This is a genomic window from Clostridium sp. OM05-9 (assembly GCF_003481465.1).
Lineage (GTDB): Bacteria > Bacillota > Clostridia > Lachnospirales > Lachnospiraceae > Coprococcus > Coprococcus ammoniilyticus.
On record NZ_QULF01000001.1, the window covers coordinates 403,700 to 634,385 of the forward strand.

A 230,686-nucleotide genomic window follows, 5' to 3' on the forward strand; every position below is an offset into this window, starting at 1 on the left:
TGTTGATTCTGATTTAATTCAGGATACACACGGGAGAGTGTACAGTCACCACTTGTTGTACTATTAAAAAGTGCGAAAAGGAGGCGGCTTTTTTTATGGCAAAACAGATTATGAGAATCACATTGAAGGCGTACGACCACAAACTTATCGATCAGGCTGCTGGACAGATCATCGATACTGTTAAAAAGACAGGAGCTAAAGTCAGCGGACCGGTTCCAATGCCTACAAAGGTTGAGAAGATTACAATCCTCAGAGCTGTTCATAAGTACAAAGATTCAAGAGAACAGTTCGAGCAGAGAACTCATAAGAGATTAATCGACGTGATTGCACCAACACAGAAGACAATTGATGCATTACAGAAGATCGATTTATCAGCTGGCGTATACATCGACGTAAAGATGAAATAATCAGCCACAAAAATTAGAAGTGAACTAATCAAATCACAAAAAAACAAACATAGCACGAAACAGTGCACAAGCAGTAACCTAATGCATCCGAAGGATGTAATTTAGTATGATTGTCAAGACAATCCGCTGTGAATTAAATTAGGAGGAAAACTTAAAATGAAGAAAGCTATTTTAGCAACAAAAGTCGGAATGACTCAGATCTTCGACGAAAACGGCGTTTTAGTGCCGGTAACAGTTTTACAGGCTGGTCCATGTGTTGTAACCCAGGTAAAAACAGTTGAGAATGACGGTTATGATGCAATTCAGGTAGGATTCGGCGAAAAGAAAGAAAGAATCACAACAAAAGATGTATCAGGAAAGAAAGTAATCAGAAACCCACATGGTGCTGGTAAGGCAGAAGTTGGACATGCAAAGAAAGCAAATACAACACCTAAGACTTTCTACAGAGAGTTCAGACTTGATGACTGTGCTCAGTACGAACTTGGTGCAGAGATCAAAGCCGATGTATTTGCTGAAGGAGACAAGATTGACGTTACAGCAAAGACAAAAGGTAAGGGATATGCAGGCGGTCTTAAGAGACACGGCTTAAAGTCAGGTCCTTCAGGACATGGTTCCAAGTATCACAGACATGCAGGTTCAAACGGTTCAGCTACTACACCAGGTAGAGTATTCAAAGGTAAGAAGATGCCTGGACATATGGGTAGCGTAAGAGTTACAATCCAGAACCTTGAGGTAGTTAAGATAGATGTAGAAAATGATGTTATTTTGGTAAAGGGCGCAGTTCCGGGACCAAAGAAATCATTAGTAATGATTAAGGATACAGTAAAGACTGGCAAGTAGTCTTTAGGAAGGAGGAACGAAAATGGCATCAGTTAAGGTTTATGACATCGAAGGAAAAGAAGTTGAGACATTAGAACTCAATGATTCTATATTCGGTGTAGAGATAAATGAACATTTAATGCATCTGGCTGTAGTTGGCCAGCTGGCAAATAGCCGTCAGGGTACACAGAGCGCAAAGACTCGTTCTGAAGTATCAGGTGGTGGAAGAAAGCCATGGAGACAGAAAGGAACAGGTCATGCAAGACAGGGTTCAACAAGATCTCCACAGTGGACAGGCGGCGGAGTTGTATTCGCACCAAAGCCAAGAGATTATTCAGTTAAGATGAATAAGAAAGAAAAGCAGCTTGCTATGAAGTCAGCACTTTCAGCAAAGCTTGCAGAAGATAAACTTGTTGTAGTTGACAAGATTGAATTAGAAGAGGTTAAGACAAGCGTGTTCGCAAAGATCCTTGCAAATCTTAAAGCTCCTAAGTCATTAGTAGTAACAAAGGACAAGAACGACAAGGTTGTTCTTTCAGCAAACAACATTCCAACAGTTAAGACAACAGCTACAAACTCACTGAGTGTATATGACATTCTTAAGTATGATAAGCTTGTTCTTACAAAGGATGCTGTAGCAGCAATTGAGGAGGTGTACGCATAATGGCAGACATCAAATATTATGACGTTATACTTAAGCCTGTAATCACAGAGAAAAGTATGAATGCAATGGCAGAGAAGAAGTACACATTTCTTGTACACCCGGAAGCAACAAAGTCTCAGATCAAAGAAGCTGTAGAGAAGATGTTCGAAGGAACAGAAGTTGCTAAGGTTAACACCATGAACAATGACGGTAAGGTTAAGAGACGTGGCGTAACACTTGGAAGAACAGACAAGTACAAGAAAGCAATCGTTAAACTTACAGAAGCAAGTAAAGAGATCGAAATTTTCGAAGGACTGTAAAATAACGAAACAGATTTATACGCAAAAAAGCGTGACAATAAATTGAACCGAAAGGAGAACAAAAATGGGAATTAAGACATATAACCCATATACACCTTCCAGAAGAAATATGACTGGTCTTGATTTTTCAGAGATCACAAAATCAACACCTGAGAAATCACTCGTTGTATCAATGAGCAAGACAGCTGGTCGTAACAATCAGGGAAAGATCACAGTTAGACATCACGGTGGTGGTGAGAAACGTAAATACAGAATTATAGATTTCAAGAGAAACGATAAGGATGGAATTCCAGCAACGGTTAATGCAATCGAATATGATCCAAACAGATCAGCAAACATTGCACTTCTGTTCTACGCTGATGGCGAGAAGAGATACATCCTTGCTCCTTATAAGTTAGCAGTAGGAGATGTTCTTATGAGTGGTGCTGAAGCAGAGATCAAAGTTGGTAACTGCCTCCCACTTCAGAATATTCCAGTTGGTACATTAGTACACAACATCGAGTTATACCCGGGTAAGGGCGGACAGCTTGTTCGTTCAGCAGGTAACTCAGCACAGCTTATGGCTAAGGAAGGAAAGTATGCAACATTAAGACTTCCTTCAGGCGAAATGAGAATGGTTCCAATCATCTGCCGTGCAACAATCGGTCAGGTAGGAAACATTGAGCATGGCCTTGTTAACATTGGTAAAGCCGGACGTAAACGTCACATGGGTATTAGACCAACAGTTCGTGGTTCTGTTATGAACCCTAATGACCATCCACATGGTGGTGGTGAAGGTAGAGCACCAATCGGTCGTTCAGGCCCTTCAACTCCATGGGGTAAGCCAGCAATGGGATTAAAGACAAGAAAGAAGAACAAGCAGTCTAATAAGATGATCGTAAGAAGAAGAGACGGCAAGAGCATTAAATAGTTAATAAGGAGGTATGACAATGGCTCGTTCATTAAAAAAAGGACCATTCGCAGATGAGCATTTACTCAAGAAGATAGATGCTATGAATGCAAGCAATAGCAAAGAAGTTGTTAAGACCTGGTCAAGACGTTCAACAATTTTCCCATCATTCGTAGGTCATACAATCGCAGTTCATGATGGAAGAAAGCATGTACCTGTATATGTTACAGAAGACATGGTTGGACATAAGCTTGGTGAGTTCGTAGTTACCAGAACCTACAGAGGTCATGGTAAAGACGAAAAGAAGGGTAGAAGATAATATTTGGAATATTTGAAAGGAGGACTAAATCATGGCTAAAGGACATAGATCCCATGATAAGAGACTCAGAAATGAGAATAAAGATACCAGACCATCAGCTAAGGTATCATATGCAAGAGTGTCAGTAACAAAGGCTTGTTTCGTATTAGATGCCATCAGAGGTAAGGATGTTCAGACTGCACTTGGTATTCTGGCATACAACCCAAGATATGGTTCAAGTGTTATAGAGAAGCTGTTAAAGTCAGCAATCGCAAATGCTGAAAACAACAATGGACTTAAGGCAGAGGACCTTTATGTAGCAGAGTGCTACGCTAACAAGGGACCTACAATGAAGAGAGTTCATCCAAGAGCCCAGGGTAGAGCATATAGAATCGAGAAGAGAACAAGTCACATCACAATCGTGCTTGACGAGAGATAGGAGGTAAATAATGGGACAGAAAGTTAATCCTCATGGTTTAAGAGTCGGCGTTATCAAAGATTGGGATTCAAGATGGTATGCTGACACAAAGAATGATGAATTTTCTAACAACCTTGTAGAAGATCATAAAATCAGAACTTATTTAAAGAAGACACTTTACAATGCAAACATCTCAAAGATCGAGATCGAGAGAGCTGCAGACAGAGTAAAGGTTGCATTATATACAGCTAAGCCTGGTGTTATCATCGGTAAGGGCGGAGCTGGAATCGAAAAGATCAAAGCAGATGCACAGAAGCTTACAGATAAGAAGCTGTTCATCGATGTAAAAGAAATCAAGAAGCCGGATGCAGACGCACAGTTAGTAGCTGAGAACATTGCAGCACAGCTTGAGAATCGTATCTCATTCAGAAAAGCAATGAAGTCATGCATGAGCAGAACAATGAAAGCTGGAGCACTTGGTATCAAGGCTTCATGTTCGGGACGTCTTGGTGGTGCTGATATGGCTAGAACAGAGTTCTACAGCCAGGGAACAATTCCTCTTCAGACACTTCGTGCTGACATTGATTATGGTTTTGCTGAAGCAGACACAACATTTGGTAAAGTTGGTGTTAAGACATGGGTTTACCATGGTGAAGTACTTCCTGTAAAAGGAAATAAGGAAGGAGCGGATAAATAATGTTAATGCCTAAGAGAGTAAAGCGTCGTAAGCAGTTCAGAGGAACTATGGCTGGTAAGGCACTTAGAGGCAATAAGATTACAAACGGTCAGTATGGTTTAGTAGCACTTGAGCCTGCATGGATTAAGTCAAACCAGATCGAAGCAGCCCGTATTGCGATGACAAGATATATGAAGCGTAGTGGTAAAGTATTTATCAAGATCTTCCCTGATAAGCCAGTTACAGCTAAGCCGGCTGAAACTCGTATGGGTTCAGGTAAGGGAGCACTTGAGTACTGGGTAGCAGTTGTTAAGCCGGGTAGAGTTATGTTCGAGATTGCAGACGTACCTGAAGAAGTAGCAAAAGAAGCTTTAAGACTTGCTATGCACAAGCTTCCACTTAAGTGTAAGATCGTTTCAAAAGAAGATTTAGAGGAGGTAGCAGGCAGTGAAAACTAAGGACTATATGAACGAATTAAATGCTAAATCTGTTGATGAGCTTCAGAACGAATTAGTAGCTGCAAAGAAGGAATTATTCAACTTAAGATTCCAGAATGCTACAAATCAGTTAGAGAACACAAGCAGAATCAAAGACGTAAGAAAGAATATTGCAAGAATACAGACAGTTATAGCCCAGAAGGCTAATGCTTAATTATCTTAGAAGGAGGAATATATTGTGGAAAGAAATCTGAGAAAAACACGTGTAGGTATCGTTACAAGTGACAAGATGGACAAGACAATCGTTGTTTCTATCGTAGATAATGTTAAGCATCCTCTTTATGGAAAGATCGTAAAGAGAACTTACAAGTTAAAGGCTCATGATGAGAAGAATGAGTGCAATATTGGCGATAGAGTAAGAGTTATGGAGACAAGACCTTTATCAAAGGACAAGAGATGGAGACTTGTTGAGATTATAGAGAAGGCTAAATAAGGAGGCAAATAAAATGGTTCAGCAGGAAACAAGACTTAAAGTTGCTGATAATACTGGTGCCAAAGAGCTCCTTTGCATCAGAGTTTTAGGCGGCTCAGTAAGAAGATATGCAAATATCGGCGATATCATCGTTGCCTCAGTTAAAGACGCAACACCAGGCGGAGTTGTTAAAAAAGGTGATGTTGTTAAGGCCGTAGTAGTAAGATCAAAGAAGGGCGCTCGTCGTAAGGATGGTTCATACATCAAGTTTGATGAGAACGCAGCAGTTATTATAAAAGACGATTTAAATCCAAGAGGAACACGTATCTTTGGACCAGTTGCAAGAGAGTTAAGAGACAAGAAGTTCATGAAGATTGTCTCACTTGCACCTGAAGTATTATAAGGAGGTGTAGACCATGGCAACATTAAAGATTAAGAAAGATGATATGGTACAGGTTATTGCCGGCAAGGATAAAGGCAAAGAAGGCAAGGTTCTTCATGTTGACAAGAAGAACGGTACTGTAGTCGTTGAAGGCGTAAATAAAGTATTTAAGCACAGCAAGCCAAGCATGGCTAACCAGGCAGGCGGAATTATCGAAATGGAAGCTCCAATGGACATCTCCAATGTAATGTATCTTTACAAAGGCAAGCCAGTAAGAGTTGGTTTTGAAGGAACAGGTAAAGATAAAGTCCGTGTTGCTAAAGTAGATGGCAAAACAGAGAAGATAGATTAATTGGAAGGAGGTCGTCTTAGTTGAGTAGACTTAGAGAAAAGTATGACGCTGAAATTAAAAGCGCCATGACTGAAAAATTTGGATATAAAAATGTAATGCAGATCCCAAAGCTTGATAAGATCGTTATTAACATGGGCGTTGGTGAAGCAAGAGAAAATGCTAAAGTTTTAGACGCAGCTATCAAGGATCTTGAAACAATCGCCGGTCAGAAGGCAGTTGTTACACGTGCGAGAAAGTCAGTTGCTAACTTCAAGTTAAGAGAAGGAATGCCTATCGGATGTAAAGTAACACTTCGTGGTGAGAAGATGTATGAGTTCTTAGATCGTCTTGTAAACCTTGCACTTCCTCGTGTACGTGACTTTAGAGGTGTTAACCCTAACGGTTTCGATGGCAGAGGTAACTATGCTTTAGGTATCAAGGAACAGCTTATTTTCCCGGAAATCGAGTACGATAAGATTGATAAAGTCAGAGGTATGGATATCATCTTTGTTACAACAGCAGAGACAGACGAAGAAGGTCGCGAACTGTTAACATTATTTGGTATGCCTTACAGCAAATAATTAAAGGAGGAAGATTCGTTATGGCTAAGACAGCAATGAAAGTTAAACAGCAGCGTAAACAGAAGTTCTCATCAAGAGAATATACACGTTGCAAGATTTGTGGACGTCCACACTCAGTATTAAAGAAATACGGAATCTGTAGAATCTGCTTCCGTGAATTAGCATACAAGGGACAGATCCCTGGCGTTAAGAAATCAAGCTGGTAAGAGATAGAAGGAGGAAGAAACATTATGTCAATGAGCGATCCAATAGCAGATATGCTTACAAGAATTCGTAATGCTAACACAGCAAAACATGATACAGTAGAAATCCCTGCTTCAAAGATGAAAAAGGCTATTGCTGACATCCTTTTATCAGAAGGATATGTTCAGGCAGTAGACATTATCGAAGATGGTAAGTTTGAGACAATCAAAATTACATTGAAGTATGGTGCAGATAAGAACGAGAAGATCATCACAGGCCTTAAGAGAATCTCTAAGCCAGGTCTTCGTGTATATGCAAGCAAGGATGAGCTCCCAAGAGTACTTGGTGGACTCGGAACTGCAATTATTTCAACAAACAAAGGTGTACTTACTGACAAGGAAGCAAGAAAGCAGAATGTTGGTGGCGAAGTATTAGCATTTGTTTGGTAGGCATTGAGCACTTAGTGAGCACAAGCTGAAAGCGCCGTGCGAAGTTAGTGCGAAAGCCCATCCCGAGACTTAACGAATACGAGTCGAAGACGATGGATGAGTTTAGTTCGAGTGGATGTCATTAGAGCACTTAGTGAGCACAAGCTGAAAGCGCCGTGCGAAGTTAGTGCGAAAGCCCATCCCGAGACTTAACGAATACGAGTCGAAGACGATGGATGAGTTTAGTTCGAGTGGATGTCATTAGAGCACTTAGTGAGCACAAGCTGAAAGCGCCGTGCGAAGTTAGTGCGAAAGCCCATCCCGAGACTTAACGAATACGAGTCGAAGACGATGGATGAGTTTAGTTCGAGTGGATGTCATTAGAGCACTTAGTGAGCACAAGCTGAAAGCGCCGTGCGAAGTTAGTGCGAAAGCCCATCCCGAGACTTAACGAATACGAGTCGAAGACGATGGATGAGTTTAGTTCGAGTGGATGTCATTAGAGCACTTAGTGAGCACAAGCTGAAAGCGCCGTGCGAAGTTAGTGCGAAAGCCCATCCCGAGACTTAACGAATACGAGTCGAAGACGATGGATGAGTTTAGTTCGAGTGGATGTCATTAGAGCACTTAGTGAGCACAAGCTGAAAGCGCCGTGCGAAGTTAGTGCGAAAGCCCATCCCGAGACTTAACGAATACGAGTCGAAGACGATGGATGAGTTTAGTTCGAGTGGATGTCATTAGAGCACTTAGTGAGCACAAACTGAAAGCACCGTGCGAAGTTAGTGCGAAAGCTGATAAAACAATCCCTCCGGCATCATTTCCTGAAAAATACCGGAGGTTAAAGCCTGCATGGATACACTCCATGCAGCACAAATACAAATAATATAAATTTTAAGGAGGAAGGCGAAATGTCACGTATCGGAAGAATGCCTATCGCTGTACCTGCAGGAGTGACTGTAGATATCGCAGAAAATAATAAAGTGACTGTTAAAGGACCAAAGGGAACACTTGAGAGAGTTCTCCCAGCAGAAATGGATATTAAGTTAGAAGCTGATGTAATCACAGTTTCAAGACCTAATGATTTAAAGAAGATGAAGTCTTTACACGGACTTACCAGAACACTTATCCACAACATGATCATTGGTGTTACAGAGGGTTATGTTAAGGATCTGGAAGTAAACGGTGTAGGTTATAGAGCTCAGAAGCAGGGCAATAAATTAGTTCTTGCTCTTGGTTATTCACATCCAGTTGAGATGGTTGACCCAGAAGGTATCGAAGTAAAGGTTGATGGTAACAAGATTTCAGTTGTTGGTATTGACAAGGAAAAAGTTGGTCAGTATGCAGCAGAGATCAGAGAAAAGAGAGCACCGGAACCTTACAAGGGCAAAGGTATCAAGTATGTTGACGAGACTATCAGACGTAAAGTTGGTAAGACTGGTAAGAAATAATAAAGGAGTGAGATAAGATGGTTAATAAAGAATCAAGAAGCGAAGTTCGTATTAAGAAGCATATGCGTGTTCGTAATCATTTAGCTGGAACAGCAGATAGACCACGTTTAGCGGTTTTCAGAAGTAATAATCATATGTACGCTCAGATTATTGATGATTCAGTTGGAAACACAATTGTAGCAGCATCAACAGTAGAGAAGTCAATCAAGGAAGCACTTGAGCAGACAGATAATGTAGATGCAGCAGCATACGTTGGTAAAGTTGTTGCTGAAAGAGCACTGGAAAAGGGAATCAAGACTGTTGTATTTGACAGAGGAGGATTCATCTACCAGGGTAAGGTTCAGGCATTAGCAGATGCAGCAAGAGAAGCTGGTCTAGAATTCTAAGAAGGAGGAAGAACAACATATGAAGCGTGAAATAATTGATGCTAGTAAATTAGAATTAGAAGATAAAGTAGTAGATATCAAACGTGTAACTAAGGTTGTTAAGGGCGGACGTAATTCTAGATTTGCATGTCTTGTAGTTGTTGGTGACAAAAACGGTCATGTAGGCGTAGGCGTTGGTAAGGCTGTAGAAATTCCTGAAGCTATCCGTAAGGGTAAGGAAGATGCAGCTAAGCACCTTGTTACAGTTCCTGTAAATGAAAACGGAAGTATCCCATATGATTGGAACGGAGAATTTGGTAGTGCAACAGTATTGCTTAAGTCAGCTCCAGAAGGTACTGGTATTATCGCCGGTGGTCCTGCTCGTAACGTACTTGAGCTTGCTGGATACAAGAATATCCGTACAAAATCCTTAGGATCAAACAACAAACAGAACGTAGTTCTTGCAACAATCAAAGGTCTTTCAGAGATCAAGACTCCGGAAGAGATCGCAAGACTTCGTGGAAAATCTGTTGATGAGATACTTAACTAAGGAGGTATTATAAGATGGCAGATAAGTTAAAAGTTACTTTAGTAAAATCACCAATCGGATGCGTACCAAAGCATAAGAGAACTGTAGAAGCATTAGGTCTTAAGAAGGTAAACAAGTCAGTTGAACTTCCTAACAATGCTGCAACTCTTGGTATGGTTAAGCAGGTTAGTTATTTAGTAAAGGTAGAAGAGATTTAATTATATTTGAAGGAGGTGCAGGTCGTGAATTTATCAACATTAAAGCCAGCAGAAGGTTCTAAGCATAGTACTAATTTCAGAGTAGGCCGTGGTCATGGTTCAGGAAATGGTAAGACTGCAGGTAAGGGCCATAAGGGTCAGAAGGCACGTTCAGGATCACCTAGACCAGGATTTGAAGGCGGACAGATGCCTTTATATAGAAGAATCCCTAAGAGAGGATTTACATGTATCAATCACAAAGATATCGTTGCAATCAATGTTTCAGTTCTTGATCGTTTCGAGGATGGAGCAGAGGTTACAGTAGATACACTTGTTGAATGCGGTATCGTAAAGAATCCACGTGATGGAGTTAAGATTCTTGGAAATGGAGAGTTAACAAAGAAGCTTACAGTTAAGGCAAATGCTTTTTCAAAGTCAGCAGCCGAGAAGATTGAAGCTCTTGGCGGAAAAGCAGAGGTGATCTAATAATGTTTAAAACCTTTATCAACGCATTCAAAGTAAAGGAATTAAGACAGAAATTATTATACACATTCTTTGTTCTCATAGTAGTCAGGCTGGGAAGCCTGATTACTGTACCGGGAATCCGTGCAGATGCAATTAAAGAATATCTAAGTAACGCACTTGGAGATTCCTTCAATCTGTTCAGCTCATTCACCGGAGGATCGTTCGATCAGATGTCAATATTTGCATTGAACGTAACACCATATATTACATCTTCCATTATCATCCAGCTTCTTACCATAGCAATTCCAGCTCTGGAAGAAATGCAGAAAGATGGTGAAGACGGAAGAAAGAAAATTACAGCAATTACCCGTATCTTAACGATTGGTCTTGCAATTCTGGAAAGTGCAGGTCTTGCGATCAATTTCGGAAGAAAAGGATTCATGGACAGCTACAATTTCTGGACAGTGCTTTCAATGATCGTTATCCTTACAGGTGGTAGTGCATTTGTAATGTGGCTTGGCGAACGTGTAACAGATCGTGGTGTGGGAAATGGTATTTCCATTATCCTGTTGATCAACATCGTATCAACCATGCCAAATGATTTCAAGAATATTTACACACAGTTCATCAAAGGCAAAGATGCAGTCAGAATGTGTCTGATCGCACTTCTGGTTGTTGCAATTGTTGTATGTGTAACCATTCTTGTATGTATGCTTCAGGGAGCTGAAAGAAAGATTCCTGTACAGTATGCAAAGAAAGTTCAGGGTAGAAAGCAGATGGGAGGTCAGTCCTCCAACATTCCACTTAAGGTAAATACAGCAGGCGTTATTCCTGTAATCTTCGCTTCTTCACTGATGGCGATTCCTTCTATTATAACGAGTTTATTTGGAAAGAGTCCATCCGGTGTTGGTGCTAAGATCCTTCAGGGAATGAGCCAGTCATACTGGTTTAATCCGAACTATCCTTGGGGATTCCTTGGATTGGCAGTATATATCTTACTGGTATTCTTCTTCGCGTATTTCTATACAGCAATTACCTTCAATCCGATGGAGATTGCAAATAACATGAAGAAGAGCGGTGGTTTTGTACCGGGTATTCGACCAGGTAAGCCAACCCAGGACTATTTAAATAAAATACTGAACTATATTATATTTATCGGAGCAGTTGGTCTTTTGATCGTTGCGATGATTCCTATGTTCTTCAACGGATTTTTCAGTGTAAATGTTTCATTCGGTGGAACATCCATCATCATCGTAGTTGGTGTTGTAATTGAAACCATGAAGAGTCTGGAATCACAGATGTTAGTAAGACATTATCAGGGATTCTTATTAGATTAATTGTAAGATACAGATATAAAAAACACGAAAAATGGGAGTGTACACTTGTGCACTTCCTATTCGTGTATTATAGTATAAGTATCTATGGCTTGTTCATTTGGAGGACGGCTGATAACAGGAGGGATTGCAATGAACGTATCCCGCAGGAAAATAAAAAATGGAGGTTATATATGAAGATAATTATGTTAGGTGCGCCAGGCGCAGGCAAAGGTACACAGGCTAAAATGATCGCTGAGAAGTACGGAGTACCACATATCTCAACAGGAGATATTTTCAGAGCAAACATCAAGAACGGAACAGAACTCGGAGCAAAGGCAAAAGAATATATGGATAAGGGACTTCTTGTTCCGGATGAATTAGTTGTAGATCTGGTAATTGACAGATTCAAAGCAGACGACTGCGCAAAGGGATATATCCTTGATGGATTTCCAAGAACTATTCCACAGGCAGAGGCACTTGACAAAGCATTATCAGCAATCGGTGATTCTGTAGACTATGCGATCAACGTAGAAGTACCGGATGAGAATATCGTTCGCAGAATGTCCGGAAGACGTGCATGCGTTGGCTGTGGTGCAACATATCATATTGTATATAACCCTACAAAAGTGGAAGGCAAATGTGATGTATGTTCATCCGATCTTATCTTAAGAGATGACGATCAGCCGGAAACAGTATTAAACAGACTGAAAGTATATCATGAGCAGACACAGCCATTGATCGATTTCTATGCTAAGAAAGGAATCCTGAAAGAAGTTGATGGAACAATGGATATGAATGATGTATTTGCAGCAATCGTTAAGATTTTAGGTGAATAAAATGGCAATATCTATAAAATCTGAGAGAGAAATTGAATTGATGAAAGAAGCCGGCAGAATTCTGGCTCTCACACATGAGGAGCTGAAGAAGGCGATCAAACCGGGAATCACAACCTATGAGATCGATAAACTTGGTGAAGAAGTGATCAGAAGCTATGGCTGTATTCCTTCCTTCCTGAATTATAACGGTTATCCGGCATCTATCTGTGTATCCGTGAATGAGGAAGTTGTTCATGGTATACCATCAAAGACAAGATTTCTGAAAGAGGGCGACATAGTAAGTCTTGATGCAGGCGTTATCTATGAAGGATATCACTCCGATGCAGCAAGAACTTATGGAGTAGGAAAGATTTCGCCGGAAAATGAGCATCTGATTGCAGTTACAAAGCAGAGCTTTTTCGAAGCAATGAAGGTTGCTGTTCCGGGAAATCATATTCGAGATATCGGAAGGGCTGTAGAGCAGTATGTTTTGAAATTTGGATATGGAATCGTAGAAGATCTGGTTGGACATGGTGTTGGAGCAAATCTTCATGAGGATCCGGAAATACCGAATTTTGAAACAATCAAAAAAGGACCAAAGCTGAAACCGGGAATGACGATCGCAATCGAACCGATGATAACAGCAGGTGATTATGAAGTAGACTGGCTGGATGATGACTGGACTGTCGTAACCGTGGATGGTTCCAATGCAGCACACTATGAGAACACGATCCTTATTACAGAGGACAAACCGATTATCTTGTCGCAGGCAGAAGGATTGGAATTATAGAAAATAAAAAATGAATTCAAAATCTCAAGGATTTTAAGGAGGATTAAAAATGTCAAAGGCAGACGTAATTGAAGTAGAAGGAACAGTAATCGAGAAGTTACCAAATGCAATGTTTCAGGTAGAGATCGAGAATGGTCATAAGGTTTTAGCACACATTAGTGGTAAGCTCAGAATGAATTATATCAAGATCCTTCCGGGTGATAAGGTAACAATTGAATTATCACCATACGACCTGACAAAGGGAAGAATTGTTTGGAGAGATAAATAAATTCTTCTATATAAAGAGGTATGTAATGAACATCCTGTAAAGATATTCCCTTTATAGGATGTGATTTATCATAATAATCCCATTAATATGAAAAAAATAGAAAATGGGACTTGCATTCTATTGTGAAAAATGATAGAATGCTTATTCGTAGCGGACTTTTTTTGAAAGGAGATTTTCTAATGAAGGTTAGAGCATCAGTAAAACCTATATGCGATAAGTGCAAAGTTATCAAGAGAAAGGGTATCGTTAGAGTTATCTGCGAGAATCCAAAGCACAAACAGCGTCAGGGTTAATCAAAAAAAGAAACTGGGTATCCGGATGATAGCCCATCCATATGATATCTTGTTTTTTAAGTATCAACACACACGGATGTGTTGTAAATTTTAAAAGCGGCTGTAGCATAATCATTATATGCTAGTAAAAATAAAAAAACAGGCAGCGAGATGGAAACATATGCATTTCACCTCAGCATTTTTATGTTGAGATATGTCGAGATCCGATATGCCGGACAGAAGAATTTTTACGGAGGTTAATTAGAATGGCTCGTATTTCAGGTGTTGATTTACCAAGAGACAAGCGTGTTGAGATTGGTCTTACTTATGTATATGGTATAGGTTTGACATCTTCACAGCGTATCCTTAAGGAAGCAAATGTTAATCCTGACACACGTTGTAATGATTTAACTGATGATGAAGTAAGAAGAATCAGCGAAGTAATCAATGCAACACAGACTGTTGAAGGAGATTTACGTAGAGAAGTAGCGCTTAACATCAAGCGTTTACAGGAAATTGCATGCTACCGTGGTAAGCGTCATAGACAGGGACTTCCTGTTCGTGGACAGAAGACAAAGACAAACGCAAGAACACGTAAGGGACCTAAGAAGACAGTAGCAAACAAGAAGAAATAATACTGTTTTCATTTGTTCTTATATATAGTAGAAGATAAGAGATCTTCTGCACCGGGCAGAAGATAAAGTACATTTGTATAAATTTGGAAAACCATAGGAGGTTTAAGAGTTAATGGCTAAGCAAGTTACTAAAAAAGTGGCTAAGAAGCGTGTCAGAAAGAGTGTTCAGCACGGACAGGCTCATATTCAGTCATCTTTCAATAATACAATCGTTACATTAACAGACGCTGAAGGTAATGCACTTTCATGGGCAAGTGCTGGCGGTTTAGGATTCAAGGGTTCTAAGAAGTCAACACCATATGCTGCTCAGATGGCTGCTGAGACAGCTGCAAAGGCTGCTGCTCCTTACGGATTAAAGACTGTTGATGTTATGGTAAAAGGCCCAGGCTCAGGTAGAGAAGCAGCTATCCGTGCTCTCGCAGCTTGCGGTATCGATGTTGTAAGTATCAAAGACGTTACACCAGTTCCACATAATGGTTGTCGTCCACCAAAGAGAAGAAGAGTCTAATTAGGAGGTACAGAGTAAGATGGCAGTAGATAGAACCCCAGTTCTTAAGAGATGCAGATCTTTAGGCATGGAGCCAATGTATCTCGGAATTGACAAGAAATCAAATAGAAAATCAACAAGAGCAAACAGAAAAGTAAGTGAGTATGGTTTACAGCTTCGTGAAAAGCAGAAGGCTAAGTTCATTTACGGTGTATTAGAGAAGCCTTTCCGTAACCTTTACGCTAAGGCAGAGCAGCAGAAGGGCTTAACAGGTCCTAACCTTATGACATTACTTGAGTTAAGACTTGATAATGTTATCTTCAGATTAGGTTTTGCAAGAACAAGAAGAGAAGCAAGACAGATTGTAGATCACAAGCATGTACTTGTTAATGGAAAGAGTGTTAACATTCCTTCATACCAGGTAAAGGCCGGAGACAAGATCGAGATCAGAGAGAAGAGCAAATCCTTACAGAGATATAAGGATATCATTGCTGCAACAGAAGGACATTTAGTTCCAGGTTGGTTAACCGCTGACAGAGAAAACCTTTGTGGAGAAGTAGTTGAGAAGCCAAACAGAGAGCAGATCGATGTTCCTGTAAACGAGACCCTTATTGTCGAGTTATATTCCAAGTAATAAGAATAAATATGATCATCCGTACATCCATCCGGGATTTACCCGTGTGGATGTCTGGATGCAGAATATATTTATGATATTTGCAAAGTTGGAGTATACCAGTTAATTACCCATAAAGGAGGGGCTTAAATGTTTGAGTTTGAGAAACCAAAAATTGAGATAGTTGAGATTTCAGATGATAACAAGTATGGTAAGTTTGTAGTAGAGCCTTTAGAGAGAGGCTATGGTACAACCCTTGGTAATTCATTAAGAAGAATTATGCTTTCTTCATTACCTGGTACAGCAGTAACACACGTTAAGATTAAAGGTGTTTTACATGAGTTCAGTTCTATTCCCGGAGTAAAGGAAGATGTAACTGAGATCGTTATGAATATCAAGTCTTTAGTAATAAAGAACAATTCATTAACAAATGAGCCGAAGCAGGCTTATATCGATGTAGCTGGTGACTGTGTTGTCAGAGCATCCGATATTCATGTAGACGGCGATATCGAGATCATCAATCCTGATCTTGTAATTGCAAATCTTAGTGGCCCGGATGCAAGACTTGAGATGGAACTCACCATCGGCAACGGCAGAGGCTACGTTGGTTCTGATAAGAATAAAGAAGCAGATGCACCGATTGATGTCATCGCTATTGATTCTATATATACACCGGTTGAGAGAGTTAATCTTACAGTTCAGAATACTCGTGTTGGTCAGGTTACAGATTATGATAAGCTGACACTTGATGTATTTACAAATGGTGCTATCGCACCGGATGAGGCTGTCAGCCTCGCTGCAAGAGTCCTTGTAGAACATTTGAACCTGTTCGTTGATCTGTCTGAGAACGCAAAATCCGTTGATGTGATGGTTGAGAGCGTAACAGATGAGAAGGAAAAGGTTCTGGAAATGAATATTGATGAGCTTGAATTATCAGTTCGTTCATACAACTGCTTAAAGAGAGCCGGTATCAATACAGTTGAAGAATTGATCAATAAGACTCCGGAGGATATGATGAAAGTTCGTAACCTCGGTCGTAAGTCATTAGATGAAGTATTGGCTAAGCTGAAAGAATTAGGCTTATCACTGAATGACAGTGAGGAATAATACTTTTTACCACTCAAGCCGAATAATAGTAAGCACAGTGAAGACCCGCAAGGGTAAGGAGGATAAATAAAAATGGCAATGTATAGAAAACTTGGAAAAGCAAGCGCACAGAGAAATGCATTACTTCGTAACCAGGTAACACAGTTATTATACCATGGTAAAATCAGAACAACAGAAGCTAGAGCTAAGGAAGTTGTTAAGATTGCAGAGAAGCTTATCACATTAGCAGTTAAGGAAAAGGATAACTACGATGAAGTTACCGTTACCGCTAAGGTTGCTAAGAAAGATAAAGATGGTAAGAGAGTGAAGGAAGTCGTTGATGGTAAGAAAGTTACTGTATATGATGAAGTAGAAAAGACCATCAAGAAGGATCAGCCTTCAAGACTTCATGCAAGAAGAGAAATGCTTAAGGTATTATATCCGGTTGTTGAAGTTCCTACAGATGCTGCCGGAAAGAAAGCCGGTACAAAGAAAGTTGATTTAACAAGCAAGTTATTCGATGAGTACGGTACAAAATACGCAGGACGTAAGGGTGGTTACACAAGAATCATCAAGATTGGTCAGCGTAAGGGCGATGCTGCAATGGAAGTTATTCTTGAGTTAGTATAATTATAAACATAAGGGCTGTCAGGTACATGTATGTGTATTTGGCAGCTTTTTTATTTCTAGGAGCGTGTACATGAGTTTTATTCAGGTGAGAAAGCTTGGACATAAATTTAATATCAAGGACAAGGATGGAAATGTTACAGGTGAGAAATGGGCTGTGAAGGATATGGATTTTGATGCCCATAAGGGACAGATCATTGCCGTTCTTGGACGTAACGGTTCGGGAAAGTCAACATTTGCCAGACACCTGAATGGCTTATATGCACCAAATCAGGGAATGGTATGGATACAGGGAGATTCTGATGTATTAGATACGAGCCGGGAAGGTGATCTGCTGGCCATCCGTCGTGCAGTCGGGATGATCTTTCAGAATCCGGATAACCAAATGGTAGGAAATACGGTTGCGGAAGATGTAGGATTTGGTTTGGAAAATCTGGGCTTCCAGGCAGAGGAGATATGGGAGCGAATCAACGAAGTACTTCGATTGACAGGGATGGAGGCCTATCTGGAACGAAATGTATCACATCTAAGCGGTGGACAGAAGCAAAGACTGGCAATCGCATCTGTGATGGCCATGTCACCGGAATGTATCGTTATGGATGAAGCAACTGCCATGCTCGATCCTGTGGGAAGCAGACAGATACTTGATACCTTATATCATTTGAACCGGGAGTTTGGCATCACGGTCATTATGATCACACATCGAATGGAGGAAACGGTTCGGGCAGATCAGATCTATGTAATGGATGATGGAAATGTAGAGTTGATTGGCGCACCATATGAGATTTATCCACAGGTAGAGAAGTTAGAGCAGCTTGGTCTAGACAGTTTATTGCCATATAAGCTGTTGCATGAGTTGAAAGTAGATTATTCCGATGATAAGAAATTTGTCGAAAATTTGGATGAAGATGCAAAAAGTGCATTGGTTGATAGAAAAGAGGGGCTTTTGTCGGTACAGGATGCTGTGGACAGGATAAAGGCATGTTTGCGTGATGGAAAATCTTTTGTAAACAGACAAGAAGCAGCAGAACATTTTAATTCGGCACAGAAAGATATATCATTAAGTAAAAATGAGGATGGAATACATGAGGATATCCTTGATAATAGAAATAACATGGATAGAGAAGAACACAATGGTATGTTATTGGATGCCGGGATAAAAAAAGATATCTTGGTCGAGGCGGATAAGCTGGAGTATGCGTATAAGGATGGTGCGGTACAGGTTCCTGCAGTAGAGCAGGTGTCATTTCAAATCAGAAAAGGAGAGATCCTTGCGGTGGCAGGACAGACCGGTTCTGGAAAAAGTACGCTGTTATATATGCTAAACGGTATTTATCGTCCGATGGGAGGAACACTTAAGGTTGATGGAATTGATGTAGGAAAGACGAAGAATCTGAAAGAATTACGGAAGAAGATTGGATTTGTGTTTCAGTATCCGGAGTATCAGTTATTTGAAAGTACGGTGTTAGCGGATGTAATGTATGGCGCATTGAACTTCGGCATGTCGAAAGCAGAAGCAGAACAGGCGGCAAGGGAAGCATTGGCACTTGTGAATATATCAGAGGAATATTTTGAATATTCTCCGTTTGACCTTTCAGGCGGACAGAAGAAGAGAGTAGCGCTTGCAGGAATCCTCGCATATAAGCCGGAGATTCTTATTCTCGATGAGCCGGTTGCAGGCATGGACCCGAAATCCAAACGGGAATTATTTGCACTGATCCACAGGCTGCATGAAGAACGGAATATAACTGTGATCTTCGTATCACACGACATGAAGGATGTGTATGAGATTGCAGATCGTATTCTGGTTATGGGACAGGGAAAGCTGGTCTATGATGGAGCTGTAGAGCAGGCATTTGGAACGCCGGAGATGGTAGAAAAACTGGGCTTGGAGATGCCGGAAATGGCGATGTTCAGGGAGGCATTACTGCCGGAGATAAGACTCACAGCAAGAAGCATGGCGGGCGTGATTGAGGAACTTAGTGGGCTAAAGAATATATAAGAAGAGATATAAAATTAATGAAGCTATAGAGATTGATGGTGACATTTCAAAAACATGAACACAGCATGAGAAAGTGGATAGTTATCAGATAATATAGAGGAAAGAAGCATGGTAAGAGACATTACGATCGGACAATATTATAATACCAGATCACCGATTCACGAGCTGGATGCCAGAACAAAACTGGTGCTCACGATCGTATATGCGGTTACGATCTTCTGGTGCAAGGATTTGTGGACTTTTCTTGCTGCAACAGCATTTCTTATTGTGTATGTGGCATTAAGCCGTGTTCCGATTCCTTTTGTCTGCCGGGGACTTAAGGTTGTCTTGGCATTTATATTATTTACAGCATTTTTCAGTCTGTTTAATGGTGACGGAAGGGTTCTGGTCAGCATCTGGAGATTTCATATCACGACCGGCAGCTTAAAGACGACTGGAATTGTAGTATTTCGTTTCGTGTATCTGATCATTGGTTCATCGATCATGACATATACAACGCTTCCATTGGCACTCACGGCAGGTTTAGAGAAACTGTTTGGATTTCTGAAGATCTTTCGTGTTCCGGTATCGGATATGGCATTGATGCTTTCAATCACGCTTCGATTTATTCCGATCCTTATGGAAGAACTGGACAAAATTATGAAAGCACAGCTTTCGCGTGGAGCCGATTTTGAAAATGGAAATATTTTCAAACGGATACGAAGTTATACTCAGATATTTATTCCGTTATTTGCATCTGCGATCCGACGTGCAACCGATCTGGCATATGCGATGGACGCCAGATGTTATCACGGAAGCGAATGCCGTACCAGCATGAAACCGTTGAGATATAGTAAAAAAGATGCATTTGCATATGGTCTGCTGGTGGTATATGTGGTAGGATTGATTTTGATGAAGATATATCTATAATAGGAAACCGGGAAAATGAAACGAGTAAAATTAATAGTAGCCTATGATGGTACGAACTATCATGGCTGGCAGGTACAGGACAATGGAATAACGATAGAGGAAGTGCTGAACCGGACGATCAGCGAACTGGTGCAGGAAGATATCAAGGTGATCGGAGCCAGCAGGACAGATGCTGGTGTACATGCCTGTGGAAATGTGGCAGTATTTGACACTGAATCCCGGATACCGGGGGATAAGTTTTCCTTTGCATTAAATCAGCGGCTTCCGGAGGATATCCGGATTCAGGAATCCTGCGAGGTGGATGCGGACTTTCATCCAAGGTATGCAGATACAGTGAAAACTTATGAATATAATATATTGAACCGGCGGTTTGAATTGCCGTCAAAACGGTTATATGCGTCATTTTGCTATTATCCGATGGATATAGAGCGGATGAATCAGGCGGCTGCTTATCTGGTTGGTGAGCATGATTTTAAGAGCTTCTGTTCGGCAGGCGCACAAGTACAGACGACGGTTCGGACGATATATGCAGTAAATGTGACGAAAGAGGATGACATGGTTCATATCAGGATCACGGGAAATGGTTTCTTATATAACATGGTAAGGATCATTGCAGGAACTCTGATGCAGGTCGGAACCGGACTGATGGAGCCTGAACAGGTGAAGGGGATCCTGGAAGCGAGAGACCGGAGCAAGGCAGGACCGACCGCAGTTGCGAAAGGCTTGACACTGGTGGAGATCCGATATGAATAAAAGAATCGTTTGTATATGTATGGGTGTGCTTTTATGTCTGACTATTATATGTACGGACACAGGCACAGATGTACATGCCGGATATTATGAAGATAATGACAAATATATAGAACAACGTGTAGCTGACAGGATGAAGAAAATGAGCTGGGAGGAGAAGATAGCCCAGATGATCCTTGTGAAGGCTCCTGCTAAAAATGCAGCAAATATCCAGAAGCAATATCAGTTTGGCGGATATGTTTTGTTTGGGGAAGATTTTGCAAACAGTACTCCTGATACATTACGAAACAGAATTTATGGAATTCAAAAGGCGTCAAAGATTCCGATGTTGATTGCAGTGGATGAAGAAGGCGGAACTGTTGTAAGGGCATCCAGATACCGCCAGTTCCGATCCACGTCATATGCATCACCGAGAGCGGTTTTTTCTGCAGGTGGATGGAATGGCATTGTAAAAGACACGAAGAATAAAGCAAAATTTCTGAAAAAGCTTGGAATCAATACAAATCTTGCACCGGTTGCTGATGTTGCATATGACTCGGGTAACTTCATTTATAATAGAAGTTTTTCTACAAATGCAGCGGATGCTTCCAGATATATCAATCTTGTGGTGAATAACATGAAACAGGAGGATATGATCAGCTCATTAAAACATTTTCCGGGCTATGGAAATAATGGAGATACGCATACGAATCTGATTCATGATTACCGAAGTTATAACAGTTTTAAAAAACGTGATCTGAAGCCATTTCAGGCGGGAATCCGGTCGGGATGTGATATGATTATGGTAAGCCATAATATTGTACATTGTTTTGATTCTAAAAATCCGGCATCTATATCACCGAAGGTAAACAAATACATTAGAAATACAATGGGATTTAAAGGTGTGATCGTTACGGATTCGTTGTCGATGGCAGGAGTACGGAGCTTTACCGGAAGTGAGGGTGAGAGTGCTGTCAGAGCAGTTCAGGCAGGAGACGATCTTCTCTGCACGGAGCATTATAAAGAAACATATCAGGCATTGCTTCGGGCTTACAAGACAAAACGGATATCGAAAAAACGGATCAATGCATCTGTCAAAAGAATTCTCATGATGAAATACCGTCGTGGTCTGAACGGAAGATTTGCGGTCAGACGCAGATAGCATATTTGAATGCGAAATGGCAGATGAATGCTGAAAAATAAAGAAAAACGCCTGAAAAAATAAAGAAAGTTTATTGACACACACGGATGAGTATTGTATAATGTCCAAATGTGTGAAGTTTAAAGATACGGTGTGAACCAATGCCCCGGTAAACAACGTATTTGAGGATATACCATATTAATATTTTAGAAAATAATTTAGGAGGTACCACGATGAAGAGCTTTATGGCAAGCCCATCAACAATAGAAAGAAAGTGGTATGTAGTTGACGCTACAGGACATACTTTAGGACGCTTATCATCAGAGATAGCAAGCATTTTAAGAGGAAAGAATAAGCCAACATTTACACCACATATCGATACAGGTGATTATGTAATAGTAGTAAACGCAGACAAGATCAAGGTTACCGGTAAGAAGATGGATCAGAAGATCTACTACAACCACTCAGATTATGTAGGCGGAATGAAAGAGACTACATTAAAAGAGAAGATGGCTAAGAAGCCAGAGGATGTTATCCGTTTAGCAGTTAAGGGAATGCTTCCAAAGGGACCACTTGGAAGAGACATGATTACAAAGCTTTATGTATACGCTGGACCTGATCATAAGCAGCAGGCTCAGAAGCCAGAAGTTTTAGAGATTAAGTACTAAGAAGGAGGATATCATCAATGGCTAAAACAACTAAGTTCTATGGAACAGGAAGAAGAAAAAGCAGTATCGCCAGAGTTTATATCGCTCCAGGTACTGGTAAGATCACAATCAACAAGAAAGATATGGACGAGTACTTCGGACTTGATACACTGAAAGTTATCGTTAAGCAGCCATTAGTTGCTACAGGTACAGATGGTAAGTTCGACGTTATGGTTAACGTAAAGGGCGGCGGCTTCACAGGTCAGGCCGGTGCTATCAGACATGGTATTTCAAGAGCATTACTTGAGGCTGATTCAGAAGAATACAGACCAATCCTCAAGAAGGCCGGATACCTTACAAGAGATCCTCGTATGAAGGAAAGAAAGAAGTACGGCTTAAAGGCAGCTCGTCGTGCTCCACAGTTCTCAAAGAGATAATTCAAAACACGATTTTTGTCCCATGGATATTGGAAAAATCCAGTATCTATGGGATTTTTTATTCCTTAGATCTATAAAATTGTAAGCATTTTCAACGCATGGTTGAATCCTTGCATGAAACTCACTTTTGCGGTTATTGTTTTGTGTTTGCAAAGTAAACTATTATAAAATAAAAACGGAGGTATTTATATGCTTGACAGTATTAAAGTTGGAAATTTTATAATGGGAAAACGAAAGAGTCTTGGTATGACGCAACAGCAGTTGGCGGATAAGCTAAAGGTTTCTTTTCAGGCAATTTCAAAATGGGAAAATGGAACAACTTATCCCAATATTGAGATATTAAGAGATTTGGCAATTGTGTTGGATGTGTCTGTTGATGAAATCCTGGCAGGGAGTGAAAGAGATGCGGAAGGGTTATCTTACAGTAAGGCGGGAATTGATATAACCTATACTGATACCATTAAAAGAGAGATGGCAAAACATTTGGATACAAAGGATGACCGTGTTTTAAATGGTCTGGGACCATTTGCTTCTTTATATGATATAAAATTTCAGGAGATTGAAAATCCGGTTCTGGTATTAAAATCTGAAGAACCCGGATCAAAACAAAAACTTGCGATAGAGTATGGATATTCAGAATCTATTTGCCATGATATGGTCAATCACTTAGTAAATGATATTGTGGTTATGGGTGCAAAACCGTTGGCAGTACTTGACACGATTGTTTGTGGAAATGCGGAAGCGGATACAATAAAGACATTGGTTAAGGGTGTTTCAGATGCATGTAAAGAAAATGAATGTTCTCTGGTAGGTGGGGAAACTTCTATTCAGCCATTGGTTGTTGACCCGGGCGTATATGTACTTACTTCAAGTATTGCTGGAATTGTTGAACGATCAAAGGTAATCGATGGTTCCCAGATCAAAGAGGGTGATGCAGTTCTGGCAATTGCATCAAATGGCTTACATACAAATGGATATTCGTTAGTACGGTTATTGATGGACAAAATGCCGCAGATAAAACTGGATAAGATAGATGGTTTAACCTTTATAGAGCAGATTATGAAACCACATACACCATACTACAGATCAATCAAAGATTTATTTGATAAAGATGTTATACATGGCATGGCGCATATCACTGGCGGTGGTATAGAAGGAAATCTGTGCAGGATAATTCCGGAGGGACTGAGTGCAAAGATCGATCTGTCGAAAATAAAGATATTAGACATATTTAAGTATATCAGAAATAATGGGAATATCAGTGACGAAGAAATGCTGCGGACGTTTAATTGTGGTGTAGGCTTTAATATTGTGACGAATCAAAAAGATAAGGCAGCAGTAATGCATCATGTCAGTCGGTTTTATGATTGCTATGAGATAGGAGTTATAGAATCAGGAGACCGCAAAGTAAAATTTGAAAACAGGCTTAACTGGCTGTAGTTCTTGGAAAATACAAATTCATAAAAACCATAAGATTACGTTTGACTTTATTGTGATAAACTGTTACTATGTTATCGTGTTGCGCCCGGAAGGGGCAGACATATATCTTTTAATTATATTCAGGAGGAAATAATCATGAAAAAGTTAGTAGCACTGGTTTTAGTAGCAGTAATGGGACTTTCTATGGTTGGCTGTGGAAAGAAAGATTCATCAAATGACTCAAAGAGTGATCTGGAATACGTAAAGGAAAAGGGAACTCTTGTTGTTGGTGTTACAGATTTCGCACCAATGGATTACAAAGACGACTCAGGTAACTGGATTGGATTTGATGCAGACATGGCATCCGCATTTGCTGAGAGCATCGGCGTGAAAGCAGAATTCGTAGAGATAGACTGGGACAACAAGATCATGGAGCTTGATGGTAAGACAATCGACTGTGTATGGAACGGTATGACACTTACAGACGAGGTTACAAGCTCAATGGCATGTTCTGATGCATACTGCAACAATGCACAGGTAGTGATCGTGCCACAGGACAAGGCAGATCAGTACCAGACAGTAGACAGCATTAAGGAACTTACATTTGCTGTAGAAGCAGGAAGTGCCGGAGAAGATCAGGCAAAGGAACTTGGACTTAATTATACAGCAGTTAAGGCACAGTCAGATGCACTTATGGAAGTTGCAGCAGGAACATCTGATGCAGCTATTATCGATTCCCTTATGGCAGCAGCTATGGTAGGAGAAGGCACAGGCTATGCAAATCTTACATATACAGTAGGCCTTAACAGTGAGGAATATGGTGTAGGTTTCAGAAAAGATTCTGATCTTGCAGCAGAGCTTAACAAGTTTTTCAAAGACAGCAAGGCTGATGGATCTATGGAGAAATGTGCAGAGAAGTACAAGGTACAGGCAGCACTTACAGAGTAATTAACAGACTATAAGACGGTTATTTTGATTATTACTTAGAGAGAAAATTATTATGGATTTGTTTTTTGAACAGCTCCCAATTGTACTTGGGGCGCTTAATACAGGATTTATTCAAACTTTAAAATTGTTTTTTGTGACCTTGCTTGGTGCATTTCCACTGGGACTTTTAATAGCATTTGGCTCTATGTCAAAGTTTAAGCCACTCAGCTATCTTATGAAATTTATCGTGTGGATCGTTCGAGGCACACCTCTGATGATCCAGATGCTTATCATCTATTATTTCCCGGGACTTGTATTCCATAACCCGATCTGGGGTGGTGGCGAAGGCGGAAGATTTGTGGCAGCATCGGTATCGTTTATCGTGAATTATGCCTGCTATTTTTCAGAGATATATCGTGGAGGAATTCAGGGAATTCCTGTTGGACAGGAGGAAGCAGGTCTGGTGCTTGGTATGACTCCAAGACAGATATTCTTTAAGGTCAAGCTTCTTCAGATGATAAAGAAGATCGTACCTGCAATGTCCAACGAGATTATTACGCTGGTTAAGGATACATCACTTGCACGTATCATTGCGTTGCAGGAGATTATCTGGGCAGGACAGGCGTTCATGAAAGGTTCACAGGGAATCTCAGGTGCGATATGGCCATTGTTCTTCTGCGCATTCTATTATCTGATCTGGAATGGTGTACTTACTGTTTTACTTGGAAAATTAGAGAAGAAACTGGATTTCTTCAGATAGAGGAGGAGCTGTATGGCGATATTAGAGGTTGAACATATAAAAAAGAAGTTTGGTAAGACCGATGTACTTAAGGATATCAGCTTCTCATTAGAGCAGGGAGAGGTTCTGTCGATCATAGGATCATCAGGAAGTGGTAAGACTACATTGCTTCGCTGCCTGAATTTCCTTGAAATGCCGGATAACGGAATTATCCGTGTAAATAATGAGATCCTTCTCGATACGGATAAGCCGGAGACACTTAAGGAGTCGGAGGTTCGGAAGAAACGGTTGCACTTTGGACTGGTATTTCAGTCATTTAATCTGTTCCCGCAGTACACAGCACTTCAGAATGTTATGCTGGCAAGGGAGCTTCTGGCAAAGGAAAGACCGGACTATAAGGCAAATAAAAAGAACATACTGGATGAGATAAGAGTACAGGGCGAAGATCTTCTGCGTCAGATGGGACTAGGAGACCGGATGAACAATTATCCACATCAGTTATCAGGCGGGCAGTGTCAGCGAGTTGCGATCGCAAGAGCACTTGCTATGCAGCCGGATATCCTGTGTTTTGATGAACCGACATCAGCTCTTGATCCGGAGCTTACCGGCGAAGTGCTGAAGGTTCTCAGAAATCTTGCAGATAAAAAGACAACGATGATAATTGTCACTCATGAGATGGCATTTGCAAGAGACGTAGCCAGTCAGGTTATATTCATGGATGATGGATATATACTTGAGCAGGGCAGACCGGAAGAGGTATTTGACAATCCGGAGCAGGAACGTACAAAGCAGTTTTTATCATCATATTCATAATTATTTATTTGACGCACGACAAATGATTTTATATCCTATAAGAGGAATAAAATTTGCCGTGCGTTATTTTTTGTATCAAAATATTATAGGCAGGAAGTATCGCAGGGTAAAGACGATAGATAAAAGATGGGAGCGGTTATTTGTGACCGTGAATAGATGAAGATGAAAAAAATACCACACAAAAAGATTATCATTCTGATGCTTATAATCATTATTTTGATTCCGTTTTGCCTGTTTCAGAATAAGCATCTGGTAATTACCACATATACATATGAATCAGAAAAGCTTGGCGCAGATCTCGATGGATACCGGATCGTACAGATATCGGATCTACACAACGCTGAATTTGGAAAAGAGAATAAGAAGCTGTTAGAAACCATACGAAGCTGTTCGCCGGATATCATTGTTATTACCGGGGATCTGGTGGATTCTAATCATACAAATGTGGAACGTGCGGTAGCATTTGTGAAAGAAGCAGTGAAGATCGCACCGGTATATTATGTGACCGGCAACCATGAATATTGGCTTGAGCCATCGGAAAATGAACAGATGATGCAGGGGATTCTTGCTGCCGGAGCATGTGATCTGGATGATGAAGCCGTCTGCATTGAAAAAGGGGATTCCTCTTTTATGTTGGCAGGGTTAGATGATCAGCACTTAAGTGATGAGACATTAAAGAATCTGCTTCAGGAGCAGAAAAATGAATTATCCATCGTACTTGCGCATGAGCCACAGTACCTTCAGAACTATGCAAATGCCGGAGCTGATCTTGTCTTGACCGGACATGCACATGGAGGACAGATCAGACTTCCATTTGTCGGGGGAATCGTTGCACCCGATCAGGGATTTTTACCGGAATACACATCAGGAAAATATAACCGCGCAGATACAGAAATGATAGTCAGCAGGGGACTTGGCAACAGCATAATTCCGGTTCGCCTGTTCAATTATCCGGAGGTTGTGTGCGTAGAGCTTAGATGTAAAAACTAACGATTTATGGAGAAACAATATGCCAAAGCTACTTGTGATTGAAGATGACAGAGAGATCAATCATCTCATCTGTGAATATATGGCGGAAACCGGACAAAGATAAAGAAATATGACGACCGGGAATACATAGAAATCATATGTGTTATCATATAATAGCTATAAGAAAAGATGGTTCAATTAGGGTGTTGGATCTTTGATAGCCTGAGGAGAATTTGTATACATGGATAAATGGTATATCATAATTTCAGGACTGTTGCTTTTACTGGCAGCAGTCCTTTTTATACGTTTGATACAATATAAAAGACAGATGCGGATATTTGCAGCCAAGCTTCAGAAACGCTTGCATGGAGGAGTGGATCAGGAGATCCATGTGGAATATTTTGATCGTGACATCGTAGCTCTTGCAAAAGCGTTAAATGATTATTCGGATCAGATCAAGGAGAGAAACCGTGCGCTGGAGCAGGACAGAACCAGACTGAAAAATGTGATCGCAGGCATTTCTCATGATTTCAGAACACCCCTTACAGCAGTAAAAGGATATCTGCAGTTGATGAAAAAAGGTGGACGCATAGACGACCGGGATATGGAATATCTGGATATCGCGATCGCAAAGACAGAGTATCTCCGTGTGTTGTCGGATGCATTTTTTGAGGTATCTTATGCAGAGGCAAAGGATGAAGCCATTGACATCAGGAATATAGATGTGGCAAGAACTTTGACAGCACTTGTGCTGGAGCAGTATGAATGGATTCAGGAGTCCGGGATTCAGGCAGCATTTGACATACCGGAAAGTGTAGTCTGGGTTCAGAGCAACGAGAAAGTGCTGAACCGGATATTTACAAATTTCTTTTCTAATGCCAGAAAATATGCGGATACCAGAATCAGCGTCTGCTTACAACAGGATGCGGACGGAGTATCCATTACATTCACGAATGACATAGAGGCTGACAATGAGATCGATATCGACCATGTATTTGACGCCTTCTACCGTGGCAATTCCCGCCGGGAGGAAGGCGCAGGACTTGGTTTATATGTTGTAAAATGCCTGGCCGATAAGCTGGGGCATGTGGTTTCAGCAGAGGTAAAAGATAAGCAGTTTTCGGTAATGCTGCGAATAAAGTGAGTTTTTATACCCTTGCAAATGAAGGCAGGATATGCTATCCTAACCGTACAATTCTATGAGTTGATATTGAAAGGATTAAGATTATGTTCTGGAAAATGACAAATCTACAACTGAAAAAAGGTTATACATGTGTTCCTTACGGGGATAGTGCGCCTTTTTTTAGAACAAGTCATATATCAGAACAATGATATAAAACGTAATAAAAAAGTACACTATCTCCTTATCCATTTAAGAAAAATAGATAAGGAGATTTTTTTATGAACACAATTAGAAAACAAATAGGATATTTATACACATCATCCGTCCTTGGAAATTTATCTTTAACAGGGGCTTGGGTGGCAATATTGGCTGCCAGAGGATATAGTTTGGTCGAAATAGGTTTTGTGGAAACGGTCTTTCATGTAACCAGCATTATTTTTGAGATACCGTCAGGAATATTTGCGGATGTATTTGGAAGAAAAAATATGTTGATTGTGAGCAGTATTTTACGAATGATTGCAAATGTTGTTATGATCGCATCAGGGAATTTGTTTACGATATGTCTGTCTATTGCACTTCATGCGATGAGTTACAATTTTTCATCAGGATCGGGAGATGCTTTAGCATATGATTCTTTAAAAATCTATGGAGAAGAATCCTATTATGCAAAATATGAATCAGATCAGTTGAGTATATACCGTTTGTGTAATGGAATATCAACTTTGTGTGCAGGATTTGCGTTATACATTGGTTATAGAGCCGCATATGGAACGGATATTTTAATGTGTCTGGTTCAGATATTTGTTTTAAATAGAATATGGGAACATAGAGAACACAGGGATCATAAGGCAAATACAATTGTCCGTGCATTGGTTGACTGCTGGTGGGAAAGTATTCAGTTTCTAAAGGATGCAAGGAGAGCAATAGTTTTGATGTTGGTAAATTCGCTGGTAGGAGCAGGGGATATTTTACTGTTATTTTTCTTACAGGCTAAGCTGCCGGAGAGTGGAATCCCAAATGCCTTGCTTGGAATGGCACTCTTTATTATGGAACTTGGAGGAATCCTTGGAGCAAGGGTGATTCTGTTGTGTGATCGTTTACGGTACAGAACAGTATTTGTATTAACCGGATTCCTTGTTCTTCTTGGTATAGCAGTGGAACATTCTGGTAATTATGTGATTATGACATTAGGTGGATTTATTGCGGCATTTAGTGATGATGCATTACAGGTAAGAACAAATACGATACTTCAGAATATGTTCCCTTCGGAACAGAGGGCAACATTGATCTCTATGGAATCTTTTACATTTTCCATGATCATGATCGTGTTGTCACCGCTTACAGGTATTCTATTTTCATGGTGGTAATTGTAACACCTGTATATTTGTCATATAAGAAATAACGCCTGTCATGTGATTTCCAACCTGTTCAAAATCTATCAAAAAACTATCTTTTTTCCCATAAAAGTGAAAAGCATGTTATAATAAACACATGATTGTTTGTATGTAAAATAATAGTTTTGTGGTGTATAGAGTAGTAAAGATGAGAGGGAGGATCACCCGTGACAGTGGATGATATCAGAGAGAGAATTAAGAAAAAAGATATAGAACTGTATGTACAGGAATTACTACAGTTTGAGAATACATTTGATGGATTCAAAAAGGCGATCGAACCTCTGGCTGAGCGGCTTAAGATCGGCAGGGTAGCGGGACATTTGCACATTGAGGCAGATATCAAATCTGTACAGGATGAAGATCGTCATGATGTATTCTATGCCGGGGATGGCTTGTATTCCGAGAAAGGCAAATATCAGAAGACATTTCAAGCGGTAGAAAACGGATATTGTGAGCTTACGGCATTCCCATATGAAAATGTAGAATGGAGCGAGGAAGAAAAAGAAGATATAGCTCTTCTCCTTGAGGTTTTATATCTTCATGTGACGAGATCCAGACTGATCCGTAAGACAAGAGAATATTCGTATTGTAATCTGATCACGATGCTCCCTAACAGTGCAGGCTTTGTCAGGATCATACAGCAGCATTTGCAGGATCAGACGATCTGTCAGTACAACGGCTTTTATTTTAACCTGAAAAGCTTTGGACTGCTCAGCTATAAGTATGGTGGTGCAGAAGGTGATCTGATGATCAAGCGTTATGCAGTCGCTGTCAGAAAATGGCTGGCAGAGGACGAGACACTGGCGCATCTGGGCGGAGATAATTTCATGGCGCTGGTCAAGAAAAGCAGAACGGCAGAGTTCCTTCATCTTCTGGAAAAGGTTGAGGTAACAGCAAAGTATATGGGACGGGTCGTTCCGGTATATATAGCGGCAGCGGCAGGTGCCTATGAGATAACGGCAAAGGACAGAGATCCCGGAAATATTATGAATGGTTTGTCGATTGCCGTCAGTTATGCCAGACAGCACAAGCTTCCGTATGCGTTTTTAACGGACAAGATGCTGGAAGAAACAGTAGATGTTCAGCGGATGGAACAGATGCTTCCTGAGGCGTTGGAGAAACGGGAATTTCAGGTGTATTATCAGCCGAAGGTTGATATCCGGACAGGTCAGATCGTAGGTACAGAGGCACTTGCAAGATGGATTCATAACGGAGAAGTGATACAACCATTTCGGTTTATTCCGACCATGGAGAGGAATGGATTTATCATTCATCTGGATCTGTATATTCTGAAGCGGGTCTGTGAGGCTATAAATGAATGGATTGAGAAAGGGTATAAGCTTGTTCCGATATCTGTGAATATATCGAGAAATGATATTTCCGGGGTTGGGCATGATCCACGGATGTTGGCGGAACGAATTATAAGGATCATAAAAGAGTATGATATTGATCCAAAGTATATCATCATAGAAGTAACAGAGACGACAGAAGCGAGTGAACAGAAGGATCTGTATGACTTTATCAAGAATATGTCAGAAGCAGGTATTGCGACATCAATTGATGACTTTGGTACAGGCTGTTCGACCTTGAGTGTTCTTCGGGATTTCCCGGTAAACGAGATTAAGATCGATCGGTCATTTATCAATCATGAGGCATTTTCAACACAGGATCAGATCATTATTAAGAGTATCATTCAGATGGCAAGACAGTTGAATCTGAATGTCATAACCGAGGGAGTTGAGACGGAGGAGCAGGCAAGATTTCTTCTGGAACTTGGCTGTAACCATGCACAGGGCTATCTGTATGATAAACCATTAGAACAGAGTGCATTTGAAAGCAGGCTGTCAGTGGGAGGATATGATCGAAAGATATAGAAGATAATGAGCATTATATATGATACAAACGGACTGGGACATTTGTATAAGGCCGGAAAGCAGTCTGAAGGTATCGGATTTCAAATAATATAAGGAGAAAACAGAAAATGGGATTTTTAACAGGTAAAACAGTTATTGTCACAGGTGGAGGACGTGCCGTATTAAGTGATGGCAGATGTGGTTCGATCGGTTACGGTATCGCTACAGCATATGCAAAAGAAGGCGCAAATGTCGTGATCACAGGACGAAATGTGAAGAAGTTGGAAGATGCAAAGGAAGAACTGGAACGCTTATATGGTATAAAGGTTCTGGCTGTTGCAGCAGATGTATCTGCCGGTGCGGATAATGAGGCAGTTGTTGCAAATGTTGTAAAGCAGACGATCGATACATTTGGCAGTATCGACGTATTGGTTAATAATGCACAGGCATCGGCATCCGGTGTTCCGCTTGCTGACCATACAACAGATCAGTTTAATCTGGCATTATATTCCGGACTGTATGCAACCTTCTATTATATGAAAGCGTGCTATCCATATCTGAAAGAGAGCAAGGGATCCGTTATCAACTTTGCATCCGGTGCAGGACTGTTCGGTAACTTTGGACAGTGTGCGTATGCAGCAGCAAAAGAAGGAATTCGTGGACTTACAAGAGTTGCAGCAACAGAATGGGCAAAGGATGGCGTAAATGTAAATATCATCTGCCCGCTTGCATGGACAGCACAGTTAGAACAGTTCAAGAATGCATATCCGGATGCATTTGACAAGAATGTTCATACACCTCCGATGGGTCATTTCGGTGATTCAGAGCTTGAGATCGGACGTGTATGTGTACAGCTTGCATCCCCTGATTTCAAATATATGACAGGAGAGACGATCACTCTGGAAGGCGGACTTGGACAGAGACCATAGTCTTAGGTATTAACGGAAAATCTTTAGATCATTCAATAAGAAAAAAATGATAATAAAACCGGAAAAAGCTACTTGACAGTGCGGAACAGTTGAAATATACTTTGAATAACGTGTTGATGAGAACAGTACTGAACGAAGAATCTACAGAGAGAGATACATTTGGTGGAAGTATCTTAGAGGAGTCATTCAGGAAGACCAGCTCTGAGCGGCCCTAATCCGGTCCGGTGATTCCGTTATCATCATGAATGAGATATTTCCACAGGAAATAAAAAGGGTGGAACCGCGATATAAGAATTATAATCGCCCCTTGTATAGATGAAAAAACGTCTGTACAGGGGCGTTTTTTGTGCAATAGACAAAGAAACAGAATGATTCCTGTACAAATAATTATCGGACATTGTACCATCGGGTGGGATGTCACTTCAGGTAAAAGAAAGGAAATAAGAAAATGGTAGATTTTAAAGCAGACGAGAGATTAAATACTCTCAATCATTCCTGCGCCCATGTTATGGCACAGGCCGTAAAGCATTTGTATCCACATGCAAAGTTCTGGGTTGGACCGGTTGTAAAAGAAGGTTTCTATTATGATATCGACCTTGGCGATGATGTTGTAAACGATGATGTGATCGCAGCTATTGAAAAAGAAATGAAGAAGATCTGTAAAGAGGGCAAGAAGATTTACAGACGTGAAGTTACAAAGGCAGAAGCACTTGAAATGTTCAAGGATGATTTCTACAAGCTGGATCTGATCGAAGGCTTAGAGGATGGAAATATTACAGTTTACGATCAGGGAGATTTCACAGATCTCTGTCGCGGACCACACGTTGATAACACAAAATTATGTAAGAACTTCAAGTTAGTAAAATATTCCGGTGTATACTGGAAGGGTGATGCCAAGAACCATGTAATGCAGAGAATCTATGGTGTATGCTTCCCTACAGCAGAAGAACTGGAAGAACATCTGAAGTTATTGGAGGAAGCAAAAGACCGTGACCACAGAAAGATCGGTAAAGAGATGAATCTGTTCATGTCAGATGATCTGGTTGGACGTGGACTTCCTATGTTCCTTCCAAAGGGTTATATCGTATGGCAGGAGCTTGAAAATTATATCAAGAACAAGGAAAGAAAGCTTGGCTACCGTCATGTTATGACTCCTTGTGTTGGTACGGTAAATCTTTATAAGACATCCGGTCACTGGGATCATTACAAAGACAATATGTTCCCTGCAATGGAAGTTGAGGGTGAGTCTTTCGTGCTTCGTCCAATGAACTGCCCGCATCATATGATGATCTATGCAAACAAAATGCATTCCTATAAAGATCTTCCGATTCGTATCGGCGAGATCGCACATGATTTCCGTTTCGAAGCCAGTGGTACTTTAAAAGGAATCGAGAGAGGCAGACATTTCTGTCAGAACGATGCCCATCTGTTTGTAACACCGGAGCAGATCGAATCTGAATTCAAGCAGGTTGTTGACTTGATCTTCGACACCTATAAGGATTTCAATATCACAGATTATCGTTGTGTTCTGTCATTAAGAGATCCTGAGGATAAGGTGAAATATCATGATGACGATGAGATGTGGAATACAGCGGAGGACGCACTCCGTAAAGTGTTGGATGATATCGGTATCGAATACACGGAAGAGATCGGTGAAGCAGCATTCTATGGTCCAAAGCTTGATGTAAATGTTAAGCCGGCGATCGGAAATGAATATACATTATCTACATGCCAGCTTGACTTCTGTCTTCCTGCAAAATTCAACCTGACATATATTGATAAGGATGGTACAAAGAAGACTCCTGTCGTTCTTCACAGAGCAATCCTTGGTTCCTTAGATCGTTTCATGGCATACATTCTGGAGGAGACAAAGGGAAATCTGCCACTTTGGTTAGCACCGGTACAGGCCAGAATCCTTCCTGTAAAGAATGAAGATGAGGAATTAAATGCATATGCACATGAGCTGTATGATTTCTTAGATGATAACAACATCCGTGTCGAGATCGATGAACGTGCAGAGAAGCTTGGCTATCGTGTAAGAGCTGCTCAGGTTGAGAAGGTTCCGTATCTGATCATCCTTGGTAAGAATGAGGTAAATGATAAGACTGTCAGCTACAGACTTCATGGTGAGCAGAAGACAACAACTGTTCCTATGGATGAATTCCTTGCAATGCTTCAGGATGAGATCAAGACCAAGAAATTAAATCCTGCCGCATCCAAGTAATACAGAGTACAAATAAGGATAGCCGTCGGAAGCAGATTTCCGGTGGCAGATCCTTCAAAATATCATCTTTCAAAATATCAGAAACCGGCACTTGATGTATGGGTAACCGCATGCTATAATGTATCAATACTTTTTGCACTGCATATCAATCTACAGTACAAACTGAGCAGGCGGTGGGATGACCACAGGGCCGGGCCACACAGGGTGGCAGCAGATAAAGAATGAATTTATGATCTGCGGGACAGTAGTTACTATTTGTTCCGCAGGTTTTTTATTATTCCGGCTACAGCCGGTCAGAGATAATTCTATTGATCTGATGGAAAGATTATTAATTGCGTTGCATAAAGTTATCTTATATATGCGGAGGTAACTATTATGGCACAAGAAAATCAGGATTCTAAGAAAAGGGCAGCGGTCGGTAAGATGACCGGTTTCATAGGGGTATTGTGTAACCTGCTGTTGGCAGGTAGCAAGCTTGTGATCGGAAAGTTGGCCGCATCTACATCAATTATTGCAGATGGATTGAACAATCTGTCAGATGCAGCAAGCTCCATTGTAACATTACTCGGATTTAAGCTGGCAGAGAAGCCGGCAGACAAAGAACATCCATACGGACATGCGAGATTTGAATATCTGGCAAGTCTGGTTGTGGCTGCTATGATCCTTGTGATCGGATTTGAATTGGCAAAGACATCGGTACTCAAGCTGATCCATCCGGCATCGATCGAATTTTCCATGCTGATGATCATTGTGCTGATCGGTTCGATCCTGGTAAAACTCTGGATGATGTTTTTTTATCGTAAGACGGGAGATAAGATTCAGTCAAATACCTTATTTGCTGCAGCCGCAGACAGCAGAAATGATGTGCTGACAACAGCTGCGGTTCTTGCCGCAACAGTTGTAGAACATATCAGCGGATGGAAAATGGATGGTCTTATGGGTGGGCTGGTATCTGTTTTTATCATTGTAAGCGGAATTTCGCTTGCAAAGGATACAATCTCTCCGCTTCTTGGAGAAGGTGCAAATACCGGTTTGCGGGAACAGCTTATTGGATATATAAGCAGCTGTCCGTTGGTACTTGGCTGCCATGACCTGTTGGTACATGATTATGGTCCGGGCAGACAGTATGCAAGTATTCATGTAGAGATCGATAAGAAGATCGATCCAATGGTGTGTCATGATGAGATTGACCGCATCGAACGGGAATGCCTGAACCGATTTGGTGTGCATATGGTCATTCATTACGATCCGGTTATCACAGATGATGCAGAGCTTGATCAGATACACCATCAGGTACTTACTATCCTGCAGCAAATAGATACAGAAATAACAATCCATGATTTCCGCGTACACACTCATGAGGGAAAGAAAGAACTTGTTTTTGATATGGTTGTTCCATCGGAATGGCAGGGGCAGGAAAAGAATATCGTGCGGGAACTGACGGAACGGTTGCAAAAAGAAAACAAAGAGACATATTTGACAAAAATTACATTTGATCTTGAGGACAGGGCGTAGTACATTAACAGAATAGTTTACGCTGGGGGAATATTGGAAGACAGGGAACAAATGAAACAATTATAAAGATAATGGGGAAGTATATATGTCCGGGCAGAAGAATCAAAAGGGAAAATACAGAAATTATATATTGGCCATAACAGGACTGGCAGTTTTTAATTTTTTATTTCTGGGAACGGAATATTTCTTTGATGATCGGATGGCGGAACTGGTACCTGCAGGTCGGGTCATATGGGCACAGAGCATTATTCTTACAGTCAGTGTAGCAGGATTTCTGGTCTATCCGATTTTGAAACACTATCGGGGAAGCCGACAAGGAATGGTTATGCAGATTATTTCAGGAGTGATCTGTATGTTAAGTATTTGGATGATGACAGGTAACAGATCGGAACGGAGTTTGTTGATCTGGGGTTGCGTGTTCTTTTTGTTTGCGGGTATGTATGGCAGTAAGGTGCATGATCAGGCAGCGGATATCCTGAAAAACAGCAATCATATGGCATTGATGGTTGGAACTGCTTATGCGGCAGGCCTGCTGCTTCAGTTTATAAATAATAATCTGATCACAGACAATCGGATTCAGGCATCTATGCTATTGATATTTGTTGTGATCTTTGTAATACTTGTAGATTGTTTTAAGATAGAGGATGAGGTGGAGGTGCAGAATAATGCTTCGATCCATCCGGGACTTACCTGTGGAGCACTGGTTTGTTGTGTCCTTTTAATGACATTCATATTTGCGGCTCTGGATAACATTGTTACTTACTATCATGCAAAGGGTGCGATCGATGTAGGTGAATGGCCGAGGCTTCTGCTGGCTTTAAGTGGAATCCTTGCGGGAATTTTATTTGATCTGAAGAAACGCAGATATATGAGTCTGGTCATGTACTGTGTGACGGTCTTATCCGTGCTCTGTATCTTATTGATCGGTATAGGTGGCTCGATCCTTGCGGGACTGCTTGTGTTCTATCCGGTAGCAGGATTTTTCGTTGTGTTCTTCACAACCGGTTTTATGGAAGTATCTTATTATACGCGAGTCCCTGCATTATGGGCAGGATTCGGCAGAGCTATTAATAATATCGGAGCGGGTATCGTCGGCTTTATCTCAACCATGCTGCCGTATGCCATGTCGGTAAATGCAGATGGAAATGGAAACGGAAGCGGAAGCGGCGAGGGATTATCTCCTATACTTCTTGCCAGCATCGTGATCCTTATTTTGTTTGTGATGATCAGTATTGCGATGTTCATTTACAGCAGTCAGCTTCGCGTGAATATCATAGAGGAACGATTTGAACGTAAGGAAGATATGGATGGGCTTACGGTGGAATCTGCATCTGCAACAACGGGTTCTGTATTTGATTCGGTTTCAGGAAAACACGGTATTGAATCGGAAAATGTGATAAAAGAGTCGGGCGGTACAGACGCTGTTGATTATTTTGCCCGATTTGCAGAGGAATATCGTCTGACAGACAGAGAGCAGGAAGTGTTAAGAGAACTTCTGGAATCGGATGAAAGTGTGCAGGATATTGCAGGAAAGCTGTATATTTCAAGAACCGCGCTCTATAAGCATATCTCATCGCTGAATGAAAAGACAGATACAAGGTCAAGGATCGGCTTGATCCAGTTCTATTATGCGTGGAGAAACCGATAAAGGTATAAATAAATGAGATCATCCTATGAAATAGGATCAGATTCAAGCCTATATGATGATCAATCCTGGAGGATGTGAGTCCTGTTAATAAAAACTTACTTTTGAATGGATTTATGTGACGATATTGCACTAAAATATAAAAAAGAACAAATGTAAACTTATAAACCGCCGGTTTATCAGATATACTTCATGGCATAGTATAACCATGAAAGGAGGAAATGGGTATGAAACATTTCAAAAAGGTATCTCTGATGCTGGCGGTTTTGTGTATGTGGGTTGGATGTGTGCTGACCGTACAGGCAGCAAACGGACCAAATACAGGAGAGTATAGTGCAGCGTATATCAATATTTATAATCGGGGGGGCGGAACGAATACAAATCATTTTGTATATGTTACAGGTTCACAAAAAGCAGAGACTGTAAAAGGGGCAGTTTATGATAAGAAGACGAATACCTTAACGCTTACGAATTATAAACACCCAACGATGTCAATCGAGGCAAATGAGATGGGGGATGACTTCAAGATCAAGCTGGTGGGTGATAACCAGATCAAGAGTCTTATTGTATGGGGCTATGGTTATGGCGGATCTGTTGAGATTCTTGGTGATGGTACTCTGACGATTAATAAGAACAAGGAAAAAAATTGTGGAATTACCATGCAGCCGGAGGGTACAAAAGCCGTTCTCAAGGTAAGCGGAAAGGCAGTTGTAGATGTCTACGCCGGAACGGATAAGATGCCGTTTTATGTAAACTCGATATCAGAGAAATATAAAAACTGTGTCGATGCAGACACAGACAAAACTTTAAAGACGGAGGCGGCATATACAGACCGGTATATTATGCATCGTGTTGTATGTCTGAGTGATGAGCCTTCTGTATTTGAGGTGTACATGAAGGATGGAGATGCGAATTCTAAATATGCGATAGACATGTATGATACCAGCTATTATATCTATAAACTGATCTACTGCAAATCTTTGAATCTCTATTATGCACATGAGATCGAACATGGATATTCCGCATTTAACCCATCGAACATGGGCTATTACAAAACCTTGGAGGAGATATCAGCATATACCTATAAGAGTAAATCCTCAGGTGAGCAGGAATACATCGAAGATAAGACCGGTAAGAAATGCATATTTGAGCTTGATATTAAGAATGGTGTGATATCTTATGTAAAAAGTGACCTGATCAGCATAGGATCGATCACTGATTCAAACGGAGGAGCAGAAGACTGGTATATCGGTCAGCCTTCTTCCGACAATGTAATTCTTACACAGGATGAATGGTATAATCTCGGCAAAGAGGGAAGCGGATATACAGCATCCTATGTAAGAGAGCCGATCAAGGGATATGTGAACATATATGTATCAGGAACATCCTATCATCTGACAGCAAAGAAAACGACAGGATGCAAGCATAAGGAGCAGGCTCAGAGTGTAAAGAAGAAAGCAACCTTTAGTGTTGATGGAAAGCTTGTAACGAAATGCAAGTCCTGTGGCGAGACTTTATCTACAAAGAAGATCAATAAGATCAGCAGTGTAAAGCTTAGCAAGAGCATTTATACATATGATAAGAAAGCGAAGAAGCCAACTGTCACGGTAAAGGACAGCAAGGGTAAAAAACTGAAAAATGGTACGGACTATACAGTGACCTATGCAAGTGGAAGGAAATCGATCGGAAGCTATAAAGTCACGGTTCAGTTAAAGGGTAAGAAATATAGTGGCAAGAAGACATTGACATTTCGTATCGCACCTGCCGGAACAACGGTCAAATCCGTAAAGGCAGGAAAGGCAAAGGTTACGGTCAACTGGAAGCAGCAGACGAAGAACACCAGTGGCTACATCATTCAGTGTTCTACCAATAAGTCATTTAAAGGCTCGATTCTGACAACAGTATCTTCCAATAAGGCAAAGAGTAAACAGATTACAAAGTTAAGTACAAAGAAACAGTACTATGTGCGGATCTGTACTTATAAGAATGTGAAGAAGAATGGAAAGACAACAAAAATCTGTTCAGACTGGAGCAATGCGGTGGCAGTAAAAACAAAATAAATTCATGAAGCGTAAATGCGGCATGGAAGGATTCCAAAGAAGTTTGAGGTTTGGGGATCTAAAATAGACGGCTGCCGGCAGATTTTTATCTGCCGGCAGTTTTGGTGTGCCTTAATCTGATTTTAAATAAAGGTACAGAATTATTGCACGCGATTCAGAAATTATGGATTGACCGGAGATATTCAGAGTAGTAAATTGTAAAAAGCCGGAAGTAAAATATCATGGGATGAGGTATATGAAATGAATTTATTATTTACGATTAATAAGGGCTTTATGGAACATCTGGATGATTGTGTACGATCAATTATCCGTTTCCCATCAGAAGGTGGGTATGATATATATGTGATTCATTCTGATCTTGATCTGAATGATCAGAAACAGTTGGAACGATATGACAAAGATATAGAGGGGAATTCCGTAACATTTCATTTTATCGATATGAAGTATCGTAAAGATATGAATTTTCCGGAGACAGACCGTTATCCGATGGAGATATATTACAGAATATATGCATCTGCATTATTACCGGAGACATTGGATCGGATCCTGTACCTTGATGCGGATATAATTGTCATTCGTTCATTGAAGGAACTGTATGAGATGGATTTTGAAGATAACTATTTTTTAGCTTGTACACATATCAGAAAGTTCTTAAATAAGATGAACCGGTTAAGACTGGGAATAGAGGAAAAGGTTCCATATATCAATACGGGCGTAATATTAATGAATCTGGATGTTTTGAGAAAAAAACAGGATTTTCACGAAGTGGGAACATTTGTGGAAGAACACAGAAAGACATTGACTTTACCGGATCAGGATATCATTGCTGCACTGTATGGTACACATATCGGTTTGATCGATACCATGCGGTATAATTTAAGTGACAGAATGATAGCATTTTATAATATGGAACCGAACCATGAGAAGATAGATAGAACATGGGTACGCGAGAATGCAGTAATCCTGCATTACTGTGGCAAACAAAAGCCATGGAATAAAAATTATGTGGGTATATTGGATGCATTTTATCATGAATTAAAAGATGAAGAAAAATTACAGGTGAAGGAATAAATTCAGGGGAAACAAAATGGAAACAAACAGTAGTTTTTACGGCACAGAAAAGATCAATAAGATCTTTTTTAAAATCGCACCGCCTGTCATGCTGGCACAGTTGATACAGGCTCTTTATAATATAGTAGACAGTTTATTTGTCGGGAAATACTCAGAGAGCGGTCTGACGGCGTTATCGATCATTTATCCTGTTCAGCTTCTGATGATCGCACTGGCAGTTGGAACCGGTGTTGGAATCAATACAAATATTGCACATTTTCTGGGAATAAAGAGGTATAAGAAGGCGGATGAGGTAGCAGGCATCGGCTTTAGTCTGGCGATCATTATGTGGATCTTATTTGCAGTAAGCTGTTATCTGTTGATGCCTGCATATGCACGGTTGCAGACAAATTCAGATACAGTAATTGCTGATGTAATTACCTACGGAAGGATTGTGTGCGTGGGCAGCATTGGATTGTTTACAGAGAGCATATGGACAAAGGTACTTCAGGCAAACGGAGATATGAAGACACCGATGATCGCACAGATCACAGGAGCTATCACGAATATTGTGTTAGATCCGATTTTGATCTTTGGGCTTTTTGGTATACCAAAGCTTGGAATAGCAGGAGCTGCATTTGCAACGATCACAGGACAGGTTGTAGCGGCACTTCTTGTTATGAAGAAGGGATTTCATCGTTCGCCGTCTCTTTGCAAATATCCAGAGGATATCCGCAGGATCTATGCGCTTGGAATTCCGAATATCATCATGCAGGCAACGTATACATTTTACATATTTGGATTAAATATGATCCTTGCAGGATTTTCCGATGAGGCAGTGACAGCACTTGGATTGTATTACAAATGGCAGACATTTTTCTTTATACCACTGGGTGCTCTTCAGACCTGCATTGTACCCATCATTAGCTATAACTATGCGGCAAAGAGTATTGATCGTTGTAAACATACGATGACGGTTGCCTTTATATGGGGAATTGCATTGATGTTCATCGGAACGTTATGCTTTGAATTTATTCCGGAACCTATGCTTTCTGTGTTTACGAAGGACAGCGAAGTTATCCGTATCGGAGTGCAGGGATTCCGATTTATTGGGATCAGCTTTATACCGATGGTAGGTGCGCAGATTTATCCGGTCTTTTTGCAGGCAACCGGCGAAGCCTTTAAGAGTTCGTTTCTAACCATTATGAGAACGGTGTTCTTATTTGTACCGCTTGGATATCTGTTTTCCAGATTCGGATTTGTGTATTTCTGGCTGACTTTCCCGATTACAGAGGTAATCACTACTATAGTAGGATTTATGTTTTATCGAAGGTTTTACAGACAACATAAGATGATAGTTCACGAGTAGAACAAGTGTACATGTTTGCGAATGATCAGATGTAAAAAATATGTGAATAAAATGATAATATACATGCAAAAAAAAGAAATGATGCTATAATGTGCTTCAAAATATATTAATACAATCAGGAGGTAAATTATCATGGATATTAAGAAAGTTGGAATATTTGCAGCAGGTTTATTGTTTGGTACGGCAGGTATCAAGGTATTATCAAGCAAGGATGCAAAGAAGGTTTACACAAACTGTACAGCAGCGGCTCTTCGTGCAAAGAAGTGTGTTATGAACACAGCTACAACCATTCAGGAAAATGTAGATGACATTTACCAGGGCGCAAAGCAGATCAATGCAGATCGTGAAGCAGAAGAAGATGTCGTTGTAGAAGATATTCCTGCAGAGACAGCAGAAGAAACTGCTGAGTGCGCATGTGAAGCTGCAGCAGAAAATACAGAAGCAGTAGAGGCATAAGAAAAATTTAGATAAGAGGATGAGCTGAATTGAAATTCATAATAAAAGATAAGATGAAGGGCAGACTGCGTGTACATATGTGTCAGAATCATATGTCATATGAAGAAGCTGATATTCTTTTATATTATCTGGAGTCTTTTGAACCGGTCAGCTCGGCAAAGGTGTATGACCGGACGGCGGATGCAGTGATCTGTTATACGGGAAATCCGGATATCATTATCGACAGACTTCGCAGATTTCATTATGAAGATGTAAAAGTCCCAAATGGTTATCTGGAACGAAGCGGCAGAGAGACGAATGCGATGTATCAGGAGAAGCTGGTCGATAAGATTATCTTCCATTATGCAAGAAAGTGGCTTCTGCCATATCCGATATCAGCAGCTTATGCAGGTCTGATGTCTGTTAAGTATATCTGGAAAGGCGTTAAGACTCTGACAAAGGGCAAGATCGAAGTTCCGGTGCTGGATGCAACATCCATTGGAGTATCTGTTTTACGAGGGGATATGAAGACTGCAGGTTCGATCATGTTCCTGCTCGGAATCGGTGAACTGCTTGAGGAGTGGACACATAAGAAGTCGGTCGATGACCTGGCACGTACGATGTCATTAAATGTCGGAAAAGTGTGGTTAAAGACAGAGAATAACGAGATATTGGTTGATTCTGATACGATTGCAAAAGGAGATCATGTCGTTGTCAATGTCGGAACGATCATTCCGTTTGACGGAACTGTCTGTGATGGTGAAGCAATGGTGAATCAGGCATCACTTACCGGAGAATCCGTATCCGTCAGACGTACGGCAGGAAATGTCGTATATGCCGGAACAGTGGTAGAAGAAGGCTCGCTCATAATAGAAGTAAAAGAGGTATCCGGTTCCAGCCGATATGAGAAGATTGCGCAGATGATCGATGAGTCTGAGAAACTGAAATCCAATCTGGAGGGCAAGGCGGAGCATCTGGCAGACCGTTTGGTGCCGTACAGCTTAGGCGGTACGATACTTACCTATCTGCTTACAAGAAATGTAACAAAAGCCCTTGCGATCCTGATGGTTGATTATTCCTGTGCATTGAAGCTTGCTATGCCTGTATCGGTATTATCGGCGATCCGTGAGGCAGGAAACCGTAAGATTACAGTCAAAGGCGGAAAGTATCTGGAAGCGGTAGCAGAAGCGGATACGATCGTATTTGATAAGACCGGAACACTGACAAAGGCACAGCCTACAGTTGCGGGAGTCGTTTCCTTTAACGGAACAAATGAAAACGAATTGCTTCGTATCGCTGCCTGTCTGGAAGAGCATTTTCCACATTCAATCGCAAAAGCCGTAGTGGATGCGGCAAAACGAAAAAATCTGGATCATGAAGAGATGCATTCAGAAGTAAAATATATCGTAGCGCATGGAATCTCGACAACAATTGGGGATTCCAAGGCGATCATCGGCAGTTATCATTTTGTATTTGAGGACGAAAAATGTACGATACCGGATGGGATGGAAGAAGTATTTGAGAATCTTCCGGCGGAATATTCCCACCTCTATCTGGCGATCGATAACGAGCTTGCGGCAGCAATCCTGATTGAGGATCCGTTAAGGGAAGAATCTGCAGATATTGTAGAACGGTTAAAGTCGGTTGGAATCTCCAAGGTCGTTATGATGACCGGTGACTGTGAACGGACTGCAAAGGCGATCGCAGAGCATGTCGGTGTCGATGAATATTATTCAGAGGTACTGCCGGAGGATAAGGCTGCATTTGTAGATCGAGAGAAGGCAGCAGGCAGAAAGGTTATCATGATCGGTGATGGTATCAATGATTCGCCGGCACTTTCAGCAGCAGATGCAGGCATCGCGATCAGTGATGGTGCGGAGATTGCCAGAGAGGTTGCAGATATTACGATCGATGCGGACAGTCTGGATGAGATCGTGACATTGAAGATACTTGCAAATCTTCTTATGAAACGGATTCACAGAAATTATCGTTTTATCGTAGGGTTTAATACCGGGCTGATCGTGCTTGGAGTTGCGGGTGTGATCGCACCGACAACATCTGCACTTCTGCATAATACATCAACCTTGATGATCGGATTAAACAGCATGAAAGACATGTTGCCCGAGTTATAATAGATGTGCTATACTATCTCCATGTGTTTCAGGTGCGGAAGAAAATCTGCATTTTAGACATATGGGGATATTATTATATAGAAAGAGTTATACGAATATGCCGGAATCAAATCTTACAAAGAAAGCGATTGCATTAAGTGCAAAAGAACTGACCAAAGAGAAACCATATGACAAAATATCGATCAGTGATATTGCAGACCGATGCGGAATCAAGAGACAGACATTTTACTATCATTTTCAAGATAAATACGAACTGTTGGTCTGGATCTATTTTAATGAATTATTTGCTCCTAATATGGAGGACATATCCTTAGAGAACTGGGATGAGAAATTAGGCGCGATCCTCACACAGATGCAGGAGGAGAAAAAGTTCTATATTAACACGATCAAACATGCAGAGGATTATATTATCCAGTATATGCTTGAGGTTGCAGAACAGACCTTTGAAGAGGCAATTGATAAGTTAGACGAGAAATCTCATCTGAAAAACGAGGAACGTGGTATATTTGCCCGGTTCTTCGCATATGGGATCTGTGGGATTATCGTTGAATGGGCAAAGGGTGGCATGAAGATGGCACCGGAGAAGCTGGCTGATTATATGAGGGAGATGCTTGAGAAGTGTAAGCAGGCAGTCTATATATCCGATCATGACAGACAGTAGCAGAAGCCGGGCAGACCTTGGTGTACAGACAGTACAGAAAATGATAGAATTTATCAGGTATTCAGGCTTTTTTTATACTTATTTTAGAATTCGTTTTGACATTTCCGGATAAATGTCAAAAAAATTGTCAACCCTAAAATCTTGTATAATTACAAACAAACAAAATAATCATATTCTATGAACGGAAACAAGAAAAAGGTTTCCGTTCATTTTTTGTATTAACGAAAGGATTGATTCTATGAACAAATTTGGAAAGGCGATTGTAAAGCTTCGTGTACCGATCTTAATTATCAGTATCCTGCTTTTGATCCCGGCAGCGATTGGTTTCTTGAAAACCAGAGTAAACTATGATGTACTTTCATATTTACCAAAGGATATCGAAACCATGAAAGGTCAGGACATTCTGGCGGATGATTTCGGAACGGGTGCTTTCTCCCTGTGCCTGGTAGAAGGGATGGACGATAAAGATGTCGTCAAATTAAAAAAACAAATGGAACAGGTAGACAATGTTGATTCTGTAATCTGGTATGACTCGATTATGGATATTTCTATTCCGGATGAGATTTTACCGAAAGATATCAGAGAGGCATATCGTAATGATGATTGTACGATGATGGCAATTATCTTTAAAACAACAATGTCTTCCGATGAGACAATGGAAGCGATCACTCAGATCAGAAAGCTTGCAAGTAAGCAGTGTTTCATCAGCGGAATGTCAGCCGTTGTTACGGATACCAAGGATCTGTGTGATAAAGAGGTTCCAATCTATGTAACCATAGCAGTTATCTTATCGCTGATCGTATTATCACTGACTATGGATTCCTTCCTCGTACCGATCTTTTTCTTATTAAGTATCGGTATGGCGATTGTATATAACTTGGGAACAAATGTATTTAAAGGAGAGATCTCCTACATAACACAGGCACTTACCGCAGTCCTGCAGTTGGGTGTAACGATGGACTACTCGATCTTCCTGTGGCACAGTTATCAGGAAGAGAAAAAAGTAAATGGCAAAGAGAATAAAGAAGCTATGGCAGATGCGATCGCTTCCACCTTCTCATCCGTTATCGGCAGCTCGATCACAACAGTAGCAGGTTTCGTTGCACTGTGCTTCATGACCTTTACCTTAGGCCTTGACCTTGGTATCGTTATGGCAAAGGGTGTCGTTATCGGTGTTATCTGTTGTGTAACCGTACTCCCATCCATGATCTTGATCTTTGATAAGCCGATTGAAAAGACCTGTCACAGATCTTTACTTCCTAAGTTTGATAAGCTTAGCAAATTTATCGTGAATAAGTACTGGATCTTCCATATCTTATTCCTGATCCTTCTGGTTCCTGCGTTATATGGTTATACACATACAGATGTTTACTATAACCTCGACAGCTCATTACCGGAAGATCTTCCAAGTATTCAGGCAAACCAGAAGTTGGAAGAAGAATTCAATATGAACTCTACACATATGATCCTGCTTGACAGCAATCTGGATGAAAAGAGTATTAATAAAGTTATTTCAGAAATTAAGACTGTCAAGGGTGTTAAGACTGTACTTGGTCTGGAATCTGTAGTTGGTCCTATGATTCCACAGAGCATGATTCCACAGGATCTGAAATCCAAGCTTGACAATGGCGAATGGAAGCTGATGTTAGTCATGTCAGAATACAAAGTAGCAAGTGATGAAGTAAATACACAGTGTGATGAGATCAATACGATTCTTCACAAATATGACAGTAAGGGTATGCTGATCGGTGAAGCTCCTTGTACAAAGGATCTGATCGAGATCACAGATAAGGATTTTAACACAGTAAGTACCGTATCCATCGGCGTTATCCTGCTGATCATATTATTCGTATTCAAATCCGTATCACTTCCGATCATTCTGGTATGTGTAATCGAATTTGCAATCTTTATCAATATGGGTATTCCGGCATTTACAAATACAACATTACCGTTCATCGCATCCATCGTTATCGGTACGATCCAGCTTGGTTCTACCGTTGACTATGCGATCTTGATGACAACAAGATATAAGAGAGAGAGAAGCAATGGCCTTGCTAAGAAAGAGGCAGTTACAGTTGCACTTCAGACATCTATGACTTCCATTATCGTAAGCGCATTAAGCTTCTTTGCCGCAACCTTTGGTGTTGGCTGTTACTCCGAGATCGATATGATCAGTTCTTTATGTACGTTGATGGCAAGAGGAGCTATCATCAGTATGTTTGTTGTCATCTTCCTGCTTCCTGCTGCGTTGATGTTATTTGATAAGCTGATTATCCATACAACAATTGGTTTCAAGGGTATTACCGGCAAACAGAAAGCAGCTTATTCCGGAGCAGGAAATGTTGATCCGGCTTCGGGACAGAAAACAGCAGATGATGATGATTTTCTGAATGAAGATAGACCATTTGCAGAGAAGAAACCAGGAAACTTTGATAACTATGATTTTGATGACAGTTATAGTGACGATGATAAATATATAGATATAAACAAGGATTCCAATGATCCTGCTGACCAGCAGTAGTAAATTAGGAGGTAATTAGTATGAGTTATAAAAATATGAAAGCAAGAAAAAGATTTATGGCAATCGCTCTGAGTGGCGCAATGATGTTATCTGTTACAGGCTGTGGCAGTGCAGCAACAGGAGATGTACAGACATTAGAGAACCCGGAGATCATGAGCAAGAGTGATGAAGAATTATCAGATGTACTTGAGAATTCTATCGGACTTTCCGAGAATACAGACAGTGATAAAGATGAAACCGTTTACGTTATTGCTGATGCAGCAGGTAATAAGCAGGACGTTATCGTCAGTGAGTGGTTAAAGAACACAGATGGTGAGGCAACCATTAAGGATAGCAGTAACCTGACTGATATCGAGAATGTAAAAGGCGACGAGACATTTACAGAGAATAATGGAGAACTTGTATGGAAGGCAGATGGCAATTCCATTTATTATCAGGGCAAGTCAGAGGAGCAGGTTCCTGTAGAAGTTAAAGTTACTTATTATCTGGATGATCAGGAGATCACACCGGATCAGCTGGCAGGCAAGAGCGGCAAGGTAAAGATGAGATTTGAATATGTCAATAATTCAAAGAGTGGAGATGTATATACTCCTTTCCTGATGGCGACCGGTATGATCTTATCAAATGACAAATTCTCAAATATCAAGGTTGAGAATGGTCAGGTTGTAAATGATGGAAACAACAGTATCGTTGTTGGTATGGGTATGCCTGGTCTTCAGGACAGCCTGGATCTGCAGAAATTAGATGTTGAGATTCCGGATTACTTCGAGGTTACAGCAGACTGTACAGATTTCTCTCTGGACATGACAATGACAGTTGCTTCTACCGGATTCTTATCCAAGGACAGCGATAACAAGGATCTGAAGGATGCTGAATCTGATATCAACGAACTGATCGACACATACAGCGATGGTATGAATTCCCTCGTTGAAGGAATTACAGAATATACAGATGGTGTATCTTCCGTATCCGATGGTGTTGGTCAGGTAAAGGATGGCGCAGACAGCTTATATCAGGGTTCCTTAACTCTGGCACAGGGTGTTGATTCTGCAACAACAGGTGCTGGTACATTAAAAGCAGCATTTGAAGGTGAAAATGGTATCTTATCCGGTTCCAAGCAGATCAGCGACGGACTTGCAACATTAAACAAAGCTGTAAAGGGAATCGAACTTCCAACCAAGACAGAATTAAGTGATAAAGAAAAGAAAGCAATCAAGAGCACGATCACAGAAAATATTACAAATAACCTGACAGCAAACAAGGATAAGATCGCAGATGGTGTTGATAAGGATGCTGTAACAGCAGAGGCACAGAAGAATGGTAAAGCAGCAGCACCTTCTAAGGAATCCGTTGTAAAAGAAGCACAGGCAGCAGCGCCTTCCGCTGATACAGTTGCAGCAGAAGCACAGGCAGCAGCACCTTCCGCTTCTACGGTAGCAGCAGAGGCACAGGCAGCAGCACCTTCATCATCAACAGTAGCATCCGAAGCATCTGGTCAGTTTGCAACTTATTTCCAGGAATTTGTATCTGCTTATACACAGATGACAGGTTCCCAGCCGGATGATGCAACACTTGCTGCATTACAGGGAGCATTTGCAACTGCATATGGTGATGTATATGGAGCAGCTTATAAGTCAGGATATGGTACAGCTTATGGTTCCGGTTACAAATCCGGTTACGGTACAGCTTATGGCACAGCTTATACATCCGGCTACAGCACAGCATACGGTACAGCATATACCAATGCTTTCACAGCAGGTTATGGCAGTGCATATGGTACAGCTTATAAGTCAGGATATGGTACAGCTTATGTAGAAGGTTATAAGTCAGGATATGCAACAGCATATCAGGATGGTCTTTCCTATGGTGCGAATCTGGTACTTGGCAAGCTGAGTTCATTCTCCGGACAGATCACAACTCTGAAGAAGAGTGTAGACGCTCTGGCAACTGGTGCATCAGCACTGAACACAGGTCTTGGCAAGGTATATACAGGCACTTCTGATCTGTATAATGGTATGGTTAAGTTGAATGGTGGTGCAGGCAGCCTTACAAAGGGTGCAAATACTCTGAAAGAAGGCGCAGGCACATTAAAGGATGGCGCATCAAAGCTGACAGATGCAAGTGGTGACTTAAAGGATGGCAGTAAGCAGTTATCAGATGGTACAGATAAGATCGTTGATGCAGTAAATGACGCAGAAAAGGATCTGGATTCTCTGTCAGAAAAGTGCGATAAGGTCATCAAGGCCGGTGAAGCTTATGAATCCTTCGGTGGAATCTCAGATGATATGAAGGGTAGTGTTAAGTTTATCATCAAGACCGATTCAATCAGCAAATAATTAATAAATGAAAATCGTTTGCCCTATAAAAAGCATTGGTTGGATTTTGTTTACGATTTAAGACAAAAGGATACCTTGTTAGGACATCCGAAGTAGGAAAAAAGAATATAGTTTGACATAGGGGCTCCGGTTTCGCATGTTTTTCAATGAATCAATCCTTGAATATATGCCGGAGCCCTTTTAATGTGTACTAAGTGCATTTCCGGTTTTATATTCTGAATATGCCGATTACTTCCTCTTGATAAAATCTCTACATGAGACGCACTTGTTTTTCTATTTGAAACACATGCCTGATTCACACCTGCTCCGTGCTAACTCGCTCTTCGAGCTCAAACAAGCACCCGCAGGTGTTGGCAATGTGTTTCGCATAACGAAAAACTGCGTGAATGTCGTCATGTAGAGGTTTTATTATACGGAAGCAACGGCAATTATGTTATATGAACCGGAAATGCCTGTTGCAGCATGGAAAGGCGTCAGGCAGATTTAATGTTTAGCCGGAAATACAGAGGCTATTATATAAAAAAGGGGTTGACATATATACAGTTTAGATGTAACATAACGATGTTATGTGAATGGGCGTTCATATGTTAGAGCAGGATTAAATTGGTGGTGAGATGAGATGAAGGACGATCGGGAGACAAAAGAAAAGCTGCTTGCAAGTGCAGAGCATGAATTTATGGAGAAGGGCTATCAGGGTGCATCCCTCCGTAATATCTGTAAGAATGCAGGTGTGACGACCGGTGCATTATATTTCTTCTTTAAAGATAAAGATGATATATTTGCTTCACTGGTGGCACCGGTGCTTGGAAGTATCCGTACGATGATGGAAGCACATATGCAGCAGGAGTTGCAGGAGGTAAAAGGCGAGCTTCAGGAGGGGAAGGATGATTTCAGCGATGACATCTATGCATCCCGGCGGATCATTCATGAACTGTATCAGAATTATGACCGGGTACAGCTTCTGCTGACAAAGAGTCAGGGATCAAGTCTTGCAGGATGTATTGATGAATTTGTGGCATTTACAGAGAAGAATTACCGGATGCTGGCAGACGCACAGGCAAAGGTGTGTGGAGTTGCTGCACCGGATGATTATACGATACACTGGATGGCACATATGCAGATCGATGCATTTGTCCATCTGCTGACACATGAATCCGATGAAGAAAAAGCAGTTGCCCATCTGAGAGACATATTGAAATATCTGCTTGCCGGATGGTATGCACTGTTTCAGAGAGATGAATAGATAACAAAAAGCTATGTGAAATTTTATTTTGCATAGCTAAAAAAATGATAACAACATAACGGTGTTATGTAAGCGAAAAAATAACAGGAGGAAGCGAGTATGTATTTAGAGGTATCAGATGTAAAAAAAAGTTATGGAGAAGGTGGAAGCTACATACAGGTTTTAAAGGGAGTATCCCTTCAGGTAAAGCAGGGCGATATGTGTGTCATTCAGGGAACCAGTGGTTCCGGTAAGTCTACGTTATTGAACTGTATCGGTGGACTGGATACGATCGAATCCGGTTCGATCAAGGTAGACGGAACCGAGATCGCAGGCATGAAAGCAGATGAATTATCTGACTACCGAAGAGATTATCTGGGATTTATCTTCCAGTTCTATAATCTGGTACCGAACCTTACCGTGCGGGAGAATATACAGATCTGTGAATATCTGACAGATCAGCCGCTTAATATGGATGAGCTGCTTGAGATACTGGGACTGACAGAGCATCAGAATAAGTTTCCGGCACAGTTGTCAGGTGGTCAGCAGCAGAGATGTGCGATCGCAAGAGCGCTGATCAAAAATCCGAAGCTGCTCTTATGTGATGAACCCACCGGAGCACTCGATTCCAAGACATCAAGGGATATTCTGATCCTTTTGGAGAAGATCAATGCGACTTATGGAACGACAATGCTGATCGTAACGCATAATAATTCCATTAAGAATATGGTCGATCAGGTCGTGATCGTAAAGGATGGTCAGATCAGGAAAGATTATTACAATGAGACAAAGGTACCGGCAGCAGAATTGGAGGATTTATAAGATGCAGAAAGTATTGAGAAAAAGGATTTGGAGAGATTTCAAAAGCAACCTTCCAAGATATCTGGCATTGTCCCTTCTGATCATACTTACCATGTATCTGGTAGTCAGTCTGGTCGGTGCGGCAGAGACGATCATTCGCGGAAGTAAGAATGCTGACAGCAGACAGTGTGTTGAGGATGGAGATTTTTCACTGTTCGTACCGATGAAGAATGAAGAAATGGAAGATCTGGAAGCTGATGGTGTGGCGATCGAGCCACAGTTCTATATGGACTATGAGATTGACGAGGATCATACGCTCCGTATCTTTGCAAACAGAGATGAGATCAATAAGATCGATCTGGTAAAGGGTACACTTGCAGAAAAGGAAAATGAGCTGGTGGTAGAACGCCAGTTTGCAGAGAAGAATGATATATCAGCAGGTGATGTGCTTACATTTGGCGGACGGGAATTTACCGTTACCGGAATCGGTACAACACCGGATTATGATAACGTATTAAAATCTTTGGGAGATACCGGGTGCGACTGCCTGCATTTTGGTACGGGATTTGTTGCAGCTGATGTATACGATACACTTCGTGCAGAAGAAAAAAGTATAAAGTCAGAGGAATATTATTATGCATACCGGTTAAATGGTGCTATGACGGATGATGAATTAAAAGACCGCCTGGAGAAGCTGGAATTTACATCCGGAGATGTAGAAGATCCGTTTTTTCAGGAATACTGGAATCGTACTATGGGACAGAAGGACGATCTGACAGATGGTATTCAGGAGCTGTTAGATGGAGCAAGAGAGTTAAAGGACGGACTTGCTGAGCTGACCAATCATAATTCAGAATTAACAGATGCATCGGGAGAGATCCTTGAGTCCTATTTGAAAGAGGCGAATAAGACCTTAAAGAATTATGGCGTAGAAGAACTGACAAAGGATAATTTTGAGACTGTTCTGCAGTCTGAGATTGACGGAGCAGACAATGCGATCCTGCGTTTCTCTTATAAAGATCTGTTGTCACAGTTAAAGGAGCTTAAATCATTTGATGATGGAATTATAGAATATACAGATGGAACAAAAGAGGCTGAAGATGGTTCCGATGAGTTGCTGGATGGTATTCAGGAGTTAAAGGATGAGACAGATGATATGATCGATGACATCTTCTCAGAGGATGCACAGAACCTTATGACCTTTGTAAAGGCAGGGGATAATGTGAGAATTCAGGCGGCTTCCGGTGATTCGGAATTATACCGGAGCGTTGGTACGATCGCAGGTGCGATCCTGTTGATCCTGATCTCTTATGTATTATCAGTGTTCGTTGTACATTCGATCGATCAGGAAAGTGCCGTTATCGGTGCGTTATATGCACTTGGGGTAAAGAGAAAGAATCTGATGGCACATTATGTAACACTTCCGACTGTAATCACATTTGTTTCAGGTCTGATCGGAACACTGCTTGGATATTCAAGCCTTGGTGTGCCAATCCAGATGCAGGACTGCTACAACTATTATTCCCTTCCGGATCTGGATGTTATCTATATGCCATATCTGTTCATTTATGGAATCGTGGTTCCACCGGTTATTTCTATAATCGTTAATTCACTGGTTATCCGAAAGAGGCTGTCGAAGCCGGTTCTTACAATGATCAGGAATGAGCAGAAGGTTGGTAATGGTAAGGATATAAAGCTTGGAAATATGAGCTTCATGAATCTGTTCAAGATCCGCCAGATGCTTCGTGAGAGCCGTACCGGATTTACGGTAGTCTTTGGAATGTTTGTAAGTCTTCTGCTGGCGATGATGTCACTGGAGATATATACTTACTGTGCGAATGTAAATCGTGATTATGTAAATGATACAAAGTATGAGTATATGTATACCTACAAATATCCGACAGAGGAAGTTCCGGAAGGTGGATATGAGGCATATGCAAAGACACTGAAAAAGAAAATTTACGGTTACAACTTTGACATAACAGTTATGGGACTGACAGAGAATAATCCGTTCTTTGATGTGAATCTGTCAGATTCATCCAGTAAGGTTGCAATCAGTTCTTCGATCGCTTACAAATACGGTCTGGATGTTGGTGATACTCTGACACTAAAGGATGATGAAGCAGATAAGATCTATGCATTTGAGATCGCATCTGTTGCGCAGTATGCGCCATCCTTTATGGTATTTATGCCATATGACAAGGCGCTTGAGTTATTCGACGAACCGGAGGATTATTTCAATGTTGTATTTTCCGACCATGCACTCGATGTCGAGACCGGAAGATTATATGCAACAACGACAAAGACCGATGTGAAGAAGGCTGCCGGTATCTTCTCGGATATAATGCAGGGAATGATCCTTACAATTGGAGGAGTATCTGTTCTGATCTTCATTGTTGTTATGTATCTGATGATGAAGGTTATGATAGATCGGTCTTCTTTCAACATTGCGTTGATTAAGATCTTCGGATACCGGAATAAGGAAGTGAAGAAGATGTATCTGGATGGTAATTTCTATATCATAACGATAGGAGCATTGATTTCGATTCCACTGACCAAATGGATCATGGATGTGGCTTATGAGCCTGCCTTTGTTCCGAATATTGCCTGCGGTATCGACAAGTCCTTCCCATTCTGGATGTACCTTGCCATCTTCGCAGGCATCCTGATCCTGTACTTCATCATCAACCATCTGCTGATCCGCAGAATCCGCAAGATGGTGCCTGCTGAAGTGCTGAAGAACAGAGAGTAACAGGCATTTCCGGTTCTTTATTGAACGCCTTTGTTACTTCCACATAATAAAACCCCTGCATGAGACGCACTCGTTTTTCTATTTGAAACACATGCCTGATTTGCATCTGCTCCGTGCTAACTCGCTCTTCGAGCTCAAACAAGCACCCGCAGACGCTGGCAATGTGTTTCGCATAACGAAAAACTTCGCGAGTGTCTCATGCAGGGGTTTTGTTTTGTGGAAGTAATGCCAGTTACGAGGTAAGAACCGGAAATGCTTGTTGCGTTCATATAATTAAGATGTTACAGCAGATATAAGATAAGAGCAAAAAGGCGGTTGTGTTGAAAAGACAGGTTGTGGTAAACTGGCATTGCAGGCAGGTGGACCAGGTATAGCATAAAGAGAGTCTCAGGATGGAAGTGAGATATGGCACATGCCTGCGGATAGTATATATCAGGAGGATATTACATGTTATTAATAAAGAACGGCAGGGTCGTTGATCCTGTGACAAATACAGATCGGAAGCTGGATGTGCTGGTTGATGGTGCGGTGATCACAGAAGTGGAACAGCAGATAGATCCGGAAGCATGCAGGGAAAAGTATGGTGCAGATAATGTTCGCGTGATCGATGCGGAAGGACTGGTGGTTGCACCGGGGCTGGTCGATACACATGTACATTTCAGAGATCCGGGCTTTACTTATAAAGAGGACATCGAGACCGGAGCAGAGGCTGCCGCTTATGGCGGATTTACGACGGTTATCTGTATGGCAAATACGAAGCCGGCAGTTGATAATGTAGAGACACTTGAGTATATTCAGAGAAAAGGGGAAACGACCGGGATCCATGTGATCCAGACGGCGACCGTTACAAAGGATCTGAAGGGAAAAGAACTTGTAGATATGGAACTGCTGGCAGAACATGGTGCTGCCGGATTTACAGATGATGGTATCCCGATCATGGATGAAGAAGTCTTAACGGAGGCAATGCTTCGTGCGAAAGCGCTTGATCTGCCGATTAGTCTGCATGAAGAAGATCCTGCATTTGTAAAAGGTGCAGGTGTGAATATGGGAGCAGTATCCGGGCAGCTTGGCTATGGTGGGGCTTCCAGAACAGCAGAGGATGTCATGGTCGCAAGAGACTGTATCCTTGCCCTTCATACAGGAGCATCTGTCTGTATTCAGCATATCAGTTCCGGAAATTCCGTTGAGTTAGTAAGACTTGCAAAGAAGCTTGGTGCGGATGTTCATGCAGAAGCAACACCACATCATTTTACACTGACAGAGGGTGCGGTTCTGACCTATGGAACAATGGCAAGAATGAACCCACCGGTCAGAGAAGAAGCAGACCGGTTGAAGATCATTGAAGGCATTCAGGATGGCACGATCGATATGATCGTAACCGATCATGCACCGCACAGTGCAGAAGAAAAGGCACGTCCGATGGCACAGGCACCGAGTGGGATCACAGGCCTTGAGACATCACTGGCACTGGGAATCCGTTCACTGGTACAGCCGGGCTACATCACACTTATGAAGCTTATGGAGCTGATGAGCAAGAACCCGATGGAGTTCTACCGGATGACACCGGGCAGCATCCAGGCGGGAGCGCCGGCTGATATTGTGATATTTGGAGAAAACGAAGAATGGACCGTTGAACATTTCCATTCCAAAGCCTCGAATTCACCGTTTTTTGGTTGGACACTTCCGGGAAAGCTTCATTACACGATCTGCAACGGTAAGATCGTAGCAGAGAACTAGAACACAGGGGATACGGGTACATACAGGGAATCATACATTTTTTTGTACAGGAGAAAGAAGAAATGGCAAAAGAATTAAGATGAGCAAATCCTTATATGCGGTAGGAAGCTATAAAGAATATGATATGAATAATCGTTTCTTTAACATCAACCTTGCCGGTGGTGCATTGCTTGATATCGGAGTATATGCACTCAGTCTGATGCGCAGCTTCATGGCAGAGACACCGGATCAGGTGATGAGTCAGGTGCGGTTCGCGCCGACAGGGACGGATGAGCAGGCAAGCATCATCCTGATGAATAAAGAACGACAGATGGCAGCTATTACGCTGTCCATGCATTCAAAGCAGCCAAAGCGTGCAATGATCAGTTGTGAAAAAGGGTATATCGAGATCATGGAATATCCAAGAGCTGATAAAGCGATTATCGTAGATGCTGCAAGCGGAGCAGTTACACCGGTAGAAGCCGGTGAAACAAAGCGTGCGCTTGAATATGAGATGCGGGATATGGAAGAAGCGGTACAGTCCGGAGATGTAAGCCGGATGCAGATGCCTTTTACCGGAGATGTCATGAACATCATGACAGACCTTCGAAAGAACTGGGGCTTAGTCTATCCGGAAGAATCAAGAAAGACGGAGTAGATCCCATTTTGATGAGGTTCCGGTCTTTCGGAAGATATTCTGTAAGTGCTTCTGGATCGTGTTCTCACTGATCCCGAGAGTGGCTGCAATCTCATCGTTATTTGCAAATGAAAAGATCAGAGACAGGATCTCTGTCTCTCGTGGAGTAAGGTCATAGCCTTTTGCAAGTGCCGGGATACGGTTTGCAAGAGCGGTATGGCCTTTCTCTTTTTCCGGATATAGGATCTGTTCATAGGTTACGTTGATATGCTTGCCAAGAGAACGGAAGAAGAACATATCATCGTCTGTAAAATCCCCATCGATCTTGGTCCGAAACAGCGTCAGGATACCGGAGAATTCTCCACTGCAGATCATGCTGTACTGTAAGGAATCGTAGACATGGAATTTCTGATAACAGTGCTGATAGAGAGAAGAGTTCAGACGGACATCATCATTTACCAGATCGCTTTCTCTTACAAGCTGGGATTCCCGTACATTGTTGATCCAGAGCAGATGATCCTCACTCATATGATCGATGTAGAGCAGTTCTGCTTCATAGAAATAATCAGGAAAGCAGACCGGAGTCGGTACGATCTCAGTTCGGTTTTCCGGATTGACGGAGATAATGCTCGCATAAGTAAATGGGATCAGCAGGCGAAGCCTTGGGAGAAACTCATCTCTCAGTGCTTCATAGGATTTACATTGGTACAGCGTATATACGATATCGTTATAGATCAGAAAGTTGTTCTTTTCCATTGTGGGTCTCCTTTGTGTGAAATGATGTTGATTTTCAGGCAGATGCCAAGACTGCTTCATTTGCGTAGCAAGCCATCCGGTCGAAAGTTATATAAATACAATTATATATTGCAAAATACTTGTTTTCAAGTATATACTATCGAAAATGATTAGCATTTACCTCAAATTAATAATTGAAAAACAGTAGGAAATTGAGATAAGCTATAAAATGAAAAAGAGATCAGAGAAAGGAAGCGTTGCGGATGAAGGATAAAAAATATGTTATAACAATTACGAGACAGTTCGGAAGCCTTGGAAGACCAATCGCAAAACTGATGGCAGAACAACTGGGAATAGAGTATTACGACAGAGATATCGTGGATCAGGCAGCCAAGCAGTTGAAGCTTCCCGCTTCTGTTGTAGACGAAGAAGAAGAAAGCGCAAAGAAGATCTTCAAGAATCCGTTTTCCAGAATGGTACTTCCGCTTGGCGGTGGCACGAACAGTACACAGGATGATATTTTCGATGCACAGCAGAATATCATACGATTTCTTGCAGAGAAAAGCTCATGTGTGATCGTTGGACGCTGCTCTGACTTTATCTTAAGTGAGATGGACAATGTGATGAATATATTCATCTATGCTCCGTACCCGGATCGTGTTGAGAATTGTGTGAATTCGATGGGACTGGAAATCGATGAAGCCCGTAAGATGATCGTAGCCGTTGATGAGGCGCGTGATTCCTATCACATGAATTATGCCGGATATAAGCCGGGAGACATCAATCATTGTGATATCCTGATCAACAGCAGTCTGCTCGGTGTAGAAAATACTGCAAAGTATCTGGCAGAACTGGTACGTGAGAAGTTTATCAGTGATTAATAAGGATTAGACGTAATTAAAATCAAGTAGAAACTTATCATATATAATAATTGTAAATAAGTAAATGAAATTGTAAACTAAAAGCAGTTGATACGAAGGCGTATCTGCAATGCTATAAGGCATTGCGGATGCGCTTTTTGTTGTTTTATAAGGAAAAATACAAAACGGAAAGGAAGAATGGTTATGACACATGGCTTGGTGGCACTGTTAATAGTGCTGATCGTAATTGTCGGTTCGATACTGACACATCGCTGCGAAGAATTTATGATCGGGGGTTCTCTGGTCGGCGCGGCAGTTTTATTTAAAGGTTCATTTCTGACACAATGGTGTACGATGCTTCAGGAGACGATTTCGGAAAATGTCTGGATCGTTGTAGTATGCGGATTGTTCGGCAGCCTGATCGCCTTACTTCAGACAGCAAAGGGAAATTATGGTTTTTCTAAGCTGGTTTCCAAATTATGTAATTCAGAGCGAAAGACATTACTTACCACATTTATACTTGGTATATTGATCTTTGTAGATGATTATCTGAATGTTTTATCGATTGGCGCCTGTATGAAAGGTGTTTACGATAAACGTAAGATACCGAGAGAGACACTGGCGTTCATGCTGGATTCTACAGGTGCTCCGGTTTGTGTACTTCTTCCGTTTTCAACATGGGCAGTGTTCTATGCAAGCCTGTTCATTGATCAGCCGAGTGTACAGGCATACGGATTCACCTCCGGTATGAAAGCGTACTTAAGTGCCATTCCATTCTGTTTTTATCCAATCATTATATTATTGATCGTATTTTTATTCTGTATGGGAATCATGCCAAAGCTTGGTGGTATGAAGAAAGCGTATAAGCGTGTAGAGGAGACCGGCAAGGTTTACAGTGATGCCAGCAGAAAGTACAACCATGAAGATCGTGCAGGTTATGAAGAAGACGGAAATATCTGGGATTTCGTTATTCCGATGGCAGTTCTTGTAGCAATTGCCATTATCACAGGTGATCTTCTTCTGGCAGTTGTTCTTGCAATCGCATGTTGTATGCTGATGTATCTTCCAAGAAAGATTATAGCTGCAAATGAGTTCTTTGGTGTGATCGTAAAGGGATTTGCGGATATGCTTCCAACCCTTACCTTACTGGTACTTGCATTCTTATTGCAGAAGGTAACAGAACAGCTTAACATGACAGATTACATAATCGATCTGGCACAGCCGTTATTAACAGGCTCTCTGTTCCCGATGATCACATTTATCCTTGTTGCGGCGCTTTGTTTTGCGACCGGATCCTTCTGGGGCATGAGTGCAGTCGTTGCACCGATCGTATTCCCGCTTGGCGCAGCAATCTCCGCAAACCCGGTTCTGATCATGGCAGCAATTATCTCCGGTGGTGCATTTGGAAGCCATGCATGCTTCTACTGTGATGCAACGCTTCTGGCATCGAACAGTGCAGGCATTGATAATATGGAACATGCAGTATCCCAGCTTCCATATGTTATGATCGCAGCTATGTTGTCAATCGTTGGCTTCCTGATCTGTGGATTTATAGTTTAGAGTAAAAGGGGGCATGTGATATGGCGGAATATATTATAAAGAGCCGGGCAGTATTTGATGGTCGGGCGGATAGCTGTAAGCCGCTTGCTGTCTGGATCAAAGATGACAGGATCAAGAAGCTCCTGCCATATGATGAGACAAATGCCGTTCCGGCGGATGTTCCGATATACGATATGGGTGACAAGCTTGTCATGCCGTCCTTTATCGATGCACATACCCATATATTTACCGGAGCGGTAGCCGCAAGTGAATATGTATGTAACACGTTGGATTCCTGTCATTCGGAACAGGAATGTGTGGAGCAGATGGTTGCATATGTAAAGATGCATCCGGGACAGAAAAGGATTCGAGGAACCGGATGGTTTATCGGAAACTGGACAGAAGACCGTATGCCGGACAAACGAAGTCTGGATGCATATTTCCCGGATACTCCGGTATATCTGGAATGTGCGGATGCACACAGCATGTGGCTGAATTCAGCAGCACTTGCTGAAGCCGGAATCAGACCAAACCCGAGTCTTGCAAATGGCATGATCGAGACTTACCCGGATGGAGAGCTTACCGGAATGTTGATCGAACCGGAAGCCTATGCGCCCGCCATGGAAAAGTTCATGGATTTTACGGATGAAGAAATGACAGGAATACACAGACATTTCAAACAGGTACTTGCAGAGAACGGAGTTGCAGGCTTAAGTGAGATGTTTGCAGAAGATTATACAGAAGAGATTTATAAGAAATATGAATTACTGAAAAAGCTGGATGATGAAGAGGGGCTGTATGCAAATGTATATGTCTACACGAAGTTATTTGGCTATACCTCATTTGAAAAGTTCTTTGAGATGAAAGAAAAACTGGATTCCAGACATTTTCAGATCACTGGCTTAAAGGGCTTTATTGATGGAGTGACGGAGACTTATACCGGATTGCTTTTGGAGCCGTATACAGACCGCCCGGACACCTGTGGAGAGAAACTTCCGCTCTGGCCGAGAGCGAAGATGCAGGAGGAGATTACGGCGGCAAATGAGGCTGGCTTGCAGGTCAGACTTCATTGTATCGCAGATGGTTCTGTCCGCATGGCACTCGACATGTACGAGGAAGCGGAAAAAAGAACCGGAAGAAAGGATCTTAGAAATACGATTGAGCACATCGAGAATATTCATCCCGATGATGTCAGAAGATTCAAGGAACTGGATGTCGTAGCATCGATGCAGCCATATCATCTGATCCTGTCCAATAATGACAAGATTGTGCGGCTTGGAAAGAAGCGGTGCAGATACGAATGGCCGATGAAAAGCATCACAAACACCGGAGCAGCATTTGCAGTTGGAACGGATTATCCGGTTGTAGGCTTAGATCCATTTCAGACAATCTATGCGGCTGTAACCAGAAAGGATGCTGACGGAAGATTATCCGGTCAGAATCCGTGGGAAGTCATTGATATGGCTACAGTCTTAAAAGGATATACTTACGGAGCCGCTTACGTCTATCAGGCAGAAGACCGAACCGGTTCTATAGAGGCAGGCAAATGCGCAAATCTTATCGTGCTGGATCAGAATCTGTTTACGATCAATCCGGAGATGATACCGGATACCAAAGTGCTATGGAATATATTTGAGGGTCAGACGATATATGACAGACTGAATAATCTGGCAGGTGCGAGTGGAATATAAGCTGTTGAAAACAGACAACCGACGGATGATAGATTTGACGGATGTAAGCTGGAAATCAATATAAAAATAAGATGTTCTGATAACAGGAGGATATGAGTATGAGAAAGGTAAAGGTAGCGGCTACACAGATGAGCTGTAGCTGGAATAGAGAAGAAGTGTTAGACAAGGCGGAGAAGCTGGTTCGGAAGGCAGCAGCAGAAGGAGCAAATATTATCTTGTTACAGGAATTATTTGAAACTCCGTATTTCTGTCAGAAGCAGAAATTTGAATATTTTGATCTGGCAAAGCCGCTTTCAGAAAATGCAGCAGTAAAACGATTTACCGAGGTTGCAAAAGAACTTCAGGTTGTTCTGCCAATCAGCTTTTATGAAAAGGCTGGAAATACAGCATTTAATACAATAGCGATCATTGATGCAGATGGTACGATTCTTGGAACATATCGAAAGACACATATCCCGGATGGACTGCCATATGCAGAGAAGTTCTATTTTACACCGGGAGATACCGGATTTAAGGTATGGAAGACCAGATATGCAGATATCGGCGTTGGCATCTGCTGGGATCAGTGGTTCCCGGAGGCAGCCAGAAGCATGGCACTTCTTGGAGCAGAGCTGTTATTCTATCCAACCGCGATCGGAAGCGAGCCAACATTGAACATTGATTCCAAACCGCACTGGCAGCATGCGATGCAGGGACATGCAGCAGCCAATATCATGCCGGTGATCGCATCGAACCGTATCGGAACCGAAACGGACGATGAATCTTCAATGACATTTTACGGTTCTTCCTTTATCGCAGATCAGACCGGAACGATCGTGGAGGAGGCAGACCGTGAGACAGAAGCTGTGCTTGTCCATGAATTTGATCTGGATGCGATCGCACAGATGCGTAGAGAATGGGGCGTGTTCCGTGACCGCAGACCGGAGATGTACGGAACTTTGATGCACCATTAATTAAAAATATTTCAAGTATAAGATCACACACATAAGTTCAAGAATGAAGATTGCAGGAAGCCCAATGTAGAATTTGGGCTTCCTGATTTTATGTCGGAATAACAGCATACCAAGAATCGCACCAAAGATTCCGAACACTCCGGCGAGGATCAGGTGGGCTTCCGGGATGCGCCACTTGTGGTGGATGGCTTTCCATTTGTCGATGCCATACAGGAAAAATACGATCAGATTGATCAGGATATATGTACTTAAGAATAAATGATCTTTTATCAGTTCAAATAACATATGTGGTTGTACTCCTTTCATCCGTACAGACTGCTTTCACAAAGAAGAAGTTCGTTCCTTCGCAGTTTCCAGTCAAGCAGATTTTCATTATATGCATTTTAAGATGATTTTTGTGGATTGTCTATATTTATATTCTTGAAGCCTGTTTGATACGGGCTTATAATGATGCATAAAATAAGAAAGAAGGACGAAAGATGAATATACAGATCAGAGAATATAAAGATTCAGACATACAGGAGATGAACCACATCTGGAACCGTGTGGTAGATGATGGAGTTGCTTTTCCACAGGAGGATGACCTGACAGAGGAGACAGGCAGGGGATTCTTTGCAGGCCAGACCTATACTGCGGTGGCAGAGGATACAGACACAGGAAAGGTGCTCGGACTTTATATCCTGCATCCAAATAATGTCGGACGCTGCGGTCATATCTGCAATGCCAGCTATGCGGTAGATGCGGATGTAAGAGGACTTCATATCGGAGAGAAGTTGGTGTCTGACTGTCTGGTACAGGCAAAGGCGCATGATTATCTGGTGCTGCAGTTTAATGCGGTGGTGGCTACAAATGTGCATGCAAGACACCTCTATGAGAGGCTTGGATTTACGCAGCTTGGAACGATTCCGGGTGGTTTTCGCATGAAGGATGGACACTATGAGGACATCTGCCCATATTACTTTGACCTGAGAACGCTACATTAGATAATTACAGCATGCAGTTAAATGTTTTGTTGTTCCGATTACAAAGAAAAAGCAATATAAAAGTAAGGCTCGTTACGATTCCTATTCGGTTCGTGCACTGATTTGTCAGCAGTCGCCCAAACTCGTATTTTGTATCGGAACATTTAAAATATTAGCATGCTGCAATTATCTTATCTGCCAAGTCTTTACGGATCAAAGTAATATGTTTAACAAAATATAATTTAAGAGCTAAGACAGTATGTGGCAGAAATATATAATGAAGAAAGCAGTATGTTTTCTTTACACAAGTCAATTAAAATGGTAAAATAATTAATATGCGTAATAAGAACGATATAATTTATTTGATGTGTCAAATAAGACTTTAGAATAGAAATCAGGATAGATAATCATGTTTAGATATAGATTTTTTCAGGTGATCCTTGCGATTGCAGTTGTAATGCTGATCGTGTCGTCTGCGGTGTTTATCTCATTCCAGGGAGTGAATATCAGTGAGGCAGAGTACACATCAGAGATGACCGGACGAACATTTGAGTCAGATGGAGCAGATGGTTCGGAAACTGCTCTGACGGAGTTCGAGGCGTGGCTGGAGTACAGCATCATTGCGGATGGACTGAAGGAAAACGGAAATAATGTTGATTTTGATAAAGGAAATGTGAAGCTTTGCGACTATAACCTGACGCAGCTTAGACAGTTGAAGAAGGTGAAGGATGAGGCGAAACGAATGATGTTCCTGTCGGTGATCCTGCTCATCATAGGATTTCTGGCAGTAAAGAAAAGACGAATGTATGAATGTGTCGTATGGGGCGGCGTTGCAGCAAGTGTGATCGGTTTGATATCACTGATCCTGCTCGCAGTATCCGGAAGCGGCATTTTCTATGGCGTTCGTGAGATGGTATTTAAAGGCAGGTATGATGTATTTTTCTCAGGGGATGACAGACTGATCGCGCTGATCCCGGACAATCTGGGACTTCGGATGTTCCTGATCTATACAGGAGTGATACTTGCCGGACTTGTTATTACGATCATAGTACGACTGATAAGCTGGCGAAAGACACAGCCACACAAATTCTAATATATTCAGGAGGGTTATATGAACAAGAGAATCAACGATTGGATCAACTGGGTACTGTATGATGAACTGATCGCAGGTAAACTGAATGCACCAAAGCATCTGCTGGGTATTCATGAATATGGGGAAGGACAGATCATCACAGCCTATCGTCCACATGCGGTGGAAGTGAAGGTTACATCCAGAACAGGTAAAAAAGTTCATACGATGGAGAAGGTAACGGATGAGGGATTTTATGCGATCTTTTTCCCTAAGAAGGAATTTAGCGGAACAAAATACAATCTGGTGACAACTTATGAGGATGGAACGACTGTTACGACAGCAGATCCATATGCATTTGACAGCCAGATTTCAGATTTTGATTCTTATTTATTTGCAGAAGGCAAGCACTACGAGATCTATAATAAATTTGGAGCACATCCGATGACGATCGATGGCGTAAAGGGAACCTATTTTGCAGTATGGGCTCCGGACGCGCGGAGAGTCAGCGTTGTCGGTGATTTCAATATGTGGGATGGTAATTTACATCCGATGCAGCTTCGACCAAACGGTGGAATCTATGAGCTGTTTATTCCAAATGTGCTTTCCGGCGCAGTATACAAATACCAGATTTTGACCCGTTATGATGAGATCTTATATAAGAGTGATCCATACGGAAATCAGGCACAGATGCGTCCGGACAATGGTTCGGTTGTTGCAGATCTGACGACCTACAAGTGGAAGGATACTGCATGGGTAAATAAGAGAAAAACCTACAGCAGAACAGATCGCATGAAGATGCCGATGACCATCTATGAGATGCATCTCGGTTCATGGAGAAAGAAAGTTGAAGACGATGACAGCGGCTTCTTCAGTTATAGAGAGTTAGCTCCGATGGTTGCGGATTATGTAAAGGATATGGGCTATACACATGTGGAGATCATGGGTATCGCAGAGTATCCGTTTGATGGTTCCTGGGGCTATCAGGTAACGAATTATTATGCACCGACATCCAGATACGGATTGCCGGAAGATTTCATGTATTTTATTGACTATTTACATAGTAAGGGAATCGGTATCATCTTAGACTGGGTACCTGCACATTTCCCGAAGGATGCACACGGACTTGGCAGATTTGATGGTATGCCGCTCTATGAGCATCCGGATCCAAGAAGGGGCGAGCATCCGGATTGGGGTACTTATATTTTTGATTATGGCAGAGCAGAGGTTGCAAACTTCCTGATCGCAAATGCACTTTTCTGGGTAGAGAAGTTCCATATCGATGCGTTACGGGTAGATGCTGTTGCATCCATGTTATATTTGGACTATGGTAAGCAGGATGGACAGTGGCTTCCAAATGAAAATGGCGGCAATGAGAACCTGGATGCAATTAAGCTGCTGCAGAATATTAATGCAGTTATGGAAGAAAAGAATCCGGGAGCATTCCTGATCGCAGAGGAATCAACTGCATGGGCCGGTGTGACTGCTCCGGCATCCATGAACGGACTTGGCTTCCTGTTCAAATGGAATATGGGATGGATGAATGACTTCCTCGAGTATATGAAGATGGATCCATATTTCAGAAGCTTTAACCATAACAAGCTGACCTTCAGCTTATCCTATACATATGCAGAGAATTATGTTCTTGTCATTTCACATGATGAGGTCGTACATCTGAAATGTTCAATGATCAATAAGATGCCGGGAAGCGAACCTCAGAAATTTGCAAATCTTCGTCTGGCATATGGTTATATGTATGGCCATCCGGGCAAAAAGCTGTTATTTATGGGTCAGGAATTTGCACAGCCGCGCGAGTGGAGCGAGGCAAGAAGTCTTGACTGGTTTGTCCTTGACAATCCGTTGAATCAGGGTGTACAGCGTTGGGTAAAAGCGTTAAATAATCTGTACAATGCGAATGATGCATTATATGCAAATGACAGCGATGTGATGGGCTTTGAGTGGATCGACTGTGACCATCCGGATAAGGGTGTGGTTTCATTTATCCGTCGAGGTTCTACACCGAGTAAGCAGTTGTTATTTATCTGCAATTTCGTGCCGGTTGAATATGATAATTATGAGGTTGGAGCACCTTGCTTCACAACATATAAAGAAGTCCTGAATTCCGACGACGTACAGTTTGGCGGAGCAGGAAGATTAAACAGTGGTAAGATCAAGGCTATCGATAAGAAGACAGAACGTATGCCTTATTCGATCAGTGTAACAGTACCGCCACTTTCTACTGTTGTTCTGGAATATGATTACACCGATGTAACACCGGAGGATATTCTGAAGAAGAAAGAGGCAGAAAAGAAAGCGGCAGCAGTAAAACGCGCGGCTGAGAAGAAAACGGCTGCGAAGAAAACTGCAACGGAAAAGAAGGATGTAGAGACGACGGAAGTTGTAAAAAAGGAGCCGGAGAAGAAGACGGCTGCGATAAAGACAAAAGAAACAGTAAGTAAGACAAAGCCTGCACAGACAAAAGCGGCAGTTTCAAAGAAGACTACTAAGAAATAATAAAAAATGCTGGATCGTACTTGTGCGGTTCAGCATTTTTTGTAGGCATAAGGAGAAGACATGAAGATAGAAAAAGTAAGTACAGCGGATGCGGAGGAGCTTCTCGCAATCTATGCACCCTATGTAGAAGAAACAGCAATATCATTTGAATATGAAGTACCGTCTGTAGATGAATTCAGGAACAGGATTGAGCAGATCTCAGCAAAGTATCCATACATAAAGGCAGTCGTGGATGGGAAAATCGCAGGCTATGCATATGCAGCAGGTTTCAAAGACAGAAAGGCATATGACTGGTCAGTGGAAACAACGATATATATCCGAAAAGACTGCAGGCAGCTGGGGCTTGGCAAAGCCCTATATGAGAATCTGGAAAAACTACTGAAGGAAATGGGAATCCTAAACATGAATGCCTGTATTGCAAGTCCGGCAGCAGAGAGCGGACATCTGACGGATGACAGTTACAGATTCCATAAAAAAATGGGCTTTACGCTGGTTGGACGTTTTCATAACAGCGGCTATAAGTTTGGTGAATGGTACGATATGATCTGGATGGAGAAGATGATTGGCGAGCACAGGAAGGATATGCCGGATGTAAGATTTGGCCAATGAAAAAGAAATTTATAAAAAACACTTGCAAAAAGATAATCCAAGCAATATAATACAGGAGAAGTGCAAAGAGGCACAGAGCGAGAAGCTCTGTGCCTCTTTAGTTTTCCAGGTATTAAGTTTTAGGAGGAAATTCAAATGAAAACAGGTACAGTAAAATGGTTTAATGCAAAAAAGGGATATGGATTTATCAGCGATGAGAATGGTGATGACATTTTTGTACATTTCTCAGCTTTAAATATGTCTGGTTTCAAAGTATTGGAGGAAGGCGATAAAGTTGAGTTCGAAGTAATTGAGGGAGAAAAAGGACCTCAGGCTGCAAATGTAACAAAGCTGTAAGCTGATACATAATGAAGATACCTCATGACAGATCATCGGTACTCAGAATTTTGAGAACCGATGATCGCCATGGGGTATTTTTCTGCGGATTCTTGCTGAAATTACGATTATATATTAGAATAGCGGCACAGGAGAAAGAAAATATGAACAATCCAATAAAAGAATTAACAAAGAAGGAATGGATCATCTGGTTAGGATCTATTTGTATCGTATGCATATCGAACCTGCTGACAACAGATTTTGATCTGCTGACTCTGGTAGCTGCATTAGTGGGTGTAACTTCGCTGATCTTTGCAGCAAAGGGAAATGTATGGGCGCAGATCCTGATGGTGATATTCAGCATCCTTTATGGGATCATTTCCTACCGGTTCCATTACTGGGGTGAGATGATTACATATCTTGGCATGACAATGCCTATGGCGATCTGGTCTACGATCACATGGCTCCAGAATCCTTCCGGCGGAAACGGAAATGTCGTAAAGATCCAGAAGCTGAACCGGAAGCACATCATAGGGCTTGTTATATCCGGCGTGATCGTAGCGGCAGTATTTTATTATATTTTAGTTGTATTCGATACCCCGAATATTATATTTAGCACCATATCGATCATAACCAGTTTTCTGGCAGCGGCACTTACGATGCTCCGTTCCTCGTATTATGCAGTATGGTATGCGGCAAATGATATCGTGCTGATCATTTTATGGGTGCTGGCATCCATGAAGAATCCTGCCTATATCCCGGTCGTTGTGAATTTCGGTATCTTCTTTATCAATGATATGTATGGCTATATCAGTTGGAAAAGGCGGGAACGGATACAACTGTAAGAATTATTATTGACGAAGGAAAATGGAGTGAGGGATAGTTGCTTCTTAGAAAACAACACATTTTATATTTCGTGTTGTTCTGTTTCACTGTTGGTTTTCTTATAATTGAGATATCAAAGATATGGAGGACAACAATATGAATACAGACAAAATCTATGCAGAGACACTCGCAAGCGAATATGCGCCAAAAGATACTTCGAAAGTGACAGCACTTAAGAAACTGGATCGCAAAGCAAAATTACCGGCAGAGGTATTTACTTATACATTGGGAATTCTGTCGGCACTTGTTATGGGACTTGGAATGTGCCTGTCTATGCAGGTAATTGGTGCAGGTACAGGCATGGTAATATTAGGAATCATACTTGGCATTATAGGTATTATTGGAATGGGTGTAAATTATCCAATCTATAAGAAAAAACTGGAAGAAGGAAAGAAAAAATATGCATTTGAGATTCTGGAGCTTGCAAAAGAAATCAGTAATGAAAGATAGAATCAATGAATGAAGCGGCAAGGAGATGAGAATTTGAATCGATCAGAAAGTAAATATTTCAATACGGCTGTCCGGATGGATGAGGCACTTATTGAGCTGTTGGAAACACAGGAATTTTCATACATTTCAGTAAAGAGTATTTGTGAGAAAGCTGGTGTAAATCGGTCAACTTTTTATCTTCATTATGAGAACACTTCAGATCTGTTGGCAGAGACGTTACAGTATATTTTGGATTCTTTTATGAGCTGTTTTCAGACAGATGCAAAGAGTACGATCGAGAAAATTTAGGATGCGCCGATTGATAAACTTCATTTTTTAACAGAAGATTATCTTGTTCCTTATCTGGAATATATCAAGAAGAACAGACGAATCTATCAGGCGGCCTTCGAGAATAAAGCATATGAGACAGATAAAAAATACAGCGGCTTATATACATACATTCTGGAACCGATACTGGGAAGATTTGGATTTGCAGAAAAGGATCGGAAATATGTATCAGCATTTTATATTCGTGGAATTACCGGAATTGTGAATGAATGGGTAGAAGATGGATGTAAAGAAGCTGTATCAGAAATGGCTTCACTGATCATAAAGGTTGTCATAGGTGATAATGCAAATAAAAATACAGTTACTATGCAATCTCAATGAGTAATGGATCGTACAAAATTGGAATGGACAATTCAGCCTTGAACAGGCAAAATTTATGTGTTAAACTGGCTCTAGTTAGAACAAGCTAACTAGAGCTTTTTTATATGGGAGTAAATAAGAAATAGGTAAAGGGAGAGAAAGAAGGGAGAAAATGGAAGAAAAACAACAATGGGAATATCAGAAAAATTGTCTGTTGGGGGCAGTTGGAGCAGCACTGTTGATCATAGGGGATCTGTGCCTGAGTATGGTTTCAGCCAATAAGGCAGACAGTGGATTGTATATGCGGGAGGCTTATCTGAGTGGAGAGTATCCATTAAGCAGAATTGTGATCTTACTTGTCACGGGATTGATCGGTATGTTCTTTTATGCATTTGGAATAAAAGCAATCTATCAGCAGATCAGACCGGAATGTAAGATATTGAGAGCTTGTATAAAATATGGTGGTTTAGGATATGTTGTATCCGGAGCAGCACTGCATTTTCTGGTAGGGACATTTGCATACTGGATCACATATCTGTCTGCACATATCGGACGGGAGCAGGCAATCCTGTTTGTAGACGACTATTATAACCGGTTTATGACAGCGATATATTTCGTATATATACCGATGATCGTTCTGATGCTTGCCAGCCTGATCGCAGTCCTTCGGAATAAAACAAATATGAGCCGATGGATGGTCGTGTTCCATATCGTAGTATGGCAGCTTATTTTTGCAGGCATACCCGATATCTTACAGGCAGCAGGCGCAGGTCTTTCAACGATTGGCTATGTATGCAGTCAGGCATCTGGCAATACCGCCGCCTTGATTTGGTTCCTCGCCAGCTATATCTGGGTGAAGACAGGAAAAACAAAGAAGTAGTTTATACATAAGTAAAAGTAGATAATGATTGGCAAATAGAAATACCATCATAATGAGAATAGAAATGAACTACTAAAAAAGATATATTAATTATTTATTGAAGAAGATAAAAAACAGAATCCCCTCTATGATGTGTTTTACTATTCATGAAGCAAGCCTTTGGGAGCGTCGGTTCTTAGTGAGTCGCTATATGCGACGAACTTTTCATAGGTATGGAATAGTGAGACAGGCAGAAAATAAATTAGCCCTTGGGGTATATTATAACCCCAAGGGCTGATTTATTTTCGTATGTGTGATTAGTTCTTCGAACAGCGGAACAGCAAATCCTCCCAACGGCGATCCACTTCCTCCTGATACTGAACGAGTAAATGCTCATTTTCAGGCTTGAACAAATGCTTGAAACGACCCTGTGTCCGTAAGAAGTCCTCGATCGGAAGCTTCTTCTTAGGAGAATAGCTTAAGATCCATTTGCCTTCGATGACTTCAAATAAAGGCCAGTAGCATGTTTCAACTGCCAGCTTACAGATATCCATGATCTGTTCGGTAGGATAACGCCAGCCACGAGGACAAGGAGCCATAACATTTAAGAAAGCAGCACCCGGTGTGTAGATGGCTTTTTCGGATTTCTCGTAGATATCACGCATATTACCAAGCAGAGTAGTCTGACCGACATAAGGGATATCATGAGCTGCCATAACCTGTGCCAGATCCTTACGGTTCTGCATCTTACCGTTTGACTGGGAACCGACAGGAGTGGTTGTTGTATCTGCATACATCGGAGTAGCGGAAGAACGCTGGATGCCGGTATTCATGTAAGCACCATTATCGTAGCAGACATATACCATGTCATGACCACGCTCCATAGCACCGGATAAAGACTGAAGACCGATATCATAAGTACCGCCGTCACCGCCAAATGTTATGAATTTATATGTTTCATCTAATTTACCCTTTTTCTTTAATACATGATAAGCAGTCTCTACACCGGAAAGGGTAGCACCTGCATTTTCAAATGCATTATGAATGTAACTGTCTTCGTAAGCAGTATATGGATACATGAAGGTGGAAACCTCCAGACATCCGGTAGCGTTACCGATAACTGCTTTGTCACCCTCATGAAGGGCACGGAGTACATTACGAACTGCGATCGTACCGCCGCAGCCTGCACACATTCTATGACCCGGAGCAAGACGCTCAGGCTTGTTCATTACTTCTTTAAAATTATATGCCATTTTTGTCTTACCTCCTTACTTTCTAAGTCCAATATACTGATACTGCGGAATGGTCTTGCCCTGCCCGATCATTTCCTCTAACTGGTTAAATACATCGGTTGCTTCCACTGTTGTATAATCTCTGCCACCAAGACCGTAGATATAGCTGACAGCCTTTGTAGAAGCTCCGATATCATACAGGTGTTCCTTGATCTCAGCGGATAAAGGACCGCCGCCTGCACGGAAGCCTTCGGAACGGTCTAAAATCGCAACTGCTTTTGTATGAGCCAGCGCCTTTGCAATTTCTTCACCTGGGAATGGACGGAAGACACGGAGCTTTAATAAGCCGACCTTCTTGCCCTGTGCGCGCAATGCGTCGATTGCTTCTTTTGTCGTTCCTGCTGCGGAACCGATCATAACGATCGCATAATCAGCATCTTCTAATTTATATTCCTCAAAGAAGCCGTACTGTCTGCCGGAGATCTTTGCGAAATCATTCGCAACATCCAGGATCACCTGCTTGGCATTCTTCATAGCTTCGTTCTGATTCATTTTGGATTCCATATAGAATGGAGAAGTTGCATATGGACCGACTGCCATAGGCATCTTTGGATTCAACAGGTACTGTTCCGGATTGTATTCACCGACAAATGCTTTTACCTTGTCATCCTCTAACAGTTCGATATTCTCAACTGCGTGGCTGGTGATGAAACCGTCCTGACAGATCATGATCGGAAGACGGACATCCTTGTGTTCTGCGATCCGGTAAGCCTGTATGAAATTATCATAAGCTTCCTGATTATTCTCTGCATAGATCTGGATCCATCCGGTATCTCTTGCACCCATACTGTCTGAGTGGTCGCAGTTGATATTGATCGGGCCGGATAAAGCTCTGTTTACAAGGGCCAGTGCGATCGGCAGACGGTTGGAAGCTGCAACATAGAGCTCCTCCCACATCAGCGCCATACCGCAGGATGAGGTTGCTGTTAAGACACGGCAGCCGGCAGCGCTTGCACCGATCGCAGCACTCATAGCACTGTGCTCACTCTCGACCGGAATAAACTCTGTATCGATCTCACCGTTTGAAATATATGTAGAAACAAACTGTGGAATCTCTGTAGAAGGGGTGATCGGGAATGCCGGCATGACATCCGGGTTGATCTGCTTGATCGCATAAGACACCGCTTCATTTCCTGATAAACGCTCTCTGATACCCATTTATTTGCCCTCCTTCATCGTAATAGCACCAAACTTACACTGATAAGCACAGATACCGCAGCCCTTGCAGTGGTTCAGATCGAAGTCAAGACGTTTGCCGCCTACGACCGGGATGCAGCTGTCCGGACAGACCGGTGCACATAACAGACAGTGTACACATTTGCTCTCATCTATGACGGGAGTAGCAGTTCTCCATTCACCTGTGTTAAATGCTTTGGAAGTACCACCGCCGTACACATGGTTACCGGGTGTGATTTCTGTATATTTACTTTTTTCATGTATTCTGCTGATATCTGTTCTCATTACTTGGTTACCTCCTTAAATGCAAGCTCAAGGGCTTTCATATTTCCATCGATAACCTCAGGCTTCTTTGCAAATTTGTGCTGATAGGAAAGTCTCATATCTGCAAGGAAATCATCCTGCTCCATGATACCGCTGACTGCAACGATAGCAGCAAGCATAGGAGAATTCGGGAAGTTCTTGCCGAGTGTCTGCATCGAGATCTCCCGGGCATCTAATGTATAAACTTTTCCTTTGTAGCCATTTAAATGAGGACGAACCTCATCCGGTGTCTTTGGGGTGTTAATGACGATCGCACCATCTTCTTTTAATCCGGCGGTTACATCCACGGATTCCAAGAGGGACTCGTCAACGACAACAACATACTGTGGGGTGTAGATATTGGAATGAACGCGGATCGGATCGCTGCTGATTCTGTTATAAGCAGTGATCGGCGCACCCATTCGCTCCGGACCATATTCCGGAAAACCCTGAACGTATTTTCCTGTTTTAAAAGCTACATCTGCAAGCAGCAGAGCAGCAGTTTTGGCACCCTGGCCACCCCGGCCATGCCATCTGATCTCAATCGTATCTTTCACTTTTTAATCTCTCCTTGTGACTATAAACGCATCGATATGTCAGAATGAATATAGAAATGATTTCCCCTATTATTTCAGACAAATAGAAGGTTTATTGAAAAAAATTCTTAATAAAACGTAGACTTTTTTATTATATCATGTATAAATAAGAAGTAAATAAAAATTTTTTTGTAAATAAGAGAAGAAATTTGAACGAATAAAAGACGGAAAAGTGCAGATAACAGAATTTCGTCATAATGAAAAATGAGGTATAATGAATCGCACCAAGAATGTTAAAAAAGAGGAGAGAAAAATGTCAAAGGGGAAAAAAGTAAAGGTCGTAATTGAGGGAATCATTTTGTTGTTTATCGTTTACTGTGTCGTTTTAAAGATGATGCCGGTATCGACAGGAAGACTGTCAACATACGAAGAGATCAATGATGCAGTAGCAACAGCCGCTTCAAGGTATAAGAATACGGTTACGCTAAAGACAACAGGGGAACCGTATATGGATTATCAGTCGGTCCTTGACAAGCTGATGGAAAAGAATATGTATGCAGGTGGAGAATTTTATGCATTTTCTTATGTATATACGCCGGATTCAGGTGGAGAAAAAGTAGCGGTAAGGATCAATCATATGAGCCGGTTAAAAAGCTTTCTTGTATTTATCCGTTCCGGTCAGATTTCGGGGAAGATAAAGGGGCTGTCAGATTACGAGAAAGTGAAAGCGGTACATGATTATATTATCTTACATAATGAATATAACCGCTCATCCGGTGGTGCATGTAATACTCTGTACAGAGGAGATTCGGCATGTAACGGATATGCGCTGGCATTTTATATCATTATGAAAAAGGCCGGAGTCCCGGTTACCTGTGAATACGGTTATGGACTGGAATCCGAGCATCTGTGGAATCGGGTTCAGGTGGATGGACACTGGTATAATATCGATCTGACATGGGATGATCTTGGTGGACAGAATGTCGGATATGATTATTTCCTTAAATCTGATGCGGACTGGCAGGGACATGATCATGGCGGTTCCGATGCAGAAGTTTCTATGGATGTGACAGGAAAGACGGCAGCGGAATATTATAGAATGTTCCCGAATTATAATGCGATTATGATCTGGTCGATCATCGGAGTGATCGCGGCAGGGTTTGCATTATATATCTGGCTGCTTGACCGGAAGATGAAACGGAAGAAGTTAGAGAAAGCCCGTTTGGAAGCGCAGGAGGAAGCGCAGAGAATGGAAGAACTCCATAAGAGAATGCAGGTGGTTACAGGTGCATTTACAGATGAAGCGACCGTTCCGGCGAATGAAAATGCGGTCACGGACTACCAGACAGCACCATATACAACACCATATACAACACAGATGGCAGAGAATGTAGATGAGACTACCATGAATCATGAACAACCTCAGACTGCGGATCCTTCTGAAAGTGCTTCACAGAATAAAAGCAGTGGTGCTCATTCGGGGTTCCGGTTGAAGCAGGATGATTAAAAATATAATAATGAAAACTTTCATCGGCATAGTTGTTCACAACTATGCCGATTTGTGTTAAAATAAACAGCGATTGACAAAATGAGAAAAAGAATCACCAACAAATCAGGAGGAAATAGAATGATTAAATTATTTGACAATGGTGCTTATCTTTTGAATGGCACAGAGCTTGTAGAAGACAATGCCGATGCAAATGCGATTCTTACACAGAAGTTAGGTATAGCCCCATCCAAGGAAGAAGCTGCAAGGAATACTATGGCATACGGTATCCTGGAGAAGCACAACACATCTGACAATATGGACAATCTTAAGATCAAATTCGATAAGATGACCTCTCACGATATAACATTTGTAGGTATCATCCAGACAGCAAGAGCTTCAGGACTGAAAGAATTCCCGATCCCTTATGTCCTTACAAACTGTCATAACTCCTTATGTGCAGTTGGTGGTACGATCAATGAGGATGACCACATGTTTGGTCTTTCCTGCGCAAAGAAATTCGGTGGTGTTTATGTTCCGCCTCATCAGGCTGTTATCCATCAGTTTGCAAGAGAAATGCTTGCAGAATGTGGCGCAATGATCCTTGGTTCCGACAGTCATACCCGTTATGGTGCGCTCGGTACAATGGCGATTGGCGAAGGCGGCGGAGAGCTTGCAAAGCAGCTCTTATGCAGAACTTACGATGTAGCTAAGCCTGGTGTAGTAGCAATCTATCTGGACGGAGAGGTTGCAAAGGGAGTAGGTCCTCAGGACGTTGCTCTTGCAATCATCGGTGCAACCTTCCAGTGCGGTTATGTTAAGAATAAGGTAATGGAATTTGTAGGACCTGGTGTTGATAAATTATCTGCTGATTTCCGTATCGGTATCGATGTAATGACAACCGAGACAACCTGTCTGTCCTCTATCTGGAAGACAGATGAGAAGATCAAGGAGTGGTATGATACACACTACAGACCGGAAGCATATAAGGAAATGAATCCTGGTTCTGTTGCTTACTATGATGGTGTTGTATACGTGGATCTGTCAAAGGTAAAACCAATGATCGCTATGCCATTCCATCCAAGCAATACATATACAATTGAAGAATTAAATGCAAACCTGATGGATATCTTAGACGATTGCGAGAAGCGCGCACTGGTTAGTCTGGACGGTAAGGTTGACTTCACATTAAAGGATAAAGTCCGTGATGGCAAGTTATATGTAGAACAGGGAATCATCGCCGGATGTGCCGGTGGTGGATTCGAGAACATCTGTCAGGCAGCAGATATCATCCGTGGAAGAAGCATCGGTGCAGATGAATTTACATTATCTGTATACCCTGCGTCAACTCCTATTTATATGGAACTTGCAAAGAACGGTGTACTGGCTGACCTGATTGAGACAGGCACGATCGTTAAGACAGCATTCTGCGGCCCTTGCTTTGGTGCCGGAGATACACCTGCAAATAATGCATTATCAATCCGTCATTCAACCAGAAACTTCCCGAACCGTGAAGGCTCCAAGATCCAGAATGGTCAGATCTCATCCGTTGCACTTATGGATGCACGTTCGATCGCAGCGACAGCAGCCAACAAGGGTTACCTGACAGCAGCAACTGATATGGATGTTGAATACAAGGGACAGAAATATTTCTTTGATAAGAGTATCTATGATAGAAGAGTTTACAATGGTGTCGGCAAGGCTGATCCATCTGTTGAGATCAAGTTTGGTCCGAATATCAAAGACTGGCCAGAGATGATCGCACTGACAGACAACTTGTTATTAAAGGTTGCATCTGTTATCAACGATCCTGTAACAACTACAGATGAACTTATTCCATCCGGTGAGACATCTTCCTACCGTTCAAATCCGCTGGGACTTGCTGAGTTCACTTTATCCAGAAAGGATCCTGAATATGTAGGACGTGCAAAGGCAATTCAGGCAGTTGAGAAGAAGAGAGAAGAACTTGGATGCTTCTGTAAGGCAGATGAATCCATGAAGCCTATGATGAAAGAGATCAAAGCAAAATTTGCAGATCGTGAGATCACAGGTTCCAATACCGGTTACGGTAGTACGATCTTTGCAGTAAAGCCGGGTGACGGTTCTGCCAGAGAGCAGGCTGCTTCCTGCCAGAAGGTACTTGGCGGCTGGGCAAATATTGCTAAGGAATATGCAACAAAGCGTTACAGATCCAACCTGATCAACTGGGGTATGCTTCCATTCATCATGGAGGAAGATTTCGCATTTGACAATGATGATTATGTATTCATTCCGGGTATCCGTGAGGCTGTCCAGAATAAGAATGAGATCATCAAGGCATATGTTGTAAATAAAGACTTCAAGGAATTAGACCTGAAGCTTGGAAGCCTGACCGATGATGAGAGACAGATCATTATGGATGGCTGCCTGATCAACTACTATAAGAACAACTAAGGTATTCTAATATAATAATTTCCTTACAAGGTGAGTCCTACCTATAAGTGGAAGTTGTAAAAACGTTGAAACCGCTGCTGGTGGTTTCACAAATATGGCTATGTCTTATGACATAGCCATATTTATATTATAAGAAGGAGAGAAACAACATGATATATATAGGAAATCACCTGTCGTCCTCCAAAGGCTTTGAGGCGATGGGAAAGGCGGCATTAAAACTTGGTGCAAATACATTTGCATTTTTTACAAGAAATCCACGGGGCGGAAAGGCGAAAGAGATCGATCCGGCAGATGCGGAACGGTTACGTTCCCTGATGGAGGAGCATCATTTTGGGAAACTGGTCGCACATGCACCATATACGATGAATGTCTGTGCAGCAAAAATGGATATTCGGGAGTTCTCATGGAATATCTTAAAGGATGATATGGAGCGGATGGAGTATTTTCCGGGAAATTATTATAATTTCCATCCGGGCGCACATGTTGGTCAGGGAGCAGAAGAAGCCATACCGATAATTGCTGATGCATTAAATCATGCGATCAAACCGGATCAGAGTACAGTCGTGTTACTTGAAACAATGGCAGGCAAGGGCTCGGAAGTCGGAAGAAATTTTGAAGAACTGGAACGTGTCATAGAGCTGGTTGATTGCAAGGATAAGATCGGAGTATGCTTTGATACCTGTCATACATGGGATGGTGGCTATGATCTTGTGGAAGATCTGGATGGTGTGCTTCGTACCTTTGATCAGATCATCGGACTTGACCGCTTAAAGGCTGTTCATCTAAATGACAGCATGAATGTGAGAGATTCACACAAAGACCGACATCAGAAGATCGGAGAGGGTGAGATCGGAGCGGAAGCATTAAAAAGGATTGTGACGCATCCATTGCTTGCCGGCAGACCATTTATCTTAGAGACACCAAATGATGATGCCGGATATGCAAGAGAGATAGCAATGATAAAGAGCTGGGTGGATGAAAGCATGGTGTAATTGTAAGTATAACAGATAAAATAAAAACTGCCACTATCAGAATGGTTACCCAATAACGGTTTCATTCTGACAGTGGCAGTTTTTAATATTACCAATGAATCAGTTCAATCTTATTTCTCTGTTTTTACTAATTCCGATAATGAAGTTGCAAGTCCTGCAACACCCTGAATATCAGATGGAATAATGATCTTGGTTGACTTGCCGTCGGCAGCCTTTGCGAAAGCTTCCAGACTCTTGATCGTAAGAACCTGATTAGATGGAGCAGATTCATTTAAGAGACGGATACTGTCTGCATTTGCCTGCTGTACAGCGAGGATAGCCTGTGCCTGACCTTCAGCTTCACGGATCGTTGCTTCCTTCTTAGCTTCTGCGCGAAGGATCTGTGACTGCTTCTCGGCTTCTGCTTCCAGGATAACGGACTGTTTGTTACCTTCTGCAATAAGGATTGCAGATTTCTTTTCACCTTCTGCTTTCAGGATCTGTTCACGTCTTTCACGTTCTGCCTTCATCTGTTTTTCCATGGCATCCTGAATCGCTGCAGGTGGGATAATATTCTTTAGCTCAACACGGTTTACCTTGATGCCCCAAGGATCAGTTGCTTCGTCCAGGGTAGCACGCATCTTTGTGTTGATTGTCTCTCTGGATGTCAGTGTCTGGTCAAGTTCGAGATCACCGATAATGTTACGGAGAGTAGTGGCTGTCAGGTTTTCGATTGCCATGATCGGATTTTCAACACCATAGCAGAAAAGCTTTGGATCTGTGATCTGGAAGAAAACGACAGTATCGATTCTCATTGTAACGTTATCTTTCGTGATAACCGGCTGTGGAGCGAAGTCTACAACCTGCTCCTTTAAGGTAACACGACGTGCGATCTTATCGATAACAGGCATCTTCATATGAAGACCTACGGACCATGTACCGCAGTAGGTTCCCAGACGTTCGATAACGTAAGCATGTGCCTGTGGGACGATCTTGATTGTGCTGCAGATAATAATGATAGCAATGAATACTAAGATAATTACCAGCCATGTGAGTGGTGAATCCATAATAAGTACCTCCTTTAAGTGGCGACAGATATAGTATCTGTCAAATTAAATAAATTATATTCTGCTGACAATAAGTTTTACGCCGGAAACCTCATTGATCGTGACTTCGGTTCCCTGGGGAATGATATCAGTTTCATCAGCAGCACGTGCGGTCCATTCGAGACCATTTACTTTTACCTGCCCGGTAGCCTTTAGATTATCAATGGTTTCAGATACGATCACCTGTTTGCCGACCAGACTTTCAACATTTGTTTTTTCCATATCGGATAATTTGAAATGTTTTAAAGCCACAGGCCTTGTAGTAAACAGAAGAACTAATGAAATAACTGCAAAGATCAATATCTGGATGATCAGTGATGTACCAAAGAATACAGAGATCGCAGATACCAAAGCTCCTCCCGCGAACCAGATGGTTGTAAGTCCGAGAGTAATGATTTCGATAATTATACAGACCATAAAGATAACGGACCAGATAATTAATTGACAGATTAATTCATTTTCCATAAGAACACCTCCTTTATGCTTCCCCGGTCTTAGGCAAAATAAGTTTTGTGGTTTGTTAAGAACCCTTAAACATGTCACTATTTTACTATGTAACTAAAATATCGACAATGCTTTTTTCAAAAATATAGGGTTATTTAAGGTTCATTTTTTGAACGATTTCGGATTCGGTAAAGTCATGGTTAAATCTATTTAAAATCTATTAAAAATAGGAAATTCTATTGCCTGACTTTTTGAAACAGTATATAATTTTTTCAGGTTGTTTATAATTATATGTAAGAATAAATCCATTGATGTGTTGTTACAGGAATGGAATGAAACGACATATCCGATGTTGGGTTTTGAATGCGGAAAGGGAAAGGTTATCAGACAAAATTGGGAAATGAAAGAAAAAGACGGCTGTTTAAGGCGGGAACGATCATATTTCTGGTAATTGCAGCAGCGCTTGTATTTAATAAGATATTGGAGGAGTGGACAGGCTTTCGGAAGGTACTGGATACGATAACCGGGGCGGCAGCACCGATTATAATTGGTTTTGTGATCGCTTTTTTGTTGAATCCGGTGCTTATCTTTTTTGATCGCCTGTGTCATACGATCTTACAGGATCGGGTGATCAAAGACAAGAAAAAACTGTTTCATGTATCAAGAGCCATATCGATCATTATAACGATCATTTTGTTCCTTGGTCTGCTCACGGGTTTGATCTGGATGGTAGTGCCACAGGTCATCGACAGTATCAATCTTCTTATATCCAATATGGATAATTACTATAATAATATCATGAAGGCGATCAATACCATTTATGATAAATTCAAGAACCTTGGCGAATCCGAAGAAATGGTAATGAATGTCGTAAACACTGTATATGACCGCTTACAGAAATGGGTAAACACAGATGTTGTTCCGAATCTGGATAAGATTGTATTGAATATCAGCTCCGGTGTTGTGGGCGGATTGAAGTTCATTTATAATTTCCTGATCGGTATTGTAGCATCTATCTATGTGATGGCGAATAAGGAATATTTGTCTTCCAGAGGCAAGAAAATCGTCTATGCACTGTTTAAACTGAAAAACGCGAATATCATTCTGGATGGACTTGCAAGTGTAAATAAGATATTCAGTCAGTTTATCAATGGTAAGATCGTGGATTCGATCATAATCGGGATTATAACATTTATTTTGACAACGATCGTAGATATGCCATATGCATTGCTGATCAGTGTTATCATTGGTGTGACAAATGTAATTCCGTTTTTTGGTCCGATCATCGGTGCGATCCCATGTGTGTTTATTGTTCTGATCGCAGATCCAATCAAGAGTATCATATTGCTTATCATGATCCTGTGTATTCAGCAGTTTGATGGAAATATTTTAGGACCAAAGATTCTTGGTGATGTAACGGGACTTTCCAGCTTCTGGGTTCTGACCGCGGTTATCGTAGGCGGTGGTATCTTCGGATTCTACGGAATGTTACTGGGTGTTCCGGTATTTGCATGTATCTACATGTATATCAATAAGACATGTACCGACAAGCTGGAAAAGAAACATATGGTATCGGTGTCCTCGGAATTTGAGCGGATCAAACGGATCGATGAAGAAACCGGAAAGCCAATCTATCTGACAGAAGAAGAGGAGGATATCCGTTTTCATAAAAAAACTCCGGAGGAAAAAGCAGCCGCAAAGGCAGAGCGCGAAGCAAAGAGGCATGCGAAGAAGCTTTATCAGCAGATTGAGAAAGTGATGCATGCAGAGAAAGCTGACGATCAGTTGGCAGCAACGAAGCATGAAGCGGAAAAACAGAGCAGTGATGACGACAAAGATGATCAAATGTAGGAAACGTGGCATATTCAGAAATGACAGGGCACATATAGTGTAGCTTTATGTGATAGAATAAGCCGGCAGATTTCTGTGGGGTAAATACCCGGTTAGAGATTTGCCGGCGTTCCTTTTGCAATAGGATAAAATAGTTGTTTTCTTTGAATTAGAAGCATTTTATCAGATAAATCGATTTAATTTTCCATCGTAGTTAAAACCGGCAGATGCCAGTTTTTCGGAAACATCATTTACATTCAGATCCAGATCCGTACATAATTCATCCAGACTTGGATAAAAATCACGAAGCTTCATATTAATAAAGCTGAGGAGCATAACAGGATCTTTTGGAATATTTGGATTAGCCATAGGTGGAAAACCTCCTTTTATGAAAATCTTTTACATATTTTATTTGTAATAAGTATAAAAAACTGGTATATATATAGGGTATTGGAAACGTGTGTCATTTCCGATGTTAGTATAGCAGACGCCGGAAATATGTGCAACCAGATAGAATGGTAGCTGATCGTCTTGTAGTCAGTTACAAAATAATCAGGAGAAACAATCATGCAGAATGATAATGAAAAGAAGAAAATAAAGAAGCCGTCCGGTATAAGAACAAATTTTGCTTTTCAGGCGGCAGTGCTGGCAGGTGCAGGTATATTATCCCGAGTGATCGGTCTCTTATACCGGTCACCGTTATTTCAGATTATCGGAGATGAGGGAAATGGATATTATGGTACAGCGTATGCAATATATTCCATGATATTGATGATCGCTACGTACAGCATTCCAACAGCGGTTTCTAAGATTATTTCAGGAAAGCTGGCCCTGGGAGAATACAGAAATGCGAGACGGGTATTTAAATGTGCTTTTATCTATGTAGTATCTGTCGGATTGGTGGCGGCTGTCCTGACATTTGCATTTGCACCGGCTTTGGTGAAGGAACAGCCAAATGCGATTTTAAGCTTACAGATCCTCGCACCGACAATATTTCTGTCGGGCTTTCTTGCTATCTACAGAGGCTATCTTCAGGCATATAAAACGATGATTCCGACCTCCATATCACAGATTATAGAGCAGATTGCAAATGCAGTTGTCAGCGTTCTGGCTGCTTATCTGATGTCCAGACCATTTGTACCGGGAACCTCTGAACATGCAAAATATGGTGCAGCAGGCAGTGCAATGGGAACAGGGGCAGGTGTTCTCTGTGGAATTATTTATATTCTGATCGCATATGCAGGAAGAAGAAAAGAAATCATGGAGACAGTAGAGTCTGATGTTTCGTCGAATGTAGAATCATATGGAAAGTTATTCCGGCAGATCGTAATGATCGTAACACCGATCATTATTGCTGCATTTGTGTATAATATTACGACCACCGTAGATATGAAGATTTTCTACAATGTCTTAAACAGTAAAAATGTAGATCGTGTTGAATCTGCAAATTTGTACGGTATTTTTTCCGGTCAGTACATGGTGCTGATCAATCTTCCGGTATCGATCGCATCTGCGGTTGGAACAACCCTGATACCAAATATTTCGGGAGCATTTACCAAGGGGGATAAAGCGGAAACGAATCATGTATACAATCAGTCCATGAGTATCACGATGATGGTGACGATACCATGTGCAGTCGGAATCGGTGTACTATCAGAACCGATCATCACACTGTTGTTCCGTGGCGCGGATCCGCTGGTATTTAAGGCATTGACTGCCGGCTGCATATCTGTGGTATTTTATTCATTATCAACACTTACAAACAGTATCTTGCAGGGAATCGGAAAGGTTATGGAGCCGGTGAAGAATGCGACACTTGCATTGTTGATCCATTTAGTATTTCTTGCTGCTATTTTGAAATTTACAGATGCGAAGCTGTTCGGTCTGGTAGCGGCTACGATCCTGTATTCATTACTGGCATGTATCTTTAACCATATATCTGTATCCAAATATATGTCTACAAAGCTTAATGTGAAGAAGATTTATCTTGCTCCTGCTGTTGCATCGATATTTATGGGAATCGTTGCATGGGGTAGTTATCAGATCTTCTACCACCTGATCCATATGAATTCAGTCAGTGTTGTTCTGGCAATCCTGCTTGCAGTTATTTTCTATGCAGCAGCTATTCTGGCAGTCGGTGGATATACGAAGGAAGAAATCCTTGCTATGCCAAAGGGAACCCTGATCCTGAAGCTTGCGGAGAAGTTACATCTGGTGCGAGAATAGAGAAAGGATAGAAGAGTCCGGCAATGAAAGCAGAGATATAAACTAAAAAACTCCATGTCCGGTGTCTATATATTTTATGAAGCAGACCTATCCGGAACGTCGGTTCTTAACGAATTACCAACAGGTGATGAGTTTAGTACCGTTACGTTCCGGATCGAACGAAAGTGTTCTGCGAAATAAAGATATATAGACACCGGGCATGGAGTTTTTCTGTTATCGTGTGGTGGCTTTGTATGCTTATGCCATCATAGATGTAAGGATCTGGTTGACCAGTTTTCCGTCAGCTTTGCCTTTAACCTTAGGCATCAGCTCTTTCATGATCTTACCCTTGTCTTTGGCTGTTGGAGCATCGATACCAAGACCTGCAAGAACTTCTTTGATCGTAGCAGTGATCTCTGCTTCATCCATCATCTTTGGTGCGAATTCTTCGAATACGGTGATTCTTGCCTTGCATTCATCTATGATATCGGTACGATCAGCAGGTGTTGTATCGATTGTTTCCTTTGCGAGCTTGATTTCTCTTAATACAACTTCGTTTTCTTCTTCCTCTGTCAGATCAGCACGTTTGTCTATAAATTTATTTTTCAGGGCTGTAAGGAGTGCGGATAATGCGTCCTTTCTCTCTTTATCATGTGCCTTCATAGCGGCCATCATTTCGCTTCTGACTTCATCAATTTTACTCATTATATTCATACCTCCGTATAAAGTTATATATAGGTAATTGCAAAACTGTCGATGTTTTGTAATTGCTTCACATATTGTGATCGGACAGGTTTACAACCTGTCGCTCCTTATTATAGCACCGGAAAAGCGATAATTTCAATATGGCAACTGTATTTGAATTATCGGTTGCATTTGTCCGGGGGGAAGGTATAATGAGCGCATATGGGTAAATATGACAAATAACAGGAGATGAAAGACTATGTCAATTACTATGAAAATGACAACATTATGTTATATAGAGAAAGACGGAAAATATCTGATGCTTCATCGTACAAAGAAGGAGAAAGATATTAATAAGAATAAATGGATCGGAGTCGGCGGACATGCGGAAGGAACAGAAGGACCGGAAGACTGCCTGCTTCGGGAAGTAAAAGAAGAAACAGGACTGACACTGACATCTTATCAGTTCCGTGGCCTGATCACATTTATCAGTGATGTCTGTGAGCCGGAGCTGATGTGTCTGTTTACAGCAGATGGCTTTACCGGAAGCTTAACCGCCTGCAATGAAGGAGAACTGAAATGGGTAGATAAAAGCATCGTGCCATCTCTTCCGACCTGGACAGGAGATGCCATATTTTTAAAACTTTTATTAGAAGATGAACAACGTTTCTTCACTCTGCGGCTGGTCTATGAAGAAGATGAGCTGGTGGAACACCGACTGGAGTTTTATTAAAAGAAACCGCCAGCCGGCATTCGACTTTGTATAAGTCATGACTTTTGCAGGCACAATACAACCATTTCATAAGTCTTGACGCTGCAGTTATTTACGAACAGCTTCTTTTATTATTCGTGTGATCTGGATAATAAAGGTTGGGATAAATGCAAGCCCTAAAATGCTCAATACATTTTTAACTGTCAGGTCGGCAATCATGAATAAGCCATGCATAAATGGTGCGAGCAGGACAAAGCCAAGCAGCAGGACACCGGCGAAGAAAGCGGCGACACTCCAGAGGTTGGAGTGGATACCGATTTTTATAATAGAGGATTCGCTGCGGCATGTAAATCCGTGGAACAATCTTGCAAGCGTCAGTGTGGCAAATGCCATTGTGCTGGCAGTCAGGGCATTTACGGAATCACCCAGATAAAAGGCGACGGTTGTAACAATACCGATCAGAACACCGTAGCAAATAAGCTGGAGCGAGAAGGATTTATTGAAGATTCCTGCTTTTGGATCTCGCGGTTTGTTACGAAGTAATTTCTTATCGGATGGTTCCATACCGATGGCAAGTGCTGGAAGTGAATCGGTCAGCAGATTGATAAAGAGCAGATGAACCGGCTGGAATGGGGTATCAAGCGCCATGATGGAGCAGTAGAGAACTACCAGAATGGCTGCGAGGTTTCCGGACAAAAGGAACAGGATGGCATTCATGATATTACGGTAAACATTTCTTCCTGTCAGGACAGCTTTTATGATCGTTGCAAAATTATCATCTGCAAGGATCATAGCTGAGGCATCCTTTGATACCTCGGTTCCGGTGATTCCCATAGCGACACCGATATCTGCTTTTTTCAATGCTGGAGCATCATTTACACCATCACCGGTCATGGCAACGATGTGACCTTTCTTCTGCCATGCATCAACGATACGGATCTTGTTTTCCGGTGAAACTCTGGCATAGACGGAGATCTTTGGAAGAACATCTGTAAGTTCGTCATCGGTCATACGGTCGACTTCCTGACCGGTTACGGCCATATCACCATCGTGGAAGATACCAATCTGTCTGGCAATAGCGGTTGCCGTTACTTTATGATCTCCGGTTATCATGATCGGTTTGATTCCGGCGGAGATAGCATCCGAAACTGCAGCCATGGATTCTTCTCTTGGCGGATCGATCATGGATACAAGTCCGATAAAAGTATAACCATATTCGGAGGCTGCGGTCAGAACTTCCGAATCGGAACATTCTTTATAGGCAAGTGCCAGAACCCGTAAGCCTTGTCTGGAAAATTGCATATTTTGTTCCAGAATTCTGTCGCGGTCATTCTCTGTAATCGGACGGATACCGTCCTCTGTGATGATTGAAGCCATACGGGTAAGAAGAACATCGACTGCACCTTTTGTCAGAAGCGTAGGTACGCCGTGCAATAGGTATTTGCTGCTCATCAGTTTCCGTTCGGAGTCAAATGGAATCTCTTCCAGACGCGGCATCAGATCACGCAGAACTTCTTCTGTTACACCGACATCAAATAGTTTCGTTTTCCTTGCCATCGTAAGGAGACAGGTTTCAGTCGGATCCCCGATATCCTTGCCATCCCGGATACTGCTGTCGTTGTTTAAGATACAGTTGTACAGAAAATAACGATGTGCCGGAATATGGAGATTCAGTTGGCCGGCATTTAACAGAGTATCACAGGTATAAAGCTGCTGAACTGTCATTTTGTTCTGGGTCAGTGTACCTGTCTTATCCGAACAGATAACAGAGACACAGCCCAGACTTTCGACCGCTTTCAGATCTTTGATGATCGCCTGATCGGCAGCCATCTTTCTGGTACCCATTGCCTGAACGATCGTAACGATTGAACCGAGAGCTTCCGGAATGGCAGCGACAGCAAGGGCAACTGCGAACATCAGAGAATCCAGTATTTTCTCGCCCTGCATCAGACGGAGACCGAATACGATCAGGCTGATCACCATAATGATCGTTGCCAGTTTTTTACTGAAATTATCAAGACTGATCTGAAGTGGGGTCGCTTTGGATTTTGTATTATTCATAAGGGTGGCTATCTTACCCATTTCTGTATGCATTCCGGTTGCTGTAACGAGAACATTTGCACGACCATAGGTAACAAGACTGCCGGAGAATACCATATTGATGCGGTCACCGAGAGCAACGTCCTCGGTGATATCAGAGTCGTCTTTATCCACATTTGTAGACTCTCCGGTCAGAGAACTTTCATTTACCTGTAAAGAGAAATTTTCGATGATACGGCCATCAGCGACGATCATATCACCGGCTTCTAAGAGCAGGATGTCTCCCGGTACGATGTCTTTTGATGCAATCTCCTGTTTGATTCCGTCACGTAATACTTTCGCTTTTGGTGCAGATAATTCTTTTAAGGAATCAAGAGATTTTTCTGCCTTTACATATTGGATCGTACCAAGGATCGCATTCATGATAATAACCGCAAATATAACAATCGTACTTTCGATGTTGCCGGATGCCATAGAGACGATTGCGGCAGCGATCAGGATGATAACGAGCAGATCGGCAAACTGGTGAAAAAAGACAGAAGCAACACTTTGTTTCTTTTGCTCGACCAGAGTATTTTCACCATAGGTTTGAAGTCGCTCTTTAGCATCTGTAGTGGTAAGCCCTTCCGGATTACCGCAGGTTCGGAATAATTCTTCTTTGTTCAGTTGATAGATTTCTTTCATAAGACCATGTCCTTTCTTTTGCTTTTTTTCCTGAGACAGATAATGAATAGTAGTTTTTTAAACATACTGCTTGTATTTCGGAAAAATTCTGATTGGTACATGCTGTTTTTTGTAATTGATAATAAAAAACGAGACTTTTTGTGCACAAAAAATATGCACAAAAAGTCTCGTTTTAACGTATATATCGGTTATCCAATCCCCGGCCTTTTAAGGCGTACTGACGAGAATCGGCACATGCACAGCATGAAACTACTCCCTTTTTGAATGATATATTTTTATCATGTATGAAAAGCTTAGTCAACCGTTTTTAGAAAGGTTTAACCATTTTTTTACCGGAAAATTCGATTTGAAGAACTATGCTTTGACAGAATCTTATAAAAACGATCAGAAAATATCGAAAATAAAAAAGAGGTGTGGTACAATGAGCGTAATTGTTTGGACACAGGTCTTGCAGTATATTAAAGCATAAAGTACCTGTATAAAAAGAAAACATATAAGGAAGCAATCGGGAGGCACAGATATGACATTACAACAGCTTGTCTATGCTGTAAAGATAGCAGATACCAAATCCATGAATAAGGCGGCAGCAGAATTGTATGTATCCCAGCCGGCACTTTCCAGTACGATACGGGATCTGGAAGAAGAATTGAATATCGAATTATTTATCCGAACCAATCGTGGTATCGTGATCACGGCGGAGGGAGACGAGTTTTTAAGCTATGCAAGACAGATGGTAGAACTGAATCAGATGATCGAAGATCGATACATAAATAACGAAAAGAAAAAGAATAAATTCAGTGTATCCATGCAGCACTATTCATTTGCGGTAGAAGCCTTTATCGAGCTTGCAAAGGAGATCAGGCTGGATGATTTCGAACTGGCTGTGCATGAGACACGGACAAATGAAGTGATCGAGTTTGTAAGAGACTACCGGAGTGAGCTTGGAATCTTATATTTAAATGAGTTCAACCGAAAGGCTTTGCAGAAGATCTTCTCAGAAAATGGACTGGAATTTACGGAATTATTTGACTGTGATGTATTCGTGTATCTGAGCAACGAGCATCCACTGGCAGGAAAAGAGAAGATCGCATTTGAAGAATTAAAAGATTATCCTTGCCTTTCCTTTGAACAGGGCGAACGAAATTCGTTCTATTATGCAGAAGAAGTATTCAGCACTCTGGAATACAAGCAGATCATCAAAGCAGATGACCGTGCAACAATGCTGAATCTGATGGTTGGTATGAACGGATATACCTTGTGCTCCGGTATTATCTGTGAAGAATTAAACGGTAGTGCTTACCGCGCAATTCCGCTTGACACGGAGGAGAAAATGACGATCGGCTATATCAAACGAAAAGGCATGCGGCTGAGTACCCTTGGCAGACGCTATATCGAGATACTGACCCAATACGGAACACAGGAAAATGTAAAGAAGACGGCTGAGTAAATGCTCAGCCGTTTCCTTTGTTATGAAGTCTGAGCCTGCAAGGAGTGGGGCAAATGACAATTAAGCAACAAGTTGGCTATAAGCTGTATTTATAACCAGCTCACAGAAATACATAGTACCGAAATCTTATTCCTACTGATATACTATGGTATAAATAATGCATGAACTTATGGTTTGTTCTGACAGGCTATTATGACTTGCCAATACAGGGGCATTTGAGACCGCCGGTACTTGATGGTGCGAAAGCAGCATCTTAGTACCGCTGCAGGGCTCAACGAGCGGAAGCGTTCCCTGATTGGTAATGTCAGTAATAGCCTGTCAGAACAAACCATAAGTCAAAAACGCAGGCAGCAGGAAAGGATGACGGTTATTATGGATACAGGAATTGCTACAAAATGTATATATGGAAATCACGAAAAATTTGAAGGCGACAGAACGGGAGCGATCAGCTTTCCTATCTATCAGACAGCAACGTATGCACATCCGGCAGTTGGACAGAGTACGGGGTATGATTACAGCAGACTCCAGAATCCAACCAGAGAACAGTTGGAGAAGATCGTTGCATCATTAGAAGGAGGACTGGATGCTCTCGCTTTTTCTTCCGGCATGGCAGCTATTACAACATTGATGGAGATCTTCAAACCGGGCGACCATATCATTTCGGAAGCAGATCTGTATGGCGGAAGTATCCGTTTATTTGATCATATTAATCAGAAAAATGGTATTGAGTTCAGCCGGATCAATTTTGCAGAGGAAGATCCGGAAAACTACATCAAAGAAAATACAAAAGCAATCTATATCGAGACACCGACTAATCCAATGATGAATGTTATTGATATCCGCAAGACGGCGGAACTTGCAAAGAAACATAATCTGCTGCTGATCGTGGATAATACATTTCTGTCACCGTATTTCCAGCGGCCATTTGAACTGGGAGCCGATATCATTCTGCACAGCGGAACAAAGTTCTTAAGCGGACATAACGATACGCTGGCCGGATTCATCGTGGTAAATACACCGGAGCTTTCGGAGAAATTACGATATATCATAAAGACGACAGGTGCGGGACTTGCGCCATTTGACAGCTGGCTGGTGCTTCGTGGCATCAAGACACTGTCAATCCGTATGGAGAAGGCACAGGAAAATGCACAGGCGATCGTGGAATTCCTGTTGCAGGAGAAGAAAGTAAAGAATGTCTATTATCCGGGAATACCGGGAACAAATAATTATGAGGTCTGTAAGAGCCAGGCGAGTGGATTTGGAAGCATGTTGACATTTGAAGTGGAGAGCAAGGAGCTGGCACTCCATATACTGGAATCCCTAAAGCTGATCCCATTTGCAGAAAGTCTCGGCGGCGTAGAGACCTTGATCACATATCCGACGACACAGACTCATGCGGATGTACCGGAGGAAATCCGTATAAAGAACGGTATTACAGACAGTGTTCTGCGTCTGTCGGCAGGAATCGAAGATAAGAAGGATCTGATCGCGGATCTGAAACAGGCAATTGATTCTTTTGGGGAATAAAACAGTGTAATATATGAATAATGATGAAAAAGTAATTTGCCTGAAAAATATTTTGATATGGAAATATATTTACAGCATAGGATCTGAGACATAACGGGAGGATAATTATGGAAGAAAAAAACCTGAATTTTGATGAAGTAATAGATAGAAGAAATACAGACTGTTTGAAATTTGACTTTGCAGAGCGGAGAGGAAAGCCTGCGGATGTACTTCCTCTCTGGGTTGCAGATATGGATTTTAAGACGTCGAGTCTGGTGTTGGATGCGTTGACAGAGCGTGTACAGCATGGAATTTTTGGCTATACGGAGAGCAGAGAGAGTTATTTCGAGACGGTCAGCAAATGGATGGAAGCTCACCATGACTGGAAGGTGGAACGAAGCTGGCTGACAAAGACACCGGGTGTTGTATTTGCACTGGCGATGGCGGTCAAAGCATATTCCAAGGCAGGGGATGCCGTTCTGATCCAGCAGCCGGTCTATTATCCGTTTTCAGAAGTGATCCGTGACAATAACCGGAAGCTTGTGAGCAATGATCTGGTACTTGGGGATGATGGAAAATATCACATCGATTTTGATGATTTTGAGAAACAGATCGTTGACAATCATGTTGTGCTGTTCCTGTTGTGCAGTCCGCATAATCCGGTCAGCCGTGTATGGACGGCAGAGGAGCTTACGAAGATGGGTGATATCTGTATCAAGCATGGCGTTACGGTTGTAAGTGATGAGATACATGAGGATTTTGTTTTCGGAGACCACCAGCACACGGTATTTGCGACGATCAAGAAAGAATTCGAACAGAACTCCGTTATCTGTACTTCTCCTGCAAAGACCTTCAATCTGGCAGGACTTCAGGTGTCGAATATCTTTATTCCAAATGGAACTCTGCGCGCAGTATTTCGTAAGCAGGTGGATGCGGCGGGCTACAGCCAATTAAATGCAATGGGACTCACCGCCTGTGAAGCAGCATATACTCATGGCGAGACATGGTATCAGGCAATGATGAGATATGTAGAGAGTAATATCGCATTTGTGCGTGATTACCTGAAAAAGGAACTTCCACAGATCAAGCTGATCGAGCCGGAAGGAACCTATCTGCTGTGGCTGGATTTCCGGGCACTCGGAATGACAGAGAAGGAACGGGAGAACCTGATCGTGAATCAGGCAAAGCTGTGGCTTGACAGCGGTGCAATCTTTGGGCAGGTAGGCGAAGGCTTTGAACGTATCAATGTGGCATGTCCGAGAGCAACGATCAAGGAGGCTCTGGATCGGTTAAAGGCAGTGATCGTTTGACCTGGCTATAAGCTGTGGTTATAGCCAGTTAAAATATTTTGACTGGTTGACAAATTATGGAACTGTCACTATAATAGGCACATAACATACAAAACCTACTTTAATACTATGATAAAGAAACGCTATAAGATGTGCCGGATGAGAAAATCATTTATCCAGAGTTGGATGGTGACTTGCAAACAGACATTTACCCGGAGGTTGATGCTTCCGGGTTTTATAACGACAACAAAACATACTAACCAGATAGGAAAAGGGAGAAATAGAAAAAATGGCAAATATTCATTCATCAATTACAGAACTTGTAGGACATACCCCATTGGTAGAATTCGTAAATTATGAAAAAGAGTTAGGGCTGAACGCCCACCTCCTTGGTAAGCTGGAGTATTTCAATCCATCAGGAAGCGTAAAGGACCGTGCAGCTCTTAACATGATCTTAGAGGCAGAGAAATCAGGTAAACTGAAGCCGGGCGGAACGATCCTTGATTTTACAAGTGGAAATACAGGAATTGCAACAGCAGCATTTGCAAATTCCAGAGGGTATAAATATGTAGTAGTCATTCAGCCAGGAGTATCAGTAGAACGTACATTGATCTTAAAGGCATATGGCGTAGAGCTGCTTCAGGCAGCCGATGTACCGGGCTTCATGGAGATGCTGCAGAACGGTGGTTTAAGCATGGCAAAGCTTACAGTTATCATGAACAAATATGCAGATGAGCATGGTTACTTCTATATTGATCAAGGAACAAATCCTGATAACCCGGAAGCGCATTACCGTACAACGGGTCCTGAGATCTGGGAGGATACAGACGGAAATGTTGATTATGTGGTAGCACTGGTCGGAACCGGTGGAACACTGGCTGGTCTGTCCAGATATTTCAGAGAGAAAAATCCTGGTATCAAGATCATCGGCGCACAGCCGGCAGTACAGTCCAGAAAGAATGTCAATCATCCGGAAGCAAATACGATCGACGGCGTACTTGCATTTAACGATGTTCCGGCACAGAGTGTTCCGGTATTCTTCAATCCGGAGCAGGTCCCATATGATGAATGTCTGGATATTGTAGCAGAAGATGCATATGAGACAGGAAGAAGACTAGTAAAGAGTGATGGCGTATTCCTCGGACAGTCAGCGGCAGCAGCCTTAAAGGCAGCAACAATCATAGCTGAGCGCCCGGAAGCATCAGGAAAGAATATTGCAATCATCATGGCTGACAACGCATTCAAATATCTGTCAACCAAGATGTATGCGGAGGAATAAAGGAATATCGTATGTTTTATATTACGTATAATATATGTTTTGACTTACCAAAACAGAGGCATTTGTGTCCGCCAGTACTTGATGGTGCATAAGCAGCATCTTAGTACTGCTGCAGGACACAACGAGCGGGAGCGTCCTCTGTTTGGTAAGGTCAAGAACATATATACGTAATATAAAACATAGAACAGGAAGGAGACAACATGGCAGACTATCTTACATATGCGAAAGAAACCATGAATTTCATAAACAGCCGGAAAAAACAGGGACCGGAAGGTATCTACTGGTCTTTGCAGGATGCGGCAGAAGGAAGATCCATTTATTATGATGAGATCTGTATGTATGCCGGGGCGTCCGGAATCATCGTATTTCTTCTGGGATTATATCAGGCGACGAATGATGTGAGCTATCTGCAGGAGGCAGAAGAAGCAGCCACATATATCCGTTATCGTTTTGATCATGATCGGGATCTGAAAAGAAACTTTTCAAAATACGCATTTTCCAGTGGCTGGAGCGGAGCAGGCTTTGCCATGATACAGCTCTATAAGACAACCGGAAATGAGAAATATAAAACATTTGTGGCAGATATTATTGAGTCTGCAAAGGCAGATGCAAAGCCCGGAAAAAATGGCAGAGGTTATAGCTGGACTTCATTTCCGGGTATCGTAGGAGATGCCGGAACGGTTCTGTTCTTCTTATATGCAGCAAAAACATTTGGCAGAGAGGACTGGACAGCATTTGCTGCAAAAGCAGGAGAGAATTTCCTCGGGCAGCGTCATGATGCTGGAAACGGAACCTGTTGGTATCCGGGTGTAGATCCTGTTTACTTTGGAGCAAAAGAAGATTATATCGATCCGAACTTCCCGATGGGAACCGGAGGAATCGGATTTGTACTGCTGAATCTGTACGAAGCATCCGGTGATCATAGGTTCTTAGATGCGACAAAGGGAATCGCGGATTTCATGATCGCACAGGCGGTTAAGATGAAGGCAGGAAGCCTGATCCCACATGGTTTGCCGGATCGTAAGGATCTGTTCTATCTTGGCTATTGTCATGGTCCGGCGGGAACAAATCGTTTCTTCTATAAATTATATGAGATGACAGGAGAAGACCGGTATAAGCGGTATATCGATATGCTGACACAGGGTGTAATTGATACAGGCGCACCTGAGGTTCGGACGGAAGGATACTGGAATACTTACAATATCTGCTGCGGAACTGCGGGCCTGTTAAATATGTATCTGGGTCTGTGGGCTGCATTTGGTGATGAGACTTATCTGGAACAGGCAAAGAGGTGCGGTAAGGTCATCACAGACGGAGCAACGATCACAGACGGTACGGAAGGAAGAGAGTGTGCATGGAGATTTGCACTTGACCGTGTCGCACCGGATGTATTAAGTACACCGATCGGTTTATTCGATGGTGCAGCAGGTATCGGAGCTGTATTGCTGCAGCTTGCTTCTGCAGAGAAGGGTCAGTTCCATGCGACAAGAATGCTGGACGATCCATTTCCGGAGAAAAACAAACTATGATAAAACGATTGAAGATTTTATATGCGTAAATAACAGTGATTATTTTACTCGGTGAATGATTTTTTCGTTTCATAATTATTCAAAAACTTACGTTGAGAGGAGACACATAAGATGAGTCAGATAAATAACAACATTGATCCTGACAGCAGGGATTATGATTTGAAATCAATAGAGCCGGATGAGCGTTTCACCCAGACAACAAAGGAATTCTGGATCACGCTTGGAACCTATCTGGTATTTATGGTACTGATGATCGCCAACCTGTATCTGGTGGGCGGTAAGGATGTATCAAAGTACAAATACATTCTTGGATTTCCACAGTGGATTTTTAATGAGATCATTATTTTGATCGCAATGGTAGTAGCGGTTATTCTGGTTGTAACATTTGTATATCGTGACATGGATGTTACTCCAAACGGAAAATTAAAAGAAAGAAAACATAAGGAGGGCAAATAGAGATGAACTTATCTACAAATCAGAGAATTATAATCATTACTGTATTTGCCGCATATACGATTTTCCAGTTGGTATACAGTCTTGTTACCAGAAAAGCAATGGCAAATGGAAAAGGTGATTACCTGAGCAAATTCTATACCGGCGGTAGAAGCGGTGGTGTGCTTGTAACTGCCATGATGGTATCTGCCGGTGTTGCCGGTGCCGGAGTATTCATGGGTGTACCGGGTTATACATATACATTTGGTGCGACCTGGATGGTATGCTGTTTCTGGTCCATGTGCACGAACTTCATGGTACTTGGACTGATCGGTAAGCGTGTCGGTATCGTAGCCAGAAGAACGGATTCCAAGACATTTGTTGAACTTCTGATGCACAGATATAACAATAGCAAGATCGTTGGTGCACTCTGCGGACTGGTTATCCTGTTCTTCCTTGGAGCATTTGCCGTATCCACAATTACCGGCGGCGGAAGAATTTTCCAGATCTTAACCGGTCAGGATTATCGTATCGGACTTGCTATTTTCACTGTACTTGTTATCATCGCAGCTATCACAGGTGGTATTAAAGGTATCGCATCTGCGATCGTTTTTCAGGGAATTATCATGACAGTTTCCGTTATTATCTTATTTATTATGGGCATCAACGGAACAGATCTCAGCTATACAGAAACGATCCAGTCATTAGTTAAGAGTAATCCGGACTGGTTCGTACCTGCAAGTGTAAAGACGGTTCTTTCGTTTGCATTCTTATGGGGTATCACAACCTGTACAATGCCTCATGTAACAATGACAACGCTTACTTATAAGGATACACAGACTCTGCATCGTGCGATCAAGGTTGGTGCGGTTGGAGTTGCAATCTGGCTCATTGGCTTAAATGGTCTGTGCTTCACGATCAAATATATGTTCCCGGAAGGAAGCCTTGCAACTCCTGACCTTGGTATTCCGACACTTGCAGTAAGTGTAATGCCTGCATGGGCAGCAGGTCTGGTTCTCGCCGGTGTATGTGGTGCGGTTCAGTCATCTGTTGGTGGAATGATCGTATCTCTTGCAGGAACGATCGTCAGTGATCTGTACAAGAACCTGTCCAATAAAGATGCAAAGCAGGAGACATTAAAGAAGTTAAATGTTATCAGTGTTATCGTTGTTGCTCTTGTCGTATTCTTATTTGCATGTGATCCACCGGAACTTCTGGCTTCATTGATCACTTATGCTACCGGTGGTATGACAGTAGCATTTCTTCATACTTTGCTTCTCGGACTGTTCTGGAAGCGGGCAAATGAGTATGGCGCGATCGCAGGTATCATCAGTGGTATTGGCTTATATCTCCTGATCGATATGGGCGTTCTGCCAATCTCACTTGGTTTCAATTCCTGTATCGTTGCCTGTCTGATCTCCACAATCATCATGGTGGTTGTCAGCCTTGCAACACCGAAGTGCCCATACCGCGTGATCGCCACATGGTTTGGCAAGGAGTATCCGGCGGAAGCTTCAGTTGCTGAATAAAGTTAAGATATATATAGCCTGTCTGGCTGTAGACTAGACCACTGCACTATGACTCACTGTGGTTTCGATGAGCTGCATATGCATTTCATAACGAAATCCTCGTGAATGTCATAGTGCAGCGATCTAGTCAACAGCCAGACAGGCTATATTTGCGTTTGTATATGTGATTTATTGCTTGATGATGCTTGATTTCTGGGTATGGTAGTGGATGAGTAAGTATGATACCCGAGGTGTCTGGTTAGATGAGGGTATGGAATGGGAAATAAGTGTACGATACCCACAAGGACAAGTCTGATGCGGGTATTAGGAAGAATGTTGGGGGAAAATACCCGACGAAGCTAAATAAATTTGGTATGAAGACGAAAAAACAGGTACGATACCCAATGGTAGCATACAATAGAGGGTATAAGTGTGAGAATATAGAGATTATACCCATGATTTGGGAAGCTCTTTTTCACAGGTTGACACTGTGAGGGGATAAGGCTAAAATGAGACTGGCAGGCGATGTGCCTGACTATACAGGTAAGGCTGGTAATTAAAATGAAAACCATAGTAGCGAAAGCTGATCTGGAAAACGAAGAATTATTCCGGAAGGCTTCGGATATATTAAAAAGTGGTGGACTGGTTGCATTTCCAACAGAAACCGTATATGGACTAGGTGGAGATGCGTTAAATCCAAAGGCATCCGAAAAAATTTACAGTGCCAAGGGAAGACCATCGGATAATCCGTTGATCGTACATATTGCTGATACGGCAAGTGTATGGGAGTTGGCGGCAGAGGTATCCACACAGGCACAGATGCTGATGGAAGCATTCTGGCCGGGGCCACTGACGATCATTTTCAAAAAGAAAGACATTGTACCGCATGAGACAACCGGCGGTTTGGAAACGGTAGCGATCCGTATGCCATCACATCCGGCAGCTATGAAGCTGATCAAAGATTCAGGCGTGTATATTGCAGCACCGAGTGCAAATCTGTCCGGAAGACCATCACCGACAACAGCAGCACATGTAGAGGAAGATCTGTCCGGCAGGATCGATATGATCTTAGATGGCGGACCGGTTGGAATCGGAATTGAGTCCACGATCGTAGATGTGACAGGCGATCGTCCGACAATTTTACGTCCGGGTTATATCTCAGCGGATATGATCAAGAATATTTTAGGAGATGTCATGATCGATCCGGCATTGGAAAGTGTGGATATGAAAGTCAGACCAAAAGCCCCGGGTATGAAATACACACATTATGCACCGAAGGGAAAACTCACGATCGTAGAGGGTGAGCGGGAAAAGGTTGCCGCAAAGATTGCAGAGCTGGTTGCTTGTAAGCAGGCAGAAGGATATAAGACGGCAGTTCTGTGTGATACAGAAAATACGGATTTATATTCCTGTGAAAATGTTCTTGATGCGGGAAGCAAAAAGAATGAAATTACGGTATCTTCATCCCTGTACCGGCTGCTTCGTTTGTGTGATGATATCGGCGCAGACTATATTTACAGTGAATCCTTCCGGGAAGGTGATATGGGATATGCGATCATGAACCGGCTGATCAAGGCGGCAGGACATAGAATTATATCGGTGTGATGTAATGAGCGCAAAATTATTTGCTCGCAAGGATGTTGATTTTGCGGAATGCATAGAATGTGCGAAGCACATGATATAATGAGCGCAAAATTATTTGCTCGCAAGGATGCTGATTTTGCGGAATGCATTGAGTGAGCTATGCTCACGATATAATGGAAAAAGTTGACAGTGAAGAAAAAACGGGTTGGGTGACAACCGCCCGAAAAAATTTTGAAAACAAGAAAGGCAGGACAAAGAATATGATAGCACTTGGATGTGACCACGGTGGATACGGATTAATGCAGGATGTGATCAAGCATCTGGAAGAAAGAGGACTGGAATACAAGAATTACGGATGCTACAGCGAGGAATCCGTTGATTATCCGGTATATGCAAAGAAAGTTGCACACGCAGTAGCAGATGGAGAATGTGAGCGAGGAATCCTGATCTGCGGAACAGGAATCGGAATCTCTATTACAGCAAATAAAGTACCGGGAATCCGTGCAGCACTTTGTGGCGATTGCTTCAGTGCACAGGCGACAAGAGAGCATAACGATGCCAATATCCTTGCAATGGGTGCCCGTGTAACCGGACCGGGACTGGCACTCAAGATCGTTGACACCTTCCTTGACACACCATTCTCAAATGACGAACGTCATATCAGAAGAATCAAGATGATTGAAGAGTAAAGAAAAATACTATAAACTGCATATACCGGCAAATGTGGGTGCTTGTTTGAGCCGACAGGCGAGTTGGCACAGGAATATTTGCGAATAGGGGATATGTAATTTATAGAAGATTATAAGTAGTAAGAAAAACATCATCTATCAGGGTGGGATGTATAGTTATAGTTTTGTAACAGTTTTTTGCATTGGTATTTAATGTATGTAAAATAACAACAACCATATAATAAGACCGCAGTCAGAAGAGATTATCGAGGATTTCGATATGAACTGCATATACCAGCAAATGTGAGTGCTTGTTTGAGCCGACAGGCGAGTTAGCACTGGAACATTTGCGGATAAGGGATATGCTGTTCATAGAAACCGCAGATAGTCTTTGGCTGCGGTCTTATTATATGGCTGTTGTTAATCACAACAAAAATTGTGCAAAATGACGTGAAAAATGGTTAAACTAAATTTGACAGTTTAGAATGTTTGTCAAAAATGCCCCAAAAACTGGTAAAATTTCATGACCTTTTGATGAAAAATCTATAAAAGAAGATAAATATTGCTTGAAAAGAGTACACTAACATAATAAAATATTAGCAGAGCGGCATTACATGCCGAGATTAATTATTACGGAGGGAGAAATTATGCTACAGGAAGCCATGAAGACATTAGAAGATGCAGAAGCAAAGGCAGCCGAGATTGTAAAAGAAGCCGGTAAAAAAGCAGAAGCAATTCAGGCGGAAGCAAAGGAAAAGGCAAATGCGATGATCGTAGATGCAAATGCAGGTTCTAAAACAGATCTGGCGGCTATCGCGGTCGACCAGAAGAAACTGGAAACTGATCTTGCAGAAGAAGCTTTGAAAGAAGCATCCGACGAGATTGCTTCCTTAAAAAAACGTGCATCCGAGCGAGAGGGTGAAGCCGTAGAGCTTGTGATCAAGCAGCTATTGTAAATGCTTGAATATCAGGATGCAGAAGGGAGGTAATCATTATGGCGGTATTGGCTATAAAAAAGATTGACATATGCGCCATGAAGAAAGACAGAAAAGCCATATTGGAGAAACTTCAGTCCATGGGAGCTTTGGAGATCCGGGCCGGTGGGGATGAGACGGATGTATTTAAGAAGATCAACACAACCAGTCAGCGTTCCAAATATGAAAAACGTGTCCAGAATACCGACGAAGCTTTAGAGATCCTTGACAGATATGCACCGGAAAAAACATCAATGCTGCAGGCACTTGCAGGCAAAGCTGATGTAGACGATTCTGTATATAAAGAGATTGTTGAGAAGCGGCATGATTATAATATGATCGTGCAGAAGATCCGGGAAAAGGATAAGAAGATTGGAAACTGCAAAGCAGAGATTGCCAAATGTCAGCTTGCAATCGATGGACTGAAACCGTGGATCAATATGGATGTTCCGATCAATACGACCGGAACCGAACATACAGATGTGATCATGGGAAGTTTAGGACCCGGTTTTACAGAGAATATGATAGAAGAACTGGTTGCAAAAAGGCAACCGGAGTTATCAGCTCATGAGATCACGGTGATATCTTCTGATAAAGATCAGACATGTATATTTGTGGTATGTTTGAAAACAGAGACGGAAAGACTGGAAGAAGCCTTAAGGGCAGAAGGATTTACCCGGATGTCGTATTTTTCAAAACGGACACCGGAGAATAAGATCAAGAAATACCGACTCACGATAGAGGGGTATGAGGATGAGATCGAGGATCTGAAAAAACAGATTTCCGGATTTGCAGAAAGCAGACAGGCACTTAAGACCTTATCCGATTATTACAAGATCAGAGCTGAGAAATATCAGGTGCTTGGAACTCTGCTTCAGTCGAACAGTACATTTATCATAACCGGTTATGTACTGGAGCGGGATGAAGAAAGGGTAAAAGAAGAACTGAATCAGAATTTTGTGCTGATGGTTGAAACCAGCGAGATACCTGAGGATGAACCGGCACCGGTACGGCTAAGTAATAAGATGCCATTTGCATCGGCAGAAGGAATCCTGGAATCCTATGGACTTCCTGCCAGAGGCGAGATGGATCCGACGACACCGATGAGTTTATTCTATGTATTCTTTTTCGGATTGATGTTATCGGATGCGGCATATGGACTTATTATATTCCTTGCATGTTTCATCCTGCTTCGGAAGTTCCCGAAGATGGGAGATGGCATGAAGAAGTCACTGACATTATTTGAATATTGCGGTATATCGACATTGATATGGGGTATCTTGTTTGGAGGATATTTTGGAGATGTGGTAGCAGTCGTATCACGAACCTTCTTCCATCATGAGATCACGATTGCACCGGTATGGTTTGCACCGCTTGATAACCCGATGAAGATGCTGATCTTCTCCCTGTTATTTGGATTGATCCATCTGTTCGGCGGTCTGGCGTTAAAAGGTTATATGTGTTTAAAGAAGAAAGATTTTGTAGGCTTCTTCTCAGATGTTATATCCTGGTATCTGCTCATCATCGGTCTGGTACTGATGCTGATGCCAACCAGTTTATTTGCATCGATCGCACAGGTAAGCTTCCATTTTTCAGATGGACTTAAGACCTTCAGCTATGTCATTACGATCTTAGGTGCAGCGATCATCGTTGTGATGTCCGGCAGAAGTCATAAGAATCCAGTGCTCCGACTGGCACTTGGTTTGTATGATATTTACAATATCACAGGCTGGCTGTCTGATCTGTTATCTTATTCCAGACTGCTTGCACTGGGACTTGCAACCGGTGTTATCGCACAGGTTATCAATCAGATGGGAAGTATGGTAGGAGATGGAATATTGGGCGCGATCGTATTCATTCTGGTATTCATCATCGGACATACATTTAACCTTGCGATCAATATGTTAGGTGCTTATGTCCATACATGCCGACTTCAGTATGTAGAATTCTTTGGTAAGTTTTATGAGGGTGGCGGAGAAGCGTTCCATCCATTTAAAGAAAATACAAAATATGTAGATATAGGGAATGCAGGCATGAAAACCTGTAAACCGGAAATTAAGGAGGAATAATCAATATGACAATGGGTACAGTTTTAGCTTTAACAGGAGCTGCATTAGCAGTTATTTTGGCAGGTATGGGATCTGCTTACGGTGTAGGTATCGCAGGTCAGGCTGCATCAGGTGTAGTAAGTGAAGATCCAAGCAAATTCGCAAAGGTTCTTATCATCCAGCTTCTTCCCGGTACACAGGGTATCTATGGACTGCTGGTAGGATTCATCGCTTTATCAAAGATCGGTATTTTAAATGGTGCTCCTGCAGAACTTTCAACAGCGACCGGATTACTGATCCTTGCAGCATGTCTTCCAATCGCATTAGTTGGTCTTGTATCCGCTATGCATCAGGGCAAAACCGCTGTATCAGCAGTTGGTATCGTAGCAAAGAAGCCGGATCAGTTCGGTAAAGCAATGCTTTTCCCTGCAATGGTAGAGACATATGCGATCCTTGCTCTGCTCGTATCAATTCTTGCAATTAACGGTGTACCGGTATAAAACAGGCGTTGATTTGAAACATGATTGAACAAGTAGTACAGGAGGATTTGTATGACAGGATTAGAGAAGATCGTTGAACAGATTCTGGAAGAAGCAAACACTCAATCCGATATGATCCTTGAAGATGCACAGAAAAAGGCAGATCAGATTATAGAAGATGCAAAGGTGGAAGCAGATAAGATCAAGGCGGGTTCGGCTGAAAAGGTCAGCCATGTAAAAGCGGACGGAATGGCAAGGGCAAAATCCTCTGCCGACCTGAAGAAACGCCAGACAGTCTTAAAGGCAAAGCAGGAGATCATCAATGAAGTGATAGGTAAAGCCTATAACGGAATGATCGATATGGAAGTTGACAGATATTTTCATATGATGGAGCGTATGATCGGAAATGCAGTACAGCCGAAGAGTGGACAGATCAGCTTCTCAGCCAAAGATATGGAGCGGCTTCCGGCAGGATTTGCAAAACGGGTATCAGAGATAGCAAAAGCACATGGAGGAGATTTGACGCTCGCAGATAAAGCCAGTGATATAGACGGAGGATTTATCCTGATCTATGGCGGTATCGAGGAGAATTGTTCATTAGCTGCCATGTTCCATGCGCAGAAAGAAGAAATGGCAGACAAATTAAATTCCCTGTTATTCACATAAGGGAGGTAGAAAAATGGCAGACAAATATATATATGCTGTTGCCAGGATCCGGGCACTTGAGATGTCCCTGTTTTCACAGGCTGTGATCGAGCAGTTGATTGCCCAGAAAACATATGCGGACTGCCTTCAGTTCTTAGGTGAAAAAGGCTGGGGTGATACAGAAGCCGGAGTGCAGGATGCAGAGACCATTTTGAACAGGGAACTGGAAAAAACATGGACACTGGTCAAGGAGATGGTATCCGATCAGACAGTATTTGACGTATTGTTGATCCAGGATAGTTTCCATAATCTGAAGGCAGCGATCAAAACCGTTGTAGACGGAGAAGTTCAGGCAAATATATTTTATGACAATGCATCTGTTTCGGGTGAAGCATTAGTCGAGATCATTAAAGATAAAGATTTCCGGTCATTACCGGAATCTATGCGGGAATGCGCATTAGAGGCATATGAGTGTCTGGTGCATACCGGAGATGGTCAGATGTGTGATGTTATCATTGACCGGGCAGCCATGCGGGCAATGCTTGCGGCAGCGGAGAAGAATGGAGATGCATTATTAAAAGAATATGCAGAGACAGTTGTGGCAGTTGCAAATATCAAGATCGCAGTCCGTTCTGTAAAGACAGAAAAAGGACTGGATTTTATGAGACGTGCGATGGAGGAATGTCAGACGCTCAATGTGGAACGGCTGATGCGGGCAGCACTTTCCGGTATGCCGGATGTGATCAAATATCTGGAAGAAACACCGTATTCCGGTGGAGCTGCGGCATTATCAGACAGTTCATCCGCATTTGAACGCTGGTGCGATAACCGGATCATAGAGGCGATCCGGCCGCAGAAATATAATTCATTTACGATTGGACCACTTGTTGCTTATGTACTTGCAAGGCAGAATGAGATCAAGACAGTCAGGATCATCCTGACCGGAAAGTTAAATCATCTGCCGGATGATGCAATCAGGGAAAGGGTAAGGGAAATGTATGTATAGAATTGCAGTATTAGGTGAATATGACAGCATCTATGGCTTTGCGACTCTGGGACTTGAGACCTTCCCGGTATCCGATGCAGAACAGGGCAGTACACAGCTCAGAAGACTGGCAGAAAGTGGATATGCCGTTATCTATGTAACAGAGAGCATGGCAGAGCAGATCAAGAAAGAGATAGAGAGATATAAGACGCAGATGCTTCCGGCGATCATCCTGATCCCAGGAGTTTCCGGTAATACATCTGCAGGTATAAATGGAGTAAAGAAATCCGTAGAACAGGCAGTCGGTTCGGACATTCTGTTCAGTGGAAACTAGGAAGGAGCGTGACCAGAAAACGTGGCAACAGGTAAGATAAAAAAAGTTGCAGGACCTCTTGTTATCGCAGAGGGAATGCGTGACGCGAATATGTATGACGTTGTCAGAGTAAGTGAGAGCCGACTGATCGGCGAGATCATAGAGATGCATGGAGATCAGGCATCTGTTCAGGTTTACGAAGAGACATCAGGACTTGGACCGGGTGCACCGGTAGAGTCAACCGGAATGCCGCTGTCCGTAGAACTTGGACCCGGACTGATCAGCAGTATCTATGACGGTATCCAGAGACCTCTGGATGATATCATGAAAATCTGTGGAAATAATTTGCAGCGAGGCGTTGAAGTTCCATCATTAAAGAGAGACATCAAATGGCCATTTGTTCCATGCGTTAAGGCAGGGGACAAGGTAGAGACCGGAGATGTGATCGGAACCGTACAGGAGACAGTTGTCGTAACTCAGAAGATCATGGTTCCATATGGTATAGAAGGAACTGTAAAAGAGATCAAGAGCGGAGATTTCACAGTAGAAGAGACTGTATGTGTGATTGAGACAGCAAAGGGTGATAAGGAACTGACACTGATGCAGAAATGGCCGGTTCGTAAGGGCCGTCCTTATGCAGAGAAGATTCCGCCGGTTATGCCGCTTATCACAGGACAGCGAGTTGTCGATGCATTCTTCCCGATCGCAAAGGGTGGTGTAGCAGCAGTTCCCGGACCATTCGGTAGTGGAAAGACTGTTATCCAGCATCAGCTTGCAAAATGGGCAGAAGCCGATATCGTTGTATACATCGGATGTGGTGAACGTGGAAACGAGATGACAGATGTATTAAACGAGTTCCCTGAACTGAAGGATCCGAAGACAGGATACTCCCTGATGGAGAGAACCGTTCTGATCGCAAATACATCGGATATGCCGGTTGCAGCCAGAGAGGCTTCTATTTACACCGGTATTACGATCGCAGAATATTTCCGTGATATGGGATATTCCGTTGCGCTGATGGCTGACTCTACTTCCAGATGGGCAGAAGCACTTCGAGAAATGTCAGGACGTTTACAGGAGATGCCCGGTGAGGAAGGTTATCCTGCATATCTAGGAAGCCGTCTGGCACAGTTCTATGAGCGTGCCGGTATGGTTAAGACACTTGGTTCGGAAGGAAGAACCGGAGCCTTATCCGTAATCGGAGCCGTATCACCTCCCGGTGGTGATATTTCAGAGCCGGTATCGCAGGCAACCCTTCGTATCGTTAAGGTATTCTGGGGACTGGATTCGGCACTGGCTTATAAGAGACATTTCCCGGCGATCAACTGGCTGACCAGTTATTCGCTGTATGTAGATAACATGGGAAAATGGTTTGAGGAAAATGTCAATGAGCACTGGATGGAAGATCGTCAGAAGCTTATGACATTATTACAGGAAGAAGCAGAGCTGGATGAGATCGTTAAGATGGTTGGTATGGATGCCTTATCTGCAGGCGACCGTCTGAAGATGGAAGCCGCCAGATCTATCCGTGAGGACTTCCTGCATCAGAACTCATTCCATGAGATCGACACCTACACACCACTGGATAAGCAGTTCCGCATGATGGAACTTGTGCTGGCATTCTATGAGGAATCATCAGAGGCCTTGAAGAGTGGTGCAACTATAAAGAATATTCTGAATATGGAGGTTCGTGAGAAGATCGGACGTTTCAAATATACACATCCGGAAGATGTGGAAGCAGAATATGACAAGATCATAAAGGCACTTCATCAGGAACTGGAAGCAGCCATAGCAAAGGAGGACTAAGCATATGCCAAAAGAATATAGAACCATACAGGAAGTTGCAGGACCTCTGATGCTGGTACATGGTGTAGAAAATGTTACCTATGATGAACTTGGTGAAATCGAGCTTGCAAGTGGCGAAGTCAGAAGATGCAAGGTTCTTGAGATCAATGGTGAAGATGCACTGGTACAGTTATTTGAGAATTCAACAGGTATCAACCTTTCAAACAGCAAAGTAAGATTCCTTGGACGAAGTATGGAACTTGGCGTATCAGAAGATATGCTCGGTCGTGTATTTGACGGACTGGGAAGACCGATCGATAAAGGACCGGATATCCTTCCGGAGGAGAGAAGAGATATCAACGGTCTGCCAATGAATCCGGCAGCAAGAAATTACCCATCGGAATTTATCCAGACAGGTATCTCTGCTATTGATGGATTAAATACACTGGTAAGAGGACAGAAGCTGCCGATCTTCTCAGCATCGGGACTTCCACATTCGAAGTTAGCAGCCCAGATCGCAAGACAGGCTAAGGTGCGTGGAACAGATGAACCATTCGCCGTAGTATTTGCTGCTATGGGTATCACCTTCGAAGAAGCAAACTTCTTCACGGAGAGCTTCAAGGAGACAGGCGCGATCGACAGAACCGTACTGTTTATCAACCTTGCAAATGACCCTGCGGTTGAGCGTATCGCTACACCTCGTATGGCACTGACCGCTGCGGAATATCTTGCATTTGAAAAGAACATGCACGTACTGGTTATTCTGACGGATATCACAAACTATGCAGATGCATTACGAGAAGTATCCGCAGCCCGAAAAGAGGTTCCGGGTCGTCGTGGATATCCCGGATACATGTATACAGACCTTGCAACTTTATATGAAAGAGCTGGAAGACAGCGTGGCAAGAATGGTAGTATCACAATGATCCCAATCCTTACCATGCCTGAGGATGATAAGACACATCCAATCCCTGACTTAACAGGATATATCACAGAGGGACAGATCATCTTAAGCCGTGAGCTTTACAGAAAGGGTGTAACACCACCAATCGATGTACTTCCATCTCTGTCACGTCTGAAGGATAAGGGTACCGGTGAAGGAAAGACAAGAGGAGATCATTCCAGCACCATGAACCAGTTATTTGCGGCATATTCCCGTGGTAAGGATGCAAAGGAACTTATGACGATCCTTGGTGAATCAGCATTGTCGGATATCGATATTTTATATGCAAAGTTTGCAGAAGCATTTGAAAAGGAATATGTATCTCAGGGGTATGAGACAGACAGAAGTATCGAAGAGACATTAAACATCGGCTGGAAGCTGTTATCGATCCTGCCTCGTGCAGAACTGAAACGTATCGATGACAAGTGGTTAGATCAATACTACGGAAAGTAACGAGGCGAGCGCTTCGAGTTGACATTATAAGGAGGCAAAAATGGCAGCTACACAGGTAAATCCTACCAGAATGGAACTGACCCGTTTAAAGAAGAAGCTTGTTACGGCAACCAGAGGCCATAAGCTGTTAAAAGATAAACGAGATGAGCTGATGCGGCAGTTCCTTGATATGGCAAGAGAGAATATGGCACTTCGTGAGAAGGTTGAGGCCGGCATCAAAGCCGCCAATACGAATTTTGTCATAGCAAAAGCCGGCATGTCTGAACAGATCCTTCATACAGCACTGATGGCACCGAAACAGGAAGTCCAGCTTACCTGCAAGGATCGAAATGTTATGAGTGTAGATATTCCGGTATTTGAATATACAACAAAAAGTGCGGATGAGAATGATATCTATTCTTACGGTTTTGCATTTACCTCCGGTGATCTGGATGATGCAGTAAAGTCACTTGCTGACATCCTTCCGGATATGCTGAAACTGGCGGAGATTGAGAAATCCTGTCAGCTTTTGGCATCGGAGATCGAAAAGACCAGACGACGTGTAAATGCGCTGGAGCATGTTATCATTCCTGAGACAAAGGAGGGCATCCGATATATCAGTATGAAGCTTGATGAGAATGAGCGAAGCACGCAGGTGCGGCTCATGAAGGTCAAGGATATGATGCTGGAGGAAGCCCATCACTATAAAGAGCATCAATTTGAGTGATGCAGACGAACGAAAACTCCTGATATTATACATTGTTATTACGCAAAACGCTTGCACTCTATCCTCGGTGCAACGGTACGTAAGGTAGCAAGGGACGCTGCCTAAGAACCGGCACTCGGATAGGTTTGCTACATAACAAGTATAATATCAGGAGTTTTCTGCTTGTTGTTATATTAGAAAATAAGATTTTATTTGTTTCGCTCGGCAAGTTGCGCCTTTAATTTTGCAATCTCAGCATTTTTTTCAGATAAGGTAGCATTCATTTCAGATACTGTAGCATCTCTTTCGGCTAGAGCAGTGACTGCTTCGTCCCGTTCTTTTTTCAGTTCATCGATCATGTAGTTGACGGTATTTTCATCCAATTTTCGTAATGCTTCAGAAAACATGGTAACAACCTCCTCCGGGTGATACAGATATTCTGACATATCCATGCAGATAGATATCGGATAATTCGGGATCTTTACATTCTTTTGGACTGTTTTCAAACATCACGATCGTATAAACGGTTTTCAGATCCTGATAGGTGAATGTACTTCCCTTTTCCCCTTTTACTCTGGTGTACTGGCGGAGCAAAAGATCAGCAGAGTAGCAGGACATCCGCTCACCGGGAAAGGTGTATGGGATGAATATGCATTTTATTACTCCGGACTTAATGATGTTCGGTTGAATAAAGGGCTGCAGTATATTAATAAAGGTGCGTTTGAAAAGACAAAGATTACTGCTGTGACGATACCGGAAAATACAATTAATATAGAAGAGTGTGCGTTTGGAGATACAGTAAAGAATATCACGATCTCAAAAGGTGTATCAGCTATTCAGGCAAATGCTTTTTTGGCAGAAAATGCATATGTTGATGTGTTAGATGATAATGTTGTTCTTTCCAGATACGCATTTGGAGAAGGAACTACATTAAAAGGAAATGCTGCTTCAACTGCAGCAAAATTTGTAAGTGACACCAATAAAACTTCTTCTTATGATGGTTATTATAAATTTGAAGTCAGACCGATCAAGGTTTCCTTCGCAGCAAATGGTGGTACATGTAAACAGCAGAGCATGTCGGCTATTCCCGGTAAATATTATGGTACATTGCCTGCTCCGGCCAGAAAGGGATATACATTTGCAGGTTGGTATACAAGCCCTGCCGGTGGTGTTAAAGTATCCAGACAGAGTAAGGTTGCAAATAAGAATATTACATTATATGCACATTGGACAAAGGTTAAAGTAGCGAAGGCAAAGAAACCTGGCGTTAAGAGTACATCAAAGAAAAAAGTAACAAAGAAATTATCCAAGACATTAACCGGATTAAAATCTAAAAAGAAATACTACGTTAAGGTTCGTGCATTTAAGAAGGATTCTACCGGAAACCGGGTGTATGGAAAATGGAGTGCTGTAAAAGCAGTCAAGATTAAATAATCTGATATTAGAGGTGCAGCGCTCACAAAAAAGTAGAGTGTAAATATAAGGAAGAGCAAAAACTGCCGCCAGTCATTCAACTGGCGGCAGTTTTTATGTTCTTACGAAGTGTATTAATTCTTTTGTATTTGAATGCCGGTCGTATGAGATCATTTTCGTCCATATCGGAAATCGCAAGAATCTGCACCTTCGGCGATCGTCTTTGTCCGGATGAGCTTCATCTGCATCATGTCTGCAAGAACATAGTCCATGCGGCACAGATATTTTGCCAGTTCAAAGCAGTCTTCATCCCGGCACAGATTACAGATACCACAGGTATGATAATCATAACCAAGTTCAAAATCATCCTGTGGAGTTCCTTCGATAATATCAACAACCCAGTCGTTTTCATATCTGTGTAAATGGGAATCTGCGGACCATTTCAGTCTGTCCGGCATCTTCTTTTTATCAAGATAGCTGTTGGCATTTCCAACCGCTATATGAAACAGCTTGTTGGAAGATAAGCCGTCCTTGTACAGTTCATAGCAGGCTTCCGGTGACAGTGGGGTTTTACGGTTTAAGGCGATAAAATATGCTCCCATGCAATAGGAACTCATAAGTCTGGATTTGCCAATGTCCTTCGCATTTTTCATAATCGATACATATTCCTGCTTTATTGCTTTTTTATTAATATTCAACTTCTGTTTTGCTGCCTGCTTCATACAGGAGCTGTGATAAAAATATCCAAATAATTTCTGCGTAAATCCATATTCCATTTTAAACTGCCTCCATACTAGTCAAATTCCAGTTCGATGATCTGGCATATTTTCTTCCATATAGAGGAATTAATAATGTTTCCTGTACGGTTCCTTTTTCAATCTTAATTTTTTCCATGTTTTGGTTCCTCCTGTTTTTTTATTCCAAGTGCTGCTTCCAGTCCATGAAGCAGAATGTTCATTGCTTCTAAAAATGCCTGTTTGCACTCAGGTGTGATCCCGTTTTTGCAGGAATCATCTGCGATTATTTCACAGACCATCGAGAACTCAGAGGATGAGAGAATATAGACTGTTTTTTCTGATAATTGATTTGATGCAAGTCCTCGTTTGTATAATTCGGAATAATACTGCATTGCAAATCCGGTGCATTGTTCAATGTAGATTTTACGAAAACGGCTCAGGTATGTACCGGAGTCATTTTTTAAGAGCATGTGAAATAACTGCATGTCATCCTCTAACAGCTCAAAGGTGCGGATGGATATCCCGGAATATAAGACCTGAAGTAACTGATCATCTGTCATGGAAGTAAAATCTGCATGCAGCATAGATTCGGAAAGCAGCATAAGCTTATTTCCGCTTTCCGCAAAAATTTCTTCAAACATATCTTCTTTGCCGGAAAAGTGTTTATAGATCGCTCCCGGTGTTATGCCTGCTCGCGCTGCGATCTTACGCATGGAGGCTTCCTGATATCCATATTCTAAAAAGATATCTCTGGCACTTGCAAGGATGGCTTCTTTTGTTGCTTTTGTACTTTCTCGGATTGTTCTCACTCCCTGTCTGTTTAAAATGGTAAACACTGTTTACTTTATAGCACAGATCATAAATGAAATCAAGAAAATAATGAATACAAGATTAAAACAATTACTTGCGTTATAGAAGAAAGTTAGGTAAAATAATCTCTGTATGTAAAATGCTAGAAATGAATGATACTATATAGAAGAAAGTAAAGTAGTTGTGAGGGAGATGGACGATGAAATTATCCATTTTGTGTTGTTTAACGGAAGAAGAAGAATTAAACAAGGCGACCATTGAAGTATTTGAAAAGATGGCGGCATATGGACTTGGTAAGAATAATAAAGTACGGATCGGTGAAGAATTTGCAAATGCAGCAGGGGAGGGCAGTATGGCATCTGCAGAAGGAAGCAGTACTGATATTGGCGACAGTGATCTGTCTGCGGATGATATTTCTCAGGAAAAGATCAGCATGGGTGAAAAGAAGAAGTATGCTGAGACTGAGAAAGGAAAAGAAGAAAAGAAATCAGAGACTGTAGTTGCGGATGCACAGATGGCAGAGTATTCGGTTCAGTTTGTGCTGAATACCAGTCAGGTAACAGCAGATAAAGACTGGTATAATAATGTGATCACCAGGATCGGTAATCCTGCATTTACGGTAACAATTGACGATACCGCATATACTGCACCTGCAGAAGCATATCATCAGATGGCAGAGAAAGCAGAGGGAGATTACTGTGCATTTATAGAAGTCGGAGATGTGATTTCAGAGAATCTGGCAGAGATCCTTACAAATGGAATTACGATCTGCCCGGGACATCATGTATATATGATCGCAAAAACATTTGCAAATGCAACGAAAGGCGCATTTCGTAATTTCTTAAAAGTCACAGACAGTAAAAAGGAATTAAAATCATTTTATGTGATTGATCTGAAAAATAAATATGACTGTTATCCATTTACTTTTGCAGGAACAATATTAAAGACAGATATTTTAAAGAAGCGTAATGTGAATGCTTCATTGGGACTGGAAATGGAACGTGATTTCTTCCTGCGTTATTTAGCAGAAGAAATGAAAGTTGTGTATCTTCCGGGTGTGGAATATACAGCATATGAATATGAGGAGCATGATATTACATTTTATCGTGGATTGTATATGCAGGAGTGGTATTTTGATTCTATTACAGAATTCTGGATGCCGTTCTTAACAGAAATGAAAGAAAAATATGGAAGGATACCGGTATTTATCCAGTATAACTTCATGTATTCCATACATGCCAGATTTGAAGGCAACATGGACAACCGGAATAAGCATGTAATCGAGGAAGGCCATGGAGAAGAGTATCTGGAGCTGATAGGCAGGTCACTTGGACTGATCGAAGAGAGTATCATGCTGAATCGGAATAAGATAGCGGCCTGTATCACGGGTGATACGATGAAATGGGTGTATGGTATCTTACGAAATGGACAGGATTATAAGTTCCAGCGATTCTTCCTTGCAGGAAAGATCTATTATGGAATCGGGGATACCCTGTTTAATTCAGTTATGAGCTTAAGCACTAACATTCTATTCATCAATTACAGAGCTGGTAAGCTGGAGATCGATGGAACGGTTCATCCAATCCTGTATTCCATGGCGGACGAGATTTATTTCAAATATAACAATGTCAAATATAAGATCGAATATAACGGACGATATGGTCTGACAAAGGCATTTGGAGCAGCGATCTGTAAGAGACATTCGTTCCATCTGAGTATTCCGGTTGCAAAGAAAAATGAAACAGCAATATCCTGTGAGGCGAAATTCGGAACGCAGATCGAGACGATCACCCTTAGTTTCCCATCCCATTTCAGTCGGGTATGCGGAGCGTTTGCAAACAGCCACTGGTTCTTTGGAGATAACAGAGAGTATATGATGACATCTGAGCGGAGAAGTATGGTCATCCGTAAGGTGAGCAAGTCACAGAAATTTGTAAAAGAGCTTAAGTTACTGAAGGATATGTTTAAGAAGAATAACTGGACAAGAAAGTATGCGATATTCAGAATGCTGTACTTTATCTGTCGTCCATTCATGACCAGAAAGCCGATCTGGATGTATATTGATAAGATTTACAAGGGCGGAGATTCATCCGAGTACCTGTATAAATATGCCAGTGCACAAAACAGCAAGGATATCAAGCATTACTATCTGGTTGATAAGAAGAGTACGGATTATAAGCGTCTGAAGAAAGAGGGCTACAAGCCATTGGTGCGTGATTCCTTAAAGCACAGACTTGTATTCTTATATGCAGATATGATGGTTATATCGAATTCAACGGTTTATGCATTTAATGGATATAAACTAAAAAATTCGGCCTTTATCCGTGACCTTCCGCATTTCCATGTCTGCTGTGTTCAGCATGGTATGTCGATTCAGAAGATTGCGATCGCCCAGAATCGTCTGCGGGATAATCTCAGACTTTACTTCTGCGCATCTAAGTATGAGATCGAGAATCTGTCTCGTCCGGTATATGATTATGTCGGCTATGATGCATTGAAGCTGACAGGCGTTCCTCGTTATGATGGCTTGAAGGATCGGGCGAAGAAGCAGATTATGATCAGTCCGACCTGGAGAATGCAGGCAGCGATGCCGGTTCGTACCAGTGAGAGCGAACAGCGTGATTACAATCCGCTGTTTAAGGAATCAGAATATTTCAAGGTATTCAATGCACTTATTAATGACAAGCGTCTGATCGATGCGGCAGAGAAATATGGATACCGGATCAAATATGTTCTGCATCCGATCGTAAGCTCACAGGTGGATGATTTTGATAAGAATGATTTTGTAGATATCGTTCCGGCAGTTGGAGATATGAGCTATGAAGATATGTTCTGTGAATCCAGTCTGATGGTAACGGATTTCTCTGGTATCCAGTTTGACTTTGCTTATATGAGAAAGCCATTGGTATATCTCCATCACAAAGATATACCACAGCATTATGAGGAGGGTACCTTCCATTATGATACAATGGCATTCGGGGAGATCTGTCATGACAACGATGAACTTATCGATACCTTGATCGAGTATATGCAGAATGATTGTAAGATGAAGCCGGAATATGTAAAACGCGCCGATGACTTCTTCTACTACAGAGATCACAATAACTGCGAGAGAATCTACAAAGAGATGATCGATTATCAGGAGAAATATGTTCTTCCTGAAAGATATTAACTAAATACAAATTAATAAAAACAGGCGGTTATCAGTCTGGATATGCATGATAAAGAGTGAATGCATATCTGCGAAGATCTGGTGGCTGCCTGTTTTTTTTGCTGCCGCGATATGGAAAGAAAGAAAAAATTTTACAACATCTATAGATTAGTGATTGTGCAGAGCGTAAATGCAATGATAAAATATGTTTAATATCTGCGGAGATGAATAGAGGAAGACAGATCATAAAAATGAAAGGGAGCGAGTGCCTATGAAAAAATGGAAGAAACTAACTGTGGTATTAGCTGGAATTGCCGCTTGTGTTGGACTGATCGGAAGTCCGGCTATGGTACAGGCAAAGGAAGATTCTGCAAAGGCTGTATTGCAGACACAGACAGTATCTGAATCAGACCAGACAGAAGCGGAGTTGTCGGCTGTAAAGGCGGTAAAGCTGAATGCGGATAAGGTTGGGGAGACAACCTCCTACAATGATATGGTGTATTCACCGGAGAAGAATGGAATTTATTTTGTCCATACAGTAGGTGAGGTTTATGGAAATTACAGGACATACGAGATCGTATTCTATGATATTTCCAAGAATACATATACGACGGTATATACAAGTGAACGTGGGGTTGAAGAGTCTTATATGGATGATAATGCCATATATTTTGCGAAAACGGATGTATCATATACGAATAACGAAAATACAGGTTCTTATGATTGTACATGTGATATAAAGATCACAAATTATAATTTTAAGACAGGAACAGTAAATAAGCAGGCATTTGAAACATTGGATATTGGTGCGAACTGGGCAAATCTGATATCTACCTTTGGAGTCGATTCATATGGAAGATATTATATTGCGACCAATGAAGATAAATTGTATCTGTTCAATTCCGAAGGAAAATTATTGAGTACGACCAAATGTGGAAGTGAGATATATGAATTTGCAGGCTTTGATAAAACGAATGGTAATTTTTATTACCGAGGATCAGAGAACTGGAGATATTGGGGATATGATCACAGCATGGCAAGTCTGAAGGCTGGCAAGGTAAACAGCGATAATTCTATCACGATCAAGGGAGAGAATATGATGTATCTCTACCAGGATGGATGGTTTGCACATAAGGCTCCGATCCGGATGTTAAATGACAGGTATCTGGTATCTCTGTCTACATTTAATGGGAACATCTGTGTACTGATAGATTCGAATCAGTATGATATAAATGATGTAACCGAGAGCTCTACAAGTATTAACCTGATTGATAGCAGTGTATCCGTATCACCGATCAACATTGCAAATAAAAAAGCATTGAAGATGGCGTTTTACACAGCTGATTCATATTACGGTGATGGATATATTGACCTTACAAGCATCGGACCAAGATGTGCATTAAACAGCACAGCAACGTCTCTGATCGTAAAAACAGATGAGACGGTATTAACAGAATACGACATAGCAAAGCAAAAAGAGAAGATACGGTTACAGACAAAGTACCCGGTCTATACATTTTTCATGGACAAATCCACCTGTGTAGTAGTAGAGAAAAAGAATGACAATTATTATCTGGAAACATTTGACTGGACATATCCGACAACCTTCCGTGTGAATGCACCGGCCAGTATGAAGGTAGGAGCATCGGGAACAGCCGCCTGCAGTACAAATGGTGGCTTTGCTCTGGACTATACTTATAAAAGTTCAGATGCAAAGATCGTAAGTGTCGATAAGAATGGCAATTTAAATGCATGGAAAAAGGGAACGGCAACGATCACGATCAAGGCAGACCCGATCAATGTAAAAAAGACGATCACGATCAAGGTAACAAATTCCACATTGTCAAAGAGCAGTAAAACTTATAAATCTACAGGAGCAGTCGGTACAGCATCAGCAACCATGCATCAGAGCATCAACAGTGGATATACATATGGAAATGTACAGACCGCTTATCTGAATGCAAGATCCGATGGAACCTTTGAGCGTGTAGAGTATATCAGAGGTTCGGTAGTTCGCGAGGTTTATGATTCTTCTTATCGGTTAAAGAGCCGGAAAAAGATCAAATGCGAACTCCCGTTATTTGGCGGATATTATAATGGAGAGAAATACAACTATCTTGTATTTGGACAGTCAAATACAAAGGAGAGCAAGACAAAGGAAGTTATCCGTGTTGTAAAGTATGATAAAAACTGGAAGCGGATCGGAGCCTGCCGGATCAAGGGAGCAAATACATATATGCCATTTGATGCAGGTGGACTTTCAATGACAGAAACAGCAGGTAAATTATATATACACACCTGTCATACGATGTTTGCCAGCAGCGACGGATATCATCATCAGGCGAACTGTACCTTTGTTGTAAAAGAGAGCAATATGAAGCTGGCAGATTCGTATTATGATGTTATGAATCTGTCAGAGGGTTATGTCAGCCATTCATTTGCACAGCAGATTGAAACAGATGGTAAGTACATTTATCGTGCAGATCTGGGAGATGCTTATCCAAGGGGTATTGCGCTTACAGCAACGAAAGTCGGAGATCAGGTAAAGGATCCGTCCATGTATGGAACGGTTATTGCGATTCCGGGAGACACAGGATATAACTATACCGGTTATACATTAAATGATCTGAAACTTGGAACCAATAACTATATTCTGACCGGAGCAGGCATCAAGAACGAAAAGACCTCTGTAAGAAATATCTATGTGAATGCAGGATCGAAGACACATTTGCAGACAGGTGCAAAGTGGATCACGAACTATACAGCGAAGGATAAGATCACGGTTATGAATCCAAAGCTTGTAAAATTGTCGGGAACACAGTTCCTGTTATTATGGGAAGAAAAGAATACAGTGAAGAATACTTATACAACGAAGATGGTGCTGCTGGATGAAAGTGGAAATAAAACCTCGGAGATCTGTTCTTCTCCACTGGCACTTGCGATGTGTGAGCCGGTTGTAACCAAATCCGGTACGGTTATATGGTATGTAACCAATAACGATTCACCCGTATTTGTCGAGATCAATCCATATCAGTTATCCAAGGTACAGACAAAAGCCAGGAACGTAAAGACCTTCAAAACCGACAAGACAGAGTCATTTGATAATGGACAGAAGAGTGGATACCGGAAGGGTGATATCTATATCAAGGATAAGATGATCTATAAGATTACATCATCAAAGACGGTTGCCTTTGGCGGAGTTACTTCAAATACCATCACATCACTTTCAATTCCTAAGACTGTGAAGATTGGAAAGAAAACATATCAGGTAACGGCGATCGCATCCCGTGCCTTTGTAAACAGAAAGAAGCTGAAAAAAGTAACGATCGGTGCAAATGTATCCAAGATTGGAAATTATGCTTTTTATGGATGCACGAATCTGAAGACCATTACGATCAAGTCAACAAAGTTAACAGCATCGACTGTTGGCTCTAAAGCATTTTCAAAGATCTATACAAAAGCAACGATCAAGATCCCAAAAGCAAAGAAGACGGCATACAAAAAGATCCTTTTAAAGAAGGGTGTAACAAAGAAGATGAAGTTCAAGTAGAAAACACCTGAATTTGTGATGGAAGTGAGCTGTATTGGAGGTGTCAGGCATTTATGTGTCTGGCACCTCTTTTTGCTATATTGCAAAAGAACGTAAGTCTGCAGTATCTGATTTGCCTCATGAATATGAAGATTATGATGTACGTCAGCAATCCAAGAAGTTCCTGGAATAAAAGCACATGATATTGTCCAGAATATGGATATAGGAAAAGGATGGTAGATGTATACATGAAGCGTTCGGCGAAGATATATATGGTGCTGCTTGTCTGGATCGCAGCAGCATTGCAGTTTTTTATAAATGAGAAAATGGATATGGAAGAAGTGTTCGCCAGTATGCAGGAGGCAGATACACAGCTGGAGGTTCATGCTGATATAAGTGTATGGGGCGTATATGAGATGGCAGATTCAGAAAAATCTGAAAATAAAGATTCAAAGGATGTCTGCCCGCGTCTGACTCCGGCGAAGATAAATAATCTTCTTTTGAATACTGCCGAATGCTTTGGGGTATCTGCAGGCGAACTGACTGTTACCGGACGGCATGATTCGATAACAACTTTTCAAAGTAACGGAAATCCGGCATTCTGGAGATTTACTTTTATTGACAATTCAGTTACCGGACAGGGTTATCTGGTCGTTCAGACGGATCGTATAGAGGCAGTCAATCAAATTCATACATTTTTTGATAATCTGAATATCAAGGAGATGGTAAGTGTTGAAGCTGATATTTATGCAGATTCCTTGATGCAGGAGCAGGTGATGACAGCAGCGGTGGCTTCGTATGGATTGACATCGGACACGGTAGTCGTGAGCAGGGAACAGACAGAGAGATCACATACCGGCAGAATACTGGAGCAGATATTACAGGAGCTTCCGGTCACAGGGCTTATGAAGAACCCGGATGGCTGGTACGGGCGGCTGAATTCCAGCGTGCATCTGAGTAATCTGACAGCGAATAAAAATGTCCGGATTCAGGAGACGGATTACGGTTCGGTTCATCTTCAATTCGGTGATAAGACAGATCTGGTCAGGTTGTATGCGTCAGTTCTCAGACGATGAAATTTCAGATGTAAAATTTACACAAAACCTAAGAAAAATAACATGAAATATATATTAATTTTCTCCCGGATATGTTAGAATTAGTTGATTTTTGTCTAATGATAAAAATTATAAATAACTTGAAAAGGAGAGTGTATAAATAATTGGAAAACATTATTGAGTTAAAGCATATCACAAAAAATTTTGATGATAACTTTACGGCTGTGGATGACTTTAATCTGGAGGTGCAGCGTGGAGAGTTTGTAACCTTTTTAGGGCCGTCCGGTTGTGGTAAGACGACCACACTTCGAATGATAGCCGGTTTTGAGATGCCGACAGAGGGGGAGATTTTATTAAATGGTAAGGACATCAGTAAGTTGCCGCCAAATAAGCGCCCGATCAATACGGTATTTCAGAGATACGCATTGTTTCCACATTTAAATATTTATGACAATATCGCATTTGGCCTGAAGCTGAAAAAGCTTCCAAAGGCTGAGATTGAAAAGAAAGTAAAAAAAGCTCTTGAGATGGTAGATCTTGAAGGGTTTGAAGATAGACGCGTTCAGACATTGTCCGGTGGACAGCAGCAGAGAATTGCGATCGCACGTTCACTGGTAAATGAGCCGGAGATTCTGTTGCTTGATGAGCCGCTCGGTGCGCTGGATCTGAAAATGAGAAAAGAGATGCAGCTCGAATTAAAGGAAATGCACGAGAGACTTGGAATTACCTTTATCTATGTAACCCACGATCAGGAAGAAGCGCTTACAATGTCAGATAAGATCGTTGTAATGTCAGAAGGACGTATCCAGCAGATTGGTACGCCGGAGGATATTTACAATGAGCCGAAGAATGCATTCGTTGCGGACTTTATCGGAGAAAGCAACATTTTTAATGGTATCATGACAGGCAAATTAAAGGTTCGTTTTTGTGGTGCGGAATTCGAATGCCTGGATGATGTAGAGCATGGAACACAGGTGGATGTCGTAGTGCGTCCGGAGGATATCCTGATCGTGTCGCCGGAGCAGGGAGCAGTAAAAGGAACGGTTATCTCTGTGGTATTCAAGGGTGTTCATTATGAGATCACAGTACAGTCCGGTAAAAATGAGATCGTGATACAGTCCACAAAGTCTGCAAAGGTAGGCGACATGGTTGGACTTAACGTAGAGCCGGATGGCATTCATGTTATGCCTGCGGAGAAAGCACTGAACCGCATCGAGACAGGAGTTGACAAATATTATAAGCTGGAATTCTTAGATGGTGAGCTTGAGTGTGATCTGAGTAAGATCGTTCCGTCGTCTCATTATGAGGATGGTGTATTAATGGATGCGTCCGGAGATGTCATCGATCATGAGCGGCTCAAGGTGATCTTAACGATCAAGCCGGATGATATTACGATGAGTGATGATCAGGAGGAAGGTATCATATCCGGTCATATCATTAACCTGATCTATAAAGGAGACCACTACAGCTATGTAGTCCGTACGGAGAATGAGGAAGACTTCATTGTTCACGATGAATATCTCTGGAATATGGATGACTTTGTCAGCCTTGTGATTCCAAAGGATAAGATCCACTTTGAACTTAAGAAATAACCGAAAGCAAAAGGAGACAGAGATGAGTACATTACGTTTTTCCAGAAAACAACTGTGTGTGCCATATGCATTGTTCCTGATATGCTTTGTGGTTGCACCGCTTATAGTCATTATATATTATGCATTTACAAATGGAGAGGGGCAGTTCTCACTGGAGAACCTGACAGGATTCTTCACCAGTCCGAACACGATCGGAACCCTTGCCTACAGCTTTGCGATCGCCTGTGTATCGACGGCAGCAGCTTTGTTGCTGGCGTACCCGATCGCTTATATACTTGCCAGAAGTGAATGGAAGAAAAAGTCGATCATTGTTATGATCTTCGTTCTTCCGATGTGGATCAATTTTACGTTAAGACTGACTGCTTTAAAGGAAGTCCTGACGTTGATCGAGCATAATCTGGCATATTATCCGTTTTTGAATTCCGTGATCGGTATGGTATATGACTTTCTTCCGTTTATGATCCTGCCGATCTATACAACATTGATGAAGTTAGATAACAGTCTGTTAGAAGCAGCAAATGATCTGGGTGCAAGTTCTGTTCAGACATTTTTAAAGGTGACGCTTCCATTATCTGTTCCGGGTATCATCAGTGGTATCGTGATGGTATTCCTTCCATCTATGACGAACTATGTTGTATTGGATATGTTGTATAACAGTACTTATGTTATGGGTAGTCTGATAGGCAGCTATTTTGCTGCATACGATTGGCACAATGGATCCATGATCGCACTGGTGCTTCTGTTGATCATATTAATCTTTACTCTCTTTACAAATAAATATGAGGGAGAAGACAACAACAGAGGAGGTGCATTGTTATAATGAAAAAAGGATTTCGGGTTGCTTTTATTATATTGATGTTGGTGATCCTCTATCTGCCGATTCTGATCCTTGCAGTTTATAGTTTTACGGATTCGGCAAATATCGGAACAATACACGGATTTTCCGTTCAGAATTATGTTACATTATTTACCAAGCCTGAGCTTGCAGATATGATCTGGGGTACGGTTCTTCTTGCGGTTGGATCAGCGTTAATTGCGACATTGCTTGGAACACTGGGTGCGGTCGGTGCATTTTATTCCAAGAAACTTGCATCGGGGATCGTATCTGCGATGAATCAGGTTCCAGTTGTAAATGCAGATGTTGTAACCGGTTTTTCAATCTGTATCTTGCTGATCGTAGTATTTGGTGTCAGTAAGGAATCCTATGTGCCGCTGGTAGTCGGACATGTCGTGCTGTCTGCACCATTTGTCTATCTGTCAGTTGTACCGAAGCTAAAGCAGATGGATGGAAGCTTGTATGAGGCTGCTATGGACTTGGGCGCATCACCATTTACCGCACTGGTAAAAGTAGTCCTTCCACAGATCTTGCCGGGTGTGATTTCAGGATTTGCACTGGCAATAACTTTGTCATTAGATGATTATTTCATTGCGAGTTATACAAAGCCGGCTACATTTGATACGATCAGTACTTATGTCGTAAATGCGACCAAGGGTTCTCAGACAGAGATTAAGACTGCTTTATGGGCGTTATCAACAGTGATCTTCGTGATCGTTATACTGATTGTTGTTGGTATGAATATGACATCAAAGGCAAAGGCGAGAGTCGGAAAGGCAGGTGGCAGATATGAATAAGAAGAAGTTATTCAAAGGATTTGCCGGCTTCTGTGCCGGACTTATGATGTTTACACCTGCGGCTTATCTGGTACATGCGGAGGCAGATGATAAAACGCAGGATCAGGCAGAAGCGTCTGCAGCATCAGATAATACAGGAAGTGATGCAGCAAAGACAGATGCTGCCGATGTACAGAAGTCGGATGATACAATTGTGCTTCGTGTATCCAATTGGGAAGAATATATCGACCTTGGAGAATGGGATGAGGACGAAGTGATCGACCTGGAAGATGGAACCGAGATCTTCGGTGAGAATTCCATGGTGACAGATTTTGAGAACTGGTACTATGAGACATATGGTCAGAAGGTAAAGGTGGAATATTCCTGCTTTGGAACAAATGAAGACCTTTATAACATGCTTACCCTTGGTGATAAATACGATCTGGTCTGTCCATCCGACTACATGATCATGAAGTTGATGGCAGAAGAAAAAGTAGTTCCGTTTTCGGATTCGTTTTATGACACAAGTATAGAGGAAAATTATTATGCAAAGGGAGTATCTCCATATATCAGACAGACCTTTGATGAAAATGAGATCAATGGTGAGAGCTGGAGCAAATATGCAGCCGGATATATGTGGGGTGTAACCGGTATCTTATATAATCCGGAGAAGATAACAGAGGAAGAAGCAGGTACATGGAATATCCTGAATAATCCGAAGTTTGCACGTCAGGTTACGATCAAGGATAATGTGCGTGATTCTTATTTTGCGGCACTTGGCATTTTGAAGCAGGACGAACTGACATCAGAGGAATTCATAAATGCAGATACTTATCATGATGATCTGCTTCGGGTAATGAATGATGTCAGCCCGGAAACGATACAGGAAGTGCAGGATCTGCTTCAGGATATGAAGGACAATGTATATTCCTTTGAGACAGACAGTGGTAAGGCAGATATGGTATCCGGCAAGGTGCTTGCAAATTATCAGTGGTCCGGTGATGCGGTTTATGCGATGGATCAGGCAGAAGAAGATGATCTTTATCTTGATTTCGCCGTGCCGAAGGAATCTACCAATCTCTGGTTTGATGGCTGGGTGATGTTAAAGGATGGTATCGATGAAGATGCCAGAAAACAACAGGTAGCAGAAAGCTTTGTGAACTTTCTTTCAAGACCGGACAATGCAGTCAGAAATATGTACTACATCGGATATACTTCTGTTATTGCAGGAGGCGAAGATGATAATACAGTATTTGATTATCTGAACTGGAATTATGGTGCGGAAGATGGAGAAGAAGATACAACAGAATATCCGCTTGGTTATTTCTTCAGTGGTGATAATTCGGATCCTGATTACATCATAACAGCTCCGGAGGAGCAGACAAGACGTCAGCTCTATGCCCAGTATCCGGACGAAGCGGCGATCGAGCGAAGTGCGATCATGCAGTACTTCGATGCAGATGCCAGCAAACGGATCAATCAGATGTGGATCAATGTCCGTTGCTATAACATTAAGGATGTAACGCCGCAGGTGTGGGCAATCGTGGTGATACTGATTCTTGCGGCAGCAGGGCTGATCGTACATTATAAGCGTTCTCATTACCACAGCTAAGTGGTGTGATTTCGGCGATCAGCTGGGAGTTTATAGGCGTTACCATTCTTTGATAATGATAAAAATAGAAGCCTGGGAGAAATTTCTCCCAGGCTTCTATTTTAAATACTATAAATTATAATTCAGAATAACCATAGCTGTTAACAATGGCTTCAATGCGGTTTCCGGCCTGACACATTGGACACTGATCATGAGGATAGGTCTTGTAATCAGGAAGATCCTTTTCAGTAAACAGTGCATGTACCGGATAGCCGTCAACCTCTGTTGCAACAGAGAAGATTGCTGAGATACCTGCGATAGAACCACCGTAGTATTTGATACACTCCAGACTCTTTTTGATTGTTTTACCGGTTGTAGCAGATGCGATCAGAAGAAGCACATGCTTGCCTTCGATCATTGGCTGGAGGTTGTCACGGAAGATCAACTGGCCGGAGCTGTGAACCTCAGGTGTAACAACGTAGATGGATTTGTGCTGGTTCATGGAAGTGATACCGTTCTGACTTAAGGTTTCTGCCAGATAAGCACCGATCACTTCAGTTCCGTCCATGCAGACGATCGTGTCAACGATGGTTGATGCCATATATTCGGTTCCCATGGATTTGGCAGCGGCAGCAGCCATAGTGCCTCTGACCTTCAAGGTTGTCATATCGATATACTGGTTGATATGAGAATGGTTTGTAGCAAAGTGACCGTTCATCACTTTGATATATAACTGATTATTGTAAGAAGATGTTAATTTCATTGATTCATGTTTCATATGTATGTACCACCCTTTCATTTAAATAACATATATAATTTGTTATACAACCTCTAAAATAGTGTTAACGACCAGATCATTCTGTTCCGGATTCATGAAGCAGAAGCGGATATAAGAATTATCCAATCCTGTGATGTCGGCACAGCTTCTGATATACAATCCCTTACTCTGGCAATGTTCCACAACTGTCTGAGCAGTAATATCGGTCTTTAATAATTTAACCAGAATAAAATTTGCATCCGGCTTATAGAGCTTAATCGTCTTGCGGCTTGCCAATGCAGAATAGACGAGATTCCGTTCCGTCTTCATCAGTGTCTGGGTCTTACTTATGTAGGAAGCATCCTTGAACATATCAATGCCGGCTGCCTCGGCAAGTGCGTTGATCGCATAAGGAAAACCGGTGATTGACATTGTCTTTTTAAAAACCGGATTAGATGTGATCGCATAGGCTAATCGAAGGCCGGGTACTGCAAAGAATTTACTTGTGTTTCTGAGAACGTAGAGATTGTCATATTCCTTAACCAGCGGAATAGCGGTGCAATCATCCTTATCCTGAACGAAATCCATATACTCCTCATCAACGACCAGTGCAATATCATTTCCTGCGCAGATCTTTGCAATGAATTCCAGAGATTCGCGGTCGATGACCTGTGACGTTGTTCCATTTGGATTCGAGATAAATGCCATATCAATGGACTCATTTAACGTAGAGATGAAATCCGCAATATCCAGTTCATAATTTTCCTCTTCGGATAACTGATAATATGTGATATCACAGCCGTTCATTTTCAGGATCTTCTCATAATTTTGTGCTCCCGGTGAAAGAAGAACAGCATGCTTTGGACTGTTGAATTCGATCAGGAGTTTGATAAATTCATATGAGCAGCTTCCGACAATTATATCGTCCGGATCCGCACCAGAATAGCCTGCAATACTGTCTTTTAATCTTGTATATGAGCCATCCGGGTAACGCTTCAGATCTTCGATACTGTTAAGAATGACATTTTTGACAGAATCCGGAACCCCGAGCGGATTCATGTTCAGGTCAAATCTTACAGATTCATTCTGGGAGAGCAGATTGCTCCCAGAAAGATGTGACGTACTTTTTCCCATAAAAAATTCCTCTTTTTCCATATATAATGTTTCAAAAAACTATTTATTTTGCTATAATCAAAATATATGTTTTTATATAATTATACCGATTCGGGGATTTAATTACAAGAAAAATACATGAGTTTTAATAAAATGATTACGAAAGCAAGGAGAACCAGATGAAAGGGATCGTAGAACAGTACGCCAGAGGAGAATTCAATGTAGAAAGACCGGATATTGATATTTCCATTGCAAAGCTGGAACTGGCTGTGGAAGCCGGCTCCATATTTCAGGGAACCTTTAAGGTGGTGTCGAAGAATGATGTACCGATCAAATTGATGGTATATGACAGCAGATACCTGTTCGATTTCAAGAGTCATACATTTGTAGGCAGACGGAATACGGTTGCCTTTTCTTTTGATGCCCGCGGAATCGAAGAAGGCAAGAGCTTTAAAGGACATATCAACATCATAACGGATGGTGGAGAATATAAGATCCCGTACAGCGTAGAGGTTGTTCCGCCTTATGTTCTGGTAGAAGACAAACGGATCGAGGATCTGTTCCAGTTCGCGACCTTCGCAGAGGAGCACTGGGATGTAGCAGTTCAGATCTTTGACAGCCCGGAATTCGTGCGTACCTTTTTAGGGGATGACGCGATCATTAAGGGAGTCTATGAGAGCCTGAAGAAATCGTTATCCATCAATCAGGCAATGGAAGAATTCCTTGTATATACCCATAAGAAACGTGTGCTTACACTGACAGCAAAGCAGCGTGAGCTGTTGATCGAGATGCCGGATGAGCTGGTTCGTGCAACGATCTCCGTAAATAAGAACACCTGGGGTTATACCCATACCTATATTACATCAGACAGCGATTTCCTGATCCCGGAAGCAACCCGGATCACAGGTCAGGATTTCACTGGAAATAATTATGAGCTGAACTTCCTGATCGATCCGACGAAGATTCCGGAAGGGGTATCGGCAGGTTATATCCATTTTAATAATACCCTGCAGAACATCAGCGTGAAAGTCAGCATCAAGAAGCCGGAGGTTCAGAGAACCGAGCCGAAGAACCGTCATGTGAATTTCATGATCAAGAAAGGTCATGAGGCACTGGCAAAAGCATACATTGATTTCCGTACGGATAAGATGTCACTTGCTGATTACACGAAACGTTCGACAGAGGCACTGGAAACACTGGTCAAATACAGACCGGAGGATAACATCTATCGGCTGGGACTGCTTCATATGAAGCTGTTAGAGGGCAAGACAGAATATGTAAAGCAGGAATTTGTCCGTATCGATGCAGATGCCGATCTGAACGAAGCAGGCAGCATGGAGAAGTGTTATTACAGTTATCTGAAATCACTTTTGACAAAGGATAAGGACATGATCGATAGCACGGCAAGACTTGTCCGCGGACGACTGGAACAGGAGAAGGACAAGCTGTTCTATTTCTGGCTGCTGTTATTTGTGGATTACAGTTATACAGAGGATAAATGGAACCTTTATGAGGATATCCGGAAATTATATAATGAGGGTGTAAACAGCCCGGTTATTTACTTTGAAATATGTGATATGTTCAATAAGCAGCCGCTTATGATGAAACGGATCGCACCGCTTGAGATCTCAGCTATCCGATGGGGTATGCGGCATGAATTTGTATCCGAAGATGTCATTATGGAATTCGTAAAGACGGCTGCAAGAATGAAGCTCTTTGATATTCACGCATTCAAGATGCTGGAGAATATCTATGCAGCAAAGCATGACCGTATGACACTGGATACGATATGTGAAATTCTTCTCAGATTTAAAAAATGTGATAAAGAGTATCATGTATATTATCAGGATGCGGCAAATGCAGGAATTAAATATGTTGGTTTGTATGAGGGCTTCTTAAAGAGCATGGATAAGAAGACGTATCAGCCGATACCAGAATCCATTCTCCGTTATTTCAATTACAAGAATACGTTAGATGATGAAGAACTGGCATATCTCTATGCAAATGTCATAATGAATAAGGCACAGAACATGAATGTGTTCCATGAGTATATTCCGGCAATCGAGAACTTCATGGAGAAGAAGATCATTGATGGAGAAGTGAGTGATGATCTGACGGTTATCTATGAAGAATTTCTGGAGCCGGAGAGTGTGAAACCGGAATTTGCATCAAAGTTAATTAATATCATATTCAAGCAGAAGCTGACCTGTCGGAATAAGAATATTGTATCAGTGGTTGTAACACATGAGGAACTGGAAAAGAGTGAACAGGTGGATGTGATTGACGGAGAAGCTTATGTAGAGATCGTGTCAGAATCCGCTATCATTACATTACTTGACAGTCGGGGCTGCAGATATATCAATACGGTACCATACCGGCTTGAGCCGGTTGTCGGAGAAGAAAATTATCTGGATATCTGTAAAGAGTATAATCCGAAGGATTATCGTCTGTTATTATTTGAGTATAACGATATAGACAGCTTTTCATATAAGGATGCATCCGAGATCAATCTGGCGCGTGATATCTCTAATTGCCCGAATATCAGTTATCTGATCCGGCAGAGAGCACTCCGCCATATGGTTGAGTATTATCATGAGAATTATGATGCGGATATTTTATATAAATATCTGTCACGAATTGATCTGGATTATGTGGAAGTAGAGGACGCTTCCCGGATCATTACATATTACATTTCTTTACGGATGTATGAGCAGGCATTTAACGGAATCCATCGGTTTGGATATGTAGATGTGGATGTGGATGAACTGATACGGATCGCAGAATTCGGAATATCCGATAAGAGGTATGATGATGACAGGGTATTATTATCTATCTGTGTGTATCTGTATCGGAGAGGATATGCGACACAGAAGGTTCTGGCATTCCTGATCAATAACTATAATGGCTCGTTAGAGGAAATGGCAGAGCTGTTTAAGGCAGTTAACACAAATTATCGTGATATTGATATGCTTGCAGAGAATATCTTGGCACAGATGATGTTTGCGGATGCTTATACAGAGGCAATCTTTGATATCTTTGCGCTTTATTACGCAGGCAGAAGCAGGGGCATGGTAGTCAAGGCTTTTTTACGGTTCTGTGCATACCAGTATATTATCAAGGATCTGAAGATTCCTGCGGATATCATGGAATGTCTGTATAAAGAGGTGGCGAAGAAGAACATTACAGATGAGATTTCAGAGATGGCGCTGCTCTCTTATTTTGCAGGTTGCGGTGGACGGTTCTCGGCAGAACAGAAGGAATGGATCCGGAATACAGTTCGTCATTTTATAGACAGCAGTAAGATCCTGCCGTTCTTTAAAGAATTTGCATCCTTTGTAACGTTGCCGGATGATATGAAGTTTAAGACCTATCTGATCTTTAAGGGTGAGAGCGGCAGACAGATCTGGGTAAGCTACAGCTTCGGACAGGAAAGCAACAGTATGGCACATTACAAATCGGAGCGAATGAATGAGATCATACCGGGAATTTATATCAAGGAATTTGTTGTGTTCCACGGAGAGACGCTGTTATATTCCATTGATGGTGCGGAGAGCGGTAATTCATCCATCGTTGAGAGTGATATTTTAAAGAATACAACATGTCATAAGAAGAACAGTAATCGATTTGAGCTGATTAACAGTATGCTGATCAGTCAGGAGACAAGAAATGATCAGGAGCTGATCCAGGCGATGGATACCTATCTGAATAACACACATTTCTTTGAGGAGAATCTGATATTGTTATAAGACAGCAGAAACAGGAGGAGATAACATGACGGAACATCCATTATATCTGGGATTGGATCTGAGTCCGGAGTATACACAGTTAAGTTATTATAAGCTGGATGAAGGAGTACCGGAATCAATCTGTCACAGTGATTCCAAAGATACATATCTGCTTCCCAATATTATGTTTTATACAGATAAATATAAAGACGGAACCGGAGCAAAGGATGAATCCGGTTGGAGTGTCGGAGCGGTGGCTGCAGGGAAACGGTTCAAGGAAGATGGCGTGATGGTTGATCGTATTTACCAGAAGACGATTATCAACGAGGACACGGAGATCTATGGAACAAGTTATAAAGCAAAAGACCTTCTGGTCAAAATGTTGCTGCTTCATATCCGGGAATTTACAAAACAGTTTGAAAGCTATGAGATCAGGCGGCTGGTAGTAACGATCGCAGATGCCGATATTCATATCATTAAGGCAGTGCAGGAGTTACAGAGAGCGCTTCATTTAAGTGATGAACAGTTTGAGATCACAAGCCATATAGACAGTGGAATTTATTACATCTTTAATCAGCCGGAGTCGTTAAGAAATAACAGTGTGGTGTTGTTTGATTTTAACAGCAGCGGGCTTGATTATTACAGATTCGATATTACGCATAACAAATCACCGGAGATTGTGGATGTATTTCATCAAAACCTGAAAGACCGCTTGACATTTTCAGCGTTTAAGAAGGACGATGAGGAGCTGGATGAGCAGTTCGCAGCGATCTGTCAGGAGCTTCTGGCAGAGACTTATGTGTCCTCGGTGTTCCTGACCGGAATTGGCTTTGCGGATAACTGGCTGAAGGAGTCGGCGACGATCCTCTGTCAGGGAAGACGGGTATTTGTCGGTCAGAATATCTATACAAAGGGAGCCTGCTACCGGGCATTTGGCGATCGGCACAGCAAGGTGCTTGATCGTTATCTGATCCGGTCGGAATATACAGTTGGCTTTGATATAGGTATCAGTTTAAATGATGACAGCAAGACATTTGTGCCGATCACCAGAGGAGGACAGGAATGGTTCCACACAAAGGGAAAATTATATATCTTTCCGGACGAATCAAATCAGGTGGAGCTGATCTATCGCAACATATTGACAGGAGATTATGATAAGGAGCATATCGAGATCCACGGACTGCCGAAGCGTCCGCCGAAGACGACCAAGATCTCACTGGAAGCGGAATTCTACAGTGCGGAAAAGGGAGCGGTTGTTATCAGGGATGAAGGATTTGGAACGATGTTCCCGACCACAAATAAGATATATAGGAAGGAATTTGACCTGAAATGGGAAAAATAATTGTATGTAATACAAAAACTGCACAGAATCCATATACGTTCCTGAATACCAAGGTATCTGTATATTCCTACGAGGAATTGTGTTACTACCTGTATAATAATATGGTGCTGGTTGGGGAAGAAGATGTATCGGCGAGATTGTCGGCATGGATCAGAAGAGAGCTTGATCTCACAGAACTTGCGGATAAGATCGATACATTACTTGACAAGCATGCATTTGTTCAGGATATCATGGTGGAGATTCTTGTGTATGGCGGATATTACAGCAGTGAAGAAGTACGGCAGTTTATGGCGGAATGTCAGAAGCTTCGTACGTTAAAATCATACGAAGTCGAGAAGCTGCGTGCGGATGGATATCTGCGGTACAAGCATTATATAAAAGCGGGTGCGATCTATGATGAGGTCATCTGCTATCTGGAAAAAGAAAAACAGGAGGATGAATTCCTCGGAAATGTATATCATAATAAAGCAGTTGCTCTGGCCGGAAATCTTCAGCTTGATGAAGCAAAGAGCTATTTTATTAAGGCATATTCGTTAAATAAGAATGAGGAATCCCTGATCGAATATTTCTGTGTGCTGGCAGTTACAGTGGATACTGCGACACTTGAAAAAGAGATTAAGAAACGAGGACTTCCTGCGAACTTTTTAGAGGATCTGATGAGTGAAGTCGGAGATTCTAAAGAAGATGTGCGGGAGCTTCCAATCTACAATAAAGTCCAGAAAGCGGTTTATAACCGGCTGCATGGGCATATTGAAGATTATGACAGACGGATGGATACGATCCTGTCAGAATTAAAAGACGAATTCCGGGATCAGCTTGTCTGATAAATGAAAGGTAAGGTTGTGTATGGAGTATGATGTGATTATTATCGGTGCAGGACCGGGAGGAATCTTTGCGGCATATGAACTGATGAAGAAGAAACCGGAGTGTAAGATCGCTGTATTCGAAGAAGGATATACTTTAAAAAAGAGAAAATGTCCGATTGATGGCGATAAGATCAAGAATTGTATTAACTGTAAGCATTGCTCGATCATGTGTGGATTTGGCGGAGCAGGTGCATTCTCAGATGGAAAATACAATATCACAAATGATTTCGGTGGAACACTGTATGAATATATCGGTAAGCAGAAAGCTGTTGACCTGATGAAGTATGTAGATGAGATTAACATGGAAAATGGCGGCGAGGGAACAAAGCTTTATTCAACCGCTGGAACGAAGTTCAAGAAGCTCTGTCTTCAGAACAAGCTGAAGCTTTTGGATGCGTCGGTTCGGCATCTGGGAACTGATATCAACTATGTTGTTCTTCAGAATCTGTATGATCAGATGAAGGATCATATAGACTTTTATTTTGATACACCGGTTGATACAGTACAGGTTATTGATGGTGGTTATCGTATCATCTGCGATAAGGGTGAATTCGACTGTGAGAAATGTATCGTATCCGTTGGACGAAGCGGAAGCAAATGGATGGAAAAGGTATGTAAGGAGCTTGAGATCCCTACAAAATCCAACCGTGTCGATATCGGAGTCCGGGTGGAGCTCCCAGCAGTTATCTTCTCACATCTGACGGATGAATTATATGAAAGCAAGATTGTATATCGTACAGAGAAATTCGAAGATAATGTCAGAACCTTCTGTATGAATCCAAATGGAATTGTGGTAAATGAGAATACGAATGGTATCATCACTGTAAACGGACATAGCTATGAGGGTGATGAGAAGAAGACAGAGAATACAAACTTTGCACTTCTGGTTTCCAAGCATTTTTCAGAACCGTTTAAAGACAGTAACGGATATGGTGAGAGTATCGCAAGATTATCTAATATGCTGGGCGGTGGTGTAATTGTACAGAGATTTGGAGATCTGGTTCGAGGCAGAAGAAGTACCGTGAAGCGTATTGAAGAAGGGCTGGTAACACCGACCTTAACGGCAACACCGGGTGATCTGAGTCTTGTCCTTCCAAAGCGTATCTTAGATGGAATCATGGAAATGATCTATGCACTGGATAAGGTAGCACCGGGAACAGCCAATGATGATACTTTGTTATATGGTGTAGAGGTCAAGTTCTACAATATGGAAGTGGAGTTGGATGAGAATCTGGAAAGCTGTCATAAGGGTTTATATGTGATCGGAGATGGCAGTGGCGTAACGCATTCGTTGTCCCATGCCTCCGCCAGTGGTATCTATGTAGCTCGTCACATCCTTGGCGAGTAATGGCATAATGATAAAAAGCCGAAGATTTTCAGACATCGGCTGCTATATAATACGAATCCCCTTGTAAAGACTCATGATATTTTCTGCTCACTGTATATGCCTGATCCGTAAATGCTCCTGTGCCAACTCGCCCTTCGGACTCAGACAGGCACCCGCATTTACGAATCAGGCATGTGCAGTTTGTAGAAAACATCATGAGTCTTTACAGGTGGGAATTATTGTATATAACAGCAAGAGATCATTTCTAAACAAGCTCCAGCTTTTCAATGACAAAGCCTGCATTTTCCATATGGTAGTCACTGCCACAGTAAGGGCAGCTGCGCTGGCGTACAGTATCGAAGCTTGCGCCACAGGCAGGGCAGTGGACGGAAGTAATGGAGAAACCGGGCGGTTCCATGTAGGTGGTATTACGTCGGAGTGATACGTCGATACAGTCGCCCCGACGGTTTATGGCGCCATCATGTTCACTGTAATTGATCCACCAGGTACGAAGATTCAGGCACAGCTCACTTCCCTCCATGTGGATATCATTGACAGTTAAAGCCTGCATGTAGGTCATCTCGATGATATCCTGAAAATATGGATCAAAAGAAGAACCACGATAGAAAGCAAGGTTTTCCGGGTGATCTGCCAGAACGGTCATGCGGATCAGGGCGATGATCTGGCCTTCAAATTTCTCAAAAGAAAAAACAGGATCATAAGGCGCAAATGCTCGTGAGATCTTTCCCTTTGCTGTCACATAAGACCAGAATGGAATACGTTTTCGACCGTCACGATTGAACTGCTTAATGATCAAAAGAACGGATGAAAGCATAAGTCCGGTGATGCCGCCGAAGATCAGTGTGACAAAATAGGACATGATCAGGCTGGCAGGAATCGGATTCTCCCGGTCTGAAAGAAAGGAAATAAAAGTAAATAGAAATACAACCAGCATAGTGATCCATATGGTGGAGCCTCGTTTGTTTACATTTTTCATGGAAGCATTATTTCGGATAAAATAGGTATTCGTGACACGTGGGAACAGATCCTTTATCTGGAAAACGGTACTGCAGTATGGACAGCACTGTGTCAGGGCAGCAACCGGGTTGACAGCACCGCAGTTCGGGCAGGTCATTGTCATATGATGAAGCTCGGCTTCATTTGGTGTGTGGACAACAGATTCATACATCGTATCATCGGAATTCCGGTCATATATGATGCCGGATGAATTCTCAAACCGCAGTCGTCTGGTGATATGTTCATTCATCAGGTCAACGGTATACCATGCGGTGTTTCTTGAAAAATATGTGGTTCCGGGAGTCTCTTTGGCAGGTGCCGTGTAGTGGATCATGCGGATTCCTTTGCGACCCAGTCGTTCTCTTTGCAGACGGAGGGCGTAGGAGGTATCGCCGTCACAGCTCTTTGGCGGAAGTCCGGAATCATACCAGTGATTCAGTTCTATGGCAAAATCATCATAAATGCTTTTGTGTTTTTCCCATGCAGGTTTGTATTTCTTAAATGCGGTCACCTGTTTTATATAGCGTATCAGTAATATAACGGCGATTATGATCAGTACGATACCGATTCCAAGGAAAATAAATGCGATGTACGATATAAAACCATTTGTCCCCATGTAGGAAAAGTGTATAATGAAATATAGAAGATGTCCAGCATAAAATAAGAAAGGACCAAAGCATGAAAAAGCAGGAAATGGCAAATACATCGTTAAAAGAGAATAGAACACATGGAACGGTGCAGTATCCGGTTGCTTTGTACGAATGGAACGGAGAAAATGAGTGGCATGTGGTTCCGCATTGGCATGAGGAAATGGAATGGATCTATTTTCAAAAAGGTGATTTCCCAGTATGGATAAATACAAAGGAGTATCAGGTTCATGCACCGGCATTTATGTGCATCCATCCGGAAGAACTGCATGCATTGATCCTGGAAAAGGATGGTATAGAAAGTGCGGTTGTGTTCCCTGTTGATATCCTGTGCTTTGAACGGTATGATGCGGCGGAGGCGAAGGTGCTTGGCCCGCTTGCAGAAGGAAAGCTTCGGATGCCGGTTCTGTGCCAGAACGGGGATGCGGCATTTGAGGAATTGAGTGCCTGTTATAAAGAGATTGAACAGATGCTCAGGCAGATGAAAGAACATGGTACGAAGAAAGGGCAGCATACGGATTCTTCAATAATGCGTGAGAACGTGGCAGTAGAACCGAAACAGAATCTACAGAAAAATATGCTCTATTTGAATATCAAGGCAAAGATGTTAGAGTTGATCGCAGTTGCATATAAGTATGACCTGCTTACAAGACAGGTTATGGAAGGCAGGGAAGAATCCGGAACGGTAGAGAATCTGAAAAAGGTGCTGCAGTATATCGGGGAGCATTACGGTTCACCGATCCGCTTGTCCGAACTGGCGGAGCTGGTCAATATGAATGAACAGTATTTTTGCCGATATTTTAAGAAGAATATCGGGAAGACGATCACAGAATATATCAATGTGATCCGTGTGGAGAAAGCGGCAACGGCACTTGCAGAGACAGAGGATAAGATCATAGATATTGCATCTGCCTGTGGATTTGACAATATCGGATATTTTATCAGACGCTTTAAAAAGGAGAAGAACATGACACCTTCCGAATATCGTAAAAAGTCAAAATAGTACAATAAAATAGTCAATTTAAAGATAGAAAACCTCTATGTATTCCGTATACTGTAATTAAAGTGTAAAAAGAACGAGTATCTGTATCCGATGGTGGAACAGATACAGACAGTATAAAAGGAACACAGGAGGTTTTTATAATGAAAAGAAAATGGTGGCATGGTAAAGTAGCATATCAGATATATCCAAAGAGTTTTCAGGATACAAATGGAGATGGGATCGGTGATCTTCGTGGCGTGATCGATCATTTAGATTATCTGAAAAGTCTGGGAATCGATATTATCTGGTTATCTCCAATCTATCAGTCTCCATTTGTCGATCAGGGTTATGATATTTCAGATTATTATAAGATCGATGAGATCTTTGGAACGATGGAAGAATTCGATGAGTTGTTAGCAGAAGCGAAGAAGCGGGATATGTATATCATTATGGATCTTGTTATTAATCACTGTTCTGACCAGCATGAATGGTTCCAGAAAGCATTAAAAGATCCGGAGGGTAAATATGGCGATTATTTTTATTTCCGTAAGGGAAAAGATGGCAATCCGCCAAGCAATTACCGGTCTTATTTTGGTGGAAGTGCATGGGAAAAGGTAGAAGGAACGGACTATTATTATCTTCATATGTTTGCAAAGGAACAGCCGGATCTGAACTGGAACAATCCTGAGGTATTAAATGAATTATATACCATGATCAACTGGTGGCTGGATAAGGGCGTTGCGGGTTTCCGTATCGATGCGATCATCAATATCAAGAAAGATCTGAGTTTTCCGAATTATGAGCCGGACGGACCAGATGGAATGACAGGAATCTTCCGTATGGTTGAGGGCGTCGATGGCGTTGGTGAACTGTTAGAGGATCTGAAGAAGCATACATTTGAAAAGTACGATGCGTTTACAGTTGCTGAAGTATTCAATATGAAGAAGGATGAGCTGGAAGAATTTATCGGTGACGACGGACATTTTTCAACGATGTTTGATTTCTCAGCACATGAGATGACCTTTGGCGATCATGGCTGGTACGATGCGAAGAAGGTCGGATTTGATGATCTGAAAAAGGTGATCTTCCATGCACAGAAGGAATGTGAAGATGTTGGCTTCCTTGCAAATATTATAGAGAATCACGACGAGCCGAGAGGTGCGAGCCGTTATCTGCCGGATTACCTTCAGAATGAAGACGGAATCAAATTACTGGGAACGATCAGTGTTATGCTGCGTGGTATTCCGTTTATTTATCAGGGACAGGAGATCGGTATGCGTAACTGTCATATGGCTTCGATCGATGATTACAATGATATTAGTACAAAGAATGAATATGCAGTTGCAATCGATGCTGGCTGCACGGTAGAAGAAGCGATGGAAGCCTGCTATGAAAACAGCAGGGATAATGCCAGAACACCAATGCAGTGGGATGATTCTGCACAGGCAGGATTTACAACCGGAACACCATGGCTCTTTGTAAATCCAAATTATAAAGAGATCAATGTAAAAGAACAGCTTGGCAGGAAAGATTCAGTATGGCACTATTACCAGAAGCTGATCGCACTTCGTAAGTTCGAGGACTACAAAGAAGTATTTACCTATGGCAAGGTCGTTCCAATGTTTGTGGAGAAGGATGGAATATTTGCATATGCAAGAAAGACAGAAGACCAGACCGTTTACATTATAACGAATTACAGCAGAGAAGATATCACGGTTGATCTGCTGACTACAAATGAGCAGCCGAAGCTTCGTGTTTTGTTAGATAATAAGAATGACGTATGCTTAAATGGCAACCGTATACGGTTAAGCTCCGGGCAGGCAGTGATCCTGGGATAATGCTTTGAATAATTGATCAACATATAAAACCATTAAAATGATGGCGAAACAGTGCTTAAAAACCATCATTTTGATGGTTTTTATTAGTTACAAGGAAATTAATATATGATATTCTGTTAAAAAGTGGAGATAAATTAGGGGTATTATAATGGCATAGAAATGGGGTGCATATATGAGAAAGAATTACAGGAAAGATATCGGCAGATGGCTGGCGGGAGTGCTGGTTATCAGCATGACACTTGGACAGATAACAGGCTGTCAGCTGACAGGTGGGAATCAGAATGGGGGAACAACCTCCGGGTATCTGACAGAAGAAAATACTGACAGGGCAGATGGCTCACAGACGACAACCGAAGAATCGACCACAGAAGAAGAGTGGAAGTCGATCATCTCGGGAGAATACTACAAGCAGGCAAAGGTATCCGGACAGACGAACCTGTATCAACTGGATATGAAAGTAGAGGAAGATGGTATTTACATCAATAAGATGTTTGCTTTGGGGGATGCCCTTGGAATCCAGTATGGCGTAGGAGAAGACGGTTATCTGGCATTATATGATCTGGCGGATCTCAGGCAGAAAGCGGTTGTAAGCTGCCCGAAGGATACATATGCGTCAGATGTTTTTTCAAATGGAACCGATGAGGTGATTCTCTATGATAAAGGCAACAAAGAGCTGATCCGGTATGGAGCATTGTTGGATCAGGAGACTGTTATGCCAATCGAAAAAGGGACACCGGACAGTTATCTGATGTCAAAGGATCTCACCGGCTTCTTCTATACAAATGCAGAGGATGGACAGATCTATGAATATGATCTGCGGTCAGGGAAAGAGGCAGAGGTGTGTCTGGCATATTCAGGAGAAGGAAAAGATACAACGCTGCTTGGATATGCGGAAGAACCGGAGTATCTGGTGGTGTCGGCATATGATAATACGGCAGACCGTTTGGAGGTCAGATGTTATAGTGTGACCGGCGTGGATGTAAAAGAAACCGGTGATTATAATATCGTGCAATTTGAAGGAAGTGGGGATAAATACTACGCATCGGTATATGCGGATGGTCAGGTCTATCAGGTGTATGGAGAAACGTCCGGGGAAGAACCGGGCATTCTGATTCCGGATAATACAGGTGATTTTCAGGTTGGCTGCGATGTAGAACATGGTCTTGCGATGTATGGCTGTTCCAGTCAGTCGCAGGAGACAAATACACAGAAGCTGCAGTTCCGGATCTTTAATGTGGATACCGGTAAATGTGAAAACAGACTTGCAGTAACATTCCCATTTGATGAAACAAATTATATCTATATCGATCAAGGTACTTATATAGATACATACAACTTCTTTGCATTTTCAACGAGTGGACTCACACCAGAAGTATACATATGGGATCTGAACGATGCGCGCAGCATTTCCGGTGATTCCAGAGTCTACCGTTATTCATGGAGTTATCTGGATCATCCGTCCGATGAGCTGAAGCAGGAGCTGCGGCATCAGGCAAAGGATATCGGAGATCAAAATGGTGTAGAGGTACATATATTTGATGAAGTGACGGAGTGCAGCAAGGATATCTACCGGTATGAGGCGTCAGACAATGCACTTCTGACCGCGCAGTCACTGGAAGTATTGAAGAATGAGTTGAAGAAATATCCGGATCGGATGTTGAAAAATCTGGATGATGGATATGGAAGCATATTAAAGATCTATCTGGCAGGAGCAATCATAGGAACAGATGAAACGGCACTTACAACTGCTGCCGGTGTTCAGAATACTCTGGAGAATGACACATTTCTGGTTATTGATATCAATGATCAATCTGCCTATATCAGCACGATCCACCATGAGATCTTTCATGCGATCGAGAACCATATGAATTACACCGGCTGTTGGTTTGATGAAGGAATTTGGTCGGAGTGCAACCCGGCTGGATTTGATTATGATTACGATTATATTGCAAATGAAAATAGCTATGACAATACCTATGTAGCATTTTCATCCGGTGATGCGTCAGAGATTGCATTTATTGACACCTACTCAAAGAGCTTTCCAAATGAAGACCGTGCGAGAGTATTTGAATATGCCATGACGGATCAGCAGAATGATAATGGATTCTTTAGCTATGAAAGAATACGGAAAAAGTTAAAGGTGATATCGGATCAGATGAGCGCATGTTTCTCGGAGGATGATGGAGCGACACTTATGCCGTGGGAAAGAGTATTGATGTATGAAAAATAGCAAGATTACGTTTAAAACCGCTTGACACTGGAAAGACTTCTGTTGTACTATGAGATTTAGTTTAACAGCATAAATGCAAGGAAAAAGAGGAGTACCATAAAAGAACTGCCAGAGAGGAAGATCCACAGGCTGAAAGGTCTTTCGAGGAAATTTGTGGGAAGGTAGCTTTGGAGCAGCACATCCGAAATGTTCAGTAGGATGCGCCGGGTCGTTCCCGTTACAGAATAAGATGAGTGATAAATTAAGGTGGTAACGCGTAAGATACGCCCTTTGGAACAGAGATGTTTCAAAGGGCTTTTTCTATGTAAGAAGATTGATTCTGTAAAGGAAAAACGCTCCACTAAAGATGCTATAAAAACAGAAAGGATGGAACAGATGAAAGAACTGGAAAAGACATACAATCCGGCCGACATAGAAGACAGGCTGTACAGAAAATGGGAAGATAAGAAATATTTTCATGCAGAGGTAGATCGCAGTAAGAAACCATTTACGATCGTTATGCCGCCTCCAAATGTAACCGGACAGCTTCATATGGGTCATGCCCTTGACAATACGATGCAGGATATTCTCATTCGTTTTAAGAGAATGCAGGGATACAGTGCATTATGGCAGCCGGGTACAGACCATGCAGCGATCGCTACAGAGGTAAAGGTAACAGAGAAATTAAAGGCAGAAGGTATTGATAAGAAGGAGATCGGCAGAGAGGCTTTCTTACAGCATGCCTGGAAATGGAAAGAAGAATACGGCGGAAGAATCGTAAACCAGTTAAAGAAGCTGGGTTCATCTGCTGACTGGGACAGAGAGCGTTTTACAATGGACGAGGGATGTTCAGAAGCAGTTAAGGAAGTATTTGTCAATCTCTATGAAAAGGGATATATCTACAAAGGTTCCAGGATCATCAACTGGTGTCCTGTATGTAAGACATCCATTTCGGACGCAGAGGTAGAGCATGTAGAGCAGGAAGGACATTTCTGGCATATCAATTATCCGATCGTTGGAGAAGAAGGAAGATATGTAGAGATAGCAACGACCAGACCGGAAACCCTGCTTGGTGATACGGCGGTTGCTGTAAATCCAAAGGATGAGCGTTATAAGGATATCATCGGTAAGATGCTGAAGCTTCCTTTAACAGACAGAGAGATCCCTGTTATCGCAGATGAATATGTAGATATGGAATTCGGAACAGGTTGTGTAAAGATTACACCGGCACATGATCCGAACGACTTCGAAGTAGGTAAGAGACACAATCTGGAAGAAATCAATATTTTAAACGATGATGCTACGATCAACGAGAAGGGCGGCAAATACGCAGGCATGGATCGTTATGAAGCAAGAAAAGCAATGGTAGCAGATCTGGAAAAAGAAGGTCTTCTTGTAAAGGTTGTACCACACACACATAACGTAGGAACACATGACAGATGTAAGACAACGGTAGAGCCAATGATCAAGCCACAGTGGTTTGTCCGTATGAAGGAAATGGGCCAGGCAGCTCTTGACCTGATCAAGACAGATGAGCTGGAATTTGTACCGGAGCAGTTTGATAAGACATACATCCACTGGCTTGAAAATATCCGCGACTGGTGTATCTCCCGTCAGCTTTGGTGGGGACACAGAATCCCGGCTTATTACTGTGATGAGTGTCATGAGACAATCGTTTCCAGAGAAGTTCCGACGGTATGTCCGAAATGTGGATGCACACATCTGACACAGGATGAAGATACACTGGATACATGGTTCTCATCCGCACTCTGGCCATTCTCAACACTTGGCTGGCCAAAGAAGACACCGGAATATGAATATTTCTATCCGACTGACGTACTTGTAACCGGATACGATATCATCTTCTTCTGGGTTATCCGTATGGTATTCTCCGCACTGGAGCAGACAGGAAAGAGCCCATTTAAGCATGTTCTGATCCACGGACTGGTTCGTGACGATCAGGGCCGGAAGATGAGTAAGTCTCTTGGAAACGGTATCGATCCGCTTGAGGTTATTGATAAATATGGTGCAGATGCCCTTCGTCTGACACTGATCACAGGTAATGCACCGGGAAATGATATGCGTTTCTATTGGGAGCGTGTAGAGAATTCCAGAAACTTTGCAAATAAGATCTGGAATGCATCCAGATTCATTATGATGAACATGGAAAAGGCGGATTTCTCAAATGTAAAATTATCTGATCTTACGATCGCTGACCGCTGGATCTTATCCAAGGTCAATGATTTGGCAGTTGAGATGACAGATAACATGGAGAAATACGAGCTGGGTATCGCAGTTTCCAAGGTATATGACTTCATATGGGAAGAATTCTGTGACTGGTATATCGAGATGGTTAAGCCAAGACTTTACAATGATGCAGACGAGACAAAGGCAGCAGCCCTCTGGACATTAAAGACAGTTCTGATCCGGGCATTGAAATTATTACATCCATATATGCCGTTTATCACGGAGGAGATTTTCTGTAATATTCAGGATGAGGAAGAATCTATCATGATCTCTGACTGGCCTGTATATAAAGAGGAGTGGAACTTCAAGCAGGATGAAAATGCAGTTGATACGATCAAGGCTGCGGTTCGTGCGATTCGTAATCTGCGTACCGGTATGAATGTACCGCCAAGCAAGAAAGCAACTGTATATGTTGTATCTGCTAAGAGTGAGATCCGTGATATATTTGAAGCATCAAAGAATTTCTTTGCAACACTTGGATATGCAAGTGAGGTATTCATTCAGGATAGCAAGAATGGTATTGATGAGAATGCAGTATCTACCCTGATACATGATGCCGCACTCTATATTCCGCTTGCAGAGCTGGTTGATATCGACAAAGAGATCGAGCGTCTGGAGAAAGAATCCGGTCGTCTGGCCGGTGAGATCAAGCGTGCATCCGGTATGCTTGCAAATCCTAAATTTGTAGATAAAGCACCGGCTGCCAAGGTAGAAGAAGAAAAAGCCAAGCTTGCAAAATATACAGAAATGAAAGCCCAGGTTGAAGAACGTCTGGCTCAGTTAAAGAAGTAATAACAGAGACGCAAGGCTGTGTCCATATATGAATCGAAACGACAGTGTCGACAGAAATGATTCATGGTATAAATTCAAAAAGAAAGAAACAGGCTGGCTGATCCGCATATAAAAGCACTGATAATACAGATGTTTTCATATCGTATCAGACAGCCTGTCTGGTATAGGAAGATGATACAGGATATAGAACCAAAACGGTTTCATAATGAATATGCATATCGAAAACCGCCGAAGAATGATGATGTGATCCTTGCATTTTCCGAGAAACGGATTCTTGCCAAAAAGGTGGAGGATGAGTATGAGCTGGTCTGGCTCACTGTCTCGGAATATAAAAGCTATATAGGAATAAATGATACGGTCACGCAGGATGCATCATGGCAGGATAATCTGACCTACCTGTTTGTGATCGATGACAGACAGTATTTTCTGTATCGGCCGCAGGATCTTGTCCGGACAACAGAGCCTTATTATGTTGAAAGATCAGCGAATGGAGCAACTGATGTAAATTGGGGAGAGCGTCTGGAGATTCCGGGTTATGAATACCGGAGCATGTATAAGACCAGAAGCTGCAAGCCAAAGGAAGAAGTGCTTGCGGCGGCAACCGGATGGCATCTGCATCTGTGGTATTCGATGAACCGCTATTGTGGAGCCTGCGGAACGCCTGTGCTCCCGGATGAGAAAGAACGGATGCTCCGTTGTCCGTCCTGCGGACATCTGATCTTCCCAACGATCGCACCGGCAGTAATTGTCGGAGTGACAGATGGCAATCGTATCATTCTTACAACTTACGCTGCAAGAGAGTATAAACGATACGCCCTGATCGCCGGCTTTACGGAAATAGGTGAGACGGTAGAGGAAACGGTTCGGCGTGAGGTAATGGAGGAAGTCGGAATACCGGTTAAGAATATCCGGTATTACAAATCACAGCCGTGGGGATTTGACAGCAATCTGCTGATGGGATTCTTCTGTCAGGCAGACAGAAAAAAGTCAGATGAGCATGAACCGGAACTGACCATCGATCATGAAGAACTTGCAAGCGGCGAATGGGTAGAGCACGAGCAGATCCCGGACTATGGAGAACATCTGAGTCTGACACATGAGATGATGATGCAGTTTAAACGATATGGACAGGGTGTGTTTGATCTGAAAACAGACCAATCATAGGATTAAAACAGACCGATCACTATAAAAAATAAAAATAAAGTTATGGTATTTGATATTTGAATAAAATAAAAAAAATAATAAAAAAAGAAAAGCATAAGGTTAAAAATAATTTCATATATTATAAAACCTGCGTTTAAAAGTAATAAAAAACGATTTGTTTCTGAAAAGCTGTTGGTTGACAAAATAAAAGCGGATGGTATAATGAGCCAAAAACCAGCTGGTAATACCAGTGTACCATACGATTTTGCAATGAGGCATTGAGAATGATCAGTGCCTCATTATTGTATCAGGATGTGTTCCTGTTACAGTAAACACTTCAGGAACTGAGTAATCAGAAAAGTGAGGTATTATCAAGATGAAAGAAATCAATGCAGAGGAATTAAAAGGAAATCTGATCGAAATGATCAACAAAAAGTGGGCACTTGTAACTGCAGGAGATCATGAAAAGGCAAATACGATGACAGTAAGCTGGGGTTCCTTTGGTGAGTTCTGGTCAAAGCCTGTTATCACGATTTATATCCGCCCACAGAGATATACAAAGCTGTTTATCGATGAACAGAAGGAATTTTCCGTTTGTGTGCTTCCGGAAGAGTACAGAAAGGCACTGACTTATTGCGGAAGAACATCCGGTAAGGATGTAGCGGATAAATTTGCAGGAGCAGGGATCACCCTTGATTTCTGTGGTGATGTTCCGGTTATCAAGGAGGCAGGCATTACACTCATTTGCAGAAAAATGTGCGAAGGAGATATTGATCCTGCTACCTTTGCTGATCCTGAGGAAGGAGCAAAGGTATATCCGGATAAGGATTATCACAGATACTATATCGCAGAGATTGAAAAGGTACTTGTACCGGATGAATATTAAATTAATACGGGCGTTCGCGTCCGAGAAAGAACAGTCCGGCAGCGCCGGGACCGCAGTGGGATGCGGTAATTGTACCGGCATTTAAGATGCGTACCGGATGAGTGACATTCGGAAATGTCTGTAGGACGGAGTTCTTTAACAGATAGGCAAGCTCGGGGCAGGCAGCATGGGAGATGAAGCATTTTCCATTGTAGTCTGTCCCGTTTTCTGCGTAGTATTCCATCTCAGAGATCACCTCTCTTACGGCGCGCTTCTTGCCACGGACTTTTGTATAGGCATCTGCCATTCCGTTCTGATCCAGCCGGATCAGAGGATGAATGTTCAGGATCGATGCGATATGGGAAGCAGTGCCGCTGATCCGCCCGCTATGGTGCAGAAAGGTGAGATCGGTTGTAAAAAACTGGTGATGGATACAGGTACGATGCTTCATGATCCAGTCGGCAGCTGCTGCCAATGAAAGACCTTCATCCCGCATATCGGCAACGTAGTCTGTTAATAATCCATATCCCCCTGCACCGCAGAGAGAATCAATGATCTGTATCTGTTTTTCCGGATAGTTCTTTTTTATTGCTGCCGCCGCACGATAGGCATTATTTGCCGATCCGCTTAAGGCGGAGCTGAATGTGATATGAAGCACATCCCCCTTCTGTATCAATCCTTCAAAGAAATCATAATAGGAAGCTTCGTTGATCTGGGAGGTTGTAGGCAGCAGCCCTTTTTCCAACATCTTATAATACTTCGGCATCAGATCCGGATTTCGTTCCATGTTATCCTCGTATACATGTTCATGAATAACGTAAGTATAAGGAATGACCGCAATTTCCCGTTCATTCAGATAAGAATATGGCAGATCCGTTGTCGATTCACACGATAAGATAAAATGTCTCATGATAAAAACCTCCAATACATTTTCCGATATATTTTCGGTATTAGTATTTCCGGAATTGATGAAAATACTCTTTGAAAAAATTGTTATTATTGTGATTTCCTATAATATTATTTGTGATAACCATTCGCAAGAAAAAAAAAACTTTGGCGAATATTGTTTTCGGCAGAACTAATTCCGCTGCTTATATCCATAGGACTGATGATTTACTATAATAATCTTCCTGGATATGGATTTATGCCAGGACTAACTTATTTGGGAGAAATATTGTTTAGTTTTGGAGCGGTTGTTTTGTACTGTATAAGTTTCCTGATTTCTATATGCAGTTATATTGCAATTTCAAATAAACAAACTTAATTTGAGGTATTCCACTTGTGTGTTTATTTGAGTTCCTTGAATGAGCTTAAATATTATGTTAATATTTTAAAGAAGTTGGCGTGTAGTTGAGTAGAAAGATAAAGCGAAAGTTATAAGGGAGAACTGAAATTTATGGATAATAAATGGGAAGAGTTATACGATGCAGCAAAACAGGTATTAAAACCACGAGATGTTTCGAAAATTATTGAAGCAGGAGGAGTTGCTGCTGCGGTAGAATCTATATCGGGTAAAATTTATGTTGGGGTGTGCGTAGATACAGCGTGTACTTTGGGCGTATGTGCCGAAAGAAATGCTATCTTCAATATGATTACAAATGGTGAGGATGCTATTAAACGAGTAATTGCTATTGATGGAGATGGAAAAGCCATTCCACCTTGCGGAGCTTGCAGGGAATTTATGACACAGCTAATGCCAGAAGAATATCGAAAAATTGAGATAATGATGGATTATGAAAATGAGCGAATAGTAACGCTTGGCGATTTAACACCAGAATGGTGGATATAATCTTATTTTATCAAATCGGGAGTTGTGGAGGTATAGTATGGAATTCATAAGTAAAGAGAAGATAGTTGAATTATCAAATCCAGGAGTTGTTTCAAGACAACTATTAAATCCTGAAAATTCATCAAGTGAAAGGGTGACAATTACAGAGGTTCATCTTGAAATAGGTGCTTGCCAACCAAGACATACACATGATGCGTCAGAACAAATTTGGTATGCAACAAAAGGAACGGGTAAACTATTACTTGCAGATGAACAAGAAAAAGTGTTTACTGCTGGGGATGTTGTAAGATTTGCAGATAAAGATGTTCATGGTTTATTGAATGATGGTAATGAGAAATTTGTGTATGTATCAGTGACTGCACCACCAATAAACTTTGAATATGCATATAAGGATAAAAGATAGACAAATTTCAGTTTGGAGAATTGAAAAAAATGGAATTTACCTATTAAGACATATAAACTGTTGACAATAAAGCTCCTATATAGTATGTTATTTTAATAAACTACTATATAGGAGCTTTTGTATGGAAATGAATGGAGGATTTCTTGTCACCAAAATAAAACAGCTTGGAGACCGGATTTTCGAGAAGATTCTCAGTGAAAAGAATATTGATGCGTTTAATGGAGCCCAGGGGCGTATTCTTTATGTACTGTGGCAGGAGGATGGTATCTCAATCAGGTCACTCTCGACTAAATGCGGATTAGCGATAACATCTCTTACTACGATGCTGGAAAGAATGGAAAATCAAGGGCTGATAAGCCGTGTTCAGTCTGAAACGGACAAAAGGAAAACACTCCTGTTTCTGACTGAGAAAGCACATGCCTTGAAGGGCGAGTACGATTCTGTATCTGATGAGATGGGCAGTATTTACTACAAAGGTTTTTCAGAGGAAGAAATTATCCGGTTTGAGGAATGCCTCGACCGCATCAGAAAGAATCTTGAGGAGTGGCAGAAGTCATGAGTATTTGTATCAAAGATCAGATTCAGAACATGAATATCGTCATTGGCTGCATAGTGGGGTGTACATATTGCTATGCCCGCAACAACGTGAAACGCTGGCATATGATTGATGACTTCGCTGACCCTGAATTCTTTCCAGGTAAGCTCAAGATGATGGAAAAGAAACGTCCGCAGAACTTTCTTCTTACCGGCATGAGCGATCTCTCCGGATGGAAGCCGGAATGGAGAGACGAGGTATTTGCAAAGATCCGTGAAAATCCACAGCATCAGTTCCTGTTCCTTACCAAGCGACCTGATTTGCTGGATTTTGATACCGATCTGGAAAATGCGTGGTTTGGCGTTACGGTGACGAGGAAAGCAGAACTGTGGCGTATCGACGCTCTTCGGAAAAACGTCAGAGCAAAACATTACCATGTTACCTTTGAGCCGTTATTCGATGATCCCGGCACAGTTGACCTTTCCGGAATCAATTGGATCGTTGTCGGCACCATGACCGGAGCTCAGAGCAGGAAGATTCATACGGAACCGGAATGGGCATGGTCTCTGGCGGACCAAGCACATAAGCTCGGCATTCCGGTGTTTATGAAGGAAGACCTTGTCCCTATCATAGGGGATGAAAATATGATTCAGGAAATGCCGGAAGAATTTAATAAAGTGTTAGAGGAACAGAAATCATGGAAGAAGTAATAAATGGAATCCTCATTCGTGAGGTGGAAACAAAGAACATCATGACTAAGTCTAGTCTGCCGGTAGGCGGTTACTCGGTCAATCCCTATGCAGGCTGTACACATGCCTGCAAGTATTGCTATGCTTCTTTTATGAAGCGCTTTACCGGGCACAAGGAGGAATGGGGCACTTTCCTTGATGTGAAGCATTGGCCGGAAATTAAAAATCCGAAGAAATATGCCGGACAGCGGGTGGTCATCGGTTCTGTGACAGATGGCTACAATCCACAAGAGGAGCAATTCGGGAATACCAGAAAACTTCTGGAGCAGCTGATCGGCAGTGACGCAGATATTCTGATCTGCACAAAGTCGGATCTTGTGGTACGGGATATTGATCTGTTGAAGAAGCTTGGACGTGTAACCGTTTCATGGTCGATCAACACACTAGATGAAAATTTCAAGAACGATATGGACTCTGCTTCTAGCATTGAGCGCCGTATCGCTGCTATGAAGCAGGTATATGAAGCAGGTATCCGTACAGTCTGTTTCGTATCTCCGGTATTCCCCGGTATCACGAATTTTGAAGCAATCTTTGAGCGGGTAAAGGATCAGTGCGATCTGTTCTGGCTCGAAAATCTCAATCTTCGAGGCGGTTTCAAAAAGACAATTATGGATTATATCGCCGGAAAATATCCTGATCTTGTACCACTTTACGACGAGATCTATAACAAGCATAACCGCAGCTACTTTGAAGCACTTGAAGTGAAAGCTGAGAAAATGGCTAAGAAGTATGATTGTGCCTTTGTGGATAATGAAATGCCTTATGGCAGAGTCCCGCAGGGGCATCCGGTGATCGTAGATTATTTCTATCATGAGGAAATCCGTGGGACAGAGAATACCGGAAAAAGAAATCGCTAAATTCAAGTTTGTCGAACACATGAAAATTTGAATTTACAGGTGTGATATGGGAATACAGATTAGAGAAGCGAAAAGCGAAGAAATGCAAAAGAATATCCGTACTGTTAAACAAATGACCAAAGGAATGGGATTTGACGAAAACATGGGAAAAGTCAATTGGTCTTTTATAAGAGTGATTTCTAATTTTGGCTATCAATTCATGCCAAAGGAAAAAGGTGTAAAATATAAAAAAATCAGATTGGATAATGTAAAGGCAGTTGTTTCAGAATATGGACAAGCAAATAGTGAGAATATTATTATGTATATACATGGTGGTGGTTTTGTTTCAGGAAGTGCTTCATCATCAAAAGGATATAGTTCTATGCTTGCAAAGTATTCTGGCTATAAAGTAATTGCTATTGATTATTCGTTAGCACCAGAACATAGTTTTCCAAAAGGGTTTGATGATTGCTACAATGCTTTTTGTGAAATAGTAAGGCTATATCCTAATACCAAAATAACATTAGTGGGTGAGAGTGCAGGTGCTAATCTTTGTCTAGCACTTGCTTTGAAAACAAAGGAAATGGGAAAAGTTGCTTGTGTTTTAGTACATAGTCCTATTATTGATTTTACTGGTGGCATAGATAGGTCGGAATATAGAATTGATGATTTTACTGTAAAAGAAGGCTGTCTTAAACCGTTAAATGAAATATATGTTGGAGATAATATGGCAGATAATCCTTACATTTCACCTTTATTTGGTGATTTTCATGGTTTTCCACCAACCTTTATTACTTGTGATTCTAATGAGACATTATATGCAGATGCAAAAGCGTTATACCAAAAATGCGAGCAGGTGGGTGTGGATGTGGAGTTGGTAGAAGTAAAAGGAACATTTCATGCGTTTGCCACTATTGGTACGGGAACACCAGAAACAAAGCAAATTTTAGAAGAAAATATAATGTTTATGAAAAAATATATATAGTGCATAAATCACTTGAAAATTCCAGTTTGATGGAGTGACAAATTCCAGTAAGCTGGTGTGTTTAAGCGAGAGACGAATTTGATTTTTACTAATTGTTTATGTAAAGGAATGCCTTGTGATTATATCTGCGATAGTTGTGTAGTTGGACAAAAGAGAGCAAAATATGTCGGGACAAAAATATGCTTTGGAGATAAGATGTGTTTTGTAGGAAGGAGTAAATAAGCATGAGCTGGTTGGAAGATATCACTTCATCAATCAAATATATTGAAGGACATCTTACAGATGAACTTACTCTGGAAAAAATTGCTGCAAAGATTAATCTTTCGCCATTTTATTTTCAAAAAGGGTTTTCGATTCTTTGTGGAATTACGGTATCCGAATATATAAGAAATAGAAGATTATCACTTGCCGGCAGAGATTTGCAAACAGATGGTGTTAAGGTTATAGATGTAGCAATGAAATATGGCTATGATTCTCCAGACAGCTTTACGAAAGCCTTCACCAGATTTCACGGTATTACGCCTGCACAGGCGAAGTCCGGAGACGGTGAACTCAAAAACTACCTTCCTCTAAAAATACATGTATCTATGAAAGGTGGATTTGAAATGGAATGTAAAATTGTTAAAAAACCGGCATTTACTGTTGTCGGAAGTGCCAAAATTATTAAAAATGAAGAAGGGTATAAAGAATGCCCACAATTTTGGACAGAGCATTATGAAAAGGGAAACGGTAAGTATATTTGTGGTATGTATGGAATCTGTTTAGATGATGGAGCACCGGAAGGATTCTTCAAGTACATGATTGCTGATGATTATATCCCTTCAAAAGACATACCGGAAGAATTTGAAACGGTAGTTATTCCTGAAAATACATGGGCAGTATTTCCATGTAAAGGATCTATGCCGGAAGCGTTACAAAAAGTGAATACAGAGATTTTTAAGGAATGGCTTCCTGGGAATAGTGATTATGAAATTGCAGGAATGTATAATATAGAATACTACACCGCACCTTGTGATTATCCGAAAGGAAATCAGGATGAGAATTATTATTGCGAAATTTGGATGCCGGTGAAATCAAAAGAACCGTAGATTTTAGAATAATTAGTTAAATTCTTGCGAGGATATGATATGAATAAGGCCAAAAGAATAGTAGATAATATGGATTCTGAAAATGCATTTGCGGTTTGTTCGGAGATTGGAATTATTGATGAAAATGCAACACCGCTTAAGCAGGCAGGATATATTAATGAGCTTTTAAATACTACTGAGAGTATGAAGATATATATGACTGATACTATGCGAAAATGTGGTGGGTGCTGCTTGTCAACCAATGCTATAAAAATAGCAAAAAAATTATACGCTAAATCTAACGATATAGCAGAATTTTTGAATCTTCTGAATGAAGCAGATATTGGCGGAAGGAACTTACATATTTTTAAAGGAAAGATTATTGCTGTATACAAAAAATGTTATTGTAATATACCTAAAAAAGTTGAGAATATGAATAAAAAGTATTGTGAATGTTCTGCTGGTTGGTATATGCGATTGTTCTCTGAGGTTTTTGAAAAGAGTGTAACAGTTACTATTGTTGATACAATTGTCAATGGAGCTTCTGAATGTGTATTTGAAATATCAGATTATGTATAGACAGACAACTTCCAGTTTGATTGACTGATGATACACGGAAAATAGTATTAGAGCAGGTAACAGGCAGGTGGTCATATAACAGACGGCTTGCCGTTTTTGGTGTTTATATTATATATGAATACGGAAAGAGTCTAGAAGATGTTTGGGCATATATTAACCAAAATATCTTTTAGACGATTGCATAGTATTATGTTGTTGGGTATAATAGAAGATATTTAGGGATACAATAACCGAAATATCTTTTGGGAGAAAATGTCATGGTAAAAGAAATTAAAAGAGATTACTATTTAGAACAACTTATAAATCGTGAAGGAAATGGTCTGATTAAAATTGTAACAGGAATAAGAAGATGTGGAAAATCATATTTATTGCGAACGCTGTTTAAAAATCATTTGCTTGAAAATGGAGTGGATGAAAAACACATCATTGAAATGGCGTTTGATTTATTCGATAATATAGAATATCGAGATCCGAAAATCTTTTACCCTTGGGCAAAGAAACAACTTCAAGATAATGAAAAATACTACTTTCTTTTAGATGAAGTGCAATTACTGGATGAGTTTGTGAGTGTGCTTAACGGTTTAGCGGATAAGAAGAATTGCGATGTATTTGTAACGGGAAGTAATGCAAAGTTTTTATCCAGAGATATAGCTACTGAATTTGGCGGCAGAGGGGATGAGGTGCATATGTACCCTTTGAGCTTTTCGGAATTTATGAGTTGCTATGATGGAAATAAATATGATGGATGGAACGAATATATTACTTATGGCGGTATTCCGTTGGTGGTATTAGCTGAAACGGATGAGCAAAAAATGAATCTATTGGATAATCTGTTTCAGGCAACATATATCAGTGATATTGTAAAACGAAACAAAATCAGAAACGTTGGAGAAATGGAATCATTGCTTGATGTTTTGGCATCCGCAATTGGCGCGTTGACAAATCCTAACAAACTTCAGAAAACATTTAAAAGCGTAAACAATTCGAAAATTACAGCAACAACGATTACGAAATATATTGAATATTTGGAGGATGCTTTTTTAATTGAAGAGGCGAGCAGATATGATATTAAGGGAAAGTCCTATATCAGTACGCCAATGAAGTACTATTTTATGGATATGGGACTTAGAAATTCAAGAATTCATTACAGGCAAATGGAAGTGACACATTCTATGGAGAATGTAATTTACAATGAATTAAGAATGAGAGGCTTTCATGTGGATGTTGGCAATCTGACTGTTGTTGAAAAGGGGAAAGATGCAAAACTGGTAAAAAAGCAACTGGAAGTCGATTTTATCTGTAATAAGGGTTCTAAAAAATATTATATCCAGTCCGCGTATATGTTGGAGACCGAAGCAAAAATGGAACAAGAGATTCGTCCTTTTTTGAAAATAAATGATTCATTTAAGAAGATTGTAATTACATCTGATACGCCAAAACCATTTTATAATGATCAAGGTATTTTAATCATGAATGTGTATGAATTTTTATTAAATACAAATTCGTTAGAATTATAAATTACAGTTGTTGAGGGTTTAACGATATTTATAGGAAGATGTAATGGAAAGACAGAATTTAGGAGAGCCACCTATGACGAATGAAAAAAAGTGCATTTATATTATTGAAGATGATGCAACCATCAATCATGGTATAGAGCTTACTCTGGGAAATGAAAAATATGAATATCGGAAGTTTTATTCCTTAGGTGAGGTTGAAGACACAGAGCAGGCAGATCTTATCATTTTGGATATTAATTTACCGGATGGGAATGGATTTGACTTTCTAAAACAGTTAAGGAAGACTTCTGACGTACCGGTTTTGGTTGTGACTGCAAACGATACGGAATTGGATGAGGTGACAGGTCTTACCCTTGGAGCGGATGATTATGTGACAAAGCCATTTTCCCTGATGGCACTCAGGCTTCGGGTGAATAATCTTTTATCAAGGGCGTTAGCCGGGAAGCCTTGTGATGTTCCGAACCGATATGAAAAGCATGGGTTATTGTTTGATTTTGACAATCTGATATTCAAGAAAAATGATATGGAGATTGAATTAAGTAAGACGGAAATCCGACTGTTAAAGTATTTTACGGAGAATGAGGGAATTACCCTTTCCCGGGAAAAGCTGATTGATTATGTATGGCAGAATCAACAGTATGTGGATGAAAATGCCCTATCCGTCAGCGTGAAAAGATTAAGAGATAAAATAGAAGGCTCTGGAGAAAAGATAATCCATACGGTATATGGTATTGGTTATGTCTTTAAATGGGAAGAATGAAAATTAGAAGAAATGAATACGAGATTTTGAATCAAATGTTGGATGATGCAATTGCAGGTACCTTTGAGGAAAATTGCTTTGACGAAAGCGAGCTTTCAAAATTGCAGACAAAGTTTATGCGGTATCTGTCTACTGCATCCATGTCCGAGAAGAAGATTCAGGAAGAAAAAGACAATTTAAAGGAACTGATTACGAATATTTCCCATCAGACCAAAACACCTCTTACCAATATACTGATGTATTCGGAGCTTTTAACAGAGGTGGCAGCTACCGAGCAGGAGAAGGAATATGCCGGTGAGGTTTTTGCTCAGGGAAAGAAGTTAGAAAGCCTGATTGAAGCATTGGTAAAAATGTCCCGCCTTGAAACCGGTATTTTTCAATATCAAAAAAAGGAAACTGCATATCGGGAAATTATCCATAAGGCAGTGGAACAGGCACTTCCCAAAGCATCGGAAAAGAATATTTCCATTCTTGTAAGGGACGTGGGAAGGTACCGCTCCTATGTAGATGAAAAATGGGTAATTGAAGCAGTCTATAATATTCTGGATAATGGGATTAAATATTCCGGAGAGGGTACTACCGTTTATATTGAAGAATTCTCTTATGAGTTTTTTTCGGGTATCCGGATTACAGATCAAGGTATCGGTATATCAGAGGAAGAAATTCCTTTGTTGTTTGGAAGATTTTACAGAGGAAGGTCCGCACATGACAAAGAAGGAATTGGTGTTGGATTGTTTCTGGCACGGGAGATTGTAGAAAACAACGGAGGCTATATCAAGGTCACTTCACAAGTGGGAACGGGTTCGAGATTTGATGTCTGTTTTCCAAATATTTCAACATTGTAAGATTTGAGAAAGAATCTGGAAAGAAGGATAAGCTATGCTGGGTATGAAAAACAGATACCCGGCATTGTTTATTTTATGAGAAGCGTATTTCTCATAATTTGTGGGAATCGGAAAGGAAAAGGGAAAATGGAAATTTTAAGAACAGAGAATTTGAAAAAATATTACGACCAGAACATGGTCTGTGTAAAGGCACTGGATGGAGTGAGTCTTTCTGTGGAGCAAGGGGAATTTGTGGCAATTGTGGGAACCTCCGGAAGTGGAAAGTCGACCCTTTTGCATATGCTTGGAGGCTTAGACCGTCCTACCTCCGGAACCGTGCTGGTGGACGGAAAAAGGATATTCGATCTGGAAGATGGGGAGCTTACGATTTTCAGAAGAAGAAAAATCGGCTTTGTTTTTCAGGCATATAATCTTGTGCCGGTATTGAATGTATATGAAAATATTGTACTTCCCATACAGCTTGACGGAGGAGTTGTGGATACGGATTTTGTGGAACAGATAATTGATATATTAGGTCTTTCCGAAAAAATCAACAGCCTTCCAAACCAGCTTTCCGGCGGGCAGCAGCAAAGAGTTGCCATCGCAAGAGCACTGGCAACAAAACCATCCATCATTTTGGCAGATGAACCTACGGGAAATCTGGATTCAAAAACAAGTCAGGATGTGCTGGGGCTTTTGAAGGTGACAGGTCAGAAATTCAAACAGACCATCGTTATGATTACCCATAATGAGGAAATTGCCCAGATGGCTGATCGGATTATCCGGATTGAAGATGGACGGATTATATCGGGAGGGGGAGATACCAATGCGTAAGGTTGATAATCACCGCTGTATCACCAATATCAGTAAAAAAAGTATGTTGGCAAATAAAAAGAGAAATGGAATCCTGCTGGCTGCCATTATATTAACAACGGTAATGCTTACAACATTGTTTACGGTTGTAAACAGTCTGATAAAGTCATATGAGACTTCTACCTGTTATCAGGTCGGAACCAGTTCCCATGCAGGATTTAAATTTATGACACAGGAAGAATATGATGAACTGGCAACAGATAAAAAAATACACAACTTATCTTATAATGTTATTATTGGTAATCTGTTAAATGAAGAATTAAAAAAAGATTATACAGAGATTCGATATACCCAGGAATTGAATGCCAAACAAAGCTTTGCTTATCCGGAAATGGGAAGCCTTCCTGAGAAGTACAATGAGGTGGCAGTCTGTACAAATGTTTTGGATGATTTTGGTATTCCTCATGAATTAGGACAGATTCTTCATCTTAAAATTTCCAATGGTTTTGACACCTATGAAGGAGATTTTACGGTGTGCGGTATCTGGGAAAAACCGGCAGAAACCATAGCAAATCAGATTTTTGTGTCAAAGAAATTTCAAGAAAGCTTTGCTCCGGTCTGGAAAGACAGAGAGGATTATAACAAGTTTTTGAAACAAAATTCTTATGCCGGTGCCATGAATTCGGACTTTGATTTTCCTTCGACTTTTAATATATCCGCACAGATGGATGCCTTAAAGGAAAGACATGGGTTCGGTGATGAGATAAATGATGGTATTAACTGGGCATATACAACAAGCTCCATTGATGCGACTTCCGTGCTGATTGTTTTGATTTTGCTTACCTTGATCATGTTATCGGGATATTTGATCATTTATAATATTTTTCTGATTGCGGTAACGGCGGATATTCATTACTATGGTTTGCTTAAGACAATCGGTATGACGAATACACAGTTAAAAAAACTGGTGCTGAAGCAGGCAATGCTTTTAAGTGTGATTGCGATTCCCGTTGGTATGATTTTGGGATATGTGCTTTCTCATATTGTCCTGCCGTTGATTGCTGAGAATATAACATCTGAGGCATGTAAGGTTTATTCCAATCCTTTTGTATTCCTGTCATGTGCTGTTTTTGCATGGGTTACAGTCCGAATCAGTTGTGCAAAACCATGCAGAATTATCAAAAAAATATCTCCGGTAGAAGCGGTGGAGTTTAATGACTGTCAGGTAGAAAAATTGTCTCAAAGGAAAAAGGCAAAGAAGGTAAATCCGTTTTCTATGGCATGGGAGAACTTGAAAAGAAATAAGAAGAGATCTACGGCGGTAATTCTTTCCATGGTTCTTAGTATTTTAATGATAAATGTAACGGTATCCATTGTGTCCTGTTTTGATGAGGATAAATATATTTCTACTTTTGCAGGCAGTGATATTTCAGTGGCTGATGCAACCTTGTATAATTCCCATTCTTTGGAAACGGTATTGGATGGCGTGACTTTTCAGGATATGGAGGCACTGGAGAAAATGGATGGTATTACGGAATGTGGAGCCATTTATATGTCTGAGATACAGCAGAAGGTGGATGGTACTTCATGGGAGCGGTTGAAAAGGATTTATGAGGAACATAATGACTGGTTTGTGAGTGGGCAGGATCAAAAAAACTGGTTTGATTCCCTCGTCTATGACCAAAAACAAATTGATGCTCATCTGTATGGTGTGGATAAGATGATTTTTGATGCTATGGAATTGGACACAGAGGTAGTGGACTGGGATACATTTTGTTCCGGTGATTACGCAATTGTTTCTTCCATGACAGAGGAAGGGAGCAATGATTCCGGGTTTGCACTTTATCAGGTGGGAGAAAAAATACCGGTAGAATTGCCAAGTGGTAAGGTAAAAGAGTATGAAGTAATTGCTATTGGGGATGTACCATACTCTATGGGCCCAAAGCACAGTCACGGAATGGATGTCTATGTAACGATTCCTTCAGAGGAATACCGGAAGGTTGTTCCGGACTCAAAAGGAGCAATGCAGCTGTTGATGAATCTGGATAAGGAACATCTGCAGGAGGCAGAAAGCTATGTGGAACAATATTGTGAGACAGTAAATGAGGATTTGGATTATCAATCCAGAGATATGTATTTGAAGGAATTTAAGGATACCGTGCGGATGTTTTTAATTGTAGGAAGTGCTCTTAGTGCAATTCTTGCTTTGATTGGTATTATGAATTTTATAAATCTTACTTATACATCCATTCATGAACGAAATCAGGAGCTTAAGGTGTTATGGTCTGTTGGAATGACAAAAAATCAGATAGCATCCATGCTTTCCTTTGAAGGAATATTGAGAATGTGTCTGGCATTTGTATTTGTGCTTTCCGTAGGACAGCTTTTAAATTATTTGATTGTATATGCCATTGCAGGAGGTACCATAATGTTCACCTATCATTATGTTGTATGGCCGATGTTTGCCTGCATACCGGTATTCCTGTTGATTGCGGCAAGTGTTCCAAGATTGATGACAGGGAAAATAGTTTAATTGTAAATCGTGCCAACGATTACTTGACAGTAACCAAAAAGGAACTCTTACTTTATTGCAGTAGAAACTTATGGTATAATTTTTTTATTGGAATGGGGACAAAATAATGATAAAGGCGTATTGATACCGGAACATGTATTGGGAAAAGTATGAATGCCGGGGGGTTACATGAAGACAAAAATAAAGTAATTAAGTTACGATAAAGTGATGGGTTTACCGGAACGGATACACCATAAGCCGGTAAGACCCAATCCATTGTTGCGGTAACTGATATTAGCATTGTCAAAAGGGGAATTAAAGCAGGTCGGATTTCAATATGAAATGCATGGGATGGAACATTGACAGACTTTATTGCCAAGTCGGATTTAAGTGCCGGTCAGAAAATTGTGTTAATTGCTTTGATAAATAGTAAGACTTTCGATTCGTTTATGGATGACTTATATGAAGAAATATCAAAAAGTCTGGCAGAGGAATTTTCCGAAGCTTATGTCGGAATGGAAAAGGATGCAAGACGTTTGGTGAACAGAGTATTTGAAGGACATTATAGTGATGAAGATTTTTGGCGGGAACATGATGTGAACGACATCTATCGTTATGATACAGTGAGTGCCTGGAATGCTTTATTTGAAGAAAATGAGTAGAACAACAGATGAGGGGTGTTATCGGGTTGCAGTTCCCTATAAAGTAAGGAGAGATTGACATGTTCAGAGAAATGAGAAGATTTAAGCAGCAGATAACAACAGAAGAATGTAAAAAGGTGTTGAAGGAGGAGAAGAGGGCATAAGGTTGATGCAATGAACCGATGCGATAAGGTTTGCTTGACTGTCTGGAATCAGGGATTCAAAAAAGAAGGTCATTGGGAATGGAATCCGACAAGCGTTGTTGTGTTTGGAAAGGTGAAGCCGGTAACAGAAAATAATATCTTTGAGGATCAATTGAGAAAGCTAGCAGCAAAATATTATCCAACTACAGATGAGATTGAGGAAGAAATGGAACGTTCTGCATTACGGACACAGTTGTTTGCCATAAAAATCGAACACATGACGGGCAAACTCGTCAACGAAAAATAACATTCAGGCAACTTCCAGTTTATCTTTTGTTTGGAGGTGTTTATTTTGAACAATGTAATCAAAAAAATATGCTTGGTAATACTAGGGATTCTGCAAGGAACGCTTGGTAGTTACTTAGCATTACTGGGGTGGGCATTTGCTTTTCCTGAAACTTCTCCCGGCACAAAAGATTATGTAGAGGATATGTCTTTTGTACCATTTGGATATTTTATTATGTTCGCATGGTTAGCCATAATGATAACCGCAATGATTCTGCTTCGAAAAAATAAGGCAAATTTTCTATCTTTTATATTACCTTGGTTCATGGGATTAGTTGCATGTTTGGTAGCAGTGTTTGTAATACTTTGATTTTAACGACTATGAAATCGGAATTTGGAGGGAAAAATTATGAAACTCGATAATTTTGTTGATATGATGACGGGACACTTTAATAACAAAGAGCAGTTTGATAAGATGAAGACAGAAGGAAAAATATATCCTTATGCAGAACACATTAATACAATCTGTAATGGAAAAATTTTGAACCTTCCTAAAGATTTTAATGGTAAATTTGTTGTTGAAGAAAGCTACTATGAGATAAATGGGAAACGCAATGCTTCCCCACATCTTTTTCTTATTACAGAGAAAGAGGATGAAATTGTATTGTATTCTTATGAAATACCTAAAGGAGAAGATAAGAGTACATTTTCATATAGTTCTATGAAAAATGTTGATTACACCGAATTGAAAAAATCCGAAAAGTTTACCCCAGCAATCTACCATGAAAAGGATGAAATCTGGGAAGGAGGCAGTACAAGCCAGTTCTCTCCGGTAATGACATTTAAGCTTTGGGAAAAGTTTTCTGACAGTTGCCTGGAAGTATCTGAAAGCATGGAAGTTAATGGAAAGAAAACTTTTGGATATGACGAGCCAATTATTTATAAGCGAGTATAACTTAATAGTGGAATATGGCGATAAATTCCAGTTTTGATTTGACTTAATTCATAACATTTATTAACTGTTATATCTTATCCTCGTGAAGTCAGCAACCCCTTGAAAATGCTAAATTTGTAGCAAGTGAGTTTGCCCTTATGCTTTCCCTTGTGTTATATCCTTTTCCCTCATGTTACGAATGCTCGCAAGGGCAAAATCAAGGGAAAGAAAATCCAGTAACAAATTATAACATGAAATGAAAATGGCAGTAAGAACGGATTGAAATGCTTTCAAAACTTTTAGAAAATTAAGGAAAGGACAGATAAGATATGAGATTGATTTATGCAAGATATAATCCGCAATGTAATAGCATAGATGTAACCACGTTTGAAAATGTAGTGCTTAGAATTGATTGCAATAAGGCAGAGGAAGGATTGAGAACTACTCCCGGCTCCCAGTGTTCGTTGAATGCTTTGGCTATTGATAATCCATTAGAATATGCAAGATTATACTTGGATGGAGAAATGCAAGTATGGGTTGATGCAGAGGATCGTTTAGATACGTGGTGATTTTGCTAATATAATATCATGATAGAGGTCTAGTACTAAAAATTCCAGAAAAATATATAGAACGTACGGTTATTCCATAATAAGAGGCAGGAATCTTAAGTTTCTAGATGTTTGAATTTTGCCTTAAGGTAAATAGAGAGGACACATTGATTTTTCAGTGTGTCCTCTCTATTTAAAAATATTTTTAAATAGTCCTTGTAAAAAGACAAAACGTATGCTAAAATCTATTTAAAGAGATTTTTAAATAGGTAAAAGATATGAGAGAAACTAACATTTTTAAAGTGTTGGCAGATAGCCAGAGAAGAGCCATTCTTATGATGTTGAGAAATGAGCGATTAAATGCCGGAGAGATTGCTGAAAAATTACAGATCACACCGGCTGCTCTTTCTTATCATTTAAAATTATTAAAAAACGCAGATTTGATATCTGAATATAAAGAGAAAAACTTTGTTTATTATGAAATCAACACTACGGTTTTCGATGAATTAATTATATGGGTTAACCAGTTTGGAGGAAAAAAAGTATGAAAAAAATAATGTGGACAGTAGCAATGATTCCAGTTGTAGTTACAAGTGTGGTACTACAGTTTATGCCTGATATTATACCTATGCATCATGACTTGGAGGGAAACACTGACAGATGGGGAAGTAAAACAGAAAGCTTTATTTTTCCGGTAATTATTTTGTTTATTACACTGTTTTGGCACTTGCTAATCTATGTGTTTGAGGAAAAATCAAAAAATGCAAATACAGAAAAGGAACAGATGGAAGCAAAATCTTCTGCAAAGGTATTATGTGTGGTAGGAATTTCGCAAGCAATCATGTTCGGGATTATGCATTATTTTATTCTTTATTCTTCTTGGATACAGGCAAATGCAGGTGGTGAACATGCGGTTATTGACATTGCAAAAGTTTCATGTATTTTGTGTGGTATTGTATTTATTGTATTAGGAAATTTTATGACAAAGGCAAAACGAAATACAGTAGTTGGACTTCGAACCGTTTGGAGTATGCACAATGATAATACATGGAGAAAGAGTAACCACTTTGGTGCAATATGTATTATTATTACGGGGTTATTAACTATTATTACAACCGCATTTACAAGTGGGATGACTGGCACAATCTTTATGCTGATTTATTTGTTAGCAGCAACGCTTGTTGCTGTAGTGTACTCAAAAAAGGTATATGATAAGGAAATAGAAAAATAATTTGTGTCTTTATGCGAGAGGGTGAAATTCCAGTCTTTTACGGAGAGATAACAAACGAAGGGAGGCAATTGCCTCCCTTCGTTTGTTATCTACTCCTTCCACGATTTGGTGGAGAATATGGTCTTGTTAACTCTCGCTCCTTTATGTCCTGTTTCTTAGATTTAAGCTTATCGTGTAGTGATTGTGGCTTCTCGCCATACTGCTGTTCCCAGTTCTTAAGGCTATCCTGATAATCCCCATAAGCTGTCTCTGCCTTATGAAATGCCTTGTAGAAGGCTTCCGCATTCGGATACCCGTATTCCTTTACGATTTGGGATAAGCGAACTTTCATTCGGGAAATACGTTCCTCCAATCCGGCTATCTCCGTTGAAAGTTCGGAACGCCTTTTTGCTTTGAAGATACCTTTGCTGTCGGACAGTTCAATTTCAAGGTCACTTCGCTGTTTCTCAAGTGCAAAAATTGCTTTATTCTGTTCCTGCAGCTTTTGATAAATCTCGCATAAGTGCTTGTAAGAAACTGCTTCCGGTGACGGCTGTGGTCTTGGCGGTATGGCAGGCTTTGGTGTATCTGCCTGCTTTCTGCTTTCTTCCGGTACAGCTTTCTGCTCCTTGAAATCTGTGTTCTCCGGTTCTGCCTCAAGCTCTTTGGAAATCACTTTGTCTGCAAGTTCCAGAGTTTTCAGTAATACTTTTGAAATAAGCAGTTCCAATACTGCAATGGCAGTACCGATAATGGAAGATAACAGATTGGGTCTGTTTCCGTAAATCCATACGGATTCAGCAATCCTATCTGTTATCCGTTCCTTTTTTATCTGCATAATCTCGGATTTGGCAACACCCGTTACAATCGCTCTGTCTACCGTCTGATTCCATAAGGTACGCTTGGCATTATCTGCTTCCATCTCTGCGGCTTTCGGATTGTTCTTGCCAATCTTCTTGGTGGCAAGATACATGCCGCCTCGTTCAAAGACCTGTAATCGCTGCTTCTCGTCCTGCACATACTGATTGATAAGATTGGTATAATCCTGCTTGACGGTATCAAGGAAATTTTCAGCCTTGAAGCGTTTATCCTTAATGGAGAAAATCTGTCTTTCGTATACCTCACCTTTGTGAATCACCTTGCACCTTTTACGGATATTTCCATCTTCATCAAGTATCTCTTTTTTGGTGCGTACATGATTTCCCTTTTCGTCATAGAACATATTGCGGGTGGCAACCTTTTCTATGGGCTGTTCCAAGAGTGTACGCTCCGAAAAAATGAGATGGATGTGATAGTTGGTTTTCCGCTTATTGTGATGCAGGGCTGCGATACAATCCGTTTCGTAAGTCTGTCTGAAATGGTCTGTAAATATCTGCAACAGTTTGTCTGGAGGATACTCCGTAAAAGATTCCGGCAGGGCTATGATCAATTCCCTTGCCTCAATACATTTCCCCTCCGTACCACTTTTTTTAAATTCTGCATGATTACATTTTGCAAGGTCACTCCAGAAAGAACGTTCTGTGGTTTCATATACTGCATACAGATTTTCCTGCTTCTTGGGGCTTGAAATATAATAAATTCTTCCCCGGACATTGTGGAGCTTCGTCATCTGAATAAATGAATTTCTTGGCATGTGCTTCCCCCTTTCTGTATCTGCCAAGTACGAAGCTACAAGAAATGAGGATGAGATACTTTCTTATATGAAGTGAGTAGGCTACATAGGTAGCCCGTCTACGAACATATCCGCCTGTCGGCGGAAGCTCCCTGCAAGGGCGAAATACACAGAGAACAAATCGAAGATTTGTGCGATGGGTGTATTTCGCTCTCAAACGCCGAGGGCTTGTATAAAAAAGTTTCTTCCCCACTTCTTAAATTTCCGGTTGTATCTTAGAGGAAGCACATGGTATAATCTATTTGCGTGTAGGTATATCATGGCTTCGGTCAGATACATACCTTAGGGATGGTCTTAGGACTGTCCCTATTTAATTTGTCACATTTCTTGTGACAGCTCTGACATTTCCTTTGTCCCTTAAGTCCCTGCCTTCATTGGCGGTCATGAACTTTTCAAGCATATCCGTTTTGATAAGGACTTTCCGTCCTACCTTCAATACCGGAAGCTTTTTCCATTCTACCAGTTTCCGCAGGGTATTTCTGCCGATACCCGTATAGTCGGCAGCTTCCTCAATGGACAGTGCAATCTTCACTTCTGTCATTAAAATACCTCCTCTTGAATTGCATAATGCAATTTTGTAACTATGCCTACTATATAACTTTTATATCTTCTTGTCAAGCGTTACGAAATTTTAAAAGCAATTATTAACTTGCATATTGCAATACTATTTTTACTGTGTTATACTTTAGCCATACCGAAAAAGGAGGCGTATCAGAATGAAAGATAAAGAATTACGCAAGTTAATCGGTAGCAGGGCAAAACAACGCAGACTGGAATTAGGTGTCAACCAGCCTTATATAGCAGAAAAGATGGGAGTTACCGCTTCCACCATACAGCGGTATGAGGCAGGAACGATTGACAACACCAAGAAGCTTGTTCTGGATGGTCTGTCGGAAGCACTTCATGTATCAGTGGAGTGGTTGAAGGGCGAGACGGAAGAAATGACAAGTGATGTTACGGATAAAAGGGAATTACAGATTCGTGATACCATGACTTCCATTCTCTCCAAATTTCCTTATGATATGAAGGCAGACGAAGCGGATTTTTCCAAAGATTTACTGCTGCTGATGTTGAAGGAATACGAATTATTCGTTGATTCCTTTCAATATGCCTGTAAGAATTTTAAAGGGAATACGGAAGATGCCACAATCGCAAAAGTAATGGGGTTTGAATCCAATCAGGAATATAATGAGATTATGTTCCTTAGGGAAATCACCCATACGGTAAATGCACTGAACGACATGGGCGACATTGTAAGGCTCTATTCCAAGAATCCCGAAACGGCAGCCGTAAGGCTTGCAAATCTTCTTTCAGAGAAAGACTCCGAACCGGTATAGATAGACAACCGGAGTTATGATATACTTACACGCAGAAAGCATTTCATCAGTTCCGATTGTCGATATCGAAAGGAGAAACGATTATGGCAAAAGGTTCTGTAAGAAAGAAAGGCAAGAAATGGTACTACCGCTTCTATGTGGAAGATGCAAGCGGTAACCTGGTACAGAAGGAATTTGCTGGTACGGAAAGCAAAAGCGAAACGGAAAAGCTGTTAAGGCAGGCAATGGAGGATTATGAAGCCAAGCGGTTTGTTGCAAAGGCTGACAACATTACTCTCGGAGAGCTGCTTGACCTGTGGGCTGAGGAAGAATTAAAGACAGGCACATTAAGTAATGGAACGGTCGGCAATTATCTTCAGGCTATTGGAAGAATCAAACAGCACCCCATTAGTAAAAGGAAGCTGAAAACAGTGACTTCAGTACACCTGCAGGAGTTTATGGATTTGCTGTCATTTGGTGGTACTGTCGGAGATTTTATTTCCAAAGGCTATTCCATTGATTATGTAAGGTCGTTTTCAGCAGTATTGCAACAGTCATTCCGGTTTGCGGTATTTCCGAAACAGTTTATTACCTTCAATCCAATGCAGTATGTGGTGATGAGGCATAAAAAGGAAGAAACGGATTTGTTTGCGGATGAAACAGCCACAGACAGAGATAAGGTTAAACCGCTTTCCTTTGAAATGTACCGGAAACTGATTGAACAGCTTGGAAAACGAAGCGGGGATGCGATTCTTCCGGTTCAGATAGCATACTTTACAGGTCTCAGACTTGGAGAGGTAGCAGGTCTGACATGGCAGGATATCAACCTTGAAGAACAGTATCTCACTGTACGCAGGAGCATCCGCTACAATGGGGCTACCCATAAGCACGAAATCGGTCCGACAAAGTGGAAAAAGATCAGGGTTGTTGACTTTGGCGATACTCTCGCAGATATTTTGAGGAATGCAAAAAAGGAACAGCACAAAAACCGTTTTCAGTATGGGGAACTCTACCAGCGGAATTTTTACAGAGAAGTAATGGAAAAGAATCGGGTGCATTACGAGTATTATCATTTGGGAATGACAGAGAATGTGCCGGAAGATTACACCGAAATCTTCTTTGTATGCTTAAGGGAGGATGGCTGTCTGGAACTTCCGGCAACCATAGAAACAGCCTGCCGGACAGCAGGAAGAAAAGTACCGGAACTTGAAGGCTTCCATTTCCACACACTGAGGCATACCTACACGACTAACCTCTTATCCAACGGGGCACAACCGAAAGATGTGCAGGAACTGTTAGGCCACTCAGACGTGAGTACCACCATGAATGTCTATGCCCATGCTACAAGGGAAGCAAAGCGGACTTCCGCAAGACTTCTTGATAAAGTGGCAGGCAACGATTAAACAACTGAATAATGAATTTTCCCTTGTAATTATCCCATAAGGGCAAAAACAAGGGAAAAGGATACATATATAGAATTTTCAATGGCGGGAAGCCTTGAAAATACGGGAAAGTTAAGAGAGTTAATAGATAAATTCCAGTTTATGAGGATAAAAGATGGAACTTAGAGAATACAAGTCAACTGACTGTGAGCAGATGGCGCAATTGTTCTACAATACGGTACATAGCGTAAATGTAAAGGATTATACAGAAGAACAGTTAAATGCATGGGCAACCGGTAGCGTAGATTTACAAGAATGGAACCACTCTTTTTTAAATCATAAAACAGTGGTTGCAGTGGAGGATGATGAGGTTGTTGGATTTGGAGACATTGATCAATCTGGCTGTCTGGCTAGGCTGTATGTCCATATAAATTATCAGGGGATGTGAATTACACTTAAAAACTATGTGATGGAGAAGAAAACTTCTAGCGGCTTTTCTGATAAAAGTTCAGGAGGTAATGAATAAAGGGATTTAATATGATAAAAATTGTGTGGTCAATAAACGATATAAATAAATATCAAACAGGAAATTTGCTGGATGGTGCAGTAAAGATAGAAACACCGCAGAGTGTTGGTGAACTGATGAAAAAAGCAGTGCCAATTGCTGTAATTTTATGTGTTATCCTTTTTATTGCTATGCTTTGTAAAACGATAATATGCAAGACCGTTGTAATCTCGCCAATATTTATTCTGGTCGGATTTGCTTTCGGTTTTTTACTGTTAATAATTCATGAGTGGTTACATGGAATTGTTTATCCTAAGGAAGCAGATGTAACAATAGGCAGAATAAAAGGAAAGGCAACATTTGTTGCATTAGCATCATATCCATTGAGGCGAGATCGGTTTATATTGATGTGCCTGTTGCCATTTGTTCTTGGGTTAGTTCCATTTATATTATTTGTAATTAGTCCTGCTGAATTTAGAGTATTAAATGGATTGAATTTTGGCATGGCATGTATGGGGATGATTTCGCCATTCCCAGATGTGTTTAATGTCCTTGTCGTTCTAAGAAATTCTGAAAAAAGCGATTTAATAATGTTCTACAAGAATGATATGTATAAGATTTCTTAAATTTTTGTTTGGAAAAATGCTTAATTATTCAAGTGAAAACATATAGCAATTAATACGGGAAAGAAAAATCGAGATTTGGAGAGGTATTGTTTATGAAGATTGAATATAGAAAAGCAGATATTACGGATGCAGAATTGCTAATAGATATTTATAATTTTGCATTTTATAGTGATTATATTAAATATGGTGAATGTCCGGCGTATGGAAAGACTAAAGAGATGATGGTCGGGGCGTGGTTAATTGGTTTTTGAGCAACTCCATTATATCACAAGCCGTGAAAACAATATGACAGCCAAAGGCATGGTTATGATACAGAACAAGGTAGTAAATACATTTAAAAGACCGGAGTATGCAGCATCTTTGTTATATACCTGAGCCATCTGGGTGATTGTTGAAGCGGATGGTGTGATGGAGGCAAGAAATACTATGAGGAGTAAAGTTCTTCCTTCTGGAATAAGGGCATATACATGACTTACATACATTATAAGCAGTAAAACAGCAGGCCAGATGACGAGCCTGATGGCAGAGAAAATGTATAGTTTTGCGTTTTTCAGGCTGTCGCGGATCGGCGAATCAGCCATCAGCATGTCAGTTACTAACATGCTGAGAGGTGCAAGCATATTTCCTATGTCTTTTACCGGTGTGAGTATGACAGATGGCAGTTTTATCTGACAGAAAAAGAGTAGGAGTCCGGCTATTATGGCTATTACATTTATATTGGTTATTATCTTTTTCCATTCCATATGTGGCTTTTCGGCGAGCATGGTGCTGCAGTGTGTCCAGAGAAATACCAGCTGTACAGACATAAATGCACATGAATACAGTACATAGTCGGTACCCAGCATAGCATTTACAAGTGGGATTATCATATTTCCCGAGTTGGAATACATGACAGTGGCACATTCAACTGTATTCCAATGCCAGAGTTTCCTTCCGATATTTATAAAAATCAATAGAAGAATATGTATAATGGTTGCAAGAACAGCGGAAAATAATAGTCCCTGCAGTTTTTCTTTTGTAAAGCCAATTTCAAATGAATTTATTATGGCGCAGGGCATCACCAGATATACCACAATGATAGACAGGATCCTGCATATTGATTACCTCTTTTCGCTCCTGTATTATAATCCCATTTTACAAAAAAAGGAATATACCACAATGGGTGGCTTGTCAAAAATAAAAGAATGCGATAGAATATGTGCAATTTACAGGAATTTGTTTAGTTGGATTTAGAACAAGGAGAGATGACAAGCTATGCATTCACAGAAAATCCATAACAAAAAACTCATATTGCCGGTTCTCATTTTCCTGGCAGGTTGTCTGGCCTTGGCAGCAGTTTTATATCATTCATACAGAACAAATTTAAAACATATGCGGGCTGTCACAGAACTTAATGCCACAACCTATGCAGAACGGTTGCAGAATGATATGAACCGTGGCGTTGCGATTACAGATACACTTGAGGAAATAGTACTCAGTGAAAATGGAAAAATTGATAATTTTCAAAAAGTTGCAGGAAATCTGATGACAGATTTTGTTCAGAGCATACAGATTGCACCTAATGGTGTTGTTACAGATATATATCCGGAGGCGGGAAATGAAGCGGGAAAGATAGATTTGATCCACGATGAAAGTCGTGGAGAGATATGCCGTTACGGGAGAGATAAAAATATAGTTACTATGCAGGGTCCGTTTGACTTAAAACAAGGAGGCCGGGGCATTGCAATCAGAAATCCCGTATATCTGGAGTGCCCGGATGGAACCTCTGCGTTCTGGGGATTCACTATTGTAATTATCCGTATTCCGGAGGTATTTGAGAAATCGGTTCAGTCACTTACCCAATTTGGTTATGATTACTGTCTGACAAAGACAGTTTCTCCTTTGTCGGATGATACAGAGGTGGTATCGGCATCAGGTAATATTTTGAAGGAGCCGATTACATTTGAGTTTGAATTTTGTGGCAGCACATTTGGCTTAGAGGTAATGCCAACTGATGGTTGGAAACACGGATGGAACATACTTCCGCAGCTCGTTTTTGGAATTTGTATTATTTTGCTTTTAACGGGATTAACGGTGATCGTTCTTGTGGTTGAGAGACATCGTGAGATATTAAAAAAAATGGCGATAACAGATCCGTTAACCGGTCTTTTGAACCGCAAAGGTTTTGATGAGCAGCTTGAAAAGGTGATACAGGACGGTCATTGTATTCATTGTGTGGGCGCACAGATGGATATTGATGATTTTAAATTTATAAATGACATGTATGGACACGTCGTTGGTGATACCGCACTGAAAAGTCTTGCACAGGACATGAAAGATAATTTTGGTGTAAATGCCATTCTATGCAGAAATGGCGGCGATGAGTTTTCTGTTATCTTGATTGGAACAACAGAGGAAGAGGCAAAGAGTATAATAGAGAGTTTTACCCTTAAGCCAAGGTATATAACATATAATGGTGAAGAGCATCCTTTTTATATTTCTCTTGGGTACGCAGAATATCCGAAGGACTGTGACGATGTTTTGGAGCTTATCAGATGCGCAGATATGGCACTTTATGCGGTAAAACTACATGGGAAGCATAGTTGCAGTCCTTATCGCAGTGATTATAAGATACAGCACAGAAGTCAGCTTGGGTTTGCACTTCAGGATGTGTCAAAAAATCTTCCGGGAGCTTTCCTGATATATATAGCTGATCCGGAGGATGATCGTATTTTATTTGCAAATCGTGAATTGATAGAATTTGCAGGTTGCAAGGATTTTGATGATTTTCTGGATTATACCGGGCAGCGGTTCAAGAATCTTATTCACCCGGATGAACGGGATTCTGTGGAGACCAGTATCTGGAAACAGATTGATGCAAAGACCAGTGGAAATAATGATTATGTAAGATTCCATTTTGCAAAAAAAGATGGATCCTACCGCCCTGTTCTTGATCATGGAAGAATTGTAGAAAGCCGTTACTATGGAAATGTGTTCTATGTTCTTATCATGGACTGTGCTTTGATTGAATCTTTTTATGATGGCTTTTCCAGATAGAGTAAGTCATCAGCAGAAACAGTTATTGGAGAACTGATTTTCTCATGAAGATACAGGTATATCCTATGTGATATATGAGATATAGAAAACAATACAATATAAAAATAATTATCAGGCAGGCAGTCTTATAACGAGACTGCCTGTTTTTTCGTGAATTTTACAAAAGAAATATACAACTCTTGCAATCTTTACGGAAGTGTGATAGCAGGCACATGCAGGCATATCTATAATAAATACAGAAATGAAGTGAGACCACCTCAAGGAGCAGGCAGGTTCGCCTCATATGTATAAGGAGCAGGCAGCCGGAAATGAAAGAGACAGAGAAAAAAGACAAAACGATAAGGAAAACGGATGAAAAAGCAGGTGGGCATCTTGTTTTATTTGTGAGAAGAAACGCAGTATATATCGGGGTTTTCCTGATCGGAGCAGCCTTTCTTCTGGCGGCAGGTTCATTTGACTGGGATCGGATCAACAGCTATACAATGTACAACAACGACAGCAGGACATTCGTAAGAGGGCGGGTAGTATCTGTCGATAATGAACGGCTGGAGACAGATCCATATGATCATTCCAGATATCTTGGGGAACAGGAGCTTACAGTTCTGATTCTGGATGGGGAGCAGAAAGGCGACAAAGTATCGATTGATAATTATTTGTCACAGACACATAACATCTATGTAAACGCGAATCAGAAAATAATCGTATGTGCAGATATGCCGGAGGAAGCAGCTCCCTACTACACAGTATTCAATTATGACAGGTGCCTGCCACTTGGCATCCTTGTGGTGGTATTTGCCGCGGTAATGTTGTTTGTGGGAAAAGGAAAAGGCTTACGGGCATTAGCCGGTGTCGTTTTTACGCTTCTTCTGGTAGTACTGTTTATGGTTCAGGCGATCTACCACGGATTTCCTCCTGTGATTGTCTCAATCCTGACTATATTAACAGGAACAGCAGTCAGCCTGTTGTTGTTAAATGGCTGCAGCAGACGGACGGCTGTATCCGCACTTTCTACTGTACTTGGAGTCGCAGTAACAGGAATTATTTTTTACATAAGTTCAAAAACCTTACATCTTACAGGATTTAACAGTGACAATGCGGAAGAACTGCTGGTCATTCAGGGAGCGACAGGACTTTCGGTTCGATCACTTCTGATCGCAGGCGTGCTGGTATCTTCCCTTGGAGCAGGCTGTGTATTTGCAAAGAGCAGAAAGAATAAACAGTAAGTGTCAGTTATACAGAAAAATATAAGAATCCCGTTTGGCGTATGCCAGGCGGGATTCTTGTGGTATAATAAACATAAAATTACTTGCTTGTATATTTTGAGAGGGAGGTATGTATGATGTGTTATACAATTGAAGAAATCAAAGATAAAACAATACCAATTGCAAAGAAACATGGCATGTATTGTAAGAATGGGTGAAATAAGATACAGAAAAAGACTGTTGTTTGAATAATTCAAATAACAGTTTTTTTCGATTTTAAAACAGTCGGGAAAATGATGAGAATGTCGTATTTTTTATATTGTAAAAATAGAATTCATACTATCATACATTCATAAATTGAAGAACGAAATCATAATTTCTGTCAAAAAGAATGAGACAGAAAATACATATGCAGAGAGCCGGAAAACAGCTGCATAAGGAAGATAAAACAAACGGATAAAATCAGGAAAAGGAGTATGATGGATATGAAGAATCAGGTAGTATTGGATTGGAATCAGTATGTAGCACTTGCAAGACAGACAGTAGCAGAAGGTTGTGTTCTGCTTGAGAATAAAGATCAGGCACTTCCGCTTGTAAAAGATGAGAAGGTGGCAGTATTTGGAAGAATCCAGAATCACTATTATAAGAGCGGAACCGGTTCAGGAGGAATGGTAAATGTATCAAAGGTCTATGGAATCGTAGATGGTCTGCGTGAGAGTGGTCAGGTCATTCTGGATGAGGAGCTGATCAGGATCTATCAGGACTGGGAAGAGACACATCCATTTAACGAAGGCGAAGGCTGGGGAAATGAACCATGGTGTCAGGAAGAAATGGAGCTGACCGATGAGGTTGTGGAAGCAGCCGGTAAGAGATCAGAGACAGCTATCGTGATCATCGGACGTACAGCAGGCGAGGATAAAGATGCAAGTGATACCAAGGGTTCTTATCAGCTTACAGATGTGGAAGAAGACCTGCTCACAAAAGTAAGAAAGAACTTTGATAAGATGATCGTTTTATTAAATGTCGGTGGTCTGCTCGATATGAGTTTTACAGACCGTTACCAGCCGGAAGCTGTTATGTATGTATGGCAGGGCGGCATGGTTGGCGGACTTGGAACAGCAGATGTATTAACAGGAGCAGTTTCACCATCCGGTCATCTGACAGACACGATCGCATATAAAGTTGCTGATTATCCTTCTACACCATATTTTGGTGATCCGGATAAGAATTATTACAGTGAAGATATCTATGTCGGATATCGTTATTTTGAGACTTTCGCAAAGGATAGCGTCAGATATCCGTTTGGATATGGCCTGTCCTATACAACATTTGAAAAGTCAGTCGTTGTATTTGCAAATGAGCCGGAGAAACAGCAGTTTACACTTCATGTAACTGTTTCAAATGTCGGTTTAAAGAAAGGAAAAGATGTTGTTCAGATCTATGCGGAAGCTCCGCAGGGTAAGCTTGGAAAAGCAGATAAGGTTCTTGTCGGATTTGCAAAGACGAAGGAGCTTGCACCGGGTGAATCCGAAGAAGTAGAGATCACTGTTCCATACAGCCGCTTTGCATCCTATGACGACTCCGGTATTACAGGACATGCTTATGCATTTGTATTAGAAGCAGGCACATATCATGTATTTGCCGGCGAAAATGTCAGAAGTGCAGAATGTGCAGGCGCGTTTGAGCTTGCAGATGGTCTTGTGATCGAACAGCTTTGCTCTGCACTTGCTCCGGTAGAAGCGTTTGACAGAATGAAGGCAGCAGAGACAGAGAACGGATATCAGGTCATGATGGAAGCAGCACCACATCATGCATCAAACGAGAAGCAGAGAAGACAGGATCATCTTCCGCAGGAGATCCGTCAGACGATGGGTATGCATACATTATCCGATGTGGCAGATGGTTCGATCGGAATGGATAAATTTATTTCAGAATTGACAGACGATGACCTTACTTGTATCATTCGAGGAGAAGGCATGGGAAGTTCACTTGTAACACCGGGAACGGCAGCAGCATTTGGAGGTGTATCTAAGTCGCTGATCAACCGTCATGGAATCCCTTCTGTATGCTGCAGTGATGGACCGTCCGGTATGCGGTTAGATTGTGGTGTGAAAGCATTCAGCCTGCCAAATGGAACGATCATCGGATGTACATTTAATACGGAGCTTGTAAAAGAGCTTTATACCTGTACCGGTTATGAGATGATCGCACAGAAGGTGGATTGTTTACTTGGACCTGGTATGAATATTCACCGTCATCCGTTAAATGGAAGAAACTTTGAATATTTCTCAGAAGATCCATATGTGACAGGATGCTTTGCCGGTGCGATGTTAGAAGGTCTGCATGCAGCAGGTGTAACAGGGGCAGCCAAGCATTTCTGTGCAAATAATCAGGAGATGAGACGACATTTTGCAGATCCTATTGTATCAGAACGTGCACTTCGGGAGATCTATCTGAAAGGTTTTGAGATGATCGTAAGAAGCGGTGTCTGCGATGCGATCATGACGACATACGGACCGGTAAACGGAGTATGGACAGCCGGAAATTATGATCTCTGTACGACAATCCTCAGAGAAGAATGGGGATTTAAAGGTATCGTTATGACTGACTGGTGGGCATCCATCAATGAGCGTGGACAGGAGCCGGATAAGATTAATTTTGCGGCAATGGCACGTGCGCAGAATGATATCTATATGGTATGTCCGGATGGATCAACAAATGCCAGCGGAGACAATACAGCCGCAGCACTCGTAGATGGACGACTGAAGCGTGCGGAGCTTCAGAGAAATGCAGCGAACATCTGTGGCTTTGTACTCGATACAGAAGCAATGCGAAGAGCAATGGGCTGCCCGACAGAGGTATCGATCATCAATCGTCCGGCGGAACCGGATGATGTTGATCTGTCAGAGGTTGAATTTGTCAGATTAGATGGCGACTATGAATTACGACTTGATACCAAGGAGTCGAAGGCCGGTGTAAATTATGTTCTTCCATTTGATGTACAGAAAAAAGGAATTTATGAGATTGAACTGATCGGAAGCTCCGATCTTTCAGAACTTGCCCAAATGCCATGTACGTTGTATTATACCAATATACCGATCCTCAGTTTCACATTCCATGGAACAAATGGGGAAGACATGGTTATCAAAAAAGAATTTGATCTGCATACCAGATTTTCAGTTATGCGTCTGAATGTCGGTAAAAATGGTCTTCATTTAAAACAGATCCGATTCAGATATTTAAGGGAGGGCAAAATTTGGAATTAAATATTTTACTGAAGATAGCAATTATCTTTCTGTTTTTTACAGCCGTTGATATATGCGGACATTTCATCTTTAAGACAAAGAGAAATGTCCCGGAATGGCTGCTCACGATAGGGGTAGTTCTGGCTTTTGCCGGGACTACCTTTCTTGGCGTACGCAGTTATTTCGATGATACAGATACAAATGAGCAGGGTATCTATATGGCATATTGCTATATAATGGATGGCAATTCAGACCAGGCAGTCCGGATTCTGAATGATATATCAGGCAGTTCGGAGGAAAAAGAGGTGCTTGGTGCAGCCTGTGATACGATGAATGGCGATTATATCAATGGGTATTTCAAAACCCAGGAGCTATTAGAACGAAAAGGGATCAGCAAGGCTGGCAAAACCTGCCTGACGAAGCTTGATACTTATTGCTCCGAAAAGCTTGGTATGACAGATGGTGGAACAGAGGCATATACGGATTATGAAGCATATCTTTCGGATCTGGAAAAGCAAGGTGCGGTGGAGAAAGCTACATATAAAAGCGGATCCGATGATGTACAGGAAAAGAAGACGGCAGGACAGGAGTTTTTTTCTGCTTTAGAAGAGTATGTGGATGAACGGCATTTCACCAGAAAAGAAAAGCGCAAATATGAAAAGGCGTATGAGCTTGACAACAAGATCCATGGAGTGGCTGTTTCGGAGCTTACAGAGGATGATATCAAGGACCTGAAACATACCTATGGAGAAACAGAGGAGATCCTTCGCAGGGAGGTCAGCTTTTATGTTTATCAACAGGATTATGATAAGGCGAAGGAAAAAGCATCGGAATTGAACCGACAATTTAAAAGTCCGGAGAATACGGTTATTTATACGGATGTGATCGCCGAAGAGGTTTACCGTAACAACATGGATAAAAACTATACAGAGGCTTCCTTTGATATGAAGGATGAGGAGATCAGAAAGCTGGTGAAACAGGCAGAACGTACGAAGGAAAAAGCACAGAAGCTGATTGATGAAGAGGGCTATGAAGGAAAGCATGCGGATGAGATCAATGAATTATTAGAAGAGGCAGATGAAAGTTACAAGGAAGCATGTAATGTTCCGATCAAGCGTGCGGCAAATTATATTCTGGTACAGATACCACGACATGGCGATGATACCGGCTTTTATGAACTGCAGCTGTCGAAGCTGTACCTTGCAATGGATGACCGGGATACTGCAAATGAACATCTGCATCAGATAATTGATAATAGTGCAGCGATCAGCGATCAGTCCTCTTTGAAGGATTCGATCGATGAGGTTGTTACCCAGTATAATCAGATATCCAATGATGCATACAATCCGGAGCTGAATGCAGCTGTGACTGATCTGGTGGACAAACAGAGTGCACAGGTTGTTCCGGTGTCAGAGGATACCATTAATGGTTCATTTAATTCTTATGTATCAACGACTTTGAAATATGACAGGATCAGTATTCATATCAGCCGGATCGATACAACAGATTATCCTGCTATCCGTGCTTACATCAATATTAACGGAACAAAGGATTCCAAGGAAGAGCTGGCAGACCAGTTTACAAAGGAAGACTTTTCAGTGATCGATACACAGTATGAGATAACAGATTTTACCTTACATAGTGGTGCGGAGAGTGAAGGAGCAAGCATCGGTATTGTCATGGATAAGAGTGGAAGCATGGAGGGAGCAGCGCTTGAAAATGCAAAACAGGCAGCGGCAGAAGCAGTCGATCATATAACAGCAGAAAAGATGATGATCATTTCCTATGATAATGAAGCATATCTGGAACAGACCCTGACATCAAAAAGCGGAACCCTGAAGAATTCTATTAATAATATATCAAGTGGTGGTGGAACCAATATTTCGGCTGGTTTAAATCTTGCACTGGATAATCTGGAAAGCGCGAATGGAAGCCGGGCTGTGATCCTGATGTCCGATGGACAGGACGGCGGTTCGGAGGAGGATATGCAGGCGGCAGTTGATCGCGCGGTAGAGCTTGGCATCAGTGTATATACGGTTGGATTTGGTGAGTGTGATGATGCCTATATGCAGGCGATCGCAGAATACACAGGTGGAAAATTTGTAAAGGCAGAGGCATCCACGGAGCTGTCGGATATTTATCTGTATCTGCAGAAATATATTGTCAATAATTACAGCATTGAATATACTGTGACCAGAAATCCGGAAGCAGATCCAAGATTTCTGACGGTTGATATTGCAGAATATAATGCATCAGAGACCAAGGATTATTATATAAATGAAGAAAACAGACCGGAAGATCTGGGGCAGGATGATCTGATCCGGAAGGTAGACGAGAATACACTTGGCATATCATCCGTCACACCGGGGAATGCATCGGAAAAGGATGTAAAGGCAGGTATAACCGTTACCGTAAATGGAGGTGGATTTGCTGATATTGAAAGTGTATTTATCGGAAATACAGCTTTGACGGATATACAGGTAACAGATAGAACAAGTCTGACTGGCGTACTGACCGGAGAACTCACCGCAGGCATTTACGATGTAAAGGTAAGAACAACCGATGGAAGAGTTGTAACCGGAAGTGCTGCTTTCAAGGTATTTAAGGCAGGAACCTCAGAGTCTGTAAGAATAGGAGATATGACGATCACAGCAGATTCGATCGGACAGGTGGCAGATGACAGGCTGGTAGCCAGTGGTAATGTTATGATCAATGGTTTTATGCATTGCTCAGGTGATATGGAGATGATCGTGGCAGATATGGATCCGGAGCTGGAGCTTGTGTCCGGCAAGACGATAAAGGCAGGAGATTCCGGTACAATTCAGGGTGATGGCAAGCTTTATGTCAGTTATACAGAAATGCAGGAAAAAAGCAGCAGATTTGCGGATCTTGTCATGAATGGCAGGGATTATATTGTTGCAGAGTCAGGCTTTTATGCAACGATAGATGAGGAGAAGACATCCTTTGATCAGAACCTTTCAAACATGAATATATCGATCCCATTTATCATGGATATCAAGGCGGCGGAAGTAAAATTATACAGTAACCGCTTGCAGATCGACATTGATTCGATCCGGGTGGATAAAATGATAAAATCAGGAATTAAGTCACTAAAGCATGAAACCGGTGCCAACAAATACAAAAAGACAGAAAAACCACAGGAAAGAGCCAGCTTAAAGGAATTTGGCGTTTCCGATTTCTTTAAGGGCTTTGATATTTCGGCTTCAGTAGCAGTTACAGCAGATGGACTGGAGTTTGGTGGAGAACTGACTTTGTCTCCGGATGATAAGATCAGCTTTGGAATATTTGGAATAAATGAAATGTCGGTCAAGCTGAATTCGCTGGATCCGGAGCATGAATACTGGAAAATTGGCGGTAAGATTGATTTTTCAACATCAATAGGTGCATTTGGTAATACCGGAATTTCCGGCTTTGATGGATATCTGTCATCCTATTACTGGATTCCGGATACAGTTAAGCTTGATGCAAATCTGCGGCCGGGACCAAGAGTCTGCGAGATAATGGAGATCAATAAGGTAGGCGGAGAATTACAGGGTATGAGCACATTGCTGATCGGACTATATGATTCTCTCGTATCTGAAGAGACAAAGAAGATCCTAAATGCCGGAATCGATCAGACGTTATATGATAAGGATATTAAGCTGATCGGAACTGTTGAGGCAGAGGCGGATCTGTTCGGATGCTTTGGCGACGAGAATACCGGAAATCAGTGGATGAAAAAGTTCAGGCAATGGGGCGAGATCGGAAATGCAAAGGGACAGGTTGAGATCAATTTCAGCGAGCCGGAGTTTGCTGTTTCAGCAGAAATGTCATTGCTTGGTGCTGAAAAAGCAAAGGCAGGAGCCAAGATCAACAAGGATGGACTTGATATATCAGCGGCACTCGAGCTTGGAATTTCTGGTTTTGGCTGCGAGGTAAAAGGAAGTGCAGCAGCAAATCTTGGAGGAAACTTCACGGAGCGATATATTAAGATTGGAGTAAATGGAAATGTAGATATGGCGCCGGTGGATGTCCATGCAAAGGGTGACTGCAAGCTCACGATTGATTGGGACAGAGAGTTCAGTAAAGCTAAGGTAACATTAAATTATAAGGCGAATAACGGAAAACAACAGGAAAAATCTATATGGTATGATGAAGATGGAGGTCTGTTCCTGTGGGATAAGATCAGTACATCATCTAATTAAGGGGGCAGTTTAACATGAAGAGAGTAAGGAAAACAATGTGGAAGCTGTGGACAGGCGTATTATTATTTATAGGGATGATCGTCTGGCTTCCGATACAGGTGTGGGCAGCACAGACAGAAGTCGAGATTGATATGCCGGAGGGTTACAGTAAGGCGGTCTTTTATGTAACCTGGGAAAATTATGAACAGCCTGGAACGATTGTGCTGACTTCACCATCCGGTAAAGTATATAGCAAGAAAAAAACGCCGGATCAGGTTTATGAGGCAAATGGCGAAGCAATCATACATGTCGGAAAAGGAGAAGAAGGTACATGGAAGGCTGCGGTAACCGGAGAAAATCTTGGTGTGGTGGACGTAACGATAGGTGAGGTTCCGGATTCGCTGGTCATCAGTAAATTTGAAATATCAGAAAAAGGAACCGGAAGTGTCAAGGTAAACTATAAGATCACAGACTGCCCGGATGAGCTTTATGTGGAGGTGTTTGCAGATACTGATTCAGAGGGCTTTGACGGAACCTGCGTATATAGTGACAATATGGAAAAATCCGGATCGTTTACATTTGATCTGGATCAGCTTCCGAGCGGAGAATATCATTTTTATATCCGTGTATCCGTAGACGGTGTGTATCAGCGTGCCTATAGTGATGCATTTATCAGCTATCAGAATCCGGAGGATGTAGAGAAGGTTTCCGGGGTAAAGGGTGGAACATATAATGATGGATATTATATTTCATGGAAAGCTTCTAATGAGGAAGCTTATACGGTACGGGTTTATGATGAGGCGCATAATCTGATCAGAGAAGAGGAGCAGGGAACCACGGATTTCTATTATGATGATTTTATAGGTGATGCTTCTAAGGTTTATCTGGCAGTGATAAGAACAGATGAGAACTGCAGGTATGAGCTTGTGTCGGCAGATGCTGCAGTAAAGGCTGATGCTGATGTAGTCTTTGATACAGATGCAGACAGAACAAAGAGCAGCTTCATTCAGGCAACGGTCACGATGCAGGATAAGAATACATTTGATGCATATCTGGGAGATGAGCGGATACTTACGGATGAAAAAGAAAATGGTATGTATCGGGTGAACTTAAAGGATGGAGATAATACGGTGACCTTTGTTATTACGGATCCGGCAGGCAATACTGTAGAATATTCCAAAGAGATCTATGTGGATACCGTACCACCGCAGTTGTCCATATCCGAGGATGTTGATGGAAAGGTAGTAACCGAAAATACCATTTATCTGAATGGTTATACGGAAGCAGGAGCTTCCCTGACCTTGAATGGCGAACCGGTCGAACTGACACAAAGCTATTTCCATAAAAAAGTGTCACTTGCAAATGGAGAAAATACACTGGAGCTGATCGCAGAGGATGCAGTAGAAAATCAGTCAGTATACAGAGCTGTGGTGACCTATGAAGCTGCAAAAACTGTAAAACGTGTATTTGAATATGTGATACTTGGTGGTCTGGTACTGGTATTATTGATCCTTTATATTATTGTATTTGTCAAGGGGCGAAAAAGGAGGAAGCAGTCATGATCGTATATACAATCATTCAGGTGGTCATTACGCTTGCTGCGGCTGGTGTGATCGGTTACAGTATATTTCTGACTGTACAGGTTTCCGGTGACCGGCTGCTGACCATGGACAGTACATTAGGTTATCGGTACGCGGTTGCTTATCGCCAGTGGCAGTTATATGCAGGCATTGCTATTGCGGTATTGCTGTTTTTGTGGGTGCTGTATATACTGGCTTGGCGTAGATACAGGATGAAACACAGAGAAGAGCGTCTGGCAAAAAAAACAGCGAAAAAAGAGGCAAAAAGGCAGGAAAAACAGAAGAAAAAGACAGATGCAAAGAAGCCTCAGACAGCTGCCGGTGACACAGTATCAGATAATTATGATGTAAGCATGCAAAGCTATTATCCAAATGGATATGATACAGATAACTGGGGCTATTATCCAAATGGATATGCTGCAGAGAATCAGGGCTATTATCCGAATGGATATGCTGCAGAGAATCAGGGCTATTATCCGAATGGATATAGTGCAGAGGATCAGACGTATTATCCGAATAGCTATAATGCAGATATACAGGGAGGTTATCCGGATGAATATGCTGCAAATGCACAGACATATATGCCGGATACATATGGACAATATATATCATCGAATGAAAAGAATGCTCCAGACACAAAAACAGGAATGAAATGAAAAAGAGTCATTTCAGCCGTTAACGAATCTTGTTATTAACAAAAGGGGATGTAAAAAAACTCCCCTAAAAAGAAAAATAGCTATGGGCTTGTGCCTATAGCTATTTTTGGTATAATAAATTATGCAACTAACTCAAAATACCAAGGGTAATTATACACCTCGTTTTCAGGTATTTATCCGATCTCGCCGTGCTTCTCATAGCTTGTGATGCGGGAAATGGAATTATCTTCATTTACAAATACAACAGTCGGACGATAATCTTTGGCCTCTTCCGGTGTCATGGAGGCATAACACATCAGAATGATATGGTCTCCGACCTGAACCTGTCTGGCTGCTGCACCATTTAGGCACATCACACCCGATCCCGGTTCTCCGGCGATGGTATAGGTCTCAAAACGATTTCCGTTTTCGATATCAACGATCTGCACCATTTCATATTCAAGGATCCCGGCTTTCTTCAAAAGCTCTGAATCTACGGTAATACTGCCGACATAATTCAGTTCAGCCTGTGTAACAACGGCTCTGTGGATCTTACTTTTTAACATGGTAATATTCATTAGAATGACACCTCTTTATTCTTTCTCACCGCACATACTATAACATAAAAAGAAAAAATGCAATATAGAAATACAAGAAATTGTAGAAAAAGGATGCAAAAAGGATGCAGATATATTGCATAAATTATGTATCGGTCATGTACATTTAATATGTCGGGAAAATGAGACGAAAGCTTAAGAAAGTTTAATAAAAAAATAGACCCGTATTAATGAACAAAATCGATGGTTTGTGTTAATATTTTTACAGCGCTGAAAAAATATACATATTAATTTTGTTTGTTAAAATGTAGGATCACAGCAGGAGGTAATTATTTTGAAGAAAATAAGAAAAGAAACAGCAGGTAATAAGACAACACAGGTAAGCAGAAAAATGCGCTATAAAAAGATGGCAGCACTTGCCATTGCAGGAGTTCTGGCAACAGGAACTGCACTTACAGGCTGTGGAAAGAAGAATATAGATTACAGTGTAGACGGTGAATCAGGAAACGGAGGTAGCTCGGATAGTGGAAGCCTTCAGGGTAAGTACGGAATACCGGAATCCTGTGATACTACACTGGACGCTGGAAGCAGCGGGATCAGCAAACTTGCAATAGAAGCAGATGAGGTAACAGTGCCGGATACGGTAGATCTTCCGACTGTATATGTAAAAAGAAAAGAATCATCAAATGATACTAGAAAACAGATCGTAGAAGCTGTCCTTGAAAAAGACAAAGGTATTTATACATATGATTATAACAATATGACAAAAGCAGATATTCAGGACCAGATCGATGAGTATGAAAAGGAAAAGAAGGATTCTGCAGCAAATGGAGATAATTCCAGTGCATCCTGGTTTGATTCCATGATCTCCGACCTGAAAGATCAGCTTCAGAATGCACCGGATGAATATCCGGCGGCTGATGATTATTCCGGTAGTGCCTTTATCGGAGAGATCAACGGAAGAAAATATATTATGTATATGGATGATCAGGAAGGCGGAAGTGGTTCCGTAGGTCTGAAGGATTCATTGATCACCTACCGTCCAAAAGATGGAATGAACGGAGTATATTATTCAACTCCGGATAGCGGGGATGATCTGTCAGATGCAGATGTGTCAGCCTCAAATGTATGTACATTTACAAAGGAAGAAGCACAGTCCATTGCAGATGATTTTATCAGTAAGGTCGGTATTTCAGATGCTTCCCTGAATGATACACAGGATCTTTACTGGTATTACTATGGAACAGATGGGAATACCGAGGCTGTTGATGTCGATGGATATGTATTTACATACAGCAGAGCGATCAATAATCAGACAACAGATGTTCCGGCAGCCTGGAATGTTGATAATATTACGCAGGATGATGGATCGGTAAGCATTCCCGCCGAAACCTGTACGGTATATGTTGATTCTAATGGTATTATATCTGCAAGCTGGGTATCTTATCTGGAAACAACCGGAAAAACAGAGTCAAATGAACTCTTATCATTTAAGGAGCTGTTAGAAAAAGCAAATAAGAATATTGCAGAATACTATACCACATATCCAACCAGATATAAAAAAGTAGAGTTTAATTCTATGAAGCTTGGCTATTATCTGGAGAAGACAGATGAAGAAGGAACATTCAAATATGTACCTGCATGGATATTGACACAGTATGAGGATATGACTGATTCAACAAATGAGACATATCCAACCCAGATGGTTGTCCTTGATGCAACAGATGGTACGGTGATCGATCTGATGGAACTGTCCAAGTCACTTGGCACATATCAGAGTTATGAAACAGATACGATCGCAAGAGATGTATCTGATGACGGCAGTTCATCGATATCTACTATAGATGATGATACCAACACTTCCGGAGATTCCACAGGCAGTGAAGGAGATTCCACAGAGGGTGATGCAGATACAACCGGTGATACGACTGAAGAGTAATCGGTCGCGGAACATGGCGCAAAATAATATGTCATTTACTGGATCGGATCCAGAAGCTATAATAAATGAGAGAAGAAAAGAGGAGGTTCTTATATGCAGAACAAAACAAAGAATAATAAAGAAAGATTTCGCGTATATCGTAAAAAAATGGCAGCCTGCCTGTTAGTTGGTATGCTGGCAGTCAGCACAGCAGTTACCGGTTGTGGCAAGAAGGATATTGATTATGATGTAGAAGGAAATGGTGGTTCTGGAAGCAATGCGGACAGTGGCAGCCTGCAGGGTAAATATGGAATACCTGAAAGCTGTGATACCGAGATCGCAACAGGAGATTCCGGTATTCAGAAGATTGCAATCGATGCAGAAGAAGTGATCGTACCGGATACAGGAGATCTGTATGTTGCATCGTTTAAGAAGAAGGAAACAACAAATGATAGTAAAAAAGAAACAGTAGAGGCAGTTCTGGACAAAGATAAGGGTATCTATGAATATGATTATGATAAGCGTACCAAAGAAGATATTCAGACTGAGATCGATATGTATGAAGCCGAAAAGAAAAAAGGTGACAGTGACATGGCATCTTATTATGATTCCTGGATCAATGATCTGAAGGATGAGCTTGCGACTGCACCGGATGAATATCCTGCAGCAGGCGATTATACAGGAGATACTTTTATTGGTTCGATCGGAGATACAAGGTTTACGGTATCCACTCCGAGCGAGAAAAATGGTACAACCGGATATTCCCTGTATCTTGCGGATGATTTCTTAAAATATCGTCCAAAGGATGGAGCAAGCGGATGTTATTCAACTTCCATGGACGATTACATGCAGTATAGTGCAGACGAGTCAGACTCTGTAGATGCAAATACAAATCAGTGTACATTTTCAGAAGATGAAGCAAGACAGATGGCAGATGATTTCCTTGCAAAAGTCGGATGTACGGATGTTACCTTAAAGAATACATCAGCACTTTGCTGGGTTTATTATGATGATAATGGTGACAACCAGTCAACAGATGTGGATGGATATACATTCACATATTCAAGAGCGATCAATAACCAGCCAACCGCAACAGTAAATGCATGGAATGTCGATAACATCCAGCAGGACAATGCATCCATTGATATTCCAAAGGAGGAATGCTCCATCAGCATTGATTCCAAGGGTATCAATAGTGCAAGCTGGAGCGAATATCTGGAAGCAGATGGAGAACCACAGGCAACACAGATTCTTTCCTATAAGGATCTGTTAGATAAAATGAATGAAACCGTTCCTGAATATTACAGCAAGTACACATCTCATTACAAGAAGATTGAATTTAACGGTATGGAGCTGACCTATTTCCTGAAAGCAGGAGACAAAGAAGGAACCTTTGAATATATTCCGGCATGGATATTATCCCAGTATGAGGAATATCAGGATTATACAGATAAGGACAGCCCGACACAGATGGTTGTAGTCGATGCAAGAGACGGATCAGTGATCGATCTTCTGGAACTGGCCAAGTCACTTGGCACATATTATACATATGATGACAAAGACGATTCCGATACAGAAGACGTAGACGATACGGATACAGACACAGATACATCTTCTGAAGATACATCCGCTGAGGACACTTCTGCCGAAGATACATCTTCTGAAGAATAAAAATATTAATATAAAAGATATGCTCATGTACTGTTTCATGTAATAAGCAGTACATGAGCATTTTTAATTATTCAGAAAATATACAGCTATGATGCGAAAATGATTTTTCCCTGTGTTTTAATTAGAAAGTCGTAAGATAATTTGGAGAAAAAATACAAAAATTGGAGAAGATACGGATACTTCAGATAGTGCAGAGAAGTGACCGGGATTGGGAAAGAAATAAAATATATTTACGATATGAGGAGGAAGGAAGATGAGAAAACAGATCAGGAGAAGAGGAACCGCCTGGCTGATGTTTGGAACAATGATGATGGCGGCGGTATTTACCGGATGCGGGAAAAAAGATATCGACTATGATATCGATGGATCCGGCGGAAAAAAGGACAGCGGAAGCATTCAGGATAAGTACGATATTCCAAAGTCATATGATGACAGTATAGCAGTAGGGGATTCGGGTTTGAGTGAGATCACATTGAAGGTGGATGAGATCTCGGTTCCTGATACATCAATCATGTATACTGAGAAGTTAACAAAGAATGATACCGCAGGAGAGGCACTTAAAAAAATAGCGGAAGCGATATTTGATAAGAGCAAAGGAATCTATGCTTATGATGAGAACAATCAGACAAAGGCAGATATAGAAGAACAGATCGCATCCTATGAACAACTGAAAAAAGAGCTGGGAACCGATGCGGAACGTATTAAGGAGATAAATGATACGCTTACAGAGCTTCAGGATGAGCTGGAAAAAGCACCAGAAGATTATCCGGCTGCCGGAGATTATTCTGCAACAAAGTACCTTGGAACATGTGGTCAATATGAATTTGTTCTGAGGACACCGGATGATACGATTTTAAGCTATGATTTATCATTGAAGGAGGATGCCATGGTATATAGACCTGCAGACGGAACAGAGGATGGAACGGAGATGATCGATCATGGCGGCTATGTGTCATTAAATGACAGTATAAAATATGGTTCCGAAGGTGCAGAGGAGGCACTGAACGATAAAAACCAGTGTAAATATTCAGAAGAAGAAGCATTGGAGATAGCAGAAGAATTTCTGAAGAAGATCGACTGTAATGATATGACACTTGGAGAGTCCTCCGCACTGGCATGGACCTATGATGATGCTTTATCAACGCTTATAGAGCGTGATATTGATGGGTATTATTTTACATTTAACCGGATGATAAAGGATCAGTCTCTTGGAGAGGGCTTACAGGCATTGAATGTTGACAATATGGTGCAGCAGGAAGCAGGTGTGGATATACCTACAGATTACTGTAAGATTGCGGTGGATGATAATGGAGTGATCGGAGCTGTCTGGACGAATAATCTGTCTGTCGAAGGTGAGGCAGAGGAAACAGAACTGCTTTCTTTTAAAGAACTGATGAAGCGGGGGGATTCATCTGTTTCTGAATATTATGCAAAGTATAATACACAGTACAAGTCGATCGAATTTAATCGTATGCAGCTTACCTATTGTCTGAAACCGGGAGCACAGGTCGGTGAATTTGAATATGTGCCGGCATGGATCATATCGCAGGTTGAAGTATATGAATTTGATGAAGTTACATATGAAGATCCTCAACAGATGGTCGTGCTGGATGCAACCGACGGATTCTATATTGATATCCTTGAGGTATCGAAGGCACTGGGAACATGCAGTGTAATACAGGATTAAACGGAGGCGGTATAAGGATAATAAAAGAAGTCATTTTTATCTGATATATGAGGGAAAACGGGAAAATCTTTAAGTAAGAAGGGATACAAATGATGAAAATGGACATTACAAAAAGAAGAAAAATGATGGCACTGTTTCTTGCAGGAACTCTTACAGTATCTGCGGCTGTTACAGGATGCGGAAGGAAAAATGTAGACTACAATGTAGATAATACCCAGCCGAAACAAACAGAGGCGGATCTGGGACAGACGGAGACATCTGCATCCGGAGAAGATCTGGATAGTGGAAGTCTGTGGAGTAAGTATAAGATTCCATTTACCTGTGATACGGAGATTGCGGTTGGAGATACCGGCTTATCAAAGATCCATGTAACGGATGATGATATCAGTGTTCCGGATACCTCTGACCTTCAGATCGCACAGTATAAGAAGAAAGATCCGGAGAGTAATGAAGTGAAGAAGCAGGTGGCAGAGAATCTGTTTGATAAGGATGAGGGAATCTATGTATATGATTCCATGCATCGGATAAAAAAGGACATTCAGGCAGAGATCACACAGTATCAGACAGCAAAGGAGAATTATCCGGATCCTGTATTTGCGGATTCCTATGATTCATGGATCAGCGATCTGGAAACGGAACTGGCAGATGCCCCGGACAGTTATCCGGCTGCCGGAGATTATTCCGCGGATGATTATGTTGGTACTGTGGATGGGAAGGAATATGAATTGTATTACAAAACCGACAGCGTTTATCGTTCCTTTAATATGCGGGAAGATTTTATGATGTATCGTCCGAAAGAAAAGGCAACGTATGTCACGCCATATTCAAAGGCTGACTATGAAAGAGAGACAGGAACAGAAGCGGATCAGGAGAATACAGTTCAGAATGCCTGCAGCTATTCCAAAGATGAAGCACAGATGAAGGCAGAAGAATTTCTGTCGAAGATCGGTGCGAAGGATGTAGCCTTACAGGACAGTTCTGATCTTTACTGGGTATATACAGATGCGACAAATTCGGTTGTTGCTACGGATGTGGATGGGTATTCGTTCACCTACGTAAGAGCTGTTGATAAGCAGCCGGTGTCAACGATGGCATTTAATCAGGTTGAAAATCTGCAGAAGCAGGTGGAATATTATGATGTGCCGGTTGAACGCTATGAGATCACAATGGATTCCAATGGAATCATCAATGCGAACTGGTGTGATTATCTGGAGTCCACCGGAGAAAGTGCAAAGACTGAGATCCTTTCATTTCCGGAGCTGCTTGAAAAGGCAAATGAAACCATACCGGAATATTACAAAACCTATCCATGTAAATATAACGCGATCAATTTTAATGATGTGACCTTGACCTATTACCTGACAGCAGGCGCAGCAGATGGACAATTTGAATATAAACCTGTCTGGATCTTTTCTTCCTGTGATGATAAATCGGATCCGGATTATCCAAGTGAGATGGTGGTATTAGATGCAGCCGATGGATCTGTGATCGATATGTTGAATGTAGCAATGAAGATATCAGCAGATTAAAATTAGACTTGATATTCAATCCCGGTTATGTGAAAATGGTAGCAGGTAAAAATGGTTACATATGTATATTAAGGGATACATTATATGAGTACACAAAACAGTCTTGTTATCATAAAAGAGAAAATTGCAGGTGTCATGCTGGATGATAAGCGCATGAAAGCGGATGATATTGCTAAAAAAGTCCTGAAGGGAAGAAAACGGGAATGCAGCACGCCTCCAAAGTGGATGCAGGATGCATTTCATATTACAAAGGCAGAGTCAGAGAATGGATTATGCTATTATGTGAAACCAAAGAAGAAAGAGGTAAAGAATTTCTTCTTTTATATCCATGGCGGCGGTCATTGTATGGAAATCAACAAAAACCAGTGGGAATTTGTTGCGACTGTGGTCGAGGAAAATGGATATGGTGCGGCTGTTCCGATCTATCCGCTGGCGCCAGAGCATAATGCACAGGATACTTTTGATATGCTGATCGGGACATACAGACATCTGACCAGGCAGGAGACGATCGACCGTCTGGTTGTTGTTGGAGATTCCACAGGCGGTGGACTGGCGTTATCACTGGCAGTTCTGGCATGGAAGGAAGGTGTTCGCAGACCGGATAAGCTGGTGTTGTTATCACCTTCATTAGATACAGAATTTATGGATGGAAATCTCGCCAATCATATGCTTGATCGCAAGAAAGAGGTACGGAAGTATTATTACCGGCTGGGCATTAAGGAATTTCTTAGCAGGTACTGGATTCAGGATCTGTATCATCAGAATGAATATACCTGCCCGATCTATGCGGATCTGACTGATATCTGTGATGAGATCGCCATATTCACAGTAGAAAATGATCTGCTGAACAGCTATGCAAGATTATTATATGATAAGCTTAAGAAAGAGCAGATCCGGATTCACTATTTTGAATATTTTGGAATGCCTCATGATTATATTGAGCATCAGCATGTGCCGGAATGCCGTATGATCATCAATCGTATCAGCGACAGTATCAAGGATGAAGCAAAGCTTGTAAATCCTGAGATCAAGCGTGCAGTATGGGCACGGTCAATGGTAGCGGAACGATATCCGAAGCTGTTTCAGGATGATGAGTCGATTAAGATTGCAGCCAAATTAAATGTGTCACATAAGGATTTCAATGCGATGTATCAGGAATATGATCGCCTTGTTAAGATTGGACGGATCGTAGAGATTGACAAACGGGTAAAACAGTTTATTATGAGGTATGCAGATGGCGTTATTGTAAATGTCGGAGCTGAGTTAGATACCATGTTTTCCCGCATGGATAATGGCAGGATCCGATGGTACAATGTAGATATGCCTGAGACCATGGAACTGCGGCGCAAGATGGTGGAGAGCAGGGACCGGGAGCAGAATATCGGCAAATCAATCCTTGATTTTTCATGGCTTGACAGTGTGAAGAAGAAACCGGGTGAAGCAATCTTATTTGTATGCTGTGATGTAACGAAGTATTTTACGGATAAGAAGCTGCAGGCGTTTCTGAATGCGATATGGGAGCGGTTTCCGGGTGCTGAGGTACTGTTTGATGTCAAGAACTCCGTTGGCAGAAAACGGGCAAATCTGAAAGTATTAACAGGAAAGAAGAAAGGTTCGTTTATAAAAGTAAGTATCGATAACTGTACCAGCCTGATGTATGACTGGAATATTAAGTACAGAGTACTGTATGACAGGGCAATCCTGAATCAGGAGGATATCACAGAGATGTTTTCTTCTGATATAGCAAGAAAATATCGTCATGCGATCAGACGAAAATATGATAAGATCATACAGCTTCGGTTAGGTACGGAACGAATTGCAATATAAACGGCTTGTGATTGACATGAGAGAAGCAGACAGAAGAAAACAATTAGCAAAAAGAATGAAATATGCAGTGTGCATCGGCGCAGGAATTGTAATTGGAATCATTGCAGGAATCTGTATTGGTATTGATTATAATAAGACAACCAGATCGACACCTGCCTTGTACACGGAAATGGAACATGGTCTAGAACTGACACCGGGAGAGCTGGCAAATCTGATCTATGACAATTACTGGAATTATATCAAGAAGAGTTACATCATTGTAGGAGATGATAAAGAAACTGCACAGCTTTATAAGATCAGTAGTAAGGTAGCCAGACATAATTATGATTTGGAACGGTTTCAACTGGATGATAATGGCTATATGAGTTATTCGGATGATAAAATCAAGCATGCAAAGCTTGGAATCGATGTATCCAGTCATCAGGGATCAATCGACTGGGATCAGGTAAAAGAAGCCGGTATCCAGTTTGCAATGATCCGTTTGGGATATCGTGGATATACACAGGGTGGTCTGGCACTGGATGACGGCTATGTGACGAATATAGAAACAGCTCTGGAAGCAGAAATGCCGGTTGGGGTATATTTCTATACACAGGCAGTAAGTTATGATGAAGGAGTAGAAGAAGCACAGTATGTACTTCAGAATATCGCAGGTTATAAGATCAGTTATCCGGTTGTAATTGATACGGAGAAGATGGAAGCAGAAGGTGCCCGCGCAAATGATATTTCAAATGAAGAGCGTACCGATGCCATTGTTGGTTTTTGTGAGACGATAAAAAATGCCGGATATACACCGATGATCTATGCAAATAGAAACTGGTATGCGCAGAATCTGGATATGGATCGATTGGGTGATTATCAGCTCTGGCTGGCACAATATTCCAATGTACCCGATTTCCCATATCTGTTTACCGGCTGGCAGTATACCAGTGAGGGAAGTGTGCCGGGAATCTCAGGATCCGTTGATATTGACGTCTGGATGAAATAGAAAACATTAAGAATATGATTATAGTACAGAATCCATCTGCTTTATAACAATACAGAGCAGATGGATTCTTGTCTATGATAAAAAGATAAAATTATAAAATTAAAACATCCATATTTTATAATACAGATAAATGCTGTAAATAAAGGTATGGATGTTTTTTATGTGATAAATCGTCTTATTTAATTGTAAAGGTTACGTTCTGAACCTTGCCGTTCTTTGACCAGATGGTTAGGGTATGTGTTCCCTTTTTCTTAACGACTGTGTTCTTCTTAACTACCTTGCCGTCCAGTTTCATCTTTACAAGGCTCTTGCTGTTGGATACTGTGATCTTCTTGCCGGCTTTGTAGGACTTGTTGTTCTTAACGGCTGTTGTCTTTGCTGTTTTTGTAACCTTACTGGTAGATGCGTAGAAGTTTTTCTTCTTGCTGGCATCCCTGATAGTCCATGAAACGGTCTTTGATTTGTTTGAAAGCTTACCGTTTGTGGTCTTAACCTTATTCTTAAATGAAACCTTTACATTCATGTAGAATGACAGGCTGTCAGTAAGATCGTTTTTCTGAAGCTGTGCAGCGTCGGCAAGTTTTGCAATTGTAAGATTACTGCCTGCTGTAGAAGGATCAAGTGTAGCATAGAAGAAATTCTTTGTCAGACATACATTTGTGTAACCTGCAGATGAAAGTAAATCTTCGATATCACTGAGTTTCTTGTTTTTTACGGTCATGGAGAACATATGGTAGGTAACACCATCGATCTTCTTTTTTGAATATTTGGCACCGGATCCCTTAAGTTCATTAATGAGTTCTTTTTTGGTCATTTCAGACATGCTGGCAAGTCCATCCAACATTTCATCATCATAACCCTGTTCAATCGTACAGGTTGCTTTGGTGGCAGAGGTGAGTTTTACGGTTGTGTTAATAGCAGAACCGCAGCCGGTCATCATCAGACCAAAGATGCAGACACACAATGCCAAAAGTACGTGTTTCATTTTTTTGTTCATAGATACCCTCCTATAATAAAATTTTGTCTACAGACTCAGTCTATCATCCGCGTTGCCTAAAGTAAAGGCAAATACCGGATTTTGTAGCTTAATAAATCTTATCTGTGGTATAATCCTTGAAATGGATAAATAATTTCATATATCAGAAACATGAAAAAGAGATTATTATGAATAAGCCTGCAAAGATACAGAAAATCATATAGTAGGAGGTTGTGAATTCCTTGAAGTTTTTACTGGCAGCATTAAATACAAAATATATTCATTCGAATCCGGGGATTTATTCCCTGTACTCATATTCGGTAAAGAGACAGCCGTCTCTTGCAGAATATATTGAGATTGCAGAGTATACGATCAACAATCAAAAGGGAGAGATTCTTGCGGATATCTATAAGAGAAGACCGGATGCAGTTGGATTTTCCTGTTATATATGGAATATCGAGATGATCCGTGAGATCATTAAAGAATTGAAGAAGCTCCTTCCGGATACAGATATCTGGGTGGGCGGACCGGAAGTAACCTACGATGCTGATCAGCTTCTTGCGGAAATGCCGGAGCTTACAGGAGTTATGGTTGGAGAAGGAGAGGTAACCTTTTATGATGTGCTGAGAAGATATCTTGATATTGGAAATTTTCATAATACTGGGAATACCTGTGATATTGAAAATTTCCGTGATACCGGGAATTTCCGGGATATTGACGGCCTGGTGCTTCGGGAAGGAGAAGATATTATTTGTACGAAGCCAAGAGGACTTACCGATCTGTCGGAGCTTCCATTTCTGTATTACGACTTGGGCACCTTTAAAAATAAGATCATTTATTATGAGAGCAGCAGAGGCTGTCCGTTCCGGTGCAGTTATTGTCTGTCATCGATTGACAAACGGGTTCGGTTCCGCAAGCTTGAACTGGTGAAGAAGGAACTGCAGTTTTTTTTGGATCATCAGGTAAAACAGGTGAAGTTTGTAGACCGGACATTTAACTGTTCCCATGAACATGCGATGGAGATCTGGCGGTATATCAAAGAACATGACAATGGAATCACAAATTTTCATTTTGAGATTGCAGCAGATATTTTAAATGAGGAAGAATTGGAGCTGGTCAACAGTCTGCGGCCGGGTGCGATACAGATGGAGATCGGAGTGCAGTCGACAAATCTGCGGACAATAGAGGAGATTGATCGTGTAATGGATGTCGATAAGCTTGCAAAGATCGTTGAAAGGATTCATCAGGGACATAATGTGCATGTGCATCTGGATCTGATCGCGGGGCTTCCGTATGAGGACTATGGATCATTTGCACACTCTTTTAATGACGTATATGCGATGAAGCCGGAGCAGCTTCAGCTAGGCTTTTTAAAGGTGCTAAAGGGGTCGAAAATGCATGATAATGCAGAACGATATGGTTTACAGTATACAAGCTGTCCGCCGTATGAAGTATTATTTACAAAGTGGATTTCCTATGATGAGCTTCTGCGGTTAAAGCAGATCGAAGAAATGGTGGAGATCTATTATAACAGCTGTCAGTTTGAGAGCACGCTGCCATTTCTTGTAGAAGAATTTGCTTCACCGTTTGATTTTTATGCGAGCCTTGCAGCTTATTATGATGAAAAGGGGTATTTTATACAGACACCGGCGAGAATCTACCGGTATCATGTATTGCTTCATTTTGCGGAAGAACGCTTCCCTGAGAAGACAGAACTGATTCGGCAAATGCTGGTATTTGATTTATATCTTCGTGAGAATATGAAGACCCGACCGGATTTCGCCCCGGAACAGGAGGGTGTGAGAGATTTGTTCCGGGACTTCTACATCCGTGAGGCCAACGACCACAGATACCTTCGGGAAGAAGACTATCATGGCTGTGACTGGAAATCTATGTCCAGAATGACACACATAGAAAAGATTTATTACAACAGAGAGACGGGAAATCGTCTGTCTGAAGTATGCTATATATTATTCGATTACAAACGCCGTGATCCGCTGACCGGGGATGCAAGGTATATGATAGTAACACCTGTCGCATCCATGTGATATAAAGTTTGGCTGTCTCATGTTGCCCGGGATACTGCTATTTTACGGATGTGTATGTGTTCGGCCTCATGTTGTCCGGGATACTGCCGGTATACTTTGTATGTCTTGTTTTTTTCTATTCGTTGCAAATGTCTGATTCGCTCATGCTCCTGTGCCAACTCGCCTTTCAGGCTCAAACAGGCACCCGCATTCGCTGACAATTTGCATCTCATAACGAAAAAAAGCAAACGACAGTACAAAGTGTACCGGCAGTCGCCCGGACAACATGAGACAGGATACATATACACCCGCGTACCGGCAGTCGCCCGGACAACATGAGACAGGTTACATATATACCCGCGGAACAGCGCTGTTGACGAAAATCGGGTTGATCGGAAATGTAACCATATCGCCTACCGAGATATTACATCCGGTTGTATCCACGATCACGGAGTTCATACTGATCTGACCTAACACCGGAAGCCGGCAGTCTTTAAAGCTGGCAGCCGGTGATTTTTTATGGAAAGTGCCTTTTAATTTATAATAAATACGGATCGGAGAGAAGAAATTTGTCCGGAAATCGGTGTGGCGTTCCATCCCAAGTCCATGATAATATCCGACGGAGATAACGGCTGTTTTTGTATTGTGTGACAGTTTAAAGCTGTGACCATAGCCGATGTTGTGACCGACCGGCAGCTCATAGATATCGTCCACACAGGCAGACAGATTGCAGACCTCATGAAAACCATAATCATTTGGAACCGCAAGTCTGCCAAGAAAGGCAGAGCCGATGCGGATGGCATCTAAATTCATGGATGGATATTTTATCATCGAGGTTGAAGATGAGATATGACGGATGCCTACCGGAATACCGTCTTTCTGGAGTGTGTCACAGAGGTGAGTGAAATCCTGAAACTGTTTCTTCACATAGTATTCATTTCTGCATGCAGCTGCATGGAAATGAGAGAAGATACCGGTGATCCGCACATGTCTTAGCGACTGTACGGTATCGGCAATCTGTTTTTCTTCGGAACATAAGAAGCCGTATCTACCAAATCCGGTGTCAATGCAGAGATGTGCATGGACTGTCGGATGGTTCATGTAGGCGGCTGTTTCATCGATCACATGTGCACAGTCGGTACTGGTGATGCTGAGTGTGATATCATGATCGATTGCCGTCGTGATATCTTCTGAGTTATATAAAGGCGTCATCAGCAGGATATTTCCCGTGATGCCGTTTCTGCGTAAGGTGACAGCATCTGACAGTTCGGTTACACCATAGTTATCAATACCCTTTGATTGTAAGAATGATGCAAATTTTGTAAGCCCAAGCCCATAAGCGTTCCCCTTTAATACTGCTATGACCTTTGCACCATTTGCCAGACGTTTGATGATCCGTATATTGTTATCCAGTGCATTTGTTTTGATTGTAAGAGTTGTCATGTCCTCAAGTTCCTCCGGTTTCATGTAAGTATTTATCTCATTGTTTATCTACAGACATATGGTCTGTTGTCGAAACTCGCTGCCCGGGCATGAGCGGTTGTTCATTTATTTGATGAATCTAGCATATATTCGAAATGCATCATTTTTGTATAAAAACCGACACAGAAATGCAATATCTTTGAACTTTTTTTGCATCGTTTGTATGCAATCCGGAAAAGTGGATGTTGTATAAGAGTAAAATGTGATAAACTATTTGTAAATAAAAACAGGATGGAAACCGTTTATGCATACACTGATAACAGAGATTCGCGATAAACAGAATATTACAAAGGAACAGCTTCAGCTTCTGCTGGAAACAGACAATCGGGAAATGATCGAAGAATTGATGGCATGTGCCAGAACGGAAGCACAGAAGGTATACGGAAATAAAGTCTATATGCGTGGACTGATCGAGTTCACAAATTATTGTAAAAATAACTGCATTTATTGTGGGATAAGAAGAGATAACTGTCATGTTGATCGATACCGGCTGACCAAAGATCAGATCCTTGACTGTTGTCAGAGTGGATACCGGCTCGGGTTCCGGACATTTGTGTTACAGGGAGGCGAAGATCCGTTTTATACAGATGACCTAATCTGTGAGATCGTATCAGAGATTAAACATCAGCATCCGGACTGTGCGATCACATTGTCGATCGGAGAGAAAAGCAGAGAAGCCTATGAGCGGTATTTTGCTGCCGGGGCGGAACGTTATCTGCTTCGTCACGAGACTGCGGATAAGGCACATTATGAGAAGCTTCATCCGAAAGAAATGTCATTTGACAACCGGATCCGGTGCCTGCATGACCTGAAAGAGATCGGTTATCAGACTGGGTGTGGCTTTATGGTCGGTTCACCATATCAGACGGTCGATACGTTATATGAGGATCTCTGTCTGATCAAAGAACTGGAACCGGAAATGTGCGGAATCGGACCTTTTATTCCGCAGGCAGACACACCATTTGGAAAAGATGCTGCCGGAACACTTGAGATGACCTTACGGCTGCTGTCAATTATCCGTCTGATCCATCCTACTGTGCTGCTTCCTGCGACAACAGCACTTGGCACGATCCATCCGCTTGGCAGGGAGAAGGGGATTCTTGCCGGGGCAAATGTTGTGATGCCGAATCTGTCACCGGTCGGTGTCAGGAAAAAATATCTGTTATATGACAATAAGATCTGCACCGGGGAAGAAGCCTCGGAGTGTTGTGGTTGTATGATGCGGAGAATGCAGGGAATCGGGTACGAGGTTGTGGTTGACCGCGGCGACCATCCATTGTATGACAAGAAAAGATGAATGCATATATTGGAGAAATGCAAACATGGGAGAGGCTTTTTAGCTGAAGGTGAAAATATCTTTGTTATTGCAGATTTTATGAAAGAAAGATGTTGGAAAACATTCTGATTATATTAAGAACTGCATGTTTTACATTCTGCAATACGACAGCAAATAAAATGGGCGTTTTTCTGTCACTGACTAACTATATATTGACATTAGCGAAGATTTCGTCACGCGATGCACATTGCCAGTAAATACGGGTGCCTGTCTGAGCCGAAGGCGAGTTGGCACAGGAGTATTTACGAATCAGGCATGTGCATCAAATAGAAATCATAGCGAGTCAATTATAGATAGTCAGTGGCAGAGAACCGCTCATTTTATATGCATTCGTACTACAGAATGTCGATGTACTCATCGGCGAGAGCCTTGTTCATGCTGCGGACAGCACAGAACTTGCCGCACATACTACAGGTGTCGGAGTGGTCATCCTCTGGCATACGACTGTCGCGGATCGCTTTGGCTGTAGCAGGATCAAGTGCGCAGGCATATTGTGCATCCCAGTCCAGGACACGTCTGGCATCCGCCATCTTATCATCGATCTCTCTGGCACCCGGAATACCCTTTGCAATGTCGGCTGCATGAGCAGCGATCTTCGATGCGATAATACCCTGTTTTACATCATCTACATTTGGAAGTGCAAGATGCTCGGCTGGTGTAACGTAGCATAAGAAAGCAGCTCCGTTCATGGCAGCAACAGCACCACCGATCGCGCTGGTGATATGATCGTAACCGGGAGCGATATCTGTAACCAGAGGTCCGAGAACATAGAATGGTGCGCCCATACATAAGGTCTTCTGGACTTCCATATTTGCTGCGATCTGGTTAAGCGGTACATGACCGGGACCTTCCACCATAACCTGTACATTGTGTGCCCAGGCACGCTTTGTCAGCTCGCCCAGACGTACCAGTTCTTCAATCTGGCATACGTCAGTCGCATCTGCCAGACAGCCCGGACGACATGCATCTCCGAGGGAGATCGTAACATCATATTCTTCACAGATATCTAAGATCTCATCGAAATATTCATAGAACGGGTTTTCCTGACCGGTCATACTCATCCATGCAAATACAAGGCTTCCGCCCCGGCTTACGATGTTCATTTTACGTTTATGTTTTTTGATCTGATCAATCGTTTTTCTTGTGATTCCACAGTGCAAGGTTACAAAGTCAACACCATCTTCTGCATGAAGACGGACAACATCGATGAAATCCTTTGCTGTCAGCTCTGCAAGATCACGCTGATAGTGGATGACACTGTCATAGATCGGAACCGTACCGATCATGGCAGGACATTCGCTTGTCAGCTTCTGACGGAATGGCTGTGTATTTCCATGACTGGACAGATCCATGATCGCCTCAGCGCCCATATTAACTGCACTCATTACTTTTTCCATCTCAATGTTATAGTCCTTGCAGTCTCTGGATACTCCAAGGTTTACGTTAATTTTGGTACGCAGCATACTGCCGACACCTTCAGGATTCAGACAGGTGTGTTTCTTATTAGCACAGATGGCAACCTGTCCCTTTGCAACTAAATCCCTGAGCGCCTCGACAGCCATATGTTCTTTTTCCGCTACGATCTTCATCTGCGGAGTGATGATCCCTTTTCTGGCTGCGTCCATTTGTGTTGTGTAATTTTCCATATTATCCTCCTACTACAACCAATGTTATTTTACGTGGTAGAAAGTGGTGCTCCCGATCTGCCACAGAGCAATAAAAAAGATGCCGCAGGGCACCTCTAATACACATCCCTACGTTAGCATTACCTAAATCAGGTTCACAGGTCGAGAACTTCATTCTCCTCTCAGCCGGCTAATTTGTCAGCTCCCTGAATATATAAATATCTGGAAATATTATATGCCAGAATACGACATAATTCAATGATAATTTTTCAACATAAAAGATAAATAAGGACTTGCGCCCGATACATGAATCAGGAGCAGTACCGGAAAGTACGATCTGTCAGGATCCTTGCAAATATCAGACCGAGGGGCAGGGTAACAATGATCATGATCGCAGATGAAAACCATAAAACAGCCTCTGTTAGGGACATGATACCAAGATTATAGAAAGCACGATAAAGGTAAAGTCCCGGAACCATGATAACGATGGACGGAACGGTCAGAGAGATTCTTGGATATCCGTTATTCCTTTTTATAATGGAGGCAAGAATACCTGCGGTTAATGCGCCTGCGAATGCGGCAGCAGCCGGAGGCGTGCTTGTGTAATCGACAAGCTCCAGCCGGAGAGTATTTGCAACTGCTCCGATACAGGCAGCAGTTGCAGCCATCGGAATCGAGCTGTTAAACATAATGGAGAAACCGAAGACTCCGCAGAAGCTTGTAATGATCCGCAGGATAAGCTTTGTACCTACAGCCAGATTCAAAGCGGAGAAATCCTGAGGATGAAAATGTAACAGCAATGCCATGATCCAGGCGAACATAGTGGCTACTAAAACTATGATGACAGAGTAGCTCAGACGTTCAAGCCCGGACCGAAGATCCAGTTTAGCCAGGTCAATGCCGCTTGTTATGAATGGAAATCCGGGAATGATAAACAGCATTGAGCAGATATAGCCAGCTTCATGGAGTGCAGATACGTGGAAGAAGATTTCTGCAAGGTGAAAGCAGATGGCATATGTCATGCATGCGGCTGATATGGATACTGCTATGTTAAAGAAAAGGGTAAAATGGTGCTTGATCATTTTGGTACGGATGACATTTCCAACACCGGCTGCAATAAAAGCAAGGATCATTTCAACAGGACCGCCGCCTAATAGGAAGGTAAATGCACAGCAGGCGAGGGCTGAAGCCAGACCCAGTTTTGCAGGTGAATAAAGTGTATGGATCTTCTCAATCTGATCAAGACGCCGGTGAATCTCTTCGCCCGTCAGATGGGCTTCTTCTTTTGGGAAATTGTCAACGAATTGTTCCATCCGATAGAGCTTCGAGGTGTTTACACCGGTATTCGCAATGCTCAGAGACTGTGAAACGCAGTCGGTTCCATCAAAACAGTTGAATTCAATGGACATCAATCCGACATCAACGGTGCAGGTTACGCCCAGTTCTTTGGACAGACGGTTCATGGAAGTACGAACACGCCAGGCACCTGTTCCACAGGAGAGCATAATTAACCCGACCCTTCCAATAACAGAGGCTTTTTCTATCAGCCCCGCCTTGGCGATCAGGACATTGCTATCGTTTTTTACATAATCATGCCATGGAATTTCCATATGGTTTTTTTCCATGATATCTGTATAATTACTGTTCTTTGGCATAGATGATCTCCTCCGCTTTTTCAATATGATGTTCCAGATTCGTCAGGAATAATGAATTTGGAAGGAATATGCCGATTTCATCATATCGGGAATTATTTTTCACCAGAGAATCCTGCCCGTAGAAAATGTAGGACATAGGAAGCTCCTTTTCCAGTGCGATCATAAGATTCCATACAGCAGAATATGCTTCTGCCTCTGTCTCCTTTTGCTTTACAGTATCGGGAAGCTCGCGGATCAACAGTACACCGTCACTTTTTTCCAGAATCTTCTGTTCCGGTTTCATGTCATTTGCGGCATAATCGTGACTGTATCTGTATGCGCGGGCGAGATAGATATTTTTGTTGTTTCCAAGTGTCTGATAGATCTTATGAAAATGACGATATTCTTTTTCCCAGATTGAAGTTTCGTATTCAGGAAGCAACTGACCATTATCATCTGTCATAATGACAGGATTTGTTTTGCCATCTGCGTTGAATCGATATGGGATCAGAAAGGAATTACGCAGAAGATCAAACAGGGTATTGTTGCAGATCGCCATAAGAAATGCAGACAGATCCCGGTTATGATAGGAATTGAATAGTGCTTGTGCAAATTCTTCTGCCGGAAGTGGTGCATCGTAAGCATCCTCGTTATAACACAGGTAATTTGCAAATGTTTCCTGTAATTTCTCACATGCCCATGGATCATTCAGGATTTTTTCAAATAAGAAATCTGCTCTTTTTTCTCGTGGGAAAATTGTAGTTTCGTTCATGCTTAACCGACTTCCTTTCTTTTTCTGTTCTGCATAATTATACTATTGGCAGGATGATAAGTAAAAGATATAATTGATATGATAGACATAATCATTTGATATGATAAAAGAAACGGAGAAGACAGATGAATATTAACTTTGAATATTATAAAATATTCTATTATGTGGCCAAATATCATAATTTTACAAAGGCTGCGAAGGTTCTGGAAAACAGCCAGCCAAATGTTACAAGAGCGATGAACTGTCTGGAACAGCAGATGCACAGTACCTTATTTGTAAGAACCAACCGGGGCGTTCAGCTTACACCTGAGGGAGAAAAACTATATATGTATGTGTCGGCAGCTATGCATCAGTTATTAACGGCAGAGGAAGAACTGGCGGACTATTCGGGCATGGTACATGGAAGTATATCGATCGGAGCCAGCGAGACAGCGTTAAATATATATTTGTTTGATAAATTAAGGTCATTTCATACTGCATATCCGGGAATTCGACTGAGAATCTATAATCATTCCACGCCGGAGGCAGTAGATGCAGTAAAGAGCGGTAAGATTGATTTTGCTGTTGTGTCGACACCGGTGGAAGCAGACTCGCCCCTTGAAACCAGAATGTTGAGATCGTTTCGGGAGATCCTGATCGGTGGACAATCCTTTAAAGAGCTGCAGGGAAAGACGTTGTCTTTAAAAGAATTAAAGAATTATCCGTTGATCAGTCTTGGAAGAGAAACGATGACATTTCGGTTTTATGAGCGGCTGTTTTTATCGTACGGGATAGAATTTGCACCGGATACGGAGGCTGCGACAACAGATCAGATCCTGCCGCTTGTCCGTTGTGAGCTGGGACTGGCATTTATACCGGAATCCATGGCAGGTGAGGCGCTCGAACGCGGAGAGGTAATACAGGCAGTCCTAAAGGAGAAAATTCCTGACCGGCATATCTGCATGATATATGACAGCCAGCATCCGCTGAATACAGCCGCAAGATCATTTCGCAGATTATTGGAAGAAGACTGCGAAAAGGTAAACACCCTCAATCGGGGCATCGATTGAGAACAGAAAACGTCTGGTATGCAGTTATCAAGTTCAACATTCATACATTAAATATCCCCCAGGCATATTTGCAGAAAATGTATGACTGTTTTGTGAGGAGGACAGTTTGACTGTAGTCATTTTATAAGAACATATAAAAGATGGCGTGGAATCACACCAAAACAGGATAGAATGTTAAACAAAGAATCAATATAGTGGAAAAGAGGAATAAGAAATATGAAGATCAAAAGAATTGTATTGATTGGACTTGGCGCGATGGGTGTATTTTTTGCGCCAAGATTATATGAAGCATTTGGAGATGATTTTTATATTATTGCAGGTGGTGAACGTAAAAAACGTCTGGAAAGTAAAGGAGTTACGATCAATGGCGTCAACTACAGATTCCCGATCGTGACACCCGAAGAACAGGGTGAGCCGGCGGATCTGATACTGATCGGTGTAAAGGGCTATGGATTTGCACAGGCAATAGAAGATATCCGCCATCAGGTAGGCGAACATACATTGATCCTGTCTTTGTTAAATGGTGTAGACAGTGAGGAACAGTTGATTCAGGCATTTGGCGAAGAACATGTATTGTATGCATATATGAGAATGTCCATTGTTATGAAAGACGGAAAAGCAGACTTTGATCCGTACTGGGGCAAGATCCACTTCGGAGAGAATAAAAATGATGTTCTGTCAGATCGTGTACTTGCTGTAAAAGAAGTATTTGATCATGCCGATATTCCATATGAGATCGATCCGGATATGTTAAAGGGACTCTGGTTTAAATACATGTGCAATATTGGGGAAAATATGACTTGTGCGTTGCTCGGTATCCCATTTGGATTTTTCCGTATCAGCGACAGTGCGAATTGGATCCGTGACAATGCCATGCGGGAAGTGGCTGCGATCGCGCAGAAGAAGGGAATCGATATAGGTGAAAAAGAAATAGCGGAGCAGGATGTTACAGTAAAGACAATTCCACCCGAGAACAAACCATCAACCCTGCAGGATCTGGAAGCGGAGAAGCTGACCGAGGTAGAGATGTTTGCAGGTAATGTCATAAAGATGGGAAAAGAGCTTGGCGTGCCCACTCCGATTAATGAGATGTTCTATCATGGTATCCGGGTACTGGAGGAGAAGTTTACAAAAAGATAATATTTGAATTAGCACTCGACTGTTTACAGTGCTAATAAAACGTGCTATAAATAATGGTGTGAAGTAACTGCATATAATAGAGAAAGTTGTGTGAGTCTAATAAAATGCAGGAAAATGACAGTAATATATAACTGATGAAAGAGAATCAGAAATATAGATAGAAATGGGGTAATTAGGATGGATAGACCAAGTATTTTTTCAGATAATTTTGAGATGATGAATGGCTTCTTTGATGATTCCTTCTGGGGCAGCCATTCCGGACTTCGTACCATGACTACAATGGCAACTGATATATTCGAAACAAAGGACGGATATGAGATAGAGATGGATCTGCCGGGATTTCCAAAGGAAAGCATCAAGGCAGAATTAAAAGGTGGTTACCTGACAATTCTTGCCAGCTATACTGGACAGGATCGTGAAGACAGGGAAGGAAGCTATATCAAAAAGGAACGGTATTCCGGTCATTATAAGAGAAGCTTCTATGTCGGCGACAAAGTCAGTGAACAAGATATTAAAGCAAGATTTGCAAATGGTGTTCTGTATGTCTATGTACCAAAATTCGACGACCAACCGGAAGTAGAAGAAAAGAAGATTATCTCGATAGAAGGATAACGGACAAATTTTAGGGGCTGTTTATTATAATGTAGCAAGCCTGTCCGAGCGCCGGTACTTAGGTTGCGTATTTTGCAACCTTATGTACCGTTGCGTTGAGGATAGAACGAAAGTGTCTTGCGCAATAATAATAAACAGCCCCTGAAATTTGTCTGTTTTCTAAAATCCCAGATCTTCATTTACAAGGATGACCTTGATACGTCCTTTGTGCTTGGAATAGCGGGTGGTTAAGAACTGGCAGCAGACTGTTTCCGGTGACAGACAGTTTGCGCATTCGCCGGTTGTACTGCAAGGGGTTGAAAGTCCGAAGCGCTGTGCATTGATCGGAGCTGCTTCATTTCTTGCACGGCTTAAAGCATCTTCTTCTGTCCGTACTACCTTGTTCATTCCTGTGATCACGATAACATGGGAAGGACCATAGACGATGGCAGCCACACGATTTCCATTGCCATCGATATTTACCATAATGCCGTCTTCGGTGATTGCATTACAGCTTGTTAAGAAGTAGTCAGCGAAGAAACATTCTTTGGAGATCCGGTCTTTTTCCTCCGGTGTTTTTGCTGCATCACGGTTCAGCTCTTTGTAGTTTCCCTCGATAAGAGCATCTAAAAGTCCGGTTGCTTTTACGGTCATGGAACCGCCCCAGCCGACAGAGCTTCCTTCCGGGATCAGACTCAGTGCAAGCTCCTTAGCTTCTTCCTTTGTCTGGACATAGAAGCCTTCCATATTTCTGGCAGCCAGCTTGTTTATCATGGCTTTCGCCAGTTTGTCGTTTCTCATGTTTCTAAAAGTATCCATTTGATATACCTCCGTTTATTCAGGGAAATCCAGATTATTTTCCGCAAAGAAATTCATCACTTCAAATGCAGAAGTACAGTTCTGATTGATACATACGATCAGGGCAGCATCCTGTGGAAATTTGGGATACAACACGGCATTTCCGGAGATTGTAAGTGCACGTTGGATCTCTTTCAAATTCATTCCGGCGCATAATGCCAGAAGAACCAGCTTGTATTTTCCGGGATGTGGTTTCCTGCCGTTTAAGATCTGATAAGCATAGCCGCGGTCCAGATTGCTTCGTTTTATGACATCGGCGGTCAGAAACCCCGGGTGATCTTTAAAGTAAAGATTAAAATAATCCTGCAGATTGTCACAGGACATATCATCTGCATGAGATGTTATATATGATTTAAAATGTATATTTGAATCATCGGTTGATAATTCATTCAGCAGATCTGTTGTTCTGGTCGTTTTCATGATTAATCCTGCATTCTTTCCCTTGATAATTTTTATCAGTACCATATAATATTTATTATACTTGTCGATAAAGCAATTTCAAGATAAACAATAGGAAAATGATATGAATTTAGAAATACAAAGTCGTCTGTCCTTTTATCGCAGACTGGAAGAAGTAGAGCATAAAAAGGGAATTTCTCTGGTGCGGCATATAGAGACCGGACAGATTTATGTAGAAAAAGTGCTGACGCAATATGATAAATCTATATATGATTGGCTACAACAATCAAAACTCCCTTACGTTCCGCAGATTTATGAATGTATGGAAGAGGATGGTACGTTATATCTGATCGAAGAATACATACAGGGGATCACGCTGGAAACATATATTGAACAGTTTGGATGTCTGGATTTGGATGCTGCCGGAAGAGTGATCGAATATCTTTGCCGGACATTGGAAAAACTGCACAGACATATACCGCCGATCGTACACCGGGATATCAAGCCGACAAATATAATGCTTCAGGGGGATTTCAAAAAGGGACATGGTATTGTATCTGTATATCTGATCGATTTCAATACTGCAAGAGTTTTTGACGCAGAAAGGAATCGGGATACCGAGTTGATCGGTACAAGAGGATTTGCAGCTCCGGAGCAATACGGTTTTTCGCAGTCAGATGCGCGGACAGATATCTACGGACTTGGCGTGTTATTAAATTATATGTTGTGTGGAAAATTGATCCGGGATGGAATTTACGCAGATCATCAGGAAGTGTCACAGATCATCCGGAAAGCAACCCAGATCGATCCGGAGAAACGATATCAGACAGCAGAGGAAATGCTCGATGCGATGCAACAGAGCATGATTTTAGATGAAGCTACAGATAAAGTATCCTTGAATGATAAATCCCGCCCGGCATGGACTCGTTTCCTGCCACCGGGATTTCGGGAAGGAAAAATCCTGAATATGGTTGTTGCAGCCATTTATTATATATTTTGGATGTATTTCTGTCTGACAGTAGAAGTAAAAGATCATGGAGAACCGCTCTCCGGAACTTGGTTATATGTAAATCGCTTTGTGTATTTTATGATGTTTATTATTACTCCGTTTTTTTGGAATAATTATCTGGACGTTTGGAATTATTTCCCGCTTGTGCGCTCACCGAAGAAGATATGGAAGCTGGTTGGATTGTTTTTATATACGCTGGCATGGTTTTTTTTAGTGATGTTTGTATTCGTTATAGTAGAGGATATATTCCGATAGTGTGCTGTCAGCACACCAGCTCTTTCTGAAAATTTTATAAGATAGAATATGCAGTGGTTGTAATTATATCAAAATACCCTGAATGATGACTGATACAGGGGGATTTTAATATAATAGCAAGAACACTTATAACAGCAGAAAGAGGAGAGAATTTATTATGGAAAAGACAAAGCAACCTTTATCAACATTCAGACTCGTAGCAGGGATCATAACGATCGTGTTATCAGTCTTAGTAACATTTCAGTCCTGTGCGGCAGGATTATCAAATGCACTGGAAGAAAACGGGGAATCCGGAGGCTCTGCAGGTGTATTACTTGCAGTTTGTTTCCTTGTTGCAGGAATTGTTGGAATTGTAACCAGAAAGTCAACCGGAGCAGGCGGTGCATTCACAAGTGCAGGCTTCTACATAGTCGGTGGTCTGATCGGCCTTATATGTGCAGGTTCCTATGCTGATTTAGTAATCTGGGGCGTTATCTCCGTAGCATTCGGCGTTATATTCATAATCGCAGGCGTATTAACAAAGAAGAGAAATTCTTAATTTATATAAAACGTCTATAAAAAATAAGTCCATCCGGTTGTGTGTGGGGGGGATGACTGTATTCACCCTATATGACTTTTATGAGGATTTCGTTGTGAGCTGCACATTGTCAGTAAATACGAGTGCCTGTCTGAGCCGAAGGCGAGTTGGCACAGGAGTATTTACGGATCAGACATGTGCAGAGAACAGAAACCGCAGTAAGTCATATAGGGTGAATACAGTCATCCCCCCCCCACACGCAACCGGATGGACTTATTTTGTCCTCAGAAGAATATCACGCATACTTCCACCGGAAACCGGAAAAAATACTAAAAGAATATTGGAATATAGGGGATTTTAGGATATACTATAAAACAGTGTGTTTAAAAAATACAAACAGCGATGGAGGAACTATGTTAGAGTTAAAAAACATCTCATATATTGTAAATGAGGATGGAAAAGAGAAAGCAATATTAAAAGACATTAACCTTACAGTAAACGAACATTTCGTAGCAATTACCGGACCTAACGGTGGCGGTAAATCAACACTTGCGAAGATCATAGCCGGAATTATCAAGCCAACAACCGGACAGATTCTTTTAGATGGAGAAGATATTTCAGAGCTGAATATAACAGAACGTGCAAAGAAAGGAATCAGCTATGCATTTCAGCAGCCGGTTCATTTTAAAGGGCTTACTGTAAAAGATCTGGTATCTATAGCATCCGGCAAAACACTGAATGTTTCACAGATCTGCGAGATCCTTTCCGAAGTTGGTTTATGTGCAAGAGATTATGTGAACCGTGAAGTAAATGCAAGTCTTTCCGGTGGTGAGTTAAAACGTATTGAGATCGCCATGATCATTGCAAGAGGTACGAAGCTGTCATTATTTGATGAGCCGGAGGCAGGCATCGACCTGTGGAGCTTCAACAGTCTGATCAAGGTATTTGAAAAGATGCGTGAAGAGATCAACGGAACGATTCTGATCATTTCCCATCAGGAGCGGATCCTTAATATAGCAGATAAGATCGTTGTGATCGCAAATGGTCATGTTGATGCAATCGGAAGCAGAGATGTGATCATGCCAAGACTGACTGGTGAATCAGCCACTTGCAAGGTGCTGGAAGAAAAACAGAAATAAGTTGTGAGGTAACAGAACATGGATTTAATTCAGAAGAGTTTATTGCAGCAGGTAGCAGGACTTCATGATGTACCGGAGGGCGCATATAACATTCGTGTCAACGGACAGCTTGACAGCAGAAATACAACTGCAAATATAGATATTGTAACAAAAGAGGATAAGCCGGGAATCGATATCATCATTAAACCGGGAACAAAAAATGAGAGTGTGCATATTCCGGTTCTTTTGAGTAAGAGCGGTCTGCAGGATATGGTATACAATGATTTCTATATCGGAGAGGACTGCGATGTTACGATCGTAGCCGGATGTGGTATCCATAACTGTGGTGTGGACACCTCCAAGCATGACGGCATCCATACTTTTTATATTGGTAAAAATGCAAAAGTAAAATACATCGAACGACACTATGGTGAGGGAGATGGAAATGGCGAGAATATCATGAATCCGGAAACCATCGTGCACTTGGAAGAAGGGGCCTCGATGGAGATGGAGACGACTCAGATCAAGGGAATTGATTCGACTGTCAGAAAGACCGGCGGTGATCTGAAGGATAACGCATCATTAGAGATCAGGGAGAAGATCATGACACATGGCAAACAGTATGCAAAGACTGATTTTGTTGTGGATTTGAATGGAAAAGGCTGCAGTGCAAATGTAGTATCCAGATCCGTTGCAAGAGATCAGTCCAGACAGGAATTTTTCTCCACGATCAATGGCAATAATGAATGTAAGGGTCACAGTGAATGTGATGCGATCATTATGGATAGCGCAAGCGTATCAGCAAGTCCGAAGCTGACGGCAAATAACATTGATGCAAACCTGATCCATGAAGCAGCGATCGGAAAGATTGCAGGCGAGCAGCTGGTCAAGCTGATGACGCTTGGGCTGACAGAGGCAGAAGCGGAAGAGCAGATCATCAATGGATTTTTAAAATAAAAGCGTTTACAATAAATCATATAACCTATTTGACATTAAAGGTAGATAGTGATAGTTTGTAAGAGTAAAAAATACAAATCATAAAATCATAGCGAGGTATCAAAAATGCAGGAAATGAAACCGATTAAAGAGGGTAAAGTACGTGAGATTTATGATAATGGTGACAGCCTTATCATGGTAGCAACAGACCGTATCAGTTGTTTTGATGTCATTTTAAAGAACATCGTTACAAAGAAGGGTACAGTCCTGACACAGATGTCCAAATTCTGGTTTGATATGACAGAAGATATTCTTCCAAACCATATGATCTCGGTTGACGTAAAGGATATGCCTGAATTTTTCCAGCAGGAGAAATTTGACGGAAACAGTATGATGTGCAAGAAACTGGAAATGCTCCCTGTTGAGTGTATCGTTCGTGGTTATATCACAGGAAGTGGCTGGGCAAGCTACAAAGAAAACGGTACAGTATGTGGTATCAAGCTTCCGGAAGGATTAAAAGAATCCGATAAGCTTCCGGAACCAATCTACACACCTTCCACAAAGGCAGAGATCGGAGATCATGATGAGAATATCTCATACGAGCAGAGTGTTGAATATCTGGAAAAGAGATTTCCTGGCAAGGGCGAAGAATATGGCGCAAAGCTTCGTGACTATACGATCGCTTTATATAAGAAGTGTGCAGAATATGCATTATCAAGAGGTATCATCATAGCAGATACCAAGTTCGAGTTTGGTCTGGATGAGAATGGCAATATCGTTCTCGGTGATGAGATGCTCACACCGGACAGCTCCCGTTTCTGGCCTGCGGAAGGATATGAACCGGGTCATGGTCAGCCATCCTTTGATAAGCAGTTTGCCCGTGACTGGTTAAAGGCAAATCCGGATAACAACTGGGAGCTTCCTGACGAGATTGTTCAGAAAACAATTGACAAATATCTTCAGGCATATGAGCTTCTCACAGGCAAGCCTTTAAAGTAATAAGTAATAGAAAAATAATAGAATAGTACTTAATTTTATTAGGCGGTATAGGTACGCAGGATTGTATTTATACCGCCTGAATTAATTTTCTGAATATTCAACAAAATGTCTGTAAAATCTGACAATTATGGGTTGACGCTTGAAAAATGGCATGCTATAGTCAGCTCATAAGAAATACAACAGATAAAAAATTACCAGGGGTTTTATGGTGATTATAATAAAAAGATGGAATCTTATTACAATGGGGTAGTAAGATTCCATCTTATTTTTTGCGTTGTCAGGGAGATTCTCATTATAAGAAATCCCATTCTGTAAAGCGGAAATATGTGTGGGAGCCTGTTTCAGGACAAGATTCCTGTGTATTATCTGAATGAATTATAGGACTGCCCGGCTTCCATTGTTACACCACGAAGCTCAGCCATTTCGCTGACAGTTACAAGCTGATAACCATTTTCAATCAGCTTCGGAATGAATGTCTGTGAGGCAATAGCGGTTGACTGGTGAAGGTCATGTATCAGAATGATCGCTCCGTCATAAGCACCATCCACAACTCGTGTGATCGTAGTAGGAGTGCTTCTGGTTTCCCAGTCTCTGGTATCCACAGACCACATGATCATTGGAAGACCTACATTCTCACGTACAGTATCATTGACGCAGCCACCAGGCGGACGCATCAGAGTAGGAGCAACTCCGATCTCACGGATGATCGCATCTGATCCCTTTTTGATCTCTTCTTTGACTCCGTCTGCGGATAATCTGTTTAACCATGCGTGATCATAGGTATGTGTACCGATCTCGCAGCCGAGTGCATATTCCCGTTTCAGGTAAGAACTGTATGTGGAGCAGCGGTTTCCAACAACAAAGAAGGTTGCAACTGCATTATATTTTTCCAGTGTGTCCAATACCAGTGGTGTGTATGGAGAAGGACCATCATCGAAGGTCAAGGCAACCATTTTCTTATTTCCATCTACCGTTCTGTAGATAACACCCTTGTCATTTGCGACATACAGGCAGTTGCCGATCTTAACTCTGCCGGTCAGTAATGTACCATCTGATTTAAAATAATATCTGTCTTTTCCAATCGTCTGCATCCCATATGCCATGGTTCCGTTTTCTTTGTAATAATAGGTTTTGCCGTTTATCTTCTGAAAACCGGTTGCCATGGTTCCGTTTGCCTTAAAATAATAATTGCTGCTGCCAACTTTCTGGACACCGACAGCCATAGTTCCATTATCATGGAAGTAATAAGTTTGGCCATTCAGTTTTTTAAATCCTTTTGCCATGACACCCCGTTTGGTAAAATAATAGGTATGACCGTTTAATTTCTGGAAGCCGGTTAACATACAACCATTTTCTTTGAAGTAGAATGTTTTATTGTTTAAGGTCTGAAAACCGGTCTGCATGATACCATTCTGGTTGAAATAATACATGTTCCCTTTTATTCTGAGAAATCCGGTTGCCATAGCCCCGCCTTTTTTACGGAAATAATAGGTATGCCCGTTTAATTTCTGGAAGCCTTTTTTCATGGCACCTTTGTCTGAGAACAGATAGGTATGTTTTCCAATCGTATGCTTTCCGGTGTAGGCAGCACCGCTGGAACCGAAGTACATTTTATTTCCTTTTTTTGTTGTAAACCAGGAATTGGTAAGTAATACACCTGTCTTTGGATTTAGGTAATATTTTTTTCCGGTATAAGGACTTTTGTACATGCCTTTTCGCATACGTCCGATTTTGGAAAAAATATAAGTCTTACCTTTGATCGCCTGTTTGCCCTTCACGGCTGTACCATTTTTCCGGAGATAATAGGTATTTCCCCTTTTGGTCGTATACCAGCCGTTTTTCTGCATGATACCCTTACTGTTAAAAATGTAGGTGTGCCCGTTGATCGTTACCCGGCCTTTCGCCTGCTTCCCATTTTTATAGTAATAATGGGTTCCGTTCTTTTCTTTGACAAAACCGGATGATTGTTTTTTCCCGGCTGCCTGACTGGTAAATCCGGCACTCAGGAGTGTCGGGATCAGGATCAGAGCGGCAAAAATCAGTAAAATTTTTCTTTTCATAGATATGTTCTCCTTCCTGTTGCTGTAATCGTATTTTTCTATGAATACAACCCATACTAGCATAAAAAAATCAGGCAGGCTACCCAAAATTATCTTAACAATCGGTAATAAGTGCATAACATTTTTTTTGTAATAATTTTCAAATAAAACAGTAACAGGATATCTACAGAAAAGTATATTTTTCAGAATCTGGCGTAGAAATTTGTAACAAGGCAGTACTTAAATAATAAAAAAGACGGATGAAAGAGAAAAGAACACGATGGAAAAAGATATGGCTTGCAAGTAAATTCTGGGATGAGTATAATGCAGTATTGGTGTGTTGCGTCCGGAACATGACAGACAGAAATGAAAGGACGGAAATACACATGCAAATGAAATTACAGTGCAGATAGAAAATGAAAGCAGGAAGCGTATGGTTATGCATAGAAGAAAACGGGATACAAGTACATATTTATTTTCCAATAAAGATTTGGTCAGATTATATGTGCCATTGATCATTGAACAGATGCTTGCGATGTTAGTCGGACTTGCAGATTCGATCATGGTATCTTCGGTAGGGGAATCGGCTGTTTCAGGTGTATCGCTGGTAGACAGTTGTTTTCAGTTGATCATCAATCTTTTTGCAGCACTTGCGACCGGGGGTGCGGTTACGGTCGGACAGTATCTTGGACAGAAGAATAAAGAAAAGGCGGGAGAGGCAGCTACACAGCTCATATGGTTTTCGTTGATCCTGTCGCTCGGAGTCATGACGCTAATGTATGCAGGCAAGGGACTGATCCTAAATCATGTGTTTGGTCAGATCGAAGCAGATGTATATGGTCATGCAGATACTTATATGATGATCGTAAATGCATCGATTCCGTTTCTGGCACTTTATAATGCCGGTGCGGCTATTTTCCGTTCCATCGGTAATTCTAATATATCCATGCGGGTATCTCTGATCATGAACGGGATCAATGTAGTGGGAAATGCCATTTTGATCTATGTATGCAAATGCGGAACGGAAGGCGTTGCGATTCCTACTCTGGTTTCCAGACTGGCAGCAGCGGTTATCATGATCATATTGCTGATCCCGAAGAAAAGTGCACAGGCGAAGCAGGACAGTACACGTATTTATATAAAGAAAAGTCTGCATTATCGGGCGAACTGGCATATGTTGAAAAGCATTCTGTTGGTAGGTATTCCAAACGGACTGGAAAACAGTATGTTCCAGCTTGGTAAGATTCTTGTGCTCAGCCTTGTCTCAACATTTGGCACATATGCGATCGCTGCAAATGCAGTCGGTAATGTGATTGCCGGATTCCAGTTGATGGCTGGTATGGCCGCTTCCCTTGCCATGGTCACAGTAGTATCAAGATGCGTGGGAGCAGGAGATTACGAGCAGGCAAAATATTATACGATCAAAGTTCTGGTCATGGCATATATGTGTATTATAGTTACGGTATTGTTTACATTTGCGGTTCTTCCTCTGGTCATGAAAGCGTATGGACTATCTTACGAAGCGCAGTCTGCTGCCGAGAAGATCCTGATGCTTCATGGTATCGCGGCATCTACGATCTGGCCGGTAGCATTTACGCTTCCATGTACATTTCGTGCAGCCGGTGATGTTAAGTATAGCATGATCGTATCCATCTGTACGATGTGGATCTGCCGTATCGTGTTCAGTTATGTGCTCGGCAAATATATGGGTATGGGTGTATTTGGTGTCTGGGTCGCCATGATCATGGATCAGTTCGTACGTGGCGTGCTGTTCATCCGGCGGTACCTAAGCGGCAGATGGATCGGCAAAAAGGTAATCTGACCGTATGCGGCACAATATGAGTAAGTTAGTAGAAAAAGTAGAATTTTTCAGATGACAGAAGATTGTTTGGTATGCTATATTAAAAAGGTGTTTGTTCTATGAGAGAATTTGGAGAAGCTTCCATAGAATCTAAGAGGATAACAAATAAATTAGAAAGAGTCTGTGATATACAGACAGGGGTAAACAAAATATGGAAAAGAAACGTAATACTTTTTCAGGCTCGCTTGGATTTGTCCTTGCGGCCGCGGGAAGCGCAGTAGGACTTGGAAATATCTGGCGTTTTCCATATCTTGCAGCAAAGGATGGCGGTGGACTGTTCCTGGTCATATACCTGATCCTTGCACTGACATTTGGATATACACTTTTGGTGACAGAAGTATCAATCGGTCGGAAGACCAAGCAGAGTCCGCTTACCGCTTATAAGAAGCTGAATAAGAAATGGGGATTCCTTGGAATCATTGCAAGTCTGGTTCCGGTTATTATTTTCCCATATTACATAACGATCGGCGGCTGGGTTGTCAAATACTTCCTCGCATTTTTAACCGGTAAGGGTACAGAGGCAGCGCAGGACGGTTATTTTACAGGTTTTATTACATCAGATATCGAACCGGTCATTTTGATGTTGATATTTCTTGCTGTTACGGCATTTATTGTATTTCGTGGTGTTAATAAAGGAATTGAATCTTTTTCCAAGATCATCATGCCGTTGCTGATCATTCTGGTTATAGGAATCGCGATCTTCTCCATAACGATCAAAAAGACCGGAGATGATGGAATTGTCAGAACCGGTGTAGAAGGTTTGAAATTATATCTGATTCCGAATCTGGACGGACTTACTGTGAAAAGCTTCTTTACGGTATTATTGGATGCAATGGGACAGTTATTCTTCAGTCTGTCTGTTGCCATGGGTATTATGATCGCTTACGGTTCTTATGTAAAAGATGATGCAGCTCTGAATAAATCAGTTGGACAGATTGAGATTTTTGATACGGTTGTAGCATTTCTTGCAGGCGTTATGATCATTCCTGCTGTATATGTATTCTCAGGAACAGAGGGAATGGCACAGGGTCCAAGTTTGATGTTCGTATCACTTCCGAAAGTATTTGCCCAGATGGGTAAGGTGGGAAATGTGATCGGTTGTCTGTTCTTTGCAATGGTATTATTTGCGGCATTTACCAGTGCAGTGTCTGTCATGGAAGCAATCGTGGCAAGTATCATGGATGAATTCCATACAAGCAGAGCAAAGGCCGGTATTATTGAGTTGATTATCGCGATCATTGTTGGAACGATCGTATGTCTTGGATATAACAAGCTGTACTTTGAAGTAAAGCTTCCAAACGGATCGATCGCACAGATCCTTGATATCATGGATTACATTAGTAATAACATTATGATGCCGATCGTAGCAATCGGAACCTGTATCCTGATCGGATGGATTTCCAAACCGCAGACGGTTATCGAAGAAGTGCAGAAGAACGGAGAAAAATTCAGCAGAAAAGGTATGTATGTGGTTATGGTGAAATTCATAACACCGATCCTGTTGTTTATCCTGTTCTTAAAGTCGATAGGCTTATTGACATTTATTTAAAGCTGTAAAATATAAATAATTTGTCAGCGATATTAAGTTTTCAAATGAATATTATCTAATATAGACCGATCGTCGGAAGCCGGATATTAAATCTTGCATCGACGGTCGGTTTTGTAATATGAAATATATTGAAGAATCTGTGGCAGACAGACCTCAAATGATAGAAAAATACAGATAAGAAAAAAACAGGTCATGGCATAATTAACAGTATTCCGCTATAATAAGGAAACAGAGGAGAGATGATTCATATAATAAATGGAAATAATTTATGGAGCGTGAATATATATGATATTAAGTTTAATTGTTGGTCTGGGACTGCCGCTTCTTGGAACGACGGCAGGAGCAGCCTGTGTATTTTTTATGAAGAAACAGATGAATTTGTTATTGCAGAAAGCATTGTCCGGATTTGCGGCGGGTGTTATGGTGGCTGCATCTATCTGGAGCCTGCTGATCCCGGCGATGGAGCAGTCGGAAGCAATGGGGAAGCTTGCATTTCTTCCGGCAACTATCGGTTTCTGGCTGGGAATTATTTTTTTATTACTGATCGATACTCTGATGCCACATTTACATATTGACAGTAAGGAGGCAGAGGGGGTCAAGAGCAATTTCAAACGTACGACTATGATGGTATTTGCGATCATCATACATAATATTCCGGAAGGAATGGCAGTCGGTGTTGTCTATGCCGGATGGATCAGTGGCAGCACGAACATTACGTTGACGGCGGCACTTGCATTATCCATCGGTATTGCGATCCAGAATCTTCCGGAGGGAGCGATCGTGTCAATGCCGCTTTGTTCGGAAGGCTGCAGTAAACCGAAAGCATTTGGCTATGGATTCTTTTCCGGTATCGTAGAGCCAATCGCAGCGCTGCTTACGATTGCACTTTCTTCGATCATGGTACCGGTGCTTCCGTATTTTCTGGGATTTGCGGCAGGAGCTATGCTATATGTTGTAGTTGAGGAATTGATACCGGAGATGGCAGAGGGTGAGCATACGAATCTTGGTACGATCATGTTTGCGGTAGGATTTTCATTGATGATGGTGCTTGATGTAGCACTTGGATAAGAGAACAGTCAGAACGTGAAAATGCAGGTTATGGTTATTGTAAAAGGATAACTATATGCTGCATTTTTATGATTTGTATAACTATATAACTGCATTTTTATGGCAGTTGATATTTTCGGAGTGTTCCACTATACTGTTATTAGGTATAGCTTGAAGCATAACAAAGGTCTGCTCACAGATATATTGATTTTATAGAACGCGCGAGGCAGACCGGATGATTGTACAGGAAGAAGAATTATATAGCAGAAGAAAAGAGGCAGATACAAGTGTATGATGTAAAATCATTAAAAGCAGAAGAATTTATTTCAGATGAAGAGATCAGAGAGACATTGGCATATGCCGATGCGAATAAAGATAATGTACAGATGGTTGATGAGATCCTTGCAAAAGCCAGATTAAAAAAGGGCTTGACGCACAGAGAAGCGTCTGTGCTGCTGGCCTGTGAGATGCCGGATAAGATCCGGGAGATGTATGATCTGGCAAGGGAGATCAAGGAAGATTATTACGGAAATCGTATCGTGTTATTTGCGCCGCTGTATCTGTCCAATTATTGTGTGAATGGATGTGTCTATTGTCCATATCACAGCAAGAATAAACATATTGCAAGAAAGAAGCTGACACAGGAGGATATCGTAAGAGAGGTTACCGCACTTCAGGATATGGGACACAAGCGTCTGGCGATCGAAGCCGGTGAAGATCCTGTGAATAATCCGATCGAATATATTCTGGAATGTATTAATACAATCTACAGTATCAAACATAAGAACGGCGCAATCCGCCGTGTCAATGTCAATATAGCAGCGACAACAGTTGAGAATTATACGAAGTTAAAGGATGCAGGCATCGGAACCTATATCCTGTTTCAGGAGACTTATCATAAGGAAAGCTATCTGAAATTACATCCGACAGGTCCAAAGCATGATTACGATTATCACACTGAAGCTATGGATCGTGCCATGGAAGGTGGTATCGATGATGTAGGACTTGGTGTATTGTTCGGACTGGAAATGTACAGGTATGAATTTGCAGGTTTGCTGATGCATGCAGAGCATCTGGAAGCGGTTCATGGGGTAGGACCGCATACGATCAGTGTTCCGAGAATCAAACGTGCAGATGATATCGATCCTGATGTATTCGATAACGGAATCAGTGACGATACATTTGCAAAGATCTGCGCACTGATCCGTATTGCAGTACCATATACGGGAATGATCATATCAACCAGAGAGAGTCAGGCAGTTCGTGAGAAAGTGCTGCCGCTTGGTGTTTCACAGATCAGTGGAGGTTCGAGAACAAGTGTAGGCGGATATGATATCCCGGAGACATCAGAAGATATCACATCGGCTCAGTTCGATGTCAGCGATACCAGAACGCTGGATCAGGTTGTGAACTGGCTGATGAAGATGGATTATATACCAAGCTTCTGTACAGCATGTTACAGAGCAGGAAGAACCGGAGACCGGTTTATGGCACTCTGTAAGAGTATGCAGATCTTAAACTGCTGTCATCCAAATGCTCTTATGACGCTGAAGGAATATCTGGAAGATTATGCAAGTCCTGAGACGAAGCAGATCGGTCTGGAGCTGATCGAACGTGAGCTTGCCCGGATCCCGAATGAGAAGGTCAGACAGATCACGGCAGATCATATACATGATATTGCAGAAGGACAGAGAGACTTCCGGTTCTAACAGATGATAGGAAGAAGCGATCTTAACAGATGAAAGGATTGCAGATAACAGAGATTGCAGATAAATGCTGAAGCAGACAGCGTATAACAACAGGGAGGGCAGCACATGGCAGGGTTAAATGAGACACCATCGGGAAATCGACTTCATATTGGAGTATTTGGAAAGACAAACAGCGGAAAATCTTCTTTTATCAACCGATTTTCCGGTCAGAATATATCAATCGTAGCGAATGTTGCAGGGACAACCACTGATCCTGTATACAAAGCAATGGAAGTTTATCCGCTTGGCCCTTGTACCCTGATCGATACAGCGGGCTTTGACGATGCGACAGAGCTTGGGGAGGAACGCTTGGAAAAGACAAGGCTTGCAGCCGAGAAAACAGATATAGCGATCATTCTGCTTGCAGATACTGACATGGACGAGGAACTTCACTGGTATGAACAGTTTAAGGAAAAGAAGACGCCTGTCATATGGGTGATCGGTAAGGCAGATATCCGGAATGATACAGAGAGGATAAATGAAACGTTGTATCAACAGACAGGACAGCGTGCGATTGTTATCAGTGCATCGACTGGAGACGGTATGGATCGCGTAAGAAAAGAGCTTGTACGGAACCTGCCGGAGCAATATGGTGCTTCTTCGATCCTTGGAGATCTGGTAACAAAGGGAGATCTGGTCATGCTTGTTATGCCGCAGGATATTCAGGCACCGAAGGGCAGACTGATTTTGCCACAGGTGCAGACACTGAGAGAATTGTTAGATAAAAAATGCCTTGTTATGAGCGTGACGACAGATCAGTATGTGGAAGCCCTATCTCATCTGACAGAGGCACCGAAGCTGATCATAACGGATTCACAGGTATTTGCCTATGTCTATGAGCATAAGCCTGAGAAATCTATGTTGACTTCCTTTTCTGTGTTATTTGCCGCACATAAGGGAGATATCGAATATTATATAGAGGGTGCAAATGCGATAGGAAAGCTGAATGGGGAATCCCATGTGCTGATTGCAGAGTGCTGTACACATGCACCGTTAAAAGAAGATATCGGACGGGAAAAGATTCCTAAGATGCTGCGGAAACGGTATGGAGAAAATATGACGATCGATATAGTCAGTGGAACGGATTTCCCGGATGATCTGCAGGGGTATGATCTTGTCATACAGTGTGGGGGCTGTATGTTTAACCGCAAATACATTATGTCAAGGATCGATCATGCAAAGGAGCAACAGATCCCGATGACCAATTATGGTGTGGTGATCGCGTATCTGACCGGGATATTAGATAAGGTTGTAATACCTGGCTAAAAAGCCGGAAAAGACAGAAGTCACTGATCATATTAATGGGCTTCAGGAAAAGATAACAACAAATGCTGCAGAAAGTAAGTAATATAATATATAATATAAAACAAAATCAGGAGGCAAAGTTTATGAAGAAATACGAAACGCCACAGATGAATATTGTAGAATTTGAAACAGAGGATATCATTTGTACGAGTGGAGACGTTATAACCGGAGATAATGAAACGCCTATTATTCCCGGGAAATAGGGAAATTAGGCTATAAGCCGGTAAACAGATGATGCCGGATATCAAAGAACAAATGATACGAAAATATACAGATAATTCAGGAGAACGATGATGAAACATTTAGTAAGAATCGCGTCCGTATCACCAAGAGTACATCTTGGTAATGTAACAAAGAACTGTAAGGAGCTTGAAACAGTTTATAGAACCTATGCAGAACAGGTGGACGTTATTGTGACGCCGGAACTGTCACTGACCGGATACACCTGCGGGGATCTGTTTGTGAACCGTCATCTGATCGACAGGGCAGAAGAAGGACTGTTACAATTGGCGGAAATGACAGCAGAATATGGCAAAAAGGGCGCAGCACTTGTTGTCGGTGTGCCATATGAAGTAGACGGAGAATTATTTAACTGTGGAGCTTTTTTATGGAACGGAATGGTGCTCGCACTCGTTCCGAAGATCTACCTGCCGAATTACGGAGAGTTTTATGAGAAACGGTGGTTTAGTGGAAGATGTGTAGAGAACCGGACAGTTGAACTGGCAGATGGATCGGAAACTTTATTTGGCAATTCCATCCTGATCGAGATGACGGATCCGAATCAGCAGGAGGAGCATGTTACATTTGGCATGGAGATCTGCGAGGATCTCTGGACACCGATCGCACCGGGAAGACTGCTGACACTTCAGGGAGCAGAGATCCTGCTCAATCTGTCGGCATCCAATGAAGTGATCGGAAAGGAACAGTACAGAAGAACACTGACAGGAAGTATGTCATCCTCCTGTATCTGTGGATATGTCTATACATCAGCCGGAGCCTATGAATCAACCTCGGATATGGTATTTTCCGGACACAATCTGATGTATGAAAACGGGAAATTATTAGGCGAGATCAAGCCATTTGAAGATGGTATCCTGATCCGTGATTTTAATATGACAAAGATCCGCCATGATCGTCTGGCAAATAAATCCTTTGCGGAGTGTAAACGGAATTTTGAAGCCGGAGAATACATGACAGTAAACTGCGAGAAGGTATTTGCAGAGAAAAAAGAAGTATGCGCAAAGGTTTCCATGACACCATTTGTTCCATCAAAGAACAGACTGGAACGATGCCGGTCGATCTTTGCAATGCAGGTTGCAGGCCTGCAAAGAAGAATCGAAGCCACACATGCGTCATGTATCGTTGTTGGCGTATCCGGTGGACTGGATTCTACGCTGGCACTTCTGGTATCCGCACAGGCAGTAAAGAATCTCGGACTGCCACCGGAGACAGTAACCGGTATCACAATGCCGGGATTTGGAACGACGAAACGCACAAAAAGCAATTCAACAACGCTTATGGAACTGCTTGGATGTGACATCCGGGAGATCAGCATCGTAGATTCTGTCCGTCAGCATTTTGCAGATATCGGGCAGGATGAAACAGTACATGATATTACATATGAGAACTGTCAGGCGAGAGAGCGGACACAGATCTTGATGGATGTAGCCAATAAAGAGGGCGGATTTGTGATCGGAACCGGTGATTTGTCAGAACTTGCACTTGGCTGGTGTACCTATAACGGAGACCACATGAGCATGTATGCGGTGAATACCAGCATCCCGAAGACTCTGGTCCGGACTCTGGTAGATGAAGTTGGACATGATATGGATCGAAATGGATTCCCGGGAATCAAGGACGTGATCGAGGATATCATTGATACGCCGGTAAGTCCTGAACTGCTTCCACCGAATGCGGATGGAACGATCGCACAGAAGACAGAGGATACTGTTGGATCCTATATCCTACATGATTTCTTCTTGTATTACACACTGCGTTATGGTATGGAGCCGGAAGATGTCTATGACCTTTGTAAAGAAGCGGTAAGACAGAGTGTAGAAGCTTCGGAAGATGGGGAAATAGAAGCATATACATTTACAGATGAAGAGATAAAGAAATGGCAGAAGGTATTCTATACCAGATTTTTCCGTCAGCAGTTTAAACGTAACTGTATGCCGGATGGCGTAAAGGTCGGTACGGTATCGGTAAGCCCAAGAGGGGATCTGAGACTGCCATCCGAGATAGAATTTGAGGATTTCCTTACTTTCGAATAGAACCGGAATAGAGGAAAATATGAACCGTTACAAACGATAATTAAGCTTATTAAAGATTGTTTCAGAGTTGAATTATGATATAGTAGATGAAAATTGCAACCTGAAACTGATCGTACATTCATAACAGGGATATGAATGTCGGTTCATAAAAAGGAGAGAGATATGAAATTAGAATTACAGGGCATCAAAAAGAGCTTTGATGGCACAGAGATCCTGCATGGGATCAATTTCTCGGTAGAGGGTGGAAGCGCACTCGGACTGTTGGGAAGAAATGGCGCAGGAAAGACCACAACGATCCGGATCATCATGGATGTTTTCCATGCAGATGAAGGTCAGGTCTTATTAGATGGAGCCCCCTTTGTCTATCAGCCGGGGCAGGTCGGATACCTGCCGGAGGAACGTGGCTTATATCCGAAACGTCTGATCAGTGAGCAGTTAGTATATCTGGCAAAGCTTCGTGGGATGAATAAGAAGCAGGCGGAAGAGAATATGCGGAAGTGGCTGACCCGTCTGGATGTGATCCAGTACGAGAATCGAAAACTGGATACGTTATCGAAAGGTAATCAGCAGAAGGTACAGCTTGCAGCAACATTAGTAGCAGATCCTGACATCGTGATCTTAGATGAGCCGTTTTCCGGTTTAGATCCTGTGAATTCCCAGATCTTAAAGGATGTTATAAATGAACGGATCGCAGACGGAAAGATCGTTATCTTCTCCAGCCACCAGATGAGCTATGTGGAAGAATTCTGTGAAGATATCGTAGTGATCAATCATGGTGAAGTGGCACTGGCAGGCAACCTTGACAAGATCAAGGAAGAATACGGAAAAGGACATAAAGCAGTTGCGGCTGTTGGAATGGAGTCGGAAGAACTGGAACAGATTCTTCGTGATAAGTTTGCAGATCAGGTGCAGGTGATCAGCCATAACAAGCATCATGTTGTGACACAGATTCTGCCGGAACAGGATGAATGGCAGGTGCTTTCCCGTTTTAAAGAGTTGGGAATCAGGCTTAGGAGCTATGGAGTTTATGAGCCTTCCCTGAATGATATATTTGTATCGGCAGTCGGAGATGAGGAGACACCGGAAGATATAAAAGAAAAAAATAATATCGGAACTTCTTTTTCTGAATTTGAACCAAAGCAGAAAAAGGGTCTGTTTGGAAAGAGAGGTTAAGATATATGAAAAAGATTGGTACAATATTAAGGTTTGAACTCGGTAATTATTTTGGCAGTAAATCTTATCTGATTTCAACGATTTTACTGGCACTTCTTTGCGTAGGCATCATGTTCGCACCGAGAATTAAGGAATCGTTTACAAGTGGAAGTCCTTCGTCTGATAAAGAGACAGATGCAGAGGATGAATCGGATCAGGAGAATGAATCCGTATATGCATATTATGATGCATCCGGTATTATGGATGAAGGTTTGCTGGCGCAGGTATATCCGGATGTTAAGCTGCAGAAATGTAAGGATGCAGCAGAAGTAGAGTCGCTGGTTAAAAGTGAAGATGCGGAACTTGGTTATGTAGTTTATAGTACGTCAGAATATACCTATTATGTTTATAATAAAGGCATGTTTGATGATTACACCAGTACCTTTGACAGTTACCTGTCCATGCTGTCCAAGAAACAGTACAGTGAAGCACATGATCTGGATTTTGATGAACTTATGAGTCTTGATTATGCAGATATCCAGGCAAAAGAAGTTATCCTCGGTAAGGACAGCACAAGCAATTACTGGTATTGTTATATTCTGGTTATCGTGATTTTCATGCTGATCGTTATGTATGGAATGTCAATCGCAACCGGTGTGGCAAATGAAAAGAGCAACCGCTCGATCGAGATTCTGGTAACAACAACGAACTCCAGAGATATTTTATTTGGAAAGGTATTTGCCGGAACAGTTGCTACGTTCTTTCAGGTCGGATTGATCATGGCAGCCCTGTTGATCTCATACAACTTTAATAAAGACTACTGGGGCGGCTTTATGGGTTCTGTATTAAATATCCCATCTGATGTTCTGATCGCATTTGCGGTATTCGGCCTTGGTGGATTCCTGTTCTATGCATTTATGTATGGAGCACTTGGGGCACTGGTATCTAAGATCGAGGATTTGAACAAATCAGCCGGTACGGCGCAGATGATCGTAATGATCGTGTATTTTGTCGTACTGATGAACCTGACAAATGTAGACGGACTGGTCATCAGGATCTGTTCATATCTACCGATCAGTTCTTACAGTGCAATGTTTGCAAGAGTTGCGATGGGAGATGTGGCAACATGGGAAGTTGTTATATCAGCAATAATTTTATATATATCGGTGATCGGTATGGGGGTTCTGGGAGGTAAGATCTTCCGTAATTCAACACTTCGGTATGGCAATCCAATCAGGTTATCCAGAGCATTAAAAGAATTAAAAAGAGAAAAATAAGATATAAAAATAAGACAATAAAAAGGCCACATGCGTGCTGTGTTGATGTAAAAATGTAGAAAATATTCCTTACACCTTTACATTAAAAGGCGGATGTGGCATAATTTCATGTGAAATTATTGAACGCACTTGGTGCGGGTATACAGGGGAGACAGGGTAAAATAAAATAGAAATGAAAGCAATTTCTAAATTCGCAGTGCAAAAAGAGTGGCTGTGATATCTGTTCGTTTCTGGAATATAATTTCAATGGCTTAAAAAGAAAGGTTACAGTAAAATATGGAAGTAATCGATTTCCATTCCCATGTTCTTCCGGGAATTGACGATGGAAGTAGAAATATAGAAACATCCATAGAGATGCTTCGGCTCAGTCGGAATGCCGGTGTAGACAGAATGATCGCGACACCGCACTTTTATGCGGACGAGGATCGGATCGAACATTTTCTTGAAAAACGGGAACACGCATATCAAAGTCTGATAGAGGCAGTAACGACTGAAAACATATCGGATACCCCACAGCTTCTGCTTGGAGCGGAAGTCGCTTTTTTTGATGGTATCGGAGATGCAGATAAGGTTGACCGGCTGACAATCCAGGGAACAGAGCTTCTTCTGCTTGAGATGCCGTTCCGGACGTGGACGGATGAAGATCTTTTACAGGTAAAAAGGCTGATCCATGAGAGACGGCTCCGGATCATTATCGCTCATCTGGAACGCTTTATGAAGATTTCAGGGAATAAGCCGTACATAAAAAAGCTGATGGAGCTTCCGGTTACCATACAGATCAATGCAGAAAGTTTGTCAGACTGGAAACAGGGCGGGATGTTAATCCGCATGTTTCAAAAGAGGCAGGCACATATTCTGGGAAGTGACTGTCATGGAGTTCATCATCGCCCTCCGAATCTGATGGAGGGACGACAGAGACTGGAAAAGAAAGCAGGTGCAGACATTCTTGCAGAGATTGATGCATATGGATGTCAGCTTCTTGGTTTGAGATAAAAGGTTGGAGGATAGACAGATGTCAAAAAAAGTAGCGATCATAATCAGTATTATACTGTTTATTATATTGACAGCACTTATCATATGTGAAAAAACATGGCCGACAGGAGGATCTGATCTGATAGGGAACCTGTTCTGATCAGAGAAAGAAAGATGGCACACAGGATACATTCCAGACAGGAAAAACTGAAATTATATAAAAAACTGACAATTACTATTGCAGCAGTTATCATATTTTGTTTAGCGGCAGTTATTGTGTTCCGGGCAATTGACCGGCAGAAGCTCCGGAAGCAGGAGGCATATGAGGCAGAGCAGGGAGTTGTCCGTATAAATGGCAAGAAATATCTTCCAAAGAAGAATATAGAGACCTATCTGTTCATGGGTATCGATTCACTGGATAAAGTAAAAAAAGCAGAGGACTATGGAGAATCCGGGCAGAGTGATGTGCTTATGCTGATGGTCAGAGATATCAGTGAAGGGACATTTAAGACTCTGGCGATCAACAGAAATACACTGACAAATGTAAAATCCCTGGATCTCGACAATTCTTATCTGGGCGATTCTGTTGTACAGATTGCACTTGCACATGCAAGCGGAGATGGACTGGAAGCCAGTTGCGAGAATACCGTGGATGCTGTATCAGAGCTGCTTGGTGGTCAGAAGATTGACGGATATGCTGCTGTAAATATGGGAGCAATTTCTATCATCAATCATATGGCAGGAGGAGTAACAGTTACGATTGAGGATGATTTTTCCAAAGTGGATCCATCCCTTAAGATTGGAGATACGGTTCGGCTCAGTGATGAGCAGGCGGTACATTATGTACATGACCGTTGGGATGTCGCTGATGAAACAAATGAAAACAGAATGAAACGTCAGTCCGTATATATGGAAGGGCTTAAGAAAAATATAAAAGAGAAATGTCAGACAGACAGTACCTATCCGTTGGATCTGTACAATGCACTGGGAGATTATATGGTGACGAATATATCGGCAAATAAATTCAGCAAGCTGGCACTTCTTGTTGTGAAAGAGAAGGATGAGGGCGAGGTATCTATTTCCGGAACAGAAGGGCTGGATGAACTTGATTTCGCCACCTTTGAGGCAGATGAGGAAAGTCTGAATGCAGCGATCGCAGAGCTGTTTTATAAAGAATATACAGAATAGAGATACTTTGGATGGAGGAGAACATGAGCGCAGAAAATAAAAAAGTACCGATGTCGGACAATGGAAAAGAAGAAAAGATCAATAAGGTGACGATGGTGACCGTTGATGATGACGATAAAGAGATAGATCTGGTCGATCTGGGATATGCACTGATGGATAAGTTACATTTTATCATACTTGCATTTTTGCTTGGTGCAGTCCTGTTAAATGCATATGCATATTTTATGATCAAACCGACGTATCAGTCGACCGCAAAACTGTATGTCGTATCTGCATCGGAGGATTCCGTTGTAAATCTGTCCGATCTGAATATTGGTATGTCGCTGACAAAGGATTATGAGGAACTGATGCTCAGTTATCCGGTACTGGATCAGGTAATCTCCAAACTGAATCTGTCAATGGATTCGGCAGAGCTTGCACAGATGATCGTACTTGAGAATCCGGCGGATACAAGAGTACTGAAGATAACAGTTACAAGCACAGATCCGGAGCAGGCAAAAGACATAGCAAACACACTGGCTGAGATCGCGGTAGAATATCTTCCGGATACAATGAGTACCAATGCACCGAATATTGCTCAGGTTGCAAGAATACCGGATCAGAAGGCAGGACCAAGTTATCTGAAATATACACTGATCGGAGCATTGGCGGGCGCATTTATTTACTGTCTGATCCTGATCATACGATATCTCCTGGATGATACGATCCATACAGCATCCGATATGGAAAAATACTTTGGAATTGTTCCGCTTACTTCAATTCCAGACAGTGAGTCACTGGGACAGAATGAGGACGGCGCTGAATATGGAGAAACAAAATCTGGATTGAAAGGGAGACGAAGCAAATGAAAAAGATAAATATTGATTTTAAAGAAATGCCGTATGCTGTCGAAGAAGCAATGAACAGGCTTCGTATAAATATCAAGTTTTGTGGAAAAAATACAAAGAAGTTGTTGATCACAAGTAGTCTGCCAAATGAAGGCAAAAGTACCATTTCCATGAATCTGTGGAAGATGATGGCAGAAGCCGGATTTCCAACTGTATTTCTTGATGTGGATTTGAGAAAATCAGTGATCAAGAGCAGACATAATATCCAGACAGAAGGCGAGATTAAGGATCTGGGCTATTATCTGTCCGGGCAGGCAGAATATGAGGAGGTTGTATATGAAACAAATATCCCAAATGGTTATATCGTGCCATGTTGCAATCTGTTAGAGAATCCATCTGCATTATTGGAGGATGATCGTTTTGCAGAACTGCTTAATAAACTGGCAGAGCAGTATAGATATGTGATCATAGATTCGCCGCCACTTGGCAGTGTCGCAGATGCTGCACAGGTTGCTTCCTTATGTGATGGTGCAGTACTTGTTGTCCGTAGTGGTGAAACGTCCAGGAACGTGATAAAACAATCCATGCAGCAGTTGGAACAGGTTCGCTGTAAACTGCTGGGTGTGATCCTGAACCGGGTAGAAGTGTCCGGACGTGCATACAAGAGTTATTATGGAAAATATAAATCCTATGGCTATGGATACGGCTATGGAAAAGACCAGAAAAGTGGAAAATAGAACAGATCCAGATAGATAGCGGATCCGTTCAACAGGATCTGGCAGATGGATTCAGGTTGGATGATTCGGCCGATACGTGGCAGACGGCTGTTTTATCATAGATGTTCTGGTTA

At 41.6% G+C, this 230,686-nt stretch carries 206 protein-coding genes, 2 riboswitches and 1 other annotated feature; of the genes, 176 read left to right on the top strand and 30 right to left on the bottom strand.

What is annotated here, in order from left to right; genetic code table 11:
* Positions 1-95: 95 nt before the first annotated feature.
* From rpsJ to DXB77_RS02175, 62 genes are all read left to right on the top strand, one after another.
* Positions 96-407 (top strand): 30S ribosomal protein S10, encoded by a 312-nt coding sequence (gene rpsJ, locus DXB77_RS01865; RefSeq protein ID WP_021944981.1) that lies wholly within the window; start codon positions 96-98, stop codon positions 405-407.
* Positions 408-563: 156 nt separating this feature from the next.
* The gene (gene rplC, locus DXB77_RS01870; protein ID WP_008402751.1) at positions 564-1,247 is read left to right on the top strand and encodes a 50S ribosomal protein L3; all 684 of its coding nucleotides are present in this window, start codon (positions 564-566) and stop codon (positions 1,245-1,247) included.
* A 22-nt stretch (positions 1,248-1,269) separates the two neighbouring features.
* Positions 1,270-1,890, top strand: a complete 621-nt coding sequence (gene rplD / locus DXB77_RS01875) for a 50S ribosomal protein L4 (RefSeq protein ID WP_021944980.1) — start codon at positions 1,270-1,272, stop codon at positions 1,888-1,890.
* Positions 1,890-2,189 carry a 50S ribosomal protein L23 gene (gene rplW, locus DXB77_RS01880; RefSeq protein WP_021944979.1) on the top strand — a complete coding sequence of 100 codons (300 nt, stop codon included), beginning with the start codon at positions 1,890-1,892 and terminating at the stop codon, positions 2,187-2,189. The genes rplD and rplW overlap by 1 nt, the downstream gene beginning before the upstream one ends.
* Before the next feature lie 64 nt (positions 2,190-2,253).
* Positions 2,254-3,099: a 50S ribosomal protein L2 gene (gene rplB / locus DXB77_RS01885; protein ID WP_021944978.1), complete on the top strand. Its 846-nt coding sequence runs from the start codon at positions 2,254-2,256 to the stop codon at positions 3,097-3,099.
* 19 nt (positions 3,100-3,118) lie between these two features.
* The gene (rpsS, locus tag DXB77_RS01890) at positions 3,119-3,397 is read left to right on the top strand and encodes a 30S ribosomal protein S19 (protein ID WP_021944977.1); all 279 of its coding nucleotides are present in this window, start codon (positions 3,119-3,121) and stop codon (positions 3,395-3,397) included.
* A gap of 31 nt (positions 3,398-3,428) precedes the next feature.
* Complete coding sequence (rplV, locus tag DXB77_RS01895; RefSeq protein WP_008402744.1) at positions 3,429-3,815, top strand: 50S ribosomal protein L22; 387 nt, start codon at positions 3,429-3,431, stop codon at positions 3,813-3,815.
* Positions 3,816-3,825: 10 nt separating this feature from the next.
* The gene (rpsC, locus tag DXB77_RS01900; protein WP_117807167.1) at positions 3,826-4,491 is read left to right on the top strand and encodes a 30S ribosomal protein S3; all 666 of its coding nucleotides are present in this window, start codon (positions 3,826-3,828) and stop codon (positions 4,489-4,491) included.
* The gene (rplP, locus tag DXB77_RS01905; protein WP_117807168.1) at positions 4,491-4,928 is read left to right on the top strand and encodes a 50S ribosomal protein L16; all 438 of its coding nucleotides are present in this window, start codon (positions 4,491-4,493) and stop codon (positions 4,926-4,928) included. Before rpsC ends, rplP begins: the two co-directional genes overlap by 1 nt.
* On the top strand, positions 4,918-5,121 hold the full coding sequence (gene rpmC / locus DXB77_RS01910) for a 50S ribosomal protein L29 (RefSeq protein WP_008402741.1): 204 nt from the start codon (positions 4,918-4,920) through the stop codon (positions 5,119-5,121). Before rplP ends, rpmC begins: the two co-directional genes overlap by 11 nt.
* Before the next feature lie 21 nt (positions 5,122-5,142).
* Positions 5,143-5,400, top strand: coding sequence for a 30S ribosomal protein S17 (gene rpsQ / locus DXB77_RS01915; RefSeq protein ID WP_173783815.1), 258 nt, complete (start codon positions 5,143-5,145; stop codon positions 5,398-5,400).
* 13 nt (positions 5,401-5,413) lie between these two features.
* Positions 5,414-5,782 carry a 50S ribosomal protein L14 gene (rplN, locus tag DXB77_RS01920; protein WP_008402739.1) on the top strand — a complete coding sequence of 123 codons (369 nt, stop codon included), beginning with the start codon at positions 5,414-5,416 and terminating at the stop codon, positions 5,780-5,782.
* A gap of 13 nt (positions 5,783-5,795) precedes the next feature.
* Positions 5,796-6,113: a 50S ribosomal protein L24 gene (rplX, locus tag DXB77_RS01925; RefSeq protein ID WP_021944973.1), complete on the top strand. Its 318-nt coding sequence runs from the start codon at positions 5,796-5,798 to the stop codon at positions 6,111-6,113.
* Positions 6,114-6,133: 20 nt separating this feature from the next.
* Positions 6,134-6,673, top strand: a complete 540-nt coding sequence (gene rplE / locus DXB77_RS01930; RefSeq protein ID WP_008402736.1) for a 50S ribosomal protein L5 — start codon at positions 6,134-6,136, stop codon at positions 6,671-6,673.
* Positions 6,674-6,693: 20 nt separating this feature from the next.
* Positions 6,694-6,879: a type Z 30S ribosomal protein S14 gene (locus tag DXB77_RS01935; protein ID WP_008402734.1), complete on the top strand. Its 186-nt coding sequence runs from the start codon at positions 6,694-6,696 to the stop codon at positions 6,877-6,879.
* Between the two features lie 24 nt (positions 6,880-6,903).
* Entirely contained in the window at positions 6,904-7,305 is a 402-nt protein-coding gene (gene rpsH / locus DXB77_RS01940) for a 30S ribosomal protein S8 (RefSeq protein WP_021944972.1), read from the top strand.
* An 887-nt stretch (positions 7,306-8,192) separates the two neighbouring features.
* On the top strand, positions 8,193-8,732 hold the full coding sequence (rplF, locus tag DXB77_RS01945; protein ID WP_021944971.1) for a 50S ribosomal protein L6: 540 nt from the start codon (positions 8,193-8,195) through the stop codon (positions 8,730-8,732).
* 17 nt (positions 8,733-8,749) lie between these two features.
* Positions 8,750-9,118 carry a 50S ribosomal protein L18 gene (rplR, locus tag DXB77_RS01950; RefSeq protein WP_008402729.1) on the top strand — a complete coding sequence of 123 codons (369 nt, stop codon included), beginning with the start codon at positions 8,750-8,752 and terminating at the stop codon, positions 9,116-9,118.
* 19 nt (positions 9,119-9,137) lie between these two features.
* A complete protein-coding gene (gene rpsE, locus DXB77_RS01955; RefSeq protein WP_008402728.1) occupies positions 9,138-9,647 on the top strand; it encodes a 30S ribosomal protein S5 in 510 nt (169 codons plus the stop codon).
* A gap of 14 nt (positions 9,648-9,661) precedes the next feature.
* Positions 9,662-9,844: a 50S ribosomal protein L30 gene (rpmD, locus tag DXB77_RS01960; RefSeq protein WP_008402727.1), complete on the top strand. Its 183-nt coding sequence runs from the start codon at positions 9,662-9,664 to the stop codon at positions 9,842-9,844.
* A 24-nt stretch (positions 9,845-9,868) separates the two neighbouring features.
* Positions 9,869-10,309, top strand: a complete 441-nt coding sequence (gene rplO, locus DXB77_RS01965; RefSeq protein WP_117807169.1) for a 50S ribosomal protein L15 — start codon at positions 9,869-9,871, stop codon at positions 10,307-10,309.
* Positions 10,310-10,311: 2 nt separating this feature from the next.
* Positions 10,312-11,625, top strand: a complete 1,314-nt coding sequence (gene secY, locus DXB77_RS01970) for a preprotein translocase subunit SecY (RefSeq protein WP_117807170.1) — start codon at positions 10,312-10,314, stop codon at positions 11,623-11,625.
* Between the two features lie 170 nt (positions 11,626-11,795).
* Positions 11,796-12,440 carry an adenylate kinase gene (locus tag DXB77_RS01975; protein ID WP_021944968.1) on the top strand — a complete coding sequence of 215 codons (645 nt, stop codon included), beginning with the start codon at positions 11,796-11,798 and terminating at the stop codon, positions 12,438-12,440.
* Between the two features lies 1 nt (position 12,441).
* A complete protein-coding gene (gene map, locus DXB77_RS01980; RefSeq protein ID WP_021944967.1) occupies positions 12,442-13,209 on the top strand; it encodes a type I methionyl aminopeptidase in 768 nt (255 codons plus the stop codon).
* A 49-nt stretch (positions 13,210-13,258) separates the two neighbouring features.
* A complete protein-coding gene (gene infA / locus DXB77_RS01985) occupies positions 13,259-13,477 on the top strand; it encodes a translation initiation factor IF-1 (protein ID WP_008402721.1) in 219 nt (72 codons plus the stop codon).
* 179 nt (positions 13,478-13,656) lie between these two features.
* Positions 13,657-13,770 (top strand): 50S ribosomal protein L36, encoded by a 114-nt coding sequence (gene rpmJ / locus DXB77_RS01990; RefSeq protein ID WP_015533797.1) that lies wholly within the window; start codon positions 13,657-13,659, stop codon positions 13,768-13,770.
* Positions 13,771-14,015: 245 nt separating this feature from the next.
* Positions 14,016-14,384: a 30S ribosomal protein S13 gene (gene rpsM, locus DXB77_RS01995; RefSeq protein WP_021944966.1), complete on the top strand. Its 369-nt coding sequence runs from the start codon at positions 14,016-14,018 to the stop codon at positions 14,382-14,384.
* A gap of 112 nt (positions 14,385-14,496) precedes the next feature.
* Positions 14,497-14,892: a 30S ribosomal protein S11 gene (rpsK, locus tag DXB77_RS02000; RefSeq protein ID WP_008402719.1), complete on the top strand. Its 396-nt coding sequence runs from the start codon at positions 14,497-14,499 to the stop codon at positions 14,890-14,892.
* Between the two features lie 19 nt (positions 14,893-14,911).
* Positions 14,912-15,505 carry a 30S ribosomal protein S4 gene (gene rpsD / locus DXB77_RS02005; RefSeq protein WP_008402717.1) on the top strand — a complete coding sequence of 198 codons (594 nt, stop codon included), beginning with the start codon at positions 14,912-14,914 and terminating at the stop codon, positions 15,503-15,505.
* A 129-nt stretch (positions 15,506-15,634) separates the two neighbouring features.
* Positions 15,635-16,591: a DNA-directed RNA polymerase subunit alpha gene (locus DXB77_RS02010; RefSeq protein ID WP_008402715.1), complete on the top strand. Its 957-nt coding sequence runs from the start codon at positions 15,635-15,637 to the stop codon at positions 16,589-16,591.
* A gap of 72 nt (positions 16,592-16,663) precedes the next feature.
* Positions 16,664-17,200 (top strand): bL17 family ribosomal protein, encoded by a 537-nt coding sequence (locus DXB77_RS02015; protein ID WP_008402714.1) that lies wholly within the window; start codon positions 16,664-16,666, stop codon positions 17,198-17,200.
* Between the two features lie 70 nt (positions 17,201-17,270).
* Positions 17,271-19,199 (top strand): energy-coupling factor transporter ATPase, encoded by a 1,929-nt coding sequence (locus DXB77_RS02020; protein WP_118662529.1) that lies wholly within the window; start codon positions 17,271-17,273, stop codon positions 19,197-19,199.
* A 108-nt stretch (positions 19,200-19,307) separates the two neighbouring features.
* Positions 19,308-20,108: an energy-coupling factor transporter transmembrane component T gene (locus DXB77_RS02025; RefSeq protein WP_118662530.1), complete on the top strand. Its 801-nt coding sequence runs from the start codon at positions 19,308-19,310 to the stop codon at positions 20,106-20,108.
* Positions 20,109-20,123: 15 nt separating this feature from the next.
* Entirely contained in the window at positions 20,124-20,861 is a 738-nt protein-coding gene (truA, locus tag DXB77_RS02030) for a tRNA pseudouridine(38-40) synthase TruA (RefSeq protein WP_118662531.1), read from the top strand.
* A complete protein-coding gene (locus tag DXB77_RS02035) occupies positions 20,854-21,999 on the top strand; it encodes a glycoside hydrolase family 3 N-terminal domain-containing protein (protein ID WP_118662532.1) in 1,146 nt (381 codons plus the stop codon). Before truA ends, DXB77_RS02035 begins: the two co-directional genes overlap by 8 nt.
* Before the next feature lie 212 nt (positions 22,000-22,211).
* Positions 22,212-22,646, top strand: coding sequence for a 50S ribosomal protein L13 (gene rplM, locus DXB77_RS02040; RefSeq protein WP_008402709.1), 435 nt, complete (start codon positions 22,212-22,214; stop codon positions 22,644-22,646).
* 17 nt (positions 22,647-22,663) lie between these two features.
* Positions 22,664-23,062, top strand: coding sequence for a 30S ribosomal protein S9 (gene rpsI, locus DXB77_RS02045; protein ID WP_008402708.1), 399 nt, complete (start codon positions 22,664-22,666; stop codon positions 23,060-23,062).
* Positions 23,063-23,251: 189 nt separating this feature from the next.
* Entirely contained in the window at positions 23,252-24,502 is a 1,251-nt protein-coding gene (gene purM / locus DXB77_RS02050) for a phosphoribosylformylglycinamidine cyclo-ligase (RefSeq protein WP_118662533.1), read from the top strand.
* A 135-nt stretch (positions 24,503-24,637) separates the two neighbouring features.
* Entirely contained in the window at positions 24,638-25,429 is a 792-nt protein-coding gene (locus DXB77_RS02055) for a transporter substrate-binding domain-containing protein (RefSeq protein ID WP_021944958.1), read from the top strand.
* 52 nt (positions 25,430-25,481) lie between these two features.
* The gene (locus DXB77_RS02060; RefSeq protein WP_008402705.1) at positions 25,482-26,168 is read left to right on the top strand and encodes an amino acid ABC transporter permease; all 687 of its coding nucleotides are present in this window, start codon (positions 25,482-25,484) and stop codon (positions 26,166-26,168) included.
* A 12-nt stretch (positions 26,169-26,180) separates the two neighbouring features.
* On the top strand, positions 26,181-26,960 hold the full coding sequence (locus DXB77_RS02065; protein WP_021944957.1) for an amino acid ABC transporter ATP-binding protein: 780 nt from the start codon (positions 26,181-26,183) through the stop codon (positions 26,958-26,960).
* A gap of 156 nt (positions 26,961-27,116) precedes the next feature.
* Positions 27,117-27,950: a metallophosphoesterase gene (locus DXB77_RS02070; protein WP_021944956.1), complete on the top strand. Its 834-nt coding sequence runs from the start codon at positions 27,117-27,119 to the stop codon at positions 27,948-27,950.
* A 220-nt stretch (positions 27,951-28,170) separates the two neighbouring features.
* Positions 28,171-29,073, top strand: coding sequence for a HAMP domain-containing sensor histidine kinase (locus DXB77_RS02075; protein ID WP_008402701.1), 903 nt, complete (start codon positions 28,171-28,173; stop codon positions 29,071-29,073).
* Positions 29,074-29,330: 257 nt separating this feature from the next.
* Positions 29,331-30,419 carry an MFS transporter gene (locus DXB77_RS02080; protein ID WP_008402700.1) on the top strand — a complete coding sequence of 363 codons (1,089 nt, stop codon included), beginning with the start codon at positions 29,331-29,333 and terminating at the stop codon, positions 30,417-30,419.
* Between the two features lie 194 nt (positions 30,420-30,613).
* Positions 30,614-32,320: a bifunctional diguanylate cyclase/phosphodiesterase gene (locus tag DXB77_RS02085; protein WP_117807177.1), complete on the top strand. Its 1,707-nt coding sequence runs from the start codon at positions 30,614-30,616 to the stop codon at positions 32,318-32,320.
* A gap of 107 nt (positions 32,321-32,427) precedes the next feature.
* On the top strand, positions 32,428-33,228 hold the full coding sequence (locus DXB77_RS02090; protein ID WP_008402696.1) for an SDR family NAD(P)-dependent oxidoreductase: 801 nt from the start codon (positions 32,428-32,430) through the stop codon (positions 33,226-33,228).
* A 448-nt stretch (positions 33,229-33,676) separates the two neighbouring features.
* A complete protein-coding gene (gene thrS, locus DXB77_RS02095) occupies positions 33,677-35,452 on the top strand; it encodes a threonine--tRNA ligase (protein WP_021944954.1) in 1,776 nt (591 codons plus the stop codon).
* Between the two features lie 152 nt (positions 35,453-35,604).
* A riboswitch (NiCo riboswitch) is annotated at positions 35,605-35,699 on the top strand.
* 128 nt (positions 35,700-35,827) lie between these two features.
* Positions 35,828-36,967 carry a cation diffusion facilitator family transporter gene (locus tag DXB77_RS02105; RefSeq protein ID WP_117807178.1) on the top strand — a complete coding sequence of 380 codons (1,140 nt, stop codon included), beginning with the start codon at positions 35,828-35,830 and terminating at the stop codon, positions 36,965-36,967.
* A gap of 85 nt (positions 36,968-37,052) precedes the next feature.
* On the top strand, positions 37,053-38,615 hold the full coding sequence (locus tag DXB77_RS02110; protein WP_118662534.1) for a helix-turn-helix transcriptional regulator: 1,563 nt from the start codon (positions 37,053-37,055) through the stop codon (positions 38,613-38,615).
* Positions 38,616-38,839: 224 nt separating this feature from the next.
* The gene (locus DXB77_RS02115; protein ID WP_117807180.1) at positions 38,840-40,672 is read left to right on the top strand and encodes a hypothetical protein; all 1,833 of its coding nucleotides are present in this window, start codon (positions 38,840-38,842) and stop codon (positions 40,670-40,672) included.
* Between the two features lie 240 nt (positions 40,673-40,912).
* A complete protein-coding gene (locus DXB77_RS02120; RefSeq protein ID WP_117807181.1) occupies positions 40,913-41,743 on the top strand; it encodes a glycosyltransferase family 8 protein in 831 nt (276 codons plus the stop codon).
* A gap of 16 nt (positions 41,744-41,759) precedes the next feature.
* Complete coding sequence (locus DXB77_RS02125; RefSeq protein WP_021944951.1) at positions 41,760-43,091, top strand: MATE family efflux transporter; 1,332 nt, start codon at positions 41,760-41,762, stop codon at positions 43,089-43,091.
* A gap of 132 nt (positions 43,092-43,223) precedes the next feature.
* Positions 43,224-43,547, top strand: a complete 324-nt coding sequence (locus tag DXB77_RS02130) for a DUF6110 family protein (RefSeq protein WP_021944950.1) — start codon at positions 43,224-43,226, stop codon at positions 43,545-43,547.
* A gap of 29 nt (positions 43,548-43,576) precedes the next feature.
* Complete coding sequence (locus DXB77_RS02135) at positions 43,577-45,658, top strand: heavy metal translocating P-type ATPase (RefSeq protein WP_117807183.1); 2,082 nt, start codon at positions 43,577-43,579, stop codon at positions 45,656-45,658.
* 97 nt (positions 45,659-45,755) lie between these two features.
* The gene (locus tag DXB77_RS02140) at positions 45,756-46,319 is read left to right on the top strand and encodes a TetR/AcrR family transcriptional regulator C-terminal domain-containing protein (RefSeq protein ID WP_021944948.1); all 564 of its coding nucleotides are present in this window, start codon (positions 45,756-45,758) and stop codon (positions 46,317-46,319) included.
* Between the two features lie 238 nt (positions 46,320-46,557).
* Positions 46,558-48,840 (top strand): efflux RND transporter permease subunit, encoded by a 2,283-nt coding sequence (locus tag DXB77_RS02145; protein ID WP_118662535.1) that lies wholly within the window; start codon positions 46,558-46,560, stop codon positions 48,838-48,840.
* Positions 48,841-48,860: 20 nt separating this feature from the next.
* Entirely contained in the window at positions 48,861-51,176 is a 2,316-nt protein-coding gene (locus DXB77_RS02150; protein ID WP_118662536.1) for a hypothetical protein, read from the top strand.
* Positions 51,177-51,795: 619 nt separating this feature from the next.
* Complete coding sequence (locus DXB77_RS02155; RefSeq protein WP_117807186.1) at positions 51,796-52,419, top strand: TetR/AcrR family transcriptional regulator; 624 nt, start codon at positions 51,796-51,798, stop codon at positions 52,417-52,419.
* A 99-nt stretch (positions 52,420-52,518) separates the two neighbouring features.
* Positions 52,519-53,220 (top strand): ABC transporter ATP-binding protein, encoded by a 702-nt coding sequence (locus tag DXB77_RS02160; RefSeq protein WP_021944944.1) that lies wholly within the window; start codon positions 52,519-52,521, stop codon positions 53,218-53,220.
* Between the two features lies 1 nt (position 53,221).
* Complete coding sequence (locus DXB77_RS02165) at positions 53,222-55,951, top strand: ABC transporter permease (protein ID WP_118662537.1); 2,730 nt, start codon at positions 53,222-53,224, stop codon at positions 55,949-55,951.
* 447 nt (positions 55,952-56,398) lie between these two features.
* A complete protein-coding gene (locus DXB77_RS02170) occupies positions 56,399-57,688 on the top strand; it encodes a dihydroorotase (protein ID WP_118662538.1) in 1,290 nt (429 codons plus the stop codon).
* Between the two features lie 79 nt (positions 57,689-57,767).
* Positions 57,768-58,325 (top strand): hypothetical protein, encoded by a 558-nt coding sequence (locus DXB77_RS02175; RefSeq protein ID WP_182439416.1) that lies wholly within the window; start codon positions 57,768-57,770, stop codon positions 58,323-58,325.
* Here DXB77_RS02175 and DXB77_RS02180 read toward each other — a convergent pair.
* Positions 58,308-59,060 carry a helix-turn-helix transcriptional regulator gene (locus DXB77_RS02180; RefSeq protein WP_161117541.1) on the bottom strand — a complete coding sequence of 251 codons (753 nt, stop codon included), beginning with the start codon at positions 59,058-59,060 and terminating at the stop codon, positions 58,308-58,310. The two genes, DXB77_RS02175 and DXB77_RS02180, sit on opposite strands and share 18 nt — an antisense overlap.
* A gap of 242 nt (positions 59,061-59,302) precedes the next feature.
* Here DXB77_RS02180 and DXB77_RS02185 point away from each other — a divergent pair, with 242 nt between their 5' ends.
* From DXB77_RS02185 to aguB, 4 genes are all read left to right on the top strand, one after another.
* A complete protein-coding gene (locus DXB77_RS02185) occupies positions 59,303-59,920 on the top strand; it encodes a cytidylate kinase-like family protein (protein ID WP_021944939.1) in 618 nt (205 codons plus the stop codon).
* A gap of 183 nt (positions 59,921-60,103) precedes the next feature.
* A complete protein-coding gene (locus tag DXB77_RS02190) occupies positions 60,104-61,459 on the top strand; it encodes a Na+/H+ antiporter NhaC family protein (protein ID WP_118662540.1) in 1,356 nt (451 codons plus the stop codon).
* Between the two features lie 20 nt (positions 61,460-61,479).
* Positions 61,480-63,129, top strand: a complete 1,650-nt coding sequence (locus DXB77_RS02195; protein ID WP_118662541.1) for an amidohydrolase — start codon at positions 61,480-61,482, stop codon at positions 63,127-63,129.
* A 98-nt stretch (positions 63,130-63,227) separates the two neighbouring features.
* Positions 63,228-64,082: an N-carbamoylputrescine amidase gene (gene aguB, locus DXB77_RS02200; RefSeq protein ID WP_118662542.1), complete on the top strand. Its 855-nt coding sequence runs from the start codon at positions 63,228-63,230 to the stop codon at positions 64,080-64,082.
* Here aguB and DXB77_RS02205 read toward each other — a convergent pair whose 3' ends face one another.
* Complete coding sequence (locus DXB77_RS02205) at positions 64,083-64,367, bottom strand: DUF1294 domain-containing protein (protein WP_117785686.1); 285 nt, start codon at positions 64,365-64,367, stop codon at positions 64,083-64,085.
* Positions 64,368-64,561: 194 nt separating this feature from the next.
* On the opposite strand from DXB77_RS02205, the gene DXB77_RS02210 reads away from it, so the two are divergent.
* From DXB77_RS02210 to DXB77_RS02255, 9 genes are all read left to right on the top strand, one after another.
* Entirely contained in the window at positions 64,562-65,065 is a 504-nt protein-coding gene (locus DXB77_RS02210) for a GNAT family N-acetyltransferase (protein ID WP_118662543.1), read from the top strand.
* A 388-nt stretch (positions 65,066-65,453) separates the two neighbouring features.
* The gene (locus DXB77_RS02215; RefSeq protein WP_118662544.1) at positions 65,454-66,137 is read left to right on the top strand and encodes a hypothetical protein; all 684 of its coding nucleotides are present in this window, start codon (positions 65,454-65,456) and stop codon (positions 66,135-66,137) included.
* 18 nt (positions 66,138-66,155) lie between these two features.
* Positions 66,156-68,627 carry a 1,4-alpha-glucan branching protein GlgB gene (glgB, locus tag DXB77_RS02220; protein WP_118662545.1) on the top strand — a complete coding sequence of 824 codons (2,472 nt, stop codon included), beginning with the start codon at positions 66,156-66,158 and terminating at the stop codon, positions 68,625-68,627.
* A gap of 60 nt (positions 68,628-68,687) precedes the next feature.
* Positions 68,688-69,236, top strand: a complete 549-nt coding sequence (locus DXB77_RS02225) for a GNAT family N-acetyltransferase (RefSeq protein WP_118662546.1) — start codon at positions 68,688-68,690, stop codon at positions 69,234-69,236.
* 135 nt (positions 69,237-69,371) lie between these two features.
* Entirely contained in the window at positions 69,372-69,572 is a 201-nt protein-coding gene (locus tag DXB77_RS02230; RefSeq protein WP_008402657.1) for a cold-shock protein, read from the top strand.
* A 143-nt stretch (positions 69,573-69,715) separates the two neighbouring features.
* A complete protein-coding gene (gene pnuC, locus DXB77_RS02235) occupies positions 69,716-70,396 on the top strand; it encodes a nicotinamide riboside transporter PnuC (RefSeq protein ID WP_118662547.1) in 681 nt (226 codons plus the stop codon).
* Positions 70,397-70,532: 136 nt separating this feature from the next.
* Positions 70,533-70,886, top strand: a complete 354-nt coding sequence (locus DXB77_RS02240) for a dihydropteridine reductase (RefSeq protein ID WP_118662548.1) — start codon at positions 70,533-70,535, stop codon at positions 70,884-70,886.
* Positions 70,887-70,919: 33 nt separating this feature from the next.
* Complete coding sequence (locus tag DXB77_RS02245) at positions 70,920-71,174, top strand: TetR/AcrR family transcriptional regulator (RefSeq protein WP_118662549.1); 255 nt, start codon at positions 70,920-70,922, stop codon at positions 71,172-71,174.
* Positions 71,175-71,685: 511 nt separating this feature from the next.
* A complete protein-coding gene (locus DXB77_RS02255; protein WP_118662551.1) occupies positions 71,686-72,393 on the top strand; it encodes a DUF6796 family protein in 708 nt (235 codons plus the stop codon).
* Between the two features lie 296 nt (positions 72,394-72,689).
* Here DXB77_RS02255 and DXB77_RS02260 read toward each other — a convergent pair whose 3' ends face one another.
* Genes DXB77_RS02260 through DXB77_RS02275 form a run of 4 tightly spaced genes read right to left on the bottom strand, consistent with a single transcriptional unit; the run spans position 72,690 to position 75,700 of the window.
* On the bottom strand, positions 72,690-73,625 hold the full coding sequence (locus tag DXB77_RS02260; protein ID WP_008402654.1) for a thiamine pyrophosphate-dependent enzyme: 936 nt from the start codon (positions 73,623-73,625) through the stop codon (positions 72,690-72,692).
* A gap of 15 nt (positions 73,626-73,640) precedes the next feature.
* Complete coding sequence (porA, locus tag DXB77_RS02265) at positions 73,641-74,822, bottom strand: pyruvate ferredoxin oxidoreductase (RefSeq protein WP_118662552.1); 1,182 nt, start codon at positions 74,820-74,822, stop codon at positions 73,641-73,643.
* Positions 74,823-75,125 (bottom strand): 4Fe-4S binding protein, encoded by a 303-nt coding sequence (locus tag DXB77_RS02270; RefSeq protein WP_008402652.1) that lies wholly within the window; start codon positions 75,123-75,125, stop codon positions 74,823-74,825.
* Positions 75,125-75,700: a 2-oxoacid:acceptor oxidoreductase family protein gene (locus tag DXB77_RS02275; RefSeq protein ID WP_021944928.1), complete on the bottom strand. Its 576-nt coding sequence runs from the start codon at positions 75,698-75,700 to the stop codon at positions 75,125-75,127. Before DXB77_RS02275 ends, DXB77_RS02270 begins: the two co-directional genes overlap by 1 nt.
* Before the next feature lie 292 nt (positions 75,701-75,992).
* On the opposite strand from DXB77_RS02275, the gene DXB77_RS02280 reads away from it, so the two are divergent.
* The 3 genes from DXB77_RS02280 (at position 75,993) to DXB77_RS02290 (ending at position 80,590) form a co-directional block, all read left to right on the top strand.
* Positions 75,993-77,186 carry a transglutaminase domain-containing protein gene (locus DXB77_RS02280; protein ID WP_182439418.1) on the top strand — a complete coding sequence of 398 codons (1,194 nt, stop codon included), beginning with the start codon at positions 75,993-75,995 and terminating at the stop codon, positions 77,184-77,186.
* 120 nt (positions 77,187-77,306) lie between these two features.
* Complete coding sequence (locus DXB77_RS02285) at positions 77,307-79,598, top strand: hydratase (protein WP_118662554.1); 2,292 nt, start codon at positions 77,307-77,309, stop codon at positions 79,596-79,598.
* Between the two features lie 149 nt (positions 79,599-79,747).
* The gene (locus DXB77_RS02290) at positions 79,748-80,590 is read left to right on the top strand and encodes a deoxyribonuclease IV (protein ID WP_118662555.1); all 843 of its coding nucleotides are present in this window, start codon (positions 79,748-79,750) and stop codon (positions 80,588-80,590) included.
* A 110-nt stretch (positions 80,591-80,700) separates the two neighbouring features.
* Here the strand turns inward: DXB77_RS02290 and DXB77_RS02295 are convergent, their stop codons facing one another.
* Together DXB77_RS02295 and DXB77_RS02300 are read right to left on the bottom strand one after the other, a co-directional pair.
* Complete coding sequence (locus DXB77_RS02295; RefSeq protein ID WP_117822081.1) at positions 80,701-81,636, bottom strand: stomatin-like protein; 936 nt, start codon at positions 81,634-81,636, stop codon at positions 80,701-80,703.
* Between the two features lie 54 nt (positions 81,637-81,690).
* A complete protein-coding gene (locus tag DXB77_RS02300; protein WP_008402645.1) occupies positions 81,691-82,140 on the bottom strand; it encodes an NfeD family protein in 450 nt (149 codons plus the stop codon).
* 342 nt (positions 82,141-82,482) lie between these two features.
* On the opposite strand from DXB77_RS02300, the gene DXB77_RS02305 reads away from it, so the two are divergent.
* Positions 82,483-83,970, top strand: a complete 1,488-nt coding sequence (locus tag DXB77_RS02305) for an AI-2E family transporter (RefSeq protein ID WP_118662556.1) — start codon at positions 82,483-82,485, stop codon at positions 83,968-83,970.
* 162 nt (positions 83,971-84,132) lie between these two features.
* Here DXB77_RS02305 and DXB77_RS02310 read toward each other — a convergent pair whose 3' ends face one another.
* Entirely contained in the window at positions 84,133-84,318 is a 186-nt protein-coding gene (locus DXB77_RS02310) for a DUF4250 domain-containing protein (protein WP_021944922.1), read from the bottom strand.
* Between the two features lie 198 nt (positions 84,319-84,516).
* Between DXB77_RS02310 and DXB77_RS02315 the strand changes: the two genes are divergently transcribed.
* Positions 84,517-86,175 carry a polysaccharide biosynthesis protein gene (locus DXB77_RS02315; RefSeq protein WP_117822078.1) on the top strand — a complete coding sequence of 553 codons (1,659 nt, stop codon included), beginning with the start codon at positions 84,517-84,519 and terminating at the stop codon, positions 86,173-86,175.
* Positions 86,176-86,412: 237 nt separating this feature from the next.
* On the opposite strand, the gene DXB77_RS02320 is transcribed toward DXB77_RS02315, so the two are convergent.
* Positions 86,413-86,859: a GatB/YqeY domain-containing protein gene (locus DXB77_RS02320; protein WP_021944919.1), complete on the bottom strand. Its 447-nt coding sequence runs from the start codon at positions 86,857-86,859 to the stop codon at positions 86,413-86,415.
* 250 nt (positions 86,860-87,109) lie between these two features.
* Between DXB77_RS02320 and DXB77_RS02325 the strand changes: the two genes are divergently transcribed.
* Positions 87,110-87,571 (top strand): 8-oxo-dGTP diphosphatase, encoded by a 462-nt coding sequence (locus DXB77_RS02325; protein WP_118662633.1) that lies wholly within the window; start codon positions 87,110-87,112, stop codon positions 87,569-87,571.
* 87 nt (positions 87,572-87,658) lie between these two features.
* Here DXB77_RS02325 and DXB77_RS02330 read toward each other — a convergent pair whose 3' ends face one another.
* The gene (locus DXB77_RS02330; protein ID WP_118662557.1) at positions 87,659-90,274 is read right to left on the bottom strand and encodes a cation-translocating P-type ATPase; all 2,616 of its coding nucleotides are present in this window, start codon (positions 90,272-90,274) and stop codon (positions 87,659-87,661) included.
* Between the two features lie 520 nt (positions 90,275-90,794).
* On the opposite strand from DXB77_RS02330, the gene DXB77_RS02335 reads away from it, so the two are divergent.
* From DXB77_RS02335 to DXB77_RS02425, 18 genes are all read left to right on the top strand, one after another.
* Complete coding sequence (locus DXB77_RS02335; protein WP_008402635.1) at positions 90,795-91,721, top strand: LysR family transcriptional regulator; 927 nt, start codon at positions 90,795-90,797, stop codon at positions 91,719-91,721.
* A 372-nt stretch (positions 91,722-92,093) separates the two neighbouring features.
* The gene (locus DXB77_RS02340) at positions 92,094-93,248 is read left to right on the top strand and encodes a PLP-dependent aspartate aminotransferase family protein (protein ID WP_117807437.1); all 1,155 of its coding nucleotides are present in this window, start codon (positions 92,094-92,096) and stop codon (positions 93,246-93,248) included.
* Positions 93,249-93,355: 107 nt separating this feature from the next.
* Positions 93,356-94,537: a MalY/PatB family protein gene (locus DXB77_RS02345; protein ID WP_118662558.1), complete on the top strand. Its 1,182-nt coding sequence runs from the start codon at positions 93,356-93,358 to the stop codon at positions 94,535-94,537.
* Positions 94,538-94,805: 268 nt separating this feature from the next.
* Positions 94,806-95,795: a PLP-dependent cysteine synthase family protein gene (locus tag DXB77_RS02350; RefSeq protein WP_021944914.1), complete on the top strand. Its 990-nt coding sequence runs from the start codon at positions 94,806-94,808 to the stop codon at positions 95,793-95,795.
* A gap of 200 nt (positions 95,796-95,995) precedes the next feature.
* Complete coding sequence (locus DXB77_RS02355; protein ID WP_118662559.1) at positions 95,996-97,324, top strand: lanthionine synthetase LanC family protein; 1,329 nt, start codon at positions 95,996-95,998, stop codon at positions 97,322-97,324.
* Between the two features lie 111 nt (positions 97,325-97,435).
* Positions 97,436-97,780 (top strand): YhdT family protein, encoded by a 345-nt coding sequence (locus DXB77_RS02360; RefSeq protein WP_008402630.1) that lies wholly within the window; start codon positions 97,436-97,438, stop codon positions 97,778-97,780.
* Positions 97,781-97,782: 2 nt separating this feature from the next.
* The gene (locus tag DXB77_RS02365) at positions 97,783-99,285 is read left to right on the top strand and encodes a hypothetical protein (protein WP_118662560.1); all 1,503 of its coding nucleotides are present in this window, start codon (positions 97,783-97,785) and stop codon (positions 99,283-99,285) included.
* 540 nt (positions 99,286-99,825) lie between these two features.
* Positions 99,826-100,869 (top strand): L-threonylcarbamoyladenylate synthase, encoded by a 1,044-nt coding sequence (locus DXB77_RS02375; protein WP_173788488.1) that lies wholly within the window; start codon positions 99,826-99,828, stop codon positions 100,867-100,869.
* A 239-nt stretch (positions 100,870-101,108) separates the two neighbouring features.
* A complete protein-coding gene (gene rpiB / locus DXB77_RS02380) occupies positions 101,109-101,537 on the top strand; it encodes a ribose 5-phosphate isomerase B (RefSeq protein ID WP_021944910.1) in 429 nt (142 codons plus the stop codon).
* A gap of 626 nt (positions 101,538-102,163) precedes the next feature.
* Positions 102,164-102,472 (top strand): hypothetical protein, encoded by a 309-nt coding sequence (locus DXB77_RS02385; protein WP_021944909.1) that lies wholly within the window; start codon positions 102,164-102,166, stop codon positions 102,470-102,472.
* A 38-nt stretch (positions 102,473-102,510) separates the two neighbouring features.
* Positions 102,511-104,559 carry a V-type ATP synthase subunit I gene (locus tag DXB77_RS02390; RefSeq protein ID WP_118662562.1) on the top strand — a complete coding sequence of 683 codons (2,049 nt, stop codon included), beginning with the start codon at positions 102,511-102,513 and terminating at the stop codon, positions 104,557-104,559.
* A 5-nt stretch (positions 104,560-104,564) separates the two neighbouring features.
* Positions 104,565-105,038, top strand: a complete 474-nt coding sequence (locus tag DXB77_RS02395; RefSeq protein ID WP_008402619.1) for a V-type ATP synthase subunit K — start codon at positions 104,565-104,567, stop codon at positions 105,036-105,038.
* A 51-nt stretch (positions 105,039-105,089) separates the two neighbouring features.
* Positions 105,090-105,683 (top strand): V-type ATP synthase subunit E family protein, encoded by a 594-nt coding sequence (locus DXB77_RS02400; RefSeq protein WP_021944907.1) that lies wholly within the window; start codon positions 105,090-105,092, stop codon positions 105,681-105,683.
* 13 nt (positions 105,684-105,696) lie between these two features.
* Complete coding sequence (locus DXB77_RS02405) at positions 105,697-106,668, top strand: V-type ATPase subunit (RefSeq protein ID WP_021944906.1); 972 nt, start codon at positions 105,697-105,699, stop codon at positions 106,666-106,668.
* A complete protein-coding gene (locus DXB77_RS02410; protein ID WP_021944905.1) occupies positions 106,661-106,981 on the top strand; it encodes a V-type ATP synthase subunit F in 321 nt (106 codons plus the stop codon). The genes DXB77_RS02405 and DXB77_RS02410 overlap by 8 nt, the downstream gene beginning before the upstream one ends.
* A 21-nt stretch (positions 106,982-107,002) precedes the next feature.
* On the top strand, positions 107,003-108,766 hold the full coding sequence (locus DXB77_RS02415) for a V-type ATP synthase subunit A (protein WP_117807211.1): 1,764 nt from the start codon (positions 107,003-107,005) through the stop codon (positions 108,764-108,766).
* A 4-nt stretch (positions 108,767-108,770) separates the two neighbouring features.
* Positions 108,771-110,141: a V-type ATP synthase subunit B gene (locus DXB77_RS02420; RefSeq protein ID WP_117822067.1), complete on the top strand. Its 1,371-nt coding sequence runs from the start codon at positions 108,771-108,773 to the stop codon at positions 110,139-110,141.
* A gap of 40 nt (positions 110,142-110,181) precedes the next feature.
* A complete protein-coding gene (locus DXB77_RS02425; RefSeq protein ID WP_021944903.1) occupies positions 110,182-110,847 on the top strand; it encodes a V-type ATP synthase subunit D in 666 nt (221 codons plus the stop codon).
* A gap of 188 nt (positions 110,848-111,035) precedes the next feature.
* Here the strand turns inward: DXB77_RS02425 and DXB77_RS13210 are convergent, their stop codons facing one another.
* Positions 111,036-111,233, bottom strand: coding sequence for a hypothetical protein (locus DXB77_RS13210; protein ID WP_243100126.1), 198 nt, complete (start codon positions 111,231-111,233; stop codon positions 111,036-111,038).
* Between the two features lie 190 nt (positions 111,234-111,423).
* Between DXB77_RS13210 and DXB77_RS02435 the strand changes: the two genes are divergently transcribed.
* Positions 111,424-112,260, top strand: coding sequence for an InlB B-repeat-containing protein (locus DXB77_RS02435; protein WP_279220246.1), 837 nt, complete (start codon positions 111,424-111,426; stop codon positions 112,258-112,260).
* 149 nt (positions 112,261-112,409) lie between these two features.
* On the opposite strand, the gene DXB77_RS02440 is transcribed toward DXB77_RS02435, so the two are convergent.
* Together DXB77_RS02440 and DXB77_RS02445 are read right to left on the bottom strand one after the other, a co-directional pair.
* Positions 112,410-113,015 (bottom strand): L-2-amino-thiazoline-4-carboxylic acid hydrolase, encoded by a 606-nt coding sequence (locus tag DXB77_RS02440; protein WP_021943447.1) that lies wholly within the window; start codon positions 113,013-113,015, stop codon positions 112,410-112,412.
* A gap of 104 nt (positions 113,016-113,119) precedes the next feature.
* On the bottom strand, positions 113,120-113,785 hold the full coding sequence (locus DXB77_RS02445) for a TetR/AcrR family transcriptional regulator (protein ID WP_117822062.1): 666 nt from the start codon (positions 113,783-113,785) through the stop codon (positions 113,120-113,122).
* Positions 113,786-113,985: 200 nt separating this feature from the next.
* On the opposite strand from DXB77_RS02445, the gene DXB77_RS02450 reads away from it, so the two are divergent.
* The 7 genes from DXB77_RS02450 to DXB77_RS02480 all read left to right on the top strand — a co-directional run bounded on the left by DXB77_RS02450 (position 113,986) and on the right by DXB77_RS02480 (position 126,336).
* Positions 113,986-116,958 (top strand): CDP-glycerol glycerophosphotransferase family protein, encoded by a 2,973-nt coding sequence (locus DXB77_RS02450; protein WP_118662564.1) that lies wholly within the window; start codon positions 113,986-113,988, stop codon positions 116,956-116,958.
* A 250-nt stretch (positions 116,959-117,208) separates the two neighbouring features.
* A complete protein-coding gene (locus DXB77_RS02455) occupies positions 117,209-120,487 on the top strand; it encodes a leucine-rich repeat protein (protein ID WP_118662565.1) in 3,279 nt (1,092 codons plus the stop codon).
* A 212-nt stretch (positions 120,488-120,699) separates the two neighbouring features.
* Positions 120,700-121,542, top strand: coding sequence for a hypothetical protein (locus DXB77_RS02460; protein ID WP_118662566.1), 843 nt, complete (start codon positions 120,700-120,702; stop codon positions 121,540-121,542).
* 143 nt (positions 121,543-121,685) lie between these two features.
* Entirely contained in the window at positions 121,686-123,113 is a 1,428-nt protein-coding gene (potA, locus tag DXB77_RS02465) for a polyamine ABC transporter ATP-binding protein (RefSeq protein WP_021943441.1), read from the top strand.
* A 22-nt stretch (positions 123,114-123,135) separates the two neighbouring features.
* Complete coding sequence (locus tag DXB77_RS02470; RefSeq protein WP_021943440.1) at positions 123,136-123,933, top strand: ABC transporter permease; 798 nt, start codon at positions 123,136-123,138, stop codon at positions 123,931-123,933.
* Positions 123,933-124,745, top strand: a complete 813-nt coding sequence (locus DXB77_RS02475; RefSeq protein WP_118662567.1) for an ABC transporter permease — start codon at positions 123,933-123,935, stop codon at positions 124,743-124,745. Before DXB77_RS02470 ends, DXB77_RS02475 begins: the two co-directional genes overlap by 1 nt.
* A complete protein-coding gene (locus DXB77_RS02480) occupies positions 124,738-126,336 on the top strand; it encodes an ABC transporter substrate-binding protein (protein ID WP_118662568.1) in 1,599 nt (532 codons plus the stop codon). The genes DXB77_RS02475 and DXB77_RS02480 overlap by 8 nt, the downstream gene beginning before the upstream one ends.
* Positions 126,337-126,451: 115 nt before the next feature.
* Here DXB77_RS02480 and DXB77_RS02485 read toward each other — a convergent pair whose 3' ends face one another.
* Both DXB77_RS02485 and DXB77_RS02490 read right to left on the bottom strand, forming a co-directional pair.
* Complete coding sequence (locus DXB77_RS02485; protein WP_117807226.1) at positions 126,452-127,093, bottom strand: orotate phosphoribosyltransferase; 642 nt, start codon at positions 127,091-127,093, stop codon at positions 126,452-126,454.
* Between the two features lie 42 nt (positions 127,094-127,135).
* The gene (locus DXB77_RS02490; RefSeq protein ID WP_118662569.1) at positions 127,136-128,206 is read right to left on the bottom strand and encodes a histidinol-phosphate transaminase; all 1,071 of its coding nucleotides are present in this window, start codon (positions 128,204-128,206) and stop codon (positions 127,136-127,138) included.
* Between the two features lie 158 nt (positions 128,207-128,364).
* Here DXB77_RS02490 and DXB77_RS02495 point away from each other — a divergent pair, with 158 nt between their 5' ends.
* The 4 genes from DXB77_RS02495 to DXB77_RS02510 are packed head-to-tail and all read left to right on the top strand — an operon-like array spanning position 128,365 to position 135,466.
* Positions 128,365-131,931: a DUF5717 family protein gene (locus DXB77_RS02495; RefSeq protein WP_118662570.1), complete on the top strand. Its 3,567-nt coding sequence runs from the start codon at positions 128,365-128,367 to the stop codon at positions 131,929-131,931.
* A gap of 25 nt (positions 131,932-131,956) precedes the next feature.
* Positions 131,957-133,252, top strand: a complete 1,296-nt coding sequence (locus DXB77_RS02500; RefSeq protein ID WP_117822053.1) for a DUF5716 family protein — start codon at positions 131,957-131,959, stop codon at positions 133,250-133,252.
* Positions 133,240-134,076: a hypothetical protein gene (locus DXB77_RS02505; protein WP_118662571.1), complete on the top strand. Its 837-nt coding sequence runs from the start codon at positions 133,240-133,242 to the stop codon at positions 134,074-134,076. Before DXB77_RS02500 ends, DXB77_RS02505 begins: the two co-directional genes overlap by 13 nt.
* 22 nt (positions 134,077-134,098) lie before the next feature.
* Positions 134,099-135,466, top strand: coding sequence for an FAD-dependent protein (locus DXB77_RS02510; protein ID WP_118662572.1), 1,368 nt, complete (start codon positions 134,099-134,101; stop codon positions 135,464-135,466).
* 244 nt (positions 135,467-135,710) lie between these two features.
* Here the strand turns inward: DXB77_RS02510 and DXB77_RS02515 are convergent, their stop codons facing one another.
* Entirely contained in the window at positions 135,711-137,078 is a 1,368-nt protein-coding gene (locus DXB77_RS02515; RefSeq protein ID WP_118662573.1) for a zinc ribbon domain-containing protein, read from the bottom strand.
* 62 nt (positions 137,079-137,140) lie between these two features.
* Between DXB77_RS02515 and DXB77_RS02520 the strand changes: the two genes are divergently transcribed.
* From DXB77_RS02520 to DXB77_RS02545, 6 genes are all read left to right on the top strand, one after another.
* A complete protein-coding gene (locus tag DXB77_RS02520; protein WP_118662574.1) occupies positions 137,141-138,112 on the top strand; it encodes an AraC family transcriptional regulator in 972 nt (323 codons plus the stop codon).
* 140 nt (positions 138,113-138,252) lie between these two features.
* Positions 138,253-139,929, top strand: a complete 1,677-nt coding sequence (locus DXB77_RS02525) for an alpha-glucosidase (RefSeq protein WP_118662575.1) — start codon at positions 138,253-138,255, stop codon at positions 139,927-139,929.
* Positions 139,930-140,101: 172 nt separating this feature from the next.
* Entirely contained in the window at positions 140,102-142,159 is a 2,058-nt protein-coding gene (locus DXB77_RS02530; protein ID WP_117807235.1) for a WD40 repeat domain-containing protein, read from the top strand.
* A gap of 69 nt (positions 142,160-142,228) precedes the next feature.
* Positions 142,229-142,433, top strand: a binding site (T-box leader).
* 101 nt (positions 142,434-142,534) lie between these two features.
* Positions 142,535-145,177: a valine--tRNA ligase gene (locus DXB77_RS02535; protein WP_118662576.1), complete on the top strand. Its 2,643-nt coding sequence runs from the start codon at positions 142,535-142,537 to the stop codon at positions 145,175-145,177.
* 171 nt (positions 145,178-145,348) lie between these two features.
* Positions 145,349-146,341 (top strand): NAD(+) diphosphatase, encoded by a 993-nt coding sequence (gene nudC, locus DXB77_RS02540; protein ID WP_118662577.1) that lies wholly within the window; start codon positions 145,349-145,351, stop codon positions 146,339-146,341.
* 355 nt (positions 146,342-146,696) lie between these two features.
* On the top strand, positions 146,697-147,206 hold the full coding sequence (locus DXB77_RS02545) for a flavin reductase family protein (protein WP_118662578.1): 510 nt from the start codon (positions 146,697-146,699) through the stop codon (positions 147,204-147,206).
* Between the two features lies 1 nt (position 147,207).
* Here the strand turns inward: DXB77_RS02545 and DXB77_RS02550 are convergent, their stop codons facing one another.
* On the bottom strand, positions 147,208-148,095 hold the full coding sequence (locus tag DXB77_RS02550; protein ID WP_118662579.1) for a DegV family protein: 888 nt from the start codon (positions 148,093-148,095) through the stop codon (positions 147,208-147,210).
* Between the two features lie 486 nt (positions 148,096-148,581).
* On the opposite strand from DXB77_RS02550, the gene DXB77_RS02555 reads away from it, so the two are divergent.
* The 20 genes from DXB77_RS02555 (at position 148,582) to DXB77_RS02655 (ending at position 164,336) form a co-directional block, all read left to right on the top strand.
* Complete coding sequence (locus tag DXB77_RS02555) at positions 148,582-148,974, top strand: cytidine deaminase (protein WP_021944626.1); 393 nt, start codon at positions 148,582-148,584, stop codon at positions 148,972-148,974.
* Positions 148,975-149,011: 37 nt separating this feature from the next.
* Complete coding sequence (locus tag DXB77_RS02560) at positions 149,012-149,377, top strand: cupin domain-containing protein (protein WP_117807240.1); 366 nt, start codon at positions 149,012-149,014, stop codon at positions 149,375-149,377.
* A 121-nt stretch (positions 149,378-149,498) separates the two neighbouring features.
* Positions 149,499-149,936 carry a radical SAM mobile pair system MarR family transcriptional regulator gene (locus DXB77_RS02565; protein ID WP_007884694.1) on the top strand — a complete coding sequence of 146 codons (438 nt, stop codon included), beginning with the start codon at positions 149,499-149,501 and terminating at the stop codon, positions 149,934-149,936.
* On the top strand, positions 149,933-150,622 hold the full coding sequence (locus DXB77_RS02570) for a radical SAM mobile pair protein A (RefSeq protein WP_117822036.1): 690 nt from the start codon (positions 149,933-149,935) through the stop codon (positions 150,620-150,622). The genes DXB77_RS02565 and DXB77_RS02570 overlap by 4 nt, the downstream gene beginning before the upstream one ends.
* The gene (locus tag DXB77_RS02575; RefSeq protein ID WP_118662580.1) at positions 150,610-151,518 is read left to right on the top strand and encodes a radical SAM mobile pair protein B; all 909 of its coding nucleotides are present in this window, start codon (positions 150,610-150,612) and stop codon (positions 151,516-151,518) included. The genes DXB77_RS02570 and DXB77_RS02575 overlap by 13 nt, the downstream gene beginning before the upstream one ends.
* A 46-nt stretch (positions 151,519-151,564) precedes the next feature.
* Entirely contained in the window at positions 151,565-152,482 is a 918-nt protein-coding gene (locus DXB77_RS02580) for an alpha/beta hydrolase (RefSeq protein ID WP_118662581.1), read from the top strand.
* A gap of 224 nt (positions 152,483-152,706) precedes the next feature.
* Positions 152,707-153,570 carry an AraC family transcriptional regulator gene (locus DXB77_RS02585; protein ID WP_118662582.1) on the top strand — a complete coding sequence of 288 codons (864 nt, stop codon included), beginning with the start codon at positions 152,707-152,709 and terminating at the stop codon, positions 153,568-153,570.
* 39 nt (positions 153,571-153,609) lie between these two features.
* Positions 153,610-154,128 carry a DUF6144 family protein gene (locus DXB77_RS02590; protein WP_118662583.1) on the top strand — a complete coding sequence of 173 codons (519 nt, stop codon included), beginning with the start codon at positions 153,610-153,612 and terminating at the stop codon, positions 154,126-154,128.
* Positions 154,129-154,385: 257 nt separating this feature from the next.
* Positions 154,386-155,645 (top strand): ATP-binding protein, encoded by a 1,260-nt coding sequence (locus DXB77_RS02595; protein WP_118662584.1) that lies wholly within the window; start codon positions 154,386-154,388, stop codon positions 155,643-155,645.
* A gap of 73 nt (positions 155,646-155,718) precedes the next feature.
* Positions 155,719-156,405 carry a response regulator transcription factor gene (locus DXB77_RS02600; protein WP_117807249.1) on the top strand — a complete coding sequence of 229 codons (687 nt, stop codon included), beginning with the start codon at positions 155,719-155,721 and terminating at the stop codon, positions 156,403-156,405.
* A complete protein-coding gene (locus DXB77_RS02605; protein WP_182432089.1) occupies positions 156,402-157,250 on the top strand; it encodes a HAMP domain-containing sensor histidine kinase in 849 nt (282 codons plus the stop codon). The genes DXB77_RS02600 and DXB77_RS02605 overlap by 4 nt, the downstream gene beginning before the upstream one ends.
* Positions 157,251-157,376: 126 nt before the next feature.
* Entirely contained in the window at positions 157,377-158,063 is a 687-nt protein-coding gene (locus DXB77_RS02610) for an ABC transporter ATP-binding protein (RefSeq protein WP_021938872.1), read from the top strand.
* On the top strand, positions 158,056-160,575 hold the full coding sequence (locus DXB77_RS02615) for an ABC transporter permease (RefSeq protein ID WP_182439419.1): 2,520 nt from the start codon (positions 158,056-158,058) through the stop codon (positions 160,573-160,575). Before DXB77_RS02610 ends, DXB77_RS02615 begins: the two co-directional genes overlap by 8 nt.
* Before the next feature lie 338 nt (positions 160,576-160,913).
* Positions 160,914-161,216 (top strand): hypothetical protein, encoded by a 303-nt coding sequence (locus DXB77_RS02620; protein WP_118662586.1) that lies wholly within the window; start codon positions 160,914-160,916, stop codon positions 161,214-161,216.
* 153 nt (positions 161,217-161,369) lie between these two features.
* Complete coding sequence (locus DXB77_RS02625) at positions 161,370-161,645, top strand: hypothetical protein (RefSeq protein WP_243100127.1); 276 nt, start codon at positions 161,370-161,372, stop codon at positions 161,643-161,645.
* A gap of 45 nt (positions 161,646-161,690) precedes the next feature.
* The gene (locus tag DXB77_RS02630) at positions 161,691-161,993 is read left to right on the top strand and encodes a hypothetical protein (protein ID WP_118662587.1); all 303 of its coding nucleotides are present in this window, start codon (positions 161,691-161,693) and stop codon (positions 161,991-161,993) included.
* Positions 161,994-162,029: 36 nt separating this feature from the next.
* Positions 162,030-162,578: a hypothetical protein gene (locus tag DXB77_RS02635; protein WP_118662634.1), complete on the top strand. Its 549-nt coding sequence runs from the start codon at positions 162,030-162,032 to the stop codon at positions 162,576-162,578.
* A 308-nt stretch (positions 162,579-162,886) separates the two neighbouring features.
* Positions 162,887-163,126, top strand: coding sequence for a DUF6061 family protein (locus DXB77_RS02645; RefSeq protein ID WP_005604353.1), 240 nt, complete (start codon positions 162,887-162,889; stop codon positions 163,124-163,126).
* 257 nt (positions 163,127-163,383) lie between these two features.
* Positions 163,384-163,653: an autorepressor SdpR family transcription factor gene (locus DXB77_RS02650; RefSeq protein WP_015519847.1), complete on the top strand. Its 270-nt coding sequence runs from the start codon at positions 163,384-163,386 to the stop codon at positions 163,651-163,653.
* On the top strand, positions 163,650-164,336 hold the full coding sequence (locus DXB77_RS02655; protein ID WP_118541220.1) for an SdpI family protein: 687 nt from the start codon (positions 163,650-163,652) through the stop codon (positions 164,334-164,336). Before DXB77_RS02650 ends, DXB77_RS02655 begins: the two co-directional genes overlap by 4 nt.
* 85 nt (positions 164,337-164,421) lie before the next feature.
* Here DXB77_RS02655 and DXB77_RS02660 read toward each other — a convergent pair whose 3' ends face one another.
* Positions 164,422-165,948 carry a MobA/MobL family protein gene (locus tag DXB77_RS02660; protein ID WP_118662588.1) on the bottom strand — a complete coding sequence of 509 codons (1,527 nt, stop codon included), beginning with the start codon at positions 165,946-165,948 and terminating at the stop codon, positions 164,422-164,424.
* 349 nt (positions 165,949-166,297) lie between these two features.
* A complete protein-coding gene (locus DXB77_RS02665; protein ID WP_005604346.1) occupies positions 166,298-166,528 on the bottom strand; it encodes a helix-turn-helix domain-containing protein in 231 nt (76 codons plus the stop codon).
* 175 nt (positions 166,529-166,703) lie between these two features.
* On the opposite strand from DXB77_RS02665, the gene DXB77_RS02670 reads away from it, so the two are divergent.
* The 5 genes from DXB77_RS02670 (at position 166,704) to DXB77_RS02690 (ending at position 170,067) form a co-directional block, all read left to right on the top strand.
* Positions 166,704-167,324, top strand: coding sequence for a helix-turn-helix transcriptional regulator (locus tag DXB77_RS02670; RefSeq protein WP_118541224.1), 621 nt, complete (start codon positions 166,704-166,706; stop codon positions 167,322-167,324).
* Between the two features lie 83 nt (positions 167,325-167,407).
* Positions 167,408-168,706: a tyrosine-type recombinase/integrase gene (locus tag DXB77_RS02675; protein ID WP_118327416.1), complete on the top strand. Its 1,299-nt coding sequence runs from the start codon at positions 167,408-167,410 to the stop codon at positions 168,704-168,706.
* A 154-nt stretch (positions 168,707-168,860) separates the two neighbouring features.
* On the top strand, positions 168,861-169,133 hold the full coding sequence (locus DXB77_RS02680) for a GNAT family N-acetyltransferase (protein WP_118662589.1): 273 nt from the start codon (positions 168,861-168,863) through the stop codon (positions 169,131-169,133).
* A gap of 89 nt (positions 169,134-169,222) precedes the next feature.
* The gene (locus DXB77_RS02685; protein WP_008401980.1) at positions 169,223-169,816 is read left to right on the top strand and encodes a DUF3267 domain-containing protein; all 594 of its coding nucleotides are present in this window, start codon (positions 169,223-169,225) and stop codon (positions 169,814-169,816) included.
* A 92-nt stretch (positions 169,817-169,908) separates the two neighbouring features.
* Positions 169,909-170,067, top strand: coding sequence for a hypothetical protein (locus tag DXB77_RS02690; protein ID WP_309295067.1), 159 nt, complete (start codon positions 169,909-169,911; stop codon positions 170,065-170,067).
* Positions 170,068-170,076: 9 nt separating this feature from the next.
* Here the strand turns inward: DXB77_RS02690 and DXB77_RS02695 are convergent, their stop codons facing one another.
* Positions 170,077-170,913, bottom strand: a complete 837-nt coding sequence (locus tag DXB77_RS02695) for an AEC family transporter (RefSeq protein WP_347559464.1) — start codon at positions 170,911-170,913, stop codon at positions 170,077-170,079.
* A 229-nt stretch (positions 170,914-171,142) separates the two neighbouring features.
* Between DXB77_RS02695 and DXB77_RS02700 the strand changes: the two genes are divergently transcribed.
* The 6 genes from DXB77_RS02700 to DXB77_RS02725 all read left to right on the top strand — a co-directional run bounded on the left by DXB77_RS02700 (position 171,143) and on the right by DXB77_RS02725 (position 183,719).
* Positions 171,143-172,852 (top strand): diguanylate cyclase, encoded by a 1,710-nt coding sequence (locus DXB77_RS02700; RefSeq protein ID WP_243100129.1) that lies wholly within the window; start codon positions 171,143-171,145, stop codon positions 172,850-172,852.
* A gap of 308 nt (positions 172,853-173,160) precedes the next feature.
* Positions 173,161-174,075 carry a YibE/F family protein gene (locus DXB77_RS02705; protein WP_118662592.1) on the top strand — a complete coding sequence of 305 codons (915 nt, stop codon included), beginning with the start codon at positions 173,161-173,163 and terminating at the stop codon, positions 174,073-174,075.
* A gap of 464 nt (positions 174,076-174,539) precedes the next feature.
* Complete coding sequence (locus DXB77_RS02710) at positions 174,540-177,320, top strand: glycoside hydrolase family 3 C-terminal domain-containing protein (protein ID WP_347559460.1); 2,781 nt, start codon at positions 174,540-174,542, stop codon at positions 177,318-177,320.
* Positions 177,311-181,504, top strand: a complete 4,194-nt coding sequence (locus DXB77_RS02715) for a VWA domain-containing protein (RefSeq protein WP_118662594.1) — start codon at positions 177,311-177,313, stop codon at positions 181,502-181,504. The genes DXB77_RS02710 and DXB77_RS02715 overlap by 10 nt, the downstream gene beginning before the upstream one ends.
* A gap of 14 nt (positions 181,505-181,518) precedes the next feature.
* Entirely contained in the window at positions 181,519-183,045 is a 1,527-nt protein-coding gene (locus DXB77_RS02720; protein ID WP_118662595.1) for a hypothetical protein, read from the top strand.
* Complete coding sequence (locus DXB77_RS02725; protein ID WP_118662596.1) at positions 183,042-183,719, top strand: hypothetical protein; 678 nt, start codon at positions 183,042-183,044, stop codon at positions 183,717-183,719. The genes DXB77_RS02720 and DXB77_RS02725 overlap by 4 nt, the downstream gene beginning before the upstream one ends.
* Positions 183,720-183,892: 173 nt before the next feature.
* Here the strand turns inward: DXB77_RS02725 and panD are convergent, their stop codons facing one another.
* Positions 183,893-184,276: an aspartate 1-decarboxylase gene (gene panD, locus DXB77_RS02730; RefSeq protein ID WP_117822025.1), complete on the bottom strand. Its 384-nt coding sequence runs from the start codon at positions 184,274-184,276 to the stop codon at positions 183,893-183,895.
* A gap of 313 nt (positions 184,277-184,589) precedes the next feature.
* On the opposite strand from panD, the gene DXB77_RS02735 reads away from it, so the two are divergent.
* The 6 genes from DXB77_RS02735 (at position 184,590) to DXB77_RS02760 (ending at position 193,875) form a co-directional block, all read left to right on the top strand.
* Complete coding sequence (locus tag DXB77_RS02735) at positions 184,590-186,194, top strand: DUF6034 family protein (protein WP_118662597.1); 1,605 nt, start codon at positions 184,590-184,592, stop codon at positions 186,192-186,194.
* Between the two features lie 93 nt (positions 186,195-186,287).
* Positions 186,288-187,844, top strand: a complete 1,557-nt coding sequence (locus DXB77_RS02740; RefSeq protein WP_021944068.1) for a DUF6034 family protein — start codon at positions 186,288-186,290, stop codon at positions 187,842-187,844.
* A gap of 253 nt (positions 187,845-188,097) precedes the next feature.
* Positions 188,098-189,531 carry a hypothetical protein gene (locus DXB77_RS02745; protein WP_118662598.1) on the top strand — a complete coding sequence of 478 codons (1,434 nt, stop codon included), beginning with the start codon at positions 188,098-188,100 and terminating at the stop codon, positions 189,529-189,531.
* Between the two features lie 89 nt (positions 189,532-189,620).
* Positions 189,621-191,060 carry a DUF6034 family protein gene (locus tag DXB77_RS02750; protein ID WP_118662599.1) on the top strand — a complete coding sequence of 480 codons (1,440 nt, stop codon included), beginning with the start codon at positions 189,621-189,623 and terminating at the stop codon, positions 191,058-191,060.
* 84 nt (positions 191,061-191,144) lie between these two features.
* Positions 191,145-192,887 carry an alpha/beta hydrolase fold domain-containing protein gene (locus tag DXB77_RS02755; protein ID WP_117785825.1) on the top strand — a complete coding sequence of 581 codons (1,743 nt, stop codon included), beginning with the start codon at positions 191,145-191,147 and terminating at the stop codon, positions 192,885-192,887.
* 16 nt (positions 192,888-192,903) lie between these two features.
* A complete protein-coding gene (locus DXB77_RS02760; protein ID WP_117807272.1) occupies positions 192,904-193,875 on the top strand; it encodes a glycoside hydrolase family 25 protein in 972 nt (323 codons plus the stop codon).
* 175 nt (positions 193,876-194,050) lie between these two features.
* On the opposite strand, the gene DXB77_RS02765 is transcribed toward DXB77_RS02760, so the two are convergent.
* Entirely contained in the window at positions 194,051-194,872 is an 822-nt protein-coding gene (locus DXB77_RS02765) for a hypothetical protein (protein ID WP_117807273.1), read from the bottom strand.
* Positions 194,873-195,084: 212 nt separating this feature from the next.
* Between DXB77_RS02765 and DXB77_RS02770 the strand changes: the two genes are divergently transcribed.
* A complete protein-coding gene (locus DXB77_RS02770) occupies positions 195,085-196,899 on the top strand; it encodes a B12-binding domain-containing radical SAM protein (protein WP_347559461.1) in 1,815 nt (604 codons plus the stop codon).
* Between the two features lie 324 nt (positions 196,900-197,223).
* Here DXB77_RS02770 and alr read toward each other — a convergent pair whose 3' ends face one another.
* Positions 197,224-198,345: an alanine racemase gene (alr, locus tag DXB77_RS02775; protein WP_118662601.1), complete on the bottom strand. Its 1,122-nt coding sequence runs from the start codon at positions 198,343-198,345 to the stop codon at positions 197,224-197,226.
* 259 nt (positions 198,346-198,604) lie between these two features.
* Here alr and hydE point away from each other — a divergent pair, with 259 nt between their 5' ends.
* The gene (gene hydE / locus DXB77_RS02780) at positions 198,605-199,657 is read left to right on the top strand and encodes a [FeFe] hydrogenase H-cluster radical SAM maturase HydE (RefSeq protein WP_117807276.1); all 1,053 of its coding nucleotides are present in this window, start codon (positions 198,605-198,607) and stop codon (positions 199,655-199,657) included.
* A gap of 374 nt (positions 199,658-200,031) precedes the next feature.
* On the opposite strand, the gene thiC is transcribed toward hydE, so the two are convergent.
* The 3 genes from thiC to DXB77_RS02795 all read right to left on the bottom strand — a co-directional run bounded on the left by thiC (position 200,032) and on the right by DXB77_RS02795 (position 203,727).
* Positions 200,032-201,342 carry a phosphomethylpyrimidine synthase ThiC gene (gene thiC, locus DXB77_RS02785; protein ID WP_117807277.1) on the bottom strand — a complete coding sequence of 437 codons (1,311 nt, stop codon included), beginning with the start codon at positions 201,340-201,342 and terminating at the stop codon, positions 200,032-200,034.
* An 88-nt stretch (positions 201,343-201,430) separates the two neighbouring features.
* A riboswitch (TPP riboswitch) is annotated at positions 201,431-201,540 on the bottom strand.
* 92 nt (positions 201,541-201,632) lie between these two features.
* Positions 201,633-202,976 carry a threonine/serine exporter family protein gene (locus DXB77_RS02790; RefSeq protein ID WP_117807278.1) on the bottom strand — a complete coding sequence of 448 codons (1,344 nt, stop codon included), beginning with the start codon at positions 202,974-202,976 and terminating at the stop codon, positions 201,633-201,635.
* Positions 202,960-203,727 (bottom strand): DUF4866 domain-containing protein, encoded by a 768-nt coding sequence (locus DXB77_RS02795; protein ID WP_117807279.1) that lies wholly within the window; start codon positions 203,725-203,727, stop codon positions 202,960-202,962. Before DXB77_RS02795 ends, DXB77_RS02790 begins: the two co-directional genes overlap by 17 nt.
* 125 nt (positions 203,728-203,852) lie before the next feature.
* On the opposite strand from DXB77_RS02795, the gene DXB77_RS02800 reads away from it, so the two are divergent.
* The 3 genes from DXB77_RS02800 to DXB77_RS02810 all read left to right on the top strand — a co-directional run bounded on the left by DXB77_RS02800 (position 203,853) and on the right by DXB77_RS02810 (position 206,528).
* Positions 203,853-204,776: a LysR family transcriptional regulator gene (locus tag DXB77_RS02800; protein ID WP_117807280.1), complete on the top strand. Its 924-nt coding sequence runs from the start codon at positions 203,853-203,855 to the stop codon at positions 204,774-204,776.
* Between the two features lie 216 nt (positions 204,777-204,992).
* Positions 204,993-205,916, top strand: a complete 924-nt coding sequence (locus DXB77_RS02805) for a ketopantoate reductase family protein (protein ID WP_118662602.1) — start codon at positions 204,993-204,995, stop codon at positions 205,914-205,916.
* 177 nt (positions 205,917-206,093) lie between these two features.
* Positions 206,094-206,528: an Hsp20/alpha crystallin family protein gene (locus DXB77_RS02810; protein WP_117822011.1), complete on the top strand. Its 435-nt coding sequence runs from the start codon at positions 206,094-206,096 to the stop codon at positions 206,526-206,528.
* 159 nt (positions 206,529-206,687) lie between these two features.
* On the opposite strand, the gene DXB77_RS02815 is transcribed toward DXB77_RS02810, so the two are convergent.
* A complete protein-coding gene (locus tag DXB77_RS02815) occupies positions 206,688-207,326 on the bottom strand; it encodes a lactate utilization protein (protein WP_117807283.1) in 639 nt (212 codons plus the stop codon).
* A gap of 15 nt (positions 207,327-207,341) precedes the next feature.
* On the bottom strand, positions 207,342-207,785 hold the full coding sequence (locus DXB77_RS02820) for a hypothetical protein (RefSeq protein WP_118662603.1): 444 nt from the start codon (positions 207,783-207,785) through the stop codon (positions 207,342-207,344).
* Positions 207,786-207,888: 103 nt separating this feature from the next.
* Here DXB77_RS02820 and DXB77_RS02825 point away from each other — a divergent pair, with 103 nt between their 5' ends.
* From DXB77_RS02825 to DXB77_RS02850, 5 genes are all read left to right on the top strand, one after another.
* A complete protein-coding gene (locus DXB77_RS02825; protein WP_117807285.1) occupies positions 207,889-209,028 on the top strand; it encodes a serine/threonine-protein kinase in 1,140 nt (379 codons plus the stop codon).
* Positions 209,029-209,185: 157 nt separating this feature from the next.
* The gene (locus DXB77_RS02830; protein WP_008401935.1) at positions 209,186-209,566 is read left to right on the top strand and encodes a hypothetical protein; all 381 of its coding nucleotides are present in this window, start codon (positions 209,186-209,188) and stop codon (positions 209,564-209,566) included.
* A gap of 392 nt (positions 209,567-209,958) precedes the next feature.
* Entirely contained in the window at positions 209,959-210,684 is a 726-nt protein-coding gene (locus DXB77_RS02840; RefSeq protein WP_117785816.1) for an ATP-binding cassette domain-containing protein, read from the top strand.
* A gap of 18 nt (positions 210,685-210,702) precedes the next feature.
* Entirely contained in the window at positions 210,703-211,620 is a 918-nt protein-coding gene (locus DXB77_RS02845; RefSeq protein WP_117807287.1) for a SufD family Fe-S cluster assembly protein, read from the top strand.
* Positions 211,621-211,725: 105 nt separating this feature from the next.
* Complete coding sequence (locus DXB77_RS02850; protein ID WP_021944088.1) at positions 211,726-212,598, top strand: phosphoribosylaminoimidazolesuccinocarboxamide synthase; 873 nt, start codon at positions 211,726-211,728, stop codon at positions 212,596-212,598.
* Between the two features lie 362 nt (positions 212,599-212,960).
* Here DXB77_RS02850 and DXB77_RS02855 read toward each other — a convergent pair whose 3' ends face one another.
* A complete protein-coding gene (locus DXB77_RS02855; protein WP_182439420.1) occupies positions 212,961-214,658 on the bottom strand; it encodes a polysaccharide deacetylase family protein in 1,698 nt (565 codons plus the stop codon).
* Between the two features lie 418 nt (positions 214,659-215,076).
* On the opposite strand from DXB77_RS02855, the gene DXB77_RS02860 reads away from it, so the two are divergent.
* From DXB77_RS02860 to DXB77_RS02915, 12 genes are all read left to right on the top strand, one after another.
* Positions 215,077-216,459 carry an MATE family efflux transporter gene (locus DXB77_RS02860; RefSeq protein ID WP_243100130.1) on the top strand — a complete coding sequence of 461 codons (1,383 nt, stop codon included), beginning with the start codon at positions 215,077-215,079 and terminating at the stop codon, positions 216,457-216,459.
* A 190-nt stretch (positions 216,460-216,649) separates the two neighbouring features.
* Positions 216,650-218,047: a sodium-dependent transporter gene (locus tag DXB77_RS02865; protein WP_118662607.1), complete on the top strand. Its 1,398-nt coding sequence runs from the start codon at positions 216,650-216,652 to the stop codon at positions 218,045-218,047.
* A 285-nt stretch (positions 218,048-218,332) separates the two neighbouring features.
* Positions 218,333-219,115: a ZIP family metal transporter gene (locus DXB77_RS02870; protein ID WP_117807291.1), complete on the top strand. Its 783-nt coding sequence runs from the start codon at positions 218,333-218,335 to the stop codon at positions 219,113-219,115.
* Positions 219,116-219,381: 266 nt separating this feature from the next.
* A complete protein-coding gene (hydG, locus tag DXB77_RS02875) occupies positions 219,382-220,803 on the top strand; it encodes a [FeFe] hydrogenase H-cluster radical SAM maturase HydG (protein WP_021944093.1) in 1,422 nt (473 codons plus the stop codon).
* A 105-nt stretch (positions 220,804-220,908) separates the two neighbouring features.
* Complete coding sequence (gene hydF / locus DXB77_RS02880) at positions 220,909-222,108, top strand: [FeFe] hydrogenase H-cluster maturation GTPase HydF (RefSeq protein WP_118662608.1); 1,200 nt, start codon at positions 220,909-220,911, stop codon at positions 222,106-222,108.
* Positions 222,109-222,440: 332 nt separating this feature from the next.
* Entirely contained in the window at positions 222,441-224,420 is a 1,980-nt protein-coding gene (locus tag DXB77_RS02885) for an NAD(+) synthase (protein WP_117807294.1), read from the top strand.
* Positions 224,421-224,582: 162 nt separating this feature from the next.
* Positions 224,583-225,593 carry an ATP-binding cassette domain-containing protein gene (locus tag DXB77_RS02890; RefSeq protein WP_242995979.1) on the top strand — a complete coding sequence of 337 codons (1,011 nt, stop codon included), beginning with the start codon at positions 224,583-224,585 and terminating at the stop codon, positions 225,591-225,593.
* A 5-nt stretch (positions 225,594-225,598) separates the two neighbouring features.
* Positions 225,599-226,849: an ABC transporter permease gene (locus tag DXB77_RS02895; RefSeq protein WP_021944098.1), complete on the top strand. Its 1,251-nt coding sequence runs from the start codon at positions 225,599-225,601 to the stop codon at positions 226,847-226,849.
* 276 nt (positions 226,850-227,125) lie between these two features.
* A complete protein-coding gene (locus tag DXB77_RS02900; RefSeq protein WP_118662609.1) occupies positions 227,126-227,842 on the top strand; it encodes a CpsB/CapC family capsule biosynthesis tyrosine phosphatase in 717 nt (238 codons plus the stop codon).
* Positions 227,843-227,995: 153 nt separating this feature from the next.
* Positions 227,996-229,009 (top strand): LCP family protein, encoded by a 1,014-nt coding sequence (locus tag DXB77_RS02905; RefSeq protein WP_117822004.1) that lies wholly within the window; start codon positions 227,996-227,998, stop codon positions 229,007-229,009.
* Positions 229,010-229,032: 23 nt separating this feature from the next.
* Positions 229,033-229,857, top strand: a complete 825-nt coding sequence (locus tag DXB77_RS02910; protein ID WP_021944102.1) for a Wzz/FepE/Etk N-terminal domain-containing protein — start codon at positions 229,033-229,035, stop codon at positions 229,855-229,857.
* Positions 229,854-230,573, top strand: a complete 720-nt coding sequence (locus tag DXB77_RS02915) for a CpsD/CapB family tyrosine-protein kinase (RefSeq protein ID WP_118662610.1) — start codon at positions 229,854-229,856, stop codon at positions 230,571-230,573. The genes DXB77_RS02910 and DXB77_RS02915 overlap by 4 nt, the downstream gene beginning before the upstream one ends.
* The last annotated feature ends 113 nt before the right edge of the window (positions 230,574-230,686 follow it).

Coding starts and splice junctions, on each gene's coding strand:
- DXB77_RS02240 (WP_118662548.1), top strand. CDS start 70,533: ATGAATACAGACAAAATCTATGCAGAGACACTCGCAAGCGAATATGCG.
- DXB77_RS02115 (WP_117807180.1), top strand. CDS start 38,840: ATGAAACATTTCAAAAAGGTATCTCTGATGCTGGCGGTTTTGTGTATG.
- DXB77_RS02455 (WP_118662565.1), top strand. CDS start 117,209: ATGAAAAAATGGAAGAAACTAACTGTGGTATTAGCTGGAATTGCCGCT.
- DXB77_RS02705 (WP_118662592.1), top strand. CDS start 173,161: ATGAAAGAGACAGAGAAAAAAGACAAAACGATAAGGAAAACGGATGAA.
- DXB77_RS02410 (WP_021944905.1), top strand. CDS start 106,661: ATGTATAGAATTGCAGTATTAGGTGAATATGACAGCATCTATGGCTTT.
- DXB77_RS02745 (WP_118662598.1), top strand. CDS start 188,098: ATGAGAAAACAGATCAGGAGAAGAGGAACCGCCTGGCTGATGTTTGGA.
- DXB77_RS02675 (WP_118327416.1), top strand. CDS start 167,408: ATGGCAAAAGGTTCTGTAAGAAAGAAAGGCAAGAAATGGTACTACCGC.
- rplD (WP_021944980.1), top strand. CDS start 1,270: ATGGCATCAGTTAAGGTTTATGACATCGAAGGAAAAGAAGTTGAGACA.
- thrS (WP_021944954.1), top strand. CDS start 33,677: ATGGTAGATTTTAAAGCAGACGAGAGATTAAATACTCTCAATCATTCC.
- DXB77_RS02480 (WP_118662568.1), top strand. CDS start 124,738: ATGAATAAGAAGAAGTTATTCAAAGGATTTGCCGGCTTCTGTGCCGGA.
- DXB77_RS02810 (WP_117822011.1), top strand. CDS start 206,094: ATGGATAGACCAAGTATTTTTTCAGATAATTTTGAGATGATGAATGGC.
- DXB77_RS01975 (WP_021944968.1), top strand. CDS start 11,796: ATGAAGATAATTATGTTAGGTGCGCCAGGCGCAGGCAAAGGTACACAG.
- DXB77_RS02525 (WP_118662575.1), top strand. CDS start 138,253: ATGAAAAGAAAATGGTGGCATGGTAAAGTAGCATATCAGATATATCCA.
- DXB77_RS02915 (WP_118662610.1), top strand. CDS start 229,854: ATGAAAAAGATAAATATTGATTTTAAAGAAATGCCGTATGCTGTCGAA.
- DXB77_RS02345 (WP_118662558.1), top strand. CDS start 93,356: ATGGAAGAAAAAAACCTGAATTTTGATGAAGTAATAGATAGAAGAAAT.
- DXB77_RS02020 (WP_118662529.1), top strand. CDS start 17,271: ATGAGTTTTATTCAGGTGAGAAAGCTTGGACATAAATTTAATATCAAG.
- DXB77_RS02255 (WP_118662551.1), top strand. CDS start 71,686: ATGGAAGAAAAACAACAATGGGAATATCAGAAAAATTGTCTGTTGGGG.
- DXB77_RS02450 (WP_118662564.1), top strand. CDS start 113,986: ATGAAATTATCCATTTTGTGTTGTTTAACGGAAGAAGAAGAATTAAAC.
- rpsE (WP_008402728.1), top strand. CDS start 9,138: ATGAAGCGTGAAATAATTGATGCTAGTAAATTAGAATTAGAAGATAAA.
- DXB77_RS02140 (WP_021944948.1), top strand. CDS start 45,756: ATGCCGGAATCAAATCTTACAAAGAAAGCGATTGCATTAAGTGCAAAA.
- truA (WP_118662531.1), top strand. CDS start 20,124: ATGAAACGAGTAAAATTAATAGTAGCCTATGATGGTACGAACTATCAT.
- DXB77_RS02725 (WP_118662596.1), top strand. CDS start 183,042: ATGATCGTATATACAATCATTCAGGTGGTCATTACGCTTGCTGCGGCT.
- rpmJ (WP_015533797.1), top strand. CDS start 13,657: ATGAAGGTTAGAGCATCAGTAAAACCTATATGCGATAAGTGCAAAGTT.
- DXB77_RS02065 (WP_021944957.1), top strand. CDS start 26,181: ATGGCGATATTAGAGGTTGAACATATAAAAAAGAAGTTTGGTAAGACC.
- DXB77_RS02165 (WP_118662537.1), top strand. CDS start 53,222: ATGCAGAAAGTATTGAGAAAAAGGATTTGGAGAGATTTCAAAAGCAAC.
- rplW (WP_021944979.1), top strand. CDS start 1,890: ATGGCAGACATCAAATATTATGACGTTATACTTAAGCCTGTAATCACA.
- DXB77_RS02260 (WP_008402654.1), bottom strand. CDS start 73,625: ATGGCATATAATTTTAAAGAAGTAATGAACAAGCCTGAGCGTCTTGCT.
- porA (WP_118662552.1), bottom strand. CDS start 74,822: ATGGGTATCAGAGAGCGTTTATCAGGAAATGAAGCGGTGTCTTATGCG.
- DXB77_RS02205 (WP_117785686.1), bottom strand. CDS start 64,367: ATGTTATTTGAACTGATAAAAGATCATTTATTCTTAAGTACATATATC.
- rpmD (WP_008402727.1), top strand. CDS start 9,662: ATGGCAGATAAGTTAAAAGTTACTTTAGTAAAATCACCAATCGGATGC.
- DXB77_RS02865 (WP_118662607.1), top strand. CDS start 216,650: ATGGAAAAGAAACGTAATACTTTTTCAGGCTCGCTTGGATTTGTCCTT.
- rplN (WP_008402739.1), top strand. CDS start 5,414: ATGGTTCAGCAGGAAACAAGACTTAAAGTTGCTGATAATACTGGTGCC.
- DXB77_RS02105 (WP_117807178.1), top strand. CDS start 35,828: ATGGCACAAGAAAATCAGGATTCTAAGAAAAGGGCAGCGGTCGGTAAG.
- DXB77_RS02870 (WP_117807291.1), top strand. CDS start 218,333: ATGATATTAAGTTTAATTGTTGGTCTGGGACTGCCGCTTCTTGGAACG.
- DXB77_RS02395 (WP_008402619.1), top strand. CDS start 104,565: ATGACAATGGGTACAGTTTTAGCTTTAACAGGAGCTGCATTAGCAGTT.
- DXB77_RS02295 (WP_117822081.1), bottom strand. CDS start 81,636: ATGGATTCACCACTCACATGGCTGGTAATTATCTTAGTATTCATTGCT.
- DXB77_RS02790 (WP_117807278.1), bottom strand. CDS start 202,976: ATGCCAAAGAACAGTAATTATACAGATATCATGGAAAAAAACCATATG.
- DXB77_RS02460 (WP_118662566.1), top strand. CDS start 120,700: ATGGTAGATGTATACATGAAGCGTTCGGCGAAGATATATATGGTGCTG.
- DXB77_RS02500 (WP_117822053.1), top strand. CDS start 131,957: ATGACGGAACATCCATTATATCTGGGATTGGATCTGAGTCCGGAGTAT.
- DXB77_RS02560 (WP_117807240.1), top strand. CDS start 149,012: ATGGAATTCATAAGTAAAGAGAAGATAGTTGAATTATCAAATCCAGGA.
- DXB77_RS02625 (WP_243100127.1), top strand. CDS start 161,370: ATGAACCGATGCGATAAGGTTTGCTTGACTGTCTGGAATCAGGGATTC.
- rplM (WP_008402709.1), top strand. CDS start 22,212: ATGAAGAGCTTTATGGCAAGCCCATCAACAATAGAAAGAAAGTGGTAT.
- DXB77_RS02195 (WP_118662541.1), top strand. CDS start 61,480: ATGGCGGAATATATTATAAAGAGCCGGGCAGTATTTGATGGTCGGGCG.
- rpsD (WP_008402717.1), top strand. CDS start 14,912: ATGGCAGTAGATAGAACCCCAGTTCTTAAGAGATGCAGATCTTTAGGC.
- secY (WP_117807170.1), top strand. CDS start 10,312: ATGTTTAAAACCTTTATCAACGCATTCAAAGTAAAGGAATTAAGACAG.
- hydF (WP_118662608.1), top strand. CDS start 220,909: ATGGCAGGGTTAAATGAGACACCATCGGGAAATCGACTTCATATTGGA.
- DXB77_RS02655 (WP_118541220.1), top strand. CDS start 163,650: ATGAAAAAAATAATGTGGACAGTAGCAATGATTCCAGTTGTAGTTACA.
- DXB77_RS02080 (WP_008402700.1), top strand. CDS start 29,331: ATGAACACAATTAGAAAACAAATAGGATATTTATACACATCATCCGTC.
- DXB77_RS02440 (WP_021943447.1), bottom strand. CDS start 113,015: ATGGAATATGGATTTACGCAGAAATTATTTGGATATTTTTATCACAGC.
- DXB77_RS02800 (WP_117807280.1), top strand. CDS start 203,853: ATGAATATTAACTTTGAATATTATAAAATATTCTATTATGTGGCCAAA.
- DXB77_RS02670 (WP_118541224.1), top strand. CDS start 166,704: ATGAAAGATAAAGAATTACGCAAGTTAATCGGTAGCAGGGCAAAACAA.
- aguB (WP_118662542.1), top strand. CDS start 63,228: ATGAGAAAGGTAAAGGTAGCGGCTACACAGATGAGCTGTAGCTGGAAT.
- DXB77_RS02850 (WP_021944088.1), top strand. CDS start 211,726: ATGCAGGAAATGAAACCGATTAAAGAGGGTAAAGTACGTGAGATTTAT.
- DXB77_RS02280 (WP_182439418.1), top strand. CDS start 75,993: ATGTCAAAGGGGAAAAAAGTAAAGGTCGTAATTGAGGGAATCATTTTG.
- DXB77_RS02805 (WP_118662602.1), top strand. CDS start 204,993: ATGAAGATCAAAAGAATTGTATTGATTGGACTTGGCGCGATGGGTGTA.
- DXB77_RS02680 (WP_118662589.1), top strand. CDS start 168,861: ATGGAACTTAGAGAATACAAGTCAACTGACTGTGAGCAGATGGCGCAA.
- rpsC (WP_117807167.1), top strand. CDS start 3,826: ATGGGACAGAAAGTTAATCCTCATGGTTTAAGAGTCGGCGTTATCAAA.
- purM (WP_118662533.1), top strand. CDS start 23,252: ATGCTTGACAGTATTAAAGTTGGAAATTTTATAATGGGAAAACGAAAG.
- DXB77_RS01935 (WP_008402734.1), top strand. CDS start 6,694: ATGGCTAAGACAGCAATGAAAGTTAAACAGCAGCGTAAACAGAAGTTC.
- DXB77_RS02685 (WP_008401980.1), top strand. CDS start 169,223: ATGATAAAAATTGTGTGGTCAATAAACGATATAAATAAATATCAAACA.
- DXB77_RS02860 (WP_243100130.1), top strand. CDS start 215,077: ATGCATAGAAGAAAACGGGATACAAGTACATATTTATTTTCCAATAAA.
- DXB77_RS02475 (WP_118662567.1), top strand. CDS start 123,933: ATGAAAAAAGGATTTCGGGTTGCTTTTATTATATTGATGTTGGTGATC.
- DXB77_RS02570 (WP_117822036.1), top strand. CDS start 149,933: ATGAGTATTTGTATCAAAGATCAGATTCAGAACATGAATATCGTCATT.
- DXB77_RS13210 (WP_243100126.1), bottom strand. CDS start 111,233: ATGTTTTCTGAAGCATTACGAAAATTGGATGAAAATACCGTCAACTAC.
- DXB77_RS02895 (WP_021944098.1), top strand. CDS start 225,599: ATGAAAAAGATTGGTACAATATTAAGGTTTGAACTCGGTAATTATTTT.
- DXB77_RS02075 (WP_008402701.1), top strand. CDS start 28,171: ATGGATAAATGGTATATCATAATTTCAGGACTGTTGCTTTTACTGGCA.
- rpsM (WP_021944966.1), top strand. CDS start 14,016: ATGGCTCGTATTTCAGGTGTTGATTTACCAAGAGACAAGCGTGTTGAG.
- DXB77_RS02520 (WP_118662574.1), top strand. CDS start 137,141: ATGAAAAAGCAGGAAATGGCAAATACATCGTTAAAAGAGAATAGAACA.
- DXB77_RS02130 (WP_021944950.1), top strand. CDS start 43,224: ATGGATATTAAGAAAGTTGGAATATTTGCAGCAGGTTTATTGTTTGGT.
- rplX (WP_021944973.1), top strand. CDS start 5,796: ATGGCAACATTAAAGATTAAGAAAGATGATATGGTACAGGTTATTGCC.
- DXB77_RS02340 (WP_117807437.1), top strand. CDS start 92,094: ATGGATACAGGAATTGCTACAAAATGTATATATGGAAATCACGAAAAA.
- DXB77_RS02565 (WP_007884694.1), top strand. CDS start 149,499: ATGGAAATGAATGGAGGATTTCTTGTCACCAAAATAAAACAGCTTGGA.
- DXB77_RS02830 (WP_008401935.1), top strand. CDS start 209,186: ATGGAAAAGACAAAGCAACCTTTATCAACATTCAGACTCGTAGCAGGG.
- DXB77_RS02600 (WP_117807249.1), top strand. CDS start 155,719: ATGACGAATGAAAAAAAGTGCATTTATATTATTGAAGATGATGCAACC.
- rplV (WP_008402744.1), top strand. CDS start 3,429: ATGGCTAAAGGACATAGATCCCATGATAAGAGACTCAGAAATGAGAAT.
- rpsJ (WP_021944981.1), top strand. CDS start 96: ATGGCAAAACAGATTATGAGAATCACATTGAAGGCGTACGACCACAAA.
- DXB77_RS02190 (WP_118662540.1), top strand. CDS start 60,104: ATGACACATGGCTTGGTGGCACTGTTAATAGTGCTGATCGTAATTGTC.
- rpsS (WP_021944977.1), top strand. CDS start 3,119: ATGGCTCGTTCATTAAAAAAAGGACCATTCGCAGATGAGCATTTACTC.
- DXB77_RS02515 (WP_118662573.1), bottom strand. CDS start 137,078: ATGGGGACAAATGGTTTTATATCGTACATCGCATTTATTTTCCTTGGA.
- DXB77_RS02055 (WP_021944958.1), top strand. CDS start 24,638: ATGAAAAAGTTAGTAGCACTGGTTTTAGTAGCAGTAATGGGACTTTCT.
- DXB77_RS02285 (WP_118662554.1), top strand. CDS start 77,307: ATGATTAAATTATTTGACAATGGTGCTTATCTTTTGAATGGCACAGAG.
- DXB77_RS02595 (WP_118662584.1), top strand. CDS start 154,386: ATGGTAAAAGAAATTAAAAGAGATTACTATTTAGAACAACTTATAAAT.
- rplC (WP_008402751.1), top strand. CDS start 564: ATGAAGAAAGCTATTTTAGCAACAAAAGTCGGAATGACTCAGATCTTC.
- DXB77_RS02825 (WP_117807285.1), top strand. CDS start 207,889: ATGAATTTAGAAATACAAAGTCGTCTGTCCTTTTATCGCAGACTGGAA.
- DXB77_RS02310 (WP_021944922.1), bottom strand. CDS start 84,318: ATGGCTAATCCAAATATTCCAAAAGATCCTGTTATGCTCCTCAGCTTT.
- DXB77_RS02090 (WP_008402696.1), top strand. CDS start 32,428: ATGGGATTTTTAACAGGTAAAACAGTTATTGTCACAGGTGGAGGACGT.
- DXB77_RS02820 (WP_118662603.1), bottom strand. CDS start 207,785: ATGAAAACGACCAGAACAACAGATCTGCTGAATGAATTATCAACCGAT.
- DXB77_RS02545 (WP_118662578.1), top strand. CDS start 146,697: ATGAAAGAAATCAATGCAGAGGAATTAAAAGGAAATCTGATCGAAATG.
- DXB77_RS02720 (WP_118662595.1), top strand. CDS start 181,519: ATGAAGAGAGTAAGGAAAACAATGTGGAAGCTGTGGACAGGCGTATTA.
- DXB77_RS02645 (WP_005604353.1), top strand. CDS start 162,887: ATGAGATTGATTTATGCAAGATATAATCCGCAATGTAATAGCATAGAT.
- DXB77_RS02650 (WP_015519847.1), top strand. CDS start 163,384: ATGAGAGAAACTAACATTTTTAAAGTGTTGGCAGATAGCCAGAGAAGA.
- DXB77_RS02755 (WP_117785825.1), top strand. CDS start 191,145: ATGAGTACACAAAACAGTCTTGTTATCATAAAAGAGAAAATTGCAGGT.
- DXB77_RS02605 (WP_182432089.1), top strand. CDS start 156,402: ATGAAAATTAGAAGAAATGAATACGAGATTTTGAATCAAATGTTGGAT.
- DXB77_RS02905 (WP_117822004.1), top strand. CDS start 227,996: ATGGCACACAGGATACATTCCAGACAGGAAAAACTGAAATTATATAAA.
- DXB77_RS02400 (WP_021944907.1), top strand. CDS start 105,090: ATGACAGGATTAGAGAAGATCGTTGAACAGATTCTGGAAGAAGCAAAC.
- DXB77_RS02025 (WP_118662530.1), top strand. CDS start 19,308: ATGGTAAGAGACATTACGATCGGACAATATTATAATACCAGATCACCG.
- DXB77_RS02170 (WP_118662538.1), top strand. CDS start 56,399: ATGTTATTAATAAAGAACGGCAGGGTCGTTGATCCTGTGACAAATACA.
- rpsI (WP_008402708.1), top strand. CDS start 22,664: ATGGCTAAAACAACTAAGTTCTATGGAACAGGAAGAAGAAAAAGCAGT.
- DXB77_RS02510 (WP_118662572.1), top strand. CDS start 134,099: ATGGAGTATGATGTGATTATTATCGGTGCAGGACCGGGAGGAATCTTT.
- DXB77_RS02890 (WP_242995979.1), top strand. CDS start 224,583: ATGAAATTAGAATTACAGGGCATCAAAAAGAGCTTTGATGGCACAGAG.
- DXB77_RS02060 (WP_008402705.1), top strand. CDS start 25,482: ATGGATTTGTTTTTTGAACAGCTCCCAATTGTACTTGGGGCGCTTAAT.
- DXB77_RS02300 (WP_008402645.1), bottom strand. CDS start 82,140: ATGGAAAATGAATTAATCTGTCAATTAATTATCTGGTCCGTTATCTTT.
- DXB77_RS02320 (WP_021944919.1), bottom strand. CDS start 86,859: ATGAGTAAAATTGATGAAGTCAGAAGCGAAATGATGGCCGCTATGAAG.
- DXB77_RS02160 (WP_021944944.1), top strand. CDS start 52,519: ATGTATTTAGAGGTATCAGATGTAAAAAAAAGTTATGGAGAAGGTGGA.
- map (WP_021944967.1), top strand. CDS start 12,442: ATGGCAATATCTATAAAATCTGAGAGAGAAATTGAATTGATGAAAGAA.
- DXB77_RS02315 (WP_117822078.1), top strand. CDS start 84,517: ATGCAGAATGATAATGAAAAGAAGAAAATAAAGAAGCCGTCCGGTATA.
- DXB77_RS02270 (WP_008402652.1), bottom strand. CDS start 75,125: ATGAGAACAGATATCAGCAGAATACATGAAAAAAGTAAATATACAGAA.
- DXB77_RS02815 (WP_117807283.1), bottom strand. CDS start 207,326: ATGGATACTTTTAGAAACATGAGAAACGACAAACTGGCGAAAGCCATG.
- DXB77_RS02360 (WP_008402630.1), top strand. CDS start 97,436: ATGAGTCAGATAAATAACAACATTGATCCTGACAGCAGGGATTATGAT.
- DXB77_RS02150 (WP_118662536.1), top strand. CDS start 48,861: ATGAGTTATAAAAATATGAAAGCAAGAAAAAGATTTATGGCAATCGCT.
- DXB77_RS02660 (WP_118662588.1), bottom strand. CDS start 165,948: ATGCCAAGAAATTCATTTATTCAGATGACGAAGCTCCACAATGTCCGG.
- DXB77_RS02365 (WP_118662560.1), top strand. CDS start 97,783: ATGAACTTATCTACAAATCAGAGAATTATAATCATTACTGTATTTGCC.
- hydE (WP_117807276.1), top strand. CDS start 198,605: ATGCATACACTGATAACAGAGATTCGCGATAAACAGAATATTACAAAG.
- DXB77_RS02110 (WP_118662534.1), top strand. CDS start 37,053: ATGTCCGGGCAGAAGAATCAAAAGGGAAAATACAGAAATTATATATTG.
- DXB77_RS02615 (WP_182439419.1), top strand. CDS start 158,056: ATGCGTAAGGTTGATAATCACCGCTGTATCACCAATATCAGTAAAAAA.
- DXB77_RS02180 (WP_161117541.1), bottom strand. CDS start 59,060: ATGGAAAAGAACAACTTTCTGATCTATAACGATATCGTATATACGCTG.
- panD (WP_117822025.1), bottom strand. CDS start 184,276: ATGAATATTACCATGTTAAAAAGTAAGATCCACAGAGCCGTTGTTACA.
- rpsK (WP_008402719.1), top strand. CDS start 14,497: ATGGCTAAGCAAGTTACTAAAAAAGTGGCTAAGAAGCGTGTCAGAAAG.
- nudC (WP_118662577.1), top strand. CDS start 145,349: ATGATACAGGATATAGAACCAAAACGGTTTCATAATGAATATGCATAT.
- DXB77_RS02575 (WP_118662580.1), top strand. CDS start 150,610: ATGGAAGAAGTAATAAATGGAATCCTCATTCGTGAGGTGGAAACAAAG.
- DXB77_RS02470 (WP_021943440.1), top strand. CDS start 123,136: ATGAGTACATTACGTTTTTCCAGAAAACAACTGTGTGTGCCATATGCA.
- DXB77_RS02855 (WP_182439420.1), bottom strand. CDS start 214,658: ATGAAAAGAAAAATTTTACTGATTTTTGCCGCTCTGATCCTGATCCCG.
- DXB77_RS02495 (WP_118662570.1), top strand. CDS start 128,365: ATGAAAGGGATCGTAGAACAGTACGCCAGAGGAGAATTCAATGTAGAA.
- DXB77_RS02155 (WP_117807186.1), top strand. CDS start 51,796: ATGAAGGACGATCGGGAGACAAAAGAAAAGCTGCTTGCAAGTGCAGAG.
- DXB77_RS02885 (WP_117807294.1), top strand. CDS start 222,441: ATGAAACATTTAGTAAGAATCGCGTCCGTATCACCAAGAGTACATCTT.
- DXB77_RS02355 (WP_118662559.1), top strand. CDS start 95,996: ATGGCAGACTATCTTACATATGCGAAAGAAACCATGAATTTCATAAAC.
- DXB77_RS02225 (WP_118662546.1), top strand. CDS start 68,688: ATGAAGATAGAAAAAGTAAGTACAGCGGATGCGGAGGAGCTTCTCGCA.
- thiC (WP_117807277.1), bottom strand. CDS start 201,342: ATGGAAAATTACACAACACAAATGGACGCAGCCAGAAAAGGGATCATC.
- DXB77_RS02405 (WP_021944906.1), top strand. CDS start 105,697: ATGGCAGACAAATATATATATGCTGTTGCCAGGATCCGGGCACTTGAG.
- DXB77_RS02215 (WP_118662544.1), top strand. CDS start 65,454: ATGTTTAGATATAGATTTTTTCAGGTGATCCTTGCGATTGCAGTTGTA.
- DXB77_RS02390 (WP_118662562.1), top strand. CDS start 102,511: ATGGCGGTATTGGCTATAAAAAAGATTGACATATGCGCCATGAAGAAA.
- DXB77_RS02375 (WP_173788488.1), top strand. CDS start 99,826: ATGAAAACCATAGTAGCGAAAGCTGATCTGGAAAACGAAGAATTATTC.
- rpiB (WP_021944910.1), top strand. CDS start 101,109: ATGATAGCACTTGGATGTGACCACGGTGGATACGGATTAATGCAGGAT.
- DXB77_RS02185 (WP_021944939.1), top strand. CDS start 59,303: ATGAAGGATAAAAAATATGTTATAACAATTACGAGACAGTTCGGAAGC.
- DXB77_RS02325 (WP_118662633.1), top strand. CDS start 87,110: ATGAAAATGACAACATTATGTTATATAGAGAAAGACGGAAAATATCTG.
- DXB77_RS02035 (WP_118662532.1), top strand. CDS start 20,854: ATGAATAAAAGAATCGTTTGTATATGTATGGGTGTGCTTTTATGTCTG.
- DXB77_RS02530 (WP_117807235.1), top strand. CDS start 140,102: ATGAGAAAGAATTACAGGAAAGATATCGGCAGATGGCTGGCGGGAGTG.
- alr (WP_118662601.1), bottom strand. CDS start 198,345: ATGAAACCGGAGGAACTTGAGGACATGACAACTCTTACAATCAAAACA.
- DXB77_RS02765 (WP_117807273.1), bottom strand. CDS start 194,872: ATGAACAAAAAAATGAAACACGTACTTTTGGCATTGTGTGTCTGCATC.
- pnuC (WP_118662547.1), top strand. CDS start 69,716: ATGAACAATCCAATAAAAGAATTAACAAAGAAGGAATGGATCATCTGG.
- DXB77_RS02900 (WP_118662609.1), top strand. CDS start 227,126: ATGGAAGTAATCGATTTCCATTCCCATGTTCTTCCGGGAATTGACGAT.
- DXB77_RS02490 (WP_118662569.1), bottom strand. CDS start 128,206: ATGGGAAAAAGTACGTCACATCTTTCTGGGAGCAATCTGCTCTCCCAG.
- glgB (WP_118662545.1), top strand. CDS start 66,156: ATGAACAAGAGAATCAACGATTGGATCAACTGGGTACTGTATGATGAA.
- DXB77_RS02125 (WP_021944951.1), top strand. CDS start 41,760: ATGGAAACAAACAGTAGTTTTTACGGCACAGAAAAGATCAATAAGATC.
- DXB77_RS02610 (WP_021938872.1), top strand. CDS start 157,377: ATGGAAATTTTAAGAACAGAGAATTTGAAAAAATATTACGACCAGAAC.
- DXB77_RS02910 (WP_021944102.1), top strand. CDS start 229,033: ATGAGCGCAGAAAATAAAAAAGTACCGATGTCGGACAATGGAAAAGAA.
- DXB77_RS02385 (WP_021944909.1), top strand. CDS start 102,164: ATGCTACAGGAAGCCATGAAGACATTAGAAGATGCAGAAGCAAAGGCA.
- DXB77_RS02795 (WP_117807279.1), bottom strand. CDS start 203,727: ATGAACGAAACTACAATTTTCCCACGAGAAAAAAGAGCAGATTTCTTA.
- DXB77_RS02335 (WP_008402635.1), top strand. CDS start 90,795: ATGACATTACAACAGCTTGTCTATGCTGTAAAGATAGCAGATACCAAA.
- DXB77_RS02590 (WP_118662583.1), top strand. CDS start 153,610: ATGAATAAGGCCAAAAGAATAGTAGATAATATGGATTCTGAAAATGCA.
- DXB77_RS02305 (WP_118662556.1), top strand. CDS start 82,483: ATGCGGAAAGGGAAAGGTTATCAGACAAAATTGGGAAATGAAAGAAAA.
- DXB77_RS02015 (WP_008402714.1), top strand. CDS start 16,664: ATGGCAATGTATAGAAAACTTGGAAAAGCAAGCGCACAGAGAAATGCA.
- rplR (WP_008402729.1), top strand. CDS start 8,750: ATGGTTAATAAAGAATCAAGAAGCGAAGTTCGTATTAAGAAGCATATG.
- DXB77_RS02505 (WP_118662571.1), top strand. CDS start 133,240: ATGGGAAAAATAATTGTATGTAATACAAAAACTGCACAGAATCCATAT.
- DXB77_RS02845 (WP_117807287.1), top strand. CDS start 210,703: ATGGATTTAATTCAGAAGAGTTTATTGCAGCAGGTAGCAGGACTTCAT.
- DXB77_RS02420 (WP_117822067.1), top strand. CDS start 108,771: ATGCCAAAAGAATATAGAACCATACAGGAAGTTGCAGGACCTCTGATG.
- DXB77_RS02535 (WP_118662576.1), top strand. CDS start 142,535: ATGAAAGAACTGGAAAAGACATACAATCCGGCCGACATAGAAGACAGG.
- DXB77_RS02760 (WP_117807272.1), top strand. CDS start 192,904: ATGAGAGAAGCAGACAGAAGAAAACAATTAGCAAAAAGAATGAAATAT.
- DXB77_RS02665 (WP_005604346.1), bottom strand. CDS start 166,528: ATGACAGAAGTGAAGATTGCACTGTCCATTGAGGAAGCTGCCGACTAT.
- DXB77_RS02555 (WP_021944626.1), top strand. CDS start 148,582: ATGGATAATAAATGGGAAGAGTTATACGATGCAGCAAAACAGGTATTA.
- DXB77_RS02550 (WP_118662579.1), bottom strand. CDS start 148,095: ATGAGACATTTTATCTTATCGTGTGAATCGACAACGGATCTGCCATAT.
- DXB77_RS02485 (WP_117807226.1), bottom strand. CDS start 127,093: ATGAAACATGAATCAATGAAATTAACATCTTCTTACAATAATCAGTTA.
- DXB77_RS02070 (WP_021944956.1), top strand. CDS start 27,117: ATGAAGATGAAAAAAATACCACACAAAAAGATTATCATTCTGATGCTT.
- rpsH (WP_021944972.1), top strand. CDS start 6,904: ATGTCAATGAGCGATCCAATAGCAGATATGCTTACAAGAATTCGTAAT.
- DXB77_RS02585 (WP_118662582.1), top strand. CDS start 152,707: ATGAGCTGGTTGGAAGATATCACTTCATCAATCAAATATATTGAAGGA.
- DXB77_RS02230 (WP_008402657.1), top strand. CDS start 69,372: ATGAAAACAGGTACAGTAAAATGGTTTAATGCAAAAAAGGGATATGGA.
- DXB77_RS02710 (WP_347559460.1), top strand. CDS start 174,540: ATGAAGAATCAGGTAGTATTGGATTGGAATCAGTATGTAGCACTTGCA.
- DXB77_RS02290 (WP_118662555.1), top strand. CDS start 79,748: ATGATATATATAGGAAATCACCTGTCGTCCTCCAAAGGCTTTGAGGCG.
- DXB77_RS02210 (WP_118662543.1), top strand. CDS start 64,562: ATGAATATACAGATCAGAGAATATAAAGATTCAGACATACAGGAGATG.
- DXB77_RS02330 (WP_118662557.1), bottom strand. CDS start 90,274: ATGAAAGAAATCTATCAACTGAACAAAGAAGAATTATTCCGAACCTGC.
- rplP (WP_117807168.1), top strand. CDS start 4,491: ATGTTAATGCCTAAGAGAGTAAAGCGTCGTAAGCAGTTCAGAGGAACT.
- DXB77_RS02010 (WP_008402715.1), top strand. CDS start 15,635: ATGTTTGAGTTTGAGAAACCAAAAATTGAGATAGTTGAGATTTCAGAT.
- rplF (WP_021944971.1), top strand. CDS start 8,193: ATGTCACGTATCGGAAGAATGCCTATCGCTGTACCTGCAGGAGTGACT.
- DXB77_RS02350 (WP_021944914.1), top strand. CDS start 94,806: ATGGCAAATATTCATTCATCAATTACAGAACTTGTAGGACATACCCCA.
- DXB77_RS02120 (WP_117807181.1), top strand. CDS start 40,913: ATGAATTTATTATTTACGATTAATAAGGGCTTTATGGAACATCTGGAT.
- DXB77_RS02145 (WP_118662535.1), top strand. CDS start 46,558: ATGAACAAATTTGGAAAGGCGATTGTAAAGCTTCGTGTACCGATCTTA.
- DXB77_RS02840 (WP_117785816.1), top strand. CDS start 209,959: ATGTTAGAGTTAAAAAACATCTCATATATTGTAAATGAGGATGGAAAA.
- DXB77_RS02750 (WP_118662599.1), top strand. CDS start 189,621: ATGATGAAAATGGACATTACAAAAAGAAGAAAAATGATGGCACTGTTT.
- infA (WP_008402721.1), top strand. CDS start 13,259: ATGTCAAAGGCAGACGTAATTGAAGTAGAAGGAACAGTAATCGAGAAG.
- DXB77_RS02690 (WP_309295067.1), top strand. CDS start 169,909: ATGAAGATTGAATATAGAAAAGCAGATATTACGGATGCAGAATTGCTA.
- DXB77_RS02425 (WP_021944903.1), top strand. CDS start 110,182: ATGGCAGCTACACAGGTAAATCCTACCAGAATGGAACTGACCCGTTTA.
- DXB77_RS02740 (WP_021944068.1), top strand. CDS start 186,288: ATGCAGAACAAAACAAAGAATAATAAAGAAAGATTTCGCGTATATCGT.
- DXB77_RS02580 (WP_118662581.1), top strand. CDS start 151,565: ATGGGAATACAGATTAGAGAAGCGAAAAGCGAAGAAATGCAAAAGAAT.
- DXB77_RS02175 (WP_182439416.1), top strand. CDS start 57,768: ATGAGCAAATCCTTATATGCGGTAGGAAGCTATAAAGAATATGATATG.
- rplB (WP_021944978.1), top strand. CDS start 2,254: ATGGGAATTAAGACATATAACCCATATACACCTTCCAGAAGAAATATG.